This is a genomic window from Streptomyces sp. NPDC001663, from assembly GCF_042893105.1.
Classification (GTDB): domain Bacteria; phylum Actinomycetota; class Actinomycetes; order Streptomycetales; family Streptomycetaceae; genus Streptomyces.
Map to the genome: position 1 here is coordinate 284677 of NZ_JBIAUR010000005.1, position 223552 is coordinate 508228.

Sequence of the window (223552 nt, forward strand, 5' to 3'; positions counted from 1 at the left end):
CCTCAAGTCTGGCTGACACGCGCGCCTCTCGTCTGTGGGGGTCGGGGGGACGGGGCCGCGCCTGCCCCCGGCCGACCAGGGCAAACGCGGGAGTGGTTCAGTTCACAACCGGTGCGTAGGATCGCCGCCGGTGCTTCACATCGGTGTTGGGGGGACGACTGTGGAACGACCGGACGACAGACACGCGTCGGCGCTGCGCTTCGCGACGGAGCTGGTGGCTTGGGTCGCCACGCCCTGGGCGCTGTGGTCTTACTCCTGGGTGCTCGCGGTGCTCTCGCTGGTGGTGCTGATCGGTCTTCCGACCGTCTTCTCGACTCCGGGGGACAAGGCGAACGTGATCGTCGCGGTTCCGGGGTGGGTCACGATCGTGCTCGTGCTGCTCCAGCTCGTCGCGGCCGTGGTCTCGGCCTGGTGGATCTGGTCCGTCTGGGCGGCCGTCCCGGTCTCCCTCCTGGCGGCCGCCACCCTTGTCACGGAACGCCCGCGGTGGCGCCTGCTGCTCGCCGGCGGGTGACTGTCGGTGCCGTACGGCATGATGCGAGGCGTGACCGGACGACTGATGCTCCTCGACACCGCCTCGCTCTACTTCCGCGCCTACTTCGGCGTCCCCGACTCCGTGAAGGCCCCGGACGGCACACCGGTGAACGCCGTGCGCGGGCTCCTCGAATTCATCGACCGCCTGGTCAAGGACCACCGCCCCAGCGAGCTGGTGGCGTGCATGGACGCCGACTGGCGGCCGCAGTGGCGGGTCGACCTCATCCCCTCCTACAAGGCGCACCGCGTCGCCGAGGAGCGCGAGGCGGGGCCGGACGAGGAGGAGGTGCCGGACACGCTGTCGCCGCAGGTGCCGATCATCGAGGCCGTCCTGGACGCGCTCGGCATCGCGCGCGTGGGCGTCGAGCCGTACGAGGCGGACGACGTGATCGGCACGTTCACTGCGCGCGCGAAGGGCCCGGTCGACATCGTCACCGGCGACCGCGACCTGTACCAGCTCGTCGACGACGCCCGCGGGGTGCGCGTGCTCTACCCGCTCAAGGGCGTCGGCACGCTGCAGCTCACCGACGAGGCCTGGCTGCGCGAGAAGTATGGGGTGGCCGGTCCGGGGTACGCGGATCTGGCGCTGCTGCGCGGCGACCCGAGCGACGGTCTGCCCGGGGTGCCGGGCATCGGCGAGAAGACGGCCGCGAAGCTGCTCGCCGAGTTCGGGGACCTGGCCGGGATCATGGCCGCGGTCGAGGACCCGAAGGCGAAGCTCACGCCGTCGCAGCGCAAGCGGCTCGACGAGGCCCGGCCGTATGTCGCGGTCGCGCCGAAGGTCGTCAAGGTGGCGGACGACGTCCCGCTGCCGGACGTCGACACGACCCTGCCGCACGCCCCGCGCGACCCGGCCGCGCTGGACGAACTGGCGGTCCGCTGGGGCCTGGGCGGGTCACTGCAGCGTCTGCTGACGACGTTGGGGACGTGACGATTCCGGCGACGCACACTCATCAAGTCTTCATGGGAGAGGTGTTAACTGGGGGAAGGTGCTAACTTAGGTAAACCTAAGCTTGGGAACAGGGAGGCCGCCATGCCAGAACGCCCGGCTCGGAAGCCGCGCAAGCCCCACTCCGCGCAGGTCGTCCGCACCGAACGGCTGACCCCGCACATGCAGCGGGTGGTGCTCGGTGGTGACGGTCTGGCCGGGTTCGAGGCGGACACCTGCACCGACCACTATGTGAAGCTGCTGTTCCCGGCCGGGGGTGCCGTCTATCCGGAGCCCTTCGACGTGGAGCGGATCCGGGCGGAGTTCCCGCGCGAGCAGTGGCCGGTGACCCGGACCTACACCGTGCGGGCCTGGGACCCGGTCCACCGCGAACTGGCCCTGGACTTCGTGGTCCACGGCGACGAGGGCCTGGCCGGACCGTGGGCGGCGCGCGTCCAGCCGGGCGAGACCGTGCACTTCATGGGCCCGGGCGGCGCCTACGCCCCCGACACGACCGCCGACTGGCATCTGCTCGTCGGCGACGAGAGCGCACTGCCGGCGATCGCCCGCTCCCTCGAGTCGCTGCCCGACGGCGCCATGGCGCATGCCTTCGTCGAGGTCTCCGGCCCCGAGGAGGAGCAGAAGATCGACTCCGACGTGGAGGTCGTCTGGCTGCACCGCGGTGACCGGCCCGTCGGCGAGCTGCTGGTGGAGGCCGTACGGGCGCTGGAGTTCCCGGAGGGCCGCCCGCACGCGTTCGTGCACGGCGAGGCCCACTTCGTGAAGCAGCTGCGCCAACTGCTGCGCTGCGACCTGGAGATCCCGCGCGAGGACCTGTCGATCTCCGGCTACTGGCGCCTCGGCCACAACGAGGACGGCTGGCAGGCCTCCAAGCGGGAGTGGAACGCGCGCATCGAGGCGGAGCAGGAGGGCGCGGCGTCGGCCGCGTGACACGTCCGAAGGGGCGGCACCTCACCGAGGTGCCGCCCCTTCGCCGTGCTCACACGGATCGGAGCTCACACAGACCGCTGGTACGACCGGAACGTCCGGATCGACAGCCACACCGCCGCCACCGCGAGGGCGAGCAGTGCCCCTCCCCTGCTGAGCACATCGCCCCAGTCGGGGTGCTCGGACAGTGCCGAACGGCCCGCGACCATCGCCCAGTTGAGCGGGTTGAAGTCGGCGATGTGCCGCATCCAGGAGGGCATCTGGGAGGGCGCCATGAAGGCGGAGGACAGGAACGTCAGCGGCAGCAGCAGGAAGGTGTTGATGCCGATGATCGACTCCCGCTCCTGCACCAGCATGCCCAGCGCGTTGGACAGCGCCCCGAAGATCGTGCCGAGCAGCACGGCGGCGAGGACCAGGATCGCGATGCCGCCGACACCGCCGGGGTAGTCGGCGCCACCCGCCAGCGCGAGCAGCACGATGACGACCGACTGGAACGCGGTCACCAGGCCGTTGTTGACGACGTTGCCGTTCATCAGCGCGGCCCGGCTGACCGGCGTGGTCAAGAACCGGTTGAGCGTGCCGCGCTGGATCTCCTCCAACGTGCCCATGCCGGCCCACATGTTGGAGCTCAGCGCACTCATCACGACGACGCCCGGGACGAGGTAGTCGAGGTAGGTGGTCGTCCCGAAGCCGCCGAGCTCGACGACCTTCTTGAAGAGGTTGCCGAACAGGAACAGCCAGATCACCGGCTGGATCAGCGTGATGATCGCGTACGCCGGCTGCCGTGTGAACACCATGAGTTGACGCTGCGTCATGTACCAGGTCTGGGAGACGGCCGTGCTCATCGCGCACCTCCGGCGAGGACGAGGTTCTCGGTGGCTTCGGCGTCCGCCTCGGAGTAACGGCGGCCCGCGTAACGGAGGTAGACGTCGTCGAGGGAGGGGCGCGCGACGGTCGCGGCGGCGACCCCGACCCCGGCCCGCTCCAACGCCCCGAGCAGTGCGGGTACGGCGGCCGCCCCGTCGTCGGCGCGGACACTGACGCGGCGCCCGTCGACCAGCACCTCGTGCATGCCGGGCAGCCCGCCGAGGGCGCCCTTGAGCAGCGTACGGCCGGCTTCGCCCACCGCTTCCCTGAGTTCCAAGTGGACGGCGTCACCGCGGAGTTCGCCCTTGAGGGCGTCGGGCGTGCCCTGTACGACGACCCGCCCACGGTCGACGATGGCGATGCGCTCGGCGAGCCGGTCGGCCTCTTCGAGGTAGTGCGTGGTGAGCAGGATCGTCAGCCCCTCTTCTCCCGCGAGCCGGTCGATCTCGTCCCACATCGCCGTGCGGGCCTCGGGGTCCAGGCCGGTGGTGGGCTCGTCGAGGAAGAGCACCTCGGGCCGGTGCACCAGACCGAGGGCGACGTCGAGACGGCGTCGCATGCCGCCGGAGTAGCCCTTGACCTGGCGCCGGGCGGCGTCGGTCAGGCTGAACCGGTCGAGCAGCTCGTCCACGCGCGTGGTGAGGGCGGCGCCCTTCAACCCATAGAGCCTGCCCTGGAGTTGGAGGTTCTCCTGGCCCGTGGCCACCGGGTCGGCGCCGGAGCTCTGGGCGACCACGCCGATGGCGCGGCGCACCCGGTCGGGGTGGCGCAGCACGTCGTGCCCGGCGACGGTGGCCGCGCCCGAGTCGGGCTTGGCCAGGGTGGTGAGGATCTTGACGGTGGTGGACTTGCCGGCGCCGTTGGGCCCGAGGAGCCCGAAGACGGTGCCCGGTTCGACGGTGACGTCCATGCCGCGCAGGGCGGTGACCTCACCGGGGTAGGTCTTGATCAGCTGGCGCGCCTCCACTGCGGGCGCACGGGTAGTACTCATGACGACAGCTCTCCATGATTGAGCGGATGTACAGCGATACGTCTGATCCGCATGAAGAGCGCCGGGCTATCCTGGGTGTGCCGCACCTCGATCGCCTGGACTGCCTCACGGCGGATTCAGCTCGGGGTTCGAGACCCCGGCAGAGCTGCTGCAACAGCCCGGCCGGGGTCTGTTTCGTCAGGTGAACTCCGGTGGCAGCTCCCCCGTTTCATGGAAGTGGCGCCACCCGTCGACGCCCGGCAGCGAGCCCTTCTCGATCTCCTCGAGAAAACCGCGGACCCACTGCGCCTGTGCCTCGACCATGTGCAACTGGTACTCGACCTCGACGAGGAAGAGCCGCGGGAGCGTCTCGCAGAGCTTCTCCAGCGCCGCGCGCCCGCTCGCCACCTCCACCTCGAGGTTCTGCAACCGCTCCTGGAGCAGCCGCACCACCTCGTCGGGAGGCAGGGCACCGAGCAACGACAGAGCCGTCTCGAAGATCGGGAACTCCTTGGCCGGAACGGCCAGCAGATCGGACAGCCAGTCGGCCATCTCCTCCCGCCCCGCCTCGGTGAGCCCGTAGACCGTGCGCTCGGGCCGGTTGCCCTGCCGCTCGACATCGGCGACCTCGACGAAGCCGTGCTTCTCAAGGTTCTGCACGACCGTGTAGAGCGAGCCGTACTTGATCTTCGTGCTGACGTCCTTGCCCTGTCGGCGCAGGGTCTGGGCGATCTCGTACGGATGCATCGGCTTCTGCCAGAGCGTGACCATCACGGCGAGCGCCAGCGGGTTGCTGAGCTTGCGGCGCTTCATTGCCATGACGACCACCTCGCTTACGAATATCCGTGGCCGAACATATCGCGACCCTCGGACGGTCGTCAATACACACGATGTATCGCGTATTGATGCGCATGGCAAGGACGTGAGGACTTGGGCCCGCCGCGGACACGACGGCGTGACGCAGGCGAAACACCCCGTCCCTAATTTCTGTCGCCTGACAGGAATCCGTAGACAGGAATCCGCGCCGAAGGCAGGTGCCGCCGTGACAACAACCACCCCCTCCGACGTACGCCCCGACCCGCCGCACTCTCCCGATGACGGCTCCCTCGCCGAGTTCGGCTACCGCCAGGAGCTGCACCGCAGCCTGGGCCGGTACGCCTCCTTCGCGGCCGGTTTCTCCTTCATCTCCGTCCTGACGACGGTCTTCCAGTTCTTCGCCTTCGGGTACGCGTTCGGCGGCCCCGTCTTCTTCTGGGCCTGGCCGGCGGTGCTGGTCGGGCAGTTGCTGGTGGCCGCGTGCTTCGCGGAGCTGGCGGCGCGGTATCCGATCTCGGGCGCCATCTACCAGTGGTCGTCGCGCCTTTCGAACCTCACCTTCGGCTGGTTCGCCGGCTGGATCATGGTGATCGGGCAGATCGTGGTGGTCGCGGCGGCGGCGCTGGCACTGCAGATGGTGCTGCCGGCGATCTGGTCGGGCTTCCAACTGGTGGGCACCGACCCGGCGGTGACCTCGCAGGACGGCGCGGCGAACGCGGCGGTGCTCGGCGTGATCCTGCTGGTCCTCACCACGCTGGTGAACATCGTGGACAACCGCGTGCTGTCCGTGATCAACCGGGTCGGCGTGACCGCGGAGATCATCGGCGCGGTCCTGATCGTCGTACTCCTGCTGACCCACTCCAAACGCTCCCCCGGCATCACCTTCCACACCGAAGGCGCGGCGAGTTCCGGCCTGTTGGGGGCACTGCTGGTGGGCTCGTTCACCGCGGCGTACGTGATGATCGGCTTCGACAGCGCGGGCGAGATGAGCGAGGAGACGCACAACCCGAGGCGTACGGCGCCCCGCACGATCCTCACCGCGCTCGGCGCCGCGGGCCTGCTCGGCGGCCTGGTCATCCTCGGCGGCCTGCTGGCCGCGCCCAGCCTGACCGACGGCCACCTGGGCGTCGACGGCCTGAGCTACGTCCTGACCAGCCGCCTGGGCGACGGCGTCGGCAAGGCCCTGCTGGCGGACGTGGTGGTGGCGATCGCGGTGGCCACCCTGGCCATCCAGACGGCGGCCTGCCGGATGCTGTTCTCGATGGCCCGCGACGGCCAACTCCCGTTCTCCAAGCAGCTCGCACACGTCAACCCGCGCACCGGAATGCCGAACGCCCCGGCCCTGGTCGTAGGCGTCCTGGCAGCGGCCCTGCTCCTGCTCAACTTCGCCTCCCCGGACGCCTTCCTGGCCATCGGCACGACCTGCATCGTGATGCTGTACCTGGCGTACGCGATGGTCACCGGCCCGCTTCTGCTACGGCGCCTGCGCGGCGAGTTCACCTCGGAGGGCACCGACGAGACGGGCACCAAGCTCTTCTCCCTGGGCCGCTGGGGCATCCCGGTCAACGCCCTCGCCCTCCTCTACGGCCTCCTGATGACCGTCAACCTGGCCTGGCCGAGGGCAGCGGTGTACGACCCGGCGGGCGGGCACTGGTACTTCCAGTGGTTCACGGTGCTGTTTTTGCTGGTCACGGTAGGGATCGGAGCTGTGTACCGGGCTGTGAGGGCACATCGAGGGCACTCGGCTCAGACACCGACCCCTGCGGCACCTCTCCCAGAACCGACTCAATAGCGTCCGCCGTGGTGTCCTCGCCAGTCGGCCAGAGGCCGGTGTACTTGTCGAGCGTGATACTCGGCTTCGAGTGGCTGAGGCGCACTTGAACGGTCTTGACGTTCTCGTTCTTCTTGATCAGGCACGAGGCGTAGAAGTCCCGGAGGCTGTGCAGGGTGCACGTCTCCGGGACGCGCACACGTTCCGGCTCGGCGCCCTCGGGTTTCCCGAGTCGCTCCCACTTCTCGTGCGCCTCGATGAACTGCGCGTCGAGCATCTTGTTCGCGTCATCCTTGAGGGCGTTCCAGACGCGCGACCAGGTGGACCGACGGATCGGCCTGCCTTTGTCGTCGGTGAACACCAGCCGTGCCGCGCGGGTCTTGGGGGCGAGTGAGTTCGTCCGGTCTTCGATCGCCTCGGGAACGGGCGGGAACTCCGCCGGGTGCAGGGACGTGCAGAGTTGTGGCGCGCGTACCGCACCGACATCGCGGCCGGGGTGTCGTGCCCTACCGAGGTTCTCGACGGCTTGGACGAGCTGCGTGCGGCCAGCTGGCAAGTGGGGGGCAAGCAACGGTGCACATCGGCCCGATGCCACGAAGTCGCTCACGTCGTCACCGTCCCCGGCAATTGTGCGCGAGCGGTCGTCTGACGTCATCTGGAACCGGTTCGGTGTCGACACCGGCGGAGCCGAAGGCCTGGCGCCACCCCAGCGCCCGAGCAGGCACGAACCGACATCCTTCACACTGATCGCGCCAGTGGCATCCACGCCACGGCTCTACGGCTTCACGTCCGGCGAAGCCTCATCCTCTGGTTCGAGATCCCATACCGCCACGCTCACCTTGTGCGCCAGTTCTTCGATGTCCTGGGCGGCCCGGATGATTTGCGCGGTGTTTTCGCTGGCAGTCCACAGCACCACATCGGCGCCGACTTCCTCGTCGCGCCAGGCGTAGCGGAGTGCGGCGAGCACCTCGGGTGTGTCGTCCTGCCGTAGATAGCGGAATGCCCGCAGTCCCTCGCCGAGCAGCTCCGTGCGGAAGGTCTCGACCACCGGTGGCTCCACGGCGTCCGGGTCCTCCACTGCGACGAGGAAGCGCAGCGTCTCCTCTCGATGACCCTGCGCGGGCTTGACCATGGTGAAGAGCTGCAGCGGCATGTGCGTCGGTTCCCACATGCGCAGCAGCACTCGCGTGTCGAAGGGTTCTGGCGCGAAGGCTTCCGCGAAGTGCCGGAGCCTGCCTGCGAGGAAGGAGATCCCAGGCTCTCCCGGATCCTGCCCGTATGACCGCCAAAACAGTTCGGCGCACGTGCGCGCCCAGACACCGATGTCCTGCCACTCTTCGGTGTCCCAGCGCGGAGGGAGCTCTAGCCATCGGCTCGGGTTGTAGTCGATGTCGAGGCTGAACTCGTGCTCGAGCTCGACCCGTGGCTCAGTCATGTTCAGCTCCACCGGAAGGTCGTCATCAACGCGTCGAACCACTCGACCATCGCTTGAGACAGGTCGTCCTGGGGGTTCCCGGCGCCGATCGTGGAAAAAGCGACCAGGAGCCACTGGCTGGGATCGGCGGGCACCGCCACGAGGTATTCCACCCTGCGGCTGGCAAGTTCGATACCGCGCGCCGGATCCGCCGGAACGACCCGCTCCCGGCGGACCGCCACGGCTCCGTCGACCTCGCCACTGCTCAGGTCGACCTCCGAGGTATTCGTCGGGCTTTCGCCGACGAGCAGTTGAACGGCGACCTCGGTCGTGTCGGACGCCCGGGTCGCGCCGCCGGCGGCCTGGGAGCGCACCGGAAGGCGCGCTTGCGAAACGGTGAACGATGCCCCGAGATTCACCTCGCCCGCCAGCTTCATGGGCAGGTACAGCTCCAGTGCCTCGGCCTTGCGTGCCCCCGCAACTGCCGCCAGCAGTCTGCGTTCCAGTTCCAGGCGGAGCGGGGTCAGCTTGTCACGTGGCACGTCGGCCGGCAGGCGTGCGAAGGCGGAGGTGACGATGGAACGTACGGCAGCTTCTGCGTCCCCCTGCCGCAGCGGGATCTGCACCCAGTCCTCTGGCAAGAGGAGGTGGTAGCCCGTGGGGGGAGATGTGGGTTCGATTGTGTTGTCAACCATGGCCACTGGCCCGCCGGTTGGTGGACCAGATGCCCACATGCACCGCGGCGCTGATCGCGACTCCGGGCCACAGCTGCCAGTAGCCGCCCAGCGCGGCTCCGAGGAAGGCCATGAGGAAGTAGAGGCCGCTGAAGACTCTCAGATCGAATTCCAGCGTGTCGCCCTTCTTCCTGATCTCCGGTTTCCAGAACCGGACCAGCACCAGAAGAGGACTGAGCGCGGTGACGTCCAACGCCCAGGTGGGCACGGGCAGATCAAGTCCTGCTGTCCTTCGGTCCTGCAATGCGACCATGAACCAAAGGGTCATGACGAGGGCGATGGCGAGCAGCACATAGCGCACACGGGTCGCCAGCCTGCGGAACCTCTCGTCTTCCGGATCAGGTGTGGGGGCCAGGGAGCCGGCCGCACCGAATCGGGGACCACCCTCCGCGCCGGGATGCGAGTCCTGAACGGCGGCGGCCCGGCCCCGCTCCTGAGCCCGACGTGCCTGCCGGGTGCGCACGCTTCTAGTGAGACCCGTCCTTCGCCTCTCCGGTTCGGGCCTCACCATTGCGATCCGATCCCCGCTCCCGGCGCTGTCATGTGTCCCTTGGCATTGACGTAGGTGCTGGACCACTCGTCTCCGGCCCGCCCACCGAGGTCGAGGGCCGTGCTCGCGATCCAGTAGGACTGCGCGATCCCCTTTTGGCGTGCCGCCTCCGAGGCCATGTCACCCAGCCGCTGGCTGTCAGGGTACCTGCCGCTCATGCGCTCGATGTCCTTGACCTGCTGAGCCATGCGCTTGTCACCCAAGGCCTTGTACACCTCCGTCCGCGTCGCGACCGGCATGGCTTCATCCCGGGTCCGTACGCCGGCCGCCCGCCCTTGCTGGTTGTCCGCGACCCGACGCAGCCGCCCCAGCGGTCCACCGCCTCGTCCAGTGGCGGCGCGGTTCATTCTGGCCGCCCGCTTCGCCTGCTGTTTCGCGAGGTCCTCCGCGAGGGCTCGCCCTTCCTTCTGCAGCGACTTGATCGCCTTGGCCGCCTTGACGCCGTTCTTGGCCATCTTGAACGCCGCGATGTCGGTGATCACATCGAACCAGGAGCCGTTGCCCGTCGCCGCCATCAAGAGGTGGATGCCGAAGACGATTCCTGTCAGGATCCCGACCACCACTCCGAGGGCCGGGAAAAAGATCGCGGCGATCGAGAGCAGGGTGCAGGCGTTGCTCAGCCAGTCGGCAACGATCGCCAGCCAGTCGGCATCGCTCACCCACGCCTTGAGGTTGTTCCACCAGCTGTCTTCTATGTCGTCGTCGATCGACCACCGGATCTTGCCTGCGTAATGGTCCGCGCGCTCGCCGTAGAAGGACACCGCCGAGTTCAGCTTCTGGCGGGCCGTCTCCAGATCCTCTTTGGCCCGAGTGACGGCCGGATCCTCGGCCGCGGTGTCCTTGGCGGTCCTGTCGGAGCTCTTCTTGGCGCCGTCGTCCGGCTTGTGGGCGTCCAGGATCCGTTGGGCGTCCTTGGCGTCGTCCAGCGCCCGGTCGGCCTTCTTCTGGGCGGTCTCCATGTCGTCCGCCCAGCCGCCCAGGTGTCCTTTCACCTTGCGGTAGCGGTCCTCGGCAAGGTCTAGCCTGCGCCCCAGGCCACGCGCCTTGTCGCCGAGCTCGTCCGCGTACTTGCCTTTGAGCCCGTCGCAGTCCGCGATCGCCTGCATGGCGGCGGCCTGCGTGCGCAGCTTTTCGGCCACCTTCTTCATGTGCGTGACCTCGCGCCGAATCCCTTCCGGATCACCCGGAACGGGATCGGCCTCTGCGAGCGGCGCCCAGTCAGCAGGCCGCGCCATGGATGCTCCCCCTGTGAAATGCCATAGATCCGTGCGCGCCCAAGGCGCTATTTCTTCTTGCCCTTGGTGGCGTTGGCCAGGTCGTCTTCGAGGCCCTTGAAGGCGTCGCTGGTCGTCTTGACCATCTGCCCGACCTCCTCGATCTCCTTGACCAGCCGCTTGCGGTTCTTGTCCCAGTTGTCCACAAAGTCACCCATGGCGCTCTGGACGCCGCTGTCACCCAGCAGGGACTTGATGTCCTGCTTCCAGTCCTCCAGGCCCTTGAACTCGCGGCGGATCTGGGCGAGTTGCTTGGCGCTCGTGGCCAGCAGGTCGTAGTCGACCTGGAGGTCCGATCCCTTCGACATGCCTGCTCCTGACCGATCGACGTCAGCGGTTGACTGCCTGGATCTCCTGGACGGTGACGGCCTGGTCGTTGCCGAAGGTGCCGTCGGGCAGGTCACCGCCGGCGCCGCCGGTGCCGGTCCAGGCGATCTCCCAGGTGACGGTGGCCCGGAGCTTGAAGGTGCCGTTGCCAGAGGAGCGCAGATACTTGATGCCGCAGGGCGGGGTCTCGCTGGACTTCCCCTTGGCATAGGGCTCTCCGACGGACCCGTCGGCGTTGATCGTGCACTCGCCCGAGACAGGGTACGTCTCAGCATCGGTCGTACCTGGTTCGAGCTTGAGAGAGACCGGCTTGGCGGTGGTAGTTGACTGGATGTTGAGCCCGCCCACATTGATGGCGGCAGTCACGGAGACCTCCTTGAACTTGGCCTTGTCCAGCCAGGCCCAGGTAGGGAGGTTGACCTTCGTGGTGTCGGTTGGAGCGAGAGTCACTTCAGTGGTGGGCAGCTGGAGGCGGTTGTAGGCGAGTTCGGCGAGAACCTGCGGAGTGACAGCGTTCTTGACGGGCGGAGTGCCGCCGTCCTCGACCCAAAAGGGCGCTTTGTCGCAGGCCTGCGCTTCGGGCTCCATCCAGCGACTCTCGTCACGAACGGCCACCCACCAGTTGCCCTCGTCCTTCTTGTCTAGGTTGTAGTTCTTGTACGTTCCATCCTTGTACGTGTTGCGAAACTCTCCGACGGATTGCTTCGCATAGTTGGCCTGGCCCGGCGTATTGATCGTCTCGTTGTACATGCCCTCGACGTACTTCGAAAAGTCCGCCGCAGAGCGCGGTTCGTACCAGCAGGCGGGCGGGGTCCAGTCATTGACAGGCGTAACGTTGCCTTTGCTGCCACCCTTGGTTCCTGATGTCGAACCGCTGTAGGTGACCATGGAGACGATGCTGCTGCCGTCTTGCCCTCCGCTGGTCTTGGTCTTCTCCCCATTCGACTTGCCGGGAGTGCCCCATGCTGCGAATGCCGTGCCGGGTAGCAGAGCAAGCACACCAGCGGCGACTCCTATCGCGAGCCAGCGGCGCTGAGCCCTCACGGCGTGCACGCCTTGTTCCCTCGTTCCGATTCGATCTTCGCGGTTTGCCACACGCCCTTGCTGTTCAACATCAGACGCGTGCTGTAGAGCACATAGGAGTCGTTGGTCGCCCTGGACTTTTCGACCTTCTTCGTCTTCCGGTTCTTGTTGAACGCCTTGCTCTCATCGGAGCAGTAGGAGACGCCGGCCGACTCCTTGTCGAAGACGCTGATTTTGGCCGCGTAGTAGCGGACCGAACCCGAGTACGTGAAGCCTGCATCGACGATCGACTTGACCCAGTCCCTGCTGCCCGCGAGTGCAGTGCCGGACTGATAGAACGACAGAGCTGAGGATTCGGGGTCGCCCTGAGTGACCGAGTAGGTGACCGCAGTCTGCGCCCTCCCGGCATCCGCCAGGATCGCGTCCTTTGTGGCGTCCCCGGTCTGCCAGCCCTCGAAGGTTTCCTTGACATCGCTCGGGAGCGTCATGTCAGGACGGTTGGCGTTGGCTGCTGACGAGCTCGGCGAAGCCGAGGCGTCGGCGTCGCCTGCGTCGGCGCCCGCGATCTTGTCGTTGCCCTTGGAACTGTCATCGCCGCTCCCGCAGGCGGACAGCGACAAGGCCGCGACAGCGGTCAGCGCGACGGCTGCGAGCAGGGTGGTGCGGCGCTTCACGGATGGCTCCCGGTGGGGCGAGGGTTCTCACGAGTGTGCCAACGCTATCGATGGGACACGGGTGGCACCAGCTGGGTTTGCGTCATGACCGATCTTCCAATCAGGCAAATCGCGGCAGAAGGCACCCTGCACCGCTGCGCCGCGTGATCACTGTTTCATAACGCAACGCATTCTGTGACCATGGCTGGACCAGCCGAACACGAGCCCCTGGAGCCCCGATGGAGAACATCCTGTACCCGAACAACAGCCGGTACGTCCTCGGAGCCGAGCGCGAACGGTACGCGAAGATCGCCGCCGAACGGTACGCCGCCGGTGCTTCCATCCAGGCGATCGCCGACGAACTGGGGCGCAGCCGCAGCTTCGTGAACGGATTGCTGCATCGTGACACGGACGTCGAAGTCCGGCCGCGCAGCGTATCCAGGCGGCCGGCTTCGGGCGCCTGACGGCCCTGAGGTCGCGCCGTGCCCTCGCGGCCTGTGCCCGGATCGGGTGAGGTCTCCCAGGCCACGTGTACCCGTTCCGGGTAGGTGTCGGCGTCGATCGCGGGCCCGCAGGACGGGAAGCAGAAGCCGAGGTCGATCGTCTTCAGCACCGGCGCCGTCGCTTCGTTCCAGCACACGCACAGGCCAGTGGACACCGAGTGAGGACGGGAAGCGACCGGAATCAGTGATTAGCTTCTGTTCAACTCAGAGGCCATGTCGCTGCATCGCCGCAGGTAGCCGGGACACTGAATAGTGCTGGTCGTACTGCTGCCTAGGACTCGGGCCCAGCAGGTCAGCCGGGCCCCTTTTGGTGACGCACGCTTGGCCCGCCTCTGTCCAGGGCACATCGAGGGCACATGAGGACGAGAAACACCCAGAACCATCGACAACCAACCAGAACACGTTTCCGCAGGTCATCTCCTCTGTCAGGCGATCACCCCAGGTCACCGGAGGTGCCCCGGCACTGGTACTTCCAGTAGTTCACGGTGCTGTTCCTGGCCGCGACACTCGTGGCCGGTGGTGCCTACCGGACGTACCGGAAGCAGACGGCGGCCCCGACTGCCGTGTCGGATACGGCGGTTCCGGAGACTTCCGCCTAGCTCAGTCGCCCCGTACGCGCGCGTGCAAGTGCATGTCGTGCCAGCCGTCAGGGTGCAGGAGGGCACTGCGTTTGGTGCCCTCCAGGGCGAAGCCGCTCTTGGTGGCGACCCGGCAGGAGGCCTCGTTGGCCGTGGCGTGCATCAGCTCGAGGCGGTGGAAGCCGATCTCGTCGAAGGCCCAGCGGGTCAGGGCGGAGGCCGCCCGGGCGGCGACGCCCCGGCCACGCGCCGCGGCCGCGGTCCAGTACGCGACCTCGGCCATGCCCTCGCCGAGCTCGACGGCGCGCAGTGCCACCCGGCCCAGCAGCCGGTCGGTGTCCGCGTCGGCGACCGCCCACTGAGCGGTGCGCTCCCCCTCCCACTCCTTCAGCCACTCCTCGATCCAGCCGGCGGCCTCCTCCACCGAGTCGCTGCGCCGGATGTGCCACTGGTGCATGAGCGGGTCCTGGAAGGCTTCGTGGACGGCCGGCGCGTCCTCGGCCCGCCACGGGCGCTGGACCAGCCCGTCGCCGGTGGGGAGGACGGGCTGCGGGGTGCGGGAGAGGGTTCCGGCGGGCAGGACGGGGCTGGTGACGTAGGGCATGATCGGCATCCTGCCCGTGGGGCGCGGCCGGTCCAACGGGTTTTCCGGCGCCGTGCGACACGGTACGGACGCGACTCTCCGCACGGAATGTGGACGCTTCAGGTGTTGTCGGACGTACCACAGCGCTACTCTCGGTAGGTCAAGTGCGATACGGCACGGGGGAGTTCGCAATGGCTGGTCTTTCGGGTGCAGCGCGGGCCGCCGTCTGGGCGGCGGCAGGGATGTGCGCTGCTGTGCTGGTCGGGCTGGTGGTCGTCGCCGTGGCGGTGAATCTGGATACGGCGGACCGTACGGCCAGCGTGGTGGGCGCCGCTCTTGGGGCCGTGGGCCTCTTCGTCTCCGTCTTCACTCTCTTCCGGCCCTCTCTGGGAGCGGGCCGGACACGTCGCGTGCAGTCCCACGGCCGGGGTGCCATGGCCGCGGGCGGGAACATCGAGGGGAACGCCTTCGGCCCTCGGTCTGAGGTCCGTCCGACACCATCTGGAACGCCACCGGCCTCTCCTGCGGCGACCGGCGACATGGACGTACAGGCCCACGGCCCGGGCGCGCTGAGTGCGGGCGGCGACATCTCCCGCAACGCCTTCGGTGACGACAGCAGCGCATGACGAGCGCCGACGACCCAACTCCGACGGTTCCTCCCCCCGTCCATGTGGACGCGGGCAGAAGAGGAATCGCTGCGGGCGGGGACATTCGGTACAACGCCTTTGGACCGGGCAGCTCGGTTCAACACCACGAGCACCACCACGAGGCGCCGCGGCCACTCGTCCAATGGCCGGTGCGCATGGGCACGTTGCCTGCGCGGGCCAGCTTCTACCAGCACCGTTCCGAACAGGACGTGCTGCGTAGCCGGTTGGCGGACCGCGGCACGGCGGTGCTCACCGGTAGCGAGCAGGTGCTGTCCGGGATGGGCGGCGTCGGAAAGACTCAACTAGCCGCCGATCTGGCCCACTCCGCTTGGGAGGCCGATTCCGGCGTGGACCTCGTGGTCTGGGTGGCGGCCGGTGACAAGCAGGCCGTCACTGACGCCTACGCTCGGGCAGCGCGCACTGTCGTCACCGATCGTGAGGTGGACAAGGACGAGGAGTCGGCGGCACAGGAGTTCCTGCGCTGGCTCGGCACCACCGAGCGAACCTGGCTCGTGGTTCTGGACGACGTCAGGGCACGGCGCGACCTCAACGGACTGTGGCCACCCCGCACTCCGGCCGGACGCACCCTGGTCACTACCCGCTCGCGCGACGCGGCGTGGACCACCGAGACGCGGGCGGTGATCCACGTGGGCGTGTTCACCCCCGAGCAGTCGTCGGCGTATCTGCGACGGGCGCTCGGACGCTCCGAACGAAGCAACCACCAGGACACGGACGCCCAACTGGCCGCGCTCTCCGATGCGATGGGGCAGCTCCCGATCGCATTGGCACAGGCGGCCGCCTATCTGGTAGACGCCGACTTGGATGTGCCCTGCTACCTCAAACTGTTGGCCGATCAAACGCGGTCTCTTGCGGAAGCGCTGCCTCAGGAGGACGCGCTGCCCGACGACCACCGTGATCCCGTCCCAGCGGTCTGGGAGATCTCCGTCCGGCGGGCCCAGGCGTTGCGTCCGGTGGGAATGGCCCGGCCCCTGTTGGAGCTGGCCGGTGTGCTCAACGGCGCCGACATTCCTGACAGCCTCTTCGCCACGAAAGCCGCGCTGCGGTATGTGGCCGTTCGGCGTTCCGAATCCGGCACACGGGCATCGGAAGTCCGGGACGTCCGTGAGGCACTGCGTGTACTGGACCGACTCAACCTCCTGGACCACACCGCGAGTGACGTGGGTCGGGACCGGCCCGGCCGCGTACAAGTGCACCAGCTCGTCCAGCGTTCTGTACGGGAGTCCACCCGGAATCTCGCCGAGACCGTGCGGTCGGCCGCCGACGCGCTGGAGGACGCGTGGCCCGAGATCGAGCGTGACCAGAGTCTGTGCCAGCGGCTGCGTGCGAACGTACCACCACTGCGCTTGCACGGGTCGGAGGCATTGTGGCGTCCTGAGCCGCACCCCATCCTGAGCACGTACGGCATGAGCCTCGGTGAGTCCGGCGCCAGCGGCGCGGCAGTCGAGTTCTACGCCGCTCTGGTCGGGGAAGCCAGTCGCTTCCTGGGAGAACGGCACCCGGAGACGCTCAACGCGCTGACAGCTCAAGCGCATTGGCGCGGGCGCGCGGGTGACGCGGCAGGAGCGGCCGCGGCTCTCGAAGCGTTGCTCCCCGAGCAGGAGAAGGTCTATGGGGAACGGCATGCCGTTCCCCTGGCCTTGCGCACGAACATCGCCGGCTGGCGAGGGGAAGCCGGAGATGCCGTCGGCGCCGCGAGGAACTTCGAGGAGCTCGTGCCCCTGCACGAAGAGGTCTTGGGCCACGACGATCCCCTCACCCTCAACGTCCGCCACAATCTGGCCGCCTGGCGCGGAATGGCGGGCGACGCCATCGGTGCGGCAAAGGCCTTCGCACAGGTGGTGGCCGACCGGGAACGCGTATTGGGGCCAGACCACCCCGACGTCCTCAAGACCCGGCACATGCTGGCGACCTGGCGCGGCCGGGCCGGCGACCCGGCCGGGGCGGTGTCACTGCTCGAGCGGCTCGTGGCCGAGCAGGAACGGATTCGAGGCCGGGACCATCCCGACTCGCTCTCCGCCCGCCACAACCTGGCCGGCTGGAGAGGAGCCGCAGGACGGCCCGACCAGGCGGTGGCCGAACTTGTACGTGTGGTGGACGATATGCAGCGGGTGCTGGGGCCGGAGCACTTCTCCACCCTGGACGCCCGTCATGATCTGGCCACCCTGCGCGCAGAGGCCGGCGACCTGCGATCCGCGATCTCCGACCTCGAAGAAGTGCTGGTGCTGCGTGAGCGGACGCTGGGCCGCAGTCACCCGGACTCCCTGGCCACACGACACAATCTCGCGGGCTGGCGGGGGGAGGCCGACGGAGCGGGCGAAGCAGTGCCGGCATTCCAGGCACTGCTCGACGACATGCTGCGGGTGTTCGGACCTGATCATCCCGACACTCTGCTCGTTCGCAGCAATCTCGCGAGCTGGCTCGGCCAGGCCGGGGATCCGGAGGCGGCGGTCGAAGTTCTCGAGGCACTGGTGGCTGACCAGGACCGCATTCTGTCTGCTGGCCATCCTCTGTCGTTCCACACTCGGCAGAACCTCGCCCTGTGGCGAAGTGCGACGGGCGACCACGAAGGAGCGGTAGCGAATCTCGAAGCCCTGCTGCCGACCATGACGGGGGCGTTGGGCCCCGGCCATCCCGATCTTCTCAACATCCGCCACGACCTGGCCTGCCTGCGCATCAACACGGGGCAGGCAGACATCGCCGAACGTGAGCTGGAGCAGGTTCTCGTCGATCGGCAACGCGTCCTCGGGCCGGACCATGTCGACGTGCTCCTCACCGCCCGCGCCCTGGCCGCCGTGCGAGAACGGAGTGACAGTGCCTCCGCCGTGCTCGGCTCCCGCTACGAGTCTCCTGATGAGCCCGACGAGCCGGACCCTGTGCACGCCCTGTTCGCCGCCGCCCACGAGCGCGCCGACGTCTTGGCGGAATCAGAAGACCTGGCAAGCGCGATTCAGGTGCTGGAACAGCTCGTTGTGGAGCTGCGCTCCGCCGCCGGCCCGGACCACCCGGCCACCCTCACCACCCGGAACAAGATCGCCGCCTGGCGGGGTGTCGCCGACGACCCGTCCGGCGCCGCGGAAGAACTGGAAGACGTCTTAGACGCGATGTTGCGCGTGGCCGGGCATGAGCATCCGGCCACCCTGGTCGTGCGCCACAACATCGCGGCCTTCCGCGGACAGGCGGGAGACGTCGCCACTGCCGTCGCGGAGTACACCCGACTGCTCACCGACGAGATCCGCATCCTTGGCGAGGACCATCCCCAGACCCAGCGGACCCGGAACAACCTCGCACACTTCCAGGACCAGGCTGGCGCCTCCCCCTGACCGGCGCCGTAGGCTTGATCGTGATGAGACGCAAGCCACGGATCCCGCCTTCTCCGCTGCCGCAACGGCACGGAGTGGACCCCGTACGGGTCCGGCTGCCCGTCGAGGGTCCGTGGGCCACGGTCCGTGAGCATCTGCTCGAGCGGCTCGGCCCGGCGCGCGCCGGGGTCGTCGACGGGATGTTCGACTCGGGGAAGATCGTCGGTGCCGACGGACGCGCCGTCGCGTCCGATGCGCCGTACGAACCCGGCATGTTCGTGTGGTTCCACCGGGATCTGCCCGCCGAGGTGCCCGTGCCGTTCCCGGTGGACGTCGTGTATCGCGACGAGCACATCGTCGTCGCCGACAAGCCGCACTTCCTGGCCACCACACCGCGCGGCAGCCACGTCACCGAGACCGCGCTCGCGCGGCTGCGCCGGGAGTTGGGGATTCCGGCGCTGGGCGCCGCGCACCGGCTGGACCGGCTCACCGCCGGGCTGGTGCTGTTCACCGTGCGTCCCGAGGAGCGCGGCGCGTACCAGTCGCTGTTCCGCGACCGGCGGGTGGCGAAGGAGTACGAGGCGGTGGCCCCGTACGATCCCGGGCTCGCCCTTCCCCGGACCGTGCGCAGCCGGATCGTGAAGGAGCGAGGGGTGCTCGCGGCCTACGAGGTGGCGGGCGAGCCGAACGCCGTCAGCCGGGTGGAACTGATCGAGCACCGGGCGGACGGTCCGGGGCGGTACCGGCTGGTGCCGAGCACCGGGCAGACCCATCAGCTGCGCGTCCACATGAACACGCTCGGCGTGCCCATCCTCGGCGACCCGCTCTATCCGGTGGTGAAGGACCCCGTGCCGGCCGGTGACTTCCGGCGGCCGCTCCAACTGCTGGCGCGGGCGCTGGAGTTCACCGATCCGGTCACGGGGGTGGAGCACCGGTTCCGCAGTACGAGAACGCTCGAGGCCTGGTCCTCGTACCACGACTGGGCCGGTCAGTAACCGCGCCACCAGCGCAGGAAACGCCGCCAGGCGCCCATCGGGCGGACCGGTTCGGGCGCCGGCACGGGCTGCTGCGGGGCGAGGGGCTGGGGCTCGGCGGCGGGCGTGGGCACGGTGGTCCGGGCCTGCTCGGCGACAGCGGCAGCGGCAGCGGCGGCCGGCTCGGGCTGCGGGGTGCCGACCTGCCAGTCGGTGCGCTGTGACGGGACGGGCGCATGGGTCGGCTTCTGCATCACGTCCTGCGGCGGCTTCGGCGCGAACCGCACCGGCAGCGCCACCAGGTGCCGCGAGGAGATCGACTGCCGCCACACCAACTCGTCCTCGTCACAGTCGAGTTCGACGTCGGGCAGTCGCATGAGCAGTGCGTCGATACCGGTGTCGGCGATGGCACGGCCGATGTCCTGACCGGGGCACTCGTGCGGCCCGCCGCCGAAGGCGAGGTGGGAGCGGTTGCCCTGCATGTTGGCCGCCAGGTCGGGGCGGACCCGCGGGTCGACGTTGCCCGGCGCGATCCCCAGGAGCAGTCCGTCGCCCCTGCGGATGTGCTGGCCGCCGAGCTCCGTGTCCTGCTTGGCGAAGTAGGCGAAGACCGAGCTGAACGGCGGCTCGTCCCACAGGGACTGCTCGACCGCCTCCGGCACCGTCATCTGGCCGCCGTTGAGCTGGGCGCGGAAGCGCGGGTCGGTGAGGACCGTGCGCAGCACGTTCGACAAGAGGTTGACCGTGGCCTCGTAGGCGGCGAAGAGCACGACGCGCAGGTGCTCCCTGACCTCGTCGTCGGACAGCCGCGCCGGGTGCGTGATGAGGTGGCTGGTGAAGTCCTCCTCGGGCTTGGCCCGGCGGCGGGTGGTGAGCCGGCTCAGCGCATCCATGACGTAGCCGTGGCTGGCGATGGCCGTCTCGGTGCCCTTGAGCGCGTCACGGGCGGCCTGCACGAGCCGGTCGTTGTACTCGTCGCGCATGCCGAGGATCTCGCACATGATGGCCATCGGCAGGTGCTCGGCGAACTGGCCGACGAGATCGGCCGTGCCCTCCTCGCAGAAGCGGTTGACCAGGCGCTGGGTGTAGCGGTTGATGTGGCGGCGGATGCCGCGGTGGTCGATGGTCGACATGGCGCCGGTGACCGCGGCCCTCAGGCGCAGGTGTTCGTCGCCCTCCGCGTGGGAGCAGATCGGCTGCCAGGCGATGTGCGGCATCAGCGGGTGGTCGGGCTTGACCATGCCCTCGAGGAGCGGGGTCCACAGGCGGCTGTCCCGGCAGAACTGCGAGGGCGAGCGCACCATGTGCAGGTTCTCGGTGTGGCCGAGCACCGCCCACATCGGCACGTCGTCGTGGAGCAGTACGGGCGCCACCGAGCCGTGCTCGTCGCGGAGTTGCTCGTACAGGGAGGCCAGGTCCTCCGCCTCGGGACCGTAGAGCCGGTGCAGCCCGCCGGGGCCGCGGCCGTGGGCGGGGCAGCCGGGCGGTGGGCCGGCCTTGGGGTCCGCGCCGGTGAGGGAGTGGGATTCAGGCGTCACAGTGGTCGCTCCGAAGTGGATCCGTTGTCAGGGGAGTTGGGACGGATACGGGTGAGGACGGTCAGGTGAGCGCACCCGTCATGGCGAGCGAGTGCAGGAAGCGCATCAGGGTCATCAGGACGTCGCGGCTGGAGGCCCGGCGGCGGGCGTCGCACTCGATGATCGGGATCTCCTCGGCCAGGTCGAGCGCGGTGCGGAGGTCGGCGATGGGGTAACGGGGCCCGTCCGGGAAGGAGTTGACGGCGACCACGAACGGCACACCGCGCTCCTCCAGACGTCCTATGACGTCGAAGCTGACCTCGAGGCGACGGGTGTCGATCAGCACGACGGCGCCGAGCGCGCCCTCGAACAGGCCGTTCCACAGGAACCAGAAGCGTTCCTGGCCGGGGGTGCCGAAGAGGTAGAGCACCAGCTGTTCGGTGATGCTGATGCGGCCGAAGTCCATGGCCACCGTGGTGGCCGTCTTGGTGTCGGAGCCGTAGTTGTCGTCGACCCCGACGCCGGCCTGCGTCATGGTCTCCTCGGTGGTCAGCGGCCTGATCTCGCTGACCGAACCGACCATCGTCGTCTTGCCGACTCCGAAGCCGCCCACGATCACGATCTTCACCGCGGCCTGGGCCGTGTGCGGCAGATGATCCTCTGTCCGTGGTCCGGGGATGGTGTCAGAGCCTTTGAAGTCCATGCATCACCGCTTCGAGGAGGGAACGGTCGGGGAGCGCCTGGCGGACGATCGGGGCGCGCGCCTGTACCAGTTCGGCCGTCAGCATCTCGGTGAGCAGGACGGTCACCACACTGAACGGCAGGTTCAGATAGGCCGAGAGCTCGGCCACCGAGAGGGGGGCCGTGCACAGCCGGAGCGTCGCCGACTGCTCCGGTGTGGCGGAGGCCGGCGGGTCGGCGCGCGCCACGATTAACGTGACCAGGTCGATGTCCGCGCGCTCGCCGTCCGGTCCGGCGACCACGTACAGCCGCTCCGGCTCCTTCCGGTCGCTCTGCCCGGGACTGGGTTTGGGAAGTGGCTCTTCCTTGGGATATCGCCGCCGGCGTTGCGGAGCAGTCATACGGTCTGCCCGTTGCGCCGGGGCGGACTGGTGAGATGGGCCCCGATGCGTACGACGAGATCGCGCATGCGGTTGCTCATCAGCCCGGGCTCGGCGACCACGTCGGAGAGGACCGCGAGATAGGCGTTGGGCCCGGCGGCCATCAGATAGAAGTAGCCGCCGTTGATCTCGATGATGACCAGCTTCATCCGGCCGTCGCTGTCCGGGATCTCGTGGGCCACGGCACTCGCCAGGCTCTGCAGGCCCGCGCAGGCCGCGGCCACACGGTCGGCCGCGTCCGGATCACCTCCGTAGCGAGCGATGCGCAGGCCGTCGGCGGAAAGCACCACGATCATCTCGATGCCGGGTACTCCGTCGGCGAGGTCCTTGAGCATCCAGTCGAAGTTGGCTCGCTGCTGGATCACTTGTGGTCCCTCTCGTCGTCGGCCTCAACGCGGGCCGGCTCGTTGGTCGTCTGAATGTCGAACGGGTCCGGCGTGCCCTTGAGTCCGTTCCAGAACGCCTCGACCCAGAGCCCGGGTTCGGGCTCGTCCTTCTTCTCGGGCTCCGGCTCGGGCTCGGGGGCCGCCCAGGCGGGCCGGGCCGCCTGCGCCTCCCGCTCGGCCCGTTCCGCGGCGGCCTGTTCGGCGAGCCGCACGCTGAGCGGGGTCTTCACCCGGCTGCGCCGCTGCGGCAGGCCGCCCGCGGTCCATTCGGTGACGACGGGGACCTCGTCCTCCATGGACACGCCGGCCGGGATGCGCGGGCTGGTGGGACGGCGCCGCTTGGGGGCGCGCTTGGGACCTTCGACACCGCCGAGTTCGAGCTTGGGCGCGGAGGTCACGCCGATGCCGTGGGCGAGGCCGGGCGCCGGCTCCTCGGTCATCATGATGCGCGGCACGACGAGGACGGCACGGACACCGCCGTACGCCGAGGAGCGCAGCGAGATCTGCATGTCGTACGCCTTGCACAGGCGCCCCACGACGGCGAGGCCGAGGCGCGGGGAGTCGCCGAGGTCCTGGAGGTCGACGCCGGCCTTGGCGCGCTCCAGCATGCCCTCGGCCCGGGCACGAGCCTCCTCGCTGAGGCTGACGCCGGCGTCCTCGATCTCGATGGCGATGCCGGTCTGCACCTCGGTCGCGATGACATGCACCTTGGTCTGCGGCGGCGAGTAGCGCGTGGCGTTGTCGAGGAGTTCGGCGCAGGCGTGAATGACCGGCTCGACGGAGATGCCGCGGATGTTGACCTTGGCGATGTTGTCCAGCGAGATACGCCGGTACTCCAGGATGCGGGACATGGCGCCGCGCAGCACGCTGTACAGCGGTACGGGCGCCGGCCACTGACGGCCGGGGCGGCCGCCGCCGAGGACGGAGATGGAGTCGGCGAGGCGGCCGATCAGCGCGGTGCCGTGGTCGATCCGCAGCAGGTCGTCGAAGACCTCGGGGTTGCGGCCGTGGTCCTCCTCCATCTCCCGCAGTTCGCTTGCCTGTTGGTTGACGAGCGCCTGAACGCGGCGGGCGACGTTGACGAAGGAGCGCTGCGAGGACTCCCGCATGGCTTCCTCGGTGTCGATGATGTCGAGCACCTGCTTGACCAACGCCACCTGCGCCTCGGGCAGTCCGCGCCAGGCCGGGTCGATGTCGCCGAGTTGCTGAATCACCTCTGCGGGCGAATTTCCGCCGCGCAACCAGTGAATGGCGGTCGGTGTGATCTCGTACGCGAGGCGGTGCATCTCCTGGTCGTGGCCGGCGATGCGCCGTTCCAGATACGCGCTGTGACGGGCGCCGTTCTCGCGCAGGGCCCGCAGGGCTCGGCCGCGGCGCACCGCTTCGGCCGCCGTCGCGATCACCAGCAGCGTGGCGATGCCGCCGCACCAGCCGACGGCCGTCCGGGCCGGCCCGGCCACCGTGGCGACGGCGGCTCCGGTCGCCGCGGCCATCAGTATGGCGGGCAGCAACAGCAAGCGCGCGTAGGGAAGTTCGCGCCGGGGAGGGGATTGAACACTCACCATGTGGGCCCTCTGAAAAAGATCGGCTGGGTGTCTGGGGAGCTTGCAAGTGGGGTACGCATGGGACTGCGCAGGATCTTCGGTATTTTTGGGAACAAGCGCACGAATACGCCTCAACTCGGTGCGCTGCGGGCGAGCTTAGTCCGACCGGATCATCGCCGTGTCATATTCAGCAAGCACCTGAAACGGGGCTGCCGCAGGGAGTACGCTCGGCCTCATTTACACGCTCAGGTCCCACTCGCACACGGCGCGTCACAGCGTATGGGCGTACGAATACCACTCACCGTGACGGGTGAAGATCGGCCTCCGGACGCCTCCGTAAGGGCAGTTCAGACGCCCGCGATCCGCAGGGCCGCGTCCGCCGTAGCCTCCGCGAACACCGACACGGGGCGCTCGGGATCGGAGCGGTGCACGAGGATCACGCTCTCGATCAACCCGAACAGCAGGTCCGTACGGAGATCCAGCTCGCTCTTCGCCAGCGCCCCGCCCGCGGTGGTGGCGGCGAGCAACTGCCGGTAGGCGTCCTTGAGTTCGGCGCGCACGGCATGGAAGCCGGCGAAGCGTTCGGCGCGCACCTCGGGCAGCAGATAGAGGCCGCCGAGGTTGTGCGGGCCGCCGCACAGCAGCTCCACGTCGGTCCGGCACAGCTCCCACAGCCGGTCCTCGGGCTCGGTCGCGTCGTCGGCGAGGAGTTCACGGGCGTACGTCAGCGAGGGCGTGACCGTGGACTCCAGGAGCTCGGCGAGCAGCTCCTCCTTGCCGGAGACGTAGTGGTACATGGAGGCCTGCCGCATGCCCGCGCGCTCGGCGACCGCGCGGGTGGTGGTGGCCGCGTAGCCGCGGGTGGTGAACAACTCGGCGGCGGCCGCGAGCAGTTCGTCGCGCGGCGAGAGTCCGCTGTCCGGCCGCTGCGCGGCCCGCGGCCTGCCGACGCGGCGCCCACCTGTCGTTCCCATGCGTTCGATCCTCGCATATCACCTGGTTATGGCGATCTCAGGGTGAACCCGGTGAGGGGGCGGTAACCGACCGGCAACACGCGGGCAATCCCGGCGACCCGACCGCCTCTTAATTTCTGTCGAGCGACAGAAATAACCCCGCAAGAGACGACGACCCGAAGAGACGACCCAGAGCCGGAGGTCCCGCGATGGCGACAGAGACCACGTACGGAGCCCGCGACCACGCACGCGCCCAGGAGGGCACGCGCGCCGAGGCCATGCCCGTCGTGCCGTCCGCCGACTGGCCGGACCCGCCCTGCGAGGCGGGCCATCTGGTGTGGGCCGAGACGGTGGCGGGCGGCAACTACACCCACCGCGTGCTGGCCCGCGGCACGGAGCTGCGCCTCACCGACCTGCGCGGCGACGCCTGCGCCCATCTGCTGCTGTACGTGGCGGACCGGCCCTGGGAGCGGCTGAACGTCGCCGACACGGTGAAGGTCCAGTGGAACGCCTACCTCGGCGAGGGGCAGCTGCTCCTGTCCGACCAGGGCCGCGTGCTCGCGAGCGTCGTCACCGACACCTCGGGCCGGCACGACGCCCTGTGCGGCACCTCCAGCCTCGTACGCAACACGGAGCGGTACGGCGACGGCACCCCGCAGTCCGCCTCGCCCGCCGGGCGCGAGCTGCTGAAGCTGGCGGCCGCGAAGAACGGCCTTGAGCCGCGCGACCTGCCGCCGTCCCTCTCCTTCTTCCAGGGCGTCGAGGTGCGCGAGGACGGAAGCCTGCACTTCACCGGCTCGTCCGGCCCCGGCGGCAGCGTCACCCTGCGCGCCGAACAGGACCTGACCGTCCTGATCGCCAACGTGCCGCACCCGGCCGACCCACGCCCCGACTACGTCAGCACCCCGCTGGAGGTGCTCGCCTGGCGCGCCGCGCCGACCGCACCGGGCGACCCGCTGTGGGAGGCCACACCCGAGGGCCGCCGCGCGTTCCTGAACACCGCCGAATTCCTTGCCGCGAGGGGGCTCGCATGAAGACCGTGGTTCCGGCCCGGGCGGCCTGGTCGTCCGTGATCCGCACCGGCCAGACGCTGACCATCACCGACCTGCACGGCAACCAGGCCGTCGACTTCCTCGTCTACGACGCCCATGACACGTCGGTCCGCTACAGCGCGCCCGACACCATCCACGCGCAGGGCAACATCTTCCTGACCACGGGCAGCGTGCTGATGAGCAACGAGCACACGCCGCTCATGACCGTCGTCGACGACGAGGTGGGCCGCCACGACACCGTCGGCGGCGCCTGCTCCAAGGAGTCGAACACCCTCCGGTACGGCCACCACACTTGGTCGCAGCACGCGTGCGTGGACAACTTCCTTGCGGAGGGCGCCCGTTACGGCCTGGGCAAGCGCGACCTGGTCTCCAACATCAACTGGTACATGAACGTGCCGGTCGAGAAGGACGGCACCCTCGGCATCGTCGACGGCATCTCGGCCCCGGGCCTGAAACTGACCCTGCGCGCCGAGCGCGACGTCCTGGTCCTGGTCTCCAACTGCCCGCAGATCAACAACCCTTGCAACGGCTTCGAGCCGACGGCCGTGGAGATGACGATCGAGTCCGCCGCCCCGGGGGACGACGCATGAGCTTCGAGAAGCTGCTGGTCGCCAACCGGGGCGAGATCGCCGTACGGATCATCCGCACCGCCCGCGAACTCGGCCTGCGCACGGTCGCGGTCTACTCCGACCCGGACCGCTCGGCACCCCACGTCCGGCTCGCCGACGAGGCGGTACGGCTCGGCCCGGCGCCCGCCAAGGAGTCGTACCTCGACACCGACCTGGTGCTGAAGGCGGCCAAGGACACCGGCGCGGGCGCCATCCACCCCGGCTACGGCTTCCTCTCCGAGGACGCGGCCTTCGCGCGCCGCTGCGAGGACGCCGGAATCGTGTTCGTGGGCCCGACGCCGGAGCAGCTGGAGCTGTTCGGCGCCAAGCACACGGCACGCGCGGCGGCCCGGACGGCAGGAGTGCCACTGGCACCCGGGACGGACCTGCTGGCGTCGCTGGACGAGGCCCTCACACACGCATCGGCGATCGGCTATCCCGTCATGCTCAAGGCGACCGGCGGTGGCGGCGGCATCGGCATGTCGGCATGTCGATCGGCCGACGAACTGACCGACGCCTGGGACCGCGTGCAGCGCGTGGCCGCCGCCTCCTTCTCCTCCGCCGGCGTCTTCCTGGAGCGCCTGGTCGAGCACGCCCGCCATGTCGAGGTGCAGGTCTTCGGTGACGGCGAGGGCGGGGTCGTCACTTTCGGCGACCGCGACTGCTCCCTCCAGCGCCGCAACCAGAAGGTCCTGGAGGAGGCACCGGCACCCGGGCTCCCCTCCCATGTGCGCGACCAACTCACGTCAGCCGCCCGCGACTTGTGCGCCTCGGTCGACTACCGCTCCGCCGGAACCGTCGAGTTCGTCTACGACGCCGCCCGCGAGGAGGCGTACTTCCTGGAGGTCAACACCCGCCTCCAAGTGGAACATCCGGTCACCGAGGAGATCTACGGCGTCGACCTCGTCGCCTGGATGCTGCGCCTGGCCCGCGGCGAGTCCGACGTCGTACGCAACCCCGGCCCACCCCGCGGCCACGCCGTCGAGGCGCGCCTCTACGCCGAGGACCCCTCACGCGAACACCGGCCCAGCGCCGGCCTGTTGACGCGGGTCGAGTTCCCGCCGGGAGTGCGGGTCGACGGCTGGGTGGAGACCGGCACGGAGGTGACGACGTCGTACGACCCCATGCTCGCGAAGGTCATCGCGTACGGCCCCGACCGCGCCCACGCCCTGCGCCGACTGGACGAGGCGCTGGCCCGCACCCGAGTCGACGGCATCGAGACGAACCTGGGCCTGGTCCGGGCGGCGCTCACCGACCACGACTTCCGAACGGCCACCCACTCCACGGCGACCCTCGCACACGTCACCGACCCGACCCCACGCATCGAGGTCGTCTCCGGTGGCACCCTGACCACCGTGCAGGACTGGCCGGGCCGCACCGGCTACTGGCAGGTCGGCGTACCCCCGTCCGGCCCGATGGACGACCTTTCCTTCCGGCTCGGCAACCGCGCGCTGGGCAACCCCGAGGGCGCACCGGGCCTCGAATGCACCCTCCAGGGGCCGACGTTGAGGTTCACGCACCCGACGACGGTATGCGTGACGGGCGCCCCGGCCGAGGTCACGGTCGACGGCGTGCCGGCCGCGCAGTGGGAGCCGGTGACGGTGCCCGCAGGTGCCGTGCTGGAGATCGGCGCACCCACGGAACACGGCCTGCGCACCTACGTACTCTTCGCCGACGGCCTCGACATACCCGCCTTCCTCGGCAGCGCGAGCACGTTCACGCTGGGCCGCTTCGGCGGGCACGGCGGCCGGGCCCTGCGCACGGGCGACGTACTGCACGGCGGCACGGTCGCCGACGGCACCCCGGTGCCCTTGGAGGACCGCCCGGATTTCTCCTCGGTCTGGCACATCGGCGCGGTCGAAGGCCCGCACGCCGCACCGGAGTTCTTCACCGAGGACGACATCCACGACTTCTACGCCGCCGACTGGAAGGTCCACTTCAACTCGGCCCGCACCGGTGTACGTCTGGTCGGCCCCAAGCCGCGCTGGGCACGCACCGACGGCGGCGAGGCGGGCCTGCACCCGTCCAACATCCACGACACCCCGTACTCGGTCGGCGCCGTCGACTACACCGGCGACATGCCGGTACTGCTCGGCCCGGACGGCCCGTCCCTCGGCGGTTTCGTCTGCCCGGCGACGGTCCTGAGCGGCGAGCGCTGGAAACTGGGCCAGCTGCGACCGGGCGACACCGTGAAGTTCGCCCCGGTGGAGGTGGACGGTTCACCGCGACCCGAGATCGTGGACGGCGGCGTACTGGCCCGGGACGGCGACGTCACGTACCGCCGAAGCGGCGACGACAACCTGCTGGTCGAATTCGGCCCGATGCAGCTCGACCTGGCACTCCGCATGCGGGTCCACGCCTTGATGGAGGCGGTGGCGCAGGAGGGCCCCGACGGCATCACGGACCTCACCCCGGGCATCCGCTCCCTCCAGATCCAGACGGACCCGAACCGCCTCTCACAACACGAACTCCTCACTGTCGTACGGGAGATCGCATCCACACTCCCACCCACCGACCAATTGGTCGTCCCCTCCCGCACGGTCCACCTCCCCCTCTCCTGGGACGACCCGGCGACCCGCGAGGCGATAGCCCGCTACATGGCCGGTGTCCGCGACGACGCCCCTTGGTGCCCCTGGAACATCGAGTTCATCCGCCGAGTCAACGGCCTCGACTCCGTCGACGACGTCTACCGCACGGTCTTCGAAGCCGAATACCTCGTACTGGGCCTGGGAGACGTGTACTTGGGCGCCCCGGTGGCCACACCCCTGGACCCCCGCCACCGCCTGGTGACGACGAAGTACAACCCGGCCCGCACCTGGACGGCGGAGAACTCGGTCGGCATCGGCGGCGCCTATCTGTGCATCTACGGCATGGAGGGCCCGGGCGGCTACCAGTTCGTCGGCCGTACCACCCAGGTCTGGTCGGGCTGGCAGCAGCGCGGCGCGTTCGAGCCCGGGTCTCCCTGGCTGCTCCGCTTCTTCGACCGCATCAAGTGGTACCCGGTGGAAGCGGATGAACTCCTCGACCTGCGGGCGGACATCACATCCGGCCGCTTCGTCCCGCACATCGAAGAGGGCACCTTCTCGCTGGCCGAGTACCAAACCTTCCTCACCGAACAGGCCGACTCCATAGCGGAGTTCAGGACCCGCCAGCAGACGGCCTTCGCGACCGAGCGGGACGCCTGGGAGGCGGCGGGCGAGTTCACCCGGGCAGAGGCGGCGTCCGCACCGGCAGCGCCTCCGGCGGCAGTGACCATCCCGCCGGGCGGCCGCCTGATAGAGGCCGAATTCGCAGCCTCTGTGTGGCAGTTGAACGTATCGCCGGGCGACGAGGTGACGACAGGACAGCCGCTCCTGGCCCTGGAGGCGATGAAGATGGAATCGAGAGTCCACGCACCGATGGACGGAGTGGTGACGGAGATCCTGGCAAGGCCGGGCGACCAGGTGGAGGCGGGAACGGCACTGGTCGTGCTGGCCCCGGCCGCGAACTGAAAGAGGAACAAGCAATGTCCGCTCTCTCCCGTGTCCGTGCCGCCTACGCCCGTATCGAGGCGGTGGACCGCCCCGAGATCTGGATCGACCTGCGCCCCCAGCCGGACGTGGAGGCGGAGGCCCGAGCGATCGACGCCCGCGTGGCGGCAGGCGACCGACTCCCCCTCGCCGGGCACCTGTTCGCGGCGAAGGGCAACATCGACGTGGCCGGCCTGCCCACGACCGCGGGCTGCCCGGCATACGCCTACGAGCCCGAGTCCGACGCACCGGTGGTGGCCCGCCTCCGCCGCGCCGGCGCGATCGTGCTGGGCACGACGAACCTGGACCAGTTCGCGACGGGCCTGGTGGGCACCCGCTCCCCCCACGGCGCAGTACGCAACGCCCATGACCCGTCCCGGATCAGCGGCGGCTCCAGCTCCGGCTCGGCGGTAGCGGTGGCCCTGGGCATCGTGGACCTCGCGCTCGGCACGGACACGGCGGGCTCGGGCCGGGTCCCGGCAGCCTTCAACGGCATAGTCGGCGTCAAACCGACCCGAGGCCTGGTCCCGACCACAGGCGTGGTCCCGGCCTGCGCCTCGATCGACTGCGTAACGGTCTTCGCCCGCACCCTCCCGGAGGCCGAACAGGCACTGTCCTTCATGACCTCCCCACCGACCCGCGAACTCCCACCCCTCCCCCAGCGCACACCGGGCCCATGGCGCATAGCGGTCCCACCCCGAGACCAACTCGGCGAACTGGACGAGGGCTGGGCCGAGGCATACGAGACGGCGGTAGAGCAGCTGCACTCGGCAGGCGCCGACATCCGTCCCCTCGACCTGACCCCCTTCACCGAGGCGGCGGCCATGCTCTACGAGGGAGCATTCGTAGCCGAGCGCTACACGGCAGTGGGAAGCTTCATCGACAAGGCGATCGCAGCAGAAGCCGACGGCCTGGACCCCACAGTCACCGGCATCATCACCCGAGCCCGCGACATCCCGGCCCACCAGCTCTACGCCGACCAGGACCGCCTGGCGACCCTCCGCACCCGCGCCCTGGCCGAACTGGCGGACGCGGACGCCCTGTTGCTGCCCACCGCACCCGGCCACCCGACCCTCGCTGAGGTAGCCGCCGACCCCCTGGGCACCAACGCCCGCCTGGGCCGCTTCACCAACTCCACGAACCTCTTCGACCTGGCAGCACTCGCAGTCCCGGCCGGCGAGGTGAACGCCCTCCCCTTCGGCGTCATGCTGATAGGCCCGGCCTTCACGGACGACCGCCTGGCAAGAATCGCCGAACTGCTCCGCCCGGAGACCCAACTGACGGTGGTAGGAGCCCACTTGACCGGCCAGCCCCTGAACCCCCAACTCCTGGCACTGGGTGCCCGCCTGGACCAGACGACCACAACGGCGCCGGTATACAGACTGCACGCGCTGCCGACAGAACCGCCCAAGCCAGGGCTCGTGTACGTGGGCGAGGGCGGAGCCGAGATCGAGGCGGAGGTCTGGCGCCTCCCGACAGAGGGCCTCGGCCGCCTGCTGGCCACCCTCCCCCACCCCATGGCGCTGGGCAGCGTGCAACTCTCCGACGACACGCGAACCCCCGGCTTCCTCTGCGAGCCGTCGGCCCTGACAAACGCCGAGGACATCACATCGTACGGAGGCTGGCGAGCGTATCTGAACCGCTAGCCGTTGGAACCGGCAAGCCGCGTACGGCGGGAAGGGGACGTGCCGGGGGGTGTCCGCCCGCAGCGGCGGGCGTCCACCACCGAGCACAACTAAGCCAGACGGCACCCGCCCGACCGAGGACGGACACCCCCCGGCGCGGCCCCGACCCCCAACCCACCGCAGGCGCTGGACGAACCCCCACCGACCGGGCAGCTGCGCCGCAGGCACCAGGGGCGCGAGGAACGGCGCGCCCAGCCACGACACACCCGCACCCGCACCCGCACCCGCCGAACAACTCACCCCACCGACGAGTAGGCCACAACCCCCCGCAACAGCAGATCAACCGCCTTACGCGCATTCTTCGCCACCGTCGCCCCATCCCCACCGGACACAGGCGCCGCCGCCGAAATCTGCCCCAGCACATCAATCACCTGCTTGCACCACCGCACAAAGTCCCCGGCCGGCATCTCCGCCTCCCGAAGCACCTCGTCCAGCCCCTTCCCCGAGGCCCACATATACGCGGCCCAGGCGAACCCGAGATCCGGCTCCCGCTGCCCCACCCCTTCGGTCTGAGTGATCCGGAAGTCCTCCTCGAGGGCATCCAACCGCCCCCAGATCCGCACCATCTCCCCCAGCGCAGCCTTGGCCTTCCCGGACGGCAGCTTCGGCGCCATCGCATCGTCCCCGACCCGCGCCTCGTACACCAACGCCGAGACACAAGCCGCAAGTTCCGCAGGCGCAAGCCCCTCCCAGACCCCCGCCCGCAAGCACTCACTGGCCAGCAGATCGAGCTCCCCGTAGAGCCGCGCGAGCCGCTTCCCGTGCTCGGTGACCTCGTCCCCCCGCAGATAGTCCAGCTCGGTCAGCAACGCCACGATCCGGTCAAACGTCCGAGCGATCGTGTTCGTCCGCCCCTCGATACGCCGCTCCAGCTGCGAGGTGTCCCGAAGCAGCCGGTGATACCGCTCGGCCCACCGCGCATGGTCCTCCCGATCGCTGCACCCATGACAGGGATGCGCCCGAAGCGCCGTACGCAACCGCGCGATCTCCCGGTCATCGGCAGCCTGCGACCGCCTCTTCCGCGCCCGCTCCGGCGGAATGTGTCCGGCCTTGGTCCGCAACGCCGACGCAAGATCCCGACGCGACTGAGGCGACCGCGGATTGAACGACTTCGGAATCCGCATCCGCTCCAACGCCTCGACCGGCACCGGAAAGTCCATCGAAGCCAGCCGCTTGACCTGCCGCTCCGCCGTCAGCACCAGCGGCCGCGGCCCGTCATGATGCTCGAATCCCCGATGCCCATTGGACCGCCCGGCAGGCAGCCCCGGGTCCAACACCAGCGCCAGCCCTGCGTACTTGCCCGTCGGCACATGGATGACATCCCCCGGCTTGAGCTTCTCCAGCGCAACCGCCGCTTCGGCCCGCCGCTCCGCCGCCCCCTGCCGCGCCAGCTCGGTCTCCCGGTCCTTGAGCTCCCGCCGCAGCTGCGCATACTCCTCGAAGTCGCCCAAGTGGCAGGTCATGGAGGCCTTGTAGCCCTCCAGCCCCTCCTCGTTGCGCTGCACCTGCCGCGAAATCCCAACGACCGACTTGTCAGCCTGGAACTGCGCGAACGACGTCTCCAGCAACTCCCGCGACCGATGCCGCCCGAACTGCTCGACCAGATTCACCGCCATGTTGTACGACGGCTTGAAACTGGACCGCAGCGGATAAGTACGCGTACCGGCCAGCCCCGCCAGATGCTCAGGACTGATCCCACGCTGCCACAGCACAACCGCATGACCTTCGACGTCGATACCCCGACGCCCCGCACGCCCCGTCAACTGCGTGTACTCACCCGGCGTGATATCCGCGTGCTGCTCACCGTTCCACTTGACGAGCTTCTCCAACACCACGGACCGCGCAGGCATGTTGATGCCCAGAGCCAGCGTCTCGGTGGCGAAGACGGCCTTCACCAGCCCCCGCACGAACAGCTCCTCGACGACCTCCTTGAAGGTCGGCAGCATCCCCGCGTGATGGGCCGCGATCCCCCGCTCAAGCCCCTCGAGCCACTCGTAGTACCCGAGGACATGCAGATCCTCGGTCGGAATCGACGCCGTACGCTCCTCGACGAGCGCCCGCACCTTCCCCCGGGCCTCGTCGTCGTTGAGCCGCAGCCCGGCGTACAGGCACTGCTGAACGGCGGCCTCACAAGCAGCCCGGCTGAAGATGAAAGTGATCGCGGGCAGCAACCCCTCGGCGTCGAGCCGTTCAATGACCTCGGGCCGCCCGGGCGTCCACACCCGAGACCGCTGCCGACGCTCCCGCTCCCGATCGGCCTCGCGCATCGCACGCCCGCGCCGCCGGTCCTGGTACGACGGCCGGCTGGCCTCCATCCGGGCAAGCCGCGTCAGATCGGGATTGACGGCCTTCTTGCTGCCCTCGCCCTCCTCGAACAGGTCGTACATCCGCCGCCCGGCGAGCACGTGCTGGAACAGCGGCACGGGCCGGTGCTCGGAGACGATCACCTCGGTGTCACCGCGGACGGTGTCGAGCCAGTCGCCGAACTCCTCGGCGTTGGAGACGGTCGCCGACAGCGAGACAAGGGTCACGGACTCGGGCAGGTGAATGATCACCTCTTCCCATACGGCGCCCCGGAAGCGGTCGGAGAGGTAGTGCACCTCGTCCATGACCACATAACCGAGCCCGAGAAGCGTCTGCGACCCGGCATACAGCATGTTCCGCAGCACCTCGGTGGTCATCACGACCACCGGCGCCTCGGAGTTGACGCTGTTGTCGCCGGTGAGCAGGCCGACCTTGTCCGCGCCGTAACGGCGGCACAGGTCGGCGTACTTCTGGTTCGACAGCGCCTTGATGGGTGTCGTGTAGAAGCACTTCTTGCCCTGTTGCAGGGCGAGGTGGACGGCGAACTCGCCCACGATCGTCTTGCCGGAGCCGGTGGGTGCCGCGACCAGGACGCCCTTGCCCGCTTCGAGTGCCTGGCAGGCCTCGATCTGGAAGGGGTCGAGGCCGAAGTCGTACATCTCGCGGAAGCCCGCGAGCGCGGTGGCCTGCTCGGCTGCCCGCAGACGAGCTGCCGCGTACCGCTCGGCCGGTGAGAGGTCCTCTGTCATCGTGCTTTCGAGCGTACCGGGCCCCACTGACAACAGGACGATCATTATCCGGATCAGCCAATTGGAAACCTGGGCTTTACGCAGCTCAACGGCCTACGACCGGTCATACGAGCGGTCTCAGGGACCCACGACCCGCAGCGCACCCGGTACGCACCGCGCGGTCAGCGGCAGCGGCCCGAGCCGCTCCCCGTCCGCGTACCCGGTGATGCCCTCGGCGGCCAGCTCGACCTTCGCCGCCCGGAACACGGTGACCTTGGGGTGCTCGACGTGGGTCCCCCGGTACACCGACGGGAACACCTTGAGCAGCGTGGCCCGGCCGCAGTCCCCGACCACGGTCACGTCGAACAGTCCGTCGGTGAGATCGGCACCGGGGCAGATCCTCATGCCGCCGCCGTACGACGGCCCGTTGCCGACGGCCACCAGCGTCGCCTCGACCTCCTGGACGTCGCCGTCGTCCAGCGTGATCCGGTACGGGAACGGGCGGAAGGCGGCGAGTTCGGCGAGCATCGCGAGGTCGTAGCGCAGTCGGCCCTTGGGCCATCGCATGCGGTTGCCGCGGTCGTTGACGCGGGAGTCGAAGCCGGAGGCGAGAACGGCACCGAACCAGTGGCCGTCCGCCTGCCCGAGGTCGATGTCCCGCAGCCGGCCCTCCTTGAGGGCATCGGCGAGCACGCGGCCCGCGGCGGCCGGGTCCCGCAGCGGAAGGCCGAGGGCGCGGGCGAAGTCGTTGCCGGTGCCGACGGCGACCAGACCGAGCGGGGTGGCGGTGCCGGCGACGGCCTGGAGGGCGAGGTTGAGCATGCCGTCGCCGCCCACGGCGACCAGGGCACCGGTCCCGTCCGCGACGGCGGCACGCGCGCGCGTGAAGGCCTCCTCGGCGTTCTCGCCGGAGACCGTACGTACCGCGAAGCCCGCCGCGCGCAAAGCGGAAGCGGCCGGCTGCGCCGCGTGGGCGCCCCGGCCGCGGCCCGCGGTGGGGTTGACGAAGAGGGTGATCTCGCTGGTCACGGGAGTGACCCTACGAGCTGCCGCCCGCTCGTCAGGTCACGTCGTCATAACCGTTGACCCGGTCCGTGCTCGCCTGCTCGGGCAGTGCCCGGCTCGCGGCGACGGTCTCCACCTCGCCGATGTCCTCGGGGGTGAGGTCCAGGTCGGAGGCCTCGTCGTCGGCGGGGCCCTCCTCCTCGCGGCGGCGCCTGCGCCTGTCGTTCATCAGCGAGAAGGCGACGGCGCCGAAGTACAGCACCCAGATCGGTCCGGCGAGGGCCAGCATCGAGATGGGGTCGGTGCTGGGCGTGGCGATCGCCGCGAACACCGTGATGCCCATGATCATGCCGCGCCACCAGCCGAGCATCCGCTTGCCGGTGAGCACCCTGGTCAGGTTCAGCATGATCAGCAGCAGCGGCAGCTCGAAGGAGAGACCGAAGACGATCACCATGCGGGTGACCAGCTGGAGCAGATCGTCCAGCGGCAGCAGGTTGTCCACGCCGTTCGGTGTGAAGTCGATCAGCACCTTCGCCGTGGTGGGCAGCACCCGGTAGGCGAAGAAGGCACCGCCGAGGAAGAGCGGGACACCGGTGAAGACGAACCCGTAGGCGTACTTCTTCTCGTTGCGGTGCAGGCCGGGGGCGACGAAGGCCCACAGCTGGTACAGCCAGATCGGCGAGGCGAACACGACGCCCGCCATCAGCGAGACCTGCAGGGCGAGCGTGAAGGGCGCGAGCAGACCGTTGATCGTGATCCGCGCGCACTGCTGACCGTTGTCGCTGTTCTTGGCGGCGTTCGCCAGTTCCTCGAACGTCTTCCCACAGCCGACCGAGTCGAGGATCGGCTTGGTGAGGAAGTTGATGATGTCGTTGTAGAAGAAGGCGGCGACGACCGTGATGATCACGATGGCCAGCATCGCCTTCGCGAGCCGGTTGCGGAGCTCACGAAGGTGGTCCGCAAGGGGCATCCGCCCCTCGGGATCCTTCTCCTGCTTGCGGGCAGACTTGGGCAACCCACGTCCTCATCTCGTGCGGCAGGCCGGAAGAATCCGGCCCTGCATCAGGCCTTGGTGGTGTCCGTCGGCTCGGTGACCGGGCGCGAGCTGGTCACGTCGCCGGGGGCGGCCTGGATGGTGCGCTGGGCAGGGGGCTGCTCGCCGTTGTTCGGCGGGCCGGCCGGGGTGGCCGTGCTGCTGCCCTCTTCCTTCATCGCCTTCGCCTCGCTCTTGAGGATGCGGGCGGACTTGCCGAGCGAGCGCGCCATGTCGGGAAGCTTCTTCGCGCCGAACAGCAGGATGACGACGACGAGGATGAGAATGATCTCGGGGGCGCCGAGCCTTCCGAACATAAGTCTTTACCTTCTCACCGAGGCGGCTGGGGTGGGGTGCTGTCCGACCGGTCGGACATACGTCCGATCGACCGTGCTGGCAGCGATCGTAACGCTCAGGGGTAAACGTGAGGCAATCCCCGTGCGTACTCCCGGTCCGCGGCCCGGGCCTCGTTCTCCGGTCCGCGACCAGCAGCGTACCTGCCGGGGTGGCCCCGGTGACAGGTCGAAGTGACCCAAACCGCCTCCGGCGCAGGACTCACATGCCTTGCACAGCGCCGCTCAGAGGGAGTCCACAGCCCGGGCCGTACTCACTGCGGCGCGCTCGAGGTCTTCGGCGGCCCGGTTGATACGGCGTGCGGAGTCCGTGACCTGCCTGCCCAGGCGCTGTGCCTCGAGGAAGACCCGCACGGCGAACACCCCGAGGACGGCGAGGCCCAGGAAACCCACAGCTACCGCGAACATCGGCCAGAACATGACGCCGAGCCTAGACCTTGCTACGGCGTGTGCAGCCGCAGGGTCCTGACCCCGCCGCCGGTGAGCAGCTCGACGATCCGCTCCCCCGCCGGCTTGCGGACGGAGGCACCGCAGTCGGGGCAGGTGAAGGAGTAGAAGGTGGTGCGGCTGGTGGCGCCGATGGCGAGGCGGAGGGCGCCGGCGGCGAGTTCGAAGCTGCCCCGGCAGTCCGGGCAACCGGCCCGGAACACGACCGGGGACACGCTTCTCATCCCGGCGAACGCCGACGCCACCGAGATCTCCCGCACACCAGACACCGACGACTCGCTCAAAGCCCCTGCTCCTGCCTGCCGTACTGCCCGTCCTGAACCGCATGCCCCGCCCGGGGCTGCTGCGCCTCGACCCCGTCGTACGCCGCCAGGGCCTCGCGGGCCGCCCGGCGGGCGCTGTCGGCGAGGTCACGCGGCGAGACGATCCGGCCGTCGCGCCCGAGCCGCAGCGCCAGCCGCCGCAGGGACGTCGGGTCCGGGGTTCGCAGGGTGATACGCAGCCCGCCGTCCGGAAGCTCATCCGCACTGTCGTGCGGGTAGTACTCGGCGACCCAGCGGCCGCCGGGGCCGACCTCCACGACGACCTCGGGGTCCTCGGCGGCGGGCTGCACCAGCGCCTCCGACAGGTCCCTGAGCTCGATCTCGGGCGGTGCGGACGGCTCGTCCAGGATCCTGATCTCGGCGACCCGGTCGAGCCGGAAGGTGCGGCGCGCCTCGGAGCGGCGGCACCAGGCCTCCACGTACGTGTGCCCGACGCTGACGAGCCGGATGGGGTCGATCTCGCGCTCGGTGAGCTCGTCGCGCGCGGGCGAGTAGTAGCGGATCCACAGCCGGCGGCGCTCGGAGATCGCGCGGTCGACGTCGGCGAAGACTCCGCCCTCGGACTCGAAGGTCACCGACAGCCGGGCGCTGGCGCCCGCCGCCTCGCCGGCCGCGGCCTCCAGCTTGGCGTTGGCCCGCAGCAGGGCCTGCCGGTCGCTCTCGCGCAGCCCTGGCAGGGTGGACACCGCGCGGGCGGCCACGAGCAGCGCGGTCGCCTCGTCGGCGGCGATCCGCAGGGGCTCCGCCACATCGTCGGGGTTGTGCCACCAGATGCGCTCGCCGTCGGTGTCGATGTCGAGCAGGTCGCCGCCGCGGAAGCTGGTGCCGCACATGGGCAGCACGTCGAGGTCGGAGACCAGCTCGTCCTCGCTGATGCCGAAGGCGCGCGCGACGTCCTCGACCCGGGCTCCGGGGCGCTCCTTGAGATACGTCACCAGCGAGAGCATCCGCCGGGTCTGGTCGATGGCGTTCACGGGCCTGACCGGTTTGCCTGCCACTGTCCTGCTCGCTCCCCCTCAGCCCTTGGCCACGGCACGCAGCCGGTCCACCACGTCCGCGCGCAGCTCGGCCGGCTCGAGCACCACCACGTCCGGCCCGAACTCCACCAGCCAGGCATCCAGCCCGTGTCCGTACGGAATCTCCAACTCGTCCCAGCCGTCGCCGAGTTCCCGCACCGAGGTGGCTTTCGCCCGAAGGGGGTACCCCGCGTCCGAGCGGAGCCGGATCAGCGCGGAGCGGTCGGCGGTCTCCCCCGCCCAGCTCGCGACGGTCTCGCGCACGGTGACGACGTCCGGGATCTCGGCGGTGAACTGTCCGCTGCGGCTGCGCACCTTGCCGGTGATCCGCGACAGCCGGAAGACCCGCTCGGCGCCGCGGTCACGGTCCCAGCCGGCCAGGTACCAGTGGCCGCGCCAGCACTCCAGCGCCCACGGCTCGACATGCCGGGGCTCGGGGTGGGCGGCGGTGGCCTTGCGGTAGTCGAAGACGACCGGTCGGCGGTCGCGGCAGGCCAGCATCAGCGGCTCGAACGCCGCCTCGTGCACGGGGATACGGGGCTCCAGGGCGCCATGGGCCTCGTACGGGTCGACGTCCTCGGGCATCCCGGCCGCGCGCAGCTTCTGCAGGGCGCCGCTGGCCGCGCCCGCGAGCCGGGCCTGCTGCCACACCTTGGCGGCGAGACCGAGGGCGGCGGCCTCCTCGGCGTCGAGCGTGATGGGCGGGAGACGGTTGCTGTCACGGCGGGCCAGGTAGCCCATCTCGCCGTCGAGGTTCTCAACGGTCTCGATGACCAGGCCGAGTTCGCGCAGATCGTCCTTGTCGCGCTCGAACATCCGGCTGAAGGAGTCGTCCGAGTTGGCTTCCAGATACGCCTCGATGGACTCACGCAGCTCGCGCTTGCTGAGCGGCCGCCGCGTCCCGAGCAGACACAGCGCCAGGTTCATCAGCCGCTCGGCCTTGGCAATGGCCATCGACGCCCTTCGCCTCCCTATGGTGCTTTACGACGATGACCGTACCGCCCCGAAGTGGCGTGGCAAAAGCCGAGGGCCCATGCCCGGACAGGCATGGGCCCCAGGTGATCGGGTCCGGTCGCGTGCGCGATCAGACCGCGACGAGGTCGACCACGAAGATCAGGGTCTCGCCCGGCTTGATCGCCGGGGTCGGGCTCTGGTTGCCGTAGGCGAGGTGGGCGGGGATGGTCAGCTGGCGACGGCCGCCGACCTTCATGCCCTGCACGCCCAGGTCCCATCCCTTGATGACCCGGCCGCCGCCGAGTGGGAAGCGGAACGGGGTGCCGCGGTTCCAGCTGGCGTCGAACTCCTCGCCGGTGCTGAAGGCAACGCCCACGTAGTGGACGGTGACGGTCTGGCCCGCCTGCGCAACAGCGCCGTCGCCCTCCCAGATGTCCTTGATCTCGAGGTCCGCCGGGGGCTCGCCGCCCGGGAAGTCGATCTCGGGCTTCTCGATGCTCACGTCTCTAGCTCCTGCTTGTCTGCGGAAAGGCAACACGGACAGTCTTACACCTCGGCGGGGTCACATCTTCGCCAGGATGTCGACCGAGAAGACCAGCACGGAGTCCTTCTTGATGCCGCTGCCGGACGGCGGGTTGTCGCCGTAGCCCAGCTTCGGGGGGATCACGATGAGGACCCGGCTGCCGACCTTCTTGCCGGTCAGGCCCTGTCCCCAGCCCTTGACGACCTGCTGGAGCCCGAACGAGGTGAGCGCCTTGCGGCCGTACGTCGAGTCGAACTCCTTGCCGCTGTCCCAGAACACGCCCTTGTACTGCACCAGGACGGTGTCCTTCGCGCCGACCTCGTCGCCGTCGCCCTCGATGATGTAGTTCGCCACCAGCTTGGTGGGCGCGTCCTTCTTGGGGATGTCGATGGAGGGCGCCTTGCCGTCGGTGTTGGTGCCGACCTTGGGCAGGGCCGCGTCGTTCTGCGGAACCTTGGTGCCCTTGGCGGAGCTGTTCGCGTTGAACGTGCCCTGCACGTCGACGACGAACACCAGCGTGTCGGTGCCCTTGATGCCCGCCTGCGCGTTGCCCTCCTTGCCGTAGCCCCAGGTGGGCGGCACGGAGAACTGGACGCGGCTGCCCACCTTCTTGCCCGTGAGGGCATAGCGCCAGCCGTCGATGATGCTGCCCTCGGCGAGCTGGATGACGAGGGGGGTCTTGCGGTCGTAGGAGTTGTCGAAGACCTTCGCCGTGTTCCAGATCTGGCCCAGGTAGTGGGCCTGGACGTAGTCGTTCTCCGCGACCGTCTGACCGCCGCCCGCGATCAGCGTCTTCACCGCGAGGTCCTTCGACGGATCGCCCGTGCCCTTGGCCACCGTCGGCTTCGTACCGAACTTCGTACCCCCCGTGACGGCCGGCAGCGGTCCGTCGACGATCTTCGGCGCCGGCGCGGCGGAGGTCGCCGAGGCGGAGGGCGAGGCGCTGTCGCTGGCCTTGCTCGAGTCGGACTTGTCGTCACCGCATGCGGCCAGCGTGGCAAGTCCTGCGGGTACGGCGATGAGTAGTGAGCGTCGGCGCACGGTTGAAGCCTCGTATCGGTCGATCTTGTGGATGGCGTGCGCGCAACTCTACGGCGTGAGAAGGGCGCCGTACGGGAAACGTACGGCGCCCGTGTTGCGTTCCGGACTTTCACCGGAACGCGTGGCTCACATTCCGGCGATCAGCTTCTCCACCCGGTCGTCCACGGAACGGAACGGGTCCTTGCACAACACCGTGCGCTGCGCCTGGTCGTTGAGCTTGAGGTGCACCCAGTCGACGGTGAAGTCCCGGCGCTGTTCCTGGGCCCTGCGGATGAAGTCGCCGCGCAGCCGGGCCCGAGTGGTCTGCGGGGGAACGGACTTGCCCTCGAAGATCTTCAAGTCGTTGCAGATACGGGCTGCTTGACCCTTCCTCTCGAGCAGGTAGTAGAGGCCACGACGGCGGTGGATGTCGTGGTAGGCGAGGTCTATCTGCGCGACCCTCGGGTGGGACATGGTCATGTTGTGCTTGGCGCGGTACCGCTCGATGAGCTTGTACTTCATGACCCAGTCGATCTCGGTGCCGATCCGGTCGAGGTCCTCTGCCTCGATCGAGTCCAGCGTGCGGCCCCACAGCTCCAGGACCTGCTCGACGGTGCCGGTGCGGATGCCGCGGCGCTCGCAGAAGTCCACGGCCTTCTCGTAGTACTCGCGCTGCACCTCGAGGGCGGAGGCCTCGCGGCCGCTGGCCAGGCGCACCTTGCGCCGGCCGGTGATGTCGTGGCTGACCTCGCGGATCGCCCGGATCGGGTTCTCCAGGGTCAGGTCGCGCATCACGGTGCCCGCCTCGATCATGCGCAGCACCAGGTCGGTGGCGCCGACCTTGAGCAGCATGGTCGTCTCGGACATGTTCGAGTCGCCCACGATGACGTGCAGCCGGCGGTAGCGCTCGGCGTCCGCGTGCGGTTCGTCGCGGGTGTTGATGATGGGCCTGGAGCGGGTGGTCGCCGAGGAGACGCCCTCCCAGATGTGCTCGGCCCGCTGACTGACGCAGTACACCGCACCGCGCGGCGTCTGCAGAACCTTGCCCGCGCCGCACAGCAGCTGGCGGGTGACCAGGAAGGGGATGAGGATGTCCGCGAGCCGGGAGAACTCCCCGTGGCGCGCGACGAGATAGTTCTCGTGGCAGCCGTAGGAGTTGCCCGCCGAGTCGGTGTTGTTCTTGAAGAGGTAGACGTCGCCCGCGATTCCTTCCTCGTGCAGGCGTCGTTCGGCGTCCACCAGGAGTCCTTCGAGAATGCGCTCGCCTGCTTTGTCGTGGGTGACCAGTTCGGTCACGTTGTCACATTCGGGTGTCGCGTATTCCGGATGTGAGCCCACGTCGAGATAGAGGCGGGCGCCGTTTCGCAGAAAGACATTGCTGCTGCGGCCCCATGACACGACACGGCGGAAGAGGTACCGCGCCACCTCGTCGGGAGACAGGCGGCGCTGTCCCCTGAACGTACATGTGACGCCGTACTCGTTCTCCAGCCCGAAAATGCGGCGGTCCATGAGTGAACATTACGCCCGATCCCCTGAGCTGAAACGGGGTTCGGCAGCACGGTTTGGATCATTTTCCGATGAAGCCGCAACCACCGCGCCCCCTGCGGGAGCTGCGAGGACCCGCCCGGTGGCCAGCAGAACCAGCAGCGACACGGCCCCCGCGGCACCCGGTACGGCGAAGCCCCACACCGCCCCGCCCCACTCGACGACCGGGCCCGCCAGGCCCGTTCCGACCGAGGAACCGACCGTGAACGTCGTCACGATCCAGGAGAACGCCTCGGTGACCGTCCCGCGTGGCGCGTGCCGGTCCACGAGGAGGAACGCACAGGCGAGGCAGGGTGCGAGGAAGAGCCCGGCGACGGCCGTGAGCACCGTCATGGCGACCGGGCCCGGCGTCAGCGTGAGCGGCAGGTAACACACCGCCAGAAGGGCGACGAGCACGCGCAGTCGCCGCTCCGGCGCACCGGTCCACTGCCGCGCGCCGTACGCGGTGCCGCCGACGAGCGCCCCGAGGCCGATGGCCGCCATCAGCCAGCCGTACACCGCGTCCCCGCCGTGGCCGTCGGCGTACGCGACGGCCGCGACCGCGATGGAGCCGAGCGCCATCCCGACGGCCAGGAACGCGCCGAGCAGGACGAGCAGTCCGGGCGAGCGCAGCGCGCCGAGCCAGTGCGCCTCGCGCGGCGCCGAACGCCACGCGCGCGAGGGCGGCGAGACGACCACCGAGAGGGCGCCCAGCACGCCGACGACGTTGACGAGCACCAGCGCCGCCTGCGCCGACCACAGCGACACGCACAGGGTCACCAGCAACGGGCCGACGGTGAACATGACTTCCTGGGCCACGGCATCCATGGCGTACGCCGTCTGCACCTGACCCTCGCTGCGCAGGACCGAGGACCACAGCGCCCGCAGACCGCCCTCCAGGGGCGGCGTGAACAGCCCGGAGAGCGCCACGCACGCGTACGCGAGCGCGAGCGGAGCGGTGCCGACGAAGGCGAAGGCGGACATGGCGAGCGCGGAGACCACCGCGGCCGGCAACTGGACGCGCGGCTGCCCGTACTTGTCCACGAGGCGGCCCAGCAGCGGCTGTCCCACAGCATTGGCCACCCCGTACACGGCCGCGAGCCCGCCGGCGAGGCTGTAGGCGCCGCCCTCCGAGCGCACGAACAGCACGATGGCGATGGCGGCGACGGCACACGGCAACCGGCCCACCAGCGTGCCGGCGAGCAGGCGGGCGGCATGCCGAGCCCTGAGGATCTCCACGTATCCCGCAGCCATGTCCCGCCTCCAAGTGTTACGTATAACCCCGTGTTCCATACGTACCATGTGCGCTGTTCACACGTCCAGGCAAAGGAGCGGGTCCGCGGTGGCACGCAGTAGCACGCGCCCTACCAGCCGTGACGTCGCGCAGGCGGCAGGGGTGTCCCAGGCGGCCGTCTCGCTCGTGCTGGGCGACAAGTGGCGCGGCAGGGTCTCCGAGGCCACCGCGGAACGGGTGCGCGAGGCCGCGCGCGACCTCGGCTACCGACCCAACCTGGCCGCACGCAACCTGCGCCTGGGCCGTACCCGTACCGTCCTCCTCGTGGTGCCGGCCCTGACCACCGAGTTCTTCGCCGGTGTCTACACGGGCGCCGCCCGCGTCGCCGCAGACCACGGCTTCGGAGTCGTCCTGTACCCCTCCCCCGAGGGCATCGGCCCGGCCCGCGACCCCTTCGCCTCCGCCCAGGCCGCCCTGGACGGCGTCATCGCCTCCTCCATGGCCGCGGACGCCCTGACCGCCATCCGCGGCGACCAGCTGCCCCTGGTGATGCTCGACAGCGACCCGGAGGGCAGCCTGGGCGCGGCCACGGTGAACCTGGACATCGCCGACGGTGTCCGTCAGGTCGCCGAGCACCTGCTGGGCCTCGGCCACCGGCGCTTCCTGCACCTGGCGGCGGACGTGGCGTCCTGGACCTTCGAGGTACGCGCGCATGAGCTGGCCGCCCGGGTCGGCGCGGTCCCGGGCACCTCGGTACGGACGGTCCGTGCGCCGATCTCCATCGAGGGCGCCCTGACCGCCGCCGAGGCCGCCCTGTCGGTGCCCGGCCCCCGGCCGACGGCGCTGGTGTGCGACGACGACAAACTCGCGGCCGGCGCCTACAAGGCGGCCCGGCGCCTGGGCCTGCGCATCCCCGACGACGTGTCCGTCACCGGCCTGGACGACCTCGCCCTGGCCACCGCCCTCGACCCCGAGCTGACGACCGTACGCCTGGACGCCGAGCTGTTCGGCGAGCAGGGCATGCTGGCGCTGCTGGCCGTCCTGGAGGGCCGCACGCCCGAGGCCGGGGACATCCCGGTCGAGTTGGTCGTACGGGGCTCCACGGCGCCGCCCGGCAGCCCCTGAACGCCCTGTGCCCCGGCCGAGTCGTCGGCCGGGGCACAGGAGGGGTGAGGTGAGGCGCGGTTACTCCTCGTCGGAGCTCTCGGCCTCGGTGGCCGCTCCGTCGCTCTCCAGGAGCCGGGAGAGCTGGCGGCCGACGATGCGCTTGAACTTGCGTGCCTGCGGGCGCGTACGGTCCAGGACCGCGACCTCCAGGCGCTCGGCGGGGATCTCCCGCTCCGTGCCGTTCGTGTCGCGGGACAGGGCCTGGACGGCCAGCTTGAGGGCCTCGGCCAGGGTCATGCCGTCCTGGTGGCGCTGGTCGAGGTAGCTGCTGATCTGCTCGGCGTTGCCGCCGACCGCGACCGAGCCGTGCTCGTCCACGATCGAGCCGTCGTGCGGCAGCCGGTAGATCTGGTCGCCCTCGGGCGTCTCGCCCACCTCGGCGACGACCAGCTCCACCTCGTACGGCTTCTCGGCCGCACTGGAGAAGATCGTGCCCAGCGTCTGGGCATAGACGTTGGCGAGACCCCGGGCGGTCACGTCGTCACGGTCGTAGGTGTAACCACGCAGGTCGGCGTACCGTACGCCGCCGATCCGCAGGTTCTCGTACTCGTTGTACTTGCCGGCGGCCGCGAAGCCGATCCGGTCGTAGATCTCGCTGAACTTGTGCAGCGCGCGGGACGGGTTCTCGCCGACGAACACGATGCCGTCGGCGAACTGCAGCACGACGAGGCTGCGGCCACGGGCGATGCCCTTGCGGGCATACTCCGCCCGGTCGGCCATGGCCTGCTGGGGGGAGACATAGAACGGCGTCGACACCGGTTATCCGTCCCTTTCTGTCGAAGTCACTGGATCACCTTGGTAATAACCGACTGCCGGGCTACAGCAGCGCGGCCCGCGGGCCGTCGGGCTGCTCCAGACGCCGCTCGAGGATCGAGCGGGCGATCTCGGAGGACTCCTCCTCGGTGAGCCGGCGGAAGCCGTCCTCGGTGATCACGGTGACGATCGGATAGATCCGGCGGGCGACATCGGGACCACCGGTCGCCGAGTCGTCGTCTGCCGCGTCGTACAGGGCCTGCACCACGAGCATCGTGGCCTCGGCCTCGGTCAGACCGTCGTGGAAGAACTTCTTCATGGCACCGCGCGCGAAGATCGAGCCGGAGCCGGTGGCGGCGAAGTTGTGCTCCTCGGAGCGGCCGCCCGTCACGTCGTAGGAGAAGATGCGGCCCTTTTCGCGGTCGACGTCGTAACCCGCGAAGAGGGGCACCACGGCCAGGCCCTGCATGGCCATGCCGAGGTTGGAACGGATCATGGTCGACAGCCGGTTCGCCTTGCCCTCTAGCGAGAGCTGCGCCCCCTCGACCTTCTCGAAGTGTTCCAGCTCGAGCTGGAACAGCTTGACCATCTCGACGGCGAGACCGGCGGTGCCGGCGATGCCGACCGCCGAGTACTCGTCGGCGGGGAACACCTTCTCGATGTCCCGCTGCGCGATGACATTGCCCATCGTGGCCCGCCGGTCACCGGCGAGGACGACACCTCCGGGGAACGTGACGGCGACGATGGTGGTGCCGTGCGGCGCCTCGATCACGCCCTGTGTGGGCGGCAGTTGGCGGTTGCCCGGCAGCATCTCCGGCTGGTGCTCGGAAAGGAAGTCCATGAACGAGGACGATCCGGGCGTCAGGAAGGCAGCCGGCAGACGCCCGGTGCTACGAGGGTTGGCTTCCACGCGATTCCTTCCACGGTAAGGCGACGGCCCGCCCGGACGGCCGAGCCGATCTTCACATCTGTGCACGGACCATACCCGCGCCACCGCCGGTCATCCGTCCCGGCACCGACCCGTTGCATCGGGCCGGCTCCGGGACGGGCAACTGGCGTTACTGTCCGCCCTTCTGGACGAAGGAACGCACGAAGTCCTCCGCGTTCTCCTCGAGGACGTCGTCGATCTCGTCCAGTACGGAGTCGACGTCGTCGGACAGCTTCTCCTGGCGCTCCTTGAGGTCCTCCGAAGCCTGCGCGTCCTGTGCCTGCTCCTCGACCTCCTCGGTGGAACGCGTCGCCTTCTGCTGTCCGCCGCCGGTGTCCTTGGTCGCCATAACCCTCACCCCGCTCGGTTCGACGTTCTTGATCAGACCCTACAAGCAGGGTCCGACATCGGCCCCGCAGTTCCTTAACGTACGGGGGCCACCTCGATGATTCCCGGACGGTGGACTTTCCACCCTGTCCGGCCGCCTCCGCCCGAGTGCCCGGTCAGCCGCCCGAGAGCACCCTGACCAGGTCCTCCGCCGTGCGGCAGCGGTCCAGGAGCTCCTTGACGTGATTTCGCGTTCCGCGAAGCGGTTCCAGGGTTGGGACGCGCTGGAGCGAGTCCCGGCCCGGGAGGTCGAAGATCACCGAGTCCCAGGAGGCCGCCGCGACGTCGTCCGCGTACTGCTCCAGACACCGTCCGCGGAAGTACGCGCGCGTGTCCTCCGGCGGCTTCGTACGGGCCCGCTCGACGTCGCTCTCGTCCAGCAGCCGCTTCATGCGGCCGCGGGCCGCCAGACGGTTGTAGAGGCCCTTCTCGGCCCGTACGTCGGCGTACTGGAGGTCGAGGAGGTGGAGCTTCGCGGCGTCCCAGTCGAGGCCGTCTCGGCGCCGGTAGCCCTCCATGAGCTCCCGCTTGGCGACCCAGTCCAGCTCGCCGGCCAGGCTCATCGGGTCGTTCTCCAGACGGTTGAGGGTGTCCTCCCAGCGGGTCAGGACGTCCTTGGTCTGCTCGTCCGCGTCCGCGCCGAAGCGCTCCTCCACGTATTTGCGCGACAGCTCGAAGTACTCCATCTGCAGCTGGACCGCGGTGAGTGTCCGGCCGCTGCGGAGGGTGACCAGACGCTTGAGCGTCGGGTCGTGGGAGACCTGGTGGAGGGTGCGGACGGGCTGGTCCACGGCCAGGTCGACGGCGATGAAACCGTCCTCGATCATGGACAGGACGAGCGCCGTCGTGCCCAGCTTGAGGTAGGTCGAGATCTCCGAGAGGTTCGCGTCGCCGATGATCACGTGCAGACGGCGGTACTTCTCGGCGTCCGCGTGCGGCTCGTCGCGGGTGTTGATGATCGGGCGCTTGAGGGTGGTCTCGAGGCCCACCTCGACCTCGAAGTAGTCGGCGCGCTGGCTGAGCTGGAAGCCGTGCTCGTGCCCGTCCTGGCCGATGCCGACGCGGCCCGCTCCGGCGAAGACCTGACGGGAGACGAAGAAGGGCGTGAGGTGGCGCACGATGTCCGAGAAGGGGGTCTCCCGCTTCATCAGGTAGTTCTCGTGCGTGCCGTAGGAGGCGCCCTTGTTGTCGGTGTTGTTCTTGTAGAGGTGGATCGGCTGGGCGCCGGGGAGCGCGGCCGCGCGCTCGGCGGCCTCCGCCATGATGCGCTCGCCGGCCTTGTCCCACAGGACGGCGTCGCGCGGGTTGGTGACCTCGGGAGCGCTGTACTCGGGGTGCGCGTGGTCGACGTACAGGCGCGCGCCATTGGTCAGGATCACGTTGGCGAGGCCGATGTCCTCGTCGGTGAGCTGGCTGGCGTCGGCGGCCTCGCGGGCGAGGTCGAAGCCTCGCGCGTCCCGCAGCGGGTTCTCCTCCTCGAAGTCCCAGCGGGCCCGGCGGGCCCGGTGCATCGCCGCCGCGTAGGCGTTGACGATCTGGGACGAGGTGAGCATGGCATTGGCGTTGGGGTGACCGGGGACGGAGATGCCGTACTCCGTCTCGATGCCCATTACTCGCCGTACGGTCATGCGGCCCTCCTTGCCCGGCGCTGCCCTCGGTCGGGGGCGGCGCTCAAGTACCGCTGGCGCTCCGGTGCGTGTGCGGTGCCCGTCCCCGCACTGCGCGACTCGGCGGTACCGAAGAGCCTAGAACGGCTTTGCGCTGGTGGGGAGATCATTTGCGTCATTGCCTTGCGCGCCCCTTGCTCCGGTTGTCGCCCGAAAAGCAGTCGGCTGCGGGTACCCGGTGAGGGCACCCGCAGCCGCCCTGTCTTTTACAGGTACTGACCGGTGTTCGCCACCGTGTCGATGGAGCGTCCGGTGTCGGCACCCTGCTTTCCGGTGATGAGCGTACGGATGTAGACGATCCGTTCGCCCTTCTTTCCGGAGATTCGGGCCCAGTCGTCCGGGTTGGTGGTGTTGGGCAGGTCCTCGTTCTCCTTGAACTCGTCCACGCATGCCTGGAGGAGGTGGGAGACCCGGAGGCCCTTGGCGTTGTGGTCGAGGAAGTCCTTGATCGCCATCTTCTTGGCGCGGCCGACGATGTTTTCGATCATGGCGCCGGAGTTGAAGTCCTTGAAGTAGAGGACTTCCTTGTCACCGTTGGCGTAGGTGACCTCCAGGAAGCGGTTCTCCTCGGATTCCGCGTACATGTGCTCGACGGCCGTCTGGATCATGCTCTCGACGGTGGTCGTCTTGTTGCCGCCGTGCTCGCCGACGTCGTCGGCGTGCAGCGGGAGGCGCTCGGTGAGGTACTTGCCGAAGATGTCCTTCGCGGCCTCGGCGTCGGGACGCTCGATCTTGATCTTCACGTCCAGGCGGCCGGGGCGCAGGATGGCGGGGTCGATCATGTCCTCGCGGTTGGAGGCACCGATCACGACCACGTTCTGCAGGCCCTCGACACCGTCGATCTCGGCGAGCAGCTGCGGGACGATGGTGTTCTCCACGTCCGAGCTGACACCGGAGCCACGGGTGCGGAAGAGGGACTCCATCTCGTCGAAGAAGACGATGACGGGCGTGCCCTCGCTCGCCTTCTCACGAGCACGCTGGAAGACGAGGCGGATCTGCCGCTCGGTCTCACCGACGTACTTGTTCAGCAGCTCGGGGCCCTTGATGTTGAGGAAGAAGCTCTTGCCGGCGGCCTGGCCGGTGACCTCGGCGACCTTCTTGGCCAGCGAGTTGGCGACGGCCTTGGCAATCAGCGTCTTGCCGCATCCGGGAGGTCCGTAGAGCAGGACGCCCTTGGGCGGGCGCAGTTCGTGCTCCTTGAACAGGTCCGGGTAGAGGTACGGCAGCTCGACCGCGTCGCGGATGGCCTCGATCTGGCCGCCCAGGCCGCCGATCTGCTCGTAACCGATATCGGGAACCTCTTCGAGGACGAGCTCCTCGACCTCGCTCTTGGGAACGATCTCGTAGACATAGCCGGAACGGGGTTCGAGCAGCAGGGCGTCACCGGGGCGGATGTTGACGTCCAGCAGCGGCTCGGCGAGCCGTACCACCCGCTCCTCATCGGTGTGCCCGAGCACCAGGGCGCGCTCGCCGTCCTCGAGGATCTCCTTGAGGGTGACGATGTCCCCGACGCGCTCGTACTCCATGGCCTCGACCACGTTGAGCGCTTCGTTGAGCATCACTTCCTGGCCGCGCCGGAGCTCTTCGAGATCGACGCTCGGGCTGACGTTCACCCGGAGCTTGCGGCCCCCGGTGAAGATGTCGGCCGTGCCGTCCTCGTTCGCCGTCAGGAAGACTCCGAAGCCGGCCGGCGGCTGCGCGAGCCGGTCGACCTCCTCCTTGAGGGCCACGATCTGGTCGCGGGCCTCACGGAGCGTGTTCGCGAGTCGCTCGTTCTGGGCGGACACGCCGGCCAGGTTGGTCTGCAGCTCGACGATCCGCTCTTCGAGAATCCTCGTGTGTCGCGGAGAGTCGGCGAGCTTGCGTCGCAGGACGGCGATCTCCTGCTCAAGGTAGGCAATCTGCCCGGCCGGGTCGTCGGACCCTCGTCCCGGGCGGATGCCGCGGTTCATGTCGTCGTCGTGGGCTGCCACGGTCCTCACCTCCTCCAAGGGGAGCTGGACGCTTCCAGACCCTACCTGGGTGGGTGTCGATTGAAACCCCTAGATCACAAAGACTGTCGAGGTGTGTCCGATCTTCACCCTTGCGCTCTCCCTCACGCCAGGGGAATACCCACCGAACATGATTGGGAAGCCGCCGGAGGTAGGGTCGAAGTGTTCAACACCCGTCAGAGCTGGCCGGATTCCCGCCCGCTCGACATGTAATCGGCAGGAGACATGACCGTGCAGCAGGAGGCCGTGGCCGAGGGCGAGGAGCTGGAGGTCTGGATCGACCAGGACCTGTGTACCGGCGACGGCATCTGCGCCCAGTACGCGCCCGAGGTGTTCGAGTTGGACATCGACGGACTCGCCTACGTGAAGAGCGCGGACGATGAGCTGCTGCAGGCCCCGGGCGCCACAACGCCCGTACCGCTGCCGCTTCTCACGGATGTGGTGGACTCGGCGAAGGAGTGCCCGGGCGACTGCATCCACGTACGACGAGTTTCGGACAGGGTCGAGGTCTACGGCCCCGACGCCGAGTGACCTGAAGGGCACGTTCCGTCACCGGTGTCGGATTTCTCACACACGCCGGTTGCGCGGCTCAGACACTGTGGGCGCCGGCGGGTGTCGAGCGCATGAACGCGCCATTCTTCCACTGCCACTTGGCACTGTGCGTCACATCCGGGCAGCAGCGCGGTACGTCGCTCGACGAGTAGCCGAGCACGGTGGCCACGACTGCTCCGTCGCGCACGGCGAAGTCACTCACCGTGTCGTCGTCCTTCGGGTCGAGCAGGGTCGCCACCACGCGCGGCTTGTCGCTGTGCGCCGCGCGCGTGAGGACGTACACGCCGTCGGGCGGGGTGCCCATGGGGGCGTCGCAGTGCACCACGGCAACGGTCTCCGGGTTGCCGTCGCCGTCGAGGTCCCCGGTGGCCTTCTTCTGTACGACCGCCTTCACCGGACCGCAGGTGATCGGGAAGTCGACGCCCGCGGTGCCGGGCGCGGGGGCCGCGTGGGCGGCCTTGGTGTGCGGGCCTGCCGCCTGGGCCGCCGTCGCGGAGTTGGGCTGCAGGAGCGAGGAGAGTGCCATCACGCCCGAGACGGCCGTGGCGGTGGCGACCCAGTGGATCGGTCGGGTGTGCGTGTGTGCCAGTTCCGGAACGGCGGATTGCTGCACTAGGAGTGTCTCCTGTGAGGGCTGTGCCGGTGGGGGTGGCCTGCATCGTGCCACACGTCACAGTGCGGGGGAACGGCGGGGTGTTCGGTTGCTCGACAACGCCTCGCCGGGATTGTTCGTTTTGTGGCGCTGTGTCAACAGAAGGGCGCTGCGGCCGAGTTCGGGATGGTATCCGGGAACTCGGCGGCAGCGCCCATTCGTTGGATGCGGCACGGACCGCCCTAGCGGCCGGTGCCTCCGTCGGCGTTGGGGCCGGCGTAGTCCTCGCCGTAGGCGCCCTTGGCCGGGCGGCGGCGGCGCATGGGGGGCTCGACGCCGTCGGCGAGGCGGCGGGCGGTGAGGAGGAAGCCGGTGTGGCCGATCATGCGGTGGTCCGGGCGGACGGCCAGGCCCTCGATGTGCCAGTTGCGGATCATCGTCTCCCAGGCGGTCGGCTCGTTGAAGGAGCCGATCTCGCGGATGGACTCGACGGTCCTCGCGAGCTGGGTGGTGGTCGCGACGTAGCAGCACAGGATGCCGCCGGGGACGAGCGCCTTGGAGACGGCCTCCAGGCACTCCCAGGGGGCGAGCATGTCGAGGATGACGCGGTCGACGTCGGTGTCGCTCAGGTTGTCCTGGAGGTCGCCGACAGTCAGCTGCCAGGCGGGGTGCGGGCCGCCGAAGTAGCGCTCCACGTTCTGCTGGGCGATCTCGGCGAAGTCCTCGCGGCGCTCGTAGCTGTGCAGCATGCCCTGGTCGCCGATGGCGCGCAGCAGGAAGCTGCTGAGCGAGCCCGAGCCGACGCCGGCCTCGACGACGCGGGCGCCGGGGAAGATGTCGGCGAAGGCGAGGATCTGCCCGGCGTCCTTGGGGTAGACGACGGCAGCCCCGCGGGGCATGGACAGGACATAGTCGGGGAGCAGGGGGCGCAGCGCGAGGTAGGCGACGTTCCCGGTGGTGCGGACAACGCTGCCCTCGGGAGCGCCGATCAGTTCGTCGTGCGGGAAGGAACCCTTGTGGGTGTGGAAGTTCTTCCCGGCCTCGAGCGTGAACGTGTAGTGGCGGCCCTTGGGGTCGGTCAGCTGAACCTGGTCCCCGACCTTGAAGGGCCCGCGCCTGCGGGCGGCACCGGTCGGTTCGGACATGTGAACAGCCTACCGGGGTTTGTGGAGGCCGCCGACCACCGGGAAAGCCGAGCACCGCATCGGGAGAGCGGGTGGCTCAGCTAGGCCTGGCCATGGCCTTCACGAAGGCGCGTTCCACGTCCGCCGCGGACAGCACGCCGTAGATCTCGCCGGTCTCCTCGACGACCAGGTACTCGGTGGCCGGGGTGGCCCGCAGGACGTCGAGGAGGTCCTCCCCCGCCAGTTCCGCCGAGACGCGCATGCCGTCCGTGAGGTCCTGGGCGAGACCGCTGACGGGCACCCAGGGGCGGCGGTGTTCCGGTACGCCGACGATGGCGGCCTCGCGCACGAGGGAGAGCGGGTTGCCCTCGGCGTCGACCACGACGAGGGCGCGGGCACCGGCGGCGTTGGCACGGCGCAGGGCCTCGGAGAGCGGGGTGTCCGTCTCGACGGGGACGGCCCGGCGGGTGAGGTTGCGGGCGCGCAGCTCGGGGAGGTGTTCGCGCAGCCGGGCCATGCGCAGGCTGTTGCCGGCGCCGGTCCAGATGATCGCGGCGAGGATCGCGGCGAGCAGGGCGTCGGTGACGGTGTCCATGCCGACGCTGTCCTCGGCGGTGGAGCCGAGGGCGCCGGACTGGGTGAGCAGCGGGAGGCCGATCAGGACGGAGACGGCGAGGGCGCGGCCGACCCAGGCGGCGGCGATGGTGCCGCTCATCGGCTTGCCGGTGATCTTCCAGACGACGGCGCGGAGCATGCGGCCGCCGTCGAGGGGCAGGCCGGGCAGGAGGTTGAAGGCGGCCACGATCAGGTTGGAGACCATCAGGCCGGCCAGCAGGACGCCGGGGACGGTGCCGGGCTCGACGGGCTGCAGGGCGACGTAGAAGAGGCCTGCGAGGACGAGGGAGAGGAGGGGGCCGACGAAGGCCAGGACGAATTCGCGGCCGGGGGTCTCGGCCTCCTTCTCGATCTCGGAGACGCCGCCGAAGAACTGGAGCTGGATGCGGCGGACCGGGAGCTTGAAGCGCAGGGCGGCGACCGTGTGGGCCAGTTCGTGGACGAGGACGGAGGCGTAGAAGGCGACCGCGAAGAAGAGGGAGACGAGGTAGCGGGCCGCGCCGAGTTCGGGCAGGACGCGGTCGAGCTGGCCGCCGAACACCCAGGTGATCAGGGCGGCGACGAGGAACCAGCTGGGCGCGACGTACACGGGCACGCCGAAGGGGCGGCCCATGAGGAGACCGCCGCGGGGGGATTCGGGGCGCTGGGGCGGGGTGGTCCTGGCGGTGCCGGAGTGGGCGAGGGTGCGGTGGTCGCCGTGGCCGGAGGCGTGGGGCGCGGCGTGGTCGCCGTCGTGGAAGGGGCGGTCGTCCGCGGAGCTCTGGTCCGGGCGGCTGTCCGCGGGGTTCGCCTCCGGGTCGGCGCCGTGGGACGGGTCCGGCCTGGTGCCGTTGCTCTTCGTGGGCTCGCTGCCGTGTTCCCCCTCGGCGGCCTGTGTGGGCTGTTCGCCGGCCGGGGTGGGGGTGGGGGCGGCCGGGTCCGTGGCCCCTGCGTGGTGCTCGGCCGGCTCGTCGGTGCCGGACCGCGGCTGCCCGCTCCCGCCGCTCTCGTCCACGATGTCCCCTCGTTCGAAGCGTCTTCCGCGCCTGCCGGGCGGAAGGGTCTGGGGTCGATGGTATGCGGCCGTCGCGGCGCGTTCCGCCCCGGCACCCCCTGTGTTTTCCCAGCCGTCGCACCCGTCACGGCCGGGGGTGGGTCACTGTCAGTGGCGGGCCGTAAGGTCTGGGGTCATGGAGACGAGCACGGAGGGCGCGGCGGAGGCCGCCGGGAGCGGTACGTCACAGGCGGATCCGCCCGTGACGGAGGAACAGGCGCCGGCGGCACCGGCGGTCGACACGGCGGACACGCCCCCGCCGGTCGCCATAGCGCCCGCCAGTCTGTCGCCCTCGCGTGCCAGTGACTTCATGCAGTGCCCGCTGCTCTACCGGTTCCGGGTCATCGACCGGCTGCCCGAGAAGCCGAGCGAGGCGGCCACCCGCGGCACGCTGGTGCACGCGGTCCTGGAGCGGCTCTTCGACGCCCCGGCCGCGGAGCGGACGGCGCCGCGCGCCAAGTCGCTGATCCCCGGCCAGTGGGACCGGCTGCGGGAAAGCAGGCCCGAGGTCGTGGAGCTGTTCGAGGACGATCCCGAGGGCGAGCGGCTCGCGCGGTGGCTGGGCGAGGCCGAGCAGCTCGTGGAGCGCTGGTTCACGCTGGAGGACCCGACCCGGCTGGAGCCCGCCGAGCGGGAGTTGTGGGTCGAGGCCGAGCTGGACTCGGGGCTGACGCTGCGCGGGATCATCGACCGGGTCGACGTGGCGCCCACGGGCGAGGTGCGGATCGTCGACTACAAGACGGGCAAGGCGCCCCGGCCCGAGTACGCCGAGGGTGCGCTGTTCCAGATGAAGTTCTACGCCCTGGTGGTGTGGCGTCTGAAGAAGATCGTCCCGCGTCGGCTGCAGCTCGTGTATCTGGGCAGCGGGGACGTCCTGACGTACGACCCCGTCCTCGCCGACCTCGAGCGTGTCGAGCGCAAGCTGCTCGCGCTGTGGGAGGCGATCAGGCAGGCGACGGAGTCGGGCGACTGGCGGCCGCGGCCCACCAAGCTGTGCGGCTGGTGCGACCACCAGGCGCACTGCCCGGAGTTCGGGGGCACTCCCCCGCCCTATCCGCTGCCGGTGAGGGCGGTCGGGTCCGGTGACGTCCCGCAGGGCAGAATGGGGCCGGACTAGCGAAGGAGACTTACGTGGCCATCCGCGTCCTACTGGTCGACGACCAGCCGCTGCTGCGTACCGGCTTCCGGATGATCCTGGAGGCCGAGCAGGACATCGCGGTCGTCGGCGAGGCCGGAGACGGCCTCCAAGCGCTCGACCAGGTGCGGGCGCTGCAGCCCGACGTGGTCCTGATGGACATCCGCATGCCGCGGATGGACGGAGTGGAGGCGACCCGGCAGATCACCGGGCCCGGGCGGGACGGCCCGGCGAAGGTGCTGGTGCTGACCACCTTCGACCTCGACGAGTACGTGGTCGAGGCCCTGCGGGCGGGTGCCAGCGGCTTCCTGCTGAAGGACGCGCCGGCCAACGAGCTGGTGCAGGCGATCCGGGTGGTGGCGGCCGGCGAGGCGATGCTCGCACCGAGCATCACCCGGCGGCTGCTCGACAAGTACGCCGGTCATCTGCCCTCCGGTGACGAGCCGGTCCCGGACACGCTGCACACGCTGACCGAGCGCGAGGTCGAGGTGCTGAAGCTGGTGGCGCGCGGATTGTCGAACGCCGAGATCGCCGCCGACCTGTTCGTCAGCGAGACCACGGTCAAGACGCATGTCGGGCACGTCCTCACCAAGCTGGGGCTGCGCGACCGGGTGCAGGCCGCGGTGTATGCGTACGAGAGCGGGCTGGTGCGGCCCGGCGCGCAGTAGCGGCAGTCGTCGTACGACACGAAGGGCGCCCTCCTCCGCGGGAGGGCGCCCTTCTGTGTACGTACCGCTGTTGCTCAGTCCTTGCTGAGTTCCCAGAAGCGGAAGACCGTCGAGGCGTCGAGGCAGTACTCGAGGCCGTAGACGCCCTCGCGGGTGACCGCGTACTGCTTGGCCTGCCAGACCGGGAGGACGGGCAGCTGGTCGGCGACGATGTCCTGGAGGCGGCCGTAGTCGCTGTCGGTCGCGGCGCGGTCGCTCTCGGCGGCGGTGCGCGGGATGAGGGTGCTGGTGATGGTGTTGTTGTTGTAGTTGTTGCTCAGCACATTGCCCTTGCCGAAGAAGGGGGCCGTGAAGTTGTCGGCGTCCGGGTAGTCCGGCACCCAGCCCTTCACGTACACGCCGTACTTGCCCTTGGCGATGTCCTTCTCGTACTGGTCGAAGGCGACGGACTTCACGTCGGCGTCGAACAGGCCGCTGGCGTTGAGCTGCTTGGCGATCGCCTTCAACTCCTCGTCGGTGGCCGGGCCGTAGCGCGACGGGGTGGACCACAGGGTCAGCTTGACCTTGCCGGAGATGCCCTCGGCCTTCAGGGCGGCGGCGGCCTTGGCCGGCGAGGGGCTGGCGCCGTAGGTGTCGAAGAAGGCCGTGTTGTGGCCCGCGATGCCCGCCGGGATGATCGAGTACAGCGGGGTGGCGGTGCCCTGGTAGACGTCCTTGATCAGGGCGTCGCGGTCGATGAGGTAGGCGATGGCCTTGCGCACGCCGAGCTTTCCGGTCACCGGGTCGTCCATGTTGAAGACCAGGTGCTGGACCTCGGCGCTGCTGCCCTCGACGACCTCCACCTTGGAGCTGTTGTCGGCGTTCTGGATGTCGGCGATGTCCTTCGCGGTCAGACCGCGGTAGGCGATGTCGATCTTGTCGTCCAGCAGGGCCTTCTTCAGGGCGGACTGGCGCCCGTGGAAGAACTCGAGCTTCACGCCGGAGTTCTTCACCTCGGCGTTGCCCTTGTAGTTGCCGTTGACGGAGAAGGCGGCCTCGTCCTCGCCGAAGGAGTCCAGCTTGTACGGGCCGGAGCCGACCGCCTTGCCGTCCTTGCGCAGCTTGTTCCCGTCGTACTGGGTGTGGTCGACGATGGAGCCCGCACCCGAGGCGATCTTGCTCGGGAAGGTGGCGTCGGGCACCTTCAGCCGGAAGACGACCGTCTTCTCGTCCGGCGTCTCCACCTTGTCGAGCATGGGGAACATGATCGCCGGGCCGGCCGCGTCGTTGATCTTCAGCATGCGGTCGAAGGAGAACTTGACGTCCTCGGAGGTGAGCGAGTCACCGTTGCTGAACTTGAGGCCGTCCTTGAGCGTGCACTTGTAGACCTTGGTCGTCGTGTCGGTGAAGCCGCACGACTGGGCGGCGTCCGGCTCGGGCTCGGTGCCTCCGTTGGGGAAGCTGAGCAGCGACTGGAAGACGTTGTTGAACAGCAGCCAGGAGCCGGGGTCGTAACCGGAGGCGGGGTCGGTGGCCAGGACGTCGTCCGACATCCCCATCACCACGGATGAACCGGTCCCCCCGGAGTCACCGCCGTCCGTTCCACAGCCGGTCAAAAGGCCGGAGGCCAGCCCCGCCACTACGGGCAGGACCGGCCACTGGTTACGCAAGTTCACTGCAGGTGCCTTCTCGTCGGTTACGGGACCCCGGGGCCACCGTCCCTGGGCCCCGGGCACGAACAGAGATCAGCCGCTCACGCCACGGCCGAGCTCCCAGAGCTGAAGGGTCGAGGAGGAGTTGAGCGCGTACGCGGTCCCCGTGACGTCGTCGCGGGCGGCGACGTACTGCTTGCCCTGCCACAGCGGCAGGATCGGGACGTCGTCGGCGACGATGTCCTGGATCTCGGTGAGGTTGTCGGAGGCGGCGATGCGGTCCGCCTCACGGCGGGACGCCGGGATCAGAGTGTTGATGATCTTGCTGTTGCGGTAGGGCGACTTGAGGAAGTTGTCCTTGTCGAGGAACGGCGCGAGGTAGTTGTCGGCGTCCGGGAAGTCCGGGAACCAGCCCATGCCCCACACGTCGTACTGGCCCTTGCGCTCGGCCGGGACGAACTTCGACCAGAGCGAGCCCTGGATGGTGACGTCGAACAGGCCGCTGCCGTTGAGCTGCTTCTGAAGGATCTCGAATTCCTTCTTGGTGCCCGAGCCGTAGTGGTCGGTCGTGTAGTGCAGCGTCAGCTTGACCGGCGTGGTGATGTTCGCGGCGGTCAGCAGGGCCTTGGCCTTGGCGGTGCTCGGGTCGCCGTACTTGTTGAAGAACGAGTTCGAGTGGCCGGTGATGCTCGCCGGGACCAGCGAGTAGAGCGGCTCGGCCTGGGTGCCGTACACCTTGGAGACGATCTCGCCGCGGTTGATCAGCTGGGCCATCGCCTGGCGGACCGCCTTGGACTTCACGCTCGGGGCGTCGGTGTTGAAGGCGAGGTAGCGGATCTCGAGGCCGGCCATCTCGACCAGGTCGGCGTTGGTGTCCGCGCCGCTGTCCAGCTTCTTGATCTGCTCCGGCGACATCGTGCGGGTCATGACGTCGATGTCACCCTTGTCGAGCGCCTTGCCCATCGCGTCGGCGTCCGCGTAGGAGATCATGTCGACCTTGGAGTTGTTCACCGTCAGCGTCCCCTTGTAGTTGGGGTTCTTGGTGAACGTGGCCTTGACGACCTCGTCGTTCTTGACCTCGGTCGACAGGGTGTACGGGCCGGAGCCGTCGACGTCGAAGCCGTCGCGCAGCTTGTTCTTCGGGTAGTCGTCGGGGTTGACGATGCCCGCGACCGGAGTCGACAGCTTGTACGGGAAGGTGGCGTCCGCGGTCTTGAGGTGGAAGATGACCTCGTTGTCACCCTGCGTCTCGACGGTGTCGATGGTGTTCAGCAGGGCGGAGACTTCGGAGTCGGCCTTGATGGCGCGGGCGCGGTCGATGGAGTACTTCACATCGGCCGCGGTGATCTTGTCGCCGTTGGCGAACTCCAGGCCGTCGCGCAGCTTGCAGGCGTAGCGCTCGTTGCCCGAGTCGGTGAAACCGCAGCTCTGTGCGGCCTCGGGCACCGGGTCGCCCTCGCCCTTCGGCTGGATCATCAGGGTCTGCACGGTCTGGCGCAGGATGTTCCAGGTGCCGACGTCGTACGCGTACGCCGGGTCCAGCGGCGCGGGAGCGTCCTTCGTGGCGGTGAACGAGTCCGTGGTGCCGACGGCGATCTCGGCGGATCCGCCACTGCCGCTGTCGGAGCCCCCACAGGCGGCGAGCACGGGTGCGAGCAGGCCGACGACGGCCGGCAGCACCAAAGTCTTGCGGTTCATGCTCGTGTTTCTCCAGAGCTGTACTAGTCCGTGTATCCGGCATGCAGGGGTGTCGCGGCGGATCACGGGGGTAGAGGCGTTGGTTCTCGCGACGAGATTAGTCCGCACCAGCACGAGGGCTCGCGGCCACCGGAGTTGAGAACCCATCACGCAGCGAAACCGGGTGCGGACAGACCGAAAACCCGACAGCGGAAGGATTAGTGCAGCCTTCCACCAATCGGGACACAAGGGCAGGCCACAGAACCCCGAAAGGGGGTGAAGAGCATACGTTGCCCGACCTGTCGACCCCCGCGTCAGTGGGGAACCTCACATTCCCAACGGTCGGGAACAGTACCGGAATTCGGCCATCCGGCGCGCTTCGAATTCTTTCGCACACCGGTGCCGGGAATTCCTGTCTATCAGCCTTGCACGCTGGGTGAACGCCCGGCGCATTTCCGTCATCGAACAGCGATCAGTTGGCGATCAGAAAGTGATCAGGCGGCGATCAGTCCGCGCAGAAATGCCAGGTCGACCTCTTCGAGGGAGCCCACGACGGTGCGCCGGACGGCGGGGGCGATGGGGGCCACCGAGGGCACCACGACGACATGGCAGCCCGCGGCCTCGGCCGCCGCGACGCCGGTCGCGGTGTCCTCGACGACCGCACATCTGGCCGGATCCACACCGAGCCCGGCGGCCGCGAACAGATACGGGTCGGGGTGCGGCTTGGTGCGCGGCACCTCGTCGCCGGCGACCGACAGGGCGAAGTGCTGGGGGCCCAGCGAGGTCAGCACCCGGTCGATGATGCGCCGGTGGGAGGCGGAGACCAGGGCGGTGGGGATCTCGTACTCGGTGAGCTCGGCGAGCAGCCGCGCGGCACCCGGCATCAGCGGCAGGGCGCGGTCGATGCGGTCCTCGAACCCCTGGTTGAGCAGCACCGTGAGCTCGGCGAGGGCGATGTCGGCGCCGGTGGCCTCGATCAGGAATCCCGCGCTGCGGGTCATGGGACCGCCGACCACGACATGGCGCCAGGTGTCGTCGAGGGTGTGGCCGAGGGCGGCGAAGATCTCGACCTCGACGTCCCACCAGAAGCCCTCGGTGTCCACCAGGGTTCCGTCCATGTCGAGGAGCACGGCCTGCAGGGCTGAGCCTTCGGCCGTACGGGTTCCGAGCGCGGGGACCGTACTGGTCATCCGGGCGCACCTCCTTGAGGGGCGAGCAGGCCGGTTCCCGCTGGGGGAACCGGCCTGCAGTGGACCGACCAGTGTACGTCGCCCGCGACCGAAGCGCCTCGTTTATTCGGCGTGGTCCGGGGCACACCGTGTATACCGCCGGGGGACGCTGTGAGCTGCGCTTTCTTTCCGTCCCGGGCGCCGCTTCGGTGCGTCCCGGGCGGCGCCTGCGGCCGCCCGGGGGACCCTTCTCAGCGGGCGTTGAAGTACTTCGCCTCCGGGTGGTGGATCACGATCGCGTCCGTGGACTGCTCGGGGTGCAGCTGGAACTCCTCGGAGAGGTGGACGCCGATGCGCTCGGGCTGGAGCAGGTCGGCGATCTTGGCACGGTCCTCCAGGTTCGGGCAGGCGCCGTAGCCGAGGGAGAAGCGGGCGCCCCGGTACTTCAGGGCGAACATGTCCTCCATCTCGCTCGGGTCCTCACCGGCGAAGCCCAGCTCCGAACGCACCCGCGCGTGCCAGTACTCGGCGAGCGCCTCGGCCAACTGGACGGACAGGCCGTGCAGTTCGAGGTAGTCGCGGTAGGCGTTGGCCTCGAACATGCGGGCCGTCTCCTCACCGATCCGCGAGCCGACGGTGACGACCTGCAGGCCGACGACATCGGTCTCCCCCGACTCCTGCGGGCGGAAGAAGTCCGCGAGGCACAGCCGGCGGCCGCGGCGCTGGCGCGGGAAGGTGAAGCGGGTGCGCTCGTTGCCGTGCTCGTCCAGGATGATCAGGTCGTCGTCCTTGGAGACGCACGGGAAGTAGCCGTAGACGACGGCCGCTTCGAGGAGGCTCTCGGTCTGCAGCCGGTCCAGCAGACCGCGCAGCCGCGGCCGGCCCTCGGTGTCCACGAGTTCCTCGTACGACGGTCCCTCGCCGGTGCGGGCCTGCTTGAGCCCCCACTGGCCCTTGAACAGCGCGCCCTCGTCCAGCCAGCTCGCGTACTCCTTGAGCTGGATGCCCTTGATGACGCGGGTGTCCCAGAACGGTGGGGCGGGGATGCGGTTGTCGGTGGCGACGTCGGAGCGGACGTGGCCCTCTTCGGGGCGCTCCTCCTCGACCTGTACGGCACCTGCGCGCACCCGGCGCTGCTTGAGCTCGGGCAGCTTCGCCCCGGGCACGCCGCGCTTGACGCCGATCAGCGCGTCCATCAGGCGCAGGCCCTCGAACGCGTCGCGGGCGTACCGGACTTCGCCCCCGTACAGCTCGTGCAGGTCCTGCTCGACGTACGCGCGCGTGAGGGCCGCGCCGCCGAGGATGACCGGGAACCTGGCCGCCAGTCCACGCTGGTTGAGCTCCTCCAGGTTCTCCTTCATGATCACGGTGGACTTGACCAGGAGCCCGGACATGCCGATGACGTCGGCGCGGTGCTCCTCGGCGGCGTCCAGGATCGCGGAGACCGGCTGCTTGATGCCGAGGTTGACGACGTTGTAGCCGTTGTTGGACAGGATGATGTCGACGAGGTTCTTGCCGATGTCGTGCACGTCGCCGCGCACGGTCGCCAGCACGATGGTGCCCTTGCCCTCGGCGTCGGACTTCTCCATGTGCGGTTCGAGGTGGGCGACGGCGGCCTTCATGACCTCGGCGGACTGGAGCACGAACGGCAGCTGCATCTGGCCGGAGCCGAACAGCTCGCCGACGACCTTCATGCCGTCCAGGAGCGTCTCGTTGACGATGTCGAGGGCCGGGCGCTCCTGCAGGGCGGCGTCCAGGTCCTGTTCCAGGCCGTTGCGTTCGCCGTCGATGATGCGGCGCTTGAGGCGCTCCTCCAGCGGGAGGGCGGCCAACTCCTCGGCCTTGCCCGCCTTCAGGGACTTGGCAGTGGCGCCCTCGAAGAGCTGCATGAGCTTCTGCAGCGGGTCGTAGCCCTCGGCGCGGCGGTCGTGGATCAGGTCGAGGGCCGTCTGCACCTCCTCCTCGCTGAACCGGGCGATGGGCAGGATCTTCGACGCGTGGACGATCGCCGAGTCCAGGCCCGCCTTCACGCACTCGTCGAGGAAGACCGAGTTGAGCAGGATGCGGGCGGCCGGGTTGAGGCCGAAGGAGATGTTGGAGAGGCCGAGCGTGGTCTGCACGTCCGGGTGGCGGCGCTTGAGCTCGCGGATCGCCTCGATCGTCGCGATGCCGTCCTTGCGCGACTCCTCCTGACCGGTACAGATGGTGAAGGTCAGGGTGTCGATGAGGATGTCGGACTCGTGGATGCCCCAGTTGCCGGTGAGGTCGTCGATGAGCCGTTCGGCGATCTCGACCTTCTTCTCCGGGGTGCGGGCCTGGCCCTCCTCGTCGATGGTCAGCGCGATGAGCGCGGCGCCGTGCTCCTGGGCGAGCGCGGTGACCTTCGCGAAGCGGGACTCGGGGCCGTCGCCGTCCTCGTAGTTGACGGAGTTGATGACCGCACGGCCGCCGAGCTTCTCCAGGCCGGCCCGGAGGACGTCGACTTCGGTGGAGTCGAGCACGATCGGCAGGGTGGAGGCGGTGGCGAAGCGGCCGGCCAGCTCCTCCATGTCGGCGACGCCGTCGCGGCCGACGTAGTCCACGCAGAGGTCCAGCATGTGGGCGCCCTCGCGGATCTGCTCACGGGCCATCTCCACGCAGTCGTCCCAGCGGGCCTCCAGCATGGCCTCGCGGAACTTCTTCGAGCCGTTGGCGTTGGTGCGCTCGCCGATGGCCAGGTACGAGGTGTCCTGGCGGAACGGCACGGTCTGGTAGAGGGAGGCGGCGCCGGGCTCGGGCTGCGGCCGACGCTCGGTCGGGGCGAGCTCGCGGACGCGCTCGACGACCTGGCGCAGGTGCTCGGGGGTGGTGCCGCAGCAGCCGCCGATGAGGGAGAGGCCGTATTCGCGGACGAAGGTCTCCTGCGCGTCGGCGAGCTCCGGCGCGGTCAGCGGGTAGTGGGCGCCGTCCTTGCCGAGGACCGGCAGGCCCGCGTTCGGCATGCAGGACAGCTGGATGCGCGAGTGGCGGGCCAGATAGCGCAGGTGCTCGCTCATCTCGGCGGGGCCGGTCGCGCAGTTCAGGCCGATCATGTCGATGCCGAGCGGCTCCAGCGCGGTCAGCGCGGCACCGATCTCGGAGCCGAGCAGCATGGTGCCGGTGGTCTCCACCGTGACCGAGACGATCAGCGGGACCTCGTAGCCGGCGGTCTCCATCGCCCGGCGGGCGGCGATGACCGAGGCCTTGGTCTGCAGCAGGTCCTGGGTGGTCTCCACGAGGAGCGCGTCGGCGCCGCCGGCGAGGAGGCCCTCGGCGTTCTGCTGGTACGCGTCGCGGATGGCGTGGAAGGTGGTGTGGCCGAGGGTGGGCAGCTTGGTGCCCGGGCCCATCGAGCCCAGCACCCAGCGCTGACGGCCGTCGCGCGCGCCGAACTCGTCCGCCGTCTCGCGGGCGATACGGGCGCCGGCCTCGGACAGCTCGGCGACGCGCTCGGGGATGTCGTACTCGCCGAGGGCGGTGAGGTTGGCGCCGAAGGTGTTGGTCTCGACGCAGTCGACACCTGCGTCGAAGTAGGCGGAGTGCACCGAGCGGACGATGTCCGGGCGGGTCAGATTGAGGACCTCGTTGCAGCCTTCCAGCTGCTGGAAGTCCTCCAGTGTGGGGTCCTGCGCCTGGAGCATGGTCCCCATCGCTCCGTCGGCGACCACCACACGGGTGGCGAGCGCCTCGCGGAGCGCGGACGCACGGGTCCGGCTGTCGGCGGAAGGGGTCAGTGGCGACGAGGCCATGAAAGGGCTCCCTTTAGGTGCGACGGCTGTCGGCTTTGCGCGGTCCACGGGACTCTCCGCGGTGGGCGCACCCCGTCAGGGTAACCGGGCTCGGCCGGGTTGGTCAGGCGCGTCCACGGGGCGGACGAGGGTGACGGGCAGGTCACTCCCGGGATACCAGTGACACAACAGAACCCGACCGATGCGGACGACCATTAGCGGGAGGTCGGCATCGACCGGTAGTGTTCGACATTGCCGAACGGCGGCAACGGCGGTGTAATGACGAGGTTTCGTCGACGGTCGAGGGGACGGAGGCAGTACGGCGATGGCACGGAACATCCAGTCGCTCGAGCGGGCGGCCGCGATGCTGCGGCTGCTCGCGGGCGGCGAGCGACGGCTCGGCCTCTCGGACATCGCCTCTTCGCTGGGCCTCGCCAAGGGCACCGCCCACGGCATTCTGCGCACCCTCCAGCAGGAGGGTTTCGTCGAACAGGACGACGCCTCCGGGCGCTATCAACTGGGCGCCGAGCTGCTGCGCCTGGGCACCACCTATCTCGACGTGCACGAGCTGCGGGCGCGCGCCCTGGTGTGGACGGACGACCTGGCCCGGTCCAGCGGCGAGAGCGTGTACCTCGGTGTCCTGCACCAGCAGGGCGTACTGATCGTGCACCACGTCTTCCGGCCCGACGACAGCCGGCAGGTGCTGGAGATAGGGGCCATGCAGCCCCTGCACTCCACGGCCCTGGGCAAGGTCCTGTCGGCGTACGACCCCGTGGCGCACAGCGAGGCGATCGAGGCCGACCGCAAGCCCTTCACCGACCGCACCGTGTGCGAGCTGGGGGACTTCGAGCACATCCTCGACATGTCACGCGCGCGTGGCTACGCCGCCGACGTCGAGGAGACCTGGGAGGGCGTCGCCTCCGTCGCCGCGCCGATCCACGACCGGCGGCGGATGCCGGTGGGCGCGGTGGGCATCACCGGCGCCGTGGAACGGCTGTGCCGGGACGGGGAGCTGCGGCCCGAGCTGATCGCGGCGGTGCGGGACTGCGCCCGTGCGGTGTCGCGGGATCTGGGCGGCGGGCGCTTCTGAGGGACGCCTTGCGGGACGCATGGGGAGGCCGGAACGTCGGGTGACGTTCCGGCCTCAGTCGTAACGTGACAAACCCGCCGAAAGCCCTTGCAGGCACGGACGGTGCTTGTTACTCGTCCGTACGCAGCTGACCTGCAAGATCGACAGCTCACAGCAATCAATAACGATCCCGTTTTCGGCAACAGAACCCTTGACGCGCACGTAACGCCACGGCAAGACTCCCGTCCATCGGTCGGCATTGTCGAACACCTACCGGCAATACGCGCTAGAGTGTGACAACGCCAAGGGCCGGCCATCGCTCTCACCCCCGAGGGCAGCTCGAACCTCCGGAGGGACCCGGGGTTCGGTCCCCTGGACGAAGGACAAAGGAGTCGCGGGTGTCCAGCTCCGACATCTTCATCGGCGAGACCATCGGTACCGCCATACTCATCCTGCTCGGCGGTGGCGTCTGCGCCGCCGTGACGCTGAAGGCCTCCAAGGCACGCAACGCCGGCTGGCTCGCCATCACCTTCGGGTGGGGCTTCGCCGTACTCACGGCGGTCTACACCTCGGCACCGCTCTCCGGTGCCCACCTCAACCCGGCCGTGACGCTCGCACTCGCGCTCAAGAAGGACGGCATCGACTGGAGCGACGTCCCGATCTACTGGGGCGGGCAGCTGCTCGGCGCCATGATCGGTGCGGCCCTGGTCTGGGTCGCCTACTACGGCCAGTTCCACGCGCACCTCACCGACAAGGAGATCGTCGGCGGTCCGGGTGCGCAGGCCACGAAGGTCAAGGCCGTCGAGGCGCAGGAGAAGGGCGCCGGCCCGGTCCTGGGCATCTTCTCCACCGGCCCCGAGGTCCGGGTCGCCTGGCAGAACGTCGCCACGGAGGTCATCGGCACCATCGTGCTGGTGCTCGCCGTCCTCACGCAGGGTCTCAACGACAGCGGCAAGGGCCTGGGCGTCCTGGGCGCCCTGATCACCTCGCTCGTCGTCGTCTCCATCGGTCTGTCCCTCGGCGGTCCGACCGGTTACGCGATCAACCCGGCCCGTGACCTCGGTCCGCGTGTCGTGCACGCCCTCCTGCCCCTGCCCAACAAGGGCGGCTCCGACTGGGGCTACGCCTGGGTCCCGGTCGTCGGTCCCCTGATCGGCGCCGCGCTCGCTGCAGGCATCTACAACGTCGCTTTTGCTTAAGAGCACCAGCTTTCACCGCACTTAAACAGCACCGCGCCGTACAGACAGCCCTCCCTCCAAGGAACTTCAGGAGCACACAGTGACCGACGCGCACACCGCCGGCCCCTTCATCGCCGCCATCGACCAGGGCACCACCTCCAGCCGCTGCATCGTGTTCGACCGGGACGGCCGTATCGTCTCCGTCGACCAGAAGGAGCACGAGCAGATCTTCCCGAAGCCGGGCTGGGTCGAGCACAACGCCAACGAGATCTGGACCAACGTCCAGGAGGTCGTCGCCGGGGCCATCCAGAAGGCCGGCATCACGCGTGACGACATCAAGGCCATCGGCATCACCAACCAGCGCGAGACCACGCTGCTCTGGGACAAGAACACCGGTGAGCCCGTCCACAACGCCATCGTCTGGCAGGACACCCGCACCGACGCGCTCTGCAAGGAGCTCGGCCGCAACGTCGGCCAGGACCGCTTCCGCCGTGAGACCGGCCTTCCGCTGGCCTCCTACTTCGCCGGCCCCAAGGCCCGCTGGCTGCTCGACAACGTCGAGGGCCTGCGCGAGCGCGCCGAGGCGGGCGACATCCTCTTCGGCACCATGGACACCTGGGTCATCTGGAACCTGACCGGTGGTGTCGACGGCGGCAAGCACTACACCGACGTCACCAACGCCTCCCGCACCATGCTGATGAACCTGCACACGCTGGAGTGGGACGAGAAGATCGCCGAGTCCATCGGCGTCCCGCTGGCGATGCTCCCCGAGATCCGCTCCTCCGCCGAGGTCTACGGCGAGGTCACCGGCGGCAAGCTGGGCGACCTGCTCGGCGGCATCCCGGTCGCCTCCGCGCTCGGCGACCAGCAGGCGGCCCTGTTCGGCCAGACCTGTTTCGCCGAGGGCGAGGCCAAGTCGACGTACGGCACGGGCACCTTCATGCTGCTGAACACCGGCGAGAAGATCATCAACTCGTACTCCGGCCTGCTGACCACGGTCGGCTACCGCATCGGTGACGACAAGCCGGTCTACGCCCTCGAGGGCTCGATCGCCGTCACCGGTTCGCTGGTGCAGTGGATGCGCGACCAGATGGGCCTGATCTCCACCGCCGCCGAGATCGAGACGCTCGCGCTCTCGGTCGAGGACAACGGCGGCGCCTACTTCGTGCCGGCCTTCTCCGGTCTGTTCGCCCCGTACTGGCGCTCCGACGCCCGCGGTGTGATCGCCGGCCTGACCCGGTACGTCACCAAGGCGCACCTCGCGCGCGCCGTCCTGGAGGCCACCGCCTGGCAGACCCGTGAGATCACGGACGCCATGACCAAGGACTCGGGCGTCGAGCTCGCGGCCCTCAAGGTCGACGGCGGCATGACCTCCAACAACCTGCTGATGCAGACCCTCTCGGACTTCCTGGACGCCCCCGTGGTGCGCCCGATGGTCGCCGAGACCACCTGCCTCGGCGCCGCCTACGCCGCCGGTCTCGCCGTCGGCTTCTGGACCAGCACCGACGACCTGCGCGCCAACTGGCGGCGGGCCGCCGAGTGGACCCCCCGCATGGACGCGGACGCCCGCGACCGTGAGTACAAGAGCTGGCTCAAGGCCGTCGAGCGGACGATGGGCTGGCTCGAGGACGAAGAGAGCTGACGAGAGCCACTCGACGGCTCTGCACGCTCTGATGAGGAGTAAGAACCCGAAATGACCAGTCAGACCACCCTGCAGTCCGTGCCTGCCCTGGGTACCCGCCCGGCCTCCGGCTCCAACCCGAGCCGCGCCGAGACCCGGGAGCAGCTCGCAAAGGCGTCGTACGACCTCCTTGTGATCGGCGGCGGCATCCTGGGCATCTCCACCGCCTGGCACGCCGCGCAGTCCGGCCTCAGGGTGGCTCTGGTCGACGCCGGCGACTTCGCCGGCGCCACCTCTTCCGCCTCCTCCAAGCTGCTCCACGGCGGTCTGCGCTACCTGCAGACCGGCGCGGTGAAGCTGGTGGCGGAGAACCACTTCGAGCGCCGTGCGGTCTCCCGCCAGGTGGCCCCCCACCTGGCGAACCCGCTCACGTTCTACCTCCCCGTGTACAAGGGCGGGCCGCACGGCGCTGCGAAGCTCGGGGCGGGCGTCTTCGCCTACTCCGCACTCTCCGCGTTCGGTGACGGCGTCGGTCACCTCCTGTCCCCCGCGAAGGCGGCGCAGGACGTGCCCGAGCTGCGCACCGAGAACCTCAAGGCCGTGGCCGTCTACGGCGACGACCAGATGAACGACGCGCGCATGGCGCTGATGACGGTCCGTGCCGCCGTCGAGGCGGGCGCGGTCGTCCTGAACCACGCCGAGGTGACCGGCCTGAGGTTCACCAAGGGCCGGGTGACCGGCGCCGACCTGCGCGATCGCACCTCCGGTGACGAGTTCGGCGTCAACGCCCGGCTTGTGCTCAACGCGACCGGCCCCTGGGTCGACCACCTGCGCCGTATGGAGGACGCGAATGCCGCTCCGTCGATCCGGCTGTCGAAGGGCGCGCATCTGGTCCTGAAGCGGACCTCCCCCTGGAAGGCCGCGCTGGCGACCCCGATCGACAAGTACCGCATCACGTTCGCCCTGCCCTGGGAGGACATGCTCCTTCTCGGTACGACGGACGAGGAGTTCGAGGGCGACCCGGCGGACGTCGCGGTCACCGAGAAGGACATATCCCAGATCCTGGACGAGGCCGCGTTCTCGGTCCGGGACCAGCAGCTGAGCCGTGACCTGATCACGTACTCCTTCGCGGGCCTGCGGGTGCTGCCGGGCGGTCCCGGCGACACCGCGAAGGCCAAGCGCGAGACCGTGGTGACGGAAGGCCGTGGCGGGATGCTGTCCGTCGCGGGCGGCAAGTGGACGACCTTCCGCCACATCGGCCGTACGGTGATGCAGAAGCTGGAGGCACTGCCGGGGCACCCCCTGGGCGACGACTTCGAGCCGATCTCCTCGCTGCCGAAGAAGCTGCCGCTGCCGGGTGTCGCCAACCCGCGCGCGGTCGCGCACCGGCTGCTCGTCGACCACCCTGCGCCGGGTCCGCGCATGGCGGCCGACACCGCCAAGCACCTGGCGACGCACTACGGTTCGCTGGCGTTCGACATCGCCCGTCTGGCCAACGACAACCCGGAGCTGGCTCAGCGGGTTCACCCCGACGCGCCGGAGATCTGGGCGCAGGTCGTCTACGCCCGGGACAACGAGTGGGCCGAGACGCCGGACGACGTGCTGCGCCGCCGTACGACGCTGACGATCCGGGGTCTGGCCACGGACGAGGTCCGCGCCAAGGTCCAGGACCTGCTCGACAAGAAGTGACCTGCTCGGAAACGAAGCAGACCTCGCGCCGGCCCCTTCCCTGACCAGGGCCGGCACGACCGGGAACGGCCCCTCTCCCCTGGGCGGCCGGATCCGCGAAGAGGGGCGACTCCATGCCGACGGAGCCGCCCTTCTTCGTGTGCCCCCGCCGTTGTCAGTGGCGGGTGTTTTCATGGGCGCATGAACAGTGATCAGGCCAGTCCCGAGGATCTCGCCGCGCTGCGTGCGGCGCTCGGCGTGGACGACGGCGGGGAGTCGGCGCTCGGCTGGGAGGCGGTGCGGGCCTTCGAGGCGGAGCACGGGGTGGTACTGCCCGAGCCGTATCGGACGTTCGTCGCGGAGGTGTCCGACGGGTCGTTCCAGGGGCCGCCGGAGTACGGGCTCGTGGGGCTGGCCGAGAGCGCCAAGGGACAGGATCCGGGCAAGCCTTTCCCGCTCACGGAGCTGTGGGTGTGGGAGGAGGACGACGGGGGGTACGAGGACCCCGACGCCGTCATCGAGCAGGTCGTCCACCACGGTTCGCTGAACCTGGGCACGGACGGTTGCGGGATGGACTGGCACCTGGTCGTCACCGGTCCGCAGCGGGGTCATCTCTGGCTCGTCACGGGCGAGGGCGCGCTGCCGCACGGCGCCGAGTTCGGCAGCACGGCGGCCGAAGCAGGATTCGCCGGATGGGTGAAGCACTGGTCCGAGGGCAACGACTGGTTCGAGGCCGAGTGAGATGCCGTCCGGTCAGTCGAGGGACTCCACGACCGACCGCACCGCCTCCGCGTCCCCCAACTCCTCGCGCCGCACGATCAGTTCGCGCCCCAACAGCAGTGCCCGCCGCGACGCCGGTACCGGGTCGGGCAGGGTCGTCAGGTCGGTCAGGTGGGCGAAGCCGATGATGCGGCGGATGATTTCCGTGCCGGCGTAGCCGAGGGACTCGGTCCAGACGCGGCGCAGGAAGCGGTCCAGGTAGGCGTCGTCGAAGAACGTGTCGACCCGGGTCGGCCACAGCCGGCGGAATTCGGTCTCGAACGCCTCCCAGGAGAGGCGGAGTTGGTCGCCGTGGTCGCTCAACCCGCCCAGCGCCCGGGCCCGTTCCTCCGACACCAGCGCGTTCGCCCAGTACAGGCCGAGGTCGTAGCCGATCGGGCCGACGAAGGAGAACTCGGGGTCGAAGACGCGGACGACGGGGGCGCCTTCGCGGGTGCCGACCATGATGCTGCCGGTGTGCAGGTCGCCGTGGAGGAGGGCCTGGGCGCCGGTCATGAAGGCGTGGCGCAGGTCGGCGACCTCCGTGCGGAGCTTCCCGTCCGCGCGGAACTCCGCCGCCAGGTCGTCCAACCCCTCGTGCCAGTGGTTGTGTTCGTGCTCGATGTACGGCTCGGAGAGGACCACGTCCTCGGTGATCTTGCAGAGCTCGGGGCTGACCGAGGCCGCGATCAGCGCTTTGCGGTCCGCCGACGCCATGCCGAAGTCGCTGGTCGCGAAGGAGAACTGGGCGACGAACTCGCCGATCCGGGCGGAGGTGTGGGGACCGTAGGACGCGCCCTCGTTGAGGAGCGTGCGCAGGACCTCCAGGTCGGACATGTCCTCCATGACGAGGGCGTAGTTCTCGGGGTCGTAGCCGTGGATCGCCGGGATCTTGTCGGGGGCGACCTTGGCGACCTGCTCGTAGGCGCGGGCCTCGGCGTCGGCGCGGTCCGGATTCATAGGCCAGGAGGGGCCGGCGACCCGGACCCAGGGCAGCGCCTGCTTGACGGCGAGGCTGCGGGTACCGTCCGCACTGGACGCCAGGAAGACGCGGTTCATGTTGCCGTCCGAGACCTCGCGGACGTGGATGTCGCCGACGTCCTCCCAGTGGCCCCGCTCGTGCAGGTAGCCGGGGATGTCGTCGGTCTCCAGGATGCGGTAGCCCATCTCAGAACTCCTCGAACTTCCTTATGCGGTACGGCGCTTGGACAACGTGAAGCTGAAGACGAGGGCGAGGATCAGTACCGCGCCCTCGACGACGTCCTGCGTGTAGTACGGCAGGCCCTTGATGGTCAGGCCGGTGGTGATGATGCCGATCAGGACGGCGCCCAGGGCCGTGCCCCAGACGTTCGGGCGGCCCCGGCCCAGGACCGAGGTGCCGACCAGGGCCACCGCCACCGCCTCCAGGAGTTGCGAGGTGCCGGCGCTCACGTCGCCCTGGCCGATGCGGGACGCCAGGATGAGGCCGCCGATCGAGGCGAGGACGCCGGAGATGACGTAGGCGAGGGCCCGGTAGGCGCCGACGCGGATGCCGGCCAGTCGGGAGGCCTCGGGGTTGGCTCCGATGGCGTACAGGATCCGGCCCCAGCGGGTGCGGGCGAGGAAGACCCAGGCGGCGATCGTCAGGCCGCCGAAGATCAGGACGGAGACGGGGATGCCGAGGACCGTCCCGCGGTCGATCTTCAGGAAGCCCGCGGTGAACCTGCCGGGTGCGGTGCTGCCGTCGGACATCGTCATGCCGGGGGTGATGGACTGGCCGTCGACCAGGATGAGTTTGCTGCCCTGGATCACGAACATCGTGCCGAGCGTTGCCAGCATGTCGGGGATCTTCAGTACGACGATGAGCAGTGCGTTGAGCAGGCCTGCCAGGGCGCCTGCCGCAAGCACCGCGATGATCGCGACCGTGCCGACCTGGTTGAAGACGACCATTGTCTGGGCTGCGACCGAGACGCCGAGGCCGGCGACCGCGCCCACGGACATGTCCATTCCGCCGACGGCCATGGTGAGCGTGACGCCGAGACCCAGGATGGCGGCCACGGAGACGTATCGCAGGGTGTCGAGGAGGGTCGCCGACTCGCGGAACGAGCCCTCGCTCAGCGCGAAGTACAGGAAGAGCGCGACCGTCACGAAGATGAAGCCGTACTTGATCACGGCGTTCTGGACGCGCACGGCGGTGGAGGTCGCGGGCGGGATCGCCGCCTTGGTGGGGACCTCGGTGCTCTGGGTGGTGGTCATGGGGTGCTTCCTTGGGCGGCGACGGCGGCGGCGACGGCGGGTGTCACACCGACGCCGAGATGGTCTGGATGACGCGGTCGCGTTCCGCGCCCTCGCCGTGGGCGTCGAGGTGGATCTCACCGGCGGCGAGCACGACGACCCGGTCGGCGATCTCGAGAATCTCGTCGACGTCGGCGGACAGGACTAGGACGGCCGAGCCCTCGCCGGCCAGGGCGCGGGCCCGGCGGCCGATGTCGCGGCGGGCGCCGATGTCCACGCCTCGGAACGGCTCGTCCAGGATGAGGACGCGGGGTGTCTCGGCGAGCCAGCGGCCGACGACGACCTTCTGCTGGTTGCCGCCGGACAGTTCCTCGACGGTGCTGTGCTCGTCGCGGGTGACGACACCGAGGGCGTCGATGGTGTCGCGGCCGAGGGCGTCCTCGCGGGAGCGGTTCACAAGTCCCGCCCGGGACAGGGACTTCAGGAACGGCAGTGAGATGTTCTGCGCCAGCGACCAGCCGGGCACGAGTGCGTCGGCGTGCCGGTCCTCGGGGACCAGGTGGATGCTGCCGCGGATGGCGTCGGAGGGGCGGCGGGGCTGGTACGGCTTGCCGTCCAGTTCGACCGTGCCGGTGGTGAAGGGCTCGGCGCCGAAGAGGCCGCGGGCCAGCTCGGTCTTGCCGGCGCCCAACAGGCCAACGACGCCGGTGACTTCGCCGGTGCGGAGGTCGAGGTCGAGCGGGGCGCAGCCTTCGAAGAGCCGTACGCCTCGAAGCGACAGCACGACATCTCCCTCGGCCCCTTCCCGCACCGGGCGGGCCGTGGTCGCCTCCTGGGCCTGGGCGAGCATCGCGCGCAGGGCGGCGTCCCAGTCGAAGGGCCTGGCCTGGTCCTCGGTGAGACGGCCGTCCCGCAGGACGACCAGGCGGTCGGCGAGCGCGTCGATCTCACCGAGGCGGTGGGAGACGTACAGCACCGCGATGCCGTCGTCCCGCATCTTCTCGACGAGCGCGAACAGGCGCTCCGCCTCGGCGGCGGAGAGGGCCGAGGTCGGCTCGTCGAGGATCAGCAGGCGGGGGCGGGTGGCCAGGGCGCGGGCGAGGATGAGCAACTGACGGTCGGAGATGCCGAGTTCACTCACGTCGCGGCGGAGCAGGCTGTCGCTCCAGTCGAGGCCGAGGCCCGCCTGGATCTCGCGGGCGCGGGCAAGGACCTTGCCGCTGCCCAGGAACGGGTTGCCGCGCTTCTGCGCCAGCTCCTCGAAGACCAGGTTCTCGGCGACCGTGAGGCCGGGCACGATGCCTTCGCCGATGCGCTGATGCACCGTCTGGATGCCCAACTGCCGGGCGGCGAGCGGCGATGGGAGTGCCGCGGGCTCCCCTGCGACCCGCACCTCCCCGCCGTGGTCCGTGTGCACGCCCGAGAGGATCTTGATCAGCGTGGACTTGCCGGCACCGTTCGCACCGAGCAGCGCGACCACGCTGCCCGGTGCGATGTCGAGGGAGACGGAGGCGAGCACCGTCTTGCCGCCGAAGGCCATGCTGACGTCCCGCAGGCTGACTGCGGGCTCGCCCTCAACAGCGGTGTCAGTGGGCGACATTGGGGATCCAGTCCGCGGTGCTGACCTTGGAGAGGTTCAGCGCGGGCAGCGCCTCGCGCAGCTGGTCCATATTCTCGATCTTGTTCTTGCGCAGGAAGTCCTGGGTGATGGCGACGGCCGGGAAGGAGACGGTGTCCTTGTTCAGCTGTCCGGCCAGCTCCAGGGCGGCCGTACGGACGACGGCGGCGCCGACCGCGGACGGGTCGGTGCCCGCCGTGGCGGCCCAGGGGCTGTTCGCCGCGGTCATGTTCTGGATGTCGGCGTTGGAGACGTCCGCGCCGAACACCTTCACCTTGTCCTGCAGCTTCTTGTTCTGGACGGCGAGGACGGTGCCCTTCGCCAACTCGTCGTAGGGGGCGAAGATGCCGGTCAGGTCGGAGTGCTGGGTGAGGGCGGCGGAGACCAGGGGAACGTTGTCAGTGGCCGTGGAGTCGGTGACCTTGCCGACCTTGAACTCCTGCGTCCAGCCCTGCGCGTCCAGCGTCTTCTTCCAGACGGTGTTGCGCTTGTCGAGGGCGGCGTAACCGGCCACGTTCACGTAGCCGACCTTGGCGTTCTTGCCGACCGACTTGGCCATGACGTCGAGGACGGCCTGGGCCATACTGGCGTCGTCCTGCTCGGTGCTGACCACGCCCTTGGTCTTGGTCTCGACGTCGTAGACGACGACCTTGATGCCCTTCTTCACGGCCTTGTCGATCTCCGGCTGGATGGTCGCCGGGAAGCCGTGGTCGATGATGATCGCCTGCGCGCCGGAGTTGATCGCCGAGGACAGGTCGGTGGCCTGCTTGGCGTTGTCGGCCTGGGCGTCGTACGTGGTCAGGTCGATGCCGAGGGCCTTGGCCTGCGCCTTGGCGCCGTTGCCCCACTGCTCGAAGTAGTCGCCGGCGCCGCTCTGCCGGACCAGGGCCACCTTGACCGTGCCCTTGCTGAAGGGGGCGGGCTTCTTGCCAGTGGCGGCGGAGGCGGAGGCCGCGGTGTCGCCGGTGTTCTTCGAGGCGTCCGTGGACTGGGAGCAGCCCGCGAGGAGGAGCGCGGAGGCGGAGGCCAGCGAGAGCGCGGCGAGGGGGACGCGGGTACGGGACATGAGGGGCTCCAGGTGCAAGGGGTGGCGCAGAAGGGAAGAGGGGGTGCTTGAACCGGAGCAGGGCAAGGAAAGCGCCAACACGCACAGGGATGGCGGGCGCACGCGCGGGCAGGGCGCGGCGGGGCTCCGGATGGGGTCAGCGACAGCTGGCCGTGGTCGACCGGAGCAGGTCCACGTACAGCCGCCGCACGAGCAGCAGCGTCTTCATGCCTAGATCATGAGAACGATTTCAGCCATGCGTCAAAGGGATGAATGCGCTTTCTCAATTGTTGAGACAACGACTACGTCACACCTGGTGGCCGTGGACTCGCGAGTTACCATCGCCTGACCGGCACCCGACCCGGCACAGTGAGGCCCTGATGACGACAACTCGCGCGACCGCGCTGCTCATGCCCTGCATGCGCCGCTGTCCCGGCGCGCTGTGTCGCGGCTGAATCCCTGTTCGCCGAAGTCTCCCTTTCCTCCTCGCCCGTCCGGTGCTTGTCTCGGTATCCGGACTTCCCTTCCAGACTCCTGGAGTTGCTGCCATGACCCTGCTGACGACCTGGTCCGAGTCCGGCCCGGAGACCCTTGTACGCCGCACCGCGGACCCCGCCGAGATCGCCGAGGCGCTCAAGCCGCTGGGTGTGCGCTACGAGCAGTGGCCGATCCGTGAGGACGTCCCCTTCGACGCCGACAGCGAGACGGTCTTCGCCGCGTACGGCCCCGAGATCGACAAGCTGAACGCCGAGGAGGGCTTCACCACCGTCGACGTGCTCGGCCTGCACCCCAGCGACGACCCGGAGTTCCCGGCGAAGGCGAAGGCGGCCCGCGAGAAGTTCCTGCAGGAGCACACGCACGACGACGATGACGAGGTCCGCTTCTTCGTCTCCGGCTCCGGCATCTTCTACCTGCACGTGAACGGTGAAGTGCACGCGGTCTTCTGCGAGAAGGGCGACCTGCTGGGCGTGCCGCGCGGCACCACGCACTGGTTCGACATGGGCACGAAGCCGTCGTTCACCGCGATCCGGTTCTTCCACGAGGAGGACGGCTGGATCGGCAACTTCACCGGTTCGACCATCGCGTCGCGGTTCCCGGACTACGACACGATCGCGGCGGGTTACCAGGCAGACAAGGGTGCAGTGTGACATTGCACTACGACGTGGACGCCGTGGTGCTCGACATCGAGGGCACCACGAGCGCCACGGGTTTCGTCGTCGACGTGCTGTACCCGTACTCGCGTTCCCGTTTCGGAGCGCTGCTCTCCGCGCGGCCCGACGATCCTGACGTGGCGCGGGCGGTCGCACAGGTGCGGGAAGACCTCGGCGAGCCCGACGCCGACAACGTTCGCATCGAGAAGGCCCTCAACGCCTGGCTCGACGAGGACCGCAAGGCCACCCCGCTGAAGACCCTCCAGGGCGTCATCTGGTCCGAGGGCTTCGCGCGCGGCGACCTCGTCTCGCACTTCTACGACGACGTCGTACCGGCACTGCGAGCCTGGCACGAGGCCGGCGTGCAGCTCTACGTCTACTCCTCCGGGTCGGTGGCGGCCCAGCGGGCGTGGTTCGCCTCCAGCCCGGAAGGCGATCTGCTGCCGCTGGTCTCGGGGTTGTACGACACCGAGAACGCCGGGCCCAAACAGGAGCCGGAGTCGTACGGCCGTATCGCCGGGGCGACCGGCATCGAGCCGGACCGTCTCCTCTTCCTCTCCGACCGGCCCGGCGAACTGGACGCGGCCCGCGCGGCCGGCTGGCACGCCGTCGGGATCCGGCGGCCCGGGGAGCCGTACTACGAGCAGGGCGTCGGGGACCACGCGCAGGCGGGGACGTTCGACGAGATCACCATCAGCACCACCGGGAGCACCACATGACCGACGGAATCAGCGCACTCGACCTCGAGGAGGCGGGGGCGGTGCTCGCCGCCGAGTCCGCACGCTTCGCCTCCTTCGGCTGGATGCGCGGCACCTCGGGGAACCTGTCCGTGGTGCTCTCGCGCGAGCCGCTGCGCCTCGCGGTCACCGCCAGCGGGCACGACAAGGGCGAACTGACGCCCACGGACGTGGTGTTGGTGGACGGTCAGGGAGCGGCCGTAGAGGGCGGGAAGCCGTCCGCCGAAGCCGAGCTGCACGCGCGCGTGGCCGCGCTGACCGGTGCGGGTGCCGTGGTGCACGTGCACACCGTCGCCTCGGTGGCTATGGGGAAGCGCGAGCCCGGCGGGATCGTCTTCAAGGACCTGGAGATGCTGAAGGGGGTCGGACAGCCGGCCCACGACGTCGAGGTGACGCTGCCGGTCATCGCCAACAGCCAGGACATGAAGGTACTTGGGGACCGGCTGGAGGAGGCGCGGGACACCCGGATGCCGGCGGTGGTGGTCGCCGGGCACGGGTTGTACGTGTGGGGCGCCGACCCGCGTCAGGCGCGGCATCACACCGAAGTGGTGGAGTGGCTGCTGGAGTTGGAGCTCACTAAGCGCTGACACCGAGCTGACTGAGAGCCGACACCGAGAAGGGGTCCCCGAGTTCGGGGACCCCTTCCTTCTCCGTCAGGTGATCCGCCTACTTCAGGTGATCCGCGGGGAGCTGACCGGACGCGACCTCCAGCACACCCCGCTCCGTCACCAGCCCCGTCACCAACCGGCCCGGCGTCACGTCGAACGCCGGGTTGTGTCCGCGCGACTCGGCGGGCGCCACCCGCACCCCGGCCCACTCCAGCACCTCGGCCTCGCCGCGGAGTTCGATGTGGATGTCGTCGCCGGTCTTCGTCGACAGGTCGACCGTGGTCGTGGGCGCCGCCACCAGGAACGGAACGCCCGCGTCGGCGCAGGCCAGCGCCACGCCCACCGTGCCCACCTTGTTCGCCGTGTCGCCGTTGGCCGCGATGCGGTCCGCTCCGACGATCGCCGCGTCGACCTCGCCGCGCAGGATGGTGCCGGCGGCGGCGCCGTCGGCCTGGACGTAGTGCGGGATGCCCTCCTGGACCAACTCCCAGGCGGTCAGGCGGGATCCCTGCAGCAGGGGGCGCGTCTCGTCGGCATAGACGACGTCGAGGCGTCCGCGCGCGTGCAGTTCGCGGATGACGCCGAGTGCGGTGCCCCAGCCGGCTGTCGCCAGCGCGCCCGTGTTGCAGTGCGTGAGGATGCGCAACGGCCGCTCCACACCCACCTTTTCGAGCAGCCATTCGGCGCCGTACGCGCCCATCGCGCGGTTCGCCTCGACGTCCTCGCGCTGGACGGCGGCGGCCTCCTCGAGCACCGCGTCGAGGCCCTCGCCGAAGCGCGTCATGACGCGGTCCACGCACACCATGAGGTTGACGGCGGTGGGCCGGGCCTCGCGGACGCGGGCGACGGCCGTGCGTATCTCGCCGTCCGTCCAGCCCTCCCGCTGCCCCTGGAGGATCGCGAGCGCGACACCGTACGCCCCGGCCGCCCCGATCGCGGGGGCGCCGCGCACCACGAGGCGCTGGATCGCGTCGACCAGGGTGTCCACATCGCGGACATCCATCGTCTCGGTACGGTGCGGGAGCAGAGTCTGGTCGATCAGCGCGAGGCCGGTTCCGGTCCAGTGGACGGCGCGCAATTCATGGGACATGGCGGACACTCCTGCAGTTCCTGGGGGTCTCGTCACGGTACATGACCTTGAAGAACCACAGTTCGAGACAGTCGAGCGGGTGTCCGAATGTCCGGTGTACAGTCCACCCACTCGCAGCCCACCAGTCGAGACGAGGGAGGACGAGTGCTGCTCACCAAGCGCCGCTTCCTGGACTTCGGCCGGTGCGCCGGCGACGGCTGTCGACTCTGAGTCGCACCCTGAGCCGCTGAGCCGCCCCCACCTCAGCCCTGGCCCCGTCGCCCGCCCTCACCCTCGCACGCTCACCGTCGAGCGCTCCTTGCCGCAGCCCCCGGAAGGTTCCCCCGATGCACCGCAGATCCCGCCGTACCCTGCAAGTCGCCGCCGCCACCGCGCTCCTGGTCACCGCGGCCACGGCCTGCAACGCCGCCGCGAAGAACGACGCCTCCACCAGTGCGAGCGGTGGCAGCGGCAAGTCCTTCACCCTGGTCACGCCGGACGCCGTCGGGCAGAACGAGTTCCTGAAGCTCGCCGTCACCGGCGTCAAGGCCGCGGCGAAGCAGCACGACGGGTCGCAGAAGGTGTACGAGTCGACGGACACCGCCTCGCAGCAGCAGAACGTGCAGGCCGCCGTGGAGGCGAAGCCCGACGTCATCGTGCTGGTCGGCTTCGAGTTCGCCGACCTCGTGGCGCAGCAGGCCAAGGCGCACCCCAAGCAGCAGTTCCTGATGATCGACGCGTGCACGACGAAGACGTATCGGAACGTCAGCTGCGCGGTCTTCCGCGAGCACGAGGGCGTGTACCTCGCGGGCGCCGAGGCAGGTCTGCTCAGCAAGTCCGGCAAGGTCGGCGCGGTCGACGTGCTCGACACGCCCCAGTTCCGGCGCTACAGCGACCCGTTCGCGGCCGGCGCCAAGAAGGTCGCCGCCAAGACCCAGACCTCCACCCGCTTCGTCGGCGGCCAGTCCCCGTTCGACGACTCGGCGCGCGCCAAGGAACAGGCGAACTCGCTGCTCTCCAAGGGCTACGACCAGATCATGGCGGCGGCCGCGGCCGGCAACTACGGCGTCTTCGAGGCCGCGAAGGCCAAGAGCGCGTTCGCGTACGGCGTCGACGTCAACCAGTGCCCCTCGTCGCCCGGCACGGTCGTCGACAACGTGATCAAGCGCACGGACGTCGCCGTGCAGAAGGGCATCGACGCGGTCCTGGGTGGCAAGGCGGGCACGACCGTCTCGTACGGCCTGAAGGAGGGCGGCATCAGCCTGACCGGTCTGGAGTCCGGCGTCGACTCGTCGAAGTGCGTGATCGCCGACCACAAGGACGTACTGAAGAAGGTCGAGGCGCTGCGCGACCAGATCGTCGCCGGGAAGCTGAAGGTCGATGACCCCGCCGCAAGCTGATACGGACGTCGCGGTCGAGCTCCGGGGAATCACCAAGCGGTTCCCCGGCACGCTCGCCAACGACTCCGTCGACCTGACCGTCCGCCGCGGCGAGATCCACGCGCTGATGGGCGAGAACGGCGCCGGCAAGTCCACGCTCATGTCGGTCCTGTACGGCATGGAGCGCGCCGACGCGGGCTCGATCCGCATCGACGGGCGTGAGGTGAGCTTCGCCAGCCCGAGCGACGCCATGGCCGCCGGGCTCGGCATGGTCCACCAGAGCTTCAAGCTGTTCGACTCGCTGACGGTCGCCGAGAACGTGGTGTACGCCGCCGAGCCGCGCCGCTTCGGCCTGGTGGACCGGGCCGCGGCCCGCCGCCGGGTGCGCGAACTCGCCGCGGAGCACGGGCTGGCGGTCGATCCGGACGCCCGGGTCGGCGAGCTGCCGGTGGGGCTGCGGCAGCGCGTGGAGATCCTGAAGCTGCTGCACCGCGGCGCCCGTACGCTCATCCTCGACGAGCCGACCGCCGTGCTCACGCCCGCCGAGGCGGACGCCCTGTTCGTAGTGCTCAAGTCCCTTGCAGCGCAGGGACGTTCGGTCATCCTCGTCACGCACAAGCTGCGCGAGGTGCTGGAGGGCAGCGACAACGTGACGGTGCTGCGCGACGGCCGGGTCGTGGCTCGGCTGGTCACCGCACAGACGTCCGCCGATGAGATCGCGGCCGCGATGACCGGCCGCGCGGTCGAGTTGGACCGCATCCATACGCCGGGCACGCCGGGCGACGTCGTCCTCGATGTCTCCGGTCTGAGCACCGACGCCGTGCACGAGGTCGAACTGGCCGTACGAGCAGGGGAGATCGTCGGTATCGCGGGCGTCGCGGGCAACGGGCAGAGCGAGCTGATCGAGGCACTCGCCGGGCTGCGGCCGGTCACGGCCGGGCGGGTGTCGCTGAAGAGCCAGGACATCACCCACGCCTCGGCCACCGAACGCCGGGCGCTGGGGCTGGCGTACGTGCCCGAGGACCGGCACGCGGTCGGTACGGCCCCTGCGGCCTCCGTCGCCGACAACCTCGCGATGGGCCACCACCGTACGAGCCTGTCCTCCCGAGGTCTGCTCCCGCCCGCGGCCGTCCGCGCCCACGCGCGCAAGCTCGTCGAGCGCTTCGGCATCAAGGCGTCCACGCCCGACGTGCCCGCCTCCGCGCTCTCCGGCGGCAATCTGCAGAAGCTGCTGATCGGCCGCGAACTCGCCCATGACGCACCGCTGTTGCTCGTCGAGCAGCCCACCCGCGGTGTCGACATCGGCGCCATCCAGAACATCCACGACGAGCTGATCTCCTACCGCGACGCCGGTCACGCGGTCCTGCTCGTCTCGGCCGAGCTGAGCGAGATCCGCGGGCTGGCCGACCGGGTGCTGGTGATGTACGAGGGCCGGGTGACGGCGTCGTACGCGAAGGACGAGGCGGACGAACGGACGCTGGGGCTGGCCATGGCGGGCGCGCCCGAACAGACCAGTGGTATGTCACATTCCACTGACGCCGTGGAGGCCGTCGACTGACATGAACCACCGCATACTCGGAGCCCTCCGCTCCCCCATCACCTTCTCCGTCCTCGCCGGCGTCCTCATCGGCGGGCTCTTCCTCGTCGGCACCGGTGCGGACCCCGTCTCGGCCTACGAGGCGGTCCTCACCGGCTCGCTCGGCGCCGACGGCATCGGCTCCACCCTGTCCACCGGCACCAGCGTCCTCGGCATGGCGCTCGCGCTGGCGATCCCGCTGCGGGCCGGGCCGATCAACCTCGGCGGCGACGGACAGATGGTGCTCGGCGGCATCACGGCGGCCGTGACCGGTCTGTACTCGCCGCTCCCCGCGCCGCTCACCGTCGTACTGGCGCTGCTCGCGGGCATGGCGGCCGGTGCCGCGTACGCTGTCCTCGCCGCCCTCTGCGAGAACCACCTCGGCGTCCCGCTCCTGGTCAGCAGCCTTCTCCTCAGCTACCCGGCGGTGTCGCTCGCCTCCTACCTGGCGCGCTATCCGCTCAAGGACCCCGGCTCCAGCCTCCCGCAGACCCGTGCGCTGCCCGACGGGGTGGCACTGCCCGCCTTCGGCGACTCGACGGTGACGGTGGGCCTCGTCCTGGTCGTGCTCGCGGCCGCCGCCTACTGGTTCACCGACAAGCGCACCGCCTTCGGATACGAGATCCGCATGACCGGCCTCAACGCCCGCTTCTCGGCGTACGCGGGCGTCGAACGCCGGGGGCTGACCCTGAAGTTGATGTCCGTGTCCGGCGCGCTGGCCGGACTCGTGGGCGCCGTCGGGGTGTTGAGCTTCCCGTACCGCTTCGTCGACGGCTCGCTGACCGCACCCGGCTACACCTGGACGGGACTCACGGCCGCACTGCTCGCGTTCGCCGCGCCGCTCGGCACGGTGATCGCGTCGTTCTTCTTCGCCGTCCTCCAGGTCGGCGGGCTCGCGATGGAGCGGACGACCGAAGTGCCGCGCGAGCTGACCCAGGTGCTGCAGGCCGTGGTGATCGTGTTCCTGGCGGCCCGACTGCGCTTCCCCAGCCGGTGGTTCGACCGTCGCAAGGAGGCGGTGTGATGTTCTTCGACTCCGATCTCCTGATGTCGGCGCTGCGCGCGCTGACCCCGATCCTGCTGGCCGCGCTGGGCGGGGCCGTCTGCGAGCGGGCGGGCGTGTTCAACATCGGCCTCGAAGGCATGATGCTGCTGGGCTGCTTCACGTCCGTGGCCACGAGCTGGTTCACCGGCAGCCCCTGGCTCGGGGTGCTGGCCGCAGCCCTCGCGTCCGCCGCCTACTCGCTGATCCTGGCCGTCGGCGCCGTGACCCTGCGCGGGGACGCGGTGGTGCTGGGAATCGCCATGAATCTCCTGGCAGTTGGCCTTACCAGCTTCCTCCTCCGTACGGTCTTCGGTGTGCAGGGCACTTTCGACGATCCGTCACTTGCCGGGCTGCCACTGGTCGGCGGCTTCACTCCGCTCGCGTATCTCGCCTGGCTGGCGGTCGCGGTGGCCGCGGTGCTGCTCTCGCGGCACGTGTGGGGGCTCAGGCTGCGCGGGGTCGGCGAGGCACCGGACGCGGCGGCGACGCTCGGGGTGAGCCCGGCGAAGTACAAGTACGCGGCCGTGCTGGTCTCGGGCGTGCTGTGCGGTCTGGCCGGTGCCCAACTCGCCCTCGGCAACGTCACGTTGTTCTCCGAGAACATGACCGCCGGCCGCGGCTGGATCGCCGTGGTGGCGGTCATGCTCGGGCGTGCCGCGCCCGTCGGTGTGCTGCTCGCCGCGCTGCTCTTCGGCCTCGCCGAGGCCGCCGGTTTCCGCCTCCAGGGCCTCGGCCTGCCGCAGCAGGCGACCGACGCCGCGCCCTACGTCGTCACGCTCGGCGCCCTCTTCCTCACGACGGCCCGCCGTCGCCGTACCCGCCCTTCCACCGGAGCCGCCTCATGACGCAGGACCTGCTGCCCATCACCCGGATACCGCGCACGGGACTTCCGGCGCACGCGGTCGTCGTCGGCGACCCGGCGCGCGCGGCCGCGGTCGCCGCACTGCTCGACGGTGCCGAAGAGGTGTCGTACCACCGCGAATACCGTGTGTTCAGCGGGAGTTGGAAGGGACTGCCGGTCGCCGTCGCCTCGCACGGGGTGGGCGCGCCGGGGGCGATCCTGCTGTTCCAGGAGCTGGCGGACGCGGGGGTCCGCACCTTCCTGCGGTTCGGTACGGCGGGCGCGATGAAGCCGGGCATCGGCGACGGCGACCTGGTCATCGCGGAGGCGGCCGTACGCGACGACGGCGTCACGCACCAGCTGCTGCCGCCCGAGTACCCGGCGGTCTCCTCCCCCGAGGCCGTCTTCGCACTGCAGCGGGCGGCCCGCGAGACCCAAGTCCCGCACCACCGCGGCATCGTGTGGACGCGGGCGGCCTTCCAGCCGGGTCTGATTCCGCTTTTCTCGTACGACGGTGCCGGGCTCGCCGCCATCGAGATGGAGCTGTCCGCGCTGCTGGTGACGGCCTCGCTGCGTGGGCTCGTCGCGGGCGGTGTGCTCGTCGTCGATGGCGCGAATGCGGACGAGCTCGTCGACGAGGAGGGCACCGGCGGGTACAACCCGCATCGGGACGTCGTCGCGGCGGGCGTCGAGCGCGGTGCGGTGGTGTCGCTGGAGGCACTGCGACTGCTGGCCGAGGAGTGTCAGGCGTGAGCATCGACCTGTTGGTGCACGGCGGTGATGTGCTGACCGTCGACGAGTCCGGAACCGTCGTGCGGGACGGGGCGGTTGCCGTCCACGAGGGCGAGATCGTCGCCGTCGGACCGGCCGAGGAGCTGAAAGCGCGGTTCACAGCCGCCGAGGCCATTGACGCCGCGGGCTGTCTCGTCCTGCCCGGCCTCGTCAACACGCACACGCATCTCGCCATGACCCTGCTGCGCGGCCGGGCCGACGACGTCACCCTCCAGGGCTTCCTGGAGCGGGTGCTGCCGGCAGAGGCCGAGCTGCTGGCGCCGAAGAACGTGGCGGCGGCGGTGCGGCTGGCGATCGCCGAGAGCGTACGGGCAGGGGTGACCTCGGCACTCGACATGTACTGGTTCCACGAGGCGGCCGAGCAGGCGGCCCGCGAGTCCGGCTGGCGGCTGCACTCCGGCCCCACCTTCATGGACGTACCGGAACCGCCCGACGGCATCGCCTACGAGGACCGGATGCAGTGGGCGCGACGGGACCTGGAGGCGCGCGGCGCGGCTCGTCCCGGCCACCGTCCCGTGGTGTTCGCCCACTCCACCTACACCCTCTCCCCCGACCAGCTCACCGAAATCTCGGCCTTGGCACGGGAGTTCGGGGCCCTGCTGCACATCCATGCCGCCGAGAACGCGACCGAGGTCGCCACCGTCGAGGCCAAGTACGGCAAGCGGCCCGTCGAACTGCTCGACTCCCTCGGCGTGCTCGGCCCCGACGTACTGCTCGCGCACGCCGTGGATCTCACCGGGCCCGAGATCGCGGCGCTGGCCCGTACCGGCACCTCGGTCGCGCACTGCCCGGTGTCCAACCTGAAGCTGGGCTGCGGGATCGCGCCGGTGCCGCGGCTGCTGAGCGCCGGCGTGACGGTCGGGCTCGGCACCGACGGGGCCGTCAGTTCCAACACGCTGGACGTGCTGGGCGCCGTACGGCAGGCCGCGCTGGTGCACAAGGCGGGCGGCGACCCCACGGCTGTCGGAGCCGCACAGGCCGTACGCATGGCGACGATCGAGGGTGCGCGGGCGCTGGGGCTCGGGGAACAGCTGGGCTCGCTGGAGGCGGGCAAGCGGGCCGACCTGATCGTGCTCGACCTCGGCGGCGCACATCTTCGGCCGCTGCACGACCCGTGGTCGACGCTCGCGTACGCCGCGCACTCGGCGGACGTGCGGGACACCGTCGTCGACGGGCGGGTGCTGATGCGGGACCGGGTGCTGAGGACCCTCGACGAGGCAGCCGTGGTCGCCGACCTGGAGATCCTCGCCCTGAGCTGAGCGTTCGCAGTCCCGTTCAGCCCACTGAACCCCCATAATGGCCTGAGACATCGGATGTCTGAACGACAGGGAGGCCGGTCATGGCAGTCACCGACGAGGCGATCGAGAAGATCAAGGGAATGATCGTCTCCGGCGCGCTGCGCCCCGGCGACCGGCTGCCCAAGGAGAGCGAGCTCGCCTCCGAGCTGGGGCTGTCCCGCAACTCCCTGCGGGAGGCGGTGCGCGCGCTGTCGCTGATCCGGATCCTGGACGTGCGGCAGGGCGACGGCACGTATGTGACCAGCCTGGATCCGCAGCTGCTGCTGGAGGCGCTGAGCTTCGTCGTCGACTTCCACCGCGACGACACGGTCCTGGAGTTCCTAGCCGTGCGCCGCATCCTGGAGCCGGCCGCCACGGCGATGGCGGCCTCCAGGATCAGTGAGCAGCAACTGGGCGCGCTGTCGGCCCAGTTGGACAAGCTCGGGGACGCGCCCTCGGTGGAGGAGCTGGTCGCCTGCGACCTCGACTTCCACCGGGGCATCGTGCAGAGCTCCGGCAACTCGGTGCTCTGCTCGCTGCTGGACGGCCTGTCGGGGCCGACCACCAGGGCCCGCATCTGGCGCGGCCTGACCCAGGAGGACGCGGTCAGCCGCACCCTGCACGAGCACCGGGCGATCCTGGCCGCCCTGCGCGACCGGGACGCGGAGGCGGCGCGGTCCTGGGCGACGGTGCACATCGCGAGCGTGGAGCAGTGGCTGCGATCCACTCTGTGAGTTTCGCGGCGGAGCCGCATGTCGACGCGGCCCGCGCCCCGAGGTCGGGACGGTCCCCGGGGTGAGAGGCCCGGGTGTTTCAGGGTGGCGAACGGGGCAGTGATCCGTTCACTCCCCCGTGCAAGGGGGCTGCGGGCGCCCCCGCCGCACGCCGTAAGGTTGGGTGGTCAAGCGAGGGCACGTCGGAAGGAGGCCTGGGTGATCGAGCTCGAGGGGGTTCCCGAGCTGATCGACCCGGTCATGGTGGCCGCGTTCGAGGGCTGGAACGATGCCGGTGACGCCGCCTCCACCGCGGTCGCGCATCTGGACAGGGAGTGGAAGGGCGAGGTGTTCGCGGCGCTGGACGCCGAGGACTACTACGACTTCCAGGTGAACCGCCCCACGGTGTGGATGGACGGCGGCGTGCGCAAGATCACGTGGCCGACGACAAGGTTGTCGGTGGTGCGGGTCGGCGGCGAGAAGCCGCGCGACCTCGTGCTGGTCCGAGGCATCGAACCGTCGATGCGGTGGCGCTCGTTCTGCAACGAACTGCTCGGCTTCGCCCACGAGCTGGGCGTGGAGCTGGTCGTCATCCTCGGCGCCCTGCTCGGCGACACCCCGCACACCCGCCCGGTTCCGATCAGCGGCACCACGTCCGACGCGGACCTGGCGCAGCGCATGGACCTGGAGGAGACCAAGTACGAGGGCCCCACGGGCATCGTCGGCGTCCTCCAGGAGGCGTGCACACACGCGGGCGTACCGGCCGTGTCGCTGTGGGCTGCCGTGCCGCACTACGTGTCGCAGCCGCCGAACCCCAAGGCGACGCTGGCCCTGCTCAACCGCCTCGAGGACCTGATCGACGTGCGCATCCCGCTGGGCGAGCTGCCCGAGGACGCGCGGGCGTGGCAGGTGGGCGTGGACCAGCTGGCCGCGGAGGACAGCGAGGTCGCCGAGTATGTGCAGACGCTGGAGGAGGCCCGGGACACCGCGGAACTGCCGGAGGCGTCGGGCGAGGCGATCGCCCGCGAGTTCGAGCGGTATCTGCGGCGCCGGGACGGACGTACGAAACCTCCGAAGCCACCGAGGCCCGGAATCGACGACGAAGAGTCGTCGGAGGAATGAACCGTTGAATCACCGAGGGCGGTGCGCATGAGGCGCACCGCCCTTCTTTTGTGTACGAGTCGGCGTCAACAGGCCCCCGTATCCCATCAGTTGTCAGTCGCCTCTGCAGCATTTGGCCGGATTGCGACGTGACATCTACTTCAGGACGGATTGCACACGGTACCCAATTCAACTTGTTTTCAAACCGAGTTGGTGAAGACGGTCTGGACGCCTCGCCGACGGCGTGCTTGGTTGTGCACCGATGGCCACCCGCACGGACCGAAGGGAGCGGTACCCGATGAGCGACCAGGTACAGCCGGCGCAAGGGCCGGGAACGTCCGGGCCGGGGCCCGACGGCGCGGGATTCACCTATCGAGGAGCCGAGCAGGAACTGATCGTCGTCGCCCGTCCCGAGGCCCGGCTGCGCGCCCAGGCCGAGGGCGTCCGGTCGGCGGCGGGGGCCGACGTCTCCTCGCTGAACATGTTCCTCAGCGACGAACAGCTCGCGCTGGAGCCCCTGTTCGGCAGCGAGGAGCGGCTGCAGCAGCAGACCGCGGCCCCGGGCGACGGGAACGTGCCCGACCTCGCGCTGTTCTACCGGGTGCGCGGCGGCGAGAGCCGCGCCCAGGAGCTGCGCTCGCGGATCGCCGCGCTGCCGGGGATCGAGACGGCGTACGTGAAACCCGGCGCCGTGCCCGCCTCCCTGGGGCAGGTCGGGCGGAACGACGACGGCGCAGTCGACAGCCGGCGGCTGAAGGAAGGCGCGCCCGTCACGCCCGACTTCAGCAGCCGTCAGGGCTATCTGCGCCCCGCGCCCGAGGGGATAGACGCCCACTGGGCCTGGCAGCGCCCCGGTGGGTCGGGTCAGGGGGTGACGGTCATCGACGTCGAAGGCGCCTGGCAGTTGGGCCATGAGGACCTGGCCGCCAAGCTGGCCGGCGTCGTGGTCGGCACCCCGCTGACCGATCTCGCCTGGCGCAACCACGGCACCGCCGTGATCGGTGTGATCGGCGGCGACCGCAACGAGTACGGCGTGAACGGCATCGTGCCGGAGGCCGTGACCGCGGCCGCGTCCTTCCAGGGCATCGGTACGGCGGCCGCGATCCACGCGGCGGCCGACCGGCTCGGACCCGGCGACGTCGTACTGATCGAACTCCACCGTCCCGGACCGCGGTTCGAGTACGCGGAGCGCGACGACCAGCGCGGCTACATCGCGATCGAGTGGTGGCCGGACGACTTCGCGGCCATCCGGTACGCCACAGCCAAGGGGGTCCTCGTGGTCGAGGCGGCCGGCAACGGCTCCGAGTCGCTCGACGACGCGGTATACGAGCGCCGCCCCGACGAGTTCCCGGAGTGGTGGCGCAACCCGTTCAATCCCTCCAACCAGTCCTCCGGCGCCGTCGTGGTCGGCGCGGGCGCACCGCCGCCCGGCACGCACGGCCGCGATCACGGCCCGGACCGGTCGAGGCTGGCGTTCTCCAACTACGGTGCCCGCGTGGACGCGCAGGGCTGGGGGCGCGAGGTCACGACCACCGGCGGCTTCTGGGACCGGCCCGGCGATCTGCAGGGCGGGCCCGAGGAGATCGCCTGGTACACGGACACGTTCTCCGGGACCTCCTCCGCCTCCCCGGTGGTGGTCGGCGCCCTGGCCGCGCTGCAGGGCATGCTCAAGTCGGCGGCCCAGCAACCGATGTCCCCGGAGCGCGCCCGCGAGGTGCTGCGGGCCACGGGCTCCCCGCAGCAGGACGCACCGGGCCGGCCCGCCTCCCAGCGGATCGGCAACCGGCCCGACATCAAGGCGGCGGTCACCCATCTGCTGCCGCAGGCGGTCGGCTCGGGCCAGGCCGAACGGTACTGGGACGAGCTGCTGCCGTACCCCCGTGAACTCCCGCCGAGGCTACGGCTGTTCGTGGCCGGCGCCTGGCGCAACCTCAACCGCCCGTCCCCGGAGATCCGCCAGGCGGTGCACTCCGCCTTCGCGGGGGGCCGGCCCGACGTCCGGGTGTGGTTCTCGGACGACGAGATCGTCGGCCTGGTCGTCACGGGCTGACGCATCGCAACACAGCAACAACCGACCCATCAAGGCAAGTCCATCAAGGGAAGGTGACACCCGCATGAGCACCACCCCGCAGATGAGCCAACTGGGACAACAGCAAGGCCAGCAGTTCCCGAGCACATCGCCCCACCAGCAGTACCAGCAGCAGCCGTTCGGGCAGCAGCAGGGCTACGGCCAGCAGCAGCCGTTCGGGCAGCAGCAGCAGCCGTTCGGCCAGCAGCAGCCCATGGGTATGGGCATGGGTATGGGCTCGCTGGAGGAGCTCCAGCAGCTCGGCCAGCAGCAGCCCTTCCAGCAGCTGCTCCAGCAGCTCGGGCAGCTCGGGCAGCTCGGGCAGCTCGGGCAGCTCGGGCAGCAACAGGGCTACGGCCAGCAGCAGGGCTACGGCCAGCAGCAGCAACAGCAACAGCAGGTCGAGCAGCAGGTGCAGCAGCAGCTCCACCAGATCGCACAGGTCGCGGTGCAGCACGTCCAGCAGCAGGTCCAGGCCCAGGTGCTGCAGGCCGGCATCGCGGACGGCTACATCGACGTCGTCCAGCCGCTGCCGGGCCAGCCCAGCCTGATCGCGCTGCGCATCAACGGCCAGCTGAGGATCTTCGCCAACCCGAACGCCCAGACCCACGACCAGGTCCAGGAGGCCTTCGCCTTCGGCCACCAGGTGATCGGTATCTGGGACTCCGGTTCTCCGCAGATCCTGCGCAGCATCCAAATCCGCAAGTTCTGACCAGGACCGGGTGACCCGGGCCGGGTGACACTCACCCGGTGAACACGAGGGGCGCTTCCACCCGCGGGGAGGAAGCGCCCCTTCTCCGTGCCTGCCGTGGCTACAGGGCCACGCCCAACAGGGCGTCCACGGCACGCGATACGACACCGGGGGCCCCGATGTCCGTACCGCCCTGTTCCTCCTGGAGTCCGGCCCAGCGGTCGACCGCGGCGAGCGCGGCCGGGGCGTCCAGGTCGTTCGCGAGGGCCTCGCGGATCTCCTCGACCAGGGCCTCGGCGGGCGGTCCGTCGGGCCGGGAGACGGCGGCGCGCCAGCGGCCGAGCCGGGCCACGGCGTCCTCGAGGACCTGGTCGGTCCACTCCCAGTCGGACCGGTAGTGGTGGGCGAGCAGCGCCAGCCGGATCGCGGCCGGGTCCACCCCGTCGCGCCGCAGCTTGGACACGAACACCAGGTTGCCCTTGGACTTGGACATCTTCTCGCCGTCCAGGGCCACCATGCCGGCGTGCACGTACGCCTTGGCCATGGGGAACTCGCCGGTCAGCACCTGGGCGTGCGAGGCACCCATCTCGTGGTGCGGGAAGGCGAGGTCGGAGCCGCCGCCCTGCACGTCGAAGGTCATCCCGAGGTGGTCCAGGGCGATGGCCACGCACTCGATGTGCCAGCCGGGGCGACCGCGCCCCAGTGAGCCGCCGTCCCAGCTGGGCTCGCCCTTGCGGGCGGCCATCCACAGCATCGGGTCGAGCGGGTTCTTCTTGCCCGGGCGGTCCGGGTCGCCGCCGCGCTCGGCGGACAGCAGCCGCATGGCGGCCGCGTCCAGGCCCGACACCTTGCCGAAGTTGGGGTCGGACTCGACGGAGAAGTAGATGTCGCCCTCGAGCTCGTAGGCGGCACCGGCGTCCCGCAGCCGCTCGACGAGCGGCACGATGCCGGGTATCGCCTCGACCGCGCCTATGTAGTGCTGCGGGGGCAGCATCCGCAGGGCCGTCATGTCCTCGCGGAAGAGGGCGGTCTCCTTCTCGGCGAGGGCGACCCAGTCGACGCCGTCACGGTGTGCCCGCTCGAGCAGCGGGTCGTCGACGTCGGTCACGTTCTGGACGTAGTGAACCTGCCGCTTGGTGTCGAGCCACACGCGCTGAACGAGGTCGAACGCGTTGTAGGTCGCCGCGTGCCCCATGTGGGTCGCGTCGTACGGCGTGATGCCGCAGACGTAGAGACGGGCGACGGGACCGGGGTCAAGGGAGACCAAGCCACCGGTCGCGGTGTCGTGGATCCTCAGGTCGCGGCCCTGACCAGGCAGGGCGGGGACCTCGGAAGCGGGCCAGGCATGCATGTCATGAGCCTAACCGGACGGAAGTTCCGTATACGAACCGGACCGGGCCGGATGGCCGGTAAGGCGGTCTTGCGCGGTACCGGCCAGTGTGCTCCTACACGGGCGGCCACGGAATGGCCGGCCACTCCCCGCTCGGCTCCGGGTGCTTCCCCGTTTCCAGCAGTACGGCGACACGCGCGCGCGTGGCGTCGAGTTCGGCGGCGGTGATCAGGCCGGACAGCCGTGCGGCCAGCGCTCCCTGCGCCGCCAGACCTTCCTGGAGGGCCTTGAGGACGTCGACCGCCTCCGGCTCCAGCGGCTCCCCCGCCCACCCCCACAGCAGCGTCCTGAGCTTGTTCTCCGTGTTGAAGGTCACCCCGTGGTCGATGCCGTACAGCCGTCCCCCGGCGGTGGGCAGCAGGTGGCCGCCCTTGCGGTCCGCGTTGTTGATCACGGCGTCGAGGACGGCGAGCCGGCGCAGCCGCTCGTCGTCGGCGTGCACCAGCAGCGCCGTCTGCCCGTCGCCGACCTCGGCGAAGCCGATCGCCTTCCAGCCGGGCTCGGGCTCCTCACCGTCCACCAGGGCGAGCAGCTCGGGTGCGTCGTCCTCGGCGGACACCTCGATCCACAGCTGGACCATCCCCTCGCCGTACGGTCCCTCGCGCAGCACGGTGGGCGGGACGAGCCCCCAGCCGGTCGCCTCGGAGACCTCGTACGCGGCCACCTCGCGCCGGGCGAGATTGCCGTCGGGGAAGTCCCACAGGGGCCGCTCACCGGCGACGGGCTTGTAGATGCAGGCCGCCTCCCGGCCCTCGTGCGAGACGGTGCAGTACAGCGCGGCATTGGATGCGTCGCGGATCCGGCCGCGCACGGTGAGCTCGCCGTCGGCGAGCAGTTCGACGGCCGTCACGCTCCGCGGCGGTATCCGTTCTGGCGCGGACATACGTGTCCTTCCGGGTCCAGCGGGAGGCTGCACAGCGGGCACGGCGGCCGCCCGGCGTTGACGACGTCGAGGGCGCGCTTGGCGAAGGCTCTCGCCTGCGTGCCGGTCAGCCGGACCCGCAGCATCGGGGGCCCGTTCTCCTCGTCCTGCAACAGGCGCTCCTCCGCCTCGGCGAGGTCCTCCTCGGAGTCGGCGTCGAGCTCCACGAGGGCCTGCGCCTCGACGATCATGCGCTGCTCCTCGCCGTCCCAGGCGAGGGCCATGGTGCCCACCCTGAACTCCTCCTCGATGGGGGTGTCCAGGGGTTCGGTGTCGGAGATCTCGGTGGGGGCCACGGCGGGGACGGCGGCATTGCCGCCACTGCGCCGTACGACCTCGTCGAGCAGCTCGTCCATGCGTTCGGCAAGGGCGGCGACCTGCGTCTTCTCCAGGGCCACGCTGGTCACCCGGGAGCCTGCGATGGCCTGGAGGAAGAACGTACGGCGTCCGGGCAGTCCGACCGTGCCGGCCACGAAGCGGTCCGGAGGGTCGTAGAGGAACACCTGACGGGACACGTCCTGTCTCCTGGAGTCGTGGATGGGTACGGCGCTACTGCGACCGCTTCACCCTACTGCGCCCGACGATCACGGTGCGCCCGCACCGCCCCCGACCGTCGCGTCGCCTGCCGGGGGTTCCTCGCGGGGCGCCAGGGAGGCGAAGTCACCGGTGTCACCGAGGCGGACGAGGAACGGCCTGAGACGGGTGTAACGGATCGCGGTGATGGAACACGGTTCAACGGAAATCCTCTGGAAGAGGTCGAGATGAAGTCCGAGTGCGTCCGCGACAAGGGACTTGATGACGTCGCCGTGCGAGCACATCAGATAGACGGCGTCGGCGCCGTGGTCGCGCTCCACGCGCGCGTTCCACTCGCGTACGGCCTCGGCGGCGCGGGTCTGCATCGCCCGCATCGACTCGCCGCCGGGGAACGCGGCGGCCGACGGATGCGCCTGCACGACCTCCATCAGCGGCTCGTCCTTGAGCTCGGCGAGCTTGCGGCCGGACCAGTCGCCGTAGTGGCACTCGCCGATCCGCTCGTCGTCGTGGGCGGTGAGTTCCGGCCGGGCGTCCAGCAGTGGGCGGACGGTCTCCTGGCAGCGCTGCAGCGGGCTGCTGACCACCTCGGAGATCGGCAGCGCGGCGAGCCGCCCGGGCAGTGCGGCGGCCTGTGCGGCCCCGCGCTCGTCGAGGGCGACACCGGGCGTCCACCCGGCGAGCACTCCCTCGGTGTTGGCGGTGGAACGTCCGTGCCGGACCAGGATCAGCGTGGGCATGCGGCCAAGGGTAGGCGCACGCCGGGGTGCGTCCACGGGCGGACGGCGGGAGAATACGCTCCGTGATCGTCGACTGCGCCATCTACCGTGACGGGCGCCGGACGGAGGGGCCCGCGGACTTCTCCCACGCCCTGGCACAGTGCCGTCGCGGGGGTGACGCCTTCGTCTGGATCGGTCTGTACGAGCCGACGGAGAAGGAGTTCGACCGGGTCACGGAGGAGTTCGGGCTGCACCCGCTGGCCGTCGAGGACGCCCTGAACGCGCATCAGCGGCCCAAACTCGAGGTGTACGACGACTCGCTGTTCATGGTCCTCAAGCCGGTGGGGTACGAGGCGAAGAGCGACATCGTCACCTCCGGCGAGGTCATGGTCTTCATCGGCGACTCGTTCGTGGTGACCGTGCGGCACGGCGAGGAGGCGCCCCTCGCGGCCGTGCGGCACCGGCTGGAGGAGGAGCCCGAGATGCTCCGGCACGGTCCCACCGCGGTGCTGTACTCGATCGCCGACGCCGTGGTCGACCACTACGTGGAGGTGGCGGGCGAGCTGGGCACCGACCTGGACGAGCTGGAGGCGGAGGTGTTCTCGCCGACCAGCGGCGGCTCGCGGCACACGGCGTCCCGCATCTACGCCTTCAAGCGGCAGGTCCTGGAGTTCCGCCGGGCCACGGGCCCGCTGGCACAGCCGCTGGACCGGCTCGCGGGCGGCAGTGTCTTCGGGGTGCGCGTGCCGTTCGTCCACGAGAAGGCACAGCCCTTCTTCCGCGACGTCAGCGACCACCTCACGCGCGTGAACGAGTCCGTCGACGGTCTGGACCGGCTGGTCTCCGACGTCCTGTCGGCGCATCTCGCGCAGATGAGCGTCCGGCAGAACGACGACATGCGGAAGATCTCCGCGTGGGCGGCCATGGCCGCGGTCCCCACGATGCTCGCGGGGATCTACGGCATGAACTTCGACCACATGCCGGAGCTGCACTGGACGTGGTCCTATCCGGCGCTGATCCTGGCCATGGTCGCCCTCGAAGTCCTGCTGCACCGCCTCTTCAAGCGCCGGGGCTGGCTGTAGAACCTGCTCCGGCTCAGGCGAACTCGGGTGCGGCGTTCGCCGGTCCGCCGAGTGCGTCGCGGCGCGCGGGCATCCTCAGGCTCACCATCCGCCGCCAGCCCGCGAACCGCTCGTACGCGTACACGGCGTGGATGCCGGCCGCGAGAACCGCCGACTTGGCCCTCGGCCAGCCGAGGATGCGGCCCATGTGGTCCATGACGGCGAGGCTGACGTCGCGGTAGATGCGGATCTCGGCGAGCGCGCACTCCCGCAGGGTGTGCTGGATGGCGCGGCCGTGCCCGGCGTGCGCGAAGCGCAGCAACTCCTCGTGGCAGTAGGCGAGATGGTTGTCCTCATCGCCGGAGATCATCTTGACCGCGCGGCCGATGTCGGGGTGGTCGGCGAAGTGCTTGCGCAGCAGGTCCATCTGCTCGGAGGCGCGCTGCTCGGTGACCCGGCTGTGGGCGAGGTAGGTGACGATGTCCTGGACGGTGAGCGGCTCGTCGCTCTTGAGCTTCTCGTGGGCGAGGCCTATGCCGTGCTTCTCCAGGAGCATCGTGTAGTCGGTCTCGGGCGGTACGGGGACGGATTTCAGGCCGCGTTTCTTCAGCAGGGCGTTGAAGATCCGCCCGTGCTTGTCCTCGTCGGCGCCGTGCCGGGTGATCTTGGGGGCCAGTTCGCGTTCGCTCTGCGGTACGAGCGCGGCGATCCGGGCGTTCTCCCAGCCGCCCTGCGACTCCCCGCTGGCCGCGATGGAGCAGAACAGCGCGAACGACTCGTCGTCGTCGAGGATCTCCTGGAACAGACTCTTGGCCGAAAGCATCGTGTTCACCTCTCCGCAGGATTCCGCCGGATTCCGCAAAGAACGAGTCAAATGCGGCATGAGAGGTGCTGCAACAGCTGTGTCCGACAACTCCGCCAAAAGGAGGACCCACGGGGTAGGGCCGGGTGCGTAACCGCGCGGGCGTCGGCGCGTTGTTCTGCGTGACGGCCGTGGCGGGGAAGACCCCCGAGCCCCCACCACGGCCGTAGAAAATCCCCTCTTCGCTTCTCTCCTGTGGACCTACGCCAGTCCGGCGCGCTCCAGGGCCTCGGTGCCGGCACGGAGGGAGGCGACGCGCTCCTCCAGCGTGAAGCCCGCCGGGTTGAGGCTCAGGGTGGTCACACCGGCCGCCGCGTACTCCTTCATCCGGTCCGCGATGCGGTCCACGGAACCGAGCAGTGTCGTCTGGTCGATCAGGTCGTGCGGGACGGCGGCCGCGGCGCCCTGCTTGTCGCCGGACAGGTACTTCTCCTGGACCTCGGCGGCCGCCTGCTCGAAGCCCATGCGCTGGGCGAGCTGGTTGTAGAAGTTCTGTTTGGCACTGCCCATCCCGCCGACGTACAGCGCGGTGTAGGGGCGGAAGGCGTCGGCGAGCGCGGGGACGTCCTTGTCCTCGCCGACGGCGAGCGGGAGCGTCGGGTGGACGTCGAAGCCGTCCATCGTCTTTCCGGCCTTCTCCCGCCCCGCGCGCAGGTACTTGATCGTGGTCTCCTCCAGGTGCTCGGCGGAGGGGAAGATCAGCAGGGCGCCGTCGGCGATCTCGCCGGTCTGCTCGAGGTTCTTGGGGCCGATCGCGGCGATGTACAGCGGAATGTGCTCGCGCTCCGGGTGCACGGTCAGCTTGATCGGCTTGCCCGGGCCGCCGGGCAGCGGCAGCGTCCAGTGCTCGCCGTCGTAGGACAGCCGCTCGCGGGTCATCGCCTTCCGTACGATCTCGACGTACTCACGCGTGCGTGCCAGCGGCTTGTCGAACTTGACGCCGTACCAGCCCTCGGAGACCTGCGGGCCGGAGACGCCGAGGCCGAGGCGGAAGCGGCCGCCGGAGAGCGAGTCCAGGGTGGCCGCGGTCATCGCGGTCATCGCGGGCTGACGCGCCGGGATCTGGAAGATGGCCGAGCCGACGTCGATGCGCTCGGTGTGGGCGGCGACCCAGGAGAGCACGGTGGCCGCGTCCGAACCGTAGGCCTCGGCGGCCCAGCACACGGCGTACCCGAGGCGGTCGGCCTCCTTGGCGACCTCGAGGTTGTCCGCGTCCATTCCGGCACCCCAGTAGCCGAGGTTGATCCCGAGCTGCATGGCCGATCCCCTTACCGATCAGTAACGTCCCTGTTCGGGAGACCCTAGCGCGTGGAAACTGGTTGTCCACAGGCCCCCACACCGTAGGTTCGGGCCAGTAATCTCGGCGTTCATGGAGCAGAGGTATCTCGGCCGGACCGGCCTTCGCGTGTCCCGCATCGGACTCGGCACGCTCACCTGGGGCAGGGACACCGACGAGCACGACGCCGCGGACCTCCTGAAGACGTTCTGGGAAGCGGGCGGGACCCTGGTCGACACGGCCGACGTGTACGGCGACGGGGAGGCCGAGTATCTGCTCGGACGCCTGATAGAAGGCCTGGTCCCGCGCCGGGACCTGGTGATCTCGACCAAGGCGGGCAGCGTCCCGGACCCGGACCGCCGCGTCGACGGCTCGCGCGGGCATCTGCTCTCCGCGCTGGACGCCTCGCTCACCCGGCTCGGCACGGACTACGTCGACGTGTGGCACATCCACGCCTTCGACCCCTACACCCCGCTGGAGGAGACCCTCCAGGCCCTCGACCTGGCGGTCAGCAGCGGGCGTGCGCGGTATGCGGGCGTCTCCAACTTCTGCGGCTGGCAGCTCGCGAAGGCGGCGACGTGGCAGCTCGGGGTGCCGGGCGGGCGGACGCGGCTGGCGAGCACACAGATGGAGTACTCGCTGCTGCAGCGCGGCGTGGAGCGCGAGGTGCTGCCGGCCGCGCTGGACCTGGGCATCGGCCTGCTGCCGTCCTCGCCGCTGGGCCGTGGGGTCCTGACGGGCAAGTACCGCGGCGACGCCATGCCCCCCGACTCGCGGGGCGCCTCGGAGCACCTGGCGCCGTTCGTCGCGCCGTACCTCGACGACACGGCGAGCCGCATCGTGGACGCGATCCAGACGGCGGCCGACGGCCTTGCGGTGACGCCGCTTCAGGTCGCCCTCGCCTGGATCCGCGACCGGCCCGGCGTGGCCGCGCCCGTCATCGGTCCGCGCAACGCACAGCAGCTCACGGCGGCATTGTCAGTGGAGGCCCTTAGTCTTCCTGACGAGATCTGCCGGGCGCTCGACGATGTGTCGGCGCCCGTGCACCGCTACCCCGATCACGACTGGAGCACGCTGTGAGCACGGACCCCGAGACCACGGAGGAGACCGAGCCGGAGGGCACCGCCGGGGAGTCGGCGGACGGCACCGCAGCGGCGGCGGGCGGCGAGGACGCGAGCGCGGACCCGACTGCGGAGACCGGGGCCGGCGGCGAAGGGGAATCCGCACCCCAATTGTCCGAGGCCGAGGCCGAGTTGGCGGCTCAGCGGTTGGAGCGGGAGCGGATCGAGCGGCGGAAGGCCGAGAAGAAGGGACCCGTCGAGGCGGGCACCAAGCTGAGCGGCAAGGCCGCCGACCTGCTGGCCGCCGTCCGCGCCGTGGAGAGCGGCGAGAAGCCCGTGGCCACCGTCTTCGCCGACCCCGAGCCCGCTCCGCGCCGTCCCGCCCCCGAGCCGGTACGGCGTCCGCAGCCGACGCCGGCGGCCGTCGCGCCCGCGGCCCCGGCGGCGGACGCCGTCGACGCGGTGCGGCGCGTGCTGACCGAGGGCGGCGCACCGGAAGCGCTCGCCGCACAGGTCGCCGCCGCGCTCGGCGAGGACGCGGACGAACAGCTCCGCGCCGACCCCTGGCTGCTGTTGCGGGTCGGCGGCGTACGGATCGAGCACGCCGACGGTTTCGCGCGGGCGCTGCTCGGCGCGGAGGCCGGGCCGGACGACGAGCGCCGGGGACGGGCGCTGACCGGATGGCTGCTGGAGCAGGCGGCGCTCGCCGGGCACACCGCGCTGGAGATGCCGGCACTCACCGCCGCGCTGGCCCAGCGGGGCGTGCCGAATGCCGACGAGGCGGTGCAGAGTGCCGTCGCGGAGGGCGAGGCCCTGGTCTTCCAGGACGCCCTGGACCCGCGCGCGCCGGTGCCGGAGACGACCGAGGAGGGTGAGGAGGGCCAGGAGCGGCCGGTCCGGATCCTCGTCGGCCTGGAGCAGTACGCGCTCGCCGAGGAGAGCCTCGCCGACGGCCTGGCCCGGCTGATCAACTCCGTGCCCAAGGAAGGCGGTTCGGCAGCGGCCTGGGAAGGCACGGTCACCGCTGCGGGCGACTTCGCCGGTGACCTGGCCCGCGCGGTGGCGGACCACGGCCTGGTGCTGCACACCGGCGGGCAGGCGTCCCTGGACGAGCCGGCGGCGCTGGTGCAGGAGGCGCACCGGCAGGGGCTGCGCGTCTGTGCCGCCGCCCACACCCCGCACGGCCAGGGCCACTTCGCCGCCCGGCTCGCCATGCTCCACCTGCCGGACTCCCCGCCCGCCGACGGGCCCGCCGTCACCACCGTGGCCGCCCTGCTGTCCGGCGCCGAGGGGCCCGGCCGGGACGCGGAGGGCGCGCTGGACGTCGATCTTCTCGTCGTGGTGGACGCTCCCCAGCTGGATGTCGAGACGGCGGCCCTGCTCGTCGAGTCCCTCCCGGACGGTGCCCGACTGGTGCTGGCCGGGGACCCCGAGGTGCTGTGGTCCGCGGGACCGGGGCGGGTGTTCGCGGATCTGCTGGCGGCGCGCGTCTGCCCCCGGATCGCCTCGCGCCGGCCCGACCCCGGGCCCCTGGGCGAGCTGGTCTCCGGCATCGGCGTCGGCGAGCTGAACCAGGTGGCGGCCCCGCAGAACGAGGTCGTGATCGTGCCGGTGCGGGACGCGGGCGAGGCCGTGCACCGGACAGTGCAGCTGTTCACGGACTCGGTGCCGCGGGCGATCGGCGTCCCGGCCGACGAGACCGTGGCGATCACCCCGGGCCACGGCGGCGCGGCCGGCACACGCGCGCTCAACGCGGCGCTGAAGGAGCGGCTCAACCCCGGCCCCGGCCGCTTCGGCGGCTTCGACCCCGGCGACCGGATCGCGTACTCGCCCGCCCCGGGCCGCACACTGCCGGGCAAGGTGGTGAAGGCGGACACCGAGGGACTGCACCTGACGTGTTCCGGCTACCCCGTGGTCGTACCGAAGGACCGGGTGGAGCAGTCCGTACGGCACGGCTGGGCCCTGACCGCACACCAGGCCGTCGGCAACACCTGGCGCGCAGTGGTCGCGGTACTGCCCGGCGACGCCGCACAGGCCCTCAGCCGCCCCTGGGTCTACACCGCATTCAGCCGCGCCGTCTCCCACCTCTCCGTGGTCCACGGCGCAGAACAGGCCCTCCCCCGAGCCGTGGCCGAGGTCCCGGCAAAACCCCGCACGACCCGCCTCCCGGTCCTCCTGGCAACCCAACTGCCAACGACCACCTGACCGCGCCCTTTCAGGGGCGCGGGGCTGTGCCGATGTGCGGCGGCGGGGGGGGGGGGGCCGCCCCCCGGGCCCCCCCCCCCCCCCCCCCCCCCCCCCCCCCCCGCCGCCGTGACAGCCGCTCCAGCCCGGCGCTAGCGGTCCGCGTCCAACGGCTCCAAATCCTCGTCACCGTCCAGATCCGCATCGAGGTCATCCTCGAGATCCTCGTCCGCACCGCCGATACCGTCGTCGTCGATCTCGTCGTCGAAGACCGCGCTGACGTCGAAGCGGCAGACCACACCCTGCGGATCGATCTGCTCGAACGGCGCCTCCAGCCACTCGCCCGGCTCGGACGGCTCCTCCGTGGCCGTGACCCAGAGCGTGGAGTCGCCCTCCTCCAGCCCGAACTCCTTGTGCCGCGAGGCGATCTCGTCCGGTTCGAACTCGCCGAACAGCAGGCCCAGCGCCCCGTGGATCGTGCCGGAGGCCTGCGCGCCCGTCCCCTCGTCGTCCGCCGCCTCGACCCGCTCCGCCTGCGCCAGCAGCCGCTGCGGCTCCACCACGGCGTAGTCACGGCGGATCAGCACACTCAGCGCGTTCGGTTCCTCGGGACCCGTGTACGGCGGCAGACCGTCCTCCGCACCGGGGATCTCGAAGGGTGTGACCTCGTCGTAGCGGTCGTAGAGCAGCTCGTCGTACGCCTCGGCGGCCGCCGCCAGCTGGTTGAACGCCTCGTAGACGGCCGGGTCGTCCTCCCCGGACCTGCGTTCGACCGCGGCCAGGTGGCGGTCGAGCGCGGTCTTGACCGCCTCGGCGGCGGCTCGTACCTCGGCAGCGGTGGGCTGCGCAGCATCAGACATAGTGCAGACGCTATCCGTACCGGGCCCCAGCCCGCACAATAGATGCGATGCCGGAATACGAATTTGTCGACGTCTACGTACCTCGCGGGGTCTCCCGCAAGGACGCCACACGACTACTGACGGACCATGCCGAGTACGGACACTGGGAGTTGGACCGCCTCAGTCTGATGCGGGACGGCAGCCGCAGGGTGCGGTTGCGCCGACGGATCATCCGCCAGGTGCGCGCCACGTGGTGAGCTGAGGCCAGGACGGAAACGGACCGAACCGAGGACGGAATCGACTCGAACGGAGCGGGCCCCGCGTCTGCGGGGCCCGCTCCGTTTTCTACGCACCGTCGGGGAAGTCACCGGTGCTTTGGATGGACATGGGCCGACATGTGCCGGTTATGCCGCCGCCCGCGCCTTGCGGTACAGGAGCGCGCCCGCCAGCAGCGCCCCGGCGCCGACCGGGAGCACGACGCCCACCGGGAGGTCGCTGCCGGTGTGGGCGAGCTGCGCGGTGCCCTGGGGCTGGCTGACCGACTGGGCACCCGGGTGGTTGACCTGTGAGGAGCCGCCCGGCGTCCGGCCGCCCGCGGTAGGCGGCGTGCTCGGGGTGCCGGGGTGAGCAGGCTCCGTCGGGTTGCCCGGGTGCTCCGGGTTGCTGGGGTGGCCGGGGTTGCCGGGGTGGCCCGGGTTCCCGGGCGGCGTCGTCTCGTGACCGCCTCCCGGAGGCGTGGTGTGCCCGCCGCCCGAACCGCCGCCGTTCGTGCAGTCGTTGCCCTTGGCGGCGTTGCCGACCCCGACCACGCTGACGTTGTTGCCGCACACGTTGACCGGCACGTCGACCGGCACCTGGACGTGGTTGCCCGAGCCGATGCCGGGCGAGTCACTGGCGTGCCCGTCGGCCTGGGACCCGCTGCCGGACGAGCCGCTGCCGGAGGAACCGCTGCCGCCGCCGTGGTTGGAGCAGTCGTTGCCGGTCGCCGGGTTGAGGATCCCGACGACGTTGACCGTGTTGCCGCAGACGTTCACCGGCACATGCACCGGGGCCTGCACCGTGTTGCCGGACAGTACGCCGGGCGAGTCCGAGGTGGAGCCGCTCGCGCCCGAGTCGGCGTGGGCGTAGCCGCTCGCGGCGGCGAGCACGCCGGTCGCGGCCGCCACGGTCATCAGGCCCTTGCGGGTGACGTGTCGCATTGCTGAATTCTCCCTGCCTTCAATCCTGACCTGGAATTGCGCGCAGAATCCCGCGCAAAGGCCGGTCGGCCCCGGAATGCGTGGAGCGCACTCCGGAGCCGACGGGCGAGAACGACCCTCAGTGGGTCGACGTCACTTGTTGACGCAGGTGTTGCCGAAGGCGGGGTTCAGCAGCCCGATCACCGAGATCGTGTTGCCGCAGACGTTCACCGGGACGTGAACGGGCGCCTGAACGACGTTGCCGGACGCGATACCCGGGGAGTGCACCGCGGCACCCTGAGCACCGGCGTCGGCGACAGCGAGGCCCGCACCCGCGAGAACCAGACCGCCAGTGGCAGCCGCAGCGGCGACGACCTTCTTGATCATTATTCCTCCTTGTTGGCAAAAGCGATCCCGTGTTGCTGATCGCATTACCTGTAACGAGGAGGAAGTAATGGAGCTACGAGCTGATGGTCGCATTCACCCTTCTCGGGCCCGCTCCGTACGCGCTGCCGATTACGAAGGTCACGACGCGTCGATGAAGCGGTCGAGCACGCGCACGCCGAACTTCAGGCCGTCGACGGGCACCCGCTCGTCGACGCCGTGGAACATGCCGGCGAAGTCCAGCTCCGGCGGCAGCTTGAGCGGTGCGAAGCCGAAGCCGCGGATGCCCAGGTCGTCGAAGGACTTGGCGTCGGTGCCGCCGGAGAGCATGTACGGGATCGCCTTCGCGGCCGGGTCCTCGGCGAGCAGCGCGGACTGCATGGCGTCGACCAGCGCCCCGTCGAAGGAGGTCTCCAGGGCCTTGTCGGAGTGCACGTCCGAGCGCTGCACCTTGGGTCCGAGGATCCGGTCGAGGTCGGCGAGGAACTCCTCCTCGTGCCCCGGCAGGAACCGCCCGTCGACGTGCGCGGTGGCCTCGCCCGGGATGACGTTGACCTTGTAACCGGCGCCGAGCTGCGTCGGGTTGGCGGTGTTGCTCAGGGTCGCGCCGATGAGCTTGGCGATGCCGCCGAGCCGGGCGAGCGTGCCCTCCATGTCCTCCGGGTCCAGCTGGGTGCCGAGCGCGTCGCCGAGCTCGTCGAGGAACGCCCGGGTGGTCTTGGTCACCCGCACCGGGAACTTGTGCCGGCCGAGCCGGGCGACGGCCTCCGACAGTTCGGTGATGGCGTTGTCCCGGTGGATCATCGATCCGTGCCCGGCGGTGCCGGCCACGGTCAGCTTCATCCAGTGCATGCCCTTCTCGGCCGTCTGGATCAGATAGAGCCGCCGCTGCTCGCTCACCGTGAAGGAGAACCCGCCCACCTCGCTGATCGCCTCGGTGACGCCCTCGAAGAGGTCCGGGTGGTTGTCGACGAGGTGCCGGGCGCCGTAGGTACCGCCGGCCTCCTCGTCGGCGAGGAACGCCAGGACGATGTCGCGCGGGGGCCTGCGCCCGCTGCGCAGCCGGTCGCGGACGACCGCCAGGGTCATCGCGTCCATGTCCTTCATGTCGACCGCGCCCCGCCCCCACACGCACCCGTCGGTGACCTCGCCGGAGAAGGGGTGGTGGGTCCAGTCGTCGGCGTTGGCCGGTACGACGTCGAGGTGGCCGTGGATGAGCAGCGCGGGCCGCGACGGGTCCTCGCCCTCGATGCGGGCCACCGTGGAGGCCCGGCCCGGGTGCGACTCGAAGATCTGCGGTTCGAGACCCACCTCGGCGAGCTTCTCGGCGGTCCACTCGGCCGCCTTGCGCTCACCCGGACCCGAGTGGTCGCCGTAGTTGCTGGTGTCGATCTGGATCAGCTCGCGGCAGAGGTCCACGACCTCGTCCTCGCCGGTGACGCCCCTGGCCGTGTCCGTCTCGCTCACGCTGCTTCCTCCCGCTGTCACTGCTGGTGGTTCCCTTCATCCTCCCTCTCCCCCTGCCGTGCCCCAAGAGCGAACCCGGTCCGTCACACGCCGTTCACGACAGGACCGGGAGCGCGACGGGGGGTGATCGGGGACCCTGCGAAAGCCTGGTAATGTTTCCTTCGTCGCCGCGGGGAAACCCCGCACGACAGACACCTTGTCCGGGTGGCGGAATGGCAGACGCGCTAGCTTGAGGTGCTAGTGCCCTTTATCGGGCGTGGGGGTTCAAGTCCCCCCTCGGACACCAGCCGGAAGCCCCGGCCGCTCAGCGGCCGGGGCTTTTGCGTGCCTTGGAGGCCGTCCTTTACCCACAGTGTGGGGCATCTCTCCCCGGAGTGAAGACCGCAGGTCACGGGGTGTCGAGTGAGCCTTGGCGACCCCTGAACGGCCCTCCCGGGTGGCCGATCAGGCAGCGCGAACCTAGCGTCGTACTAAAATTTCCGGCTTGTTACGGAGCTGGAGGAGGACAACCCCAGGCAGACCTGCGGGCCCGCCAGCGCCCCGGAGGCTTCCGGGATCGAGACGCGAGGACCGATGGCAGCCATACACGAGAGCAGCGCTCTCGGCTTGCTCGACGAAGAGCTCAGCGCTGAGATCCACCAACAGTTCGGCGACACCGCACGCTTTTCCGGAGGTCAGGCGGCCTCCCCGCGCACCCTCGTGGACATCTTCGACGCGTCCGTGCGGTCGTACCCGGACGAACTCGCTCTGGACGACGGCACGGTCCGTCTCACCTACCGTGCGCTGGCCGCCGAGGTGGAGCAGCTGCGCCGGAGCCTGGCCGTCGCGGGTGTCGGCCTCGGCGACCGCGTGGGCGTCCGCGTCCCCTCCGGTACCAATGACCTCTACGTCGCCATCCTGGCCGTCCTGGCCGCCGGTGCCGCATACGTTCCCGTGGACGCCGAGGACCCGGACGAGCGGGCCGAGCTGGTGTTCGGGGAGGCGGACGTGCGGGCCGTCATCGGTGCCGGGCACGAGCTGACCGTCACCGGGCGCAGCGAGGTGCCCGCCGCCCGTCCCGGGACCGGGCACGACGCATGGATCATCTTCACCTCGGGTTCGACCGGGAAGCCAAAGGGCGTCGCGGTCAGTCACCGCAGTGCCGCAGCGTTCGTGGACGCCGAGGCCGCGCTGTTCCTCACCGACGACCCCATCGGCCCTGGTGACAGGGTGATGGCGGGCCTGTCGGTCGCCTTCGACGCGTCCTGCGAGGAGATGTGGCTGGCGTGGCGGTACGGGGCCTGTCTGGTGCCGGTGCCCCGCTCGCAGGTCCGCAGCGGTGCCGATCTCGGGCCCTGGCTGGTCGAGCAGGAGATCACCGTGGTGTCCACGGTCCCGACGCTCGCCGCACTCTGGGAGCCGGAGACCCTCAACGACGTACGCCTGTTGATCTTCGGTGGCGAGGCCTGCCCGCCCGAGCTGGCGCAGCGGCTGGTGACGGAGGGACGCGAGGTCTGGAACACGTACGGGCCCACCGAGGCGACCGTCGTGGCCTGTGCCTCGCTGATGTCCGGTGCGGAGCCGATCCGGATCGGGCTGCCGCTGGACGGCTGGGAGCTGGCCGTCGTCGACGAGGCCGGGGAGCCCGTGCCGATGGGCGGCAGCGGGCAGTTGGTGATCGGCGGCGTGGGGCTCGCGCGGTACCTCGACGCCGAGAAGGACGCCGAGAAGTACGCGCCGCTCGAGTCGCTGGGCTGGGAGCGGGCGTACCGCAGCGGTGACCTCGTCCAGGCCGAGCCCGAGGGGCTGATCTTCCTCGGGCGTGCCGACGAGCAGATCAAGCTCGGCGGGCGTCGCATCGAGCTCGGCGAGGTGGATGCCGCGCTGCAGGCGCTGCCCGGTGTCGCGGGCGCCGCTGCGGCCGTGCGCACCGCCCGTAGTGGCAATCAGCTGCTGGTCGGTTACGTCGTCACGCAGGACGGCTGGGACCACGCGACGGCCGTGGAGAAGCTGCGCGCCGAGCTGCCCGCCGCGCTCGTGCCGTTGCTCGCACCGGTCGAGGACCTGCCGACCCGGACCAGCGGCAAGGTCGACCGCAACGCCCTGCCCTGGCCCCTGGAGGGCCTGGAGACCGGCGGTCCGGCCGAGCAGCTGTACGGGACCGAGGCGTGGCTGGCCGAGCAGTGGACGGAAGTCCTCGGCATCCCGGTCAGCAGCGCCCGCGACGACTTCTTCGCGATCGGCGGCAGCAGTCTGGCCGCCGCCCAGCTGACCACGCGGCTGCGCACCCGCTACCCGAGCGCCGCCGTCCTCGACATCTACCAGCAGCCGACCCTGCGCAAGCTGGCCCGCCATCTGGAGGAGTCGTCGCAGGACGACGGTGCCTCCCGGGTGGTCGCGCCGGTCCCGGTGCGTGCCCAGGTGATCCAACTGCTGGTCCTGGTGCCGCTGTTCACGCTGCTGGGCCTGCGCTGGACGGTGGCGCTCGCCGCGGCCGGGAACCTGCTGCCCGCGTACTCCTGGCTGCCGACCGCTCCTTGGTGGCTGATCGCCGCCGGTGCTGCGGTGCTGTTCAGCCCGCCCGGACGGCTCGCGATCGCAGCGGGTGGCGCGCGGCTGCTGCTGCGCGGCGTCGAGCCCGGCCGGTACGCGCGTGGTGGCAGCGTCCACCTGCGCCTCTGGGCCGCCGAGCGGCTGGCCGAGTTCAGCGGGGCGACCTCGCTGACCGGGTCCTGGCTGGAGCGGTACGCGCGGGCGCTGGGCGCCAAGGTCGGACAGGACGTCGACCTGCACTCGCTGCCGCCGGTCACCGGTCTGCTGAAGCTGGGCCGGGGTGCGGCCGTGGAGTCCGAGGTCGATCTGTCCGGCTGGTGGCTGGACGGCGACCGCCTGGAGATCGGCGCGGTCAAGGTCGGCGCGCATGCCACCGTCGGCACCCGCAGCATCCTCTTCCCGGGCGCCCGCGTCGGCAAGCGGGCCGAGGTGGCCCCCGGTTCGGCGGTCACCGGGCAGATCCCCACCGGTCAGCGCTGGGCGGGCGCGCCCGCGGTCAAGCTGGGCAAGGCCAAGCGGAACTGGCCCAAGGAGCGCCCGCAGCGTGGCACGTACTGGCGGGTGATGTACGGCCTGACGGGCCTCGCGCTCTCCGCGCTGCCGCTGCTGGCCGGCGGCGCCGCGTTCCTCGTGGCGCAGGCTCTCATCGACCCGGCCGCGCCCCTGCGGGGTGCCGCGCTCGCCCTCGTCCCGGCGACACTGGCCTTCGGGGCGGCGTACGCGCTGCTGATCCTGATCGCCGTACGACTGCTGAGCCTCGGCCTGCGCGAGGGCACGCACCCCACGCACAGCCGGATCGGCTGGCAGGCCTGGACGGTCACGCAGCTGATGGACCGCTCGCGCGAGACCCTGTTCCCGCTGTACGCCGGGCTGGTCACGCCGGTGTGGCTGCGGCTGCTCGGGATGCGGATCGGGCGGGGCGCCGAGGTGTCCACCGTGCTGGCGCTGCCGAGTCTGACGACGGTCGGCGAGGGCGCGTTCCTGGCCGACGACACGCTGACGGCGCCGTACGAGCTCGGTGGTGGCTGGATGCACATCGGGCGGGCGGAGATCGGGCGGCGGGCGTTCCTGGGCAATTCCGGGATGACCGCGCCGGGGCGGAGTGTGCCGGACGGCGGGCTGGTCGGTGTGCTGTCGGCGACGCCGAAGAAGGCGAAGAAGGGCAGCTCGTATCTGGGGCTGCCGCCGGTGAAGCTGCCGCGGAGCGCGGAGACGGGTGACCAGAGCCGGACGTACGATCCGCCGGCCCGGCTGCTGTGGGCGCGCGGGCTGGTGGAGCTGTGCCGGATCGTGCCGGTGTTCTGCTCTGCCGCGATCGCGGTCGGCACGGTCGCCGTGCTGTGCCTGCTCGGGCCCTGGGCTCCGCTGCTGTCGGGGCTGGTGCTGCTGGCTGCCGGCGCCGTGGCCGGGCTCGTGTCGTTCGCCGCGAAGTGGCTGCTCGTGGGGCGGCACCGCACCGGGGAGCACCCGCTGTGGAGCGGCTTCGTGTGGCGCAACGAGCTCGCGGACACCTTCGTCGAGGTCGTGGCCGTGCCCTGGCTGGCCGGTTCCGTGCCGGGTACGCCGGTGATGACGGCCTGGCTGCGGGGTCTCGGTGCCCGGATCGGCAAGGGCGTCTGGGTCGAGAGCTACTGGCTGCCGGAGACCGATCTGGTGACCCTGGAGGACGCGGCGACGGTGAACCGCGGCTGCGTGCTCCAAACTCACCTCTTCCACGACCGGATCTTGCGGACGGATACTGTTGTTCTCCGTGAGGGCGCCACGCTGGGCCCTGGCGGGATCGTGCTGCCCGGCAGCACGGTCGGGGCCCGTACGACACTGGGTCCTGCGTCGCTCGTCATGGCCGCGGAGTCCGTCCCGGACGACACCCGCTGGCTCGGCAACCCGATCGAGGCATGGCGTCCCTGAGCGCGGGCCACTCGGAGTCGGTGAGCGGTGCACCGGCAGCGACGAGTGGCAGCACAGCGCAGGGAGCAGAAGCGGCAGTGGCAGTTCAGCAGGCGGCGGGTTCGGATCCGTACTTCCCGGAACACGGTGACGCGCGTTACCGGGTGCACCGGTACGAGCTCACGCTGGACTACCGCCCGGGGCCCAACCGCCTTGCGGGGTCGGCCCGGATCAACGCCATCGCGGGCCGGTCGCCGCTGACCGAGTTCACCCTGAACCTGTCCGACTTCAAGATCGGCCGGGTGCGGGTCGACGGCCGTCAGCCGCACTACACGCACCGCGGCGGCCGGCTGCGCATCCGTCCCGCGAAGCCGGTCCGGGCGGGTGCCGCGTTCACGGTCGAGGTGCACTGGTCCGGCAACCCCAAGCCGGTCGGCAGCCCGTGGGGCGGGCTCGGCTGGGAGGAGCTGGAGGACGGGGCGCTGGTGGCGAGCCAGCCGATCGGGGCGCCGTCCTGGTACCCGTGCAACGACCGGCCCGCCGACAAGGCCTCGTACCAGATCTCGATCACCACGCCGTCCGCGTACGCGGTGGTGGCGGGCGGGCGGCTGCTGACGCGTACGACGCGGGCGTCCACGACCACGTGGGTGTACGAGCAGGCGGCACCGACGTCGAGCTATCTGGTCGGTCTGGCGATCGGCAAGTACCAGACGGTGCTGCTGGGCGATCCGGGGCCGGGCGGGGTGCCGCAGCACGGGCACATCCCGGCGCATCTGCTGCCGGAGTTCTCGCGGGACTTCGCGCGGCAGCCGCAGATGATGGATCTGTTCCAGGAGCTGTTCGGGCCCTACCCGTTCGACGAGTACGCGGTCGTGGTGACCGACGAGGAGCTCGATGTCCCCGTGGAGGCACAGGGGTTGTCGCTGTTCGGCGCCAACCACGTGGACGGGGCGCGGGGTTCGGAGCGGCTGGTGGCGCACGAGCTGGCGCACCAGTGGTTCGGCAACAGCGTGTCCATCGCGGACTGGCGGCACATCTGGCTGAACGAGGGGTTCGCCAAGTACGCCGAGTGGCTGTGGTCGGAGCGGTCGGGCGGGCGTACGGCCCAGCAACTGGCCGCCGCCGCTCACCGGTTGCTGTCATCGCAGCCGCAGGACCTGCGACTGTCCGACCCCGGACGGAAGCTGATGTTCGACGACCGGCTCTACGAGCGCGGTGGCCTCGTCCTGCACGCGGTGCGCTGCGCGATGGGCGACGAGGCGTTCTTTCGGATGCTGCGCGGCTGGGCGGGACTGCACCGCGGCGGGGCGGTGACCACGCGGACGTTCACGGCCCATGTCAACCGGTTCGCGGACGAGCCGCTGGACGGGCTGTTCAACGCGTGGGTGAACCGCGCGGCGCTGCCCGCGCTGCCCACGCAGGGTCCGGCGCGCCCCAACCACCCGCCCACCAACGCCGAGTCGGCGTAGGCGGGCGGGTCGGCCGGCCGGTCTCAGGTCGCGGGGACCTTGAGCTTGTCCCAGCTGACCTTGCCCGGGATGCCGTCGGCGTCCTTGCCCTTGAAGCCGAGCTTGCGCTGCCAGGCCTTGTAGGAGTCGCGGTCGGCGTCGGTCCACTCGGGGCTGGGCCCTTCGTCGTAGTGGCTGCAGCCTTCGGCGACCAGGCGTTTGCCCATGGCGGTGATGACCGGGGACTTCTGCCCGTCGTGGAAGAAGGCGGCGCCCGGGAAGGGGGCGTACGACGGCTTGGACGGGGTGGGCTTGGGGTCCGGGTTGCTGCCGCCCTCGTTGCCCTTGCCGGCCAGGCGCGCGGCGATCCGCTTGCGCATGCCGTCCATGGTGAAGCCGCGCGGGTCCTGTTTGCCCGGCTGCCACTCCTTGTGGCCGATGACCGACCGCTCGCTCCAGCCGTGGTGGCGGCAGATCGCGGCGGACACCTTCTCGATGGCCTCCTTCTGCGCCTCGGGCCAAGGGTCCCTGCCGTCACCGAGGTTGATGCACTCGAAGCCGTAGAAGTGGCGGTTGCCGTCGGTGTCGGCCTCGTTGTCGTGCGGGAGCCTGGACTCGTTCACGACGGCGCGCAGCACGTCGCTGTCGCCCAACCCGGCATGGTTCGCACGGCCGTTGCCGACGAGGTGGATCTCGCCCTTCTTGTCGATGACGCCGTGACAGAGGGGGCCGGGCAGACCGGAGTAGCCGTTGTAGCAGATGTTCACGGAGTTCTCGGTGCCCGAGGTGACGGTGTGGTGGATCATCACGCCGTTCACCGGGCCCCAGGGGCCCTTCGTATTGCGGTTGTGGTGGCGCCAGTTGCGCACCTCGTGGACCGTCAGGCCCTCCGCGCGCAGGATCTGCAGCAGCTTGGACGCGCTCAGGGGGGTGGCCATCAGTTGTCTCCTTCCACTGCTTCCTCCGCTTCCGCCGTGGTCTGGGACCTCCCGTGCGAGGGGTCCTCGGCCGCCAGTTCCTCACGGCGTGCCTGTTCCTCCGCGGCAAGGGTCTTCTCGTCCGCGGCCGGGATACTGCTGGCCAGCGGGCCGAAGGCGAGGCGCAGGTCGACGGCGCTCTCCTCGCCCTTGACCAGGGCCAGCGGGGCGAGGTGGCGGGCGATGCCGGCCGGTCCCTGGAGCAGGGGGCGGCGGGCCGGGTCGGTGGGCCATTCGACGCGGCCGGTGGCGGTGCGGGCGGGGATCAGCCAGTGGTCGCCGGTGCGGTAGCCGCCGCCCTTGGCGAAGTACACCTCGACGCCGTCCTCCAGGGGCAGCCACTCCCCCTCCGTGACCGGGACGGCTCCGCCCTTCAAGGAGGTCGTACGGCCCTTGCGCTTCGGTCCCTCGTGGTGGTCCCAGCGGCGCAGGAAGGGGTTGAGGTCGGGCAGCCGGCCGACGCCCGGCTCGGGCTCGGCGGACAGACGGACGCGACGGCCCGGCAGGTCCAGCTCCTCGACTCGCAGAAGCGGCAAGGCCTCCAGGCGTGAGGCGTACGCCGTGTCCGTGAACTCGACGTGGTCGCCGACGTCCAGGTCCAGCTTGTCGTCGTAGCCCAGGGACGCCAACTGCACCCATGTTCCGTCGAGTTCGTCGATCGGGAACACCACGGAGCCGTTCTCGCGGGACCACTTGAAGGTGGCGTCCTTCGCCTCGCCGCCCGCGTGCACCTCGACCCGGTACAGCTGGTTCTCCTGGCCGCGGTAGTGGGCGTCGGGCTTGACCAGGCACGGGTCCTCGTCGGCGTGGTCGGGCCGCTCGCTGCGGGCGGCCAGGCGCGCGGAGGACAGGGCCTGGCGCTTCGCCCACTTCTCGAAGGCGGCGCGGACGACCTCCTTCGACGGGTCGGCGTCCTCGATCGCCAACTCGGCGAGGGAGAGCGGCAGTACCTGCCAGACGACCTTCACGCGGGCCGCGGTGTCCGGCAGCGTGGCGCCGAGGGCGACCTCGCGGATCGCCGGGTCCTCGGCCGCGTTGACCGACCGCTCCCAGACGTTCAGGTAGACCACGAACGGCGACTGGGCGGGCGAGGGCAGCCGGTCGCCGGGCTTCTCCGGGTCGCGGAAGGCGTCGGGCTGGTCCCAGTAGGTCCAGTACGACGGCGGGGTCGCGGTGTCCTGCTCCGCGGCGTCCTCGGCGTCCTCGTCCGGCACGGGCACAACGGGCGCCGGACGGTCCGCGTCGACGAGGATGCCGTCCACGTAGTAGCGGCCGCCGTGGATGTGGAGCGTGTCGATGTCGTGCTTGCCGCCCACGTACTCGATGCGGAAGCCCGCCGCGTCGCGCGGACCGCCGTAGCGGCCGATCAGGTCGGCGGCGACGGTGCGTGCCTGGTACAGCTGGATCGCGGTCTGCTCGTTGGCGTCGGCGTCGAGCTGGACACGGCCCTGCTGGGCGACGACCGCGGAGTAGTGCCGCTCCGGGCGGAAGGTGAGACGGGAGAGATCGGCGTGCATGAAGGGGGTCCCCCTGGTTCAGGAAAGTGCGGGTTCGCAAAGTCGGTGGGTACGGCTCACGCCGCTGGGGCTCATGTCACGAAGAAGATCCCGGCGTCCGTGCCCGCGGGTGTGTACTCCGCGAGCCGTGCGCGCAGACCGTCCTCACGCTGCGGCCGGTACAGGTCGTGGAAGGCACCCATCTCGGCGCCGTCGTCGGAGCCGCGCCTGATCTCCTCGGGACAGCCGTCGGCCAACTGCCCGTACCAGGGCGTCCCGTAGCGCACGGCGGCGAACAACGGCCGTACGCCCGGGGTGAGATCGGGTTGGCAGCGGTGCCGTCGCGGGGTGCGCGAGCCGGCGGGGACGTACGAGTGGCGCAGGCAGCCGATGCCGCGCCGGGCGACGTGCAGCTTGCCGGTGAAGATCGAGTTCTCGGCCAACTCCACCGCATGGGTGTGAACTTCGCCGATGACGGTCGTGCGGTGCACGTGGAGCACGGCGTGGGCGTGGCGGCAGTCCGGGGCGGACAGGGCCTCGCGGTCATGTCCGGTGGCGTCCAGGATGCTGTCGCGCAGGTGGATGTCGAGGGGGTCCTCGCTCACCTCGTCGCCGATGACCTCGATGGTGCCGAGGATGCTGTGCTCGACCTGGAGGCAGGCGGTGGTGCGTTCCAGGACGATGCTGGGCTCCTCGGGCGAGTGCGGCTCGCACTCGGGCTCCAGGGACCAGCCGGGGACGAGAGTGCTGTGCCGTACGACGACCGCGCCCATCGGGCCGGTGACGTTGATGCCGCGCCCGGCGACCAGGAGGCCGTCGAGGACGATGCGCGGACGCTCGTGCGGGGCGCAATCGTCGTGCACCGCACGGATGTTGAGGGCGTCGGGGCGGTTGCTGTACCAGTCGAGGAGCCGGATCACCGGCCGTGTGCCCTCGGCGGCCCGCAGCTCCAGCCGGTCGCCGGGGTCGAGGTCGAAGTCCAGCTGCTCCTGATAGGCGCCGCTGTGGGTGATCTCGATGATGCCGTCGGGGCCGGTGCCACCGGCCCGGCGGTCGTGCTGCCAGGCCCGGTAGGCGTCCATGATCTGGCGGTACGGCTGCCCCGGGCCGACCCGGTAGAAGGCGGCGTCGGGCCGGTCCACGCGGTCGGGCCGCTCGTATTCGCCGCCGCCCATGTCGGCGCCGTACGCGTAGTGGTAGTCCACCCACACGCCCTGCCGCGGCGCCGACCGCGACCCGAAGGCGATCCGCCCGAGCTCCGGGTCGACGGCAACCTGGCCGCGCTTGGGGCGGTAACGCCAGTCGGAGAGATCCGTCACCACGATGTCGGACGGCGGTACGGGCTTGTCCTCGCCGTCGCGCCGGACGACGATGCTCTTGCCGGGGCCGTAGTAGTCCAGCAGCCGGTCGTGGAGCAGGCGGCGGGTGATGAAGGCCGGGACGTTGTCGACGGTGGCGATGTGGGTGGGCGACGGCTCCGGGACCGGCTTGGTGACCAGGGGGGTGTCATTGCCGAGGATCGAGAAGGTGTAGAGGTTGCGGGCGCGGTCGATGCAGTACGCCGGGGAGGACGTGAGCGGGTACGCCTTGAGCCGCCAGACGAAGAGGGCGACTCCGGCCGGGGTCCAACCGCCTTGCCTTTTGGACGAGTTGGCGCGGCGTACGTCGACCGTGCGGGCCCCGGTGTCGAAGGGAGTGCCGGTCAGCGCGAGCGCCGAGCCGTCGCGGAGGTCGAGGAGGCGGCCCCGTCCGGTGTCGCGGTGGAGCTTCACCGACTGGTTGTGGGCGACCAGGCGGGAGAGCTCCACGGCACGCGCGGGATAGCCGGCGACCTGCTCGGAGATCTCCTCGAGCAGGTGCAGTGTGCCCTTGCGGCGGCGGCCCGCGACCGTGGCCGCCACGTCCGCGCGCGGCGCGATGGCCTCGGCGAGCGCGGCCCGTCCGCCCTCGTGCAGACCGGTGGTGAGGACGCGTTCGTAGCCGGGCAGGGTGCGGTAGCCGACCAGGTCGCCGAGGTACGGCAGCACCCACGGGGCGGCCGTCTCCACGAACAGGTCCTCGTAGCCCTGCTCGACGCCGTCGCGGACCCGGTCGAGCTGCTCGGCGATCACCGCGAGCAGCGCGCGCAGCTGCTCGCCCTCCTCGGCGTCGCGCAGCAGGTGCCAGCGAGGCAGCAGGGCGGCGAGGCCGTCGGGTTCCCGGGACGTCACCGGGGCTGCCGTGTCGAACTCGACGTCCGGGGACATTACTTGACCTCCGTGAGGATGAGGGTGTCCGCGGCTCGCGGGGACAGCAGGGCGAGCTGCGCGGGGCGGATGCCGCGGAAGACGAACACCGACCGGCCCTTCGCCAGGCGCCGGGTGTCGGTGATGTCGGGGTTGAGGCGCAGGAGTTCGGCGAGGGGTATGCCGTAGCGGTGGCAGATCTCCGACAGCGTCTCGCCGTTCGCGGCCCGCACGGTGTGGATCTTTTCGTCGTACGTCGCCGGATGCGCGGGGACACTCGACTTGGGCTCCCCGGGGTCGGTGAGCAGGCCGGCGAGCTCCTCGGGGGTGGCGGACGCGGGGACGCCGGTGAAGACGTCGACGTCCACGTAGTCGACGCCGGGCACGGTGTGGGCCGTGGCGAGGAGGTCGGAGAGGCGGGCGGGTCGGCCCAACTCCCGTCCCTCGTAGCCGAGACGGCGCAGCAGCGCGGCCCGCAGGCGGGGCTCGACGTACTCCCAGGCGTAGTCGGGAGCGACCTTCACCTTGGCGGAGACGAGCAGCAGCACCAGCTCCCGTACGTCCACGCGGACCGGCAGGTTGGGGTCGCCGTACTCGGTGAGGGCCCCGCGCAGGGCGCGCAGGGTGTCCGAGTCGCCGTCGAGCGGCACGTCGTCCGTACCGGCCACCGTCACGTGCAGCACGCGCCGCCGCCCGTCGAAGAGTTCGCGCGCGGCGGCCCGGCCGATGCCGGCGCGGGAGCGGGCGAAGTCCTCGTAGTCGGGCGCCGAGACGAGCCGGTCGAGGGCGGAGACGGCGAGGGGGATCGTACGGCGGGTCAGGCCCGGGCCGTCCGCGTCCGCGCCGCCCGTCGCCGGGCGCGGGTTGGTGACCGCGGTGACGCCGAGCGGGCGGGTGAGCGGCTGGGTGACCCGGTCCGCGGGAACGTTCGCCGCCTTGCCGGTGCCGAAGCGGTAGCGGGCGTGGACGTTCTCGTGGCCGCTGGGCAGGCGGGCGCCGTGGATGCCGTCGCCGAAGGTGACGGTCGTACGGCCGTCGGAGGCGGTGCCGGTGATGTAGACGCGGTCGTTCGGGCCGCGTCCGGCGAGGCTGTCGACCTCGTGCCAGAGCACTCCGTCGACCCGGATCTCCAGCACCGGTGTGGCACCGAGGGGGTTGTCGTCGGCGAGCCAGGTCAGCGGGGACTGCCAGAGCGCGAAGGTCTGGTTGGTGCGGTCGGAGTCGCCGCTGCCGATGGCCTCCTCGCGGCTCTCGCCGTGGGTGGCCTCGACGACGTTGCCGAGGATCCGGACCGTCTCGCGGTGGTAGCGGTGGGCGAGGTCGGTGGTCAGGGTCAACCGGGTGTGGACGTGATCGCCGGGCAGCTGCGGGTCGACGGCCGGGTCGGCGGCGGCGATGGTGACGACCTCGGTGGCGGTGACGCCGGTCGTGCCGGGGATGTCGCTGCGCTCACCGGCGACGATGAGCAGGCGCCCGGGCCGCAACCCGTCGTACAGCTCGGCGAGTTCGATCTCGTTGCCGTGGACCTCCTCGCCCAGCGGCTCGTCCGCGAGGCGCAGCGGCTCGCCCGCCGCGTACACGGTGGTGTCGCGGATGTGCGAGAGCAGGACGTCGAACTCGTCCAACCACGGGTCGGCGAGGGTGAGTTCGGTGCCGCGGCCGGTGATTCCGTAGTTGGTGTACGCCGCCGTACGCGCCGACACGACCTGTGTGGTGACGAAGGCGAGCCTGGCGTCGCCGGGTATGCCGTCCTGGGCGCCCTTCGCGGGGCGCTGGATGGCGACCCAGCTGCCGACCGTGATGCCGGTGTGCACGGAGTCGAGCTGCAGCACCTTGCGGTTGACCGGCGCGGGCTTGCTGGCGATGACGATCTCGACGTTGGGCTCGGTGCTGCCCACCGTGTAGCGCAGGCTCACCTCGTACTCGCCGTGGGTGAACTGCACGGGGACACCGGGCCGCAGGGGGACGTCCTGCGCCGTCCCGTTGTTCACACCGACGTGGACCAGCCCGTCCTCGCCCGGCCGGGACACGGTCAGCGTGCGCTCGGGGAGGCCGTCGCGCAGGTGAACGGTGACGGCGGGCTCCTGGCCTGTGCCGCTGGAGAGGTCGACGTGGCCGGGGCCGAGACCGAAGTTGACCTGCTGGGTCAGCGGCAGGGTCACGGCCCGCTGGTCGGAGCTGTTGCCCTCGACGTATTGGAACTCCGCCCGCACCGGCGCCTTGGCCGCGGTGTCGTAGACGACCCGCATCCCGGTCAGCACGGCCCCCGTCAGCGGCCAGTCCGCGGACCGGATGACCCGCCCCTTGTCGTCCTGGACCGGCTTGAGCGGGGCGGTGGCCCCGAAGGGCGCGGCGGTGACCCGCATGGCGAGCAGGTCACGGAGGAGCTGTGCGGTGCCGGGGGCGGCGGCCGCCGCCTTGCGCCAGGCCGGGTAGAGGCTGCCGAGGGAGGGGTTGAGGGCGGCAAGGAGCCGGGCCGGGTCGGTGGTGGGCCGTGCCGTTTCCTGTGCTGACGGGGCTGCGGAGCGCAGGGAGGGAAGTACAGCTGCCAGAGCATGGAAGGCAGCGGCCCGCGGATCGCCCTCCGGGGGCGCGGGGAACTGCGCGACCAGCCCAGAAGGCGCAGCAGACACCAAACGACCTGTCGCGGCGCTCTCGTCGGTCTGCGCTGGCGCCAACTCCAGTGCTCGCTCGGCGAGTTCAGCCAGAACCGCCTGCAGCTGCTCGAACCACGCGGCCACATCCTCCCAAGGCTCCGCCAACACCTGCGCCTCACCGAGACGGGCAACGGGCTCCGCGAGGCACACGGCAAGGCTCTCCGGGGTCTTCACCCCGTCCAAAGCCGTCCGCAACGGCGCCAGCACCTGATCCTCGAAGTCCTCGACAAGTTTGCTGACCGGCCGTGGGTTGGGCACCTCGGGCGTCGGTGGCTCATCCCCCGGCTCACCGGGAGCCGCAGGTTCAGCCGTCCACCGCCGCACCTCGTCGACGAGTTCCTTCAGCGTCGCCGGAGCCGACTTCGGCAGGGAGATTGCCGTGATGTCGTCGTCCCGGTCGACGCGGACGTCCGCGACCTGCAGCAACTTCCGCTGTCCACCGGCCTGTTCACCGAAGACGAAGAGCAACTGATCCCCTGTCTGCAGGGAGGTCGCCGTGCCCTCGACGAACAGTTCGGACCGCTTCTCCAAGTCCCCCGGCGTCACCAGCGACGGCCGGCGCCTGCGCACCTTCAGCTCGTTCCAGTCCCACCGAGCCGTGAGATCCCGGCTCGTCTCGAACGTCAGGGACTCTTCGTCGGCAGACGCGGGCACGCTGTGGGCGCGCGCCCCGCGCGGGATCACCACGGACAGCGTCTCGGCGCGCGGGTCGCGTTCGAGGGTGTAGGCGAGGTGGGTCGCGGCGGCGACACCGGGGCGCGGGCGGTGCCCCACCAGCCTGCCGAGCAACACCAGCGACCGATGCTCGTTCGCCGTACGGACATACGCCTCGTCGGCGATCCGCTCCGAGTGGAAGGTGAGCAGGTCACCGAGGACGGCGGTGGCGTCGAGCAGGCCGATCGCCGGGTCGTCCGGGGTGCGTACGGTGAGTCCCGCCAGGGCCGGGTACGCGGGTGAGGCGAGCCGGTCGAGGAGGGCGGCCAGGAAGGAGCCGTACTCGCCGATGCGGTAGTCGAGGGCGGTGCGGCCGGGCGGGTTGTGGAGCGGGGCGGGCGCGAGGCGCTCGTCGTGGCCGCCGCCGCATGCCCCGCCGCAGGTGCAGGTGTCGGTCGCGGTCATCGGGCACCTCCCAGGGATATCGCCAGCCGGCCGTTCTCCGGCCGGTCGGGGTCGTTGTCGCAGGTGGCGATCTCCAGCGGGCCGAGCCGCAGCACGCCGTCCTCCCTCTCTCCTCGGTCCTGCTCGAACAGCCGGCGCAGCCGGGTGACCTGGACGCTCTCCACTCCCGGTACGGCCGCGGCGACGGCGACCAGACGGCTGAGCCGTACGGGCCCGCCGAAGGTCAGTGCGTCCGGGTGGAAGAAGCCGAGCCGGCCGTCCGCAAGGCGGCCGCTCCCGAGCACGCGGTACAACTCGGCCAGGATCTGCCCGTGTTGATGGCCGGGCGCGGCGCACACGCGCAGTTCGATGTCGAGCGGCACCAGGCGCGCGGGGCCGACCACGAGGTCGTGGCCGATGCGCCGGTACGCCTCGAGGGACTGCTCGACCTGGGAGAGCAGTTCGGCCGACGGCTCGGCGCTGCCGTACGAGTCGATCGCGATGTGCGCCTCCTGGACGCTGCCGGTCCAGCGGATCTCGGCGGCTGCGCGCTGCACGCCGGGCAGTTCGGCGGCGAGGGCCGCGTAGTCCTCGGCGGTGACCGCGCGCAGTCGGGTGCGGCGCAGGTCGAGCGGGGCCAACTGGCGTGCCTGCTCGACGGGTTCGGGCTCGGTGCCGCCGGTGGCGGGCAGCGGGTTGCGCACGGCCGCGGCCGGCGGCTGCTCGCAGTCGCTCTGGACGACCAGGTGGTTGATCGCCTCCGCGCCGACGTTGCCCGCGATGCCGCCGCCGAGGCGGTAGTGCAGGGCGAGCCGGGAGCCCGGCGTCGGCTTCGCGCCGTGCCGGCCGTCGCCGAAGCGCAGGGCGAGGCGGCCGTCGTCCTCCAGCTCGCCGACGAAGTGCCGGTCGCGGGGGGTGCTGTGCAGCAGGTCGCGGCGGGGTTCCCAGACGACTTGCTCATCCTGCCGGAGTCGTACGGCGGGCAGCGCCCGGCGCGGGTCCTGGACGAGCGCGGCGGTCGCGGAGCCGCGCAGCACCGGCTCGTCGGGGTGCAGCCCCGCCGCGTACGCCGGGCCCCAACTGTGCGCGATCTCCCAGGCGATGTGGCCGTCGAGGACCGTGCCGGCGCGGGCGCGGGCCGCGAGGACCTGCACGCGGCTCAGCTTGTTGTCGAGCAACTCGTCGTTCCTGTGCAGGAGTTCACGCAGGGCACGGACGGGATGCGTGCGCAGTTCGAAGCGCTCGACGACCTTCAGGCCGTAGATCACGGTGAGTTCGTCGATCTCCTCGCCGGCGAGCCCGTCGCGGTCGCGGGCGCTGCGCCACAGCTCGACGAGCCGCTGCCGGACCCGTCCCGGGATGGCGGCGATCCGCTCGGCCTGCCCGGCGGCCACGGCCCGGGCGTCGGGGAAGGCCACCGCCTGCACGACCGGCGTCCGGCCGAGCAGCGGGCGGAAGCGGGGTGTGATGCCGGGGTGGACCGACTGGGCGAGCAGGGTGCGCAGGGCTGCCGCCTGGGCGTACGCCGTGCCGGGGACGACGCGTTCGTGCCGCTGCCCGGCGCGCTCCAGACCGAGTCCGGCGCGTACGGTCGCGGACTCGCCGACCACCTCGAAGAGTTCCCGGACGTCGTCGGGTACGAGGGCTTCCCCGCTCTCCGCCTTGTCCGTGAGGGAGTTGACGAGACGAGCAGGCGCGTTGCCCTCCTCGCGGTCGTGGCAGCCGAAGGCGGGCGGGTCGCAGGGCGCGACGACGGCCGGCTCGGGCGGCACGGTGGCCGTCTCGGGAAGCCCGGTGAGGGTGCGGCCGTGGTCGACGAGGACGACGTTGCCGCGGGCCAGGGTCACGTCCTCGACGGGCAGGCAGTCGCGGCCGCCGCGCGTGGTGAGGCAGAACGGGGTGCGCAGGGCGTCCTCGGCGGCCCAGGTGACCTCCAGGACCGGCTGGTCCTCGATGCGGTCGACGGCCGGGGTGACGGAGGTGAGGCGCACGGCCTGGCGGTGGCTCGGGTCCTGGTCGCCCGGGGTTCCGGTGCGCGGCCCCTTCACCTCCTCCAGGACCAGCAAGTCGCCGGGCCTGAGGGCCAGTTGGCGGTCCCGGCAGGTCTCCGGGTCGTCCCACTCGTCGCGCAGGGTGGCGGAGGTGGCGCCCTGCGGCAGGGTGCAGACCTCGCCGCCCCAGGTCCACAGCCGGATCGCGTTGTGCGCGACCTTCAGCTCCAACGGGTCGGCGGCGACGACCGGTTCGAAGACCTCGACCGAGCCGCGCTCGTCCAGGTCGCCGAGGTCGATCTCGTCGATGACCGTGCCGGGTTCGGGGCGGTCGTGCGGGTCGAGGGTGCGGACGTCGACGGAGGCGAAGCGGAAGGTGCCCGGGGCGAGCGTCGTGTCACCGGCGGTCTGCACGGTGACGTAGGCCCGCGCGGTGCAGCCGTCGTGCATCGCGTAGTCGATGAGCCGGACGTGGCGGCGTACGGAGACCCGGCGGCGTGCGGTGTCCAGGTAGGCCTCGGTGGCGACCGCGTCCTGCTGGTAGCTGATCTGGTCGCCGGTGTACGCGAGCAGTTCGACGAGCGTGACGCCCAGGTCGGCGGGGTTGCGCTCGACCCAGTCGGGGGTGGTCAGCGCGAGCCGGTCCAGGAGCAGCTTGCGGATGGTGTCGTAGTCGCGGGCCGTGTAGTCGACGACGGGTGCGGCGGGGAAGTCCGCTGTCGGCTGCTCTTCTTCCTTGCAGTCGAAGGGAGTCGGGCAGTCGGGCCGGAAGGAGAAGGAGGCCGTGTGGTAGCGCTGGTCGAAGCCGCGGAAGGGTTGGGTGCCGGGGCGGCCGTACGGGTCGGTCTCGACGAGGGAGAAGCGGTACCGGGAGGTGTCGCCGGCCTTGTCGAGGGTGACGTAGAGCCGGTCGTCGAGCTCCGGGTCCTCCTCGCGCTCGATGCTGACGTCGACGGCCGTGATGCCGGTGATCCGGCGGCCGCCGTCGATGCGGACGTTCTCCGGGCCGAGGCCGTGCGGGGCCTTGCCGAGGAAGGTGACGGTGAGCAGCAGCCCGTCGTCGCTCACCTCGACGGCGTCGACTCCGTTGAGCTGCGCGGCCCTTACCTTGGCGCGGCGGGACGTGGCGGTGGTCATGCGGTGGCCCTCCCCTCGAAGACGTCGTCGGTCCGGGTGCCGGTGGCCCGCAGGACGTACGACAGATAGACCCGTACGGCGTTGTCGTCGCTCACCACGTCCAGGGCCACGACGTCGATGAGGTCGCCGAGCCAGCGCTGCAGCGAGGCCTGCACGGAGAGCTCGAGGGTGCTGACGAGCTCGGGGCTGTTCGGGGCGAAGACCAGGTCGAGGAGCCCGCAGCCGAAGTCGGGACGCATGACGCGCTCGCCGGGGCTGGTGAACAGCAGCTGCTCGATGAGGTCGTGGACGTGCGCCGCGTGGTCGGCGTGCGCGGTGCGGCCGCGGCGGTCGGCCCGGAAGGGGAACGCGATCTCGGTGCGCGGGTGTTGCCGTGTGACGCGGCTCATCGGACGGTGACCTTTCGCTGTGCGGCCTGGATCACGGGCGGTCCCTGCGGCACGAAGGCCGCCGTGAAGCACTGGGCCGCGGAGGTGTCGAGCAGCACGGGGGCGCCGTCGACCGTGATGCCGCTGCCGTCGGCGGTCCAGCGGACCGAGACGCACGGTGAGGGCACACCGGCGACGGTGTGGGGGCAGCCGATGACGACGTACGCGTGCGCGGCCGTGGCGACGGCGGCACCCCCGATGCGTACTCCGCCGGAGGGTGTGGTGGCGGCGGTGGCGCGGCCGCCGTGCGGGCAGCCGATCACGGCGCCGGCGTCGAGCAGACTCCCGGACAACTTCTCTTCTCCCCCGTGTTGCTATCGCTTCGAGGCCACGGTCAACTGGCCCTGGTTGATGGTGACTTGATCGCCGCGCAGCAGAATTTCGGCACCCGCTCCGTTGGCGATGACCACGGTTTCCTTGGTGATGCGGATGTAGGCGCCGCCCTGGGCCTGGAGCAGAATCCCCTGCTCTGCACCGGCGTTGTCGTTCATCACGATCTTGTGCGCTCCCGGTGTCTGCACGACGACGGGCTTGCTCGGCGAGTTCGCCTGCAGCTCACGGCGCGCGTCGGGCGGCAGCTCCTCGGCGGCGCCGTACCAACACCCGGTCCACACAGGGAAACTGGGGTCCCCCTGCTCGAACTCCACCCACACACCGGTCCCCGGCGGCGGCACCACGAACTGGCCGGCCTCGGGCCCGGTGAACGGCAGGCAGGGCAGCGCCCAGGTGGACGCCTCGTCGCCGAGGACGTCGGGCACGTCGACGGTGATACGTCCGATCCGCAACGGGTCGTTGTTGTCGACCACCCGGCCGCGGAACTTGCCGAGGTAGCGATTGTTGGGTGCCGCCATGCTGAACTGCTCCTGATCGGTGGGGACTTACGCCACTTACGGCCGGACGTAGTCGCTGCGGGCTTCCAGGCCCTCCCTGGAGAGGGTGAAGTTCTGCTGGAAGGAGCCCGGGCGCAGGTTGTGGGTGACGGACTTGACGTAGTAGTCGCCGTCGTACGCCCGTCCCGAGCCGCGTACGCCGACCAGTTGGCGCGGCTGCAGGATGTAGCCGTGCCGGTTGACGTCGAGCGAGCCGGACCCGGAGACGACGTCGGCGGACACGGCGGCGCGGGCGAGGAGTTCGGCCTCGGCCTGTTCGCGCTGCTGCTTGGCGGTGCCGGAGAGGGTCTTGCGCTTGAGGGCCGGGGTGGGGCGGCGGCCGAGGGGCGGGCGCAGCGGGCTGATCGGCGGCTGCGGCAGCAGGGTCGACTGCCGGGTCCCGGGGTCCTGCCAGCGGGCCTGCGGCTCTTCCCGGGCCGTCCCGTCGTAGGCGAAGGTCAACTGATCGACGGTCGTGTTGGCATCCATGTTGACGTTCAGGGCGTGCTGGCGGATGCCGAGGCGGACTTCCGGCCCCCAACGGGCGGAGGACTGGCCGGGGTTGGGCCCGGGCTCGAGGTAGAAGGTGTAGCCGTTGGCCCGGGCGAGCTCGGTGACGTACTGGAGATCGGTACCCGTCTGATAGTGGACCCGCAGGTCCTGGTGCGGCGGCTGGGCGATCTTCTCCGCGTACACGTCGGGCCGGATGCCGTAGTCGGAGTACCGGCGCAGGATGGAGAGCACGCGCTCGGAGGGCGGCAGGTTGGGGTAACGGGCGGTGCGCTCCTCGAGATCGAGGAGGAGGGTCAGGTCCTCGCCGGTGACGGTGAGGGTGGAGTGCCCGGGCTGGTTGCTGGCGCCGACCTCCTGCCGGACGATGAGCCCGTCGAAGAGCACGTCGGGAGTCCCGCGCACGCTGACGGTGACGATGATCCGGGTCTTCGGATCGAAGAACCCTTCGGGCAGGAGCCGTCGGTTGATGATCCCGTTCTTGGTGAGATCGAAGGCCAGCTGAAAACCACTGCGCTCACCGGCCGTTGCGGTGATCTGCGCGGACAGCAGCGCCTCGGTCACCTCGGCCGGGACGGGCCGGGCGAGCTTCGGCCCCATGAGGAGCGTGATGTGAACGGGGCCCTGCCCCACGGGCTGCTCAGACACGCCGGTGTCCCCCCGACTCGGGGATGTCGACGACTCGTCCGGCCTCGTCCGTCAACTCACGTGGATCGAGTACGGGGTTGGCGTCGGCGATCCGCCACCACTGACCGGGGTCGCCGAAGAACCGCTGGGCAAGCAGGTCGGGCCGTTCACCGGCACCGACGACGTGTTCCTGCGTCTCCTGCGCGTCGAGCGGGGGGAGCAACCGGCGCTTGGCGTACCGGACTTCGGCGCCGTCGGGCTGTCGATGGACCCCGATCTCGACGTCGTGGTAGCGACTCGTGCGCGGGTAGGGGTGAGCGCCGGGTATCGCGCCCAGGGCGCTCTCGTAGGACTCGATGTCGGCCATGTCCTGCTCCTCAGCCCCTTCCGCTCAGTACGTCCGCTCCCGGCAGCCCGAGGGAGCCGAGACTGCCGCCGCGCGCGGCCGCGGCGAGGCGTTCCTTCTGCGCGAGGTGGGCCATGTAGAGGTCGGCACCGCGGTGCCCCGCGGGCAGATCGCTGACGGTGAGGATCTTCATGCCGATGCTCAGTGAGGCCCGTATCGGATTCAGATTCACGTCAAAGGCGGATTCATTGACGGAAAGCTCGGTCAGCCGCACGGGCATGACCCGCTTGCTCCCCCAGGTGAACAGCGTCAACGGCATCTCGATCGGGCTGATCTCGATGGTCCCGTTCTGCGCCAGCCGGCCGGCGGCGCGCAGTTGGGCGGTGGTCGGCTGCACGAGCATCTCGAGGGTGGCGAGCTGGGGGTGAATTCCGTCGGGCGCGGCGATCTCGAGCTGGTCGGTGGCGTCGATCTCGGCGGTGAACTTCCAGGTCTCCTCGGCGGGGCCCTTCAGTCGGAGCGCCTCGTTCCTGTCCCCACTGCCGGTGCCACCGCTTCCACTGTCACTGCTGTCCCCGGCGGACTGGGGCGCGATGCTGCGCTCCAGGGTGTCCGGGTTGAACTGGAGGACGATGACTCGTTGGGGGGTGCCGCGGTCGGGGTCGACTACGACTATGCCCGAGCGGATGGGTTTGGGAATGTCTGCGTAGCGGGTCATGAGCCCTCTTCATGCTCTCTGATCTGCGTGAGCGCGATCGACCACCATGTGTCGGGCTCGCGGAAGGCATGCGGGTCGCGGTCGATGAGAATTTCCGCGAGCTCGTCGGCGTCCTGCACGCCTTCGGCTGCCGATGCGGGCGCCGGCGAAACATCACGCCGGGCAATGTGGTAGAGGAATTCCACAAAATCAGCCAGAGTGCTGTTCACCACCTCTCCACGAGGTTCGTCGTGGAAGGCGATCAGACCGACAAAACCGTCCCGAACATTGAGGAAATAACGCATCTTCGGATCATCCCGCGGCCCGCCGAGAATCACCGCCCGATTTGCTCCGTCATCCGAGAAGTTCCGAACGGCGAACAGCGGTGGACTCCCCTCCACTTCCGTGGTGAAGAGTGCGCCACAGCTCCGCGGAAGCCCGACGTGGGAGACGATGAGCGCGTCCTCTTCATCGAGACCCACCCTCAAGGCCTCTCTGTAGTCCATCGTCTCAATATTTGCTTCGCCGAAGATTTCGACGAGCTCACTATGGGAAGCCATTTATTCCCTCTGTCGCTCAGTACATTTGAATGTCGAAAGTATACAGGGCTCCATAGTCCAGTCTATTCACCGAGTCCTTGATTTGTTTGCCCATCTTCTGGTTCATTCCCTTGTCGATCAGCCGCAGGTTGTCATATATGTCACGGCCGCCGGACTGCAATTCGATCGTGTGGTCTGCCTGCATATTGTTAAGCCGCTCCTTGACGTCGTTCTGGAACGGCCGCCCCTTGGGTTTTGCTAGTTGATCGGCGCGAATGATGACCAGCTGCTTGAACTTCATGCTGAGGTCTTTGAGACGCGTAGCCAGATCCGGGTCCCGCGACGGCCTCGACTTCTTCGGCGCCTTGGTCCTCTTCGCGATCTCACCGAACTGAGCGATCAGCATCTCGCGGTCGATCTCGTCAAGGAACATTTCGTCCGCGCTGCTCTTGAACTTGGAGACCTGTCCTCGTTCGCCAGCCTTCTTGAGCGCCAGCGCCTTTCGCGCGAATTCCACCCGGTCCCGCATCTTTTCGGGGGTCCAGGTGACCCGTGCGACCCCCTGCGGAAGACTGGGGTCGCCTACGACGGGAGGCTTGGCCCGCTGTATCGCGTCGCTCATGTGCACGCGATGGAACGCGTCCTCCTCCTGGCTGACCACATCGTCCGGAACCTCTCCGGTATCCGGCTCCCACCTGCCCTTGTTGGCCTCCTGGGCACGCAGTTTCTCTCGCGTGTCACCCTCCGCCACCCTGATCGTGCCGAGAACCTTGTCTCTCGTGTTCCGCTGATCCTCCTTGTCGAGATCCTTGAGAATCCGGCGGATCTTCATCATGAACTGGTCGGCGTTCTCCGGCCCCTTGAACAGGAGCCAGTCGTCAATCGTCGATATGTTCAACGCCTGCTCAAGACGTGCCCGTCGTTCGGGATCCTTGTTCAGGAATTCATCCAGCCTGGCCGAGAGCTGGGCCTTGGCTCGACTTCCCTCACCGGCCGTTCCGGTGGGGTTCAACGTGGCATTGATCTTGAAGGGGCTGCTCCGCGTGTCGCTGAGCTCTGTGAGCCGATACCAGGCTCGGAGCCCGAGGAGTACCGCCTTGGAAGCAAGCCGGCCCATGCCCTTGCCGAGCATGTTCTGGAGGCGCGGGCGGATTCGCTCGATAATCTTCTGGAGCCGTGCCTCCTTCGACTCCTTGGACTTCTCGTCCTTCTTCCGCTGGCCCTGTTTCCGCCTCTTCTGCTCCTGCTGCCGCCTCTTGTGGTCGCGCAGCTGGTCCTTCTTCTTCTTGAAGTAGTTCCGCAGCTTCGACGCGCCGTTCTTGAGCGCCTTGCCGACCTTCGACTTCTTCAGCTTCCGGCCGAGTGTCTTCGCCGCGTTGCCGACCTTCTTCAGGGCGGACTTGACCGCACCCTTGGCCTTCGAGAGGGCCTTGCCCACCGGGGACTTGGGCTTCTTGGGCTTGGTCGGCTTGGGGCCCTCGATCTCCTTCTGCTTCTTCTTCGGCGCGGACTCGGGCGTCTTGTCTTTGGCAGGGCTCTGTTCCTTGTCCGGGGTCCTGTCCTTGGCGGGCGCCTGCTCCTTCTCGGGCGTCCTGTCCTTAACCGGTTCCTCAGCCCTCTCCTTCGGCTTCGTCTCCGCCCCGTCCGGCTTCTTCGCCGGCCCCTTCGGCGTCGCGTGGTCCTTCGGCTTCACCGGGGACTTCGGTTCCGGTGTCGGCCTGCCCCTCGGCTTTCCGGCGACCCCCGGCTCGCCCAGCGCCTGCCGGGCCCTGCGCATCGCCCCCCGCGCCGAGTTGACCGCCGACCCCGCCGCCTTCTTCGCCCCGCCCCCGACCTTCTTCAGGCCCTCCATGATCTTCTGGGCCATGCCCTTGAGGCGCTTGCCGACGCCCTTTGTCGCCGAGGACAGCTTCTGGAGGAGGAAGTTGGTGATGAAGTCCAGCAGCGCCACCACGCCCGCGGCCACCGCCTCCGCGAACAGGCATGCCGCCGGGCCCGCCTTGACCGCCTTCAGGTAGGCCCAGAATTTTCCGAACGCCGACAGGATCGAGCTGACGGTCGACCAGGCCGCCATCAGGCCCTGGACGATCGTCAGGATCGCCCCCGCCGCCGGGACGATCATCGAGACGACCTTCTCGATGACCAGTGACGCGATCATCATCGGGAGCGAGGCGACTATCGCGTCCCACGCCATCTTGCCGATCTGCTTGATCGAGACGCAGCCCTTGACCAGGACGTCGATGACCGTCTTGCCGAGGCCGAGGATGCCCTCGACCTTGGTGTCGAACCACTGCTTGACCGCCACCTTGATGGCACCCCAGAGGTGGTCCGTGATGCCGGTCTTCGCCGAGCTGCCGGCCTTCGAGATCCAGCCGCCCGGGTCCGGTGCGATGTCGGCCACCAGCGCCGCGAACTTCCCCAGCGCCTCGATCGCCGCCTGCGCGAACTTGATCGCCCCGACGATGATGGCCTGGTAGGCCTTGATGACCGCCTTGACGCCTGCTTCGAGGACGTCCAGGAGTTTGTTCAGGCCCGCGGCCAGTGCGTCCAGCAGCGAGTTGACCGCCTTTTTCAGGCCGTCCGCCAGCTGGTTCACCGTCGCGATCGCCGCGTCCCTCAGGCCCTCGATCGCCTTGCGGAAGCGGTCGCGGAGTTCGGGGAAGGCCGCCAGGAGCGTGTCGCCGATCGCGATCAGGACGTCGGCGAGCGCGTTGATCGCCTTGACAGCCAGATCGCGTACGAAGTCGATGGCCTGGTTGGCCCACTCCTTGAACTTGTCGATGATGCCGTTGACCGCCTTGCGGGCGGCGTCGAAGACCGCGGTGACCGCCGCGAGCAGGCCCTTGAAGAAGTCGGCGACCTTGTCGGCGATCCAGCCGAGCAGGCCGCCGGAGGGCTTCTGCTCCTCCTTCTTCTTCTGGGCCTCCTTCTCGGCGTTCTCGCGCTCGGTGTCGATCGAGGCGTTGTCCTTGTCCTTGCGCTCGCCGACTTCCTTGTCCTTGTCGTCGCGCGCCTTGACGATCTCCTTGTTCTTCTTGCCGTGTTCGTCGTCGGACTGTTTGTCCGCGTCCTCGATCTTCTTGTCCTGCTCGTTGCGCCAGTCCTCGCGCTGCTTCTGCGTCTCCTGGGCGACCCGGCCGCGTTCCGAAGTCTGCTGTGCCGTGTTCCGCTCGACCTCGCGGTCGATCTCGGCCTGCTTGTCCTGCTTGGCCTGCTGCTCGCCCTGCTGGTGTTCCTTGTCCTTCGCGTCGAGGTCGCCCTGCGCCTTGCCCGCGCCGGCGGTGATCTCGCCGCCCTTCTCCTGCTTGGCGACCGCGCCGACGCCGGCCTTCGGGGCAGGCGTGGCCTCGAGGGCCCCCGCCTTGCCGCCGCCCGCGCCGCCGGAGGCCTTGCCGTGCAGCTGTTCCCGGGGGGCGTTGGGGAAGATCTGGTCCTCGCCGAGCGGCTTCGCAGCGTCCGCGCGGCCCGTCGTCTGCAGGTCGGACTGCTTGTCCTTGAGCGCCTTCGCCTGGTCGTCGGTACGGGTGGGGTCGCTGGCGCCCTCGAGGCGGATCTTGGGCGCCGGGCCGACCGTCTTGTTCTCCAGCTCGGGGTCGGTGGTCGGGACGGCGTCGGCCGCGGCCTCGACGTTCTTCGCCTCGGCCTCGCTGAGCCCCTTGTCGGGCACGGCAGGGGCGGGTGGCGGCGCCACGTCCGCCGTGGGCTCCTTGCCCTCGGCCTTGTCGCCGCCCTTGGCCTTCTGCTTGTCGCCCTGGTCCTCGGGGCCGATCCGCTCCACCTTGCCGGTGACCGGAGCGGCGGCGGGCGCGGCCTCGGGCGGTGCCGAACGAGTCTGGGGCGCCCCCGAAGGACGTTCCCGCGTGGGCGGCGCCGCGTCCAGCCGCTGCTGCTCCTGGCCGATCTTCTTGTCGGCGGCCTTGTCGACCCCGGGCATGGCGGCGGCCGCCTGGTCCGGCGCGAGCTTGCTCACGGTGGCCACGGCCGCCTTGGGGTCCTGCCCCGAGACGTCCGGCGGCTCCTCCTGCTTCTGCTCGGGCGCGGCCTCTCCACCGCCGCCCCCGCAACTGCCCTGCCCGCCCTCGTCCTTCTCGGGCGCGGGCGCCGGCGGCGCACAGCCGCCGCCGTCCTTCTCCAGCGAGGCCTCGGGCCGGGGCGCGTCGCTCTCCGCCGTCTGCCCCGGCGTGTCGGTCTGCTCGGCGGCCGGGCTCACCGCCGCCTGCGCGGCGGACGGCGCGGCACCGGGACCGGCGGCGGTCGTCGGCCCGGTGGTCTTCTCGGCGGCGCCCACGGGTCCGCGCGGTGCGGCGCCGGGCCCGCTCTCCTTGGGCACGCGGCTCTTGGCGGGCTGCGCCTCGCGTTCGGACCTGGGCGGTTCGGCACCGCGCCGGGCGGCGGGCGAGGGGTCGCGGTCCTCGACCGGCGTCCTGGGCGTCTGCGCACCGGCGGGCCTGGACACGGCGGCCGCCACCGGAGTCACGACGGAGGGCGCCGCGGCCGCGGCCGGCCGGGACTCCGCAGTCGTACGCTCCCGCTGTTGCCTCTTCTCCTCCTCCGCGTCCTCGGCGTCCGGCTTCTCGTCGTCCCCGTCCGCACCCGCCGTACCGGAGTCGTCGGCGTCCTTGGTCTGTTCCTTCTCCTGCTGCTGTTCGGGGTCGGGCTTCTCGGCCTCGGGTTCGGGCCGGTCCCTGTCCTGGGTCGCGAGGTCCGGGCCGACCTCCTGGTCGAGCGGCTTCTCCGTCTCCTGGAGGTCCTTGGTGCCGCGGTCCTGGGCCTGCGCGGCGGGCCCGTTCTCGGGCTGCGGCGCCTCGCCCTCGACGGGCCCCTCGTCCTGACCGGGGGCCTTCTGCTCCGGCCCGGCGTCGTCCTCGTCCTGTTCCCGGTCCCGCTTCTCCCGCTCCTGCTCGGTCTTCTCGGCCTTGGTCGGCGGCGGAGTCGGGAACGAGGGCAACGACGGCTCGGCGGCGCCCGGTTGGAGCTTGTCCGCGGTCGGTACGGCGGACAGGTCCAGGTCGGCCTCGGGCAGGTGGTCCTCGGGCCTGATCTCGGGCTCGCGCTCGCCGCCCGGCGCCCGGTCGCCGTCGTCCTCGCCGCCGGCGACCTCCTGGTCGGCGCCCGCCTCGAGGCCCAGCGGCCGTTCCTCCTCGCGGAGTTCGGGCTCGGCGCCGCCGTCCTCGTCCTTGTCGTTGAGCCCGTGCTCGGACAGCGCGGAGTCGGGCTGCTCGGCGCGTTCGTCGACCTTTTCGGGGCGTACGGGACCGGGCTGGGCCTTCTGCTTCGGGTCCGGCTCCTCGGTCCTGGAGCCGGCGGCGGGCTGCGTCTGGTCGTCCTGCCGCTTGCGCTTGTCGGCGCCGGGCGCGCCGGCCTGCTTCGGGTCGGCCTCCTCGCGCTCGCGCTGCTCCTTGCGCTCCTCCTTGGCCTGTTCGGTGCCCTGCTGCTGCCCCTGGGCGCGCTCGTCGGCGGCCTGGTCGGTGCGGTCGCGGTCGGCGGCGGCCTGCTCCTCCCCTTGCTGCTCCTCCTCCTTGTCGCGCTGCCGGGAGGCGTTGCGCTCGTCCTCCTGCTCGGTGCGCTGCGCGGCCTCCTGCTGCTCGGTGGCCGCGTCCGAGCGGGCCCGGCTGCGGTCGCTGCCGCTCTTCTCGTCTCGGGACCTGGCGTCCTTCTGCTCCTCGCGGGCGTCGGCGGCACGCCTGTCGGCCGAACCGCGGTCCGACTCCTGCTTCTTCTTCCACTGCACACGCTCGACGCCGAGCTCTTCGAAGAGGTCGACCTCGGGCAACGGGGCTTCGGCGGGCTGGAGTTCGACCGGACCCGGGCGGGCCTGGTCGGCGATCTCCAGGAGCCGGTCGTACTCGGGCGTCAGCAGCCGGTTCTCCAGCCGCTCGACGACCGCGTCCTCCAACTCCTCCGACATTCGGCCGAGTTGGAGCCGCACCCGGCCGGAGGCGTCGGTCGGGTCGCCGCGCAGAGAGCGCAGCACATTGCCCGCGAGGCGGTCCACGAGGGTCGCCGGGTCGACGGCCTCGGCGCGCATCCGGTCGGCGTCGACGGTGGCGTACCGCAGCCAGCCGGGGGTGGCCTGCCCCTCCTCGACCTGCGGGGCCTCCGCGGCGGCGTCGGGCTGTGCGAGGGCCTGCGCGGCAGTCTCCGCCTCGCGCTCGACGGCCTGGTTCGGCAGGCTCACGGTGCCCAGCTCGCGGCCGGCCCGCAGCGCGCCGAGGCCGTGCGGGTTCTGCACGGTGTGCTGCAGCTCGTGGGTGAGCAGGCGCCGGCCCTCGTCGGTGCCGGGCCGGAAGGCGCCCTCGCGGAAGAAGACGTCCTGTCCGACGGCGACCGCGTCCGCGCCGAGCAGCTCGGTCAGCTGCCCGGCGTCCCGGCCGGTGTGCAGCCGTACGCGACCGAGGTCATGGCCGAGCTGTTCCTCCAACTCCCGTCGCAGACCGGGGTCGAGGGGCTGTCCGGCGCCGCTGACGATGTTCTTCGGGTCGGGAGTACGGGACTTGGCGGCCCGTTCCTTGCGCTTGCGACGGCGCTGCTCGGCCGCCTGCTCGGAACTCGACTCCTGGGTCTGGGAACTCACCGGTTCACCTCCCCGTGCCCGCTGAGCCCCTCGTGCACGGCACGCGCCAGCTCCTGCCCGAGGCGGCGCGCGGACAGCCCGGCGGGCAGGGGCGGCAGCCCGGACAGGGCGTCGACGGCCAGGGGGCCGCTCGCGGCCAGGGGCACGCCGTGCAGCCGTACGAGCCGGGTCAGTTCGCTCTCGAAGGCGGCCGAGACCCGCTCCGGGTCGGCGCGGAAGCCGTCCAGTACCAGCTCTCCGATCTCGACGCGGATCGCCGAGGGTTCCCGGTCCCGGGAGAGGTTCACACCCATCCGCGGACCTCCGTCGGCGTCAGCGAGCGCTCCAGCTTCAGGTACTCGGTGCGGGCGGCGGCGAGCATGTGCCGCATCTGCAGCCGGTCGCCCTCCTCGGCGGCGAGGAAAGCCCCGGACAGGGCGATGTTGCGGATCGAGCCGCCGGCGACGGTGAGCCGGGCGAGCAGCGCGGGGTCGATGTCCTTCACCGGGGCCTGCGGCGGCAGCACCCTGCGCCAGATCTCGGCGCGCTCGTGCTCGGCCGGGAAGGGGAAGTCGACGACGAAGCGGATGCGCCGCAGGAACGCCGTGTCGAGGGCGTTCTTCATGTTGGTGGTGAGGATGGCGAGGCCCCGGTAGGCCTCCATCCGCATGAGCAGGTAGCTGACCTCGAGGTTGGCGTACCGGTCGTGGCTGTCCTTGACCTCGCTGCGCTTGCCGAAGAGCGCGTCGGCCTCGTCGAACAGCAGCAGGGCGCCGCCGCGTTCGGCGGCGTCGAAGACCCGGCGGAGGTTTTTCTCGGTCTCGCCGATGTACTTGCTGACGACCTGCGAGAGGTCGATGACGAACAGGTCGAGGCCCAGTTCCTTCGCCATGACCTCGGCGGCCAGCGTCTTTCCGGTGCCGGAGCCGCCCGCGAACATGGCGGTGACGCCCAGGCCCCGGCGCAGGGTGGCCCCGAATCCCCACTCCTGGTGGACGGTTGCCCGCTGCCGGACATGCGCGACGATCTCCCGCAGCACGCTCGTCTGCCGCTCGTGCAGCACGAGGTCGCCCCAGCCGGCCTGCGGTTCGATCCGCCGCCCCAGCTCGTCCATGCCGATCCGCGCCTCGTCGAGGCCCGCCCGCCAGGCGAGTTCAACGGCGTCCAGCTCGTCCTCCTGCGGGAGCCGGCGCCGTACGGTGGCGGCCGCCGAACGCACCACATGCGGCGGCAGCTCGAACTGGGCGACCAGCGACCGCAGTTCACCGTCGTCGAGATCTGCGACGTCCCCGAACGCCTCGCCCCAGAGCTCGAACTGCTCCTCGTCGTCCAGCCGCGGCACGGCCACTCGCGCGCCGTACGACCGCTCCGTACGCAGCGGGTCCTCGCTCGACACCACCACCGGTACGGCGGCCCCGGCCAGGAACGCCTCGGTCGCCGCCCGCTGGTCGCGGTCCAGCTCGGCCACCTCGACGAGCAGCGCGGCGGGCAGCAGGATCGCCTCGCGCTGCCACAGCCGGGCGAGCCGGTCGCGGTCGGCGGGCTCGGACGGTACGTCCTCGGCGCTCATGGAGTAGAGCCCGAGCCCTGCGCGGGCGGCCGCCGCGGCGGCGATGTCGGCCCGGCTGCGCAGGTCCCCGCCGGTCAGCTCGACGAGCGGTGCGTCGCCGGGCGCCCCCGACGTCCAGCCCTCGGCGAGCCGGCTCGCGGCCAGGTCGTACGACGGCGTCAGCACCTGGGGCACCGGGGTGCGGCGCAACTGGCCGTGCAGGCGGGCGTCCAGATAGGGCGAGCCCAGCAGGAAGTGCAGGATGCGCTCGTCGAGCCGCAGCCGGGAGGTCGTCAGCCGCGACTCGTCGTCCAGCTCGACGATCCGCCAGCGCCTGAGCGGCGCGACGGGCGTGAGCGCACTCCAGTGCGGGTCCGCCAGCGCGGCGAGGGCCAGCGAGAACGTCGGGTACGCCCGCTCGGGGTCACCGCAGGCGGCGGCACATCGAGCGGCTGCGGTGGGCTCCAACTCGTGGGCGGCGGCGAGGAGTACGAGGTCGCGCTCGAAGGGGGTGATGCTGAAGCAGGTGACGAGGGCGTCGAGCGGGGCTGTACCGGGGCCGGCGGCGGGCGCCAATGTGACACCTGAGGCGGAGGGCATGTCGGCGGAGGCGACGGCGTCCGCGGCACCGGAGGCCGCGGCATCCGAGCCGTGGGCGCCGCCCCGTGCCCCGGCCGCGCGCGCCGCGTGTGCGTCGACGCGGGCCAGGACGCGCCGGATCTCCGCGGTCAGCGTCGCGCCGCCCGCGCCGGTCGCCGGCTGCTCGTGCGCCCCCATGTCCTCACCTGCCCCCGTCGCCGCCATGCCGCCTCAGTTCTCCGTGTCCTTGCCGCCCACCTGGCGTGGTGCGCCCCTACGGGGTTCGGGTTGCGCCGACTTCCCCGTCCGGGCAGTGGATTTGCGGGCCCGGGCCGGGGCCTTGGCGACGGTCTTGGCCACGGCCTTGGCAGGTGACTTCGCGGCCTTCCCGGCACTCGACGGGCCAGCCTCCTCGGCGTCCGCCTTCACAACGTCGCCGGGTGCGCCGTCAGTTGACGGCACGTCAGTTTTCGGCTCGGGCCCCGGAGGGACCGGTGCGCCCGGTGCCCCGAACGGCAGCACCCGTACCTCGGGCCGCTCCACCGGCCTGCCCGGCACCGGGCCCTCGCGGCCGTCGATGAAGACGAGCGCCGCCTGGTAGACGACCGACAGCGTGTACGGGGTCTGGTAGAGCATCCCCCACAGCTTCGACGTCTCGTCGACGTCCATCACCGTCGGCGTGAACCGCACCCGCTGCGCCGCCTCGGCGAGATCGCTGCCCGCCAGGAAGGGCCGCTCACCGGCCTGTTCGATGACGTCCTTCGGCAGCACCGGGATCTCGTGCAGCGTGCGCACCACGGAGCCGATCAGCCGCTGCCCGACCAGTTCCCGCTCGTCGCCGTACGCACTGATCACGTAGTGCAGGTCGAGCGCCGCGGCGGGCCGCTTGACCAGCGTGCCGTCGGACGCGCGGGTCGGCAGGTCGTTGTTGCGCTGCGAGGTGTTGGGCGTGACCTGGTAGAGGAACACGGAGATGGTGGGCTGTTCGAGCTGCGGATCGGCGGGCGGCTTGCGCGGCTCGACCTTGACGGCCTCGCCGAACTCCGGCCCCACGTTGTTCTCGATCAGCAGGGCGAGAGCCTGGGTGACATGGGCGATGGCAAGTGCGTTGCTCATGACGTCAGTTCCTCGGTTCCTCTCGTGCCTGCTGCTTCTTCGTGCCTGCGGCTCACTCGCGCCCCCGTGCCAGGTAGTCCGACAGGCTGACGGTCGCCCCGGCCCGGCCCGGTGCCGCGCTCGTGCGCTGCGGTCCGGAGGCGGCCTGGCCCGCCGTCACCTCCAGCCGCCCGATCTGCACCTGCACCACCTGCTCGGCGGCCCTGGCCGGCCGCCGGGCCGCGGCCTGCCGTACGGCGTCGCGTGCGGCCGCCGTGTCCGCGGCGCTGGGGCGCAGCGCCGCGGACACGGCGGCGGGGGAAGCGGCGTCCGTGCCCGGGGGGATGGGCACAGACGCCGCGGCCGGTGACGGATCCCGCTCCGCGCGCCCCCGCCCCGCCGCCCGCCTGCCGGCGTCTGCCGGAGGCCGCGGCCCCGGAGCGACGGGCGCGACGGGCCGCAGCAGCGGTGCCTCGGCGCGGGCCGGTGAGGCCGGACGTGGAGCCGGGTCGAACGGACCCCGCTCCGTGCGTACGACGGTGCGCTCCCGTTCCGTGTGCGTCCGCGTCTGTGCGACCGCCGGGCGCGGCGCGTCCGGCGGCGGTACGGCCGCCGGCGTGGTGGCCGGCCACAGCAGCGCGTCCTCGTCCGGTGCCGGCGCGGCGGCCCGTACCGCCTCGACCCGCTCGAACGGGCCGGGCAGCCGGGGCCGTACCCGCACCCCGGCCGGTCGCGGGGCGGCGTGCCGCGCGATCAGCCGATCGAAGAAGTCGGGGCAGTCCGGCGCACCCTGGGTGTCAGACATCGGCACACAGCTCCAGGTAGTAGCGGCGCCGCGTCGGGCTGAGCGCCAGGATCTCCGGCTCGGTCCAGCCGTAGGCGGTGGCGAGCAGATGGACGTCGAGCAGCACGTCCCGTGCCCAGGCGTCCAGTTCGGTCCACAGGTAGGAGGCGATGTCGAGCTCGGCGCGGGTGGCCTCGCCGCACTCGGGGCAGGCGACGTTGAGCGCCAGGTCGGCGCCGGGGTCGGCGGCCTCGACGGCCTCGGCGATCCGGCGCTGCACCGGCGCGGGCAACTCCCCCGCCGGTACGTCCGTCCCGTCGTGCACCGCCGAGACCAGGCACCGGGCGAGCAGCGCGGCACGCGGGTCCGCCGAGCGGGCCGCGGCCTGCAGGTCGGCGACCCCGGGCAGCCTGAACTCGACGTCCCAGCCGCCCTGCCGGACCCGTACGACCGACTCTCCCGAAGAGCCCAGTGACCCCGCGAGCTCCCCGGCGTCCAGGTCGAACTCCATGTCCGCCCCGCACGCGGCGCACTCCAGCCGCACCTGCATCCGCTCGCCGAACAGCGCCCGGCGCAACGCGAACAGGTCCGCCTCGCGCTCGCCCACCGGAAGCTGCGGCAGCCTCCCGGTGTCGACCTCCGGACGCGCCGTGCGGTGCAGCAGCAGCGCCCGGCCCACCGGCGGCTCGCCGAGCCCCGCCTCCCAGGCGGCCAGCAGTTCGGCCGCCCCGGTGATCGCCATGCCCCTCCCCGTTTCCCTCAACTACCAGCTGTTCACGCCGGGTTGAGGAACGACGGCTCCTCGGGCTCGGGCACCTCGTAGTCCCGCTCCCAGCCCTCGCACTCGAGCTTCAGCGACTGGATGGCCACCGCGTTGGCGTTGGCGTCCAGCTCGCCGAGGACCTGGTACTCGCTCGGCCAGGTCCGGTAGAGCTTGTGCGAGACGGCCACCTGACCGGCCTCGTTGAGGACCTGGATGACGATGTCCTTGCGGAAGTCCGCGAGGGACACCTCCGAGCCGAGCCCCGCGCCGACCTGCCAGACCTTGTTGGCCCAGCGGTCGAACTCGGGGTCGTGGGTGACCCCGCGCTCGAGGGTGATGCCCTCGAACTCGGAGCGGCCCGGCGACTTGCGTGGGGAGGAGGGGTCGCCGCCGTGGCGGTGCTTGACGACCTCCGTGGTCCGCTTCAGCGGACTGATCTTGCTGATGCCGGCGACCGTCCGACCGTCCCACAGGACAAGGAACTTGAAGTTCTTGTAGGGGTCGAAGCGATGCGCGTTGACCGTGAACTCAGCCATCGGATTCCTTCAGCTCTCCATGATTCTGCGGGCGCTAGAGCGCGAACTGCCCCGACGTCTGCTGGATCTTGACGACCACGAACTCGGCCGGACGGACCGGCGCGATGCCCACCAGCACGTTGACGACGCCGTTCGCGACGTCCTCGTCGGTCGTGGTCTCGCTGTCGCACTTGACGAAGTACGCCTCGCGCGGGGTGCTGCCCTTGAAGGCGCCCTGGCGGAAGAGCGTGTGCAGGTACGAGGAGGCGGACAGCCGGATCTGCTGCCACAGGCTCTCGTCGTTGGGCTCGAACACCACCCACTGCAGGCCGCGTTGGAGGCTCTCCTCCACATGCAGCGCGAGCCGCCGCACGGGCACGTACTTCCACGCGCTGTCGAGGGCGTCGGAGCCCTCCAGCGTGCGCGCGCCCCACACCAGCGGGCCGGTGAGCGGGAAGGTGCGCAGGCAGTTGACGCCGAGCGGGTTGAGCAGCCCGGTCTCACGGTCCGTCAGATCGACGGTCAGCGAGTGCACTCCGACGAGCTGCGCCTCCGTACCGGCCGGCGCCTTCCAGACGCCGCGCTCGGAGTCGGTGCGCGCGATGACGCCGGCGACCGCGCCGGACGGCGGGAAGGCGCGCAGCCGCCCGGTGAGCGGGTCGGTGAGCTGGATGTGCGGGAAGTACAGACCGGCGTGGTTGCCGCGCACCGGGTCGAAGGCCGACAGGCCCGCACGCGCGGAGTCCACGCTCACCCAGGTGCTGGGCGCGTCGACGAGCAGGAAGATCCGCCGCTCCTCGCACAGCCGCTGAGCGGCGGATACGACGGTGAGGGCGTCCTCGGTCTTCTCGTACGAGGCCAGCTCCGGCAGCGACAGCAGGTTGACGTCGGCCACCCCGCGCAGCGCCTGGATGCCGGTCTTGTCGGCCTCGGAGCCGATGAGGTCACGCGGGCCGGGGGCCGCACCGTCCTCGCCGCCCTCCAGCGGGAACACCGGCGGATTGACCGAGGCCTCCAGGCCCAGGTCGTTGGCGCACTCGCCGAGGAAGCGGACGACGTCCTCGGGGTCGGTGGAGCCCGCGACGACCTGCACACGGCGGCCGAAGGCGGTGACCTCGACGCCCGCGAAGGCGTGCTTGCCGGGCGCGTCGGGCAGCGCCCGCAGCTTGCGCTCGAGCAGCAGCGCCAACTCGGCCACGGAGGACGGGGCTTCGCCGTCGCAGTCGGGGTCGTAGAGCTTGAACTCGCGCTCCACGTCGCCGATCTTCACCGTCAGGTCCACGGCCAGGTCGGGCAGTTCGTGCCCGAACGGCTTGGAGACGGTGCCCGACGGGTCGGGGCGGCCCTCGCCGACGACCTCGACACGGATGAGCCGCGACCCCGCGTTGATCACGGTCGGCGCGTAGTTGCCGCTGCCGGCGTCGGTGGACAGGCCGGTGAAGCTCTCGCGGGCGTCGCCCTTGGCGTCGTAGACCCGCAGGTTGAAGGTCTCGTCGGGGCAGGGCGTGTCGTAGTCGACGGCGACGCGCAGACCGTTGCCCCACACGCCGGGTTCCTTGGCGTGGACCTCGAGGACACGGCCGGAGCTGTGGCCCTCGGTGGACTCCAGGACGACACAGGCGGCCTTGCCGCTGCCCGCCTTGGCGACCCGGACGATCACGGCGACGGAGCCGCCGTTGCCGAAGAACTGGTGGACCGCGTAGGCGAGCGGGCTCTGCGCGCTCAGACCGCCGAAGCGCCGCTCGAAGTCGGCGAACCCGGTGACCCGCACCGGCTCGTTCAGCGGACCGCGCCGGGTGTGCCCCACGAAGGCGGTCACCGAGGTCGTCACGGCGGAGATGGTGCGGGTGCTGCTGGGAAGCTCTTCGACGTAGACGCCCGGATATGTCGGCCTCGCGGCGCTCACGGCATTCGTCGGCATTCCCCCTCCTATCCCTACTCAGGCACCGGTTGGCAGGCACCAAGAGGCGGCAGAGGGAGAGGTCTCGCTCACGGCACGCGGCAGTCCACCGGCACGCCCTGTTCGCGCCGGCCCGCGCACCCCGTATCAGTTCCCCCGTCAGTGCCCCGGACGGACGTCCGCCCGGGTCAAGCACACACGCTTGTGACTCCTGATGCTCAAGTGCTCAACCCACCTTGGGGAGTTGGGCGTTGCAGGAGCAAGGCAGGTTTACGCCAGTCCGAAAGGAGGTTCGATGAAGGAGGCCCAGTACGACCCGCACACGATGTGCACGTGTTGGAACAGGTGGTTCACAGATTCCACACAGCGCATGGTGCAGCAGAATGGACCCCATGTCCCGACGTACCTCGCAATCCCGGCGGCAGCACGGCTCCGCCCCAGTTCACAAGCCCTCCTGTCCTTGCGGTCTTGCGGAGACGTACGAAAAGTGCTGTGGCCGATTCCACCGGGGTGAGGCCGTGGCCCCGACCGCCGAGACACTGATGCGTTCGCGCTACAGCGCTTTTGTGAAGCGCAACGAGGAGTACCTGCTGCGGACTTGGCACGCGCGGACCCGCCCCGCACAGGTCGACTTCGACCCCGGGATGCGCTGGACGGGACTGGAGATCCTGGACACGGCCGACGGCACGGCCTTTCACGCCACCGGGACGGTGACGTTCCGGGCGTCCTATCGGGGCGGCTCGTTGCACGAGCGGAGCCGGTTCGAGCGGGTCGACGGGGCGTGGGTGTACGTGGACGGCGACTTCGTCGAGTAAGAGGAGCCGTAGGACCGGCCCAGCTCGGCGTACAGCTCGACGCAGGCGTCCGTACCCCGGCGGAGGTTCGGCAGGAACAGGCGCTCGTTGGGTGCGTGCATCCCATCGTCCGGGAGGCCGAAGCCCAGGAGCAGGACTTCAGTGCCACAGGTGGCGGCAAGCGTGCTGACGAACGGGATCGAGCCGCCCGAAGGCAGCAGGACCGGGGCGCGCCCGAAAGCGCGGGTGCAGGCGTGGCCGACCGCCTCGACGCCCGTGCTGCCGGGGGCGAGCGTGTAGGGCAGGCAACTCGCGAGGACGACCAGCCGACTGCTCACGGTCCGCGGGGTGCGCTCCGCGAGATAGGTGCGCAGGGCGCGGGCCACGGTGGCCGGGCGCTGCGCGGGGACCAGTCGGACGCTCAGGTCGGCTGCGGCTCGGGCCGGGATCGCCGAGCGGCCCGGGCCCGAGGTCGCGAGGCCCGTGACGACGATCGCCGGACGGATCGTGGTCCGTTCGAAGGTGGAGTATCCGGGCTCGCCGTGCCCGATGGCGACACCGGCGGGTGCCAGCAGCTCCGGGGCCGAGGGGCCGTCGCGGGCCAGCTGTCCCCGCTCGGCTGCGGTCGGCGGTCGTACGGCGTCGTAGAAGCCCGGGACCGTCACCCGGCCGTCGGGATCATGCAGACTCGCCACCAGCTCACCCAGCACACGGGCGGGTTCGGCGACCGCGCCGCCGAAGGCGCCGGCATGCAGCTCGGCCGCAGCTCCGGTCACCTCGAGACGGGCAGCGAGCGATCCGCGCAGGCCGCTCACCAGCACCGGGGTCCGCTCGTCCCGCATCCGGGTGTCGGAGACAACCATCAGATCGGCACGCAGGTACTCCGGCACCCTTCGCCGGTCGCTCAGTTCGTACAGCAAGGTGGGGCTGCCGATCTCCTCCTCGCCGTCCAGCACCAGGCGCAGGTTCACCGGCAGTGCGCCGGTGGAGGTCAGCCATGCCTCCACCGCGGCCAGATGGGCGGTGAACTGGCCCTTGTCGTCGCTGGCCCCGCGTCCGTACAGGAACGGGCCGTCCAGCACCGGGCGGAAGGGATCCGTCGCCCAGCTGTTGCGCGGTCCGGCGGGCTGCACGTCGTAGTGGCCGTAGACCAGGAGCAGCGGCGCCCCCGGGCGGTGCAGCCACTCGGCAGTGACGACGGGCGCGACCCGGCCCGGCCGGACCGCCACGGCGTCCAGGCCCATGCCGCGCAGCCGCCCGGCGAGCCCCTCGGCGCACCGGCGCAGGTCCGCGCGGTGGACGGCCTCGGCACTCACCGTGGGATGGCGCAGCAGCTCGCAGAGCAGACCGAGCGTGGCGGGACGACGGGCGCGGGCCCGGCTCAGCGCAGCTGCCGTCCCCGCCCGGGAGCGCAGGGTCACATGCGGGTCCCGTTAACCTGCGCGGGCACCCGGCCGCGCGTGCCGGCGCCGCGGGCCACGGGCGGCGCGGGCGGCCGACGGGCTGTCCGCTGGGCACCGGTCACAGGGGCGGCCGGACGGTCGTACGGCAGACCGCGCGGTCCCTCCTGCCGGTTGGCGACCCCCAGAGACTGAGCGCTGGTGAGCCACTCCTCCGACGCCTCGGCGATCTCCAGCAGCAGCGTCTCGAACTTCGCCCGCTGGGTCTGCAGCAGATGCGGCTGGGCGAGCCAGCGCAGTACCTCGCGACCCGCGATGGCCATCCGCTGGCGTGGCGAGGTGACCAGTCGCTCGCCGTAGTACTGGGCCAGCACGATCTCGACGACGTCCCACGCGGTGTCGGCGCCGTACAGCCGCCGGATGTCGTCCGAGCCGAGGATCCGGTACGCCTCGTCGAGCAGTTGCATGACCTCGACGCGCAGCACGTTGACGTGTCCGTAGGAGGTGAACTTGAGGTTGTTGCGCAGGTCGAGCCCCGCCCGGCGGACCACCGCGATGCTGCCGAAACTCGGGTCGTAGGCGCGCTCGCGCACGACGTCCGCGATGCGCTTGTCGCGGTGGAACAGGGCGACTTGATTGACGAAGTGCTCGAACTGGCCGTGGAAGTCGCTGTTCGCCCGCGAGCCGGTGGGCACCGGCGCCCGGCCGTAGCCGAACGCCCTGCGGTACGCGGCCAGTCGGTCCCGCCGGGTGTAGCGCAGCACCTCGCGCCGGTCGAACTGGTAGAGCGCGTACGCGCCCGCGCCGCTGGAGAGGTAGACGGCGCCCGCGCGGAACAGCTCCTGAAGCTTCTGCACGGCGCGGAAGACGCCGATCATCTCGTGCTGGTAGATGTAGTAGAGATCCCCCATCGCCACCAGGCGTTCGGAGGACACCGTCTCGTCGTACGGCGTGATGGCCTGCGGCAGCCGGGTCTGGCCGAGGGCGTCGGCCGCCTGCTCGCCTATGCCGACGAGTTGGGCGAGTCCCTTGTCGGGCGGGGGCTTCTGGGCCAGGTCGGTCTGTACCGCGGACTGCAGCAGGTCGTCGATCTGTTTGGTGAGGACGTCCGCGAGCTGGGGGTCGGCCACCAGCTGCGAGGACAGCCGGTCGGTGACGGTCTCCCGGAGGGCCGCGATGCGGTCGAGGAAGGCCTGGTATTCCTGTTCGTTCGCCATCGTGGGTCTCCTCCGTCAGGTCCGCAGTGCCTCGACCGCGTTGCTGCGTGTGCCGTCCGGGTTGATGAGGGTCACTTGCCAGGTGAGGCCCGCAAGGATGGTCGGCACGGTGGGGAAAGTGGTGTCCGCGCGGCCGATCCCGTCCAGAGTCACCACGGTCGCCGTGAACTCGCCGAGCTCGGGACGCTCGGTCGCCGCCATGACGGCCGTCGCGCCCGTGAGGAAGCCCCGGCCGACGACGGTGACGGACAGGCCGGGCCTGAGGTCCGTCACCTCGTCGACGAACACGATCACGGGAGCCTCGGTCCGCTGCACGGCGCGGGCCAGGCGGACCGCGTCGGCCAGCTGGGTGCGCAGCTCCCGCAGGGCGCGCAGGACGCGCGGGGTGCGGACGCCGTCGGGCAGCGACGGGTCACTGGCGGCCAGTTGCTCGGTCGCCAGCACGAGATCGGCCAGCTGCCCGAGGACCGGGGTCAGCGCGATCACGCCGTCCTTGCCGGCCTCCCGCACCAGCCTCGGTCCCTCGGCGGTGGAGACGCGGACGATCCAGTCGAGCAGGTCCGACAGCAGGATCGGCAGCAGCGCCGGCTGCCGCGGGGGCAGACTGTCGAAGCGCAGCTGGATCGTCTGGCGCTGCGCCGCGTCCACGAAGACCGAGTCGAGTGCGGAGGCGGTCTCCTCGACGGACTGCGCGACCACGTCCAGGCTGCGGGACAGCTGGATCAGGACGGTGCCGAGCGAGGTCTGCCCGGTGGTGCCGAGGAACAGCGCGCGGTCGCTGTCCCAGCCGGCGGCGAGTGCCAGCACATGGTCGACGACGATACGGAAGTTGGTGACGACGCGTTCCTCGTCGAGCGTGCCGACCCGGCTGGTGCTCAGTCCGAATCGGTCGCGCAGCTGGGCGAGTTGCCCTCCGACCGCGTCGGGGTTGAGCTGGGTGGCGGGGGTGCGCGGACCCAGCAGCTGGACGAACAGTTCATCGACGCGCTGGACGCGTGGCCCGCCTTCGACGGCCAACTCGTCGACGAGTTCCCCGAGTTCGGCCCGCACGATGGTGCGTACCGCCTCGGTGTCCTGGAGGTCGGCGGCGGGGTCGAGTGGTGTCAGGGCGTCGAGCAGCGGGGTGATCTGTTCCAGCGCGTTCTTCGCCCGCTGGTAGATGCTGGCCTGCGCGCCGGTCAGCGCACCCAGGTCGGCCTGGACGGCGTACCCGCGCGGACGCCAGGTGAACTCGGTGTGGCCCTGCACCTCACGCAGTTCGAAGGCGCCGGTCAACGCCGTCTGGAATCCTGAGGTGTTGGAGCCGGGCCGCCAGCCGAGCACGTCCCGCAGGGCGCCCTCGACGATCTGCCCGTACGAGGCCGACCGGTCACCGCCGGGTGCCGGTGCGCGGCCCGCGCCGCCGCCGACCTCCTCCGTCAGTACGGGAAAGGCGGAGAAGTCCGTGAACGCCTGGTTGGTGACGGACGGCGGCGTACCGGTGGGCGCACCGCCCGGTGCACCCCCGCGGGAGAACCGGATGTTGCTGACGGTGACGGAGTTCACCTCGACCGGGAATCGCTCCACCGGTTTGCCACCCTTTGTCAGCACACTTACGAGGAACCGTCCGGACGTGGGCGAGAACCACTCGTAGAAGCCGTCCTTGTCCGTCTGCGTACTGCCCAGGAGTACGGTTCCGTCGGCGTTGTGGATCTCCACCGTCACGTACGCGACCGCCTGGTCCCCCTCGTCGCGTACGATTCCCCGGATGCCGTGCTTCTCCTCGCTCAGCACGATGTCGGGCACCTGTGCCGAACCCTGGTCCGTCACGGTAACGCAGTGGTCGTCGGTGGTGTCGAGGATCAGTCGTCGTCCACCGACACGCACGGGCGTGCGCGGAATGACCTTCCAGTCGCCGGTCGGCAGTCCCTGCATCCTGTAGTTGCCGTTGGCGTCCGTGGTGTCGACCGCCTCACGGTCGTCCTGGCGGGCTACGACATCCACCCCCTGGAGCGGGGTGTCGCTGTCGTCCACAACCAGGCCGTAGAGGTCTCCGGAGTCGGTGGACAGCGGCTTGAACTCGAAGAATGCGGACAGGTCCAGGCTGCCGCCGGGATTCAGCTGCGAGTTGATGCGGTTCTTCCCGGGGACGGCGGCGACCCGTAGCCGTGCCTTCCCGTATGTCGCACGGGAGGTGTCCGAGACCGCGACGGAGACCATTCCCGCCGGGATGTCGTCGAAGACACAGGTGGGGGTGCGGTCGTCGGTGGCCCGACTCTGCGCGGGGACACCGGGGCCCTGGGTCCGGGTCACTTCGAAGACCACACCGGAGACCGGCTGACCGTTCAGCTCGGGCTTGATGGTGATCTGAGCGGTGGCGGCGCGGTAGATCACCTTCAGCATGTCCTCGGGCAGCGGCTGCCCGCCCCTGTTGACCACGAAGCGGCCGTCCTTGGGGGTGGCCCTGGTCCTGGGGCAGCTCTGGGGGCTGACCGTGACGAGTTCGTCCTTGCAGGCGGCGTACACCGCCCCGTCGGACCGGCTGGTGAAGTCGGTGCCCGCCACGTCGACCTTGGCGCCAGGGAGCGGTTGGCCGCTCTCGTACTGGGTGTTGAGCAGGAACAGTCGCCTCTGACCGCCGGACAGCAACACGATCTCCGCGTCCGGGAGTTCATGGGGGGACATATGGAGGTCGATCCCGGAACCCCCGTGAGCGACGCGAGGAATGTCGAATTCGGGAGGGCCTGCCACCACGCGTACCTGGTAGGTGCCCGCCGCCAGTTTGTCGTGCCGGACGAGTCCGTCGTCGTCCGTCGCGTCCAGCGTGACCGGTGGATCGTAGCCGCCCTTGGCGTTCCCGTTCTGCTTGCTCAGTTCGAGTACGACACCGGACGGCGTCGGCCAGTCCGTCTGCCACCTTTCGGGATCCTTCACCACGCGTCGGGGGCAGAGGAAGACCCGGATCGTGAGCTTCGGCATCGTGCTCTCCTTCCTCTCCAGGTCAGCGGCGGACGCCGGACGTGGAGCATGGGCTCTTCAGCGCGGCGGTCTCCTGCCCGTGGGCGAAGAGCGCCGGCAGCACATCGCTCCAGAGCGACTGCTGACATGTGTGGACGCACCGGACGACCTCGCCCGCCCAGGCGCCGGCCTCGTGGCCGTGCTCGGCACCGAGTGCGTCCAGTTCGGTGAGGCGTTCCGGCGAGGCCAGCCGGCCGACGAGGATCTGCCCCAGCGTCAGGATGTGTGTCTGGCAGAGGGACACGGCCGCCGCACCACCGGTGGTGTCGCGGAAGGCGGCGGTCGTCTCCTCCGCCGCGCCCGACACTTCCAGCGCGGCGTTCGCCACCTCGTCGACCAGCGCCACGTCACCGCCCCGCGGGTGGTCGGAGACCGCGATCAGCTCCAGCTCGCGGGCGGTATCGCGAAGCCGACACACCGCCGCCGCCAGTTCCGCGTACGCCGACTGCACCGTCACCGTCATCGCCTCGCCAGCTCGGTGTAGAAGTTGCGAGTGATCACGCCCGGCCGGGCGAGGCGCCGGTCCAGGGCGGAGCGGGTGGCCCCGATCAGGAAGCGGGCCGGGATGATGCCGGGGTCGGTGCCGGCCGCGAGGCGCTCGGCGGCTTCCAGCTGCATGGCGTGTTCCTTGGCGCCGAAGGGGATCACCTGGGCGAGGCTGCGCCGGCCGAGTTCCGCGAAGGGCCGGAAACAGAGGGTGTCGACGACCGCCGGGTACGCGGTGGCGAACGTCGAAACGAGCTCGCGCGGCAGGGTCCCGGCCCTCGGGTCGGGATAGATGGACCGCCACAACCGGCCGTAACGGTCGGCCTGTTCGGGAAATCCCATCCGCCGCAGCAGCTCGACGGAGATCCAGACCCGGAACCAGGGGGTGGGATGCGGCCCGCGCGGGTTGTACGTGAGAACGGCCTCCGGCGAGCGGCCGACCACGTCGAGCAGAGAACCGACCACCGCCGGGCCGCCGAGCAGCAGGGCGGACAGATCGGCGTACACCTCGCGGTTCCAGCGCACCCAGGTCCGTACGACAGCGGGTGGGCAGCCCTCGTCGAGGAGCCGGCGGGCGACGGCGCGCGGCACCGCTTCGTCGAGGCCGAGGTCGCTCTGCAGGTTGTGGGACACCTCGTGCAGGACGGCGCCCAGGGTCCACGGATTGACCAGGCGGTGGTAGGGGAGTTGGACCAGCGGGAACGGGTTGAGCCGGCGGCCCAGCCGACGCAGCGGGATGCCGCGTCGGAAGGTCGCCGGGGAGAACCCGGTGCGCATGAACGAGAACGGGGGCGGGGCAGGAAGCGGCTTGGCCTCGCCGATGCCCAGGTACGCGGCCTGGTAGCAGGAGAGGGCGATCCGGTCGCAGGACAGCAGGGCGTCGGCGAACACGGACTGCCGCTGCCCGAAGAGTTCGAAGTAGAAGTCCCAGATGCGCTCGACCTCACGCACCCAGGTGTGGGCGCGTTCCTTGGTGCCGACCAGGGTCTGCAACCGCCGGGTGTCGGGCTGTCGGACGGCCCGCCGCGCCTCCTCGTCGACCCGGCTGCTGAGCCGGAGCAGTTCGCCACGCAGTCGCCGCATCAGGGCGTTGACGGCTTGCAGATGGCCGGCGGACGGTGCGGCTGCCCCAGTGCCGAACTCGTCGGCACGGAAGGGCCGCAGGGCGGCGGCGTGCCGGGTCACGTTGAGCGCTTGGGCCCGTAGCCAAGGCCCGCGAACCGGAGCGGTGGTACGCGGTCGGGGCACCGGCCGCCCGGCCCGGGCGGTCGCGGTGCCCGGATCCGGTGTGACGCTCGTCTCGGCGCGAGCCGTGGGTACGGTCATGGTCGGCCGCCCCGGTCAGTAGCCGTACGGGCCGGCGGCGCGCCGGCCTGCCGGACGGTAGGCCGGTACCGGCACCCAGGCGACGGACATCGGCGGCAGACCGGCCGGGCGGCCCGGGACACCGCGGGGAGCCGCAACGGAGCGGGGCCCGTAAGGCCGCCGGTACGCCCGTGCCGGTGCCGACGGCACTCCCGCCGCCACGGACCGCACGGCCCGCGCCGAGGCTGGGGCTACGGCAGCCCCCGCCGGGGCGCCGGGGCGCATGGCGCGGTGGTAGCGGCGGTCGAGTGCACGGGACCGCCGTACGACCGCGGAGCGGCGCCGGGGATCGGACAGTACGGCGGCGGTCTGGCCCGCCAGGGTCCGCACCGTCGACCTCGCGGTGACCGGACGGCCGGCAGCGACCTGCCGGGCGAGGCTGCGGGCGGTGCGTACGGCGATCGTGGGCAGGGTGCGGACCAGCGGGCGGGTGGCCGGACTGCGGCGCAGCGTACGGGTCACGTTGGCGAGCCCGCGCACCAGTTGCGGTGCGGTCCGGACGAGCGCGGGCGCGGCGCGTCGGGCCAGGCCGATGGCGATGGGGGCCAGGGCGCCGACGAACGCCTCGGCCTCCGCCTCGCTCTCGGTCTCGGCGGCGGCGTGGCCCAAGTGCTCCATCATGGCGTCCGGGCCGAGCCTGCGGAGCGGGTTGGTCATCCCCTCGAGTTCGTCCTCGCCCTCGTACTCGTACTCATCTTCGTACTCGCCCTCGTACTCGCCCTCGGTCTCCTCCTCGTAGAGGGACTCGTCCTCGAACTCGCCCTCCAGTTCGGTCTCGAACTCCGTCTCCCACTCCTGGTCCTGGCCGCCGCCGGCGAGGCCGCCGAGGGCCGACTGGGCCGCCCTGCGAGCCAGTCCCGCGAGCGAGCCCAGGAACTCCTCGCCCTCGTCCTCGTACAGGGACTCCCACTCGCCTTCCAGTTCGGGAAGCGGGGGCGCGCCGGACATCCTGGGGCTCGCGCCGTTCGTGCTCACGCTCATGACCGCTGGTCCTCTCTGCTGCGGGCGCCGAAGTCAGCGCAGGCCGGCGTATCCGGGGCGCCGCGGCCGCGTGCCCGGGGAGGGGCGGCGGGGTGCTCCGGCGCGCATGGCGGGACCCGCGGCGCGGCGGACCGCGGTGGTGGCGCGGACGTTGCGCTGCAGGGCGCGGGAGGTCTGCTGCGGGCTGCCCAGGACGCGGCGGGTCTGGCTCGCCATCACGCGGGCGGCGGTGCGCCGGTCCGCGGGTCGGCCCGCGGCCGCGCGGCTGCTGAGCACGCGGGCGGTGCGCCGGACGATCACCGGCACGGTCCGTACGGCGGGGCGGGTGATCCGCCGGCGGCGCAGTATCCGGGTCAATACACAGGTCGCGCGGACCAGATGCGGAAGCAGCCGGCGCAGCGCGGCACGGTCCTGGGCGGACAGCGCGGTGACCGTCGCCGCACCGATCATGCCCTCGGCCTCGGCCTCGGAGCGGGCCTGCGCCGCGACCGCCGCCATCATCTCGGCCATGGCCTCCTGCTGGTTGAGGGGGCGGGCCGATTCCTCCTCGGCCTCCGCCTCGAACTCGTCCTCGCCCTCGTCCTCGTAGAGGTACTCCTCCTCGAACTCGCCCTCACTCAGGGCGCGGGCGGCGAGATCCCCGGCCATACCGCCGAGGGGGCCGCCGACGATCCTGCCGACGATGGGCGCGGCGGTGCGGGCGACCCGGCGCAGGATGGGGGCGGCCCGCCGGACGAAGGCGCCGATCCGGCGGAAGAAGGCCTCGTCCTCGAACTCGCCCTCGAACTCGCCTTCGTACTCGCCCTCGTCCTCGTAGAGGTACTCCTCCTCGAACTCGCCCTCACCCTGGCCGAGAAGGCCGCCCACCGCTCCCATGATGCGGCCGAGGAACTCCTCGCCCTCGCCTTCGTCCTCGTAGAGGTACTCACCCTCCCCCTCGCCGGCGCCCTCGAACTCGCTCTCCAGGGCCGCTTCTTCTTCGTACTCCAGCTCGGCCTGGCGCATCTGCATGGCCGCCTCCCTCAAACACACTCGGACAACTCACCCTGCGCGCAGCGAGGTTGGGGCATCAATCGCACGTCCTGCCGCCGACCGGACCGGTCGCGTTCGGATGAGCGTCCCTCGGACGTGCTACACGCAAATGGGGCACAGCGCGGTCGCACCCGCTGTTAAAGTGCGCTGCATGCCGACTGGCGTGGAACCGGGTGAGGTTCCGGTCCGCTGAGGCAAGGGGGCTGGCGATGAAGGACGGGGCAGGCACCGGACTACTGGCCAGGGAGGAGACCGGCGCGGAAGTCGAGGCGCTGGCCGTGGAGTTGATCGGAAAGCTGGCCGGGGCCGACGGGCACGTCCTGCTGGACCTGGAGATCGACGGCGTGCGCTGCCTGGTCCTGCGCGGCGAGCGGACGGGGCCCGTCTCCTTACTGAGCCCGCGCGAGCTGGAGATCGCCCGCATGGTCGCCTGCGGCCACCCCAACAAGACGATCGCCTCGGTGCTGGAGATCAGCACCTGGACGGTGGCGTCCCATCTGCGCCGCATCTTCGTGAAGCTGGACGTGACGTCACGGGCGGCGATGGTCAGCCGACTGACCTCGGGAGATCAGCAACTGGGGCCCGATCCCGTCGAACTGACGCAGCCTCAGCTGTTGCCGGAGGGGTAGCACCATGGTTTCCCGATGGGACCGCTGGTCCCAGGCGGACGATGCGAACTGGCTCGAGCTCTACGGTGAGAGCGACCCCGTCTCCGTGCCGCTGGCCAGTCTGTTCCGCACCGGGCCGGAACCCGCGCAGGAGTTCGCCGCGTATCTCTACGTCTGGACGCTCGGGTACACGGGGCACGTGCCCGACAGGGCGGAGGTCCGGCTGCTGTTCCCGGCGGTCGACCGCTGGCGGGTGAAGGACGTCCAAGCGCTGGTGTACCACCTGCCTCCGGTTCAGGAGGAACGGGAGTGGCGCACCGCTCTGGCCGAGGATCTGAACGCGATCGCCCCGGCGGTGGGACTGGCCGGCGAGATAGCGGCCAACGTGACCCCGCTGCCCGGACTCAGCGCCGCCTCGGCCGCCATCGCCCATCTGAAGATGCGCAGCGCGCCGCAGGTCGGCAGGGACGCGTGGTACGTGCGCAGGATCCACCGGGTCACTGACGGGGCGCCGTACTACGGAGTCGAGTGGACGCTCCCCGGTAAGCTCCTCCAGCAGGTCGGCACCCGGGTCACCGGGGCGCTGCTGGTGCAGTACTTCACCGCCGAGCCCGTGCGCGGCGGCGGCCGACCGGGCGGTGCGCTGCTCTCCCACGCCAGGCTGACCGTCGAGGGCAGGGCCGTCGAGCTGCCGGCCGGATCCTGGTCCGACGACGCCGCGGTCGACGCCTTCGTCATGCTGCCGCTCACCGTGACTGCGCGGGGGACGGACGGATAACCACCCCAGGGCCCGTCACGGCGCCAGAATGTCCAGCTCCTGAAGCGCCCCCACCGTGATCTCCCGGGTCAGCTCCTCCGCGCGGGCCGCGTCTCCCTCCCGTACCGCCTCCGCGACCTGGACGTGCAGCGTCACCGCCGCCGGGTCGGGGTCCTCGAACATGACCTCGTGGTGGGTGCGGCCGGCGAGGACCTCGGCGACGACGTCGCCGAGGCGGGCGAACATCTCGTTGCCCGACGCGGCGAGGATCACCCGATGGAAGGCCATGTCGTGGACGAGGTACGCCTCCAGCTTGTGGCCGCGCGAGTTGGCGACCATGCTCAGCGCGCACTCGGTGAGCTCGGCGCACTGCTCGGCGGTCGCGTGCTTGGCGGCGAGGCCCGCCGCGACCGGCTCGACGGCCGAGCGCAGGACGGTGAGGGAGCGCAGCTGGTGGGGGCGGTCGGCGCCCTCCAGGCGCCAGCGGATGACCTGCGGGTCGTAGACGTTCCACTCGGACTTCGGGCGGACGGTCACGCCCACCCGGCGGCGCGACTCGACCAGGTGCATGGACTCGAGCACACGGACCGCCTCCCGCATCACCGAACGTGACACGTCGAAACGCTGGGCCAGCTCGTCCGTGCGCAGAACGCTGCCCGGCGGATACTCGCCCGCGGTGATCGCGGGGCCGAGGGAGTCCAGTACATGGCCGTGCAGCCCCCGGCCCGGTGTGCTCATGCACTCAGAGTACGGGGCGCGTCACACCCACAAAAAGTCAGACTTATTCATCACAGGGTCTTGAATTCGTCGTACCTAATCGGTTTCAGTTGCGTCGACATCACGTGTCGACGAGGACAGCGAGGCAGCAATGAGCACCCCCCATGTCGTCGTGGTCATGGGCGTCGCGGGCACAGGGAAGACCACCATCGGTCCCCTGCTCGCGACCCGGCTCGGCGTTCCGTACGCCGAGGGCGACGACTTCCACCCGCAGGCCAACATCGCCAAGATGTCGGCCGGCATCCCGCTCCAGGACGAGGACCGGTGGCCGTGGCTAGACGCCATCGGCGCCTGGGCGCACGGGCGGGCCGGGCTCGGCGGGGTGGTCAGCAGCTCGGCACTGAAGCGGTCGTACCGCGACCGGCTCAGGGCCGCCGCCCCCGGTGTCGTCTTCGTGCACCTCACGGGCGACCGCGCCCTCATCGAGGAGCGGATGTCGCACCGGCAGGGCCACTTCATGCCCACGGCGCTGCTCGACTCCCAGTTCGCCACGCTGCAGCCGCTGCAGCCGGACGAGGCGGGCGTCGCGGTGGACGTCACCGGCAGCCCCGAGGAGATCACCGAACGGGCCATGAAGGCACTCGCCGCACTCCCCCACGCTTCCCGGTAACACCTCCCCCTGTCCCCGTACCTGCAAGGGAACCCCCGTGACCAGACTCAGCGTCGAGATGCTGGCAGCGGACGCACCGGAGCCGATCACCTCGGCCGGCCACGCTCAGCTGGGCATAGCCGTTCTGGTGGGCATCGCCGTCATCGTCCTGCTCATCACCAAGTTCAAGCTGCACGCCTTCCTGTCCCTGACCATCGGCTCGCTGGTGCTCGGTGCCGTCGCCGGAGCGCCCCTCGACAAGGCGATCGCCAGCTTCACCACCGGGCTCGGCACCACGGTCGCCGGCGTGGGCGTGCTGATCGCGCTGGGCGCGATCCTCGGCAAGATGCTCGCCGACTCCGGCGGCGCCGACGAGATCGTCGACACGATCCTGGCGAAGGCGAGCGGCCGGGCGATGCCGTGGGCGATGGTGCTGATCGCCTCGGTGATCGGACTACCGCTGTTCTTCGAGGTCGGCGTCGTCCTGCTGATCCCGGTCGTACTGATGGTCGCCAAGCGCGGCAACTACTCCCTGATGCGCATCGGCATCCCGGCGCTCGCCGGACTGTCCGTGATGCACGGTCTGGTGCCGCCGCACCCCGGGCCGCTGGTCGCGATCGACGCGGTCAAGGCCAACCTCGGCGTCACGCTGGCCCTCGGCGTCCTCATCGCCATACCGACGGTGATCATCGCCGGTCCGCTGTTCTCGAAGGTCGCCGCGCGCTGGGTGGACGTGCCCGCGCCCGACCGGATGATTCCCCAGCGCGCCTCCGAGGAGTTGGACAAGCGCCCGGGCTTCGGCGCCACGCTCACCACGATCCTCCTCCCGGTCGTCCTGATGCTCTCCAAGGCGCTGGTCGACATCGTCATCGACGACCCGACCAACCTCACCCAGCGCGTCTTCGACGTCATCGGCTCCCCGCTGATCGCCCTGCTCGCCGCCGTGCTGCTGGGCATCTTCACCCTGCTCAGGCCCGCCGGGTTCGGCAAGGAGCGGCTGACGCCGCTGGTCGAGAACGGTCTCGCGCCCATCGCCGGCATCCTGCTGATCGTCGGCGCGGGCGGCGGCTTCAAGCAGACGCTGATCGACACCGGTGTGGGCCAGATGATCCTGGACATCTCCAAGGACTGGTCGATCCCGGCCCTGTTGCTGGCCTGGCTGATCGCGGTGATCATCCGCCTCGCCACCGGCTCGGCGACGGTGGCGACGGTCTCGGCGGCCGGCCTGGTCGCCCCGCTCGCGGCCGACATGTCGACCACCCACGCGGCCCTGCTGGTCCTCGCCATCGGAGCCGGCTCGCTCTTCTTCAGCCACGTCAACGACGCCGGATTCTGGCTGGTGAAGGAGTACTTCGGCCTGAGCGTCGGCCAGACCGTCAAGACCTGGTCCGTCATGGAGACGATCATCTCGGTGGTCGCGGGCGGTCTGGTCCTCCTCCTCTCACTGGTCATCTAGGGGTACGGGAATGAGTCACCCTCTGTTCGACATCAGCGGCCGCACGGCCCTGGTCACCGGCTCCAGCCGCGGCATCGGGCTCGCCCTCGCCCGCGGTCTCGCGGAGGCCGGCTGCACGGTGGTCCTCAACGGCCGGGACGCCGACCGCCTCGCCAAGGCGGCCGGTGAACTGCCCGGTGACGTCCACACGGCCGTGTTCGACGTGACCGACGGTCCGTCGGTGGCCGCCGGCATCGCGGACGTCGAGGAGCGGGTCGGTCCGCTCGACATCCTCGTCAACAACGCGGGCATGCAACTGCGCGCCCCGCTCCTGGAGTTCACGGACGGCGACTGGCACCGCATCCTGAACACCAATCTCACCAGCGCGTTCCTGGTCGGCCGCGAGGCGGCCCGCCGGATGACGGAGCGTGGCCACGGCAAGATCGTGAACATCTGCTCACTGCAGAGCGAGGTGGTGCGCCCCGGCATCGCGCCCTACGCGGCCACCAAGGGCGCCCTGAAGATGCTCACCAAGGGCATGTGCGCGGACTGGGGCCCGTACGGCGTCCAGGTCAACGGCCTGGGCCCGGGCTACATCGAGACGGAACTGACCCAGCCCCTCGTCGAGGACGAGGAGTTCAGCGCCTGGGTGCGCCGCCGCACCCCGGCCGGCCGCTGGGGCACGACCGGGGACCTGGTGGGCGGGGTGTTGTTCCTCGCCTCGCCGGCCGCGGACTTCGTGAGCGGGCAGGTGCTGTATGTCGACGGCGGAATGACGAGCGTGCTGTGAAAGGGGCTTCGGGATGCTCGGTTGTGTGATCCACGCTCAGGACGACCTGCGCGTAGAGGAGTTGCCGGTCCCGGAGCCCGGGCCCGGTGAGGCGCTGATCGCCGTCCGCTTCGGCGGCGTCTGCGGCTCCGACCTGCACTACTGGCGGCACGGCGGGGTCGGCGACTTCCGCCTCAAGGAACCGATGCTGCTGGGGCACGAGGTGGTGGGCACGGTCGTCGCGTACGGTGCCGGGGCGTCAGGTCCGGTTCCCGGTACGGCCGTTGCCGTGCACCCCGCGACGCCGTGCGGCGCCTGCCCCGAGTGCGTGGACGGGCGGCGCAACGTCTGCCGGGACACGCGCTACCTCGGCAGCGCGGCCCGTTTCCCGCACATCCAGGGCGGCTTCGCGGCCCAAGTGGTCGTACCCACCGAGCAGTTGAGGCCGCTCCCGGAGGGCCTGGAGCTGCAGCGGGCGGCACTCGCCGAACCGCTCTCCGTCGCCCTGCACGCCGTACGCCGGGCGGGCGACCTGACCGGCAGGCACGTCCTGGTCACCGGCGCCGGTCCCATCGGCTGCCTGGTGGTCGCGGCGGCCAAGGCGGCGGGCGCCGCACGGGTGACGGTCACCGACCTGCTCCCGGCGGCCCTGGAGTACGCGCGAATCGCCGGTGCCGACACCCTCGTACGGGCCGACGATCCGGACGACGCCGGGTGGCCGGCCGAGGTGGACGTGGCCGTCGAGGCGTCCGGGGTGGCCGCCGGGCTGGACACCTGTCTGCGTCTGGTGCGGCGCGGTGGGGTCGTCGTCCAGCTGGGGATGCTGCCGCCGGGGCCGAGCCCGTTCGCCGGGAACCTCGTCGTCAGCCGGGAGATCGAGCTGCGGGGCGCGTTCCGCTTCGACACGGAGTTCGACGAGGCGCTGCGGCTGCTCGCCGCCGAGCCGGCGTTCGACGGGCTGGTCAGCGCGGTTGTCCCGGTGACGGACGCGGAGTCGGCGTTCGCCCTGGCCGCCGACCGCAGCCGTTCCTGCAAGGTGCTGCTGGACTTCGGAACGTCATGAACGTCCCCCAACGGCACTTCCTGAACATCCCCTAACGATCCGCAAAAGACGGCTTCCCCGACGGCACGGTCGGCCCGATGATGAGGGGACCCCTGGACCACGGCGTCCAGGGGCCGACCGTGTCGGGGGGCGTCATGGCGGTTTCCCTCGGGATGCGTATCTCGGGGCTGCTCGTGGTCGGAGCGGTGGCGGTGGCCGTCGCGGCCTTCGGCGGTGACGGAAGTGGCAGGCCGGACCGAGGGGGCCGGGAGGGCACGGTCGTGCCCGTCGGGCCGTCGGACAGCCCGCGCACCCACACGTCATCCGCCTCCCCCACTCCCCGGACGTCACCCGCCGGGGAGGCGAGCGGCACGGTCGGCCCGAGCGGACCGCACCACACCCACACCACCACGCCGCCCCCGAGCAGCGCCTCCCCCACCCCTTCCGCCGGCAACAAGCCCCTCCTGAGCCCCGGTTGGCTCCCACGGGGCCCCGCCTCGCCCAACGCCGACGCCGTACCGGACCCGGCGAGCGTCTACGACCGCCTCCGCGACCCCGCCCGGTGCCGGGCCGCCCTCAAGGTGATCCCACCGGTCTCCGCGGACCCGGAGTGGCGGGTGCTGCGGGCCCTCGCCGCCGCCTGCCTGGCCGTCCAGGGCAAGGGCGGCAGCTGGGAGACAGCGGCCCGGGAGTACACCGCTCTCGCGGGCAAGGCCGACACCTGCAAGGGCCGGGCCGCCTACGCCGTACTGGGCGGGCTGCTGGACTTCCACCGGCAACACCCGGACGCCACCGTGCAGTTGCAGGCTTCGTCGGGCGGCACACCCGCGTGCGTCTATCGGATCGCCGGGGTGGACAGGAACGAGGCCCAGCCGGGCGACACGGTCGGGATCGAGCTGCGCGGCACCTACTTCGACCATGCCGAACTGCTGCGTTACGGCAGCGTGTTGATCGGCGGCAAGCAGTTGCCCGGGCCACCGGTGCCGCGGTCCGAGTCCGGTGACGAAGTGGTGCTGTCCGCGGTCGTCCCGGCCCTGGACGGCTACCCGAAGACCGTCGACGTGGTCGTCCGGTACGGCGCCGTCGAGGTGCGGCTCGAGGACGCCTTCACCGTCGTGGCACCGAACGTGCTCCCGTCGCCGAGCGTGCCGTCAGGGACGCCACAAGGGATGCTCCCGTTCGGCCCACTCCCGGCTCACCTTCCCCGTGCGTAGCCCCTGGCGCGCCTGCGGATCACCGATCGCCATGCCGATGTGACCGGCGAGCACGATGCCGACCGTCAGGGCCAGCCAGTCGTGGACGAAGGTCGCGCTGGTGCGCCACATCAGCGGGGTGAGGTGGGTGAACCACATGATCAGCCCCGTGCCGAGCATCACCAGCGACGCCCCGGCGATCCAGGCCGCATAGATCTTCTGCCCCGCGTTGAACTTCGCCGCCGGACGCTGCGACTGCCGCTTGTCCCGGCGCAGGGCCGCGCGCAGCCAGACCTTGTCGTGCGGCCCGAAGCGGTTCAGGTGCCCCAGGTCGGCGCGGAAGTGACGGAAGACGAGACCCACCAGGACGGGCACCGGCAGGGCGAGCCCGGCGCACTCGTGGACACGGACCACCAGCTCGCGGCGGCCGACCATTTCGGCGAGCTCCGGGACGTACAGGAAGGCGGCCGTCACCACGCACACACCCATCAGCGCGGCCGTGGTGCGGTGCACCCACTTCTGCACCGGGCCGAACCGGCGGACCTCGGTGACCGACGGGGTGTGCGCCTCAGCTCGTAGGGTCATCTTCCCGCCCGTTCGACTTGCCGACCCAGGCGTCGACGTCGTAGCCCCGCTCCTCCCAGTAGCCCGGCTTCACGTCCTCGGTGACGGTGATGCCGGAGAGCCACTTGGCGGACTTGTAGAAGTACATGGGCGCCACGTACAGGCGGACCGGGCCGCCGTGGTTGTGGCCGATGTCCTTGTTCTGCATGCGCAGCGCGACCAGGACGTCGGAGCGGCGGGCCTGTTCGAGGGTGAGGCTCTCGGTGTACGCCCCGTCGAAGCAGGTGAAGCGCACCGCCCCGGCCTTGGCCCGCACCCCCGCGGCGTCCAGCAGCCGGGACAGGCGCACCCCTTCGAACGGTGTGTCCGGCACCCGCCACCCGGTCACGCACTGGACGTCCTTGACCAGCTTGGTCTGCGGCAGGGCGCGCAGGTCGTCGAGTGTGTAGGTCTTCGGGTGGTCGACCAGGCCGTCCACCGTGAGCCGGTAGTTCGAGGCGTTCCTGTGCGGTACGGAGGAGGTCACCGAGTAGTAGCGGAAGCCGCCGCCGTTGGGCAGCAGGCCCGTCAGGCCGGTGGGGTCCTTGTCGGCCGCGGCACCCAGGAAGCCCTCCAGCGCGCGCTGCAGCGTGGGCGCGGCGACCACGCCGAGGGCGCCCAGACCGATGGTGCCGAGCAGCACGCGCCGGCCGACCGGAGTGCCGCGCTGCTCGGGCGGCTCCGGCTCGCCGGGTTCCTCGGGTTGTTCGGAGTTCACGTACCCATTCGAACACCCGCGACCCCGGCCCGGCCAGGAATCGCGGGTGCTCGTCAGGGTTCCGTAATCACTTCTTACGGCGTTCTCAGAAACCCGGGTTGCTACGGCGTCTCCTGCGCCGCCTTGTCCAGCTGGAACGCCTCATTGCCGAGACCGATGCGGGCGTGGGCCTCGGGCGAGCGGGAGCGCAGGACCAGACCCTGGACCAGGCCGACGATCAGGGCGAGGCCGATGATGCCGGGCAGCGCCCAGCTCAGGGCCGAGTCCGGGCCGGCGCCGACCAGGACGTCGAAGTCCTTGACCGTGTAGCCGGCGATCACCAGCAGGGCGACGGCGGCGAGCGCGGAGGTGACCAGCCGCCAGGCCTGGGCGCCCACGGCCCCGCGCCGGGCGAAGAAGACGATGACCGAGACCGAGGCCGCCGCCATCAGCAGGATCACGCCGAGCGCGCCGATGTTGCCGAACCAGGTGAACAGGTGCAGGACGGGTTCGGTCGGGTCGCCGGTGGGCTTGTCGTCGGCGACCGCGAAGGCGATGACGACGACCGCGGAGACGGCGGTCTGCAGCAGGGAGCCCGTGCCGGGCGCTCCGCTCGTGCCCGTCGTCCGGCCGAAGGTCCGCGGCAGCAGTCCCTCGCGGCCCATGGCGAAGGCGTACCGGGCGACGACGTTGTGGAAGCTGAGCAGTGCCGCGAACATGCCGGTCACGAACAGGACGTGCAGGACGTCGGTGAAGGTGGCGCCGAGCCGGTCCTCGGTCAGGAAGAACAGCAGCCCGGCGCTCTGCTTCTGCGCGGTGCCGACGATCGCGGAGGGGCCGGTGGCGACGGTGTACGCCCAGGAGCTGACCGCGAAGAAGACGGTGACGAAACCGACCGCGAGCAGCATCACGCGCGGGACGAGGACGTGCGGCCGGCTGGTCTCCTCGGCGTACACGGGCGCCTGCTCGAAGCCGGTGAAGGCGGCGATGCAGAAGCACAGGGCGGTGCCGACGCCGGCGCCGGTGAGTGTGTCCGGGTTGAAGGCGTGCAGGGAGAGGCCCTGCTTGGCCGGGTCCGCGATCGCCGCGAAGTCGAAGACGACGACCAGGATCACCTCGACGACCAGCAGCACGCCGAGCACGCGCGCGTTGACGTCGATCTTCAGCCAGCCCAGCGCGCCGACGAGCAGCACGGCCGCCAGCGCCGGTATCCACCACGAGACGTCGACGTCGGCGTAGGTGGCGAACAGCCCGGAGACCTCGAAGCCGAAGATGCCGTAGATGCCGACCTGGAGGGCGCTGTAGGCGGCGAGGGCGACCAGGGCCGCGCTCGCTCCCGCGGTGCCGCCGAGTCCGCGGGAGATGTAGGCGTAGAAGGCGCCCGCGTTGTGCACGTGCCGGCTCATCTCCGCGTAGCCGACGCTGAAGAGGACCAGCACCACACCGAGGACGACGAAGAGCAGGGGCTGTCCGACGATGCCCATCACCGCGAATGTGGTGGGCATGACACCGGCGACCACCATGAGGGGTGCGGTCGCGGCGAGCACGGAGAGCAGCAGGCCCCCCGTGCCGAGGCGGTCGGCGCGCAGGGCGCGTTCCTCGCCGAGATAGGTACTGATGGCGGCGGGTCTGCTCGCACTCGAATTGCCCGTGGTCATCGGGGGACCATCCTTCTGTCGACGTCTGACTGTCATGCCGTGCCGAGCGCGGCGGCGCGCGCGGCACGGAAGGCGGAGTGCGGATCGCGGTCCGGGTACGACCAGGGCGCGGCGGTGGCGTGCTCGCCGATCCGGTGGAACAGTGCGGCGGCCTCGGCGCCCCGGCCCTCGCAGACCTTGGCGTGGGCGAGGAAGTTGAGGTCGACCAGGCGGCGCGGGTGGCCCTCGTGCTCCCACTCCAGCCACCAGTCGAAGGCGGCCTTCATCACCTGCCGGGCCCGGCGCCCGCTCCAGTGGCGCGAGGCGGCCGGGTCGGCGGGCTCGAATCCGGCGGCGGCCAGGACGCGGTAGCGCTCGGCGTGCGCCACGACCGGGAGGATCGCGAGCGGGGAGTCGGCGGGGGCCTGCTCGGCGGCCCAGTTGGCGAAGTCGTAGACCTCGTGCAGCGGGTCCGGACCGGCGTCGGCGCGGCGCTCGGCGAGGCGGGCGACCATCAGGTGGTGGGCGTGGTGATGGTCGGCGTACCGGGCCCGGACCTCGTCGAAGAGCAGCTCGGTCTCCGCCCCGCCGCCGACGGCACGCTCCAGCATCAGCAGCCCGAGCCACGGGGTGGGGTCGGCGGGCACCAGCGCGGCGGCGTCCCGGCAGGCACCGCGGGCGCGGTCCGGCTTCTCCTTGCCGCGCAGGGCCTGCTGGACGAGTGAGAGCGCGAGCAGTACGGCGGCATCGGCGGAGTCGGGCTCGGCGAGCAGCCAGTCCCGGGCCCAGGCGGAGCTGTACGGCTCCAGGGCGAGGACGGTGATCCGGTGTCCGCGCCGGTCCCAGTCGTCACCGGTCTGCACGAGCAGCGACCGCGCGGCCTGCCACCGCCCCTGCGCCAACGCGGCCCGGGCGCCGACGAGTTCGGCGTCGTCCAGGGCCGCGTCGAGAACCTGGGCCGCGCGCTTGCGGCCCCGGCCTAGAGATGGCGGGGGTGGTGGCACCGCGGAACCTGGTTTCGGTTTGCCGTCGACTGGTCACGCACAGCAAACCCGCAGCCAATGGTTTGCGTCAAGGGACGAACTGGCGTTACACGCGTCAACTTCCGTTACTGGAGGGGCACTTGTGATCAAGCCGCCGGCTGTCGCCACCGTGCCGCCGGTCACCGTGTGGCGTACGCCATGGCGCGCCCCGCCCCGGCCCCGCACCATGGCGGAACAACCGAGTCACCGCCCTTGATCGTCCCTTTGATCGTCCGGGCGACGTGACCGAATCGACGGCCCGGATCCGGGCACTCCCAGGGGCAAGCCGGGCCCTGGGACGCTACAGTCACCCACTACGCACCCCGTGGCCCGGCCTATCTGACTCGAGGTACGCAGCGTGTCCGTCCTGGTTCTGATTCTCGCCGTGAGCGCCGCCTGCTGCCTGGGCTTCGGGTTCGTGCTCCAGCAGAACGCGGCCCAGCGGGCACCCCTGAGCGACTTCCTCTCACCGCGGCTGCTCTTCGACCTGATGCAGGTGCCGCGCTGGCTGGGCGGCATCGCGCTGATGGTGGCCGGCATGGTCCTCGGGGCGATCGCCCTGAGCCAGGGCGAGATCTCCCTCGTCGAACCGCTCCTCGCCACCAACCTCCTCTTCGCCCTCGCCCTCTCCCGCAGGCAGACCAGACAGCCGCTGGGCCGCCAGGGCTGGGCGGGCCTCGCACTGCTGGCGGGCGGCGTCACGGCGTTCATCGTCGCGGGCGAGCCGCGCGGCGGCACCGCGATCACCGATCCCTTCCGCCACTGGCTGATCATCGGCGCCATGGTCGGCCTGGCCCTCCTCCTGACGACCTACGCGAAGCGCTCCCGCCTGAGCGCCGCCCCCGTCCTCCTCGCCCTCGCCGCGGGTCTCCTCTACGGCGTCCAGGACGCCCTCACCCGGGTCAGCGGCCAGCGCTTCTCCGAGGGCGGCCTCACCGAGCTGGTGACCGGCTGGCAGCCGTACGGCGTCGTGGTCCTCGGTGTCACCGGCCTGGTCCTGGTCCAGAGCGCCTTCGAGACGGCGCCCCTGCGCATGTCGCTGCCCGCCCTCACCGCCGCCCAGCCGCTGGCCGGCATCCTCTGCGGAGTGGGCTTCCTGGGCGACCGCCTGCGCACCGACACCGGCGCGCTCGCCTGGGAGGCGGCGGGCCTCGCGGCGATCGTCGGCGGCATCGTCCTGCTCGGTCTGCACCCCTGCATGCCGAGCGGCTCGGCCAAGCCGGAGCGGGTACGGGACCTGCAGCCGAACTGACCGCGGCACCGCCGTACTGCTTGGATGGCGGCATGACGACCCCAGCAGACGAGATCCTCGACATCGTCGACGAGAACGACCAGGTCATCGGCCAGTCCCCGCGCGGCAGGGCCTACGCCGAGGGCCTGCGCCACCGCTGCGTCTTCATCCAGGCCCGGGACTCGGCCGGCCGCCTTTTCGTCCACCGCCGCACCCCGACCAAGCTGGTCTTCCCCTCCCTCTACGACATGTGGGTCGGCGGAGTGGTCGGCGCGGGCGAGTCCTACGACGACGCGGCCCTGCGCGAGGCCGAGGAGGAACTCGGCGTCCGTGGCCTCCCGAGCCCGCACTTCCTCTTCAAGTTCCTCTACGACGACGGCGCCGGTCAGACCTGGTGGTCGGCGGTGTACGAGGTCCGCTGCGACCTGCCGGTCAGCCCGCAGGTCGAGGAGGTGGGCTGGCACGACTTCCTGCCGGAGGCGGAGGTGGAGCGGCGGTTGGCCGAGTGGGAGTGGGTGCCGGACGGAGTGGCGGCGTACCGACACTGGAAGGCCTACCGGGGCAAATCCAGCCCGTCCGGCGTTTGAGGACGAGGCCTTTCGGGCCGAAGCGGGGGTCTGGGGGCGGCAGCCCCCAGCATCGGTAAGGTCACCCCGTGATCGAATTCGCACGGAACATCCGGCTCTGGTTCACCCCCGAGCAGATGCGAGAAGAAGGCGGCACGCCGGACTACCGCTTCTCGCTGGCGAACGAGCGCACCTTCCTGGCCTGGCTGCGCACCGCTCTCGCCCTGATCGGCGGCGGCTTCGCGGTGGACCAGTTCCTGCCCGACCTGCGCTGGGCCTGGCGCGTGGGACTCGCCCTCGCACTGCTCGGCGCCGGCGTGCTGTGCTCCCTGCGCGCGGTCAACCACTGGATGCGCTGCGAGAGGGCCATGCGGCGCGGCGAGGACCTGCCGGTCTCACGCTTCCCGGCGGTGCTGAGCATCGTCGTCGCCGTCGTGGCCGTCGCCATGGTCGTCGTCGTACTCGTCGGGTGGGAGGGATGAACGCCGCCGCGGACCGGGAACGCGACCCCGGACTGCAGCCGGAGCGGACCCGGCTCGCCTGGCGGCGCACGACCCTGGCGAGCACCGTCGCCGCCGTGCTCGCCGTCAAGACCGCACTGCACGGCGGCCCGTCCGTGACCGGGGTCGTCGCCTGCGCCCTGTGCTGCGCGCTCTGGCTGGGCTTCCTCCTCATCGCCCACCGCCGCATCCGCACCCTTGCGTCGACCGACAGCCCGCTGCCGCTCGTCCCCCGCAACGCCACGGCGGCGGTCCTGTGCACGGTGGCCCTGGCTGCGTGCGGGGCCGCACTGGTCTTCTGACCGGACGCTCCCGCCCCGCCGAACCGGGACGCCACGCAAGCCGAATGACCCGATATGTACGGTTCGCGTGGCAGCCTGTGCGACGTCACCACCCGCACTTCCCGAAGGTGAGCACCATGACCACCCTCCACCTGGAACACGCCTCCCACACCCACGCCCACGGCCCGGGCTGCGGACACACGGAGGTGCCCCACGGAGACCACGTCGACTACGCGCACGACGGGCATCTGCACCGCGAACACGACGGCCACTGGGACGAGTGCGAGCCGAACGGCCACGCCCCCCACGACGCCCACGAGCACCGGCACGGCGAGAACTGCGGACACGAGAGCGTCCTGCACGGCGACCACGTCGACTACCTGCACGACGGCCACCGGCACGCCCCGCACAACGGCCACTGGGACGACCACTGACCCGGCACCGCCCCCGCGTCGGCCGGAAAGCACAACCCGACAGCTCCCCGCCGCACCCGGCGGGGAGCTGTCGGCCTATCGTGGCTCCGATCACCTTCACCCCGCCCACTGGACTGCATACCGACCAGTCGGCATGATGGTGCCAGTCCCGTTCACGCGCGCATAAGGAGCATCGATGAGCCCCGACCACCCGCCAGGTCTCGATCTCGACCGGCTGCGCGGCCTGCTCGACCGCGAGCGGCCAGGTCTGGTGCACGGCCCCCTGACCGGCCGGCTGATCGAGGGCGGACGGTCGAACCTCACGTACGCGCTCTCGGACGGCACCTCGAAATGGGTCGTACGACGTCCGCCGCTCGGCCATGTGCTGGCCACGGCGCACGACATGAAGCGCGAGCACCGGGTGATCAGCGCACTGCACCCGACGGACGTGCCGGTGCCGCGCCCGGTGCTGCTCTGCGAGGACGAGGAGGTGCTCGGGTCGCCGTTCTACGTCATGGAGTTCGTGGCGGGCACCCCGTACCGCACGGCCGACCAGCTCGCCCCGCTCGGCCCGGAGCGCACCCGAGGCGCGGTGCTGTCCCTGGTGGACACCCTGGTCGAGCTGCACGGGGTCGACCCCGGCGAGGTCGGTCTCGCCGACTTCGGCCGCCCCGAGGGCTTCCTGGACCGCCAACTGCGCCGCTGGGGCAAGCAGTTGGACGCCTCCCGCAACCGCGAGCTGGCCGGCATCGACGAGCTGCACGCCTCGCTCGGCCGACAGCTGCCCGCCTCCCCCGCGCCGGCCGTGGTCCACGGCGACTACCGCCTCGACAACGTCCTGATCGGCGAGGACGACAGGATCAAGGCGATCCTCGACTGGGAGATGTCGACGCTCGGCGACCCGCTCACCGACCTGGGCCTGCTGGTGATGTACAGCATGCCGCTGGGCACGCCCGACTCCCCGGTGTCCACGACCGCCGAGGCCCCCGGCCACCCGGACCCCGCCGAGCTGATCGAGCGCTACGCGGCCCGCTCCGGGCGCGATGTCTCGGCCGTCTCCTGGTACACGGCGTTCGCCTGGTTCAAGCTCGCCGTGATCCTCGAGGGCATCCACTACCGCTACACGCTGGGCCAGACGGTCGGCCGCGGCTTCGACCGGATCGGCGACCTGGTGCCCGTCTTCATCGAGCACGGCCTGACCACTCTCCAGGAAGGCTGACGGACCATGGACTTCGCGTTCGACGCGCGCACCGAGGAACTGCGCGCCAAGCTGCTCGCCTTCATGGACGAGTACGTCTACCCGGCCGAGGCGGTCGCGGAGGAGCAGCGGGCCGAGCTCGCCTCGCCCTGGGACACGCCGGCGGTCGTGGAGGAGCTGAAGGCTCAGGCGCGCAGGCAGGGCCTGTGGAACCTCTTCCTCCCGGACGCCGAGCACGGCGCGGGCCTGACCAACCTCCAGTACGCGCCGCTGGCCGAAATCACCGGCCGCAGCCCGCAGTTGGCGCCCACCGCCACGAACTGCGCGGCACCGGACACCGGCAACATGGAGGTGCTCGCGCAGTTCGCCGACGAGCAGCAGCAGAAGCAGTGGCTGGAGCCGCTGCTGGCCGGTGAGATCCGCTCGGCGTTCGCGATGACGGAGCCGGACGTGGCCTCCTCCGACGCCACCAACATCACCACGCACATCGAGCGGGACGGCGACGAGTACGTCATCACGGGCCGCAAGTGGTACATCTCCGGGGCGATGAACCCGGACTGCAAGATCTTCATCGTGATGGGCAAGACGGACCCGGACGGCGCGGACATCCGCCGCCAGCAGTCCATGGTCCTGGTCCCGCGCGACACACCCGGCGTCACGATCAAGCGCGCGATGCAGGTCTTCGGCTACGAGGACCACTACCACGGCGGCCACGCCGAGGTGATCTTCGACCACGCGCGCGTGCCGGTGTCCAACCTGATCGGCGAGGAGGGCGGCGGCTTCGCCATCGCCCAGGCCCGGCTCGGCCCTGGCCGTATCCACCACTGCATGCGGCTGATCGGCATGGCGGAGCGGGCCATCGAGCTGATGTGCCGCCGGGCGGTGTCCCGGACGGCCTTCGGCAAGGCGCTGGCCCAGCAGGGCGTGGTGCACAACTGGATCGCCGACGCGCGCGTGACCGTGGAGCAGCTGCGGCTGCTCGTACTGAAGACGGCCTGGCTTATGGACACCGTCGGCAACAAGGGCGCCCACGCGGAGATCCAGGCCATCAAGATCGCCACACCCCGCGCGGTCGTCGACATCATCGACCGGGCGATCCAGCTGCACGGCGCGGGCGGCGTCAGCCAGGACTTCCCGCTGGCCGAGCTGTACGCCGGGGCCCGGACGCTGATGATCGCGGACGGCCCGGACGAGGTGCACCAGCGGTCGCTGGCGCGACGGGAGCTGAAGAAGTACCTGTAAGGGCATGCGGTAAGGGGCGGTCGTCCATGGCGACCGCCCCTTACGCATGTCGGCTTGCGCGTGTGCGCCTTACGGGCGCAGTGCCCGCAGCAGCAGATCGGCCAGGTGGTCGGCGACCTCCTGGGGGCTCATCGGCCCGTCGGGGCGGTACCAGGTCGACAGGTGGTGGACCGAGCCGAAGTGGTAGTCCACCACCAGGTCGGCCGGGGTCGCCTTCGAGAAGACCCCCGCCTCCTGGCCCTCCTCCACCAGCGCACGGAAGCGTTCGTGGTAGCGACGGCGCTCGGCGCGCACCTGCTTGTTCTTCTCGGGGCTCAGGTGGTGCATCGACCGGAAGAAGATCATCGCGTCGTCGAGGTTCTCGATCGTGGTGACGACGACATCGGCCGCGGCGCCCCTGAGGCGCTTCTCGATCGGCTCGTCGGCGTCGGCGAACGCGTCGAGGCGCTCCTGCTGGACGCGCAGCACGCGCGCGTACACCTCGTGCAGGAGGTCGTCCTTGGAGCCGAAGTAGTGGTACAGCGCCCCCTTGGTGACGCCGGCCGCCTCGACGATCTCCTGCACGGAGGTGCGGTCGTAACCCTGCTCGGCGAAGAGCCGGGTGGCGGCGGCCAGCAGCCGCTGCGGGACGGGCGTACCGTCTCCGTCCGTCGTCCTGGGCACTGTGCCGCCACCTGCCTTCCGGGCGCTGAGCCGTAGTTCTATTCGCTTGCTTGCCTGCGGGAACGAAGCTCCCGACGGAGGATCTTCCCACTCGCCGTCTTCGGCAAGTCGGGCAGGATCTCCACCTGCCGCGGGTACTTGTAGGCAGCCAGTCTCTCCTTGCAGTACACCGCGAGTTCATCCGGGTCCGTCTCGGCGCCCGGACGCAGGCTGATGTACGCCTTGACGGTCTCACCGCGGTACCCGTCGGGCACCCCGACGACGGCCGCCTCGCGCACCGCCGGGTGCGTGTACAGGACGTCCTCGACCTCGCGCGGCCACACCTTGAAGCCGGACGCGTTGATCATGTCCTTCTTGCGGTCGACGACGTACAGCCAGCCCTGCTCGTCCATGAACCCGATGTCGCCGGTGCGCAGCTCGCCGCCCGGGAAGGTCTCGGCGGTCGCTTCGGGCCGCCGCCAGTAGCCGGGCACGACCTGCGGCCCGCGCACGAGGATCTCGCCCTGCTCACCGAAGGGCACCTCCTGCCCCTGCTCGTCGACGATCCGTACGACCGTCTCCGGCCCCGGCAGACCCACGGCCAGCGTCCCGGACACCGGGTCGACGGGCGCCTCCAGACCGGGCGGCACGGAGGCGCAGGGGGCGGTGCACTCGGTCAGCCCGTAACCGTTGCGAATGTACGGCCCGAAGCCCGCCCGGAACTTCTCCACCAGCGCCGGCGGCACGGGCGCACCACCACTGGAGATGTTCACGAAGGACGAGAAGTGATCCGGGGTGACGTCGGGATGGGCGGCCAGCGCCATGAAGGCGGTCGAGGGCCCGACCGTGTAGTGCGGCCGGTGCTCGGCGAACGCCTCCAGCACCACGCCCGCATCGAAGCGGTACGTCAGCACGAGCGTGCCGGCGCTGTTGAGACAGGCCCCGAGCTGGCACACCATCCCGGTGATGTGGAACAGCGGCGCGAGCGCGTAGTAGACGGGGGCGTCCGGCAGCGCCAGCCCCGTCCGCTGCCGCTCCGCGTTGCACATGATGTTGCCGTGCGTGTTGGTGGCGCCCTTGGGGGTGCCGCTGGTGCCCGAGGTGTAGCTGATCAGCGCGATGTCGGACGGCCGGAGGCGGCGCCCCTCGGGCGCCTCGTAGCCGGCGCGGGCCACGGTCGTCAGGTCGGCGGCGTCCGCGGCCTGCGGCAGCCGCTCGAAGGCCAGCACGCGCGCGTCGCCACGCGTCTGGAAGTCCAGCTCGCACCCGGTGAGCACGATCGACACGGGCGAGTCGGCGGCCGTCTCCCGCAGATACGAGTCCCACGCCCGGTCGGAGCAGATCAGCGCGGCCACCTCGCCGTCCCGCAGGACGTGCGCGACCTCCCCCGACTTGTACATGGGGTTGACGGGCACGACGGTCGCGCCCGCCTTCCACGCCCCCAGCAGCGCCAGCACGAAGAGCGGGGAGTTCTGCAGCAGGATCGCCACCCGGTCGCCGCGCTCCAGACCACGGGCGGCGAGATGCCCGGCGACCGAGTCGCTCAGCTCGTCGACCTCCCGATAGCTGAGCCGCCCGTCGAAGTAGGCGAGGAAGTCACGGTCCGGTGCCTCCCCGACGGCCCGCCGCAGGGCGTGCACCAGCGAATCGACCGGGTTTATGGGGCCGCGCTGGGCGTCGTTGAGCAGAGCCACCCAGGGCTTGGCCGCGTAACGGGAGTCGGTCACCGTACGTCCTCCCACTTCTGCTGGAGGTGGTTCATGTTGGCCAGCCACCGGTCCGGCTCGGCGGCCCGCAGCTGGTAGTACCCGGCGACCTCCGGGTGCGGCAGGATCAGGAACCGGTCCTCCTCCATCCCCTTGAACAGGGCGTCCGCCACATCCGCCGGTTCGATCGCGGTCGGCTGCAGCACCAGGTTGCCCGCGGTGCCGGTGGCGGCGAGCATGTCCGTCCGAACCCCCTGGGGACAGATGGCGTGCACCTTCACCCCACGGTGCCGGTACGTCAACGACAGCCACTCGGCGAAGGCGTACGCCCCGTGCTTGGTCACGCTGTACGAGGGCGCCCCGATCATGGTCAGCAGCCCGGCGGCGGAAACGGTGGACACGAACCGCCCGCTCCCGCGCTCCAGCCACTCCGGAAGCAGCTCATCGGCCGCCCGCACATGGGCCATGACATTGACGTCCCAGGAAGTGGCCCACGACTTCTCGTCGGCCGACAGCCCCTGTGCCCCGTCCTCGAAGGCGACCCCGGCATTGGCGCAGTACACGTCGACGGTCCCACCGAGCGCGTCGCGGGCGTCGCCGACGATGGCGGAGGCGTCGCCGGGTACTGCGATCCCACCGATCTCGTCGGCGACCGCCTTGGCCCGGTCACCATCGAGATCGTTCACGACGACCCGAGCCCCCTCAGCGGCGAACCGGCGGGCAAGAGCGGCCCCGATCCCCCCTCCGGCCCCCGTGACGACCACACCAGCACCCTGAACGGCTTCCACCATCGGTCTCCTTCGACTGCGGCTCTGCGGCGAGCCCAGACTAACCGGTCGGTATGTAAGAGGAAAGGTCGACTGCACCGCCCCAAGGGGCGCCGGGAACGGCGCGACAAGCCGCAACGAACCCGCACCTTCCACACAACCCGCAGGAGCAATACCGTGCCCCACATGCGCCTATCCAGACGAGCTCTACTCGCAGCGACAACGGCAGCAGCTTCCCTCACAGCGGCACCCCCGGCCTCCGCAGCCGCCCCCCGCAAGAAACTTCGCACCGGCTTCGAACGCCTCTCCGCCGAAGGCTACGCACTTCTGGACGCCCAACGAGTCGGAATCGTCACCAACCCCACCGGCGTAACCCGAGACGTCCACCACATCGTCGACGTCATGCACGCAGACGACCGAGTGAACCTGAAGGCCGTCTTCGGCCCCGAACACGGCTTCCGCGGCACCGCCCAGGCAGGCGGCTCCGAGGGCCGCTACGACGACCCGGCCACCGGCCTCCCGGTCTACGACACGTACCTCAAGAGCGGCCGGCCCCTCGCCGACATCTTCACCACCTCCGGCGTCGACACCGTCGTCTTCGACATCCAGGACGTGGGCGCCCGCTTCTACACGTACATCTGGACGCTCTACGACTGCATGGAGGCCGCCCAGTTGGCCGGCAAACGCTTCGTCGTCCTGGACCGCCCCAACCCCGTGACCGGCCGCGAGGCCCAAGGCCCGGTCCTGCACAAGGAGTTCGCGACCTTCGTCGGCCGGCAGCCGATCTCCCAGGCACACGGAATGACGGTCGCCGAGCTGGCCCGGCTGTTCAACGGGGAGTACCTTGCCACCCCCGTCCCCCTCGAGACCGTACTGATGACGGGCTGGAAGCGCTCGGAGTTCTACGACGCCCACGGCCTCCCCTGGGTACCGCCGAGCCCCAACATGCCGACCCCCGACACGGCGCTCGTGTACTCGGGGACGTGCATGTTCGAGGGCACCAACCTGTCGGAGGGCCGCGGCACCACCCGCCCCTTCGAACTGCTCGGCGCGGACGGCATCGACGGGAAGTGGGCGGCCGCGGCGAACGAACTCGGCCTGCCCGGCGTGCACTTCAGGGAGGCCTACTTCGCGCCGACCTTCTCCAAGTTCCAGGGGAAGACGATCGGCGGCGTACAGATCCATGTGCACGACCGGGCCGCATACGACCCCGTACGCACCGGAATCGCGCTGCTGGTGACCGCCAGGAAGGTGTGGAGCGGCTTCGCCTGGCGGTCCGACAACTGGATCGACAAGCTCACGGGCTCCACGCGCGTGCGTACCGCGATCGACGCGGGCGCGAGCACCGACGAGGTGGTGGCGGGCTGGCGGGAGGAACTGGCCGTCTTCCGGAGGATTCGAAAGGAATACCTCCTCTACAAGTGAGTCGGGACGTATGGCCATCCTCGCCCGGTAGCAGGACGATGCGCCCACATCGCACTGCTACGGGGGACGAGGGGGACCGTCATGGCACAGCCGGCAATGAGCGTGACGCCGTACTGGGAGCTGACCTTCGACGCGGACGGGGACGTCGACGGCCGGGAACGGGACGCGCTGCTCGCCGAGGTCCCCGATCGCGGTGTCCATGACCTGATCGTCTTCGCACACGGCTGGAACAACGACCGCTCCGGCGCGACCGCCCTCTACCGGCGGTTCTTCGCCCCGATCCCGAAGCTCGCACCGGCGGCGAAGATCGGGTTCGTGGGCGTGATCTGGCCGTCGATGCGGTTCTCGGACGAGCCGATCCCCGACTTCCCGAAGTCCGTGGTGGCCATGGAGGCGGAGGCGGTCCCGGCGCCGGCACTCGACAAGGACACCCGGCACGCACTGCTGGAGACGTTCCCCGGGCGGGCCACCGTGGTCGACCAGATCGCGCGCATGCTGGACCAACGGCCCGACAACGAACTCGAGGAGTTCGGACGGCTGGTGCGGCTGCTGGTGGAGGTCGTACCGGGCGGGCCGCAGCCGCTGTTCGCGGCGGACACGCTCGCGGAGGGCGTCCCGCAGAGCGAGCCGGTGCTGTTCACCGGGGACGCGACGACGCTGTGCGACGAGTTCGCGCAGGCACTGGCGGCCCTCCGCTCCGGTGGCGACGCGGAGGGGTTCTCGTTGCCGAACCCCTGGGACGGGGCGAAGGAGCTGCTGCGGCAGGCGACGTACTACGCGATGAAGCGGCGCGCGGGAACCGTCGGGGAGCGTGGACTCGGGCGGCTGGTCGGGCAGTTGGCCGCCGCGGCGCCGGACGTGCGGGTGCACCTGGTCGGGCACAGCTTCGGCGGCCGGCTGGTGTCGTTCGCGCTGCGCGGGCTGCCCGAGGGCGTGCGCACGGTGAAGTCGGTGACGCTGCTCCAAGGGGCCTTCTCGCACTACGCGTTCGCGGCCCGGCTGCCGCACGACGCGCACGCGGGAGGTGTGCTGCAGGGCCAGCAGAACCGTGTCGACGGCCCACTGGTGTGCTGCTTCTCCCACTTCGACTCGGCCCTGGGCACCATCTATCCACTGGCCTCCCGCATGGCGGGCGACGCGCAGGGCGCGGTCGAGGGCCTCAGTGTCGACGGAATGCTCGGCGCCAAGTGGGGAGCGATGGGGCACGACGGTGTGCAGGCGGTGCCGGGCACGCGCGCGTACAAGCTCCCCGACGCGCTCAACAGCACGCTGCCCACGTCGGGTTGCGTGAACATCGACGCGGCGGCGGTGGTCAACAAGGGTGGGCCGCCGACCGGGGCGCACAGCGACATCGTGCACTCCGAACTCGCGCGGGTGGTGCTGGCGGCGGGCCGCATCCGCTGACCCGCCGCCAGTGGTATGTCACATACCATCCGGCAGTGCCATGTCACATCTCACCGATGTGACGTGTACTCCACCACCTGCTGGAAGGTGGGCCGGTTCTGCCAGCTGATGTTGTAGTGCTTGATGCCGCCCAGGGTGCGCTGGACGATCGAGTCGGCGCACCACTGGTCGCCCGCCGAGCACAGGTCGTCGCCGGGGTAGACGGTGGACGCGGAGGTGCCGGCCGCCGTCTTCAGGGTGCTGATCAGGATGTCCCGGCAGGAGCTGAGGACGCCGCCGCCGCAGTACTTCTCGGCCAGCGGCCCCTTGACCGTCTCTCCGAGCACCGCCCGGATGTCCTTGTCGACGTAGCTCCACCAGCCGTACTGGAAGGAGCTTCCCGCGTGCGAGCCGGTGGGCCCGTGCGCGGCCGACGGGGACTCGTCGATGGGCAGGTTGTTGCCGAAGGCGGTGTACAGGTCGCTGCCGAGGCCCGGTTGGAACTCGGCCTTGACCAGCAGCGGCCACCAGGCGTCCAGGATGCGGATCGCGTCGGCGTTGGCGTACTTCTTCGAACCGGCCGAGGTCTCCGTGCGCTTGGCGCCCGCGGTCACCCAGGCCTGCAGCTTGCTCACGGCGTCCGCGGCCGTGGAGTCGGTCACCGTACTGCTGTTGATGACCTTGAGCAGCTTCGGCAGTACGTCCTCGGCGCGCAGGTCGGCGAGCGCCGCGTCCGCCATGGCCTGTACGAGTTTGGTACGGGTCACCCCGCCGGCCGCGACCAGCTTCTTCACCCGGTCCTCGAGCAGGTTGCCGCGGTGCACGGACCCGTCGCCCCAGGGCGCGGTCGTGTAGTCGAGGGCCTGCTTGTTGTTCCAGGAGATGTAGTAGTCCTGGTCGATGGAGTTGGGGTGGGCCGAAGCGGCCGTGTAGTCGGCGGTGTTGGTGGACGGGTCCCAGTTCTTCCACTCGTACGCGGCCTGTCCCCACACCGGGAACTCGGCGTCCACGCCGCTCGCGCGCACCGGGTTGTTGCCGCTGTTGTAGTACGCGGTGTGCGAGGAGTCGGCGTAGAACCAGTTGAAGGTGTAGTTGATGTGCTGCGCCGCGCTCTGGAAGGTCTGCGGGCTCTTCACGTAGTCGGGGTCGTTGAGCATCTGGAAGCCGATGATCGAGTCGGCCTCGTGCATGTAGGAGGAGCGCAGGGTGGTGTAGGCGACCTTCTTGCCGCCGACGGTGGCTCTGTATTCCACCGGCCCGTACTTGGTCTTCCAGACCCGCATCGTGTACGACCCGGCCGCCGTGCCGTCGGCCGTGGTCGGCGTCCAGGAGTTCTTCTGCTCGACCTTGTCCATGGCCGTGCAGGTGCCGTGGTACAGGTAGTGGTAGTCGTCCGTGCACAGCTCGACGGCGTACGTGTCGATGATGTCCTGGCCGGAGGTCGTCGCACTCCAGGAGTAGTCCTGGCCGCGGCCCAGTTCGACGTACATGCTCAGGCCGGCGAAGGAGGCGCCGCGGGCGCTGATGCCCGGGCCCTGGATCTCCTGGAGCATGAGCAGCTGGGGGGCGAAGTAGCCGGTCTGCGGGCCGAACACGGCGATCGGGTGGCCGCTGGAGGTGTACTTGCCGCTCACCACAAGGGCATTGGACATGCCGCGCTTGGCGGAGCTGAGGGCGGTCGCGGTCGCCGTGGCGGAGGCCGCCTGGGCGCTCTGGGAGGCCCCGGTGCCCGTCGCGTCGTAGACCAGCGGCTCCGTGGTCACCGAACCGGCGTCGGGCAGGGCCTCGCCCTGGGGGCTGTCCGGCTTGGTGGCGTACGGGAAGCTCTCGCCGTTGTGGACGGTGAGGACGGCCTCGGCGTCGTTGCGCTCGCGGAAGGACTCCCAGACCTTGGTGCCCTCCTCCACGCCGTACTTGGACTGGGCGGCGATCAGTGAGAGCGCGTTGTTGACCTCGCCGCCACCGCCGGAGCCGAACAGGGAGCCGACCACGGAGCCGAGGGCCACCAGGTCGGTGATCTTGAAGTGGTCGATGGTGCCGGCGTTGGTGACGGAGTCCTTGTGGCCGGTGAGGACGTACTCGCCGGGGAAGTAGCGGCCGCTGTCGGAGGCGTCGATGTAGGCGTTGATGCCGGCGAGGTAGGCGTTGGCGTCGTCGAGGGCCTGCTGGCCGCGGGCGCCGTTGGTGGCGACGGCGTTGTCGATCTGGGCCTGCAGATCGGCCTCGCTGTACGGGGCGTTGCGGTAGAACTCCTGCTCCAGGCCCTGGTTGGAGGCCGCGCCGCCCGCGAAGGTCGTCAGCTGGCCGCGACCGACGTGACGGAAGACATCCATGAGCCACAGCCGGTCCTCAGCCGCGGCATACCCGGCCCCGAACTCCGTGCCGTATCTGGTGGTACCGGTGATGTGGGGGATGCCCGCCTTCTTGTCGCGGACGATCGTCACATCGCTGCGGCCCGCAGGCTTCTCGGTGGAGGCGACTTGATCGGAAGAGACCCCGAACGACGCGTCGTTGAAGAACGTGTTGATCGTCGAGTCGGTGAGCGTGGAGTAGCCCTTGGCCAGGTTGGCGTACGGGCCGAGCTGGTCCTCCGCGTGGGCGGGCTGGGAGCCGAACGCCTGGTTGAGCAGGATCTGGGCGAGGGTCGCGTTGCCGTTCTCACCGGGCGGCAGGATGTCGGAACACTGACCGCCGCAGTAGTCGTTCGAGGTCGCCGCCACCGCCGTCGCTTGGGAAAGCGGGGACAAAAGACCAGCAATCAGGGCGCATATGGATGCGGTCTTCAGGAACCCGGCGAGTCTGCCGGGAGTTCTCAGTCTGTCAAGGGCGATGCGCGAGGTACGCCGTGGCATGGCAGCTCCTACCGACGGGGGTGAGCCGGGACGTTACCGCCGGTATCCCCGGGATTGAAGATGAACATGCGTCAAGTTTTGGTAGCCGGTGCGGCGGCTTATGGAGGTCATCGGAAATCGGATGGAGCCGAATCGCTTGTCGATACGTCTATTCGGCGACGTCCGTACGACGACGCCGAAGTGACCGAAGTACAGGTGCAGGTGTGACGGAGGTGCAGGGCGATGGCCGGTTTTCGGAGTCTGGCGAGACAGGTCCGCGATCCGCGGTGCGATCTGGCACTGCGGCGCTACTCACTGCGCAAGTGCCTTGAGCGGTTCGCTCCTTACGGGCACAGGGCGACCTGGGACCATTTGTGCTCCCGGGCAGGGTTCGGTCCCGAGGACCGGTCCCCCGACCCGGTGCGGCTCGTGGCCGCACTGGAGGAGTTGGAAGAGGCGCGTTCGGTCTGGCTGGCCTATGAGGTCGAGTTCGCCGAGCGGCGCAAGAAGGAGAAGCACGACGGGCTGCGCCGGCCGGGCACCGTGGACGACTGGCACCGGCTGACCTGGGGCGGTTTCGGTGTCGCCTGGTGCGACGACCCGCGGGTCCACCCCCGTGAACCGCTGGCCGAGGTGCTTCGCCGACTGATCTCCGCCTTGGAGCGCAAACCGGGCGCCGAGTGCCCGGTGTGCGGCGGAGAGCGTCTGATCTGGACGTACGACCTGGACCACGAACCCTCGGCGGGTCCGGTCTGCACTCACTGCGGAATTCTCGTGCCACGGCCCGTGCTCAAGCCCGAGGCCCTGGCGGACGCAAGGCGCGGAAGGCTGCTGGTGTCGGCCTAGCTCGGCGGGGGTGCGCCGGGGATGCCGCACCCCCTGTCTGTCGTTGATGGTCGATGGGCCGTTGTCAGTGGTGACTGGCAGGCTTGAGGCATGGTGCAGGTGTGTCTCAACGGACCGCGGGGATCCGCCGACGGCGCGATGGTGCCGCTGACCCCGCAGGCGATGGCCGAGTCCGCGGCGCATGCCGTTGCGGCCGGGGCCACGGACATCCACGTCCACCCCAAGAACCCGTGCGGCCACGACTCCCTGTCGCCCCGGGTCCTCGCACCGACGCTCCAGGCGATCCGGGCCCGTGTGTCGGTCCCGGTCGGGGTGACCACCGGCGCCTGGGCGGAGCCGGATCCGGCGGCCCGGCTGAAGCGGATCCGGAGCTGGGCGGACCTGCCCTCGCTGCCCGACCACGCCTCCGTCAACTGGCATGAGGAGGGCGCGGAGGAGATCGCCGCGGCTCTGATCGACCTCGGGGTGGGGGTCGAGGCCGGCGTCTGGTCGGGGACCGACGGGGCAGCGCGGTTCGCCGTGTCCCCGCTCCGGGGGCGGGTGTTGCGGGTGCTGGCCGAGGTGACGGATACGGCGGTGGATACGGCTGAGGACACCGCACGCGGGCTGCTGGCCGACCTGGGCCGGGCGCACGGCCGCCCCGTGCTGCTGCACGGCGAGGACGACGGCGCCTGGCCGGTGTTGCGGCTGGCAGGGCGGCTGGGGTTCGCGACCCGAATAGGCCTGGAGGACACACTGCTCCTGCCGGACGGGGAACGCGCCGGGTCCAACGCTCAGTTGGTCGCCGAGGGGCTGCTCCAGTACGGGTGAGCCCAGCGCCGGTCGTCGGGGAGGCTTTGGAGCTCGGCGCGTATGGCGAGGTCGCCCTCGCCCTGGGCGCGGAGGCGGGCGGCGCCCGGGCCGGCCAGCCAGGCGCGCAGCTCTGCGACGCCGGCGTCCTCACTGCCGTCGTACCACCAGGAGAACGGGGAGGAGTCGGACAGCAGGTCGTACAGCCAGACGTCGACGCAGTGGACGAGGTGCGCGTCGGCGACCGGGCTGCGGACCCACCGGTCGAGGAACGGAGTCACGGTCCTGGCGATCGTGACGCAGGTGTCGAAGATGTCGTCGATGCCGTACGGCGGCTCGGGCGTCGTGAGGGCGTCCTGCCACCAGGCGTGCAGGAAGGCCTCGATCGCGGCGGCCTGCTCGGCCGGCCAGGAGCGCCAGTCCACCCGGCTCAGCCCATGGGCTCCGTAACCGATCGAGCCCAGGGTGCCGTCGGCCATCGCCCGTGCGGCCTGCGGCAGCAGGCGCCGCATCGCGGCTGGGTGGTCGTCGAAGTGGTCGGGGACCTCGAAGAGGTAGTACCGCACCACGTCCACGGGCACGTGCACGTACGGCGTGCGCAGATACGCGGTCTCCTCGGGTGCATGGCAGTGGCCGCAGCCGGTCTCGTCAGGGCTGGCGAAACCGTTGAAGACCGTGTCGATGTCCGCGAGGGCGACGTCAAGGGCAGTTGAGGACAAGGGACTTGTTCCCGTCAGGACTCCGTGCACGGCGTCCGGGCCGGCCGAAGATCCCGACGCTACCAGCCGCTAATCCGCTGGCTCCACCCCTTTCCCGTCGGGACAGTTGGACGCGATGAAACCGAACTGAACGACCCCGGAACCGAGGTGTCCCATGTCGACGCTCCGCGTCACCGCCGAAGTGCTGACCGTCCACGAGCATCCCAACGCCGACGCGCTCGAACTGGCCCAGGTGGGTCTGTACCGGGCCGTCGTCGCCAAGGGCGCGTACCGCACCGGCGATGCCGCCGTCTACATCCCCGAGCAGGCGGTGCTGCCGGCCGGGCTGATCGAGGAGCTGGGGCTGACCGGGCGGCTCGCGGGAAGCAGGTCCGACCGGGTCAAGGCGGTGCGGCTGCGCGGTGAGCTGTCGCAGGGCATCGTGTGCCGGCCGAAGGCGCTGACGGACGTCGACCTGGCGCGGGCGGCCCTGGACGGGACGGACTTCGCGGAGCGGCTCGGCATCACCAAGTGGGTGCCGCCCATCCCGCCCACGATGAGCGGGGAGGTCGAGTCCGCGCCCGATCTGCTGCCCTGGGTCGACATCGAGAACATCCAGCGGTTTCCGGACATCTTCACACCGGGCGAGGCTGTGGTCCTGACGGAGAAGCTGCACGGTTCGGCCTGTCTGCTGACGTATCTCGCCAACGAGGGGCGGGTGCACGTCTCGTCCAAGGGGTTCGGGTCCAAGTCCCTTGCCCTGAAGGAGGACCCGCGCAATCTGTACTGGCGGGCGGTGCACGGGCACGGCGTCGCCGCGACCGCGGCCCGGCTCGCCGAGCGGCTGGGCGCACGCCGGGTCGGGATCTTCGGCGAGGTGTACGGCGCGGGGGTCCAGGACCTGACGTACGGCGCGGACGGGCGCCGCGAGACCCTGGGGTACGCCGTCTTCGACGTCTCCGCGGAGATCGACGGCACCGTGCGCTGGCTGGACGCGGCCGAACTGCTCGACGGGGAGCTGCCGTTGGTGCCGCGGCTGTTCGAGGGCGCGTACGACATCGAGCGCGTGCTGGAGGTCGCGAGCGGGCGGGAGACCGTGTCCGGACGCGGACTGCATCTGCGCGAGGGAGTCGTGATCCGTCCGGCGACGGAGCGGTACAGCTCGGTGACCGGGGGCCGGGCCATCGCCAAGGCGGTGAGCGCGGCGTACCTGACCCGCAAGGGCGGGACGGAGTACGAGTGACGCGGACGGCCGCAGGCCGAGCGGACCCTAGTGCCGGTCCTGCTCCCTGCGGCCGCCCCCTCGCTCCACCATCAGCCGCGAGCCGCTCTGCCGTTCGCCGAAGACATCGTCCGGGTTGGACAGGACGCAGGTGTCCAACGACAGACAACCGCAGCCGATGCAGTCCGTGAGGTGGTCGCGCAGGCGGTTGAGCTGCTTGATCCGTTCGTCGAGTTCCGAGCGCCAGGCCTGGGAGAGACGGGCCCAGTCCTCCCGGGTGGGGGTGCGTTCCTCGGGGAGTTCGGCGAGCGCATCGCGGATCGTGGCCAGCGGGATGCCGACCCGCTGGGCGGCGCGGACGAACGCGACCCGGCGCAGCGCGTCCCGGTGGTAGCGGCGCTGGTTGCCCGTGGTGCGGCGACTGCTGATCAGGCCCTTGGACTCGTAGAAGTGCAGGGCGGAGACGGCGGCGCCGCTGCGCGCCGCGAGCTGGCCGACCGTGAGCTCGTGGATCTTCTCTGGAATCTGGGGCACCCCTCGAACCCTACCCATGCCTCCGTTGACACGGACCCCGCGGCCGACCATGCTAAGCAGTCGCTTAGAGTTTGGGACGAGGAGGCGGGACATGGCAGAGCCGAGGGTCTTCACGGGCGCCGACGAGCTGAAGGCGGCCGTGGGCGAGCAGCTCGGGTACACCGACTGGCTGGAGGTCGACCAGAAGCGGATCGACCTTTTCGCCGATGCCACGGGTGATCATCAGTGGATCCACGTCGATCCGGAGAAGGCCGCCGCCGGGCCGTTCGGGACCACCATCGCGCACGGGTATCTGACCCTGTCGCTGCTGCCGCTGTTCGGGCCGCAGCTGATCAAGGTCGAGGGCGTGAAGATGGGCGTCAACTACGGCACCAACAAGGTGCGTTTCCCCTCGCCGGTGCCGGTCGGCTCGCGGCTGCGGGCCACCGCGGCGATCACCGGGGTCGATGACGTGGCGGGCGGCGTCCAGGTGACCGTCGCCTTCAGCGTCGAGCGCGAGGGCGGCGACAAGCCGGTGTGTGTCGCCGAGTCGGTGTCGCGCTACTACCTCTGACACCGCTGAGCGGCTACTTGGCCGCTCCCACCATCCGCAGCACGAGGTCGGCGTCGAGCGCGCCGACCTCGTCCGGCGTCCAGGGCCCGTCGACGTTGAACCAGCGAGCGACGTCGATGCAGAGCGACATGACGGCGAGGGTGGTGCCCTTCACGTCCAGCACGTCGAACTCGCCGGCCGCCACACCGTCCTCGATGATCCCCCGTACCTCGGCGTCGCACTGCCGGCGCAGCGCGAGGATCTCCTCACGGGCGTCCGGACCGAGCGAGTCCAGCTCGTACTGCACGACCCGGGCGGTCGTCCGTCCGCCCGCGTGCCAGCGCACGAAGGAGCTCACCGCGTCGGCGAGCCGCTCGGCCGCGGTGCCCTCGCGCCGGGCCGCCGTCTGCAGGATCTCCAGCGCCTTCTCATGGCCGATCCGGCTGATCCGGTGGAGCAGCTCTTCCTTGGTCTTGTAGTGGATGTAGAGCGCGGCCGGGCTCATGCCGGCGCGGCCCGCGATGTCACGGGTCGTCGTGGCGTGGTACCCGCGCTCGGCGAAGGCCTCCACCGCGGCGATCAGCAGTCGCCGGGCCGCGTCGGGCGTGACCTCGCCCCACGCCGACGTCTCGTCGCCGGCCGTCTCCTCCGCCGTACTCATCGCTCGCTCGCCCCTCTCGCTGACAGAACCCCCACCATACCGCCGAAGGTGAGCGAGCGCTTAGTCTCCCCGCTCAGAGCTTTTCAGAGCTTCTCGAAGGGGTCGTGCTCGGCGAGCAGCTTCTCCAGCCGGGCCTGGTCGACGCGACTGACGATCTGCCCGGCCTCCTGCCGGTCCCGGATCACCTTGGCCAGGGTGAAGGCGGAGGTGACCAGGTAGAGCACGGCGATGGCGAGGAAGCCGCGCACCCAGGCGTTGGCGTCCAGCCGGAAGATCCCGATCGCCGTGGCGATCATGGCGAGGGCGAAGGAGGCGACGGCCTGGCCGTAGAAGGCGGCCGTGCTCTGCTGCTTGACCGGTGTGTCACTCATGCGATCAAGGGTCGCCGGAGGTGGCCCGCGCCACATCCGCCGAGATACTCAGCTCAGGTACTCAGAACGCCGAAACCCCGGTCAGCGCACGGCCGATGAGGAGTTTCTGGATCTGGCTGGTGCCCTCGTAGAGGGTCATCACGCGGGCGTCGCGCAGCAGTTTGCCCGCCGGGTACTCGTCGATGTAGCCGTATCCGCCGAAGACCTGGAGGGCGTTGTTGGCGGCGCGGACGGCCGCCTCCGAGGCGAACAGCTTGGCCTTGGAGGACTCGACGGCGAAGGGCTGCCCGCGGTCGATCAGGTCGGCGACCCGCCAGGTGAGCAGACGCGCCGCGTCCACGTCCACGGCGATGTCGCTGATCAGCTCCTGTACGAGTTGGTGGTGGGCGATCGGCTTCCCGAACTGCTCGCGCTCGCTCGCGTACTTCACCGCCGCGTCCAGCGCGGCCTGGGCTATGCCGACGCAGCCCGCCGCGACCGACATCCGCCCCTTGGCGAGGGCCGACATGGCGACGGAGAAGCCCTTGCCCTCCTCCCCCAGCATCGCCGCGGCCGGGACGCGTACGTCCTGAAGGACCAGTTCGGCCGTCGCCTGGCCGCGCAGGCCGAGCTTGCCGTGGATGGTGCGGCGGGTCAGGCCGGGAGTGTCGGTCGGTACGAGGAAGGCGGAGACACCCTTGTGGCCGGGGGCGTCGGTGGAACGGGCGAAGAGAAGGACGACATCGGCCCAAGTGCCGTTCGTGATGAACATCTTGGTGCCGTTGATGACGTAGTCCTCGCCGTCGCGCACCGCACGCGTGGAGAGGTTGCCGGCGTCGGAGCCGGTGCCGGGCTCGGTGAGGCCGAAGCAGCCGACGTAATCGCCGGAGGTGAGGCCGGGCAGCCAGCGCCGCTTCTGCTCCTCGTCCCCCCAGGCGGCGATCGTCTTGGCGACCAGGCCGAGAGAGACGGACACGATGCCGCGCACCGAGGAGTCACCGCACCCGAGCTCCTCCGTGACCAGGCAGTACGCGAGGTGGTCGCCGCCGGAGCCGCCGTACTCCTCGTCGATGGTCAGCCCGAGGAACCCGACCTCGCCGAGCTTCTTCACGATCGACCGGTCGACCTCCTCCGCGCGGTCCCAGGCGACCACGTGCGGAGTGATCTCGCGCGCCACGAAGTCCCCGGCCAGTCCGCGGACGGCCTCCTGCTCCTCGCTGAGCTCCAGGTTCACGGTCACCCCACATCAGTCGCCCGCCACACCGCAGCCGTCGTACAAGTGCTGCGGTTTTAAATTAGCACTGCTAGTTTCCGGTTCGCAGCCCTACTATGTGCGCCATGGCCCGACCGCGCAAGCCCCTCCTGAGCACCGACCGGATCGTCGACACGGCGCGCGCGCTGGTGGACGCGGAGGGCCTCGCGGCGGTCTCGACGCGTCGGCTCGCCGCCGAGCTGGGGGTCAGCGGGCCCTCGCTCTACAACCACTTCCGCACCAAGGACGAGATCCTGGAGGCGGTCGCGGACTCGGTGAGCGCTCAGGTCGACCTGTCGATGTTCGAGGACGGGCGGGAGTGGCGGACCGCGCTGCACGACTGGGCCGTCTCCTACCGGGCGGCGCTGCGCGACCACCCCAACATCGTCCCGGTCCTCGCCACGGGTCCCGGACGCCGACCGGCCGGGCTGCGCCTCGCGGACGCGGTCTACGGCGCGATGGTCGACGCGGGCTGGCCGCCGGCGCAGGCCACGTCCATCGGGGCGCTGATGCGGTACTTCATCATGGGCTCCGCGCTGGGGTCCTTCGCGGGGGGCTTCGTGGACGACGCGAGCGCGTACGACCCCGCCGACTACCCCCACCTCGGGCAGGCGCACCTCCTCGCCGAGCAGCAGGAGAAGATCGACGAGCGGGCCTTCGAGACGGGGCTGACGGCACTGCTGGACGGGCTGGTGCAGCAGTATGAGCAGGCGAAGCGGGCCCCGTAGCCGTGCGTGGCCACACTTCGGCGGGGGCCGAAGTGTCCGTGCTCCATGCTGGGGTGCATGACCTCCAAGGACCCTCAGGCGCCGCAGTTGGCCCGGCTCGCCGGGCTGATCGCCGACGAGACGCGGGCCGCGTGTCTGCTGGCGCTGCTCGACGGGCGGGCGTGGACCGCGAGTGAGCTGGCGCGGCATGCGGGGGTGGCCGCGTCGACGCTGAGCGAACACCTGGGCAAGCTCGTCGCGGGCGGGCTGCTCGCCGAGGAACGGCAGGGGCGGCACCGGTACGTCCGCCTCGCCGACGCGCGGGTCGCCCAGCTGGTGGAGGACCTGGCCGCGCAGGTGGATCCGGGCAAGGTCGTACGGCCGCGCAGTCTGCGGGAGTCGAGCGCCGGGTCGGCGATGGCTCGGGGGCGCACCTGCTACGACCATCTGGCGGGGCGGCTCGGGATCGCGGTCACCGATGCGCTGACGGAGCGGGGGCTGTTGCTCCAGGACACCGGGTTCGCGCTGACGGATGCGGGAGTTCGGTGGTTCGAGGCCACCGGTGTCTCCCTCGACCGCAAGGGGCGGCGTCCGCTGGCCCGTGCGTGCCTCGACTGGACCGAACGGCGGCCGCACCTCGCGGGCGTCGCCGGTGCTGCCCTCTGCCGGCATGCGCTGGATGCGGGCTGGTGCGTACGCATCGGCTCCGAGCGGGCGGTGAAGGTGACGGCGGTGGGTGAGCGCGCACTGCATGAGCTGCTCGGCATCGACTCGGGATCACTGAACTGACCCGCTGACGACTCCCATCACCCCGTCCGAAATCCGCCAGCCTCCACAACCTCACCTCTCCTAGCCTCAGGAGCATGATGAACGTCTCCTCTGTCCACCCCGCCCGCCGTGCCCGGCTGCTCGCCACCGGTGCCGCCGCCGTCACCGTCGTGTTGTGGGCCTCCGCCTTTGTGTCGATCCGGAGTGCGGGGGCCGTGTACTCGCCGGGGGCGCTGGCGCTGGGGCGGCTGCTCTCCGGGGCCCTGGTGCTCGGGGTCGTCCTGGTCGTACGAAGGGAAGGGCTGCCGCCACGCTCGGCCTGGCGCGGGATCGCGATATCCGGGGTGCTGTGGTTCGGGCTGTACAGCGTGGCGCTCAACTGGGGCGAGCAGCAGGTGGATGCCGGTACCGCGGCTCTGGTCGTGAACATCGGGCCGATCCTCATCGCCCTGCTCGGCGCGCGGCTGCTCGGTGATCCGATGCCGCCGCGGCTGCTGGCCGGGATGGCCGTGTCGTTCGCGGGCGCGGTGACAGTGGGCCTGTCGATGTCGAGCGGGGGCGGCTCGTCGGTGCTCGGTGTGGTGCTGTGTCTGCTCGCGGCGGTCGGGTACGCGGGCGGTGTCGTCGCGCAGAAGCCCGCGCTCGGGCGGGCCAGCGCGCTGCAGGTGACCACGTTCGGGTGCCTGGTCGGCGCGGTGCTGTGTCTGCCGTTCGCCGGGCAGTTGGTCCACGAGACGGCCGGCGCCTCGGTCTCCGCGACGCTCAACATGGTCTACCTGGGCGTCTTTCCGCTGGCGCTCGCCTTCACGACGTGGGCCTACGCCCTCGCCCGTACGACCGCCAGCCGCATGGGCGCGACGACGTACGCGGTGCCCGCGCTGGTCGTGCTGATGTCCTGGCTGGCGCTCGGCGAGGTGCCGGGGCTGCTCACGCTCGCGGGCGGGGCGCTGTGCCTGGCCGGCGTGGCGGTGTCGCGGTCGCGGGCACGGGCCGCGGCACCGGAGACGGCTCCGGAGCCGCAGCCCGAGCGAGAGCCGGACTCAGTCTGAACTCGCCCTGCCCGCAAGGACCTTGATGGAGAGCAGCGCGATCACGGCCAGGCCGATGATGTAGCCGGACACCGCCATCGACGTGCCCGTCGCCTCCAGCAGCAGGACCATCACGAAGGGCGCGAGGCCGCCGCCGAGTACGGCCGCGATCTGGTACCCGAGCGAGGCGCCGGTGTAGCGCATCTCGGGTGTGAACAGCTCGGCGAACAGGGCGGCTTGAGGGCCGTACATGATGCTGAGGAAGCAGCCCGCGACGAAGGTGCCGACCGCCAGCCACAGCAGTGAGCCGGTGTCGATCAGCAGGAACATCGGTACGGCCCACAGCGCGATGCCGACCGCCCCGAGCGCGTAGATCCGGATGCGGCCGACGCGGTCGGAGAGCGCGGCGGCGGCCGGGATCAGCACGAGCTGGGTGAGGCTGATGCACAGCGAGACGGTGAGCACCGCGTCGCGCTTCATGCCGAGTTCGCGGGTCGTGTAGTCGAGGACACCGGTGATCAGGATGTAGAAGGTCGCGGTGTTCACGGCGAAGGAGCCGCCGGCCAGGAGCACCGTGCCGAGGTGGTCCCGGAGGATCGCGCGCAGGGGCGAGTTCTGTTCGGCCTTCTCCTTCTCCGCCAACTCCCTTTCCGCCTGCCGGAATTCGGGGGTCTCCTCGACGTGCCGGTGGATGTACCAGGCCAGCACGAGCACGAACAGGCCCACCAGGAAGGGCAGTCGCCAGCCCCAGGCCGCGAAGGCGGAGTCGGTGGTGAAGGCGCCGGCCAGCAGGAAGACCGTGTTGGCGGTCACCACGCCGATGGGGACGCCGAGTTGGACGAAACTGCCGTAGATGCCGCGCTTGCCCTCGGGGGCGTACTCGGTGGCCAGCAGCATCGCACCGCCCCACTGCGCGCCGACCGCGACGCCCTGTACGACGCGCAGCAGGACCAGCAGAATCGGGGCGGCCACGCCGATCGTGTCGTACGTCGGGAGCAGGCCGATGCCCGTGGTGGCGACGCCCATGAGCGTGAGCGCGAGGACCAGCATCGGCTTGCGGCCGCGTTTGTCGCCGAGCTGGCCGGCGACGATGCCGCCGATCGGGCGGGCCAGGAAGCCGACGGCGAAGGTGGCGAAGGCGGCGAGTACTCCGGCGGTGGGGCTGCCGGCCGGGAAGTACAGATCGCCGAGGACGAGGGCGGCCGCTATGCCGAAGACGAAGTAGTCGTACCACTCGACGGCCGAGGCGAGGGCGGCGGCCGTGGCGACGCGGCGGCGGTTGACCGTGGGGAGGGCGGTCGTGGGAGCGGATTGAGCGGAGGGGGCCATGTCCATGCGTGCACACTCCGGTGGGTGCGGTGGGGACGTTCCCGGGAACATACTGACCGGACGGTATGGGGTCAACGGGTGTGCACGGTGGTTGTACGGAGCATCTGGGGGCGGGCGCCGCCCGCCCCCGCGAGCGGCGTCAGAACACGACCAGCGCCCGGCCGCCCTTCCCCGCCAGCATGTTCTCGAACGCCGCCGGGATGCCGTCCAGGCCGATCCGTTCGGTCACCAGCACGCCCAGGTCCAGGCGGCCCGCGCGTACGTGTTCGGCGAGCAGCGGCAGGTCCTCGGCCGGGTTCGAGTTGCCGTAGACGCAGCCCGAGAGGGTCCTGCCCCAGTGGAAGATCTCGAGTGCGTTGAAGGTGACCTGCTGGTCCTTGCCGCCGATGCCGACCACAGTCGTACGGCCGCCGCGGCGGGTGGAGTCCCAAGCCGTGCGGATCGTCGACGCACGGCCCACGCACTCGACGGCGACGTCGACGCCCTGCTTGTCCGTCAGGCCCCGGATCTCGCGGGCGGTGTTGTCGGAGGCGAGGACGTAGTCCGTGGCGCCCGCAGCGCGCGCCAACTCCTCCTTCTCCGGGGAGACATCGACCGCGACGATGCGTGCGGCTCCCGCGATACGCGCCGCCTGGAGGGCCGCGAGGCCCACTCCCCCGACGCCGTACACGGCGACCGTCTCGCCCGGCTGCACCTTCGCCGAGTGGTGGACGGCGCCGTAGCCGGTGAGGACCGCGCAGCCCAGGAGTGCCGCGTCCGTGAGGGGGATGCCCTCGGGGAGGGGCAGGACGCAGCTCGCGGACACCACCGTCTCCTCGGCGAACGCGGCGACGTTCAGACCCGGGTGGAGGTCGGTGCCCGCCGCCGTTCGGCCGTACACGTCCGCGGCGCCGTTCAGCGCGTTGGCGCACAGCCACACCTCGCCGAGCGAGCAGGCGTGGCAACTTCCGCAGGACGGGGCCCAGTTGAGGACGACCGCCTCGCCGGGTGAGACATGCGTGACGCCGTCTCCCACGGCCACGACCGTGCCCGCGCCCTCGTGGCCGAGGACCGCGGGGACCGGCACCCGCATGGTGCCGTTGGACAGGGACAGGTCGGAGTGACAGACACCGGCGGCGGCGAGGCGGACGCGGACCTGACCGGGGCCGGGATCCGGAAGCTCGATGTCCGTGATCTCCAACGGGGCGCCCACTTCGGGCAGTACGGCTGCGCGAACCACGTGAACGCTCCTCAGAACTGCAGGGACTTGGTCTGGAGGTACTCGGTCAGGCCGTGCGTGCCGAGCTCGCGGCCGACGCCCGACTGCTTGTAACCGCCGAACGGGGCAAGGGGGTTGAAGCGGCCGCCGTTGATGTCGACCTGGCCGGTCTCCATACGGCGTGCGAAGGCCACCGCCTCCGCCTCGTCGCCGGCCCAGACGGCGCCGGCGAGGCCGTAGACCGTGCCGTTGGCGATGCGCAGGGCGTCCGCCTCGTCGTCGTAACGGAGGATCGACAGGACCGGGCCGAAGATCTCCTCCTGGGCGATCGTCATGTCGGGGGTGACGTCGGCGAAGACGGTCGGCGAGACGAAGTAGCCCTGCTCGCGCGGGGATTCGGGGCCGCCGGCGACCAGCCGTGCCCCCTCGGCGATGCCCTTCTCGATGTAACCACGCACCCGGGCCTGCTGCTTGGCGTTGACGACCGGTCCGATACGCGGGCCGTACTTCGCGGCAGCGGTCGCGGCCAGCTCGACGGCCTCCTCGTACCGGTCGCGGTGCACCAGCATCCGCGTCCAGGCGCTGCACGTCTGGCCGGAGTTGGACATGACGTTGGCGACGCCGACGTTGACCGCCTTGGCGAGGTCGGCGCTCGGCAGGACGACGTTCGCGGACTTGCCGCCCAGTTCCAGGGCGACCTTCTTGATCGCGGCGCCCGCCGTCGCGCCGATCTGCCGGCCGACGGCGGTGGAGCCGGTGAAGGAGACCAGGTCGACGCCCGGGTGCTCGGCGAGGGCCTGGCCGGCGACCGGGCCAAGACCCGTGACCAGGTTGAAGACCCCGGCGGGGATCCCGGCCTCGTGGACCGCCTCGGCGAAGAGCTGGGCGACCAGCGGGGTGTCCTCGGCCGGCTTCAGTACGACCGTGCAGCCCGCCGCCAGCGCCGGGGCGACCTTGGCGACGACCTGGTGGAGGGGGTAGTTCCAGGGCGTGATCGCACCGACCACGCCGACCGGCTCCAGATGGACGGTCGAGTTCCCGGCCTTCTCCTCGAAGGAGTAGGTGGCGGCCAGTTCGGCGTACGAGCCCGCGACCGCGATCGGTACGGCGGCGTGGACGTTCTGCGAGAACTGCAGCGGTGCGCCGAGTTCGGCGGTGACGGTCTCGGCGATCTCGTCCTTGCGCGCGACCAACACGTCCCGCAGCGCGGCCAGCCGGGCGGCCCGCTCGGCGGGCGGGGTCGCGGCCCAGTCCGGGAGGGCCGCACGGGCGGCCCGTACGGCGGTGTCGACGTCCTCGGCCGTCCCCGCGGGGACCCGGCCGATCACCTGCTCGTCGACCGGATTCACGACATTGATCACGTCCTGACCTGCGGCGGGCCGCCAGGCGCCGTCGATGTACAGGCCGTCGTGTGCCTTCATGGTGCTCCTCCGAGGCGGGGTGCGTCGTCCGCGTCACAACCTACCGACAGACACATAAACTAGCGACGATAGTTTTCGGACGCCAGCCACCCCCTCGCGGAGAGCTCCTTGCCCCTACTCCCCCAGGTCGGGCAGCCGGTCCGGATGCGGGCAGATCCGTTCGCCGTGCTGGTCGAAGACGAAAAGGTGGGCGATGTCGACGAGCAGCGGCACCTGCATACCGTGACGGATGTCGATGTCGGGAGTCGTGCGGACAACGAGGTCGCCCGGCAGGCGCGGCTCGGCGGACGCGGGTGCGCAGTCCTGGTCCGGCGGGTCGTCCAGGACCACCACCGGGCCGGCGCGCAGGGCCTCCGCCCGCTCGCGCAGGCGCTCGAGGACGTTGGAGCCACCCTCCTTGCGGCGGCGCCGGGACGTCCGGGTGGCGGGGCGCGGGGCCTCCAGGTCCGGTACGACGGCGGGCTTGGAGCCGGTGTTGAAGTGGACGAGGACCTCGTGGCCCTGGAACTCCACGTGCTCCACCAGGCCGGTGAGCGCCACCTCTCCGGGGCGGGCGGAGGCGGGCTTGGCGATGCGGATCGCCTCCGAGCGCAGGCCGACGATCACCTCGCGGCCCTGCTGCACGCGCAGCAACTGGTGGTCCAGGGACAGGGGTTCGGGCAGCCGCAGATACTGCTTGCCGAGGCTGATGGTCATCGCGCCGTCGAGCGGGGCGCGCACCAGGCCGCGCAGCAGGTTGATGCGCGGGGTGCCGATGAAGGCGGCGACGAACACGTTGCGGGGCAGGGCGTACACCATGCGCGGGCTGCCCAGCTGCTGCAGGACGCCGCCGCGCAGGACGGCGACCCGGTCGCCGAGCGACATGGCCTCGGCCTGGTCGTGGGTGACGTAGACCGTGGTGACGCCCAACTCCCGGGTGAGTTTGGATATTTCGGCCCTGAGGTGGTTGCGGAGCTTGGCGTCGAGGTTGGACAGAGGCTCGTCCATCAGGAAGGCGGAGGGGTGGCGGGCGATGGCCCTGCCCATCGCGACGCGCTGGCGTTCGCCGCCGGAGAGCTGGCTGGGGAAGCGGTCGAGGAGGTCCTCGATGCCGAGCATGCGGGCGGTGGCGTCCACGCGTGGGCGCGGGTCCTCGCTGGGGTTCTCGACGCGCAGCGGGAAGCCGATGTTCCCGCGGGTCGTCATGTTCGGGTAGAGGGCGAAGTTCTGGAAGACCATCGCCATGTTCCGCTCGGAAGGGAGCAGTTCGTTGGCTTCCTCACCGTCCAGCAGGAGTCTGCCCTCGGTGATCTCCTCGAGTCCGGCGATCATTCTGAGCACGGTGGACTTGCCGCAGCCGGACGGCCCGAGGAGCACGAGGAACTCGCCGGGCCGGACGTCCAGTGACAGCCGGTCCACCACGCGGACGCCCCGCGTGTAGGTCTTGCTCACGTCGTGCAGAGAGATGGCGCGTGTCATGACAGTGCCCCCGGGGGCTTGCCGGGCGAGCGCTGATGCCCGGCGGTCGAATGGCCCGTGCGGGTCGTACGGGCTGTGAGTCACGGAAGTTAACGGACCGTGCGTACTCGGGGGAAGACACTCGCCGGAATCGGCCCCGGCGTTCCGCGGAGCGAGAAACGTCAGCGGGTCGCGGTCAGGTGGGCGAAGACGACAATGTTGCTGGTGTAGCCGGTTCTGCGGTTGAACAGGCCGCCGCAGGTGATCATCCGAAGCTCCGGGCGTTTGCTCGGCCCGTACACCTCCTTGTCGGGAAATCTGGCCTTGTCGAAGACCCGTACGCGGTCCACGGTGTAGACGGCGGTACGGCCGTCGGCGCGCCGGGCCTCGATGCGGCTGCCGCGGGGGATCTGCGCGAGCGCGGCGAAGACGGCGGCGCCGGTCCTGGTGTCCCGGTGGCCGACGGCGACGGCCGTGCCGGTCTCGCCCGGCGAGGGCCCGTCCTGGTACCAGCCGACGAGGTTGGCCTTGTCGACCGGCGGGGTCCCGAGCTGCCGGTCGGCGCCGACCTTCAGCCCGACGACCGGCGCGTCCACGCCCAGGGACGGTACGCGCAGGTTGGTGGCCGGCGACCGGGGCAGCGGCCGGGGCGCGGGGGTGGGCCTGGGCCTGGCCCTGGCGGTCGGCTCGGAGGCCCGGGGCCGCCCGTCGACGGCCCCGGCGGCCGGGGCGGCGGGTGACTCGGCGGGCGTCTCGGCGAGGACCGGGCCCCGGACCCGGACGGGGAAGTCCGGGCCGTGGTGCCCCCCGCACCGGACGACTGTCACCAGGACGGCGACGAGCAGGGCCGTCCTGGTGAGACGGTAGGCGCGGGTCCGGTACCAGGGCCTGCGTCTGCGCCTACGCGGCACCATCGTTGCGACGACGGAGGCGGACGTACACGACCCCGCCGACCGCGACCAGCCCCACGGCCGCGGCACCGCTCAGCGGCGTGTAGGCCTGCACGGTGTCGACGAGACCGCCGCCGCCGGCGTGAACGCCGCCCCTCGGTCCACCGTCACCGCCCACACCGCCCTGGCGTGAGTGGTCCTCGATCGTGCGGCTCGGGCCCTGCTGTCCCCGGTCGGGGTCGCGCCGGTGGCAGTCGACGGTGAAGACCTTCGCCTTGGGCGTGATGGGGGTCGCGCCCGGCAGGGCCGGTGTGAAGGTCCAGGTGAGCGTGTATCTGCCGTCGGCCAGCCCCAGCACATCGGTGTGTCCGGCACCGCCGGCCAGGGAAATAGTGCCGCTCACGGTGGCGGCGGTCGGCAGCGGCGGCTGCGCCGTGATGGTGTAGGCGACACTCGTCACTTCACCGAAGTTCGCGGCGTCGAGGTAGAACCTGCAGACCGCGGGGTCGTCCTTGGCGACACCGTAGGGCACCCGCTCGTTGTGGATCCTGATGTCGGCACCGTCGCCGGGGGCGGCCACTGCGGCCGGCGTCGCGAGCAAGGAGGCTCCGGCCGCGGTGAGAACGGTGAGGGCCGCGGCGCCGAGACGGGCGCTGAGGGCGGACGGGGGCATCGAGGTCGGCATGGATGTTCCTCCGAGTCAGACGATTTTCATACAAATCGCTCTTTCACCTGACTCTCTTTCACATCCACCCGTGGTCTACCGGGAGCACCACCCGACTCGCCGTCAGATATCGCTCGACCGGCGCAACGCGGTTCCCTCGCGCGGCCCCTGGGGAGCCGGTACGGACGCCGGACCGCGTCCCGGGGGCGCCGAAGCACGCAGCGCGCCGCCCGCCGAGAGCAGCAGCAGCGCCCCGAGCATCAGGAACGGAGCCGCCACTCCCGCGACCCCCGCGACCAGGCCCGCCGCCGCGGGCGCGGCGACCTGGCCGAGGCGGTTGCCGGTCAGCCGCAGGGCGAGGGCGGTGGAGCGCGCGTCGTCGGGGGCGGCCTGGACGACCGTCGTCATGGACAGCGGCTGCCCGACGCCCAGGCAGAAGCCGAGCGCTGCCAGCAGGATCGCCAGCGCCCACACGGGCAGCGGCAGCGCGATCCCGGCGCACAGTACGGCCGCCAGCCCACAGGTCGCGCCGAGCAGCACCGCGCGGCCCAGCAGGCGCAGCAGCGGGGTCAGCACCAGGCGGCAGGCGATGGTGGCCGCCGCGCGCAGGCTGAGCAGCACACCGACGACGGAGGGGGCGATGCCCCGGTGTTCGCCGACCACCGGCAGATAGGCGGTGAGGATGTCGGTGGCGGACAGCACGGAGAGGCTGACGAGCATGCCCGCGGGCACGCCCCGGGCGCGCAGGATGCTGCCGACGGGGACGCGGTCGCCTTGTGCGGTACGGGACTTGACCGCCGTACGGTCCTCGATGCGCCACAGCGACGTGAACGCGACCGCGGCGCCCGCGCCCGCCACCACGAGGGCGAGCGCGCTGGTGCCCGCCATGTCCGGGCCACCGATCAGCGCGCCCGCCGCGATCGGGCCGACGAGCTGGCCGAGCGAGGCGCCGATGGTGAAGTGCCCGAAGTTGCGGTCCTGTTCGTGCGGGGCGGACTGGCGGGCGACCAGGGACTGGGAACCGATCACGAAGCAGAGGTGGCCGAGGCCCATCACACCGCTCCAGATCGCCATCGCCCAGAGGGAGTTCGCGAGGCCGCTCAGGACGCAGCCGCCGGCTATGAGGACGACGCCGAGGGGCAGCAGGGGTGCGCAGCGGCCGTGGTCGGTGCGGCGGCCCAGCGGCACGGCGGCGAAGAGGGGCAGCAGCGCGTACACGCCCGCGATGACACCGACCGCCCGCTCGTCGGCGCCCAGCGCGAGGGCCCGGTAGGAGACCGCGGGCCGGGCCATCGACACCGCCCCCTGCGCGAAGGAGAAGGCGATGACGAGGCGGAGCAGCCAGCCGCGGTTCACACCGGGCCCCATGTGAAAGACCTCCGAGTGCGGGTCAGATGATGCCGAAGAGGATTCCTGCCCCGAGCACCACGAGTGATGTCAGCGCAGCCCACTTGACCACGAACCTGGTGTGGTCGCCGAACTCCACCTTCGCCATGCCGACCAGGACGTACACGGCCGGGACGAGCGGGCTCGACATGTGCAGCGGCTGCCCGATGAGGGAGGCGCGGGCGATCTCCAGGGACGAGACGCCGTGCGCCTGGCCGGCCTCGGCGAGCACCGGGAGGATGCCGAAGTAGAAGCCGTCGTTGGACATGAAGTACGTGAGCGGAATGCTCAGGATGCCGGTGACGAAGGCCATGTGCGGGCCCATGCCGTCGGGGATGTTGTCCACCAGCCACTTGGCCATGTGGTCGACCATGCCGGTGCCCTGCAGGACGCCGGTGAAGACGGCGGCGGCGAAGACCATGCCGGAGACGTTGAGGACGTTCTCGGCGTGCGCGCCGAGGCGGGCCTTCTGGTCGGGCATGTGCGGGAAGTTGACGGTGAGCGCGGTCGCGGCGCCGAGCAGGAACAGCACCGGGATCGGCAGCCACTCCATGATCATGGCGGTGAGCAGGGTGACCGTCAGCAGCGCGTTGAACCAGTACAGCTTGGGGCGCAGGGTGGGGCGGTTGGGGTCGAGGCCCTGGAGGCCCTCGTCCTCCTCCTCGGGAAGGTCGGCGTCGGTGCCGGAGCCGGAGCCGCCGGTGGTGCGCCTGCCGTCCTTGCCGGAGCCGGAGCCGGCGCCCACGAGGACAGTCTCGGTCTCCTTCTCCTCGACCAGCACCTCGTCCAGCGTCAGCACGCCGAGCCGCTTGCGCTCGCGGCGGCCGAGGACGTACGAGAGGGCGATCACGAACACCAGGCCCATGGCGAGCGCCGGGATCATCGGTACGAAGATGTCGCTCGCGTCGAGCTTCAGCGCGGTCGCGGCGCGGGCGGTCGGGCCACCCCACGGCAGGGTGTTCATCACGCCGTTGGCCATGGCGGCGACACCTGTCATCACGACCAGGGACATCTTCAGGCGCTTGTACAGCGGGTACATCGCCGAGACGGTGATCATGAAGGTGGTCGAGCCGTCGCCGTCGAGCGAGACGATCGCGGCGAGCAGCGCGGTGCCGACGACGATGCGGAGCGGGTCGGCCTTGCAGAACTTCAGGATTCCCCGAACGATCGGGTCGAAGAGACCGACGTCGATCATCACACCGAAGTAGACGATCGCGAACATGAGCATCGCCGCGGTGGGGGCGAGGCCGGTGACGCCGTCGATGACGTAGTCGCCGAGCTTGGCGCCCTTACCGACGAAGACGCAGAACAGTGCCGGGATCAGCACGAGCGCCGCGATCGGCGACATCTTCTTCAGCATGATCAGGACCAGGAAGGTCGCGATCATGGCGAAGCCGAGGATGGTCAGCATGAGTGGATACCTAACGTTCGCCCTTGAACATCCCACCGGGGCAGGCGGTGCGATGACGTTAGGTCCGTTCAAACGGCGTTAACAAGACGTTGACGCGTGAGCAATAAGCGCAAAACTGCAGGTCACGGCTTTGCTCAGGTCAGCGGCATGAGCTTTTCGGCCGCGGGGGCGGCTGCGGCCACCTCGACGGGTACTCCGTTGAGGACCGCGTTGCCCGAGAGCGGGTCGAGGAGGCTGCCGTCGAGGAGCTGGTTGACGTTGACTCCGGGGTCGGTGGCGGCGTGGCTCATCCGGGTGCCGGGACGGTCGTGGCCCCAGCCGTGCGGCAGGCTCACCACGCCCGGACGCACACTGTCGGTGACCTCGGCGGGGGCGGTCACCTCTCCGCCGGCGCCCTTCACGCGTACGGCGGCCCCGTCCCGCACCCCGAGCCGCTCGGCGTCCTCGGGGTGGATGTGCAGGGTGCAGCGGTTGGTGCCGCCGGTGAGGGCGGGGACGTTGTGCATCCAGCTGTTGTTGGAGCGCAGATGGCGGCGGCCGACGAGGACGAGTTCGTCGGGGAGCCGGTCCAGCGCCTGCCGCAGCCGCGGCAGATCGTCCGCAATCGGCTGCGGCAGCAGCTCGACCTTGCCGCTCCTGGTCTTCAGGGGCTGGGGCAGGCGGGACTGCAGCGGGCCGAGGTCGATGCCGTGCGGGTGCGCGAGCAGCCGCTCCAGGCTCAGCCCGTCCTCACGTACGCCGAAACCGTCGCCGTAGGGGCCGAGGCGCAGCATCATGTCGAGCCGCCGCTCGGGGCCGGTCGCTCCGGTGAGCCGGGCCGCGAGCTCCTGCGGGTCGCGGCCGTGCACGGGCGAGTGGGGCTCCTTGACCGCCTTGCCGAGGGTCTGGCCGATGACCAGGTCGTCCACGGCGGACGGGTCGGCGCCGTGCATGCCGGTCGCGGCCAGGATCAGCCGGGCGAGGATCTCGGTCTCGGCCATGCGGCCGGGCTCCAGGGGCACGGCGGGGCGGGAGTAGCGGACCTGGTTGCGCACGGCGAGGGTGTTGAAGGCGAAGTCGTGGTGGGCGCTCTGGGAGGGCGGGGGCGGCGGCAGTACGACGTCCGCGTGGCGCGAGGTCTCGTTGAGGTAGGGGTCGACGCTGACCATGAAGTCCAGGGAGTCCAGGGCCTTGTCGAGCCGGTCGCCGTCGGGCGCGGACAGCACGGGGTTGGCGGCGACGGCGACGAGGGCGCGGATCGGCTCGCCCTCCTCGGTCGCGGTGTCGATCTCCTCGGCGAGCGCGGACAGCGGCAACTCCCCCTTGGCCTCGGGGTGTCGGCTGACCCGGGAGTGCCAGCGGGCGAGCTGGAAGCCGTGGCCGGGGCCGGCCGGGCGGGGCGTCCGGTCGGTGGCCGCCTGCGGGAAGAGGGCGCCGCCGGGGCGGTCGAGGTTGCCGGTGAGGATGTTGAGGACGTCGACGAGCCAGCTGCCGAGGGTGCCGTAGGGGACGGTGCAGCTGCCGATACGGCCGTACACGGCGGCCGTTGGGGCGGCGGCGAGTTCGCGGGCGAGGGTGCGGATCGTGCCGGCGTCCACGTCGCAGGCGCCGGCGACGGCTTCAGGGGTGAAGTCCCGTACGGCAGCGCGCAGTTCGTCGAGGCCCTGGAGGTGCGGGGTCAACTCCCCGGTCTCGACGAGGTCTTCCTCGAACAGGGTGTACGCCATCGCGGCGAGGAGCAGTGCGTCGGTGCCGGGGCGGATCGCGAGGTGGCGGTCGGCCAGTTTGGCGGTGCGGGTGCGGCGCGGGTCGATCACGGTGAGGTGGCCGCCGCGCGCCTTGAGGGCCTTGAGCTTGCCGGGGAAGTCGGCGGCGGTGCACAGACTCCCGTTGGACTCGAGGGGGTTGGCGCCGATGAGGAGCAAGTGGTCGGTGTGGTCCAGGTCCGGTACGGGGATCGCGTTCGCGTCGCCGTAGAGCAGTCCGCTGGAGACGTGCTTGGGCATCTGGTCGACCGTGGACGCGGTGAAGATGCTGCGGGTGCCGAGGCCGGCGAGCAGCACCGGCGGGTAGAGGCCGCCGGCGATGGTGTGGACGTTCGGGTTGCCCAGGACGACGCCGACGGAGTTGGGGCCGTACCGCTCGACGACCGGCCGGATCCCGGCGGCGACCGCGTCGAAGGCCTCCTCCCAGGTGGCCTCGCGCAGCTCGCCGTCCTTGCGCACGAGCGGGGTGCGCAGCCGGTCGGGGTCGCCGTCGACGGCCCCGAAGGAGGCACCCTTGGGGCAGATGAACCCCTTGCTGAACACGTCCTCGCGGTCACCGCGGGCGCCGGTGACACGGGTGCCCTCGATGGTGAGGGTCAGCCCGCAGGTGGCCTCGCACAGGGGGCAGATTCGCAGGGCGGTGCGGGACACGGGTCCTCCCGGTGGGCGGCGACGGTGACGCTCGTTGGTGCGACCGAGCATACCGACCGGTATGCACGGACGGGAGGCCCCTCAGGGGGTGAGGTCGGAAATTCGCGAGCCGCCCGCCTCGCCGCCGCCCGGAGGCCTCAGTCCAGTACCCGCGCGAGATACGCCCGCAGCATCTCCCGCGCCTCCTCGATGATCTTCTCGTCGCCCTCCGGAGCCACCCGGAAGGCCAGGTGGACCAGGGTGTCCGCGGTCTCCACGGCGATCAGGAAGGTGCGCCGCAGGTCCTCGTCCGGCTCCCGGTCGAGGTAGCCGGAGAGCAGGTCGGTGAGGCGGTCGGCGACGCGGTGGTTGGGTTCGGCGTCGCGGGCGCCGACCGGGATCTGGTTGCCGAAGTCGACGAGGGAGAAGCCGGGAGCGGTGCGCTTCATGGCCAGGTACTCGTCGAGTACGGCGTCCACCGCCGAGCGCCAGCCGCCGTCGCGGGCCGCCTTCAGCCGCTCGGTGACCTGCTCGGTGAAGCGTTCGAGGTTGCGTTGGGCGAGAGCGTCGGCCATCTGCCTCTTGTTGCCGAAGAAGCGATAGACCGAACCGATGGGGACTCCGGCGCGCAGGGCCACGGCTCGGGTGCTCAGGGCGTCGTAGCCGACCTCGTCGAGGAGGTCGGCACAGGCGTCGAGGATCCTGGTCAGCCGTTCGGCACTGCGTCGCTGCACGGGGGCTCGGCGTAGCGATGTCGCGTGGGGCACGGACTTCATGATGCCGTTCCCGAGCCGTCCGGTGAACCTCGCCCCCCGGTACGGGGACGGCTGCCGGATGCACCCAGTGCGGCCGCGCTGGAGGTGCCGTTCGGTGTGGCCTGCGCCTCCGACGCCGTGATGTCGGCCGTGCTCTCGACCGGCTTGCCCTTCACCGCCCAGGCGGTGCCGTCATCGGCGTACAGACGCGCGGTGACATGGTGCGTGCCACGCGGGACGAGCCGGGCCGGGAGGCGATAGCCGAGACCGCGGAGGCGGGTGACCGGTCGGTCGTCGACGAAGAGGTACGCATAGCCGCGGCCGGCCACCGCCTTCGGCTTCGCGCCCTCGGGCGAGAAGCGGAAGTTGTGGAGGGTCAGCCGTACGTCCCAGGTGTCGTCGGCGTCCGGCTGCACCTCGATGCCGACCTCGGGCGCACCCTTCTTGTCCACCTCGCGCAGATGCCGCCCCTCCTTGTCGGTGTCGTCGAGGAGCTTGCCGACCGGCGAGGCCGACTCCCCGTTCTTCCCCTCGTGCGCATCACTGGAGCCGCAGCCCGCGGATCCGGTCAGCAGCAGGACACAGACCGCGAGCAGGGCAAGTAGTCCCCGCGTCCACGACATGCCCGTGAGGCTAGAACACCGGTCCGACACTTGGATCCCCCTGGAGTCGTGTTCTCGTTCCTCCCTGGTGAGGACGTCCGGTGGCCCCCTTGCGCGCACGAAACCGCAATCCTACGGTGATGCATAGGAATAAGACCGCATCAGTGCGCAAGGGAGCGATCATGAGCGGGGACGCGCGCAAGACGGCCGAGGGGCTGACCTACCTCTCCGGTTTCGGCAACGAGCACACCTCCGAGGCCGTGCCCGGCGCCCTGCCCGAGGGCCGCAACTCGCCGCAGCGCGCCCCTCTCGGGCTGTACGCGGAACAGCTCAGCGGTACGGCGTTCACCGAGCCGCGGGCCCACAACCGCCGCTCCTGGCTCTACCGCATCCGCCCCTCGGCCGCGCACCCGGCGTTCACGCACACCCACAACGGCTGGGTCCGCTCGGCCCCCTTCACGGAGTCCGTCCCGGACCCGAACCGACTGCGCTGGAGCCCCCTGCCGGACCCGACGGAGGGCACCGACTTCCTCGCCGGTCTGTGGACCCTCGGCGGCAACGGCGACGTGACCCAGCGCACCGGCATGGCCGTGCACCTGTATCACGCCAACTCCTCGATGGACCGCGTCTTCAGCGACGCCGACGGCGAGCTGCTGATCGTCCCGGAGCGCGGCGGCCTGCTGCTGCACACGGAGTTCGGGCTGCTGCATGCGGACCCGGGACATGTGGCGCTGATCCCTCGTGGGGTGCGCTTCCGTGTGGAGCTCTTGGACGAGTACGCCCGCGGTTATGTGTGCGAGAACTACGGCGCCCCCTTCCGCCTCCCCGACCTCGGCCCGATCGGCGCCAACGGACTCGCCAACGCCCGCGACTTCCAGGCCCCCGTCGCCGCGTACGAGGACGTCGACGGCCCGGTCGAGGTCGTGAACAAGTTCTGCGGCAACCTCTGGACGGCGACCTACGACCACTCCCCGCTCGACGTCGTCGCCTGGCACGGCAACTACGTGCCGTACGTCTACGACCTGCGCCGCTTCAACGTCATCGGCACCATCTCCTACGACCACCCCGACCCGTCGATCTTCACGGTGCTGACGTCCCCGTCGGACACCCCGGGCCTGGCCGGCGTCGACTTCGTGGTCTTCGCGCCGCGCTGGCTGGTGGGCGAGAACACGTTCCGGCCGCCGTACTTCCACCGGAACGTGATGAGCGAGTACATGGGCCTGATCGAGGGCGCCTACGACGCGAAGGCGGAGGGCTTCGTGCCCGGCGGCGGCTCGCTGCACAACATGATGTCGGCGCACGGACCGGACCGGGAGACGTTCGACAGGGCGAGCGCGGCGGAGCTCAAGCCCCAGAAGGTGGACGACGGGCTGGCGTTCATGTTCGAGACGCGCTGGCCGGTGACGCTCACCGCGCACGCGGCCCAGGTGGAGCACCTGCAACCGCACTACGACGACGTGTGGCGGGGCCTGGAGCGGCATTTCCGCCCGTTGCACTGATCGCGGACGACCGGTACGGATAGGCCCGTGACCTCCTTCGCCCCGGACTCGATCGTCCTGAACCGCAAGCTGCCGCTCTGGTACCAGGTGTCGCAGTCCCTGCGCGCCTCGATACTCGGCCGCTCACCTCAGGACCCGCTGCGGCTGCCCACCGAGGAGCAGCTGGCCGGCCACTACGGGGTGAGCGTGCTGACGATGCGGCAGGCGCTGAAGGAGCTGGAGGACGAGGGGCTGATCACCCGCCACCGCCGCCGGGGCACCTTCATCGAACCCGATGCGAAACGGGGTACCCCGGTCCGGCTGCTCGGCTCGGTGGACGCCATCGTGGCCCAGCAGTCCGGCATGACGACGGAGCTGCTGGACCACGGCAAGACGCCCGTGCCGGCCGAACTCGCCGAGTACTTCCCGGAGATCGACGAGGTGGCCACGTACCACCGACTGCGCAGCGACGAGAAGACGGGCGAGCCGACCAACCACGCCCGCAACTACGTCCGCCCCGAACTGGCCGCCCGTATCGACCCGTCCGACCTGGTGCGCTGGCCGATGACCAAGGTGCTGCGGGACGTCGTACGGGCGGACATCAGCCGCATCACGGACACCGTGGAGGCCCGTCTGGCCGACCCTGAGACGGCACGGCTGCTCCAAGTGCCGCTGCTCAGCCCGATCCTGCACTACACGGGTGTGACCTACGACGGTGCGGGAAGGGTGTTGGACGCGGCGGTGATCCACTACCGGGGCGACCGCTTCTCCTTCACGGTCACTCTGGACGCCACATGACATCACTGTCCGTGCCAAGTCGTACGATGCCCAGCGTGACGCACGACGACGCTCCGCTGCTGGCGGACCTCATGCCGTGGTCCGTCGCACCGCCGCGGCTCGGCCGGGGGTGGCCGACGGGCCCCGACGCCGCATCCCTGAAAGCCCGCTGGGACGCCCTGCTGAAGGCCGAAGGCCCGGACCGCGAGGCCCTGTTCGAGCCGACGCGCTCGCGCAGCCTGCACTCGGCGGTCGGCCAGCTGCCGGGCCAGTCGAGCGGCACGGAGAAGCTGGTCCGGGCGTCGGGCTCCTGCCCCGAGCCGGTACGGGTCCTGCACGCCCCCTTCGACGAGCAGTGGCTGATCCCCGACCACCGCCTGATCGACTCGGCCCGCCCGGAGCTGTGGCGGGTGGCGGACGAGCACCAGATCTTCGTCGTGGAGACCCCCTCGGCCCCGGGCACCCCGCCTCTCCTGGCGACGTCCCACCTCCCGCTCCTGCGCCCCGGCCGCATCCGCCCGCTGTACCGCCGCCCCGGCGGCACGGAACCCAACCTCGCGCCGGGCCTCGTGCAGCACCTGAACTCCCGTCTCGGCCACTCCCCCACCGCGCCGGACGTCCTCGCCTGGACCATGGCGACGGTACGGCCGGACCTGACGGTCCCGCTCACCGAGGACGCCGAACTCTGGGCGCACGGCGTGGAGTTGGGCCGCCGCGTCCTCTGGCTGATGCGCCGCAACGGCGACCGCCCCAAGCTGCCGGGAGGCCGCCGCCCATACGTCCGCGCCCCGCTGCCGTCACGCCCCTTCACGATCGGCTACGACCGCGACGAGGAGACCCTGCTGCTCGACGATGGCCGCATCTCGCCGGTGCCGCCCGAGGCCTGGGACTTCGAGGCGGCGGGCGTCCGGGTCCTGGAGCAGTGGTTCACGGCCCGCACGACAGAGGCCGAGCCGGGAGCCCTGGCGGCGATCCGCCCGGCGACCTGGCCCCAGACGTGGACCTCGGAGCTGCTGGAGCTGATCACGGTCCTGGCCCTGCTGGCGGAACTGCGCCCGCAGCAGGACGAGTTGACGGTGACGGCTCCGGTCACGGCGTCCGAACTGCACAAGGCGGGGGTGCTTCCGGCGCCCGAGGCGGCACGGAAGCCGGCGTCGGTCCTGGACCACCACGAGGAGGGCCCGGAAGGCCAGTTCGCGTTGATCTAGCTCTTCGGATCGAACGCGTCCAGCATCCGGCTCACCATCAACTCGAAGGCTCCCTCGAGATCGATCGGCCCCGAGTCCTCGGTGAACGCCGCAGCCATCCTCGGATAGGCCCCACCGGCCACCTGACTCCCGAGGTAGGCGATCCGCACCGCGTTCTCCTCCTCCGCCGACCATGGCAACGATCGCGTCCGCTCGGCGGCGGCCAGTTCCGTCGCGACGTACGAGGTCACGCATCCGTTCAGCATCCCGACGAGCTGCATCTTCATGCCGTAGCGCGCCTGCAGCGGATCGAGGCAGGCCAGGCAGTGCTCCAGGTAGCGCAGGGCGTTCGGGCTGAAGCCGTAGACCGGCGACATCAGCCGCGTCATCCAGGGGTGCCGGTGCATCAGCGCCCGTGTCTGCTCGGCGACCCGGCGCATGTCGGCCCGCCAGTCCCCCGACGGCTCCCACAGCTCGTGCTCCCCGCTGACCGCGTCCACCATCAGCTCGTACAGGTCCTCCTTGCGGGGGACGTAGTTGTACAGCGACATGGTCCCGCAGCCCAGCTCGGCCGCGACATGCCGCATCGACACCGCATCCAGCCCGCTCGCGTCGGCGATGCGCACCGCCGCCGCCGCGATGTCGGCCCGCGTGTACGCCGGCCTCGGCCCCCGGCCCGCCCGCTCGGGACGCGCCCAGATCACTTCGGGTACAGCCGCTCGGCCCGCCATCGATCATCACCTCGGCCACCATCCTAGTTACGTACAGCGTACGTAGTGCGCTATGGTCGCGTCATGACTTCTACGTACGCTGTACTTAGTGAAGGTCTGGAGAAGAGGTTCGGCGAGGTGCACGCGGTGCGCGGGCTGGATCTCGCGGTGGCCCAGGGCACGGTCTGCGGTGTCCTCGGGCCGAACGGAGCGGGCAAGACGACGGCCGTACGGCTGCTGACGACGCTGCTGCGGCCCGACGCGGGCTCGGCCCGGATCGCGGGCCACGACCTCGTTCGGGACGCGGCAGCCGTACGGCGCTCGATCGGCGTCACCGGGCAGTACGCATCGGTCGACGGCGACCTCACGGGCCGCCAGAACCTGCGGCTGTTCGCACGGCTGCACCGGGTGCGGGCGCCCGGGCGGCGCGCCGACGAGCTCCTCGACCGGTTCGGGCTGACCGAGGCCGCCGGCCGGGCCGCGGCCACGTACTCCGGCGGCATGCGGCGCCGGCTGGACCTGGCGGCGAGTCTGATCCGCCGCCCCGAGGTGCTGTTCCTGGACGAGCCGACGACCGGACTCGACCCGGCCAGCCGCAGTCTGATCTGGGACGCGGTGCGCGAGCTCACGGCCGACGGTACGACGGTGCTGCTGACCACGCAGTACCTGGAGGAGGCCGACCAACTCGCCGACGACATAGCCCTGGTGGACCGCGGCCGGGTGGCTCACACGGGATCGCCGGCGCAGTTCAAGGCGCTCGTCGGGGCGTACGTCGAGGTCGTCGTCGCCGATGCGGACGTGATGGTGAAGGCGGCGGGCGTGCTCGACCAACTCACGGGCGCGCAGCCGTCGTTCGACCACGAGCGGCACGCCGTCGGTGCGGTGACCCGGGACTCGACGCTCACCCTGCCCCGCCTGGTGCGCGAACTCGACGCCGCGGGCGTGCCGTTGCTCGACGCGAGCCTGCGCCCGCCGACACTCGACGAGGCCTTTCTCCGGCTCACCGACCCCAAGGAGGTTTTGGCATGAGCGCGTTGGCGTACGACGGTTTCGCGATGGTGGGCCGCCAGCTGCGGCGGGTCCGGAACAGTCCGGGGCTCGCGATCCTCACCCAGGTCATGCCGATCAACATGCTGCTGTTCTTCGGCTACGTCTTCGGCAGCGCCCTCGCGATGCCGGGCCGCGAGTACCGCTCCTTCCTGGTGCCGGGGCTGCTGGTGGCGACGGCCGCGGGCGGGATCATGACCGGGATGTTCCAGGCCGCGGCCGACTCGCACCGGGGCGTCATGGACCGGTTCCGCACGATGCCGGTGAGCCGGGCCGCCGTGCCGCTCGGACAGGCGGTGGCCGACCTCGTGGTCACGGCGATCGGGACGGTGCCGCTGCTGCTGGTCGGGCTCGCCGTGGGCTGGCGGATCGAGGGGTCCGCGCCCGAAACCCTGGGCGCCGTGGGGCTGTTGCTGCTGTTCCGGTTCGCGTGCACGTCGATCGGGATCTTCCTCGGGCTGCTGACCCGCAGCGAGGACGCGGCCGGGCAGCTCGGCGCCTCGACCTTCATCCTGCCGCTGTTGTCCAACGCCTACATCCCGACCGAGGGGCTCGCGGGCTGGCTGCGCACGATCGCCGAGTGGAATCCGATCAGTGCGGTGACGACGGCCCTGCGGGATCTGTTCGGGAACGCGCCCGTGCCGACGGACGCCGCCTGGCCGGTGGCGCACCCGATCGCCGGGTCACTGATGTGGTGCGCCGTACTGATCGCCGTGTTCCTGCCGCTCGCGGTGCGCAAGTACGCACACGGCGAACGGTGAACGGCTGCTCCCCCGAGGGGAGTTGAGAGCCATCGCTGCCGGGCGGGGACGGGGGCAGGGATGGGAGCGGGTACCCGGGCTCGGGTGTCGCACCTGGACGTCGCTGCAGTGCCGTGGGGATGACGGACGACGAGTACGCAGCGCTGCGCCGGACGGTGCGGTCACCCGAGCTCGGGCTCGCGAGGAGCGCCGGTGTACCTCAGCGTCCGCCGAACAGCGAGCGGCGCAGTCGGCGCAGTGGTGCGAAGAGCAGGACGCGACTGATTCGCGCGCCCCTGGCGCTGCGCTCACGCGGGGTGTCACGTGCGGTCAGCTCACGCATCAGCGATGTCGCCTCGGCCGCCTCCCGCTGCGGGACGGCAGGACCTCCCAGCACCGCGAGATGGCGGTCGAGGCGCGAACTGGTCGCGCTGCTCCCGCAGGTGATCGCAGGGACCCTGGCCCTGCTGCGCACTGTTATCTGTTCCATGTCACTCCCCACCCGTACGAGTCCACCCGGCCCGGGCAGGGTAACCCTATCGCTCCCGTGGGGCACTCGTGTATCGCGGTCACAGGATTCACCTTCCCCGTAAGGGTGTTGACGACTCTTCGTTCGTCACTCTCCGAATCCAACCGATTTCAGGGCGAGTTGGACAACCGGCTGGCTGGTGGGCTGCGGTGAGCCACCGTCGGGCTCGACGGTCACAGCCAGTGATGTAGCGGACTTGTTGAGACCTGTCGCGACCAAGGGCGTGTCGCCACCCTTGAAGAGCCCGAGGGAGCGTGGTTGCGCATCGGGGCGCATGAGCCACAGCTGGTGCACGCGTCCGCCTGTCGGGTCGCCGTATCCGCTGAGGGTGACGACCGCCCGCCCCTCGGATGCGGAGGCGATCGCTCCGATACTTCGGCCCTGGGCGTCCTTGCGTGTGGTCGCGCGCGCGTCGGGAGCTGCGAGAACGTGGGCGATCTCACGTGACTGCGCCTGCGCGGCGTCCAGCTTGTCCTGGGTCTGCCGGGCCTGCACGGCGAAGAGGGAGGCGACGACGAGGGCCGCGGCGGCCGTCGCCGTGGCGAGCGGGACGAAGAAGGGGCGGCGCTCGCGGGGCGCACGGGTGCGCGACGGCGGCGGCTGCGTGCCCCAGACGTGCGGCGGCAGCTGGGGCGTGTGCTCCCGTGCCATCGACGACTCCTGCGGTGTGGCGCGTACGGCGGCCAGCACCCGGTCGCGCATCGCGGCCGGCGGCGGCGCGGCGGTCGACCAGGCCAGCCGGACGGCGTCCTCGGAAAGGGCGCGGACCTCGGCGGCACAGCGGTCGCACTTCTTGAGGTGCTTCTCGAAGCGGAACCGCTCCGCGGGCTCGAGGGCGTCGAGTGCATAGGGGGCCGCGAGCGAGTGCAGATCCTCACGGCGGAACAGTCGGGCGAGGAGACTCATGCGACACCTCCCAGGCACTTGCGCAGCTGGGTGAGTCCATCGCGCATACGGGTCTTGACGGTGCCCAGCGGCAGGGAGAGCCGCTCGGCCACTTCACGGTACGTGTAGCCGTCGTAGTAGGCGAGGGTGACGGACTGGCGCTGCAGGGCGGTGAGGCGCTCCAGGCAGCGGCGTACCCATTCGCGCTCCAGGCCCGCCTCGACCTCCTCGGTGACCTGGTCGAAGGCGGGGTGGTGGGCGCGGCGTGCCTCGCGCTGCTCGCGGTCGACGGCCGCGCGGGCGCTACGCACCCGGTCGACGGCGCGGCGGTGGGCGAGGGTGAGGATCCAGGACAGCGCGCTGCCCCGCCCGGGGTCGAACTTCGCCGCGGACCGCCAGAGTTCGAGCAGCACCTCCTGGGCCACCTCCTCCGACTGCGCCGGATCCCGCACGACGCGTCGGACCAGCCCGAACACCGGGCCTGACACCAGTCCGTACAGCTCCTCGAATGCCTTCTGGTCCCCGCCGGCCACGAGTACCAGAAGCTCGTCCGCCTCCACCCGGTCCCCCTCTCTGCGCCCGCATGGGCCCCGTCCTGTCACACCAGGCATTCGCAACGAACGCACCTCCGGATGGGGTTACGGATCAGCAAGCCCAAAACGCGGGTCCGCGTTCGACGAAACAAGATTGCCGGTTCTGCTGAAACAAGATCCCGCCTTCGCCGTAAACACGTTTGGGATTCGACCAATCCACCCTGCCGACCGCTCCGAATCAGCGTTCGTCAGGCAAGTTGGGACTGAGGACGGACGGCATGACACCTAACTCCAGGAGCGGCACGGGGCGCAGGAGCATCGCGACCCTCATAGCTGGTGCGCTGGCCGCCGGCGGGCTCGCGGCCGCCGGCGTGGCCACGCTGGAACCGGGGGCGGCCTCCGCCTCCAGCCACCGGGAGGCCCCGCTGATCTCGGGGCAGCCCCAGTACGACAACACGGACGTGTACGCCTTCGTGAGCCCGGACAAGCCGGACACGACGACGATCATCGCGAACTGGATCCCCTTCGAGGACCCGGCGGGCGGCCCGAACTTCTACACGTTCGCCGACGACGCCCAGTACGACATCCACATCGACAACAACGGTGACGCGCAGGGCGAGTTGCTGCTGCGCTACACCTTCAAGACGCACACGAAGAACAAGAAGACGTTCCTCTACAACACGGGCGCGGTCACCAGCCTGGACGACCCCGACCTGAACGTCACGCAGTCGTACGACATCGACCTGATCAAGCTGCACAACCAGAAGGTCGTGTCGAAGACGAAGCTCGCCGACAACGTGCCGGTGGCCCCGTCGAACGTCGGCAAGGCGTCGATGCCGGACTACAACACACTGCGCAAGCAGGCCGTCTACAAGCTCGCCAACGGCGCGCAGACGTTCGCCGGCCAGGCCGACGACCCGTTCTTCCTGGACCTGCGCGTCTTCGACCTGCTGTACGGCGGGAACCTCTCCGAGGTCGGCCGGGACACCCTCAAGGGCTACAACGTCAACTCGATCGCCCTGCAGGTCCCGACGGACATGATCACCGAGTCGTCGAAGCAGCCGGTCGTCGGCATCTGGTCGACGACCCAGCGCAAGAACGCCCAGGGCTACTACGAGCAGGTCTCGCGCCTGGGCAACCCGCTGGTCAACGAGGTCGTCAACCCGCTGAAGGACAAGGACAAGTTCAACGCGTCCTCGCCCTGGTACGACGCGCAGTTCCTGAAGAACGTGACCAACCCGGAGCTGCCGAAGCTCATCGAGTCGATCTACAAGATCAAGGCGCCCGCCGAGCCGCGCAACGACCTGGTCGACGTCTTCCTGAAGGGCGTGAAGGGCCTCAACCAGCCGCCGAACGTCCGCCCGGCCGAGGAACTGCGCCTGAACACCTCGATCAAGCCGGCGGCCGACCCCAAGCGGCTCGGTGTCCTCGACGGTGACAACGCGGGCTTCCCGAACGGACGCCGCCTCACCGACGACGTGATCGACGAGGCACTGCAGGTCGTCGAGGGTGAACTGGTCGGTTCCAAGAACGACTTGGGCGACGCGGTCGACAAGAACGACAAGAAGTTCGGCCACTCCTTCCCGTACCTGGCCAACCCGACGGCCGGTTCGCGCGGTGCCACCGCCAAGGGTGTCACCAGCGGCAACGACGTCCGCAACCAGCTGGGCGACGCGCTGCAGCCGGCCGGCTCCTCCAGCGGCATGAGCAACACCGGCCTGATCGCCGCCTCCGCGGGCGGCGGCGCCGCCGGCATCGCCCTGATCGGCGCCGGCCTGATGTGGTGGCGCCGGATGCGGAGCCGGGTGTACTAGGCCGGCTGTGACCGGCGGACCGGGCGGCTTCTTCGGAGCGGCACCCCGCCCGGTCCGCGGGCTCAGGACCTGCCGGACAGGTCCCAGCCCATTCACCGACTGGCGCGGCCCGCTCGTACTCATCCCCCACGGCGCGGGCCGCGCCGCACACTCGACAACTTCCGTTCACTGCACGGCGATTGAGGAGAGGGCATGGCCCCGCGTACGAACGAGACCCAGCCGGAGAGGGACTCCACCCCACCGGAAACCGAGGTCGCGCCGGCCGCCGAGCAAGCCCGGGACAAGACCGAACTGCCGGTCCTTGAGCCCGAGCCCTCTGCCACGGCGGACGCGTCCGCCGACCAGCGGGTCGCCGCCGTCCGCCGGGTCGGTGAAGCCGGCCGGCGTATGCGGGCCCTCCAACTCGGCGGTACCGCCGTGCTGTTGGCCATCGCCTTCACCGCCGGATCGATCGCCTACGGAGCCATCCGGGACAACGGCGGTACGACGGTCGCCGCCGCGCCGAGTGCCATGTCGCCGGCGCTGCTGAACAGCGGCGACCTCGACGCGAGCATCGCCTCCCTGCAGGCCCATCTCCGAGCCCAGCCGAAGGACTTCGGCAGCTGGGCCACCCTCGGACTCGCCTACGTCGAGCAGGCCCGCACCAAGGGCGACCCCTCCCGCTACCCGCAGGCCGACAAGGCCCTCGCGCGCTCCCTCGACCTGAAGCCCGGCAACGAGCAGGCCGTCACCGGCCGGGCCGCCCTCGCCGCGGCCCGGCACGACTTCAAGGACGCCCTGAAGTACGCCGACCAGGTCCTCAAGGACAACCCGTACAGCCAGAACGCCCTCTCCTCGCGCATCGACGCCCTCGTCGAACTCGGCCGCTACGCCGACGCTTCGAAAGCCGCAGACACGGCCGACTCCCGGCGCCCGGGCGTCCCCGTCTTCACCCGGTACGCGTACGTCCACGAACTGCGCGGTGACGTGAAGACGGCACGGCGAGTACTGGAGCAGGCGCTCGCCACCTCCACCACCCGCGGGGACATCTCCTACGTCGCCGCCCAGCTCGGCCAACTCGCCTGGAACCAGGGCGACTACAAGAGCGCGCTCACCTACTACGCCCGCGCACTGGCCGCCGACGAGAACTACCTCCCCGCCCTCGAGGGCCGCGCCCGCGCCCAGTTCGCGAGCGGCGACCATGCCGCCGGGCTCAAGGGCATGGAGCAGGTCGTCGCTCGCTACCCGCTGCCGCAGCCGCTGGTCGAGCTCGGCGAGATGTACGAGAACCGCGGCGCCGAGGGCGACAAGGCCAAGGCCCGCGACCAGTACGCCCTCGTCGACGCCTGGATCGCGCTCGCCCGCGCCAACGGCGTCAACGCCGACCTCGACACCGCGCTCGCGGCCGCCGACCACGGCGACAAGGCCTCCGCGCTGCGCGCCGCCCGCGCCGAGTGGGCCCGCCGCCACACCGTGCACACGGCGGACGCCCTGGCCTGGGCCCTGCACGTGGGCGGCAAGGACGCCGAAGCCCTCCCGTACGCCAAGCAGGCCACGGCGACCGGTTACCGCAACGCTTCCTTCCTCTACCACCGCGGCGTGATCGAACGCGCCACCGGTCACGAGAAGGACGCCCGCGACTCCCTGAAGGCGGCCCTGAAGCTGAACCCCGGCTTCTCACCACTGGGCGCCGCCCAAGCCCGTAAGGCCCTCGAAGACCTGGAGGCGGCGAAGTGAACCCCCGTCGATTCCTCGCCTCCGGCGTGGCCGTCCTCACGGCGGCCTGCGCGCTCGCACTGGTTCCTTCCGCCAGTGCGAGCGCGCACCCCCTCGGCAACTTCACCGTCAACCGCTACGACGGCCTCGTCGCCGCCCCGGGCCTGCTTCGCGTCGACCACGTCGAGGACCTCGCCGAGATCCCGGCGACGCAGGCCAAGCCGGACATCAAGCGGCTCGGCATGAGCGAGTGGGCGCGCGAGCGGTGCGCGAAGGCGGCCGAGGGCAGCAAGGCCACCGTCGAGGGCCGGGCCGCCGCCCTGACTGTCGGCAGCAGCAAGGCGCAGGTGCGCCCCGGTCAGGCGGGCCTGAACACCCTCCGCGTGGAGTGCCGGCTGACCGCCCCGCTGCCCAAGTCCCGGACCGTCACCCTCGGCTTCCACAGCGAGGGCGCCACCTCCGGGCCCGGCTGGCGGGAGATCACCGCGCGCGGCGACCGTATGACGCTCACCGCGTCGGACGTACCGAAGAAGTCGGTCTCCCGCGAACTCACCAGCTACCCCAAGGAGTTGCTCTCCTCCCCCGCCGACACCTCGTCCGCGTCGCTGCGTGTGCGCCCCGGCGGTCCGGCCCTGGTCGAGAAGGAACAGGACGCCCCGGCCGCCTCCGTGCTGCCGCGCGGCGCCGACCGCTGGACGCAGGCCCTGAACAACCTGGTCGCCCGCCACGACCTCACCGCCGGCTTCGCCGCGCTCGCCCTGCTCATCGCGATCGTGCTCGGCGCGATGCACGCGCTGGCCCCGGGCCACGGCAAGACCCTGATGGCGGCGACGGCAGCCGCCCGCGGCGGCCGCGCCCGCCTCAAGGACGTCATGCCCCTGGCCGCCTCGGTCACGGTCACCCACACCCTGGGCGTGGTCGCCCTCGGCCTCCTCGTCACGGCCGGCTCGTCAGCGGCCCCCTCGGTGATCACCTGGCTGGGCATGGCGAGCGGCGTCATGGTGATCTGCGCGGGCGCGACCCTCGTACGCCGGGCGTGGCGCAACCGCGGCCACGGGCACGGGCACACCCATGGCCATACGCACGACCATGACCACCCGCACCCCCATCCCCACGGCCCCGGTGGACACACCCACACGCACGAGACCGACGAGCCCGAGGAACGCGCGCTGGTCCTGGTCGCCGCCCACACGGAAACGACCTCGACCACAGCCGAGACCCACACCCACACGCACTCCCCGGGCCACACGCACGATCACGACCACCACACCCACGACCACGACACCCACGACCACAGTCACGATCACGGCCACCCCCACAAGCACCCCCACACCGTCGAGCACACCCACGGCGGCTTCACCCACACCCACTCCATCGCCCCCACCGTCCGCGGCACGATCCTGCTCGGCTTCGCCGGCGGTCTCGTGCCCAGTCCCTCCGCCGTCGTCGTGCTCGTCGGCGCGATGGCGCTCGGGCAGGCCTGGTTCGGACTGCTGCTGGTCGTGGCCTACGGCGTCGGGCTCGCCCTCACGCTGACCGCGGCCGGGTTCGCCGTGGTCAAGCTGGGTAGCGGGATGAACCGGGTGCTGGACCGGCGCCCCCGCTGGACGACCCACCCGATGGCGACCCTCGTCCGCAGGACCGCTCCTCTGGGGTCGGCGTTGCTCGTCGTGGCTCTTGGGGCCGGACTGGTGCTCAAGGGGGCGGCATCCGCACTCGGCTGAGCTACGTTTGTGGAGAAATCACGCGAGGTGGAGAAAACACGCGGATGCGAATGGGGGACGCCCGTGTCCGAAGAACCGGGCAGTGAACGTCTGATCGCGGGCCGCTACCGTCTCCTGTCCCCCCTCGGCGAGGGCGGCATGGGAACCGTGTGGCGGGCCCGGGACGAGGTGCTGCACCGCGAGGTCGCCGTCAAGGAGGTGCGCGCGCCCGCCGGGCTGCCGGCCGTGGACGTCGAGCGGATGTACGCCCGCCTGGAGCGGGAGGCGTGGGCGGCCGCGCGGGTCGCCAACCGCAACGTTGTCACGGTGTACGACGTGGCCACGCAGGACGGCCGGCCCTGGATCGTGATGGAACTGGTCCGCGGTATCTCGCTGGCCGAACTCCTCGACGCCGAGGGCCCGTTGGAACCTCAGCGGGCCGGGCACATCGGTGCCGAGGTGCTGGCCGCGCTGCGGGCGGCGCACGAGGCCGGGGTGCTGCACCGGGACGTGAAACCGGCCAACGTGCTGCTGTCGAACGACGGCCGGGTGGTGCTCACCGACTTCGGCATCGCACAGGTGGAGGGCAGCTCGGCGCTGACCATGACCGGCGAGGTCATCGGCTCGCCCGAGTTCCTCGCGCCGGAGCGGGCGCTGGGCCGCACGCCGGGCCCGGAGTCCGACCTGTGGTCGCTCGGCGTGCTGCTGTACGCGGCGGTGGAGGGCAACTCCCCGTTCCGCCAGGCCACTCCGCTCAGCACGCTGCGGGCGATCGTCGACGAGGAGCTGCCGCCGCCGCACCGGGCCGGTCCGCTCGCCCCGGTCATCGAGGGGCTGCTGCGCAAGGATCCCGCCGAGCGCCTGTCGCCCGACCGGGCCGAGCACGATCTGCGGATCATCGGGGCGGGCGGTACGCCCCGCGCGGACGACGTGCCCACGTCGCCGTACACACCGACGATCGCGGCCTTTCCGGAGCCGCCGTCGCCGACCTCGCCGACGCCGTACCCGACCGCCCGGACCCAGCCCGTGCCGGGCCCGGCGACGACCGCCACGGCCGCGCCGCCGCAGGAGCGCAACCGCCGGGCCGGTGTGGTGCTGCTCGTCGGCGTGGTCGTCCTCGCCCTGGCCATCGCGGGGATGACGTACGCGCTCCTGAACCGCGGCAACGGCGGCGGAGGAGACAACAACGCCGACAACACCCGTTCGGACACCGGGGCTTCGTCGACGGCCACGCGGAGCAACCCGGGCGGAGGCGCGAGCCCGACGCCGACTCCGAGCAGCAGCGCCTCCAAGGCGGCCCCGCAGTCCGTGAGCGTCACGCTGTCCGGCTCCAACACCGACTACTCCGGCGCCTGTCCGCCCGCCCAGAGCGACGCGCCCGGGTTCACGGCGAGCTTCACCGTGGGGCGGCTGCCGGCCGAGGTCAGCTACCGGTGGGTGTCGAAGGACGGGCAGGTGATGGATCCGGGCTGGAAGACCATGTCCTTCCCGGAGGGCGGCGGGAAGACCAAGCAGGACAAGGCGTTCGTGACGACGTACAACAGCACCGGGACCTTCCGGAACTCGATCAGTGTCGAGGTGCGCTCGCCGAAGCAGACGACGTCCAACTCGGTGCCGTTCTCGGTGACGTGCGTGGCGGAGACCCCGACGGGCGGGGCCTCCCCCAGTACTTCGCCGTCAGCCACTGAGTGATCAGGCCGTGTGATCAGGCCGCGCTGGTCAGGACCGGAAGATAGCCGCCGGACTGGCCGGCCGCGGTCGGGTGGTACGACTCGCCGATGTTCAGCCAGTTGAGACTGTGCAGCCAGGCACTGCCGGAGCAGAGCTCGTGGCCGGTGAAGGTGGCGCGGACGTCGGCGAAGGCGAAGCCGTGGTTCGCCGCGACCTTGTTCGTGGCGGTGTCCAGGTAGTCGGCCGCGTCGTTGATCGCCTTCCGCTTGGTCTCGGAGAGGCCGAGGCAGGTGGTGCCGAGCTTGTAGAAGCGGGGGTAGCCGAGGACGACGACGCGGGCGTTCGGGGCCTTGCTGCTGATCGCCGAGTAGACGTTGTCCAGCTGGCCGGGAAGCGTCGAGTCGACGTACGCCTTCGCGGTGTTGATGCGGGAGAGGCAGGCGCTGTCGGACTGCAGCACACAGGTCGTCATGACGTCGGAGAAGCCGGCGTCATTGCCTCCGATGCTGATGGAGACCAGGCCCGTGGTGGCGTTGAGCGGGCCGAGCTGATTCGCCAGAACATCACCCGTTCGGGCGCCAGAGCAGGCCGTGAAGTCGAACGTCGAGGGTGAGTGGGCGGCCGCCCAGAGGTAGGGGTACGCCTTCGTGCTGCGCTTGCAGTCGCCGCTGGAGCTGATGTAGCTGCCCGCTCCGACTCCGGAGGAGTAGGAGTCACCGAGGGCCACATAGCCGGTCGCCGCGGCCTGTTGGGACGCCTGCGCCGCCGTGGCCCCGGTGAGGGCCATTCCGGCGGCGAGGAGGATCGAGCTGACGAAAGCGACAATTCGGGAACGTCTCATGGAACCTCCCTTTAGCACGATCTCTGCCACAACCGTCGTAGCAACTACGCGTGTTGACAGGAAGTGTCCATGCCAAGAGATTTTCGGCCTTTTCGGTACCTTTCCGAGGTCTTCACGGCGACTTCAATTACGCGTCCATGACAAACGTGTGACAGGGCGTCAACTCCCTTGAGCTACGCCCGTAGACCACTGATTCTTTACTCAGTCATGGGGTGGAACGCGACGCTCCTTGACCATGCGCGCGACGGCGTGCGCATCCCCCACAGACGCGCGCCCGACCCAGGCGCGCGCCGCCTATGAGGAGGACTCCCTCGTAATGGCACAACTGCGTAGCAACAAACTCCGGTTCGCGGCCGTGACCGGCCTCGCCACCGCCGCCCTCGTCGGCGGGCTCACCACCCTCCCCGCCCAGGCCGCCCCGGCCGAGGGCAAGGTCCTGGCCGCCGGATCCCCCACCGCGATCAAGGACAGCTACATCGTCACGCTCAAGAAGACCGCCGGCCTCAAGGCGGCCTCGAGCGCGGGCAAGGGCCTGATCAAGGAGTACGGCGGCACGGTCGGGAAGACCTTCGACACCGTGCTCAACGGCTACACGGCCACGCTCTCGGCGACCGAGGCCAGGAGACTCGCGGCCGACCCGTCGGTGGCCTCCGTCGAGCAGAACCAGACGGTCCACCTGACCGACACCACGCAGTCGAGCGCCCCTTGGGGCCTGGACCGCATCGACCAGGCCGCGCTGCCGCTGTCCGGCACGTACACCTACCCGGACACCGCGGGCAGCGGCGTGACGGCGTACGTCATCGACACCGGCGTCCGCATCACCCACAGCCAGATCAGCGGCCGTGCCTCCTACGGCTACGACGCGGTCGACGGCGACACCACCGCCTCCGACGGCAACGGCCACGGCACCCATGTGGCCACGACGATCGCGGGCTCGACCTACGGCGTCGCCAAGAAGGCGAACATCGTGGCGGTCCGGGTGCTCGACAACAGCGGCTCCGGCACCACCGCGGGCGTCATCGACGGCATCGAGTGGGTCACCGAGAACCACACCACCCCGGCCGTCGCCAACATGTCGCTGGGCGGCTCCGCCTCCTCCTCGCTGGACACGGCGGTCGCCAACTCCATAGCCAGCGGGGTCACTTACGCGGTGGCGGCGGGCAACAGCTCCGCCAACGCCTCCTCGTACTCTCCGGCCCGTGTCTCCACCGCGATCACGGTCGGCGCCACCACCAGCTCGGACGCCAGGGCCAGCTACTCCAACTACGGCTCCGTCCTGGACATCTTCGCCCCCGGCTCCTCGATCACGGCGGGCTGGAACACCAGCGACACCGCGACCAACACCATCTCCGGTACGTCGATGGCGACCCCGCACGTCGCGGGCGCCGCGGCGGTCTACCTCGCGGGCCACACCTCGGCCACCCCGGCCACGGTCGCCTCGGCGCTGGTGGGCGGCGCCACCTCCGGCGTGCTGACCAGCGTGGGCACCGGCTCGCCGAACAAGCTCCTGAAGATCGTCCCGTGACAGCCGCCCGCTGAGACACCGCTCGATCCGAACGACCGTTCCCCGGAGGCAGCCGACGCCTCCGGGGAACGCTTGTTCCCGCATGTTTCAAGAGTGCACAAGAACAGGTTTGGGGCCGCTTGGGCATCTTGACGCCCCCTCTTGCACTGCGCGACATTGAAGTCAGGCATCCGGCGCGCTGGGGGGCAAAGTCGCCAATGCAGACCATCCGTATCAAGAGAGCTTCAACAGACGGCGCAGAGCAGGCGCGGCCAGGTCCGGGGAGGGACCTGTCGCCGCTGCTCGCGGGCGCCGCCACGGCCGTGGGGGGATTCGGCGCGCTTCTGGCGCTCGTCGACTCGGACTCGCCCCTGCGCGGGCCGCTCACCCTGTTCTTCCTCCTCGCGGCACCCGCGACGGCCATCGGCCTCGCGCTGCGCGGGCTGGAACCATTCGGTCGCGTCCTCGCCGCAGTCGCGGGCGCGGTCGTCCTCAACATGCTGGTCGCACAAGGCATGTTGGCCGTCCATCGCTGGTCCGTTCGCGGCGGGATCATCGCCGTGACCGTGATCAGTTTTCTCCTTCTCCTAAGTTGTGTAACGGTCAAACCAACAAAAACGTGAGGCCTCGTTCCAGGTCTTGCCATACGGGCTCAATCATCAATACCGTCGTATATCTCACCCGCATCGGACCATCACCAAGCGGCTCTAGGGGAGGGCTCAAGGACCGCGATGGGTTCCGGGGCGGGGCGCGGTAGGGGGGTGCCGTGCTCGGTGACCGCACTTGTGACCGAGTCGTGCCGCGCGACCGGCTGCTGCTCTGTGGCAGACGGCCAGCTTTGCCAGCTCGCTTCGGCGTGCACGGAGATCCATTTCGTCATGCCACAGGCGTGAATACCCCCCTTTCGAACCGGACACGAAGCCGGGCCGCCCAGGGGCGGGCGGTCCACCGGACGAGAGGGAACCAGACTCATGAGTTCTGTTCTGCGGCCGACGATCACGGGCCAAGATCCGTCAATTGCCAGCAAATACCGGCCGATCTCTTCTCACCTGGCCATTGCGCCACCGGTGAGTGTGGTGATCCCCGCCATGAACGAGGCGGAGAATCTTCCCTACGTCTTCAAGACACTTCCGGACTGGATACACGAAGTGGTTCTTGTGGACGGCAATTCCACTGACGACACCGTCGAAGTGGCCCGCGATCTGTGGCCGGAGGTCAAGGTCGTCGAACAGCGGGGCAAGGGCAAGGGGGATGCCCTGATCACGGGGTTCGAGGCGTGCACCGGCGACATCATCGTGATGGTCGACGCGGACGGATCGGCCGACGGCAACGAGATCGTCTCCTATGTCTCCGCCCTGGTCTCGGGCGCGGACTTCGCCAAGGGGTCGCGCTTCGCCAACGGCGGCGGCACGGACGACATGACGTTCATCCGCAAGCTCGGCAACTGGGCGCTGTGCACCATCGTCAACCGCAAGTTCGGCGCCCGCTACACCGATCTCTGCTACGGATACAACGCGTTCTGGCGGCACTGCCTGGACAAGATCAGCCTGGACTGCACCGGGTTCGAGATCGAGACCCTGATCAACATCAGGGTGGTCAAGGCCGGGCTCAAGGTGCAGGAGATCCCCAGCTACGAGTACCTGCGCATCCACGGCACGAGCAATCTGCGGGCCGTGCGGGACGGGATCAGGGTGCTCAAGGTGATCCTGAAGGAGCGCTCCAACCGGCGGGAGCTGCGCCGCCAGGAACACCACTCGCCGATGCTCGAATCGGTGCAGGGAGAGGTGTCTTGAGCGATCTCGACTTCTCCGTCGTGATCTGCGTCTACACCGAGGACCGCTGGGAGGACATCCTCGCGGCGGTCGCGTCGGTGCGGGCGCAGTCGTACCCCGCCCTGGAGACTTTGCTGGTCGTCGACCACAACCCGGCTCTGCTGGATCGGCTGACCAAGGAATACAAGGAAGTCGACGATGTGAGGGTGCTCGCCAACGCGGGCCCCCGCGGCCTGTCCGCAGGGCGCAACACGGGGATATCGGTCTCCCGCGGCGAGTTGATCGCCTTTCTCGACGACGACGCCGTGGCCGAGCGGGAGTGGCTGCGGCGCTTCGCCGAGGGGTACGCCGACCCGCGGGTGATGGCCGTCGGCGGCCGTACGATGCCGATCTGGGCGTCGGGCCGCCGACCGGCCTGGTTCCCGGAGGAGTTCGACTGGGTGGTGGGCTGCACGTACAAGGGGCTGCCGCAGGGTCGGGTCCGGGTGCGCAACGTCCTGGGCGGCAACGCCTCGTTCCGCCGTACGGCGTTCGACGCTGCGGGCGGCTTCGCCACCGGTATCGGGCGGGACGGCGACAAGCGGCCGCTGGGCTGTGAGGAGACGGAGCTGTGCATCCGTCTCACCCGCGCCAGACCCGACGCGGTCCTGCTGATCGACGACCGTGCGGTGATCCACCACAGGGTGCCCGAGGCGCGCGAGCACTTCGGGTACTTTCGCACGCGTGCCTACGCCGAGGGCTTGTCCAAGGCGCTGGTGGCGCGAAGTGTGGGTGCGGACAAGGGACTTGAGTCCGAGCGCCGGTACACGACACGTGTCCTGCCGGCCGGGGTGGCGCGCGGTCTGCGCGACGCGGTGCTGGCCCGGCCGGGCGGCGCGGGCCGGGCGGGCGCGATCGTCGCCGGGGTGCTCACGGCTGCGGGCGGGTACGTGGTGGGGAGCGTACGGGCCCGCAAGGGCGGCGCCACGTTCTCCGTGGTGGAGATCAGCGGTGGGGATCAAGGGGGAGACCAGGGTGGAGATCGGGGGGGATCTCATGGCTGAAGCACCCGTGCCGGTTCTCATGTACCACTCGGTCGCGACCGCGCCGAACGACGCCACACGCGCACTGTCGGTCGCGCCGGAGGCGTTCGCCGAGCAGATGGCGATCGTCGGCGACCTGGGGCTCACCCCGGTCAACACGGCCGATCTGGGCGCGAGTTGGCGCTCGGGCCGCTCGCTGCCGCCGCGCCCGGTCCTGATCACCTTCGACGACGGCTACGAGGGCGTGCACCGGCACGCCCTGCCCGTGCTCGCCAAGCACGGCTTCGCGGCCACGCTGTTCGTCTCCACGGGCTGGATCAAGGGCGCGTACGACACCGGGGGCGGCCTGGACACCATGCTCGACTGGGACCAGGTGCGCGAACTGGCCGCCACGGACGTCGAGATCGGCGGGCACAGCCACACCCACCCGCAGCTCGACCAGCTCGACGACGACACCCTGCGGCACGAGCTGATCCACTGCAAGGAGATCGTCACCGACGAACTCGGCACCGTCCCGGCCTCCTTCGCCTACCCCTACGGCTACTCCAGCCGCCGGGTGCGCGAGGCCGTGCGGGAGACGGGGTACGCCCAGGCCCTCGCCGTCGGCAACGGCCTCGCGCGCCGCCGGCAGGGGCCGTACGCCCTGCAGCGCGTCACCGTGCGCCGCAGCACGGGCATCGAGGAGTTCGGGCGGCTGGTCGAGGGCCGCGCGATCGCCCTCAACTTCGCCAGGGACCGTGCCCTCACCAAGGGGTACGCCATGGTCCGCAGAGCACGACAGATCCGCCGGAAGGCAACCCGTTCCCGTGTCTGACACGACGACCACGACCGAGGCAGCGTCGTCCCCGACCGAGGCGCCCGAGCAGCCGGGGCGCCGTCTTCGCCTGCCCGGCATGGGCCGGAACAAAGGCGGCAGCCCGCTGTTCCGCAACGCCTACGCCCTGATGCTGAACACCGGTATCTCCGCGGTGCTCGGCCTCGGCTTCTGGCTGGCCGCGGCCCGCTACTACTCCGAGTCCGCGGTCGGCCAGGGCTCGGCCGCGATCGCCGCGATGAAGTTCCTCGCCGGGCTGACCGCGGTGACCCTGACCGGTGCCCTGGCCCGCTTCATCCCGGTCGCCGGACGGGCCACCGCCCGGCTGATCTTCCGTACGTACGCGGGCAGTTCGCTGGTCGTGGCGGTCGCGGCGGGGATCTTCCTGCTGACGCTGAACGTGTGGGGGCCGTCGTACCGCTTCCTGCACGGGCCGCTCAACGGCCTCGGGTTCATCGCGGCGGTCGTCGCCTGGAACGTGCTCACGCTCCAGGACGGGGTGCTGACCGGGCTCAGAAGCGCGCCCTGGGTGCCGGTGGGCAACACCGTGTTCTCGGCGGTGAAGCTGGCGCTGCTGGTCGCGTTCGCGGTGGCGATCCCGACGACCGGTGTCTTCGTCTCCTGGGTCGCCGCGATCGCGACGTCCGTGATCCCGCTGGGCTGGCTGGTGTTCCGGCGCCTGGCGCCCAAGCACGTCAAGGCGACCGAGGACCGCGCGCATCCGCCGACGCTGAAGGAGATCGGCCGGTTCCTCGCGGGCGACTACACCGGGTCGCTCTTCTCGCTCGCCGTGGTCTACCTGATCCCGGTGATCATCGCTTCGCAGGTCAGCTCCGAGGACAACGCGTACTTCTACATCACCACCACCATCGGCGGCACGGTCAACCTGCTCGCCATCAACATGGGCGCCTCGCTGACCGTCGAGGGCTCACACGACCCGGGCCGGCTCTCCGCCAACACCCGGGCGGCGCTCAAGCGCATGGCGCGGATCATGCTGCCGATCTGCGGGCTGCTGTTCATCGGGGCGCCGTGGATCCTGGGCGTCTTCGGCGCGGGCTACGCGGACGCGGCGACCCCGTTGCTGCGCTGGTTCGCGGTCGGCGCGCTCCTGCGGGTCGTCATGGAGACGTACTTCGCGGTGCTGCGCGCGCAGAGCCGCACGGCCGGACTCGCCTGGCTGCAGGGCCTGTTGTGCGTCCTGGTGCTCGGCCTGACACTGCTGCTGCTCCCCCGCATGGGGCTCACGGGCGCCGGCGTCGCCGAGATCTCCTCGCTCGCCGTGATCGTCCTGATCGCCGCGCCCAAGCTGTACCGGACCGTGAAGGCCGCCCCGACACCCGCCGTCCCCGAGTCGGCGGCACCGGACGGGGACCTCGCCGACCTGGGGGCGCGCGAGGTCCCGGCCACCGAGAAACCGCGCAGGCACCCGGCCTGGGCGCTGGACACCGACACCCTCGCGCTCGGTATCCACGTCGACTTCGACCACCTGGAGCGACGCCCGGACGTCCGCCCGGGCCCGGGAACTCCGCCCACCGGCACGCCTGTCGTACGTCACGACCACCGGCCGACCTGGGCGAAGAACCCGGAGGTCGGGCTGCCCGTGGAGGAGCGGGAGCCGGGCTCGGACGCCTCGCTGGGTCCGGCCGAGCGGGAGGTGGACGCGCCCTTCGACGCCGAGTTCGAGACCGACTTCGCCTCGAGCCCACTGAGCGCCTCGAACGCCTCCAGCGCGTCGAGCGCCTCAAGTGCTTCGAGCGAGGAGGCCGTACAAGAGGCGGAGGAGTCGCTCGTACGCGAAGAGGCGCCCGTAGGAGTGCCCGAAGCGCCGCCTCCGTCCTGGCGGGAGTGGTTGCAGCCCACGCGGCTGGGACTGATCCTCGGCTGTCTGCTGGTCGCCGCGCTGCTGCTGTACTGGGTGCCCGCGCTGCGGCTCGGCGAGACCGACCTTGACCAGATGGGCGGGCTCGGGCTCATCTCGATCCTGCCGCTGCCGACGCTGATCGGGGCCGCGCTGCTGGTCGCGGTGTTCGCCTCGCTGCTGTGGCTGGGCCGTGAGCACAAGGCACTGCTGCTGATCACGCTGCTCGCGACCGTGGTCTCGCTGCACGCGCTGCCCGCGGTGATCGAGACCGAGCCGCGGTTCCCGACGGCCTACCAGCACCTCGGCTTCCTCGACTACATCGACCGCACCGGGTCCGCCGTACCGGACCTGGACGCGCGCTGGAGCTGGCCGGGCTTCTTCGCGGTGGCCGCGTTCGTCACCAAGGCCTGCGGGGTCACGGACCTCACCGAGGTCATCCGCTGGTGGCCGCTGACCATCCAACTCCTCTACCTGGCCCCGATGTTCCTCCTCGTGCGCTCCATGCGCGCGAGCTGGCGGGCCAAGTGGACCGGCATCTGGATCTTCGTGCTCAGCAGCTGGGTGGGCCAGGACTACTTCTCCCCGCAGGGCTTCACATATCTCCTCTACCTGGCGTTCGTCGCGATCCTGCTGGTCTGGTTCCGGGCGCCGCGCGTGATCTGGACGAAGAAGCGGCCGGGCGAGGCGGAGGTCGAGCCGACCAACCGCCGCCAGAAGGCCGTCCTGCTCGGCGTGTTGATCGGTCTGTTCGCGGCGAGCGTCCCGGCCCACCAGCTCACCCCGTTCGTGATGCTGGGCGTGCTCGCGGTGCTCGTCCTGATCGGCAGGTCCGAGCTGCGCGGCCTGCCCATCCTGTTCGGCGTGCTGGTCGCGGTCTGGCTGGGCTTCATGGCCGAGCCGTACTGGTCCGGGCACTTCCAGGACCTGTTCGGCGGGGTCGGCGGCGTCGGCAGCAATGTGTCCACGTCCGTCTCCGGCCGTATCCAGGGCGGCAGTTCGACCCACAAGCTGGTCCTGTACACGCGCGTGCTGCTGGCCGGCGGTGTGATGGCGTTCGCCTGCTGGGGCTGGTGGCGCAGGCGCGACCACAAGTACCGCGAGCGTTCGCTGCTGGTGCTCACCTTCGTCCCGTTCCTGGGCTTCGGCATGCAGTCGTACGGCGGCGAGATGGCCCTGCGCGTCTTCATGTTCGCCGTGCCGGGCGCGGCCCTGCTGGCCGGCCTCGCCCTGTTCCCGCGCACCGGCGTCACCGCCGAGGAACGCGACAAGGACCGCGTCAGCCTCGCCCCGCTGGCCGCGCTGATGGCGGGCCTGGTCCTCATGGGCGGCTTCCTGGTGGCCCGTTGGGGCAATGAGCCGTTCGAGCGGGTCCGGCCCGGTGAGGTCGCGGCCATGGACTACGTGTACGCCCACGACAAGCCGACCGTACGGCTGCTGTGGCTGAGCAACGACACCGTCAACGACGTGACGCCGGCGTTGCCGTGGGGCACGAAGGACATGGAGAAGGTCAACTACGTGCCCACGCTGGCGCCGGCCGACCCGGTTCTGGTGTCCGGGCTGGTCAAGGCGCTGAAGGACGCGGGCCCGAACTCGTACCTGATGATCAACGAGAGTCAGGTCACCTATCTCCAGATGGACGTCGGCTACTCGGAGACCTGGGAGCCGCGGCTCATCCAGAACCTGGACCAGCGGACCGAGCTGAAGAAGGTCTTCGTCAACGACGACGCGGTCGTCTACTCCCTCAAGAAGCAGCCCGAGGGCAAGGTGCCGAAGCCGGACCCGGGTCCGATCGGGCCGCAGATCACCTGGACGCCCTGGTCGGTCGTCGGCGGCCTGGCCGCCCTCGCACTGATCGTGATGCTGACGGCGCGCGAGGTCGTACGGGTCGCGATGCGGCCCAGCGTGCGGCAACTGCGCCTGCTGCAGAGCAGTTTCTGGTTCTCGCTGCCACTGCTGGCGGTGCTGCTGGCCTCGCTGGTGCAGCGGTTCCTGACGATGGCGTGAGGTTCGGGTGCCGTGAAGTGGGGGGGGGCGGGGGGGCCCCCCCCCCCCCCCCCCCGCCGGCCGCCGCCCCCGCCCCCGAGGCCGCGGGGGTAGCCGGCGGTGGGCCGGGGCGGGGTGTTTGCCCCACCGCCCGCCGCTGT

General features: G+C 70.5%; 195 protein-coding genes and 1 tRNA gene (1 of these 196 cut by a window edge). 80 read left to right on the top strand and 116 right to left on the bottom strand.

Features of this window, described 5'->3' with window-relative positions:
• Positions 1–19, bottom strand: partial view of a glycine betaine/L-proline ABC transporter ATP-binding protein gene (locus ACFY1L_RS18260; RefSeq protein WP_388824598.1) — the start only. 1031 nt of this gene lie to the left of the window's left edge; 19 of the gene's 1050 nt are visible here — the first part of the coding sequence; it begins with the start codon at positions 17–19; its stop codon lies off the left edge, out of view.
• Positions 20–160: 141 nt separating this feature from the next.
• On the opposite strand from ACFY1L_RS18260, the gene ACFY1L_RS18265 reads away from it, so the two are divergent.
• The 3 genes from ACFY1L_RS18265 (at position 161) to ACFY1L_RS18275 (ending at position 2413) form a co-directional block, all read left to right on the top strand.
• Complete coding sequence (locus tag ACFY1L_RS18265; RefSeq protein WP_388824601.1) at positions 161–514, top strand: hypothetical protein; 354 nt, start codon at positions 161–163, stop codon at positions 512–514.
• A 21-nt stretch (positions 515–535) separates the two neighbouring features.
• Positions 536–1465 carry a 5'-3' exonuclease H3TH domain-containing protein gene (locus ACFY1L_RS18270; RefSeq protein WP_388825393.1) on the top strand — a complete coding sequence of 310 codons (930 nt, stop codon included), beginning with the start codon at positions 536–538 and terminating at the stop codon, positions 1463–1465.
• 102 nt (positions 1466–1567) lie between these two features.
• Positions 1568–2413: a siderophore-interacting protein gene (locus ACFY1L_RS18275; RefSeq protein WP_388824604.1), complete on the top strand. Its 846-nt coding sequence runs from the start codon at positions 1568–1570 to the stop codon at positions 2411–2413.
• 65 nt (positions 2414–2478) lie between these two features.
• Here the strand turns inward: ACFY1L_RS18275 and ACFY1L_RS18280 are convergent, their stop codons facing one another.
• The 3 genes from ACFY1L_RS18280 to ACFY1L_RS18290 form a co-directional block, all read right to left on the bottom strand.
• Entirely contained in the window at positions 2479–3255 is a 777-nt protein-coding gene (locus ACFY1L_RS18280) for an ABC transporter permease (protein WP_388824607.1), read from the bottom strand.
• Positions 3252–4268 (bottom strand): ATP-binding cassette domain-containing protein, encoded by a 1017-nt coding sequence (locus ACFY1L_RS18285; protein ID WP_388824610.1) that lies wholly within the window; start codon positions 4266–4268, stop codon positions 3252–3254. The genes ACFY1L_RS18280 and ACFY1L_RS18285 overlap by 4 nt, the downstream gene beginning before the upstream one ends.
• Before the next feature lie 177 nt (positions 4269–4445).
• Entirely contained in the window at positions 4446–5066 is a 621-nt protein-coding gene (locus tag ACFY1L_RS18290; protein ID WP_388824613.1) for a helix-turn-helix transcriptional regulator, read from the bottom strand.
• Between the two features lie 223 nt (positions 5067–5289).
• Between ACFY1L_RS18290 and ACFY1L_RS18295 the strand changes: the two genes are divergently transcribed.
• A complete protein-coding gene (locus ACFY1L_RS18295; protein ID WP_388824616.1) occupies positions 5290–6855 on the top strand; it encodes an amino acid permease in 1566 nt (521 codons plus the stop codon).
• On the opposite strand, the gene ACFY1L_RS18300 is transcribed toward ACFY1L_RS18295, so the two are convergent.
• From ACFY1L_RS18300 to ACFY1L_RS18335, 8 genes are all read right to left on the bottom strand, one after another.
• On the bottom strand, positions 6752–7600 hold the full coding sequence (locus tag ACFY1L_RS18300) for a hypothetical protein (RefSeq protein ID WP_388824619.1): 849 nt from the start codon (positions 7598–7600) through the stop codon (positions 6752–6754). The genes ACFY1L_RS18295 and ACFY1L_RS18300 overlap by 104 nt on opposite strands.
• Positions 7601–7609: 9 nt before the next feature.
• Positions 7610–8269: a hypothetical protein gene (locus ACFY1L_RS18305; RefSeq protein ID WP_388824622.1), complete on the bottom strand. Its 660-nt coding sequence runs from the start codon at positions 8267–8269 to the stop codon at positions 7610–7612.
• A 2-nt stretch (positions 8270–8271) separates the two neighbouring features.
• Positions 8272–8889, bottom strand: a complete 618-nt coding sequence (locus ACFY1L_RS18310; protein ID WP_388824625.1) for a hypothetical protein — start codon at positions 8887–8889, stop codon at positions 8272–8274.
• Positions 8890–8935: 46 nt separating this feature from the next.
• Complete coding sequence (locus ACFY1L_RS18315) at positions 8936–9445, bottom strand: hypothetical protein (RefSeq protein ID WP_388824628.1); 510 nt, start codon at positions 9443–9445, stop codon at positions 8936–8938.
• Positions 9446–9486: 41 nt separating this feature from the next.
• On the bottom strand, positions 9487–10767 hold the full coding sequence (locus ACFY1L_RS18320) for a putative T7SS-secreted protein (RefSeq protein ID WP_388824631.1): 1281 nt from the start codon (positions 10765–10767) through the stop codon (positions 9487–9489).
• 47 nt (positions 10768–10814) lie between these two features.
• Positions 10815–11114, bottom strand: coding sequence for a hypothetical protein (locus tag ACFY1L_RS18325; RefSeq protein WP_388824634.1), 300 nt, complete (start codon positions 11112–11114; stop codon positions 10815–10817).
• A gap of 22 nt (positions 11115–11136) precedes the next feature.
• Positions 11137–12021, bottom strand: coding sequence for a hypothetical protein (locus ACFY1L_RS18330; RefSeq protein WP_388824637.1), 885 nt, complete (start codon positions 12019–12021; stop codon positions 11137–11139).
• Between the two features lie 152 nt (positions 12022–12173).
• Complete coding sequence (locus ACFY1L_RS18335; protein ID WP_388824640.1) at positions 12174–12830, bottom strand: hypothetical protein; 657 nt, start codon at positions 12828–12830, stop codon at positions 12174–12176.
• A gap of 218 nt (positions 12831–13048) precedes the next feature.
• On the opposite strand from ACFY1L_RS18335, the gene ACFY1L_RS18340 reads away from it, so the two are divergent.
• Positions 13049–13273 carry a helix-turn-helix domain-containing protein gene (locus ACFY1L_RS18340; protein WP_388824643.1) on the top strand — a complete coding sequence of 75 codons (225 nt, stop codon included), beginning with the start codon at positions 13049–13051 and terminating at the stop codon, positions 13271–13273.
• Positions 13274–13912: 639 nt separating this feature from the next.
• Here the strand turns inward: ACFY1L_RS18340 and ACFY1L_RS18345 are convergent.
• Positions 13913–14494 carry a GNAT family N-acetyltransferase gene (locus ACFY1L_RS18345; RefSeq protein ID WP_388824645.1) on the bottom strand — a complete coding sequence of 194 codons (582 nt, stop codon included), beginning with the start codon at positions 14492–14494 and terminating at the stop codon, positions 13913–13915.
• Positions 14495–14664: 170 nt separating this feature from the next.
• Here ACFY1L_RS18345 and ACFY1L_RS18350 point away from each other — a divergent pair, with 170 nt between their 5' ends.
• From ACFY1L_RS18350 to ACFY1L_RS18360, 3 genes are all read left to right on the top strand, one after another.
• On the top strand, positions 14665–15099 hold the full coding sequence (locus ACFY1L_RS18350) for a hypothetical protein (RefSeq protein ID WP_388824648.1): 435 nt from the start codon (positions 14665–14667) through the stop codon (positions 15097–15099).
• Between the two features lie 176 nt (positions 15100–15275).
• Positions 15276–18461 carry a tetratricopeptide repeat protein gene (locus ACFY1L_RS18355; RefSeq protein ID WP_388824651.1) on the top strand — a complete coding sequence of 1062 codons (3186 nt, stop codon included), beginning with the start codon at positions 15276–15278 and terminating at the stop codon, positions 18459–18461.
• A gap of 23 nt (positions 18462–18484) precedes the next feature.
• Positions 18485–19435: an RluA family pseudouridine synthase gene (locus ACFY1L_RS18360; RefSeq protein WP_388824654.1), complete on the top strand. Its 951-nt coding sequence runs from the start codon at positions 18485–18487 to the stop codon at positions 19433–19435.
• Here ACFY1L_RS18360 and ACFY1L_RS18365 read toward each other — a convergent pair.
• From ACFY1L_RS18365 to ACFY1L_RS18390, 6 genes are all read right to left on the bottom strand, one after another.
• A complete protein-coding gene (locus ACFY1L_RS18365; protein WP_388824657.1) occupies positions 19429–20952 on the bottom strand; it encodes a cytochrome P450 in 1524 nt (507 codons plus the stop codon). The genes ACFY1L_RS18360 and ACFY1L_RS18365 overlap by 7 nt on opposite strands.
• A 61-nt stretch (positions 20953–21013) precedes the next feature.
• Positions 21014–21634 (bottom strand): ATP/GTP-binding protein, encoded by a 621-nt coding sequence (locus ACFY1L_RS18370; protein WP_361259770.1) that lies wholly within the window; start codon positions 21632–21634, stop codon positions 21014–21016.
• Positions 21615–22013, bottom strand: a complete 399-nt coding sequence (locus ACFY1L_RS18375) for a DUF742 domain-containing protein (protein ID WP_388824661.1) — start codon at positions 22011–22013, stop codon at positions 21615–21617. Before ACFY1L_RS18375 ends, ACFY1L_RS18370 begins: the two co-directional genes overlap by 20 nt.
• On the bottom strand, positions 22010–22417 hold the full coding sequence (locus ACFY1L_RS18380; RefSeq protein WP_361259774.1) for a roadblock/LC7 domain-containing protein: 408 nt from the start codon (positions 22415–22417) through the stop codon (positions 22010–22012). The genes ACFY1L_RS18375 and ACFY1L_RS18380 overlap by 4 nt, the downstream gene beginning before the upstream one ends.
• On the bottom strand, positions 22414–24003 hold the full coding sequence (locus tag ACFY1L_RS18385; protein ID WP_388824665.1) for a sensor histidine kinase: 1590 nt from the start codon (positions 24001–24003) through the stop codon (positions 22414–22416). The genes ACFY1L_RS18380 and ACFY1L_RS18385 overlap by 4 nt, the downstream gene beginning before the upstream one ends.
• A 326-nt stretch (positions 24004–24329) precedes the next feature.
• The gene (locus tag ACFY1L_RS18390; RefSeq protein ID WP_388824668.1) at positions 24330–24956 is read right to left on the bottom strand and encodes a TetR/AcrR family transcriptional regulator; all 627 of its coding nucleotides are present in this window, start codon (positions 24954–24956) and stop codon (positions 24330–24332) included.
• A gap of 188 nt (positions 24957–25144) precedes the next feature.
• On the opposite strand from ACFY1L_RS18390, the gene ACFY1L_RS18395 reads away from it, so the two are divergent.
• Genes ACFY1L_RS18395 through atzF form a run of 4 tightly spaced genes read left to right on the top strand, consistent with a single transcriptional unit; the run spans position 25145 to position 31750 of the window.
• On the top strand, positions 25145–25969 hold the full coding sequence (locus tag ACFY1L_RS18395; RefSeq protein ID WP_388824671.1) for an urea amidolyase associated protein UAAP1: 825 nt from the start codon (positions 25145–25147) through the stop codon (positions 25967–25969).
• Positions 25966–26577 carry an urea amidolyase associated protein UAAP2 gene (locus ACFY1L_RS18400; RefSeq protein WP_388824674.1) on the top strand — a complete coding sequence of 204 codons (612 nt, stop codon included), beginning with the start codon at positions 25966–25968 and terminating at the stop codon, positions 26575–26577. Before ACFY1L_RS18395 ends, ACFY1L_RS18400 begins: the two co-directional genes overlap by 4 nt.
• Positions 26574–30086, top strand: coding sequence for a 5-oxoprolinase/urea amidolyase family protein (locus tag ACFY1L_RS18405; protein WP_388824677.1), 3513 nt, complete (start codon positions 26574–26576; stop codon positions 30084–30086). The genes ACFY1L_RS18400 and ACFY1L_RS18405 overlap by 4 nt, the downstream gene beginning before the upstream one ends.
• A 14-nt stretch (positions 30087–30100) precedes the next feature.
• A complete protein-coding gene (gene atzF, locus ACFY1L_RS18410) occupies positions 30101–31750 on the top strand; it encodes an allophanate hydrolase (RefSeq protein WP_388824680.1) in 1650 nt (549 codons plus the stop codon).
• Between the two features lie 275 nt (positions 31751–32025).
• Here atzF and ACFY1L_RS18415 read toward each other — a convergent pair whose 3' ends face one another.
• The 12 genes from ACFY1L_RS18415 to ACFY1L_RS18470 all read right to left on the bottom strand — a co-directional run bounded on the left by ACFY1L_RS18415 (position 32026) and on the right by ACFY1L_RS18470 (position 44273).
• Complete coding sequence (locus ACFY1L_RS18415) at positions 32026–34887, bottom strand: DEAD/DEAH box helicase (RefSeq protein ID WP_388824683.1); 2862 nt, start codon at positions 34885–34887, stop codon at positions 32026–32028.
• A gap of 72 nt (positions 34888–34959) precedes the next feature.
• Positions 34960–35850: a diacylglycerol kinase gene (locus ACFY1L_RS18420; RefSeq protein ID WP_388824686.1), complete on the bottom strand. Its 891-nt coding sequence runs from the start codon at positions 35848–35850 to the stop codon at positions 34960–34962.
• 31 nt (positions 35851–35881) lie between these two features.
• Positions 35882–36841: a twin-arginine translocase subunit TatC gene (gene tatC, locus ACFY1L_RS18425; protein ID WP_388824689.1), complete on the bottom strand. Its 960-nt coding sequence runs from the start codon at positions 36839–36841 to the stop codon at positions 35882–35884.
• A gap of 47 nt (positions 36842–36888) precedes the next feature.
• Positions 36889–37176, bottom strand: coding sequence for a Sec-independent protein translocase subunit TatA (tatA, locus tag ACFY1L_RS18430; protein ID WP_388824692.1), 288 nt, complete (start codon positions 37174–37176; stop codon positions 36889–36891).
• A gap of 261 nt (positions 37177–37437) precedes the next feature.
• Positions 37438–37632 carry a hypothetical protein gene (locus ACFY1L_RS18435; RefSeq protein WP_360837472.1) on the bottom strand — a complete coding sequence of 65 codons (195 nt, stop codon included), beginning with the start codon at positions 37630–37632 and terminating at the stop codon, positions 37438–37440.
• 20 nt (positions 37633–37652) lie between these two features.
• Positions 37653–37943: a hypothetical protein gene (locus ACFY1L_RS18440; protein ID WP_388824695.1), complete on the bottom strand. Its 291-nt coding sequence runs from the start codon at positions 37941–37943 to the stop codon at positions 37653–37655.
• The gene (locus ACFY1L_RS18445) at positions 37940–38980 is read right to left on the bottom strand and encodes a helix-turn-helix transcriptional regulator (RefSeq protein ID WP_388824698.1); all 1041 of its coding nucleotides are present in this window, start codon (positions 38978–38980) and stop codon (positions 37940–37942) included. The genes ACFY1L_RS18440 and ACFY1L_RS18445 overlap by 4 nt, the downstream gene beginning before the upstream one ends.
• 18 nt (positions 38981–38998) lie before the next feature.
• Positions 38999–39952, bottom strand: a complete 954-nt coding sequence (locus tag ACFY1L_RS18450; RefSeq protein WP_388824701.1) for a helix-turn-helix transcriptional regulator — start codon at positions 39950–39952, stop codon at positions 38999–39001.
• A 130-nt stretch (positions 39953–40082) separates the two neighbouring features.
• Entirely contained in the window at positions 40083–40454 is a 372-nt protein-coding gene (locus tag ACFY1L_RS18455; protein WP_030945962.1) for an FKBP-type peptidyl-prolyl cis-trans isomerase, read from the bottom strand.
• Positions 40455–40514: 60 nt separating this feature from the next.
• Positions 40515–41516 (bottom strand): FKBP-type peptidyl-prolyl cis-trans isomerase, encoded by a 1002-nt coding sequence (locus tag ACFY1L_RS18460; RefSeq protein WP_388824704.1) that lies wholly within the window; start codon positions 41514–41516, stop codon positions 40515–40517.
• A 126-nt stretch (positions 41517–41642) separates the two neighbouring features.
• Positions 41643–43004: a Pup--protein ligase gene (gene pafA / locus ACFY1L_RS18465; RefSeq protein ID WP_127181046.1), complete on the bottom strand. Its 1362-nt coding sequence runs from the start codon at positions 43002–43004 to the stop codon at positions 41643–41645.
• 9 nt (positions 43005–43013) lie between these two features.
• Positions 43014–44273, bottom strand: a complete 1260-nt coding sequence (locus ACFY1L_RS18470; RefSeq protein ID WP_388824707.1) for an MFS transporter — start codon at positions 44271–44273, stop codon at positions 43014–43016.
• Between the two features lie 88 nt (positions 44274–44361).
• Between ACFY1L_RS18470 and ACFY1L_RS18475 the strand changes: the two genes are divergently transcribed.
• The gene (locus ACFY1L_RS18475; protein ID WP_388824710.1) at positions 44362–45378 is read left to right on the top strand and encodes a LacI family DNA-binding transcriptional regulator; all 1017 of its coding nucleotides are present in this window, start codon (positions 44362–44364) and stop codon (positions 45376–45378) included.
• A 60-nt stretch (positions 45379–45438) separates the two neighbouring features.
• Here ACFY1L_RS18475 and prcA read toward each other — a convergent pair whose 3' ends face one another.
• The 5 genes from prcA to arc form a co-directional block, all read right to left on the bottom strand.
• The gene (gene prcA / locus ACFY1L_RS18480; protein ID WP_361259808.1) at positions 45439–46176 is read right to left on the bottom strand and encodes a proteasome subunit alpha; all 738 of its coding nucleotides are present in this window, start codon (positions 46174–46176) and stop codon (positions 45439–45441) included.
• 61 nt (positions 46177–46237) lie between these two features.
• Positions 46238–47083, bottom strand: a complete 846-nt coding sequence (gene prcB / locus ACFY1L_RS18485; protein ID WP_388824714.1) for a proteasome subunit beta — start codon at positions 47081–47083, stop codon at positions 46238–46240.
• 148 nt (positions 47084–47231) lie between these two features.
• Complete coding sequence (locus ACFY1L_RS18490) at positions 47232–47450, bottom strand: ubiquitin-like protein Pup (RefSeq protein ID WP_016325855.1); 219 nt, start codon at positions 47448–47450, stop codon at positions 47232–47234.
• 154 nt (positions 47451–47604) lie between these two features.
• Complete coding sequence (dop, locus tag ACFY1L_RS18495; protein WP_388824717.1) at positions 47605–49116, bottom strand: depupylase/deamidase Dop; 1512 nt, start codon at positions 49114–49116, stop codon at positions 47605–47607.
• Positions 49117–49361: 245 nt separating this feature from the next.
• Complete coding sequence (gene arc, locus ACFY1L_RS18500) at positions 49362–51128, bottom strand: proteasome ATPase (protein ID WP_388824720.1); 1767 nt, start codon at positions 51126–51128, stop codon at positions 49362–49364.
• A gap of 243 nt (positions 51129–51371) precedes the next feature.
• On the opposite strand from arc, the gene ACFY1L_RS18505 reads away from it, so the two are divergent.
• A complete protein-coding gene (locus ACFY1L_RS18505; RefSeq protein WP_388824723.1) occupies positions 51372–51677 on the top strand; it encodes a ferredoxin in 306 nt (101 codons plus the stop codon).
• A gap of 58 nt (positions 51678–51735) precedes the next feature.
• Here ACFY1L_RS18505 and ACFY1L_RS18510 read toward each other — a convergent pair whose 3' ends face one another.
• The 3 genes from ACFY1L_RS18510 to ACFY1L_RS18520 form a co-directional block, all read right to left on the bottom strand.
• Positions 51736–52311 (bottom strand): hypothetical protein, encoded by a 576-nt coding sequence (locus tag ACFY1L_RS18510; protein ID WP_388824726.1) that lies wholly within the window; start codon positions 52309–52311, stop codon positions 51736–51738.
• A 221-nt stretch (positions 52312–52532) separates the two neighbouring features.
• Positions 52533–53435 carry a tRNA (adenine-N1)-methyltransferase gene (locus ACFY1L_RS18515; protein ID WP_079663364.1) on the bottom strand — a complete coding sequence of 301 codons (903 nt, stop codon included), beginning with the start codon at positions 53433–53435 and terminating at the stop codon, positions 52533–52535.
• A gap of 76 nt (positions 53436–53511) precedes the next feature.
• Positions 53512–55023: a site-2 protease family protein gene (locus ACFY1L_RS18520; protein WP_388824730.1), complete on the bottom strand. Its 1512-nt coding sequence runs from the start codon at positions 55021–55023 to the stop codon at positions 53512–53514.
• 175 nt (positions 55024–55198) lie between these two features.
• Here ACFY1L_RS18520 and ACFY1L_RS18525 point away from each other — a divergent pair, with 175 nt between their 5' ends.
• Together ACFY1L_RS18525 and ACFY1L_RS18530 are read left to right on the top strand one after the other, a co-directional pair.
• The gene (locus ACFY1L_RS18525) at positions 55199–56179 is read left to right on the top strand and encodes a RecB family exonuclease (RefSeq protein WP_388824732.1); all 981 of its coding nucleotides are present in this window, start codon (positions 55199–55201) and stop codon (positions 56177–56179) included.
• A 14-nt stretch (positions 56180–56193) separates the two neighbouring features.
• Complete coding sequence (locus tag ACFY1L_RS18530; RefSeq protein ID WP_016639462.1) at positions 56194–56865, top strand: response regulator transcription factor; 672 nt, start codon at positions 56194–56196, stop codon at positions 56863–56865.
• 74 nt (positions 56866–56939) lie between these two features.
• Here ACFY1L_RS18530 and ACFY1L_RS18535 read toward each other — a convergent pair whose 3' ends face one another.
• From ACFY1L_RS18535 to metH, 4 genes are all read right to left on the bottom strand, one after another.
• Positions 56940–58520: an ABC transporter substrate-binding protein gene (locus ACFY1L_RS18535; protein ID WP_388824735.1), complete on the bottom strand. Its 1581-nt coding sequence runs from the start codon at positions 58518–58520 to the stop codon at positions 56940–56942.
• A 69-nt stretch (positions 58521–58589) separates the two neighbouring features.
• On the bottom strand, positions 58590–60194 hold the full coding sequence (locus ACFY1L_RS18540; protein WP_388824738.1) for an ABC transporter substrate-binding protein: 1605 nt from the start codon (positions 60192–60194) through the stop codon (positions 58590–58592).
• A gap of 473 nt (positions 60195–60667) precedes the next feature.
• Entirely contained in the window at positions 60668–61363 is a 696-nt protein-coding gene (locus tag ACFY1L_RS18545; protein ID WP_388824741.1) for an HAD family hydrolase, read from the bottom strand.
• Between the two features lie 230 nt (positions 61364–61593).
• Positions 61594–65109 (bottom strand): methionine synthase, encoded by a 3516-nt coding sequence (gene metH, locus ACFY1L_RS18550; protein WP_388824744.1) that lies wholly within the window; start codon positions 65107–65109, stop codon positions 61594–61596.
• Between the two features lie 304 nt (positions 65110–65413).
• On the opposite strand from metH, the gene ACFY1L_RS18555 reads away from it, so the two are divergent.
• From ACFY1L_RS18555 to ACFY1L_RS18575, 5 genes are all read left to right on the top strand, one after another.
• Entirely contained in the window at positions 65414–66178 is a 765-nt protein-coding gene (locus tag ACFY1L_RS18555) for an IclR family transcriptional regulator (protein WP_388824747.1), read from the top strand.
• Positions 66179–66555: 377 nt separating this feature from the next.
• Positions 66556–67356: an MIP/aquaporin family protein gene (locus tag ACFY1L_RS18560; RefSeq protein ID WP_388824750.1), complete on the top strand. Its 801-nt coding sequence runs from the start codon at positions 66556–66558 to the stop codon at positions 67354–67356.
• A gap of 79 nt (positions 67357–67435) precedes the next feature.
• Positions 67436–68977: a glycerol kinase GlpK gene (gene glpK / locus ACFY1L_RS18565; RefSeq protein WP_388824753.1), complete on the top strand. Its 1542-nt coding sequence runs from the start codon at positions 67436–67438 to the stop codon at positions 68975–68977.
• A 51-nt stretch (positions 68978–69028) separates the two neighbouring features.
• Positions 69029–70645 carry an FAD-dependent oxidoreductase gene (locus ACFY1L_RS18570; RefSeq protein ID WP_388824756.1) on the top strand — a complete coding sequence of 539 codons (1617 nt, stop codon included), beginning with the start codon at positions 69029–69031 and terminating at the stop codon, positions 70643–70645.
• Positions 70646–70825: 180 nt separating this feature from the next.
• Entirely contained in the window at positions 70826–71365 is a 540-nt protein-coding gene (locus ACFY1L_RS18575) for an SMI1/KNR4 family protein (RefSeq protein ID WP_388824759.1), read from the top strand.
• 12 nt (positions 71366–71377) lie between these two features.
• On the opposite strand, the gene mtnK is transcribed toward ACFY1L_RS18575, so the two are convergent.
• The 4 genes from mtnK to ACFY1L_RS18595 are packed head-to-tail and all read right to left on the bottom strand — an operon-like array spanning position 71378 to position 76281.
• A complete protein-coding gene (gene mtnK / locus ACFY1L_RS18580) occupies positions 71378–72550 on the bottom strand; it encodes an S-methyl-5-thioribose kinase (protein WP_388824762.1) in 1173 nt (390 codons plus the stop codon).
• Positions 72551–72571: 21 nt separating this feature from the next.
• Positions 72572–73618, bottom strand: a complete 1047-nt coding sequence (locus tag ACFY1L_RS18585; RefSeq protein ID WP_388824765.1) for an ABC transporter permease — start codon at positions 73616–73618, stop codon at positions 72572–72574.
• 43 nt (positions 73619–73661) lie between these two features.
• Complete coding sequence (locus ACFY1L_RS18590) at positions 73662–75197, bottom strand: sugar ABC transporter ATP-binding protein (RefSeq protein WP_388824768.1); 1536 nt, start codon at positions 75195–75197, stop codon at positions 73662–73664.
• A complete protein-coding gene (locus ACFY1L_RS18595; RefSeq protein ID WP_388824771.1) occupies positions 75184–76281 on the bottom strand; it encodes a substrate-binding domain-containing protein in 1098 nt (365 codons plus the stop codon). The genes ACFY1L_RS18590 and ACFY1L_RS18595 overlap by 14 nt, the downstream gene beginning before the upstream one ends.
• A 527-nt stretch (positions 76282–76808) precedes the next feature.
• Here ACFY1L_RS18595 and ACFY1L_RS18600 point away from each other — a divergent pair.
• From ACFY1L_RS18600 to mtnB, 3 genes are read left to right on the top strand one after another with little or no spacing between them, the layout of a single operon-like run.
• Positions 76809–77408: an acireductone dioxygenase gene (locus ACFY1L_RS18600; protein WP_388824774.1), complete on the top strand. Its 600-nt coding sequence runs from the start codon at positions 76809–76811 to the stop codon at positions 77406–77408.
• Entirely contained in the window at positions 77405–78130 is a 726-nt protein-coding gene (mtnC, locus tag ACFY1L_RS18605) for an acireductone synthase (protein WP_388824777.1), read from the top strand. The genes ACFY1L_RS18600 and mtnC overlap by 4 nt, the downstream gene beginning before the upstream one ends.
• Positions 78127–78735 carry a methylthioribulose 1-phosphate dehydratase gene (mtnB, locus tag ACFY1L_RS18610; protein ID WP_388824780.1) on the top strand — a complete coding sequence of 203 codons (609 nt, stop codon included), beginning with the start codon at positions 78127–78129 and terminating at the stop codon, positions 78733–78735. The genes mtnC and mtnB overlap by 4 nt, the downstream gene beginning before the upstream one ends.
• A 79-nt stretch (positions 78736–78814) precedes the next feature.
• Here the strand turns inward: mtnB and mtnA are convergent, their stop codons facing one another.
• A complete protein-coding gene (gene mtnA / locus ACFY1L_RS18615) occupies positions 78815–79846 on the bottom strand; it encodes an S-methyl-5-thioribose-1-phosphate isomerase (RefSeq protein ID WP_388824783.1) in 1032 nt (343 codons plus the stop codon).
• A gap of 326 nt (positions 79847–80172) precedes the next feature.
• Here mtnA and ACFY1L_RS18620 point away from each other — a divergent pair, with 326 nt between their 5' ends.
• From ACFY1L_RS18620 to ACFY1L_RS18660, 9 genes are all read left to right on the top strand, one after another.
• Entirely contained in the window at positions 80173–81225 is a 1053-nt protein-coding gene (locus ACFY1L_RS18620) for a BMP family ABC transporter substrate-binding protein (RefSeq protein WP_388824786.1), read from the top strand.
• Positions 81206–82762: an ABC transporter ATP-binding protein gene (locus ACFY1L_RS18625; RefSeq protein ID WP_388824789.1), complete on the top strand. Its 1557-nt coding sequence runs from the start codon at positions 81206–81208 to the stop codon at positions 82760–82762. The genes ACFY1L_RS18620 and ACFY1L_RS18625 overlap by 20 nt, the downstream gene beginning before the upstream one ends.
• A 1-nt stretch (position 82763) precedes the next feature.
• Positions 82764–83804, top strand: coding sequence for an ABC transporter permease (locus ACFY1L_RS18630; RefSeq protein ID WP_388824792.1), 1041 nt, complete (start codon positions 82764–82766; stop codon positions 83802–83804).
• Complete coding sequence (locus ACFY1L_RS18635; RefSeq protein WP_388824795.1) at positions 83804–84670, top strand: ABC transporter permease; 867 nt, start codon at positions 83804–83806, stop codon at positions 84668–84670. The genes ACFY1L_RS18630 and ACFY1L_RS18635 overlap by 1 nt, the downstream gene beginning before the upstream one ends.
• Entirely contained in the window at positions 84667–85419 is a 753-nt protein-coding gene (locus tag ACFY1L_RS18640; RefSeq protein WP_388824798.1) for a nucleoside phosphorylase, read from the top strand. The genes ACFY1L_RS18635 and ACFY1L_RS18640 overlap by 4 nt, the downstream gene beginning before the upstream one ends.
• Positions 85416–86717, top strand: a complete 1302-nt coding sequence (locus ACFY1L_RS18645; protein ID WP_388824800.1) for an amidohydrolase — start codon at positions 85416–85418, stop codon at positions 86715–86717. Before ACFY1L_RS18640 ends, ACFY1L_RS18645 begins: the two co-directional genes overlap by 4 nt.
• 80 nt (positions 86718–86797) lie before the next feature.
• Positions 86798–87469, top strand: a complete 672-nt coding sequence (locus tag ACFY1L_RS18650; protein WP_388824803.1) for a FadR/GntR family transcriptional regulator — start codon at positions 86798–86800, stop codon at positions 87467–87469.
• Between the two features lie 198 nt (positions 87470–87667).
• Complete coding sequence (locus ACFY1L_RS18655; protein WP_361259872.1) at positions 87668–88570, top strand: PAC2 family protein; 903 nt, start codon at positions 87668–87670, stop codon at positions 88568–88570.
• A gap of 277 nt (positions 88571–88847) precedes the next feature.
• Positions 88848–90599, top strand: coding sequence for a S8 family peptidase (locus tag ACFY1L_RS18660; protein ID WP_388824807.1), 1752 nt, complete (start codon positions 88848–88850; stop codon positions 90597–90599).
• Between the two features lie 43 nt (positions 90600–90642).
• Here the strand turns inward: ACFY1L_RS18660 and ACFY1L_RS18665 are convergent, their stop codons facing one another.
• A complete protein-coding gene (locus ACFY1L_RS18665) occupies positions 90643–91074 on the bottom strand; it encodes a hypothetical protein (protein WP_388824810.1) in 432 nt (143 codons plus the stop codon).
• Between ACFY1L_RS18665 and ACFY1L_RS18670 the strand changes: the two genes are divergently transcribed.
• Positions 91066–91329, top strand: a complete 264-nt coding sequence (locus ACFY1L_RS18670) for a hypothetical protein (protein ID WP_388824813.1) — start codon at positions 91066–91068, stop codon at positions 91327–91329. The two genes, ACFY1L_RS18665 and ACFY1L_RS18670, sit on opposite strands and share 9 nt — an antisense overlap.
• A 100-nt stretch (positions 91330–91429) precedes the next feature.
• Here the strand turns inward: ACFY1L_RS18670 and mshC are convergent, their stop codons facing one another.
• From mshC to ACFY1L_RS18690, 4 genes are all read right to left on the bottom strand, one after another.
• The gene (gene mshC / locus ACFY1L_RS18675) at positions 91430–92659 is read right to left on the bottom strand and encodes a cysteine--1-D-myo-inosityl 2-amino-2-deoxy-alpha-D-glucopyranoside ligase (RefSeq protein WP_388824815.1); all 1230 of its coding nucleotides are present in this window, start codon (positions 92657–92659) and stop codon (positions 91430–91432) included.
• A 94-nt stretch (positions 92660–92753) separates the two neighbouring features.
• Positions 92754–93581 carry an SCO1664 family protein gene (locus ACFY1L_RS18680; protein ID WP_388824818.1) on the bottom strand — a complete coding sequence of 276 codons (828 nt, stop codon included), beginning with the start codon at positions 93579–93581 and terminating at the stop codon, positions 92754–92756.
• The gene (locus tag ACFY1L_RS18685; RefSeq protein ID WP_361259882.1) at positions 93545–94135 is read right to left on the bottom strand and encodes a DUF3090 domain-containing protein; all 591 of its coding nucleotides are present in this window, start codon (positions 94133–94135) and stop codon (positions 93545–93547) included. The genes ACFY1L_RS18680 and ACFY1L_RS18685 overlap by 37 nt, the downstream gene beginning before the upstream one ends.
• Before the next feature lie 69 nt (positions 94136–94204).
• Entirely contained in the window at positions 94205–94891 is a 687-nt protein-coding gene (locus ACFY1L_RS18690; protein WP_388824822.1) for a histidine phosphatase family protein, read from the bottom strand.
• Between the two features lie 62 nt (positions 94892–94953).
• Here ACFY1L_RS18690 and ACFY1L_RS18695 point away from each other — a divergent pair, with 62 nt between their 5' ends.
• Positions 94954–95952, top strand: a complete 999-nt coding sequence (locus ACFY1L_RS18695) for a magnesium and cobalt transport protein CorA (protein WP_388824825.1) — start codon at positions 94954–94956, stop codon at positions 95950–95952.
• Positions 95953–95965: 13 nt separating this feature from the next.
• On the opposite strand, the gene ACFY1L_RS18700 is transcribed toward ACFY1L_RS18695, so the two are convergent.
• The gene (locus ACFY1L_RS18700; RefSeq protein ID WP_388824828.1) at positions 95966–96754 is read right to left on the bottom strand and encodes a ferritin-like domain-containing protein; all 789 of its coding nucleotides are present in this window, start codon (positions 96752–96754) and stop codon (positions 95966–95968) included.
• A 240-nt stretch (positions 96755–96994) separates the two neighbouring features.
• The gene (locus tag ACFY1L_RS18705) at positions 96995–98050 is read right to left on the bottom strand and encodes an LLM class F420-dependent oxidoreductase (protein ID WP_388824831.1); all 1056 of its coding nucleotides are present in this window, start codon (positions 98048–98050) and stop codon (positions 96995–96997) included.
• 112 nt (positions 98051–98162) lie between these two features.
• On the opposite strand from ACFY1L_RS18705, the gene ACFY1L_RS18710 reads away from it, so the two are divergent.
• Positions 98163–99149 (top strand): aldo/keto reductase, encoded by a 987-nt coding sequence (locus ACFY1L_RS18710; protein ID WP_388824834.1) that lies wholly within the window; start codon positions 98163–98165, stop codon positions 99147–99149.
• Positions 99146–101335, top strand: a complete 2190-nt coding sequence (locus ACFY1L_RS18715) for a helix-hairpin-helix domain-containing protein (protein ID WP_388824837.1) — start codon at positions 99146–99148, stop codon at positions 101333–101335. Before ACFY1L_RS18710 ends, ACFY1L_RS18715 begins: the two co-directional genes overlap by 4 nt.
• A 131-nt stretch (positions 101336–101466) precedes the next feature.
• Here ACFY1L_RS18715 and ACFY1L_RS18720 read toward each other — a convergent pair whose 3' ends face one another.
• Complete coding sequence (locus tag ACFY1L_RS18720; RefSeq protein ID WP_388824839.1) at positions 101467–102174, bottom strand: hypothetical protein; 708 nt, start codon at positions 102172–102174, stop codon at positions 101467–101469.
• A 47-nt stretch (positions 102175–102221) separates the two neighbouring features.
• Here ACFY1L_RS18720 and ACFY1L_RS18725 point away from each other — a divergent pair, with 47 nt between their 5' ends.
• Positions 102222–102410, top strand: a complete 189-nt coding sequence (locus tag ACFY1L_RS18725) for a DUF5703 family protein (protein ID WP_007380901.1) — start codon at positions 102222–102224, stop codon at positions 102408–102410.
• 147 nt (positions 102411–102557) lie between these two features.
• Here ACFY1L_RS18725 and ACFY1L_RS18730 read toward each other — a convergent pair whose 3' ends face one another.
• The 3 genes from ACFY1L_RS18730 to ACFY1L_RS18740 form a co-directional block, all read right to left on the bottom strand.
• Entirely contained in the window at positions 102558–103352 is a 795-nt protein-coding gene (locus tag ACFY1L_RS18730; protein ID WP_388824842.1) for a chaplin, read from the bottom strand.
• Positions 103353–103484: 132 nt separating this feature from the next.
• On the bottom strand, positions 103485–103718 hold the full coding sequence (chpH, locus tag ACFY1L_RS18735) for a chaplin ChpH (protein WP_361259897.1): 234 nt from the start codon (positions 103716–103718) through the stop codon (positions 103485–103487).
• Positions 103719–103856: 138 nt separating this feature from the next.
• The gene (locus ACFY1L_RS18740) at positions 103857–105182 is read right to left on the bottom strand and encodes a M20/M25/M40 family metallo-hydrolase (RefSeq protein WP_388824845.1); all 1326 of its coding nucleotides are present in this window, start codon (positions 105180–105182) and stop codon (positions 103857–103859) included.
• Between the two features lie 198 nt (positions 105183–105380).
• Between ACFY1L_RS18740 and ACFY1L_RS18745 the strand changes: the two genes are divergently transcribed.
• The 3 genes from ACFY1L_RS18745 to ACFY1L_RS18755 all read left to right on the top strand — a co-directional run bounded on the left by ACFY1L_RS18745 (position 105381) and on the right by ACFY1L_RS18755 (position 111070).
• Positions 105381–105468, top strand: a tRNA-Leu gene (locus ACFY1L_RS18745).
• Between the two features lie 287 nt (positions 105469–105755).
• Positions 105756–109622 carry a Pls/PosA family non-ribosomal peptide synthetase gene (locus tag ACFY1L_RS18750; protein ID WP_388824848.1) on the top strand — a complete coding sequence of 1289 codons (3867 nt, stop codon included), beginning with the start codon at positions 105756–105758 and terminating at the stop codon, positions 109620–109622.
• A 77-nt stretch (positions 109623–109699) separates the two neighbouring features.
• The gene (locus tag ACFY1L_RS18755; RefSeq protein WP_388824851.1) at positions 109700–111070 is read left to right on the top strand and encodes a M1 family metallopeptidase; all 1371 of its coding nucleotides are present in this window, start codon (positions 109700–109702) and stop codon (positions 111068–111070) included.
• Positions 111071–111093: 23 nt separating this feature from the next.
• On the opposite strand, the gene ACFY1L_RS18760 is transcribed toward ACFY1L_RS18755, so the two are convergent.
• The 20 genes from ACFY1L_RS18760 to ACFY1L_RS18855 all read right to left on the bottom strand — a co-directional run bounded on the left by ACFY1L_RS18760 (position 111094) and on the right by ACFY1L_RS18855 (position 140405).
• Positions 111094–111987, bottom strand: a complete 894-nt coding sequence (locus tag ACFY1L_RS18760) for a peptidoglycan-binding protein (protein WP_388824854.1) — start codon at positions 111985–111987, stop codon at positions 111094–111096.
• A complete protein-coding gene (locus ACFY1L_RS18765; RefSeq protein WP_388824857.1) occupies positions 111987–113543 on the bottom strand; it encodes a DUF6519 domain-containing protein in 1557 nt (518 codons plus the stop codon). The genes ACFY1L_RS18760 and ACFY1L_RS18765 overlap by 1 nt, the downstream gene beginning before the upstream one ends.
• A gap of 71 nt (positions 113544–113614) precedes the next feature.
• Positions 113615–115768 (bottom strand): hypothetical protein, encoded by a 2154-nt coding sequence (locus ACFY1L_RS18770; protein ID WP_388824859.1) that lies wholly within the window; start codon positions 115766–115768, stop codon positions 113615–113617.
• Positions 115768–119523, bottom strand: a complete 3756-nt coding sequence (locus ACFY1L_RS18775) for a putative baseplate assembly protein (RefSeq protein ID WP_388824862.1) — start codon at positions 119521–119523, stop codon at positions 115768–115770. The genes ACFY1L_RS18770 and ACFY1L_RS18775 overlap by 1 nt, the downstream gene beginning before the upstream one ends.
• The gene (locus ACFY1L_RS18780; RefSeq protein ID WP_388824865.1) at positions 119520–122630 is read right to left on the bottom strand and encodes a putative baseplate assembly protein; all 3111 of its coding nucleotides are present in this window, start codon (positions 122628–122630) and stop codon (positions 119520–119522) included. The genes ACFY1L_RS18775 and ACFY1L_RS18780 overlap by 4 nt, the downstream gene beginning before the upstream one ends.
• Entirely contained in the window at positions 122627–123019 is a 393-nt protein-coding gene (locus ACFY1L_RS18785; protein ID WP_388824868.1) for a GPW/gp25 family protein, read from the bottom strand. Before ACFY1L_RS18785 ends, ACFY1L_RS18780 begins: the two co-directional genes overlap by 4 nt.
• On the bottom strand, positions 123016–123351 hold the full coding sequence (locus ACFY1L_RS18790) for a hypothetical protein (RefSeq protein ID WP_388824870.1): 336 nt from the start codon (positions 123349–123351) through the stop codon (positions 123016–123018). Before ACFY1L_RS18790 ends, ACFY1L_RS18785 begins: the two co-directional genes overlap by 4 nt.
• A gap of 21 nt (positions 123352–123372) precedes the next feature.
• Positions 123373–123909, bottom strand: coding sequence for a phage baseplate assembly protein V (locus tag ACFY1L_RS18795; RefSeq protein WP_388824873.1), 537 nt, complete (start codon positions 123907–123909; stop codon positions 123373–123375).
• A 36-nt stretch (positions 123910–123945) separates the two neighbouring features.
• Positions 123946–125085 (bottom strand): hypothetical protein, encoded by a 1140-nt coding sequence (locus ACFY1L_RS18800; RefSeq protein ID WP_388824875.1) that lies wholly within the window; start codon positions 125083–125085, stop codon positions 123946–123948.
• A complete protein-coding gene (locus ACFY1L_RS18805; protein ID WP_388824878.1) occupies positions 125078–125431 on the bottom strand; it encodes a hypothetical protein in 354 nt (117 codons plus the stop codon). Before ACFY1L_RS18805 ends, ACFY1L_RS18800 begins: the two co-directional genes overlap by 8 nt.
• Before the next feature lie 10 nt (positions 125432–125441).
• On the bottom strand, positions 125442–126128 hold the full coding sequence (locus ACFY1L_RS18810) for a hypothetical protein (protein WP_388824881.1): 687 nt from the start codon (positions 126126–126128) through the stop codon (positions 125442–125444).
• Positions 126125–126667 (bottom strand): SUKH-4 family immunity protein, encoded by a 543-nt coding sequence (locus ACFY1L_RS18815; RefSeq protein ID WP_388824884.1) that lies wholly within the window; start codon positions 126665–126667, stop codon positions 126125–126127. Before ACFY1L_RS18815 ends, ACFY1L_RS18810 begins: the two co-directional genes overlap by 4 nt.
• Positions 126668–126683: 16 nt before the next feature.
• A complete protein-coding gene (locus ACFY1L_RS18820; protein ID WP_388824887.1) occupies positions 126684–133220 on the bottom strand; it encodes a DUF4157 domain-containing protein in 6537 nt (2178 codons plus the stop codon).
• Positions 133217–133513, bottom strand: a complete 297-nt coding sequence (locus tag ACFY1L_RS18825) for a hypothetical protein (RefSeq protein WP_388824890.1) — start codon at positions 133511–133513, stop codon at positions 133217–133219. Before ACFY1L_RS18825 ends, ACFY1L_RS18820 begins: the two co-directional genes overlap by 4 nt.
• Positions 133504–135525 carry an ATP-binding protein gene (locus ACFY1L_RS18830; protein WP_388824893.1) on the bottom strand — a complete coding sequence of 674 codons (2022 nt, stop codon included), beginning with the start codon at positions 135523–135525 and terminating at the stop codon, positions 133504–133506. The genes ACFY1L_RS18825 and ACFY1L_RS18830 overlap by 10 nt, the downstream gene beginning before the upstream one ends.
• A gap of 33 nt (positions 135526–135558) precedes the next feature.
• The gene (locus tag ACFY1L_RS18835; protein ID WP_388824896.1) at positions 135559–136443 is read right to left on the bottom strand and encodes a Pvc16 family protein; all 885 of its coding nucleotides are present in this window, start codon (positions 136441–136443) and stop codon (positions 135559–135561) included.
• A 52-nt stretch (positions 136444–136495) separates the two neighbouring features.
• Positions 136496–137227: a hypothetical protein gene (locus ACFY1L_RS18840; RefSeq protein WP_388824899.1), complete on the bottom strand. Its 732-nt coding sequence runs from the start codon at positions 137225–137227 to the stop codon at positions 136496–136498.
• Entirely contained in the window at positions 137220–137948 is a 729-nt protein-coding gene (locus ACFY1L_RS18845; protein WP_388824900.1) for a hypothetical protein, read from the bottom strand. The genes ACFY1L_RS18840 and ACFY1L_RS18845 overlap by 8 nt, the downstream gene beginning before the upstream one ends.
• 32 nt (positions 137949–137980) lie before the next feature.
• Positions 137981–138505 carry a phage tail protein gene (locus ACFY1L_RS18850; RefSeq protein ID WP_004003113.1) on the bottom strand — a complete coding sequence of 175 codons (525 nt, stop codon included), beginning with the start codon at positions 138503–138505 and terminating at the stop codon, positions 137981–137983.
• Between the two features lie 34 nt (positions 138506–138539).
• Entirely contained in the window at positions 138540–140405 is a 1866-nt protein-coding gene (locus ACFY1L_RS18855) for a phage tail sheath subtilisin-like domain-containing protein (protein ID WP_388824902.1), read from the bottom strand.
• A 371-nt stretch (positions 140406–140776) separates the two neighbouring features.
• Here ACFY1L_RS18855 and ACFY1L_RS18860 point away from each other — a divergent pair, with 371 nt between their 5' ends.
• The gene (locus ACFY1L_RS18860) at positions 140777–141199 is read left to right on the top strand and encodes a YchJ family protein (protein ID WP_388824904.1); all 423 of its coding nucleotides are present in this window, start codon (positions 140777–140779) and stop codon (positions 141197–141199) included.
• Here the strand turns inward: ACFY1L_RS18860 and ACFY1L_RS18865 are convergent.
• The 7 genes from ACFY1L_RS18865 to ACFY1L_RS18895 all read right to left on the bottom strand — a co-directional run bounded on the left by ACFY1L_RS18865 (position 141112) and on the right by ACFY1L_RS18895 (position 150635).
• A complete protein-coding gene (locus ACFY1L_RS18865) occupies positions 141112–142599 on the bottom strand; it encodes a M20/M25/M40 family metallo-hydrolase (RefSeq protein WP_388824907.1) in 1488 nt (495 codons plus the stop codon). The genes ACFY1L_RS18860 and ACFY1L_RS18865 overlap by 88 nt on opposite strands.
• Positions 142596–143795 carry a hypothetical protein gene (locus ACFY1L_RS18870; protein WP_388824910.1) on the bottom strand — a complete coding sequence of 400 codons (1200 nt, stop codon included), beginning with the start codon at positions 143793–143795 and terminating at the stop codon, positions 142596–142598. Before ACFY1L_RS18870 ends, ACFY1L_RS18865 begins: the two co-directional genes overlap by 4 nt.
• A 15-nt stretch (positions 143796–143810) precedes the next feature.
• Positions 143811–146753 carry a collagen binding domain-containing protein gene (locus ACFY1L_RS18875; protein ID WP_388824913.1) on the bottom strand — a complete coding sequence of 981 codons (2943 nt, stop codon included), beginning with the start codon at positions 146751–146753 and terminating at the stop codon, positions 143811–143813.
• 22 nt (positions 146754–146775) lie between these two features.
• Positions 146776–147255 (bottom strand): hypothetical protein, encoded by a 480-nt coding sequence (locus ACFY1L_RS18880; RefSeq protein ID WP_388824915.1) that lies wholly within the window; start codon positions 147253–147255, stop codon positions 146776–146778.
• Complete coding sequence (locus tag ACFY1L_RS18885) at positions 147252–148463, bottom strand: hypothetical protein (RefSeq protein ID WP_388824917.1); 1212 nt, start codon at positions 148461–148463, stop codon at positions 147252–147254. The genes ACFY1L_RS18880 and ACFY1L_RS18885 overlap by 4 nt, the downstream gene beginning before the upstream one ends.
• 156 nt (positions 148464–148619) lie before the next feature.
• On the bottom strand, positions 148620–149624 hold the full coding sequence (locus tag ACFY1L_RS18890; RefSeq protein WP_388824920.1) for a hypothetical protein: 1005 nt from the start codon (positions 149622–149624) through the stop codon (positions 148620–148622).
• 33 nt (positions 149625–149657) lie between these two features.
• Entirely contained in the window at positions 149658–150635 is a 978-nt protein-coding gene (locus ACFY1L_RS18895; RefSeq protein WP_388824922.1) for a hypothetical protein, read from the bottom strand.
• 230 nt (positions 150636–150865) lie between these two features.
• Between ACFY1L_RS18895 and ACFY1L_RS18900 the strand changes: the two genes are divergently transcribed.
• Together ACFY1L_RS18900 and ACFY1L_RS18905 are read left to right on the top strand one after the other, a co-directional pair.
• Positions 150866–151285 carry a helix-turn-helix transcriptional regulator gene (locus ACFY1L_RS18900; RefSeq protein WP_388824925.1) on the top strand — a complete coding sequence of 140 codons (420 nt, stop codon included), beginning with the start codon at positions 150866–150868 and terminating at the stop codon, positions 151283–151285.
• Between the two features lie 4 nt (positions 151286–151289).
• Positions 151290–152042, top strand: coding sequence for a hypothetical protein (locus tag ACFY1L_RS18905; RefSeq protein ID WP_388824928.1), 753 nt, complete (start codon positions 151290–151292; stop codon positions 152040–152042).
• A gap of 15 nt (positions 152043–152057) precedes the next feature.
• On the opposite strand, the gene ACFY1L_RS18910 is transcribed toward ACFY1L_RS18905, so the two are convergent.
• Positions 152058–152759 (bottom strand): FadR/GntR family transcriptional regulator, encoded by a 702-nt coding sequence (locus tag ACFY1L_RS18910; protein ID WP_388824931.1) that lies wholly within the window; start codon positions 152757–152759, stop codon positions 152058–152060.
• A 130-nt stretch (positions 152760–152889) separates the two neighbouring features.
• Between ACFY1L_RS18910 and ACFY1L_RS18915 the strand changes: the two genes are divergently transcribed.
• From ACFY1L_RS18915 to ACFY1L_RS18935, 5 genes are all read left to right on the top strand, one after another.
• Positions 152890–153408 (top strand): gluconokinase, encoded by a 519-nt coding sequence (locus ACFY1L_RS18915; protein WP_388824934.1) that lies wholly within the window; start codon positions 152890–152892, stop codon positions 153406–153408.
• Positions 153409–153445: 37 nt separating this feature from the next.
• Positions 153446–154843 carry a GntP family permease gene (locus ACFY1L_RS18920; RefSeq protein WP_388824937.1) on the top strand — a complete coding sequence of 466 codons (1398 nt, stop codon included), beginning with the start codon at positions 153446–153448 and terminating at the stop codon, positions 154841–154843.
• Between the two features lie 10 nt (positions 154844–154853).
• The gene (locus ACFY1L_RS18925) at positions 154854–155612 is read left to right on the top strand and encodes an SDR family oxidoreductase (protein WP_388824940.1); all 759 of its coding nucleotides are present in this window, start codon (positions 154854–154856) and stop codon (positions 155610–155612) included.
• Between the two features lie 13 nt (positions 155613–155625).
• Positions 155626–156654, top strand: coding sequence for an L-idonate 5-dehydrogenase (locus ACFY1L_RS18930; RefSeq protein WP_388824943.1), 1029 nt, complete (start codon positions 155626–155628; stop codon positions 156652–156654).
• Between the two features lie 77 nt (positions 156655–156731).
• Complete coding sequence (locus tag ACFY1L_RS18935; protein ID WP_388824946.1) at positions 156732–157847, top strand: hypothetical protein; 1116 nt, start codon at positions 156732–156734, stop codon at positions 157845–157847.
• On the opposite strand, the gene ACFY1L_RS18940 is transcribed toward ACFY1L_RS18935, so the two are convergent.
• The 4 genes from ACFY1L_RS18940 to ACFY1L_RS18955 all read right to left on the bottom strand — a co-directional run bounded on the left by ACFY1L_RS18940 (position 157785) and on the right by ACFY1L_RS18955 (position 161767).
• On the bottom strand, positions 157785–158411 hold the full coding sequence (locus tag ACFY1L_RS18940) for a cytochrome b/b6 domain-containing protein (RefSeq protein WP_388824949.1): 627 nt from the start codon (positions 158409–158411) through the stop codon (positions 157785–157787). The two genes, ACFY1L_RS18935 and ACFY1L_RS18940, sit on opposite strands and share 63 nt — an antisense overlap.
• A complete protein-coding gene (locus ACFY1L_RS18945) occupies positions 158395–159147 on the bottom strand; it encodes a molybdopterin-dependent oxidoreductase (protein WP_388824952.1) in 753 nt (250 codons plus the stop codon). Before ACFY1L_RS18945 ends, ACFY1L_RS18940 begins: the two co-directional genes overlap by 17 nt.
• 101 nt (positions 159148–159248) lie before the next feature.
• On the bottom strand, positions 159249–160784 hold the full coding sequence (locus tag ACFY1L_RS18950; protein ID WP_388824955.1) for an APC family permease: 1536 nt from the start codon (positions 160782–160784) through the stop codon (positions 159249–159251).
• 32 nt (positions 160785–160816) lie between these two features.
• Positions 160817–161767: a hypothetical protein gene (locus ACFY1L_RS18955; RefSeq protein ID WP_388824958.1), complete on the bottom strand. Its 951-nt coding sequence runs from the start codon at positions 161765–161767 to the stop codon at positions 160817–160819.
• Between the two features lie 376 nt (positions 161768–162143).
• On the opposite strand from ACFY1L_RS18955, the gene ACFY1L_RS18960 reads away from it, so the two are divergent.
• From ACFY1L_RS18960 to ACFY1L_RS18990, 7 genes are all read left to right on the top strand, one after another.
• Positions 162144–163037, top strand: coding sequence for a DMT family transporter (locus ACFY1L_RS18960; RefSeq protein ID WP_388824961.1), 894 nt, complete (start codon positions 162144–162146; stop codon positions 163035–163037).
• A 32-nt stretch (positions 163038–163069) separates the two neighbouring features.
• The gene (locus ACFY1L_RS18965; RefSeq protein ID WP_388824964.1) at positions 163070–163603 is read left to right on the top strand and encodes an NUDIX hydrolase; all 534 of its coding nucleotides are present in this window, start codon (positions 163070–163072) and stop codon (positions 163601–163603) included.
• Between the two features lie 68 nt (positions 163604–163671).
• On the top strand, positions 163672–164064 hold the full coding sequence (locus tag ACFY1L_RS18970; RefSeq protein WP_388824967.1) for a YidH family protein: 393 nt from the start codon (positions 163672–163674) through the stop codon (positions 164062–164064).
• Positions 164061–164384, top strand: a complete 324-nt coding sequence (locus ACFY1L_RS18975; protein ID WP_388824970.1) for a DUF202 domain-containing protein — start codon at positions 164061–164063, stop codon at positions 164382–164384. Before ACFY1L_RS18970 ends, ACFY1L_RS18975 begins: the two co-directional genes overlap by 4 nt.
• A 116-nt stretch (positions 164385–164500) precedes the next feature.
• Positions 164501–164797 (top strand): hypothetical protein, encoded by a 297-nt coding sequence (locus ACFY1L_RS18980; RefSeq protein WP_388824973.1) that lies wholly within the window; start codon positions 164501–164503, stop codon positions 164795–164797.
• 175 nt (positions 164798–164972) lie between these two features.
• Entirely contained in the window at positions 164973–165995 is a 1023-nt protein-coding gene (locus ACFY1L_RS18985; protein WP_388824975.1) for a phosphotransferase family protein, read from the top strand.
• Between the two features lie 6 nt (positions 165996–166001).
• The gene (locus ACFY1L_RS18990) at positions 166002–167216 is read left to right on the top strand and encodes an acyl-CoA dehydrogenase (RefSeq protein WP_388824978.1); all 1215 of its coding nucleotides are present in this window, start codon (positions 166002–166004) and stop codon (positions 167214–167216) included.
• Positions 167217–167285: 69 nt separating this feature from the next.
• Here the strand turns inward: ACFY1L_RS18990 and ACFY1L_RS18995 are convergent, their stop codons facing one another.
• The 3 genes from ACFY1L_RS18995 to ACFY1L_RS19005 are packed head-to-tail and all read right to left on the bottom strand — an operon-like array spanning position 167286 to position 170355.
• Positions 167286–167879, bottom strand: coding sequence for a TetR/AcrR family transcriptional regulator (locus tag ACFY1L_RS18995; RefSeq protein ID WP_361277139.1), 594 nt, complete (start codon positions 167877–167879; stop codon positions 167286–167288).
• 38 nt (positions 167880–167917) lie between these two features.
• A complete protein-coding gene (locus ACFY1L_RS19000) occupies positions 167918–169585 on the bottom strand; it encodes a class I adenylate-forming enzyme family protein (RefSeq protein WP_388824980.1) in 1668 nt (555 codons plus the stop codon).
• Entirely contained in the window at positions 169582–170355 is a 774-nt protein-coding gene (locus tag ACFY1L_RS19005; protein ID WP_388824983.1) for an SDR family oxidoreductase, read from the bottom strand. The genes ACFY1L_RS19000 and ACFY1L_RS19005 overlap by 4 nt, the downstream gene beginning before the upstream one ends.
• A gap of 162 nt (positions 170356–170517) precedes the next feature.
• Between ACFY1L_RS19005 and ACFY1L_RS19010 the strand changes: the two genes are divergently transcribed.
• Positions 170518–171756, top strand: coding sequence for an exo-beta-N-acetylmuramidase NamZ domain-containing protein (locus ACFY1L_RS19010; protein ID WP_388824986.1), 1239 nt, complete (start codon positions 170518–170520; stop codon positions 171754–171756).
• An 81-nt stretch (positions 171757–171837) separates the two neighbouring features.
• Positions 171838–173160: a serine-threonine protein kinase gene (locus ACFY1L_RS19015; RefSeq protein ID WP_388824989.1), complete on the top strand. Its 1323-nt coding sequence runs from the start codon at positions 171838–171840 to the stop codon at positions 173158–173160.
• A gap of 50 nt (positions 173161–173210) precedes the next feature.
• On the opposite strand, the gene ACFY1L_RS19020 is transcribed toward ACFY1L_RS19015, so the two are convergent.
• A complete protein-coding gene (locus tag ACFY1L_RS19020) occupies positions 173211–175991 on the bottom strand; it encodes a penicillin acylase family protein (RefSeq protein ID WP_388824992.1) in 2781 nt (926 codons plus the stop codon).
• 222 nt (positions 175992–176213) lie between these two features.
• Here ACFY1L_RS19020 and ACFY1L_RS19025 point away from each other — a divergent pair, with 222 nt between their 5' ends.
• Together ACFY1L_RS19025 and ACFY1L_RS19030 are read left to right on the top strand one after the other, a co-directional pair.
• Positions 176214–176816 (top strand): hypothetical protein, encoded by a 603-nt coding sequence (locus ACFY1L_RS19025; protein ID WP_388824995.1) that lies wholly within the window; start codon positions 176214–176216, stop codon positions 176814–176816.
• A 90-nt stretch (positions 176817–176906) separates the two neighbouring features.
• Positions 176907–177626, top strand: a complete 720-nt coding sequence (locus tag ACFY1L_RS19030) for a 3-keto-5-aminohexanoate cleavage protein (protein ID WP_388824998.1) — start codon at positions 176907–176909, stop codon at positions 177624–177626.
• On the opposite strand, the gene ACFY1L_RS19035 is transcribed toward ACFY1L_RS19030, so the two are convergent.
• Complete coding sequence (locus ACFY1L_RS19035; RefSeq protein WP_388825001.1) at positions 177590–178324, bottom strand: hypothetical protein; 735 nt, start codon at positions 178322–178324, stop codon at positions 177590–177592. The two genes, ACFY1L_RS19030 and ACFY1L_RS19035, sit on opposite strands and share 37 nt — an antisense overlap.
• A gap of 154 nt (positions 178325–178478) precedes the next feature.
• Between ACFY1L_RS19035 and ACFY1L_RS19040 the strand changes: the two genes are divergently transcribed.
• Positions 178479–179546: an RNA ligase (ATP) gene (locus ACFY1L_RS19040; protein ID WP_388825004.1), complete on the top strand. Its 1068-nt coding sequence runs from the start codon at positions 178479–178481 to the stop codon at positions 179544–179546.
• A 27-nt stretch (positions 179547–179573) separates the two neighbouring features.
• Here the strand turns inward: ACFY1L_RS19040 and soxR are convergent, their stop codons facing one another.
• The gene (gene soxR / locus ACFY1L_RS19045) at positions 179574–180059 is read right to left on the bottom strand and encodes a redox-sensitive transcriptional activator SoxR (protein ID WP_388825006.1); all 486 of its coding nucleotides are present in this window, start codon (positions 180057–180059) and stop codon (positions 179574–179576) included.
• Between the two features lie 91 nt (positions 180060–180150).
• Here soxR and ACFY1L_RS19050 point away from each other — a divergent pair, with 91 nt between their 5' ends.
• Positions 180151–180612, top strand: a complete 462-nt coding sequence (locus tag ACFY1L_RS19050; protein ID WP_388825009.1) for a MaoC family dehydratase — start codon at positions 180151–180153, stop codon at positions 180610–180612.
• Between the two features lie 13 nt (positions 180613–180625).
• Here the strand turns inward: ACFY1L_RS19050 and ACFY1L_RS19055 are convergent, their stop codons facing one another.
• The 3 genes from ACFY1L_RS19055 to ACFY1L_RS19065 all read right to left on the bottom strand — a co-directional run bounded on the left by ACFY1L_RS19055 (position 180626) and on the right by ACFY1L_RS19065 (position 182836).
• Positions 180626–181252, bottom strand: a complete 627-nt coding sequence (locus tag ACFY1L_RS19055; RefSeq protein WP_388825012.1) for a TetR/AcrR family transcriptional regulator — start codon at positions 181250–181252, stop codon at positions 180626–180628.
• A gap of 83 nt (positions 181253–181335) precedes the next feature.
• Entirely contained in the window at positions 181336–181623 is a 288-nt protein-coding gene (locus ACFY1L_RS19060) for a YiaA/YiaB family inner membrane protein (protein WP_388825015.1), read from the bottom strand.
• Positions 181624–181684: 61 nt separating this feature from the next.
• A complete protein-coding gene (locus tag ACFY1L_RS19065; protein ID WP_388825018.1) occupies positions 181685–182836 on the bottom strand; it encodes an acyl-CoA dehydrogenase family protein in 1152 nt (383 codons plus the stop codon).
• A gap of 104 nt (positions 182837–182940) precedes the next feature.
• On the opposite strand from ACFY1L_RS19065, the gene ACFY1L_RS19070 reads away from it, so the two are divergent.
• The 3 genes from ACFY1L_RS19070 to ACFY1L_RS19080 all read left to right on the top strand — a co-directional run bounded on the left by ACFY1L_RS19070 (position 182941) and on the right by ACFY1L_RS19080 (position 185378).
• A complete protein-coding gene (locus tag ACFY1L_RS19070; RefSeq protein WP_388825021.1) occupies positions 182941–183582 on the top strand; it encodes a TetR/AcrR family transcriptional regulator in 642 nt (213 codons plus the stop codon).
• 57 nt (positions 183583–183639) lie between these two features.
• Entirely contained in the window at positions 183640–184350 is a 711-nt protein-coding gene (locus ACFY1L_RS19075) for an ArsR/SmtB family transcription factor (RefSeq protein ID WP_388825024.1), read from the top strand.
• A gap of 74 nt (positions 184351–184424) precedes the next feature.
• Entirely contained in the window at positions 184425–185378 is a 954-nt protein-coding gene (locus ACFY1L_RS19080; protein WP_388825027.1) for a DMT family transporter, read from the top strand.
• Here the strand turns inward: ACFY1L_RS19080 and ACFY1L_RS19085 are convergent.
• The 11 genes from ACFY1L_RS19085 to ACFY1L_RS19135 form a co-directional block, all read right to left on the bottom strand.
• On the bottom strand, positions 185370–186692 hold the full coding sequence (locus ACFY1L_RS19085) for an MFS transporter (protein WP_388825030.1): 1323 nt from the start codon (positions 186690–186692) through the stop codon (positions 185370–185372). The genes ACFY1L_RS19080 and ACFY1L_RS19085 overlap by 9 nt on opposite strands.
• Before the next feature lie 133 nt (positions 186693–186825).
• Complete coding sequence (locus ACFY1L_RS19090; protein WP_388825033.1) at positions 186826–187905, bottom strand: Zn-dependent alcohol dehydrogenase; 1080 nt, start codon at positions 187903–187905, stop codon at positions 186826–186828.
• 11 nt (positions 187906–187916) lie between these two features.
• On the bottom strand, positions 187917–189305 hold the full coding sequence (locus ACFY1L_RS19095; protein WP_388825036.1) for an aldehyde dehydrogenase family protein: 1389 nt from the start codon (positions 189303–189305) through the stop codon (positions 187917–187919).
• 114 nt (positions 189306–189419) lie between these two features.
• On the bottom strand, positions 189420–190763 hold the full coding sequence (locus tag ACFY1L_RS19100) for an ABC transporter ATP-binding protein (protein ID WP_388825039.1): 1344 nt from the start codon (positions 190761–190763) through the stop codon (positions 189420–189422).
• A gap of 161 nt (positions 190764–190924) precedes the next feature.
• Positions 190925–191656, bottom strand: a complete 732-nt coding sequence (locus ACFY1L_RS19105; RefSeq protein WP_388825042.1) for a class F sortase — start codon at positions 191654–191656, stop codon at positions 190925–190927.
• Positions 191643–192317: a hypothetical protein gene (locus ACFY1L_RS19110; RefSeq protein ID WP_388825045.1), complete on the bottom strand. Its 675-nt coding sequence runs from the start codon at positions 192315–192317 to the stop codon at positions 191643–191645. Before ACFY1L_RS19110 ends, ACFY1L_RS19105 begins: the two co-directional genes overlap by 14 nt.
• 102 nt (positions 192318–192419) lie before the next feature.
• Complete coding sequence (locus ACFY1L_RS19115; protein WP_388825048.1) at positions 192420–193664, bottom strand: MFS transporter; 1245 nt, start codon at positions 193662–193664, stop codon at positions 192420–192422.
• Between the two features lie 22 nt (positions 193665–193686).
• Positions 193687–195093, bottom strand: a complete 1407-nt coding sequence (locus tag ACFY1L_RS19120; RefSeq protein ID WP_388825051.1) for a CitMHS family transporter — start codon at positions 195091–195093, stop codon at positions 193687–193689.
• A gap of 134 nt (positions 195094–195227) precedes the next feature.
• Positions 195228–197489, bottom strand: a complete 2262-nt coding sequence (locus tag ACFY1L_RS19125) for a molybdopterin oxidoreductase family protein (RefSeq protein WP_388825054.1) — start codon at positions 197487–197489, stop codon at positions 195228–195230.
• 137 nt (positions 197490–197626) lie between these two features.
• Positions 197627–198244, bottom strand: coding sequence for a TetR family transcriptional regulator (locus ACFY1L_RS19130; RefSeq protein WP_388825057.1), 618 nt, complete (start codon positions 198242–198244; stop codon positions 197627–197629).
• Positions 198241–198846, bottom strand: a complete 606-nt coding sequence (locus ACFY1L_RS19135; RefSeq protein ID WP_388825059.1) for a hypothetical protein — start codon at positions 198844–198846, stop codon at positions 198241–198243. The genes ACFY1L_RS19130 and ACFY1L_RS19135 overlap by 4 nt, the downstream gene beginning before the upstream one ends.
• A gap of 161 nt (positions 198847–199007) precedes the next feature.
• Between ACFY1L_RS19135 and hmgA the strand changes: the two genes are divergently transcribed.
• From hmgA to ACFY1L_RS19150, 3 genes are read left to right on the top strand one after another with little or no spacing between them, the layout of a single operon-like run.
• Positions 199008–200324, top strand: coding sequence for a homogentisate 1,2-dioxygenase (gene hmgA / locus ACFY1L_RS19140; RefSeq protein ID WP_388825062.1), 1317 nt, complete (start codon positions 199008–199010; stop codon positions 200322–200324).
• A 27-nt stretch (positions 200325–200351) separates the two neighbouring features.
• The gene (locus tag ACFY1L_RS19145) at positions 200352–201101 is read left to right on the top strand and encodes a GntR family transcriptional regulator (RefSeq protein WP_388825065.1); all 750 of its coding nucleotides are present in this window, start codon (positions 200352–200354) and stop codon (positions 201099–201101) included.
• 26 nt (positions 201102–201127) lie between these two features.
• A complete protein-coding gene (locus ACFY1L_RS19150; protein ID WP_388825068.1) occupies positions 201128–202288 on the top strand; it encodes a type ISP restriction/modification enzyme in 1161 nt (386 codons plus the stop codon).
• Here the strand turns inward: ACFY1L_RS19150 and ACFY1L_RS19155 are convergent.
• Positions 202285–202998 carry a TetR/AcrR family transcriptional regulator gene (locus ACFY1L_RS19155; protein WP_388825071.1) on the bottom strand — a complete coding sequence of 238 codons (714 nt, stop codon included), beginning with the start codon at positions 202996–202998 and terminating at the stop codon, positions 202285–202287. The genes ACFY1L_RS19150 and ACFY1L_RS19155 overlap by 4 nt on opposite strands.
• A 63-nt stretch (positions 202999–203061) precedes the next feature.
• Between ACFY1L_RS19155 and ACFY1L_RS19160 the strand changes: the two genes are divergently transcribed.
• Together ACFY1L_RS19160 and ACFY1L_RS19165 are read left to right on the top strand one after the other, a co-directional pair.
• On the top strand, positions 203062–204006 hold the full coding sequence (locus ACFY1L_RS19160; RefSeq protein ID WP_388825074.1) for an ATP-binding cassette domain-containing protein: 945 nt from the start codon (positions 203062–203064) through the stop codon (positions 204004–204006).
• On the top strand, positions 204003–204785 hold the full coding sequence (locus ACFY1L_RS19165) for an ABC transporter permease (protein ID WP_388825076.1): 783 nt from the start codon (positions 204003–204005) through the stop codon (positions 204783–204785). The genes ACFY1L_RS19160 and ACFY1L_RS19165 overlap by 4 nt, the downstream gene beginning before the upstream one ends.
• Positions 204786–204984: 199 nt before the next feature.
• Here the strand turns inward: ACFY1L_RS19165 and ACFY1L_RS19170 are convergent, their stop codons facing one another.
• The 3 genes from ACFY1L_RS19170 to ACFY1L_RS19180 form a co-directional block, all read right to left on the bottom strand.
• Positions 204985–205254 (bottom strand): hypothetical protein, encoded by a 270-nt coding sequence (locus ACFY1L_RS19170; RefSeq protein ID WP_388825079.1) that lies wholly within the window; start codon positions 205252–205254, stop codon positions 204985–204987.
• 126 nt (positions 205255–205380) lie between these two features.
• Positions 205381–206199: an anti-sigma factor domain-containing protein gene (locus ACFY1L_RS19175; protein ID WP_388825082.1), complete on the bottom strand. Its 819-nt coding sequence runs from the start codon at positions 206197–206199 to the stop codon at positions 205381–205383.
• Positions 206196–206738, bottom strand: a complete 543-nt coding sequence (locus ACFY1L_RS19180) for a sigma-70 family RNA polymerase sigma factor (protein WP_388825085.1) — start codon at positions 206736–206738, stop codon at positions 206196–206198. Before ACFY1L_RS19180 ends, ACFY1L_RS19175 begins: the two co-directional genes overlap by 4 nt.
• A 251-nt stretch (positions 206739–206989) precedes the next feature.
• Between ACFY1L_RS19180 and ACFY1L_RS19185 the strand changes: the two genes are divergently transcribed.
• The 4 genes from ACFY1L_RS19185 to ACFY1L_RS19200 all read left to right on the top strand — a co-directional run bounded on the left by ACFY1L_RS19185 (position 206990) and on the right by ACFY1L_RS19200 (position 213615).
• Positions 206990–208525, top strand: coding sequence for a DUF4331 domain-containing protein (locus ACFY1L_RS19185; protein WP_388825088.1), 1536 nt, complete (start codon positions 206990–206992; stop codon positions 208523–208525).
• A 192-nt stretch (positions 208526–208717) separates the two neighbouring features.
• On the top strand, positions 208718–210241 hold the full coding sequence (locus tag ACFY1L_RS19190) for a tetratricopeptide repeat protein (RefSeq protein WP_388825091.1): 1524 nt from the start codon (positions 208718–208720) through the stop codon (positions 210239–210241).
• Positions 210238–211944, top strand: coding sequence for a sulfite exporter TauE/SafE family protein (locus ACFY1L_RS19195; protein WP_388825094.1), 1707 nt, complete (start codon positions 210238–210240; stop codon positions 211942–211944). Before ACFY1L_RS19190 ends, ACFY1L_RS19195 begins: the two co-directional genes overlap by 4 nt.
• A 63-nt stretch (positions 211945–212007) precedes the next feature.
• Positions 212008–213615: a serine/threonine-protein kinase gene (locus ACFY1L_RS19200; protein WP_388825097.1), complete on the top strand. Its 1608-nt coding sequence runs from the start codon at positions 212008–212010 to the stop codon at positions 213613–213615.
• A gap of 13 nt (positions 213616–213628) precedes the next feature.
• Here ACFY1L_RS19200 and ACFY1L_RS19205 read toward each other — a convergent pair whose 3' ends face one another.
• Complete coding sequence (locus tag ACFY1L_RS19205; RefSeq protein WP_388825100.1) at positions 213629–214435, bottom strand: SGNH/GDSL hydrolase family protein; 807 nt, start codon at positions 214433–214435, stop codon at positions 213629–213631.
• Positions 214436–214751: 316 nt separating this feature from the next.
• Here ACFY1L_RS19205 and ACFY1L_RS19210 point away from each other — a divergent pair, with 316 nt between their 5' ends.
• The 6 genes from ACFY1L_RS19210 (at position 214752) to ACFY1L_RS19235 (ending at position 223412) form a co-directional block, all read left to right on the top strand.
• Entirely contained in the window at positions 214752–215960 is a 1209-nt protein-coding gene (locus tag ACFY1L_RS19210) for a S8 family peptidase (RefSeq protein WP_388825103.1), read from the top strand.
• A gap of 197 nt (positions 215961–216157) precedes the next feature.
• Positions 216158–216562 (top strand): hypothetical protein, encoded by a 405-nt coding sequence (locus ACFY1L_RS19215; RefSeq protein ID WP_388825107.1) that lies wholly within the window; start codon positions 216158–216160, stop codon positions 216560–216562.
• Between the two features lie 348 nt (positions 216563–216910).
• Positions 216911–217732, top strand: a complete 822-nt coding sequence (locus ACFY1L_RS19220; protein ID WP_388825110.1) for a glycosyltransferase family 2 protein — start codon at positions 216911–216913, stop codon at positions 217730–217732.
• Positions 217729–218754: a glycosyltransferase family 2 protein gene (locus tag ACFY1L_RS19225; RefSeq protein ID WP_388825113.1), complete on the top strand. Its 1026-nt coding sequence runs from the start codon at positions 217729–217731 to the stop codon at positions 218752–218754. The genes ACFY1L_RS19220 and ACFY1L_RS19225 overlap by 4 nt, the downstream gene beginning before the upstream one ends.
• Positions 218747–219547 carry a polysaccharide deacetylase family protein gene (locus tag ACFY1L_RS19230; protein WP_388825116.1) on the top strand — a complete coding sequence of 267 codons (801 nt, stop codon included), beginning with the start codon at positions 218747–218749 and terminating at the stop codon, positions 219545–219547. Before ACFY1L_RS19225 ends, ACFY1L_RS19230 begins: the two co-directional genes overlap by 8 nt.
• Positions 219540–223412: a lipopolysaccharide biosynthesis protein gene (locus ACFY1L_RS19235; protein WP_388825119.1), complete on the top strand. Its 3873-nt coding sequence runs from the start codon at positions 219540–219542 to the stop codon at positions 223410–223412. Before ACFY1L_RS19230 ends, ACFY1L_RS19235 begins: the two co-directional genes overlap by 8 nt.
• The last annotated feature ends 140 nt before the right edge of the window (positions 223413–223552 follow it).

Bases quoted from the DNA above. Each gene is read 5' to 3' on its own strand.
- ACFY1L_RS19030 (WP_388824998.1), top strand. From the start codon at position 176,907: ATGGTGCAGGTGTGTCTCAACGGACCGCGGGGATCCGCCGACGGCGCG.
- dop (WP_388824717.1), bottom strand. From the start codon at position 49,116: ATGACCGTACGGCGAGTAATGGGCATCGAGACGGAGTACGGCATCTCC.
- ACFY1L_RS18860 (WP_388824904.1), top strand. From the start codon at position 140,777: ATGTCCCGACGTACCTCGCAATCCCGGCGGCAGCACGGCTCCGCCCCA.
- ACFY1L_RS18815 (WP_388824884.1), bottom strand. From the start codon at position 126,667: ATGGCTTCCCATAGTGAGCTCGTCGAAATCTTCGGCGAAGCAAATATT.
- ACFY1L_RS18355 (WP_388824651.1), top strand. From the start codon at position 15,276: ATGGGCACGTTGCCTGCGCGGGCCAGCTTCTACCAGCACCGTTCCGAA.
- ACFY1L_RS18795 (WP_388824873.1), bottom strand. From the start codon at position 123,909: ATGGCGGCACCCAACAATCGCTACCTCGGCAAGTTCCGCGGCCGGGTG.
- ACFY1L_RS18760 (WP_388824854.1), bottom strand. From the start codon at position 111,987: ATGGCCACCCCCCTGAGCGCGTCCAAGCTGCTGCAGATCCTGCGCGCG.
- ACFY1L_RS19150 (WP_388825068.1), top strand. From the start codon at position 201,128: ATGCCCAGCGTGACGCACGACGACGCTCCGCTGCTGGCGGACCTCATG.
- ACFY1L_RS19085 (WP_388825030.1), bottom strand. From the start codon at position 186,692: ATGGACATGGCCCCCTCCGCTCAATCCGCTCCCACGACCGCCCTCCCC.
- ACFY1L_RS18650 (WP_388824803.1), top strand. From the start codon at position 86,798: ATGGCAGTCACCGACGAGGCGATCGAGAAGATCAAGGGAATGATCGTC.
- ACFY1L_RS18285 (WP_388824610.1), bottom strand. From the start codon at position 4,268: ATGAGTACTACCCGTGCGCCCGCAGTGGAGGCGCGCCAGCTGATCAAG.
- mtnB (WP_388824780.1), top strand. From the start codon at position 78,127: ATGACCGACGGAATCAGCGCACTCGACCTCGAGGAGGCGGGGGCGGTG.
- ACFY1L_RS18915 (WP_388824934.1), top strand. From the start codon at position 152,890: ATGAGCACCCCCCATGTCGTCGTGGTCATGGGCGTCGCGGGCACAGGG.
- ACFY1L_RS18980 (WP_388824973.1), top strand. From the start codon at position 164,501: ATGACCACCCTCCACCTGGAACACGCCTCCCACACCCACGCCCACGGC.
- ACFY1L_RS18705 (WP_388824831.1), bottom strand. From the start codon at position 98,050: ATGCAGCTCGGGATCAACCTCGGCTACTGGGGTGCCGGAATGGACGCG.
- ACFY1L_RS19080 (WP_388825027.1), top strand. From the start codon at position 184,425: ATGATGAACGTCTCCTCTGTCCACCCCGCCCGCCGTGCCCGGCTGCTC.
- ACFY1L_RS18775 (WP_388824862.1), bottom strand. From the start codon at position 119,523: ATGACCGCGACCGACACCTGCACCTGCGGCGGGGCATGCGGCGGCGGC.
- ACFY1L_RS18765 (WP_388824857.1), bottom strand. From the start codon at position 113,543: ATGCACGCCGATCTCTCCCGTCTCACCTTCCGCCCGGAGCGGCACTAC.
- ACFY1L_RS19175 (WP_388825082.1), bottom strand. From the start codon at position 206,199: ATGAGTCTCCTCGCCCGACTGTTCCGCCGTGAGGATCTGCACTCGCTC.
- ACFY1L_RS18415 (WP_388824683.1), bottom strand. From the start codon at position 34,887: ATGATCGTCCTGTTGTCAGTGGGGCCCGGTACGCTCGAAAGCACGATG.
- ACFY1L_RS18590 (WP_388824768.1), bottom strand. From the start codon at position 75,197: ATGTCGCCCACTGACACCGCTGTTGAGGGCGAGCCCGCAGTCAGCCTG.
- ACFY1L_RS18835 (WP_388824896.1), bottom strand. From the start codon at position 136,443: ATGAGCAACGCACTTGCCATCGCCCATGTCACCCAGGCTCTCGCCCTG.
- ACFY1L_RS18360 (WP_388824654.1), top strand. From the start codon at position 18,485: ATGAGACGCAAGCCACGGATCCCGCCTTCTCCGCTGCCGCAACGGCAC.
- ACFY1L_RS19230 (WP_388825116.1), top strand. From the start codon at position 218,747: ATGGCTGAAGCACCCGTGCCGGTTCTCATGTACCACTCGGTCGCGACC.
- ACFY1L_RS18930 (WP_388824943.1), top strand. From the start codon at position 155,626: ATGCTCGGTTGTGTGATCCACGCTCAGGACGACCTGCGCGTAGAGGAG.
- ACFY1L_RS18490 (WP_016325855.1), bottom strand. From the start codon at position 47,450: ATGGCGACCAAGGACACCGGCGGCGGACAGCAGAAGGCGACGCGTTCC.
- ACFY1L_RS18680 (WP_388824818.1), bottom strand. From the start codon at position 93,581: ATGTCCGCGCCAGAACGGATACCGCCGCGGAGCGTGACGGCCGTCGAA.
- metH (WP_388824744.1), bottom strand. From the start codon at position 65,109: ATGGCCTCGTCGCCACTGACCCCTTCCGCCGACAGCCGGACCCGTGCG.
- ACFY1L_RS18350 (WP_388824648.1), top strand. From the start codon at position 14,665: ATGGCTGGTCTTTCGGGTGCAGCGCGGGCCGCCGTCTGGGCGGCGGCA.
- ACFY1L_RS18620 (WP_388824786.1), top strand. From the start codon at position 80,173: ATGCACCGCAGATCCCGCCGTACCCTGCAAGTCGCCGCCGCCACCGCG.
- ACFY1L_RS18830 (WP_388824893.1), bottom strand. From the start codon at position 135,525: ATGGGGGCGCACGAGCAGCCGGCGACCGGCGCGGGCGGCGCGACGCTG.
- ACFY1L_RS18470 (WP_388824707.1), bottom strand. From the start codon at position 44,273: ATGGCTGCGGGATACGTGGAGATCCTCAGGGCTCGGCATGCCGCCCGC.
- ACFY1L_RS18600 (WP_388824774.1), top strand. From the start codon at position 76,809: ATGACCCTGCTGACGACCTGGTCCGAGTCCGGCCCGGAGACCCTTGTA.
- ACFY1L_RS18330 (WP_388824637.1), bottom strand. From the start codon at position 12,021: ATGGTCACCTACAGCGGTTCGACATCAGGAACCAAGGGTGGCAGCAAA.
- ACFY1L_RS18845 (WP_388824900.1), bottom strand. From the start codon at position 137,948: ATGGCGATCACCGGGGCGGCCGAACTGCTGGCCGCCTGGGAGGCGGGG.
- ACFY1L_RS19015 (WP_388824989.1), top strand. From the start codon at position 171,838: ATGGCACAGCCGGCAATGAGCGTGACGCCGTACTGGGAGCTGACCTTC.
- ACFY1L_RS18925 (WP_388824940.1), top strand. From the start codon at position 154,854: ATGAGTCACCCTCTGTTCGACATCAGCGGCCGCACGGCCCTGGTCACC.
- ACFY1L_RS18725 (WP_007380901.1), top strand. From the start codon at position 102,222: ATGCCGGAATACGAATTTGTCGACGTCTACGTACCTCGCGGGGTCTCC.
- ACFY1L_RS19170 (WP_388825079.1), bottom strand. From the start codon at position 205,254: ATGGAACAGATAACAGTGCGCAGCAGGGCCAGGGTCCCTGCGATCACC.
- ACFY1L_RS19020 (WP_388824992.1), bottom strand. From the start codon at position 175,991: ATGCCACGGCGTACCTCGCGCATCGCCCTTGACAGACTGAGAACTCCC.
- ACFY1L_RS18515 (WP_079663364.1), bottom strand. From the start codon at position 53,435: ATGTCCGAACCGACCGGTGCCGCCCGCAGGCGCGGGCCCTTCAAGGTC.
- ACFY1L_RS19050 (WP_388825009.1), top strand. From the start codon at position 180,151: ATGGCAGAGCCGAGGGTCTTCACGGGCGCCGACGAGCTGAAGGCGGCC.
- ACFY1L_RS19025 (WP_388824995.1), top strand. From the start codon at position 176,214: ATGGCCGGTTTTCGGAGTCTGGCGAGACAGGTCCGCGATCCGCGGTGC.
- mtnK (WP_388824762.1), bottom strand. From the start codon at position 72,550: ATGGGCTACCGCATCCTGGAGACCGACGACATCCCCGGCTACCTGCAC.
- ACFY1L_RS18340 (WP_388824643.1), top strand. From the start codon at position 13,049: ATGGAGAACATCCTGTACCCGAACAACAGCCGGTACGTCCTCGGAGCC.
- ACFY1L_RS18395 (WP_388824671.1), top strand. From the start codon at position 25,145: ATGGCGACAGAGACCACGTACGGAGCCCGCGACCACGCACGCGCCCAG.
- ACFY1L_RS18345 (WP_388824645.1), bottom strand. From the start codon at position 14,494: ATGCCCTACGTCACCAGCCCCGTCCTGCCCGCCGGAACCCTCTCCCGC.
- ACFY1L_RS18810 (WP_388824881.1), bottom strand. From the start codon at position 126,128: ATGACCCGCTACGCAGACATTCCCAAACCCATCCGCTCGGGCATAGTC.
- ACFY1L_RS19165 (WP_388825076.1), top strand. From the start codon at position 204,003: ATGAGCGCGTTGGCGTACGACGGTTTCGCGATGGTGGGCCGCCAGCTG.
- mshC (WP_388824815.1), bottom strand. From the start codon at position 92,659: ATGCATGCCTGGCCCGCTTCCGAGGTCCCCGCCCTGCCTGGTCAGGGC.
- ACFY1L_RS18545 (WP_388824741.1), bottom strand. From the start codon at position 61,363: ATGACCAGTACGGTCCCCGCGCTCGGAACCCGTACGGCCGAAGGCTCA.
- ACFY1L_RS18555 (WP_388824747.1), top strand. From the start codon at position 65,414: ATGGCACGGAACATCCAGTCGCTCGAGCGGGCGGCCGCGATGCTGCGG.
- ACFY1L_RS18700 (WP_388824828.1), bottom strand. From the start codon at position 96,754: ATGCTTTCGGCCAAGAGTCTGTTCCAGGAGATCCTCGACGACGACGAG.
- ACFY1L_RS18630 (WP_388824792.1), top strand. From the start codon at position 82,764: ATGAACCACCGCATACTCGGAGCCCTCCGCTCCCCCATCACCTTCTCC.
- ACFY1L_RS18400 (WP_388824674.1), top strand. From the start codon at position 25,966: ATGAAGACCGTGGTTCCGGCCCGGGCGGCCTGGTCGTCCGTGATCCGC.
- ACFY1L_RS18525 (WP_388824732.1), top strand. From the start codon at position 55,199: ATGGAGACGAGCACGGAGGGCGCGGCGGAGGCCGCCGGGAGCGGTACG.
- ACFY1L_RS19075 (WP_388825024.1), top strand. From the start codon at position 183,640: ATGACCTCCAAGGACCCTCAGGCGCCGCAGTTGGCCCGGCTCGCCGGG.
- ACFY1L_RS18305 (WP_388824622.1), bottom strand. From the start codon at position 8,269: ATGACTGAGCCACGGGTCGAGCTCGAGCACGAGTTCAGCCTCGACATC.
- ACFY1L_RS19155 (WP_388825071.1), bottom strand. From the start codon at position 202,998: ATGGCGGGCCGAGCGGCTGTACCCGAAGTGATCTGGGCGCGTCCCGAG.
- ACFY1L_RS18570 (WP_388824756.1), top strand. From the start codon at position 69,029: ATGACCAGTCAGACCACCCTGCAGTCCGTGCCTGCCCTGGGTACCCGC.
- ACFY1L_RS19130 (WP_388825057.1), bottom strand. From the start codon at position 198,244: ATGAAGTCCGTGCCCCACGCGACATCGCTACGCCGAGCCCCCGTGCAG.
- ACFY1L_RS18540 (WP_388824738.1), bottom strand. From the start codon at position 60,194: ATGAACCGCAAGACTTTGGTGCTGCCGGCCGTCGTCGGCCTGCTCGCA.
- ACFY1L_RS18710 (WP_388824834.1), top strand. From the start codon at position 98,163: ATGGAGCAGAGGTATCTCGGCCGGACCGGCCTTCGCGTGTCCCGCATC.
- ACFY1L_RS18875 (WP_388824913.1), bottom strand. From the start codon at position 146,753: ATGCCGAAGCTCACGATCCGGGTCTTCCTCTGCCCCCGACGCGTGGTG.
- ACFY1L_RS19005 (WP_388824983.1), bottom strand. From the start codon at position 170,355: ATGGTGGAAGCCGTTCAGGGTGCTGGTGTGGTCGTCACGGGGGCCGGA.
- ACFY1L_RS19100 (WP_388825039.1), bottom strand. From the start codon at position 190,763: ATGACACGCGCCATCTCTCTGCACGACGTGAGCAAGACCTACACGCGG.
- ACFY1L_RS18935 (WP_388824946.1), top strand. From the start codon at position 156,732: ATGATGAGGGGACCCCTGGACCACGGCGTCCAGGGGCCGACCGTGTCG.
- ACFY1L_RS18900 (WP_388824925.1), top strand. From the start codon at position 150,866: ATGAAGGACGGGGCAGGCACCGGACTACTGGCCAGGGAGGAGACCGGC.
- ACFY1L_RS18750 (WP_388824848.1), top strand. From the start codon at position 105,756: ATGGCAGCCATACACGAGAGCAGCGCTCTCGGCTTGCTCGACGAAGAG.
- ACFY1L_RS18625 (WP_388824789.1), top strand. From the start codon at position 81,206: ATGACCCCGCCGCAAGCTGATACGGACGTCGCGGTCGAGCTCCGGGGA.
- hmgA (WP_388825062.1), top strand. From the start codon at position 199,008: ATGAGCGGGGACGCGCGCAAGACGGCCGAGGGGCTGACCTACCTCTCC.
- ACFY1L_RS18690 (WP_388824822.1), bottom strand. From the start codon at position 94,891: ATGCCCACGCTGATCCTGGTCCGGCACGGACGTTCCACCGCCAACACC.
- ACFY1L_RS18720 (WP_388824839.1), bottom strand. From the start codon at position 102,174: ATGTCTGATGCTGCGCAGCCCACCGCTGCCGAGGTACGAGCCGCCGCC.
- ACFY1L_RS19215 (WP_388825107.1), top strand. From the start codon at position 216,158: ATGCAGACCATCCGTATCAAGAGAGCTTCAACAGACGGCGCAGAGCAG.
- ACFY1L_RS18505 (WP_388824723.1), top strand. From the start codon at position 51,372: ATGACCGTGCAGCAGGAGGCCGTGGCCGAGGGCGAGGAGCTGGAGGTC.
- ACFY1L_RS18855 (WP_388824902.1), bottom strand. From the start codon at position 140,405: ATGCCGACGAATGCCGTGAGCGCCGCGAGGCCGACATATCCGGGCGTC.
- ACFY1L_RS18975 (WP_388824970.1), top strand. From the start codon at position 164,061: ATGAACGCCGCCGCGGACCGGGAACGCGACCCCGGACTGCAGCCGGAG.
- ACFY1L_RS18780 (WP_388824865.1), bottom strand. From the start codon at position 122,630: ATGACCACCGCCACGTCCCGCCGCGCCAAGGTAAGGGCCGCGCAGCTC.
- ACFY1L_RS18770 (WP_388824859.1), bottom strand. From the start codon at position 115,768: ATGTCCCCGGACGTCGAGTTCGACACGGCAGCCCCGGTGACGTCCCGG.
- ACFY1L_RS18840 (WP_388824899.1), bottom strand. From the start codon at position 137,227: ATGTCTGACACCCAGGGTGCGCCGGACTGCCCCGACTTCTTCGATCGG.
- ACFY1L_RS19095 (WP_388825036.1), bottom strand. From the start codon at position 189,305: ATGAAGGCACACGACGGCCTGTACATCGACGGCGCCTGGCGGCCCGCC.
- ACFY1L_RS18280 (WP_388824607.1), bottom strand. From the start codon at position 3,255: ATGAGCACGGCCGTCTCCCAGACCTGGTACATGACGCAGCGTCAACTC.
- ACFY1L_RS19160 (WP_388825074.1), top strand. From the start codon at position 203,062: ATGACTTCTACGTACGCTGTACTTAGTGAAGGTCTGGAGAAGAGGTTC.
- ACFY1L_RS18595 (WP_388824771.1), bottom strand. From the start codon at position 76,281: ATGTCCCGTACCCGCGTCCCCCTCGCCGCGCTCTCGCTGGCCTCCGCC.
- ACFY1L_RS18905 (WP_388824928.1), top strand. From the start codon at position 151,290: ATGGTTTCCCGATGGGACCGCTGGTCCCAGGCGGACGATGCGAACTGG.
- ACFY1L_RS18950 (WP_388824955.1), bottom strand. From the start codon at position 160,784: ATGACCACGGGCAATTCGAGTGCGAGCAGACCCGCCGCCATCAGTACC.
- ACFY1L_RS18825 (WP_388824890.1), bottom strand. From the start codon at position 133,513: ATGGGTGTGAACCTCTCCCGGGACCGGGAACCCTCGGCGATCCGCGTC.
- ACFY1L_RS19040 (WP_388825004.1), top strand. From the start codon at position 178,479: ATGTCGACGCTCCGCGTCACCGCCGAAGTGCTGACCGTCCACGAGCAT.
- ACFY1L_RS18390 (WP_388824668.1), bottom strand. From the start codon at position 24,956: ATGGGAACGACAGGTGGGCGCCGCGTCGGCAGGCCGCGGGCCGCGCAG.
- ACFY1L_RS18270 (WP_388825393.1), top strand. From the start codon at position 536: ATGCGAGGCGTGACCGGACGACTGATGCTCCTCGACACCGCCTCGCTC.
- ACFY1L_RS18405 (WP_388824677.1), top strand. From the start codon at position 26,574: ATGAGCTTCGAGAAGCTGCTGGTCGCCAACCGGGGCGAGATCGCCGTA.
- ACFY1L_RS19105 (WP_388825042.1), bottom strand. From the start codon at position 191,656: ATGGTGCCGCGTAGGCGCAGACGCAGGCCCTGGTACCGGACCCGCGCC.
- ACFY1L_RS19010 (WP_388824986.1), top strand. From the start codon at position 170,518: ATGCGCCTATCCAGACGAGCTCTACTCGCAGCGACAACGGCAGCAGCT.
- ACFY1L_RS18585 (WP_388824765.1), bottom strand. From the start codon at position 73,618: ATGACCACCACCCAGAGCACCGAGGTCCCCACCAAGGCGGCGATCCCG.
- ACFY1L_RS18275 (WP_388824604.1), top strand. From the start codon at position 1,568: ATGCCAGAACGCCCGGCTCGGAAGCCGCGCAAGCCCCACTCCGCGCAG.
- chpH (WP_361259897.1), bottom strand. From the start codon at position 103,718: ATGATCAAGAAGGTCGTCGCCGCTGCGGCTGCCACTGGCGGTCTGGTT.
- ACFY1L_RS18910 (WP_388824931.1), bottom strand. From the start codon at position 152,759: ATGAGCACACCGGGCCGGGGGCTGCACGGCCATGTACTGGACTCCCTC.
- ACFY1L_RS18880 (WP_388824915.1), bottom strand. From the start codon at position 147,255: ATGACGGTGACGGTGCAGTCGGCGTACGCGGAACTGGCGGCGGCGGTG.
- ACFY1L_RS18375 (WP_388824661.1), bottom strand. From the start codon at position 22,013: ATGACTGCTCCGCAACGCCGGCGGCGATATCCCAAGGAAGAGCCACTT.
- mtnA (WP_388824783.1), bottom strand. From the start codon at position 79,846: ATGTCCCATGAATTGCGCGCCGTCCACTGGACCGGAACCGGCCTCGCG.
- ACFY1L_RS18660 (WP_388824807.1), top strand. From the start codon at position 88,848: ATGAGCGACCAGGTACAGCCGGCGCAAGGGCCGGGAACGTCCGGGCCG.
- ACFY1L_RS18640 (WP_388824798.1), top strand. From the start codon at position 84,667: ATGACGCAGGACCTGCTGCCCATCACCCGGATACCGCGCACGGGACTT.
- ACFY1L_RS18990 (WP_388824978.1), top strand. From the start codon at position 166,002: ATGGACTTCGCGTTCGACGCGCGCACCGAGGAACTGCGCGCCAAGCTG.
- ACFY1L_RS18370 (WP_361259770.1), bottom strand. From the start codon at position 21,634: ATGGACTTCAAAGGCTCTGACACCATCCCCGGACCACGGACAGAGGAT.
- ACFY1L_RS19110 (WP_388825045.1), bottom strand. From the start codon at position 192,317: ATGCCGACCTCGATGCCCCCGTCCGCCCTCAGCGCCCGTCTCGGCGCC.
- ACFY1L_RS18635 (WP_388824795.1), top strand. From the start codon at position 83,804: ATGTTCTTCGACTCCGATCTCCTGATGTCGGCGCTGCGCGCGCTGACC.
- ACFY1L_RS19185 (WP_388825088.1), top strand. From the start codon at position 206,990: ATGACACCTAACTCCAGGAGCGGCACGGGGCGCAGGAGCATCGCGACC.
- ACFY1L_RS18890 (WP_388824920.1), bottom strand. From the start codon at position 149,624: ATGAGCGTGAGCACGAACGGCGCGAGCCCCAGGATGTCCGGCGCGCCC.
- ACFY1L_RS18730 (WP_388824842.1), bottom strand. From the start codon at position 103,352: ATGCGACACGTCACCCGCAAGGGCCTGATGACCGTGGCGGCCGCGACC.
- ACFY1L_RS19060 (WP_388825015.1), bottom strand. From the start codon at position 181,623: ATGAGTGACACACCGGTCAAGCAGCAGAGCACGGCCGCCTTCTACGGC.
- ACFY1L_RS18575 (WP_388824759.1), top strand. From the start codon at position 70,826: ATGAACAGTGATCAGGCCAGTCCCGAGGATCTCGCCGCGCTGCGTGCG.
- ACFY1L_RS18385 (WP_388824665.1), bottom strand. From the start codon at position 24,003: ATGGTGAGTGTTCAATCCCCTCCCCGGCGCGAACTTCCCTACGCGCGC.
- ACFY1L_RS18870 (WP_388824910.1), bottom strand. From the start codon at position 143,795: ATGGCGAACGAACAGGAATACCAGGCCTTCCTCGACCGCATCGCGGCC.
- ACFY1L_RS18320 (WP_388824631.1), bottom strand. From the start codon at position 10,767: ATGGCGCGGCCTGCTGACTGGGCGCCGCTCGCAGAGGCCGATCCCGTT.
- ACFY1L_RS19115 (WP_388825048.1), bottom strand. From the start codon at position 193,664: ATGGGGCCCGGTGTGAACCGCGGCTGGCTGCTCCGCCTCGTCATCGCC.
- ACFY1L_RS18450 (WP_388824701.1), bottom strand. From the start codon at position 39,952: ATGGCCATTGCCAAGGCCGAGCGGCTGATGAACCTGGCGCTGTGTCTG.
- ACFY1L_RS19210 (WP_388825103.1), top strand. From the start codon at position 214,752: ATGGCACAACTGCGTAGCAACAAACTCCGGTTCGCGGCCGTGACCGGC.
- ACFY1L_RS18290 (WP_388824613.1), bottom strand. From the start codon at position 5,066: ATGGCAATGAAGCGCCGCAAGCTCAGCAACCCGCTGGCGCTCGCCGTG.
- ACFY1L_RS19055 (WP_388825012.1), bottom strand. From the start codon at position 181,252: ATGAGTACGGCGGAGGAGACGGCCGGCGACGAGACGTCGGCGTGGGGC.
- ACFY1L_RS19205 (WP_388825100.1), bottom strand. From the start codon at position 214,435: ATGAGACGTTCCCGAATTGTCGCTTTCGTCAGCTCGATCCTCCTCGCC.
- ACFY1L_RS18850 (WP_004003113.1), bottom strand. From the start codon at position 138,505: ATGGCTGAGTTCACGGTCAACGCGCATCGCTTCGACCCCTACAAGAAC.
- ACFY1L_RS18805 (WP_388824878.1), bottom strand. From the start codon at position 125,431: ATGGCCGACATCGAGTCCTACGAGAGCGCCCTGGGCGCGATACCCGGC.
- tatA (WP_388824692.1), bottom strand. From the start codon at position 37,176: ATGTTCGGAAGGCTCGGCGCCCCCGAGATCATTCTCATCCTCGTCGTC.
- ACFY1L_RS19120 (WP_388825051.1), bottom strand. From the start codon at position 195,093: ATGCTGACCATCCTCGGCTTCGCCATGATCGCGACCTTCCTGGTCCTG.
- ACFY1L_RS19220 (WP_388825110.1), top strand. From the start codon at position 216,911: ATGAGTTCTGTTCTGCGGCCGACGATCACGGGCCAAGATCCGTCAATT.
- atzF (WP_388824680.1), top strand. From the start codon at position 30,101: ATGTCCGCTCTCTCCCGTGTCCGTGCCGCCTACGCCCGTATCGAGGCG.
- ACFY1L_RS18985 (WP_388824975.1), top strand. From the start codon at position 164,973: ATGAGCCCCGACCACCCGCCAGGTCTCGATCTCGACCGGCTGCGCGGC.
- ACFY1L_RS18785 (WP_388824868.1), bottom strand. From the start codon at position 123,019: ATGAGCCGCGTCACACGGCAACACCCGCGCACCGAGATCGCGTTCCCC.
- ACFY1L_RS19190 (WP_388825091.1), top strand. From the start codon at position 208,718: ATGGCCCCGCGTACGAACGAGACCCAGCCGGAGAGGGACTCCACCCCA.
- ACFY1L_RS18965 (WP_388824964.1), top strand. From the start codon at position 163,070: ATGACGACCCCAGCAGACGAGATCCTCGACATCGTCGACGAGAACGAC.
- ACFY1L_RS18895 (WP_388824922.1), bottom strand. From the start codon at position 150,635: ATGCAGATGCGCCAGGCCGAGCTGGAGTACGAAGAAGAAGCGGCCCTG.
- ACFY1L_RS19070 (WP_388825021.1), top strand. From the start codon at position 182,941: ATGGCCCGACCGCGCAAGCCCCTCCTGAGCACCGACCGGATCGTCGAC.
- ACFY1L_RS19135 (WP_388825059.1), bottom strand. From the start codon at position 198,846: ATGTCGTGGACGCGGGGACTACTTGCCCTGCTCGCGGTCTGTGTCCTG.
- pafA (WP_127181046.1), bottom strand. From the start codon at position 43,004: ATGGACCGCCGCATTTTCGGGCTGGAGAACGAGTACGGCGTCACATGT.
- ACFY1L_RS18325 (WP_388824634.1), bottom strand. From the start codon at position 11,114: ATGTCGAAGGGATCGGACCTCCAGGTCGACTACGACCTGCTGGCCACG.
- ACFY1L_RS18435 (WP_360837472.1), bottom strand. From the start codon at position 37,632: ATGTTCTGGCCGATGTTCGCGGTAGCTGTGGGTTTCCTGGGCCTCGCC.
- ACFY1L_RS18940 (WP_388824949.1), bottom strand. From the start codon at position 158,411: ATGACCCTACGAGCTGAGGCGCACACCCCGTCGGTCACCGAGGTCCGC.